Origin of the sequence: Streptomyces lydicus, from assembly GCF_000717345.1 — a bacterium.
Taxonomy (GTDB): Bacteria; Actinomycetota; Actinomycetes; order Streptomycetales; family Streptomycetaceae; genus Streptomyces; species Streptomyces lydicus.
Genome location: NZ_JNZA01000009.1, coordinates 1 through 196182, shown reverse-complemented (window position 1 = coordinate 196182; position 196182 = coordinate 1). Strand labels below are relative to the sequence as shown.

At 70.8% G+C, this 196182-nt stretch carries 173 protein-coding genes, 4 tRNA genes and 2 pseudogenes; 89 read left to right on the top strand and 90 right to left on the bottom strand.

Annotation, left to right across the window (positions count from 1 at the left end):
- Window positions 1-118: 118 nt before the first annotated feature.
- From OO62_RS10945 to OO62_RS10925, 5 genes are all read right to left on the bottom strand, one after another.
- Window positions 119-1345: a cytochrome P450 gene (locus tag OO62_RS10945; protein ID WP_033267106.1), complete on the bottom strand. Its 1227-nt coding sequence runs from the start codon at window positions 1343-1345 to the stop codon at window positions 119-121.
- A 174-nt stretch (window positions 1346-1519) separates the two neighbouring features.
- Complete coding sequence (locus OO62_RS10940; RefSeq protein ID WP_033267105.1) at window positions 1520-2311, bottom strand: ABC transporter permease; 792 nt, start codon at window positions 2309-2311, stop codon at window positions 1520-1522.
- Window positions 2308-3294 (bottom strand): daunorubicin resistance protein DrrA family ABC transporter ATP-binding protein, encoded by a 987-nt coding sequence (locus OO62_RS10935; protein WP_033267104.1) that lies wholly within the window; start codon window positions 3292-3294, stop codon window positions 2308-2310. The genes OO62_RS10940 and OO62_RS10935 overlap by 4 nt, the downstream gene beginning before the upstream one ends.
- A gap of 197 nt (window positions 3295-3491) precedes the next feature.
- On the bottom strand, window positions 3492-4328 hold the full coding sequence (locus OO62_RS10930) for a DUF4097 family beta strand repeat-containing protein (protein ID WP_033267103.1): 837 nt from the start codon (window positions 4326-4328) through the stop codon (window positions 3492-3494).
- A 163-nt stretch (window positions 4329-4491) separates the two neighbouring features.
- The gene (locus tag OO62_RS10925; protein WP_033267102.1) at window positions 4492-5028 is read right to left on the bottom strand and encodes a hypothetical protein; all 537 of its coding nucleotides are present in this window, start codon (window positions 5026-5028) and stop codon (window positions 4492-4494) included.
- 219 nt (window positions 5029-5247) lie between these two features.
- On the opposite strand from OO62_RS10925, the gene OO62_RS10920 reads away from it, so the two are divergent.
- The gene (locus OO62_RS10920; protein ID WP_063738997.1) at window positions 5248-6141 is read left to right on the top strand and encodes a patatin-like phospholipase family protein; all 894 of its coding nucleotides are present in this window, start codon (window positions 5248-5250) and stop codon (window positions 6139-6141) included.
- A gap of 46 nt (window positions 6142-6187) precedes the next feature.
- On the opposite strand, the gene OO62_RS10915 is transcribed toward OO62_RS10920, so the two are convergent.
- The 6 genes from OO62_RS10915 to OO62_RS10890 form a co-directional block, all read right to left on the bottom strand.
- Entirely contained in the window at window positions 6188-7072 is an 885-nt protein-coding gene (locus OO62_RS10915) for a TIGR03620 family F420-dependent LLM class oxidoreductase (protein ID WP_033267101.1), read from the bottom strand.
- A gap of 133 nt (window positions 7073-7205) precedes the next feature.
- The gene (locus OO62_RS10910) at window positions 7206-7739 is read right to left on the bottom strand and encodes a SigE family RNA polymerase sigma factor (RefSeq protein WP_033267100.1); all 534 of its coding nucleotides are present in this window, start codon (window positions 7737-7739) and stop codon (window positions 7206-7208) included.
- Window positions 7740-8001: 262 nt separating this feature from the next.
- Window positions 8002-9168 carry a lipid-transfer protein gene (locus tag OO62_RS10905; RefSeq protein ID WP_033267099.1) on the bottom strand — a complete coding sequence of 389 codons (1167 nt, stop codon included), beginning with the start codon at window positions 9166-9168 and terminating at the stop codon, window positions 8002-8004.
- Window positions 9165-9557, bottom strand: a complete 393-nt coding sequence (locus OO62_RS10900; protein ID WP_033267098.1) for a MaoC family dehydratase — start codon at window positions 9555-9557, stop codon at window positions 9165-9167. The genes OO62_RS10905 and OO62_RS10900 overlap by 4 nt, the downstream gene beginning before the upstream one ends.
- A gap of 221 nt (window positions 9558-9778) precedes the next feature.
- Window positions 9779-10654, bottom strand: a complete 876-nt coding sequence (locus tag OO62_RS10895) for a bifunctional MaoC family dehydratase N-terminal/OB-fold nucleic acid binding domain-containing protein (RefSeq protein ID WP_033267131.1) — start codon at window positions 10652-10654, stop codon at window positions 9779-9781.
- A 606-nt stretch (window positions 10655-11260) separates the two neighbouring features.
- On the bottom strand, window positions 11261-11569 hold the full coding sequence (locus tag OO62_RS10890; protein ID WP_033267097.1) for a hypothetical protein: 309 nt from the start codon (window positions 11567-11569) through the stop codon (window positions 11261-11263).
- A gap of 428 nt (window positions 11570-11997) precedes the next feature.
- Here OO62_RS10890 and OO62_RS10885 point away from each other — a divergent pair, with 428 nt between their 5' ends.
- A complete protein-coding gene (locus OO62_RS10885; RefSeq protein ID WP_033267096.1) occupies window positions 11998-13008 on the top strand; it encodes a bifunctional DNA primase/polymerase in 1011 nt (336 codons plus the stop codon).
- A gap of 88 nt (window positions 13009-13096) precedes the next feature.
- On the opposite strand, the gene OO62_RS10880 is transcribed toward OO62_RS10885, so the two are convergent.
- The 7 genes from OO62_RS10880 to OO62_RS10850 all read right to left on the bottom strand — a co-directional run bounded on the left by OO62_RS10880 (window position 13097) and on the right by OO62_RS10850 (window position 19181).
- Window positions 13097-13858 (bottom strand): class I SAM-dependent methyltransferase, encoded by a 762-nt coding sequence (locus OO62_RS10880; RefSeq protein ID WP_033267095.1) that lies wholly within the window; start codon window positions 13856-13858, stop codon window positions 13097-13099.
- 40 nt (window positions 13859-13898) lie between these two features.
- Window positions 13899-14444, bottom strand: coding sequence for a GNAT family N-acetyltransferase (locus OO62_RS10875; protein WP_033267094.1), 546 nt, complete (start codon window positions 14442-14444; stop codon window positions 13899-13901).
- A 223-nt stretch (window positions 14445-14667) separates the two neighbouring features.
- Complete coding sequence (locus OO62_RS41515; protein ID WP_077193007.1) at window positions 14668-15153, bottom strand: peptidoglycan-binding protein; 486 nt, start codon at window positions 15151-15153, stop codon at window positions 14668-14670.
- A 256-nt stretch (window positions 15154-15409) separates the two neighbouring features.
- Window positions 15410-16300, bottom strand: coding sequence for a DUF2268 domain-containing putative Zn-dependent protease (locus OO62_RS10865; RefSeq protein ID WP_033267130.1), 891 nt, complete (start codon window positions 16298-16300; stop codon window positions 15410-15412).
- Window positions 16301-16463: 163 nt separating this feature from the next.
- Entirely contained in the window at window positions 16464-16943 is a 480-nt protein-coding gene (locus tag OO62_RS10860) for a hypothetical protein (protein WP_129322988.1), read from the bottom strand.
- A 586-nt stretch (window positions 16944-17529) separates the two neighbouring features.
- Window positions 17530-17616 (bottom strand) — tRNA-Ser (locus tag OO62_RS10855).
- Window positions 17617-17666: 50 nt separating this feature from the next.
- Complete coding sequence (locus OO62_RS10850; RefSeq protein WP_033267091.1) at window positions 17667-19181, bottom strand: S1C family serine protease; 1515 nt, start codon at window positions 19179-19181, stop codon at window positions 17667-17669.
- Between the two features lie 484 nt (window positions 19182-19665).
- Between OO62_RS10850 and OO62_RS10845 the strand changes: the two genes are divergently transcribed.
- Window positions 19666-20514, top strand: coding sequence for a glycerophosphodiester phosphodiesterase (locus OO62_RS10845; RefSeq protein WP_051732982.1), 849 nt, complete (start codon window positions 19666-19668; stop codon window positions 20512-20514).
- A gap of 58 nt (window positions 20515-20572) precedes the next feature.
- Here OO62_RS10845 and OO62_RS41295 read toward each other — a convergent pair whose 3' ends face one another.
- Window positions 20573-20698 carry a hypothetical protein gene (locus OO62_RS41295; protein WP_266105151.1) on the bottom strand — a complete coding sequence of 42 codons (126 nt, stop codon included), beginning with the start codon at window positions 20696-20698 and terminating at the stop codon, window positions 20573-20575.
- Between OO62_RS41295 and OO62_RS36930 the strand changes: the two genes are divergently transcribed.
- Together OO62_RS36930 and OO62_RS10835 are read left to right on the top strand one after the other, a co-directional pair.
- A complete protein-coding gene (locus OO62_RS36930) occupies window positions 20655-21242 on the top strand; it encodes an ATP-binding protein (RefSeq protein WP_051732979.1) in 588 nt (195 codons plus the stop codon). The genes OO62_RS41295 and OO62_RS36930 overlap by 44 nt on opposite strands.
- 186 nt (window positions 21243-21428) lie before the next feature.
- Window positions 21429-22397, top strand: coding sequence for a DUF5926 family protein (locus OO62_RS10835; RefSeq protein ID WP_033267090.1), 969 nt, complete (start codon window positions 21429-21431; stop codon window positions 22395-22397).
- A 246-nt stretch (window positions 22398-22643) separates the two neighbouring features.
- On the opposite strand, the gene OO62_RS40170 is transcribed toward OO62_RS10835, so the two are convergent.
- Window positions 22644-23300 (bottom strand): hypothetical protein, encoded by a 657-nt coding sequence (locus tag OO62_RS40170; protein WP_051732978.1) that lies wholly within the window; start codon window positions 23298-23300, stop codon window positions 22644-22646.
- Window positions 23301-23438: 138 nt separating this feature from the next.
- Entirely contained in the window at window positions 23439-24149 is a 711-nt protein-coding gene (locus tag OO62_RS10825) for a bifunctional DNA primase/polymerase (protein ID WP_033267088.1), read from the bottom strand.
- 698 nt (window positions 24150-24847) lie between these two features.
- On the opposite strand from OO62_RS10825, the gene OO62_RS10820 reads away from it, so the two are divergent.
- Together OO62_RS10820 and OO62_RS10815 are read left to right on the top strand one after the other, a co-directional pair.
- Window positions 24848-26389, top strand: coding sequence for a PP2C family protein-serine/threonine phosphatase (locus OO62_RS10820; RefSeq protein ID WP_180290076.1), 1542 nt, complete (start codon window positions 24848-24850; stop codon window positions 26387-26389).
- A gap of 161 nt (window positions 26390-26550) precedes the next feature.
- Complete coding sequence (locus OO62_RS10815) at window positions 26551-28017, top strand: aminopeptidase P family protein (RefSeq protein ID WP_033267086.1); 1467 nt, start codon at window positions 26551-26553, stop codon at window positions 28015-28017.
- A gap of 7 nt (window positions 28018-28024) precedes the next feature.
- On the opposite strand, the gene OO62_RS10810 is transcribed toward OO62_RS10815, so the two are convergent.
- The 5 genes and pseudogenes from OO62_RS10810 to OO62_RS10795 all read right to left on the bottom strand — a co-directional run bounded on the left by OO62_RS10810 (window position 28025) and on the right by OO62_RS10795 (window position 32292).
- A complete protein-coding gene (locus tag OO62_RS10810) occupies window positions 28025-28669 on the bottom strand; it encodes a TetR/AcrR family transcriptional regulator (RefSeq protein WP_051732975.1) in 645 nt (214 codons plus the stop codon).
- 244 nt (window positions 28670-28913) lie between these two features.
- A pseudogene (locus OO62_RS36385) lies at window positions 28914-30192 on the bottom strand (ABC transporter ATP-binding protein).
- 391 nt (window positions 30193-30583) lie between these two features.
- The gene (locus OO62_RS39535) at window positions 30584-30727 is read right to left on the bottom strand and encodes a hypothetical protein (RefSeq protein WP_157850134.1); all 144 of its coding nucleotides are present in this window, start codon (window positions 30725-30727) and stop codon (window positions 30584-30586) included.
- A gap of 166 nt (window positions 30728-30893) precedes the next feature.
- On the bottom strand, window positions 30894-31190 hold the full coding sequence (locus OO62_RS10800; protein WP_033267085.1) for a putative quinol monooxygenase: 297 nt from the start codon (window positions 31188-31190) through the stop codon (window positions 30894-30896).
- Window positions 31191-31236: 46 nt separating this feature from the next.
- Window positions 31237-32292, bottom strand: a complete 1056-nt coding sequence (locus OO62_RS10795) for an aldo/keto reductase (protein WP_033267126.1) — start codon at window positions 32290-32292, stop codon at window positions 31237-31239.
- A 186-nt stretch (window positions 32293-32478) separates the two neighbouring features.
- Here OO62_RS10795 and OO62_RS10790 point away from each other — a divergent pair, with 186 nt between their 5' ends.
- Complete coding sequence (locus tag OO62_RS10790) at window positions 32479-33348, top strand: helix-turn-helix transcriptional regulator (protein WP_033267084.1); 870 nt, start codon at window positions 32479-32481, stop codon at window positions 33346-33348.
- 53 nt (window positions 33349-33401) lie between these two features.
- On the opposite strand, the gene OO62_RS10785 is transcribed toward OO62_RS10790, so the two are convergent.
- On the bottom strand, window positions 33402-33893 hold the full coding sequence (locus OO62_RS10785) for an ATP-binding protein (protein WP_033267083.1): 492 nt from the start codon (window positions 33891-33893) through the stop codon (window positions 33402-33404).
- A gap of 247 nt (window positions 33894-34140) precedes the next feature.
- Here OO62_RS10785 and OO62_RS10780 point away from each other — a divergent pair, with 247 nt between their 5' ends.
- From OO62_RS10780 to OO62_RS10740, 9 genes are all read left to right on the top strand, one after another.
- Window positions 34141-34974, top strand: a complete 834-nt coding sequence (locus OO62_RS10780) for a hypothetical protein (protein WP_033267082.1) — start codon at window positions 34141-34143, stop codon at window positions 34972-34974.
- Window positions 34975-35082: 108 nt separating this feature from the next.
- Complete coding sequence (locus OO62_RS10775) at window positions 35083-35832, top strand: YcnI family copper-binding membrane protein (protein WP_051732971.1); 750 nt, start codon at window positions 35083-35085, stop codon at window positions 35830-35832.
- Window positions 35833-35961: 129 nt separating this feature from the next.
- Window positions 35962-36606 (top strand): SCO family protein, encoded by a 645-nt coding sequence (locus tag OO62_RS10770; protein WP_033267081.1) that lies wholly within the window; start codon window positions 35962-35964, stop codon window positions 36604-36606.
- On the top strand, window positions 36603-37049 hold the full coding sequence (locus tag OO62_RS10765; protein WP_033267080.1) for a copper chaperone PCu(A)C: 447 nt from the start codon (window positions 36603-36605) through the stop codon (window positions 37047-37049). The genes OO62_RS10770 and OO62_RS10765 overlap by 4 nt, the downstream gene beginning before the upstream one ends.
- 74 nt (window positions 37050-37123) lie before the next feature.
- The gene (locus tag OO62_RS10760; protein ID WP_033267079.1) at window positions 37124-39286 is read left to right on the top strand and encodes a copper resistance CopC/CopD family protein; all 2163 of its coding nucleotides are present in this window, start codon (window positions 37124-37126) and stop codon (window positions 39284-39286) included.
- Window positions 39286-40608 (top strand): iron uptake transporter deferrochelatase/peroxidase subunit, encoded by a 1323-nt coding sequence (gene efeB, locus OO62_RS10755; RefSeq protein ID WP_033267078.1) that lies wholly within the window; start codon window positions 39286-39288, stop codon window positions 40606-40608. The genes OO62_RS10760 and efeB overlap by 1 nt, the downstream gene beginning before the upstream one ends.
- A gap of 118 nt (window positions 40609-40726) precedes the next feature.
- A complete protein-coding gene (gene pheA / locus OO62_RS10750) occupies window positions 40727-41653 on the top strand; it encodes a prephenate dehydratase (RefSeq protein WP_033267077.1) in 927 nt (308 codons plus the stop codon).
- Window positions 41654-42326: 673 nt separating this feature from the next.
- Window positions 42327-43616, top strand: coding sequence for a serine--tRNA ligase (serS, locus tag OO62_RS10745; RefSeq protein WP_033267076.1), 1290 nt, complete (start codon window positions 42327-42329; stop codon window positions 43614-43616).
- A complete protein-coding gene (locus OO62_RS10740) occupies window positions 43613-44443 on the top strand; it encodes an HAD family hydrolase (RefSeq protein WP_033267075.1) in 831 nt (276 codons plus the stop codon). The genes serS and OO62_RS10740 overlap by 4 nt, the downstream gene beginning before the upstream one ends.
- A 276-nt stretch (window positions 44444-44719) precedes the next feature.
- On the opposite strand, the gene OO62_RS10735 is transcribed toward OO62_RS10740, so the two are convergent.
- Complete coding sequence (locus OO62_RS10735) at window positions 44720-45400, bottom strand: rhomboid-like protein (RefSeq protein WP_051732990.1); 681 nt, start codon at window positions 45398-45400, stop codon at window positions 44720-44722.
- A gap of 32 nt (window positions 45401-45432) precedes the next feature.
- Window positions 45433-46470 (bottom strand): Lrp/AsnC family transcriptional regulator, encoded by a 1038-nt coding sequence (locus OO62_RS10730; RefSeq protein ID WP_033267074.1) that lies wholly within the window; start codon window positions 46468-46470, stop codon window positions 45433-45435.
- A gap of 276 nt (window positions 46471-46746) precedes the next feature.
- Here OO62_RS10730 and OO62_RS10725 point away from each other — a divergent pair, with 276 nt between their 5' ends.
- Window positions 46747-48321, top strand: a complete 1575-nt coding sequence (locus OO62_RS10725) for an MFS transporter (RefSeq protein ID WP_033267073.1) — start codon at window positions 46747-46749, stop codon at window positions 48319-48321.
- A 121-nt stretch (window positions 48322-48442) separates the two neighbouring features.
- Here OO62_RS10725 and OO62_RS10720 read toward each other — a convergent pair whose 3' ends face one another.
- On the bottom strand, window positions 48443-49372 hold the full coding sequence (locus tag OO62_RS10720; RefSeq protein ID WP_033267072.1) for a MerR family transcriptional regulator: 930 nt from the start codon (window positions 49370-49372) through the stop codon (window positions 48443-48445).
- Window positions 49373-49659: 287 nt separating this feature from the next.
- Between OO62_RS10720 and OO62_RS10715 the strand changes: the two genes are divergently transcribed.
- The 5 genes from OO62_RS10715 to mltG all read left to right on the top strand — a co-directional run bounded on the left by OO62_RS10715 (window position 49660) and on the right by mltG (window position 54942).
- On the top strand, window positions 49660-49983 hold the full coding sequence (locus OO62_RS10715) for an SAV_915 family protein (RefSeq protein WP_033267071.1): 324 nt from the start codon (window positions 49660-49662) through the stop codon (window positions 49981-49983).
- A 12-nt stretch (window positions 49984-49995) separates the two neighbouring features.
- Window positions 49996-51417, top strand: a complete 1422-nt coding sequence (lysA, locus tag OO62_RS10710; protein WP_078617108.1) for a diaminopimelate decarboxylase — start codon at window positions 49996-49998, stop codon at window positions 51415-51417.
- A gap of 160 nt (window positions 51418-51577) precedes the next feature.
- Window positions 51578-52327, top strand: coding sequence for a FadR/GntR family transcriptional regulator (locus OO62_RS10705; RefSeq protein ID WP_033267070.1), 750 nt, complete (start codon window positions 51578-51580; stop codon window positions 52325-52327).
- Window positions 52328-52633: 306 nt separating this feature from the next.
- Window positions 52634-53896 carry a CynX/NimT family MFS transporter gene (locus OO62_RS10700; protein ID WP_033267069.1) on the top strand — a complete coding sequence of 421 codons (1263 nt, stop codon included), beginning with the start codon at window positions 52634-52636 and terminating at the stop codon, window positions 53894-53896.
- A 236-nt stretch (window positions 53897-54132) separates the two neighbouring features.
- Window positions 54133-54942, top strand: coding sequence for an endolytic transglycosylase MltG (mltG, locus tag OO62_RS10695; RefSeq protein ID WP_051732989.1), 810 nt, complete (start codon window positions 54133-54135; stop codon window positions 54940-54942).
- 93 nt (window positions 54943-55035) lie between these two features.
- On the opposite strand, the gene OO62_RS10690 is transcribed toward mltG, so the two are convergent.
- From OO62_RS10690 to OO62_RS10675, 4 genes are read right to left on the bottom strand one after another with little or no spacing between them, the layout of a single operon-like run.
- Window positions 55036-55812: an ABC transporter permease subunit gene (locus tag OO62_RS10690; RefSeq protein ID WP_078617106.1), complete on the bottom strand. Its 777-nt coding sequence runs from the start codon at window positions 55810-55812 to the stop codon at window positions 55036-55038.
- 20 nt (window positions 55813-55832) lie between these two features.
- Complete coding sequence (locus OO62_RS10685) at window positions 55833-56744, bottom strand: ABC transporter ATP-binding protein (RefSeq protein ID WP_033267068.1); 912 nt, start codon at window positions 56742-56744, stop codon at window positions 55833-55835.
- Window positions 56745-56793: 49 nt separating this feature from the next.
- A complete protein-coding gene (locus OO62_RS10680) occupies window positions 56794-57714 on the bottom strand; it encodes an ABC transporter permease (protein WP_033267067.1) in 921 nt (306 codons plus the stop codon).
- Window positions 57704-58753, bottom strand: coding sequence for an ABC transporter ATP-binding protein (locus OO62_RS10675; protein WP_078617105.1), 1050 nt, complete (start codon window positions 58751-58753; stop codon window positions 57704-57706). The genes OO62_RS10680 and OO62_RS10675 overlap by 11 nt, the downstream gene beginning before the upstream one ends.
- 277 nt (window positions 58754-59030) lie before the next feature.
- Here OO62_RS10675 and OO62_RS10670 point away from each other — a divergent pair, with 277 nt between their 5' ends.
- From OO62_RS10670 to OO62_RS41670, 4 genes are all read left to right on the top strand, one after another.
- On the top strand, window positions 59031-59897 hold the full coding sequence (locus OO62_RS10670) for a M24 family metallopeptidase (protein ID WP_033267066.1): 867 nt from the start codon (window positions 59031-59033) through the stop codon (window positions 59895-59897).
- Window positions 59898-60019: 122 nt separating this feature from the next.
- Window positions 60020-61750, top strand: a complete 1731-nt coding sequence (locus OO62_RS10665; RefSeq protein WP_033267065.1) for an SDR family oxidoreductase — start codon at window positions 60020-60022, stop codon at window positions 61748-61750.
- A gap of 223 nt (window positions 61751-61973) precedes the next feature.
- Complete coding sequence (locus OO62_RS10660) at window positions 61974-62909, top strand: metal-dependent hydrolase (RefSeq protein ID WP_051732967.1); 936 nt, start codon at window positions 61974-61976, stop codon at window positions 62907-62909.
- A 14-nt stretch (window positions 62910-62923) separates the two neighbouring features.
- The gene (locus OO62_RS41670) at window positions 62924-64135 is read left to right on the top strand and encodes a MerR family transcriptional regulator (protein ID WP_063738996.1); all 1212 of its coding nucleotides are present in this window, start codon (window positions 62924-62926) and stop codon (window positions 64133-64135) included.
- Window positions 64136-64222: 87 nt separating this feature from the next.
- On the opposite strand, the gene OO62_RS10650 is transcribed toward OO62_RS41670, so the two are convergent.
- Complete coding sequence (locus OO62_RS10650) at window positions 64223-65569, bottom strand: carotenoid oxygenase family protein (protein WP_033267063.1); 1347 nt, start codon at window positions 65567-65569, stop codon at window positions 64223-64225.
- Complete coding sequence (locus tag OO62_RS10645; RefSeq protein WP_033267062.1) at window positions 65566-66156, bottom strand: hypothetical protein; 591 nt, start codon at window positions 66154-66156, stop codon at window positions 65566-65568. Before OO62_RS10645 ends, OO62_RS10650 begins: the two co-directional genes overlap by 4 nt.
- 119 nt (window positions 66157-66275) lie before the next feature.
- On the opposite strand from OO62_RS10645, the gene OO62_RS10640 reads away from it, so the two are divergent.
- Both OO62_RS10640 and OO62_RS10635 read left to right on the top strand, forming a co-directional pair.
- On the top strand, window positions 66276-66902 hold the full coding sequence (locus OO62_RS10640) for a PadR family transcriptional regulator (protein ID WP_033267118.1): 627 nt from the start codon (window positions 66276-66278) through the stop codon (window positions 66900-66902).
- 117 nt (window positions 66903-67019) lie between these two features.
- Entirely contained in the window at window positions 67020-67562 is a 543-nt protein-coding gene (locus OO62_RS10635) for an RNA 2'-phosphotransferase (protein ID WP_033267061.1), read from the top strand.
- Between the two features lie 27 nt (window positions 67563-67589).
- Here OO62_RS10635 and pspAB read toward each other — a convergent pair whose 3' ends face one another.
- From pspAB to OO62_RS10620, 3 genes are all read right to left on the bottom strand, one after another.
- A complete protein-coding gene (pspAB, locus tag OO62_RS10630) occupies window positions 67590-68153 on the bottom strand; it encodes a PspA-associated protein PspAB (RefSeq protein WP_033267060.1) in 564 nt (187 codons plus the stop codon).
- Window positions 68154-68264: 111 nt separating this feature from the next.
- Window positions 68265-69164, bottom strand: coding sequence for a zinc metalloprotease HtpX (htpX, locus tag OO62_RS10625; protein ID WP_033267059.1), 900 nt, complete (start codon window positions 69162-69164; stop codon window positions 68265-68267).
- Window positions 69165-69400: 236 nt separating this feature from the next.
- Complete coding sequence (locus OO62_RS10620; RefSeq protein ID WP_033267058.1) at window positions 69401-70300, bottom strand: LLM class flavin-dependent oxidoreductase; 900 nt, start codon at window positions 70298-70300, stop codon at window positions 69401-69403.
- 153 nt (window positions 70301-70453) lie between these two features.
- Here OO62_RS10620 and OO62_RS10615 point away from each other — a divergent pair, with 153 nt between their 5' ends.
- Window positions 70454-71383, top strand: a complete 930-nt coding sequence (locus OO62_RS10615) for a Cof-type HAD-IIB family hydrolase (protein ID WP_033267057.1) — start codon at window positions 70454-70456, stop codon at window positions 71381-71383.
- A gap of 13 nt (window positions 71384-71396) precedes the next feature.
- Here the strand turns inward: OO62_RS10615 and OO62_RS10610 are convergent, their stop codons facing one another.
- The 4 genes from OO62_RS10610 to OO62_RS10595 all read right to left on the bottom strand — a co-directional run bounded on the left by OO62_RS10610 (window position 71397) and on the right by OO62_RS10595 (window position 79405).
- Window positions 71397-73076, bottom strand: coding sequence for a GAF domain-containing sensor histidine kinase (locus tag OO62_RS10610; protein ID WP_033267056.1), 1680 nt, complete (start codon window positions 73074-73076; stop codon window positions 71397-71399).
- Between the two features lie 170 nt (window positions 73077-73246).
- Window positions 73247-76846 (bottom strand): thiol reductant ABC exporter subunit CydD, encoded by a 3600-nt coding sequence (gene cydD / locus OO62_RS10605; protein WP_228332488.1) that lies wholly within the window; start codon window positions 76844-76846, stop codon window positions 73247-73249.
- Window positions 76847-76885: 39 nt separating this feature from the next.
- Window positions 76886-77887 (bottom strand): cytochrome d ubiquinol oxidase subunit II, encoded by a 1002-nt coding sequence (cydB, locus tag OO62_RS10600; RefSeq protein WP_033267054.1) that lies wholly within the window; start codon window positions 77885-77887, stop codon window positions 76886-76888.
- A 9-nt stretch (window positions 77888-77896) separates the two neighbouring features.
- Window positions 77897-79405, bottom strand: a complete 1509-nt coding sequence (locus OO62_RS10595) for a cytochrome ubiquinol oxidase subunit I (protein WP_033267053.1) — start codon at window positions 79403-79405, stop codon at window positions 77897-77899.
- 260 nt (window positions 79406-79665) lie between these two features.
- Between OO62_RS10595 and OO62_RS10590 the strand changes: the two genes are divergently transcribed.
- Entirely contained in the window at window positions 79666-80034 is a 369-nt protein-coding gene (locus tag OO62_RS10590) for a cyclophilin-like fold protein (protein WP_033267052.1), read from the top strand.
- Between the two features lie 69 nt (window positions 80035-80103).
- Here the strand turns inward: OO62_RS10590 and hisC are convergent, their stop codons facing one another.
- Window positions 80104-81183: a histidinol-phosphate transaminase gene (hisC, locus tag OO62_RS10585; RefSeq protein ID WP_033267051.1), complete on the bottom strand. Its 1080-nt coding sequence runs from the start codon at window positions 81181-81183 to the stop codon at window positions 80104-80106.
- Window positions 81184-81598: 415 nt separating this feature from the next.
- Here hisC and OO62_RS10580 point away from each other — a divergent pair, with 415 nt between their 5' ends.
- From OO62_RS10580 to OO62_RS10570, 3 genes are all read left to right on the top strand, one after another.
- Complete coding sequence (locus OO62_RS10580) at window positions 81599-82699, top strand: LacI family DNA-binding transcriptional regulator (protein WP_033267050.1); 1101 nt, start codon at window positions 81599-81601, stop codon at window positions 82697-82699.
- A gap of 324 nt (window positions 82700-83023) precedes the next feature.
- Complete coding sequence (locus OO62_RS10575) at window positions 83024-84145, top strand: metallophosphoesterase (RefSeq protein WP_063738995.1); 1122 nt, start codon at window positions 83024-83026, stop codon at window positions 84143-84145.
- 224 nt (window positions 84146-84369) lie between these two features.
- Window positions 84370-85278: a G protein-coupled receptor family protein gene (locus tag OO62_RS10570; RefSeq protein ID WP_033267048.1), complete on the top strand. Its 909-nt coding sequence runs from the start codon at window positions 84370-84372 to the stop codon at window positions 85276-85278.
- A gap of 459 nt (window positions 85279-85737) precedes the next feature.
- Here the strand turns inward: OO62_RS10570 and thiC are convergent, their stop codons facing one another.
- Entirely contained in the window at window positions 85738-87531 is a 1794-nt protein-coding gene (thiC, locus tag OO62_RS10565; RefSeq protein ID WP_033267047.1) for a phosphomethylpyrimidine synthase ThiC, read from the bottom strand.
- A 222-nt stretch (window positions 87532-87753) separates the two neighbouring features.
- Here thiC and OO62_RS10560 point away from each other — a divergent pair, with 222 nt between their 5' ends.
- Window positions 87754-89118: a YibE/F family protein gene (locus tag OO62_RS10560; RefSeq protein WP_033267046.1), complete on the top strand. Its 1365-nt coding sequence runs from the start codon at window positions 87754-87756 to the stop codon at window positions 89116-89118.
- Between the two features lie 140 nt (window positions 89119-89258).
- Here the strand turns inward: OO62_RS10560 and OO62_RS10555 are convergent, their stop codons facing one another.
- The 4 genes from OO62_RS10555 to OO62_RS10540 all read right to left on the bottom strand — a co-directional run bounded on the left by OO62_RS10555 (window position 89259) and on the right by OO62_RS10540 (window position 91834).
- A complete protein-coding gene (locus tag OO62_RS10555) occupies window positions 89259-89681 on the bottom strand; it encodes an SsgA family sporulation/cell division regulator (RefSeq protein ID WP_033267045.1) in 423 nt (140 codons plus the stop codon).
- A gap of 104 nt (window positions 89682-89785) precedes the next feature.
- A complete protein-coding gene (locus tag OO62_RS10550) occupies window positions 89786-90556 on the bottom strand; it encodes an IclR family transcriptional regulator (RefSeq protein WP_033267117.1) in 771 nt (256 codons plus the stop codon).
- 510 nt (window positions 90557-91066) lie between these two features.
- On the bottom strand, window positions 91067-91288 hold the full coding sequence (locus OO62_RS37765; RefSeq protein WP_033267044.1) for a DUF5326 family protein: 222 nt from the start codon (window positions 91286-91288) through the stop codon (window positions 91067-91069).
- A gap of 228 nt (window positions 91289-91516) precedes the next feature.
- Window positions 91517-91834 carry a cupin domain-containing protein gene (locus OO62_RS10540; protein ID WP_033267043.1) on the bottom strand — a complete coding sequence of 106 codons (318 nt, stop codon included), beginning with the start codon at window positions 91832-91834 and terminating at the stop codon, window positions 91517-91519.
- Window positions 91835-91883: 49 nt separating this feature from the next.
- Between OO62_RS10540 and OO62_RS10535 the strand changes: the two genes are divergently transcribed.
- From OO62_RS10535 to OO62_RS10515, 5 genes are all read left to right on the top strand, one after another.
- On the top strand, window positions 91884-92261 hold the full coding sequence (locus OO62_RS10535) for a phage holin family protein (protein ID WP_033267042.1): 378 nt from the start codon (window positions 91884-91886) through the stop codon (window positions 92259-92261).
- A gap of 3 nt (window positions 92262-92264) precedes the next feature.
- Entirely contained in the window at window positions 92265-92861 is a 597-nt protein-coding gene (locus OO62_RS10530; protein ID WP_033267041.1) for a low molecular weight protein-tyrosine-phosphatase, read from the top strand.
- Window positions 92858-93991, top strand: coding sequence for a cystathionine gamma-lyase (locus OO62_RS10525; RefSeq protein ID WP_033267040.1), 1134 nt, complete (start codon window positions 92858-92860; stop codon window positions 93989-93991). The genes OO62_RS10530 and OO62_RS10525 overlap by 4 nt, the downstream gene beginning before the upstream one ends.
- Window positions 93992-94227: 236 nt before the next feature.
- Window positions 94228-95124, top strand: coding sequence for a LysR family transcriptional regulator (locus OO62_RS10520; protein WP_033267039.1), 897 nt, complete (start codon window positions 94228-94230; stop codon window positions 95122-95124).
- Between the two features lie 48 nt (window positions 95125-95172).
- Window positions 95173-95652, top strand: coding sequence for an NUDIX domain-containing protein (locus OO62_RS10515; RefSeq protein ID WP_033267038.1), 480 nt, complete (start codon window positions 95173-95175; stop codon window positions 95650-95652).
- A gap of 99 nt (window positions 95653-95751) precedes the next feature.
- On the opposite strand, the gene OO62_RS10510 is transcribed toward OO62_RS10515, so the two are convergent.
- The 3 genes from OO62_RS10510 to OO62_RS10500 form a co-directional block, all read right to left on the bottom strand.
- Window positions 95752-96648: a pyridoxamine 5'-phosphate oxidase family protein gene (locus OO62_RS10510; protein WP_033267037.1), complete on the bottom strand. Its 897-nt coding sequence runs from the start codon at window positions 96646-96648 to the stop codon at window positions 95752-95754.
- 49 nt (window positions 96649-96697) lie between these two features.
- The gene (locus tag OO62_RS10505; RefSeq protein WP_410177142.1) at window positions 96698-98392 is read right to left on the bottom strand and encodes a globin domain-containing protein; all 1695 of its coding nucleotides are present in this window, start codon (window positions 98390-98392) and stop codon (window positions 96698-96700) included.
- Window positions 98393-99227: 835 nt separating this feature from the next.
- Window positions 99228-99863: an HAD family hydrolase gene (locus OO62_RS10500; protein ID WP_033267035.1), complete on the bottom strand. Its 636-nt coding sequence runs from the start codon at window positions 99861-99863 to the stop codon at window positions 99228-99230.
- Between the two features lie 264 nt (window positions 99864-100127).
- Here OO62_RS10500 and OO62_RS10495 point away from each other — a divergent pair, with 264 nt between their 5' ends.
- A complete protein-coding gene (locus tag OO62_RS10495) occupies window positions 100128-100685 on the top strand; it encodes a hypothetical protein (RefSeq protein ID WP_033267116.1) in 558 nt (185 codons plus the stop codon).
- A 130-nt stretch (window positions 100686-100815) separates the two neighbouring features.
- Here the strand turns inward: OO62_RS10495 and OO62_RS10490 are convergent, their stop codons facing one another.
- Together OO62_RS10490 and OO62_RS10485 are read right to left on the bottom strand one after the other, a co-directional pair.
- Window positions 100816-101307: a GlcG/HbpS family heme-binding protein gene (locus OO62_RS10490; RefSeq protein WP_078617104.1), complete on the bottom strand. Its 492-nt coding sequence runs from the start codon at window positions 101305-101307 to the stop codon at window positions 100816-100818.
- 165 nt (window positions 101308-101472) lie between these two features.
- On the bottom strand, window positions 101473-102693 hold the full coding sequence (locus tag OO62_RS10485) for an MFS transporter (protein ID WP_033267034.1): 1221 nt from the start codon (window positions 102691-102693) through the stop codon (window positions 101473-101475).
- A 133-nt stretch (window positions 102694-102826) separates the two neighbouring features.
- Here OO62_RS10485 and OO62_RS10480 point away from each other — a divergent pair, with 133 nt between their 5' ends.
- Window positions 102827-103363 carry a MarR family winged helix-turn-helix transcriptional regulator gene (locus tag OO62_RS10480; RefSeq protein WP_033267033.1) on the top strand — a complete coding sequence of 179 codons (537 nt, stop codon included), beginning with the start codon at window positions 102827-102829 and terminating at the stop codon, window positions 103361-103363.
- Between the two features lie 95 nt (window positions 103364-103458).
- Complete coding sequence (locus tag OO62_RS10475; protein WP_033267032.1) at window positions 103459-103911, top strand: GNAT family N-acetyltransferase; 453 nt, start codon at window positions 103459-103461, stop codon at window positions 103909-103911.
- 51 nt (window positions 103912-103962) lie between these two features.
- Here OO62_RS10475 and OO62_RS10470 read toward each other — a convergent pair whose 3' ends face one another.
- The 5 genes from OO62_RS10470 to OO62_RS10450 all read right to left on the bottom strand — a co-directional run bounded on the left by OO62_RS10470 (window position 103963) and on the right by OO62_RS10450 (window position 109989).
- Window positions 103963-104721: a TetR/AcrR family transcriptional regulator gene (locus tag OO62_RS10470; protein ID WP_033267031.1), complete on the bottom strand. Its 759-nt coding sequence runs from the start codon at window positions 104719-104721 to the stop codon at window positions 103963-103965.
- A gap of 469 nt (window positions 104722-105190) precedes the next feature.
- Window positions 105191-106336 (bottom strand): pyridoxal-phosphate-dependent aminotransferase family protein, encoded by a 1146-nt coding sequence (locus tag OO62_RS10465; protein ID WP_051732965.1) that lies wholly within the window; start codon window positions 106334-106336, stop codon window positions 105191-105193.
- A gap of 114 nt (window positions 106337-106450) precedes the next feature.
- On the bottom strand, window positions 106451-107806 hold the full coding sequence (locus tag OO62_RS10460) for a serine hydrolase domain-containing protein (RefSeq protein ID WP_033267114.1): 1356 nt from the start codon (window positions 107804-107806) through the stop codon (window positions 106451-106453).
- Between the two features lie 209 nt (window positions 107807-108015).
- Window positions 108016-108714, bottom strand: coding sequence for a hypothetical protein (locus tag OO62_RS10455; RefSeq protein WP_051732985.1), 699 nt, complete (start codon window positions 108712-108714; stop codon window positions 108016-108018).
- A gap of 30 nt (window positions 108715-108744) precedes the next feature.
- Window positions 108745-109989, bottom strand: coding sequence for a DNA polymerase III subunit beta family protein (locus tag OO62_RS10450; protein ID WP_033267028.1), 1245 nt, complete (start codon window positions 109987-109989; stop codon window positions 108745-108747).
- Window positions 109990-110066: 77 nt separating this feature from the next.
- Here OO62_RS10450 and OO62_RS10445 point away from each other — a divergent pair, with 77 nt between their 5' ends.
- Window positions 110067-110915 (top strand): MerR family transcriptional regulator, encoded by an 849-nt coding sequence (locus tag OO62_RS10445; RefSeq protein ID WP_033267027.1) that lies wholly within the window; start codon window positions 110067-110069, stop codon window positions 110913-110915.
- A 114-nt stretch (window positions 110916-111029) separates the two neighbouring features.
- A complete protein-coding gene (locus OO62_RS10440; protein WP_033267026.1) occupies window positions 111030-111776 on the top strand; it encodes a dienelactone hydrolase family protein in 747 nt (248 codons plus the stop codon).
- Between the two features lie 90 nt (window positions 111777-111866).
- Here the strand turns inward: OO62_RS10440 and dnaB are convergent, their stop codons facing one another.
- Window positions 111867-113345 (bottom strand): replicative DNA helicase, encoded by a 1479-nt coding sequence (gene dnaB / locus OO62_RS10435; RefSeq protein ID WP_078617103.1) that lies wholly within the window; start codon window positions 113343-113345, stop codon window positions 111867-111869.
- A gap of 458 nt (window positions 113346-113803) precedes the next feature.
- Between dnaB and OO62_RS10430 the strand changes: the two genes are divergently transcribed.
- Window positions 113804-115141, top strand: coding sequence for an MATE family efflux transporter (locus OO62_RS10430; protein ID WP_033267024.1), 1338 nt, complete (start codon window positions 113804-113806; stop codon window positions 115139-115141).
- A 41-nt stretch (window positions 115142-115182) separates the two neighbouring features.
- Window positions 115183-116049, top strand: a complete 867-nt coding sequence (locus OO62_RS10425) for a trypsin-like serine peptidase (protein ID WP_033267023.1) — start codon at window positions 115183-115185, stop codon at window positions 116047-116049.
- An 82-nt stretch (window positions 116050-116131) separates the two neighbouring features.
- Here the strand turns inward: OO62_RS10425 and rplI are convergent, their stop codons facing one another.
- From rplI to rpsF, 4 genes are all read right to left on the bottom strand, one after another.
- Window positions 116132-116578: a 50S ribosomal protein L9 gene (gene rplI, locus OO62_RS10420; protein WP_033267022.1), complete on the bottom strand. Its 447-nt coding sequence runs from the start codon at window positions 116576-116578 to the stop codon at window positions 116132-116134.
- An 18-nt stretch (window positions 116579-116596) separates the two neighbouring features.
- Entirely contained in the window at window positions 116597-116833 is a 237-nt protein-coding gene (gene rpsR / locus OO62_RS10415; RefSeq protein ID WP_003978893.1) for a 30S ribosomal protein S18, read from the bottom strand.
- A 115-nt stretch (window positions 116834-116948) separates the two neighbouring features.
- Window positions 116949-117539 carry a single-stranded DNA-binding protein gene (locus OO62_RS10410; protein ID WP_033267021.1) on the bottom strand — a complete coding sequence of 197 codons (591 nt, stop codon included), beginning with the start codon at window positions 117537-117539 and terminating at the stop codon, window positions 116949-116951.
- 82 nt (window positions 117540-117621) lie between these two features.
- Window positions 117622-117912, bottom strand: coding sequence for a 30S ribosomal protein S6 (rpsF, locus tag OO62_RS10405; RefSeq protein ID WP_006604399.1), 291 nt, complete (start codon window positions 117910-117912; stop codon window positions 117622-117624).
- Between the two features lie 229 nt (window positions 117913-118141).
- On the opposite strand from rpsF, the gene OO62_RS10400 reads away from it, so the two are divergent.
- From OO62_RS10400 to OO62_RS10390, 3 genes are all read left to right on the top strand, one after another.
- Entirely contained in the window at window positions 118142-118459 is a 318-nt protein-coding gene (locus OO62_RS10400; protein ID WP_033267020.1) for a hypothetical protein, read from the top strand.
- Window positions 118460-118596: 137 nt separating this feature from the next.
- Window positions 118597-119715, top strand: coding sequence for a lipid II:glycine glycyltransferase FemX (locus OO62_RS10395; RefSeq protein ID WP_033267019.1), 1119 nt, complete (start codon window positions 118597-118599; stop codon window positions 119713-119715).
- Window positions 119716-119788: 73 nt separating this feature from the next.
- Entirely contained in the window at window positions 119789-120820 is a 1032-nt protein-coding gene (locus OO62_RS10390) for an alanine racemase (protein WP_033267018.1), read from the top strand.
- A 94-nt stretch (window positions 120821-120914) separates the two neighbouring features.
- Here the strand turns inward: OO62_RS10390 and OO62_RS10385 are convergent, their stop codons facing one another.
- Together OO62_RS10385 and OO62_RS10380 are read right to left on the bottom strand one after the other, a co-directional pair.
- Window positions 120915-122396, bottom strand: coding sequence for a glycosyltransferase family 87 protein (locus OO62_RS10385; RefSeq protein WP_033267017.1), 1482 nt, complete (start codon window positions 122394-122396; stop codon window positions 120915-120917).
- 130 nt (window positions 122397-122526) lie between these two features.
- A complete protein-coding gene (locus OO62_RS10380) occupies window positions 122527-125214 on the bottom strand; it encodes a transglycosylase domain-containing protein (protein ID WP_051732963.1) in 2688 nt (895 codons plus the stop codon).
- A gap of 361 nt (window positions 125215-125575) precedes the next feature.
- On the opposite strand from OO62_RS10380, the gene OO62_RS10375 reads away from it, so the two are divergent.
- The 4 genes from OO62_RS10375 (at window position 125576) to OO62_RS10360 (ending at window position 129417) form a co-directional block, all read left to right on the top strand.
- Window positions 125576-126253 carry a PadR family transcriptional regulator gene (locus OO62_RS10375; RefSeq protein WP_033267016.1) on the top strand — a complete coding sequence of 226 codons (678 nt, stop codon included), beginning with the start codon at window positions 125576-125578 and terminating at the stop codon, window positions 126251-126253.
- Window positions 126254-126299: 46 nt separating this feature from the next.
- A complete protein-coding gene (locus tag OO62_RS10370; protein ID WP_033267015.1) occupies window positions 126300-127382 on the top strand; it encodes an inositol-3-phosphate synthase in 1083 nt (360 codons plus the stop codon).
- Between the two features lie 78 nt (window positions 127383-127460).
- Window positions 127461-128720 (top strand): MFS transporter, encoded by a 1260-nt coding sequence (locus OO62_RS10365; protein ID WP_033267014.1) that lies wholly within the window; start codon window positions 127461-127463, stop codon window positions 128718-128720.
- Between the two features lie 331 nt (window positions 128721-129051).
- Entirely contained in the window at window positions 129052-129417 is a 366-nt protein-coding gene (locus tag OO62_RS10360; RefSeq protein ID WP_169748607.1) for an LppU/SCO3897 family protein, read from the top strand.
- A gap of 127 nt (window positions 129418-129544) precedes the next feature.
- Here OO62_RS10360 and OO62_RS10355 read toward each other — a convergent pair whose 3' ends face one another.
- Window positions 129545-131020, bottom strand: a complete 1476-nt coding sequence (locus OO62_RS10355; protein ID WP_033267013.1) for a CCA tRNA nucleotidyltransferase — start codon at window positions 131018-131020, stop codon at window positions 129545-129547.
- 297 nt (window positions 131021-131317) lie between these two features.
- Between OO62_RS10355 and OO62_RS10350 the strand changes: the two genes are divergently transcribed.
- The 7 genes from OO62_RS10350 to trxA all read left to right on the top strand — a co-directional run bounded on the left by OO62_RS10350 (window position 131318) and on the right by trxA (window position 140830).
- Window positions 131318-133516 (top strand): DUF6049 family protein, encoded by a 2199-nt coding sequence (locus OO62_RS10350; protein WP_234386092.1) that lies wholly within the window; start codon window positions 131318-131320, stop codon window positions 133514-133516.
- A 46-nt stretch (window positions 133517-133562) separates the two neighbouring features.
- Window positions 133563-135770, top strand: coding sequence for a murein biosynthesis integral membrane protein MurJ (murJ, locus tag OO62_RS10345; protein ID WP_033267011.1), 2208 nt, complete (start codon window positions 133563-133565; stop codon window positions 135768-135770).
- A 107-nt stretch (window positions 135771-135877) separates the two neighbouring features.
- On the top strand, window positions 135878-137599 hold the full coding sequence (locus OO62_RS10340) for a protein kinase family protein (protein WP_033267010.1): 1722 nt from the start codon (window positions 135878-135880) through the stop codon (window positions 137597-137599).
- 137 nt (window positions 137600-137736) lie between these two features.
- Entirely contained in the window at window positions 137737-138432 is a 696-nt protein-coding gene (sigM, locus tag OO62_RS10335) for an RNA polymerase sigma factor SigM (protein WP_033267009.1), read from the top strand.
- Window positions 138429-139367 (top strand): anti-sigma factor, encoded by a 939-nt coding sequence (locus OO62_RS10330; RefSeq protein ID WP_033267008.1) that lies wholly within the window; start codon window positions 138429-138431, stop codon window positions 139365-139367. Before sigM ends, OO62_RS10330 begins: the two co-directional genes overlap by 4 nt.
- A gap of 114 nt (window positions 139368-139481) precedes the next feature.
- A complete protein-coding gene (gene trxB / locus OO62_RS10325) occupies window positions 139482-140456 on the top strand; it encodes a thioredoxin-disulfide reductase (RefSeq protein WP_033267007.1) in 975 nt (324 codons plus the stop codon).
- A gap of 47 nt (window positions 140457-140503) precedes the next feature.
- Window positions 140504-140830: a thioredoxin gene (trxA, locus tag OO62_RS10320; protein WP_033267006.1), complete on the top strand. Its 327-nt coding sequence runs from the start codon at window positions 140504-140506 to the stop codon at window positions 140828-140830.
- Window positions 140831-140912: 82 nt separating this feature from the next.
- Here the strand turns inward: trxA and OO62_RS10315 are convergent, their stop codons facing one another.
- The 9 genes and pseudogenes from OO62_RS10315 to rpmH all read right to left on the bottom strand — a co-directional run bounded on the left by OO62_RS10315 (window position 140913) and on the right by rpmH (window position 147784).
- Window positions 140913-141530, bottom strand: a complete 618-nt coding sequence (locus OO62_RS10315; protein WP_033267005.1) for a GNAT family N-acetyltransferase — start codon at window positions 141528-141530, stop codon at window positions 140913-140915.
- 308 nt (window positions 141531-141838) lie between these two features.
- Complete coding sequence (locus tag OO62_RS10310; RefSeq protein ID WP_078617101.1) at window positions 141839-142936, bottom strand: ParB/RepB/Spo0J family partition protein; 1098 nt, start codon at window positions 142934-142936, stop codon at window positions 141839-141841.
- Window positions 142933-144003 carry an AAA family ATPase gene (locus OO62_RS10305; RefSeq protein WP_077192937.1) on the bottom strand — a complete coding sequence of 357 codons (1071 nt, stop codon included), beginning with the start codon at window positions 144001-144003 and terminating at the stop codon, window positions 142933-142935. The genes OO62_RS10310 and OO62_RS10305 overlap by 4 nt, the downstream gene beginning before the upstream one ends.
- Window positions 144004-144304: 301 nt before the next feature.
- On the bottom strand, window positions 144305-145030 hold the full coding sequence (gene rsmG / locus OO62_RS10300) for a 16S rRNA (guanine(527)-N(7))-methyltransferase RsmG (RefSeq protein ID WP_033267002.1): 726 nt from the start codon (window positions 145028-145030) through the stop codon (window positions 144305-144307).
- Between the two features lie 138 nt (window positions 145031-145168).
- Window positions 145169-145675, bottom strand: coding sequence for a Jag family protein (locus tag OO62_RS10295; RefSeq protein ID WP_033267001.1), 507 nt, complete (start codon window positions 145673-145675; stop codon window positions 145169-145171).
- Between the two features lie 14 nt (window positions 145676-145689).
- Complete coding sequence (yidC, locus tag OO62_RS10290; protein ID WP_033267000.1) at window positions 145690-146847, bottom strand: membrane protein insertase YidC; 1158 nt, start codon at window positions 146845-146847, stop codon at window positions 145690-145692.
- Between the two features lie 3 nt (window positions 146848-146850).
- Window positions 146851-147168 carry a membrane protein insertion efficiency factor YidD gene (gene yidD, locus OO62_RS10285; protein WP_033266999.1) on the bottom strand — a complete coding sequence of 106 codons (318 nt, stop codon included), beginning with the start codon at window positions 147166-147168 and terminating at the stop codon, window positions 146851-146853.
- Between the two features lie 86 nt (window positions 147169-147254).
- Window positions 147255-147623 (bottom strand): annotated as a pseudogene (gene rnpA / locus OO62_RS10280) (ribonuclease P protein component); the annotation flags it as partial.
- A gap of 23 nt (window positions 147624-147646) precedes the next feature.
- Window positions 147647-147784 (bottom strand): 50S ribosomal protein L34, encoded by a 138-nt coding sequence (rpmH, locus tag OO62_RS10275; RefSeq protein ID WP_003949374.1) that lies wholly within the window; start codon window positions 147782-147784, stop codon window positions 147647-147649.
- 377 nt (window positions 147785-148161) lie between these two features.
- Here rpmH and dnaA point away from each other — a divergent pair, with 377 nt between their 5' ends.
- The 12 genes from dnaA (at window position 148162) to OO62_RS10220 (ending at window position 164790) form a co-directional block, all read left to right on the top strand.
- A complete protein-coding gene (dnaA, locus tag OO62_RS10270) occupies window positions 148162-150087 on the top strand; it encodes a chromosomal replication initiator protein DnaA (RefSeq protein WP_078617100.1) in 1926 nt (641 codons plus the stop codon).
- 977 nt (window positions 150088-151064) lie between these two features.
- Entirely contained in the window at window positions 151065-152195 is a 1131-nt protein-coding gene (gene dnaN, locus OO62_RS10265) for a DNA polymerase III subunit beta (protein WP_033266997.1), read from the top strand.
- A gap of 152 nt (window positions 152196-152347) precedes the next feature.
- The gene (gene gnd, locus OO62_RS10260) at window positions 152348-153226 is read left to right on the top strand and encodes a phosphogluconate dehydrogenase (NAD(+)-dependent, decarboxylating) (protein ID WP_033266996.1); all 879 of its coding nucleotides are present in this window, start codon (window positions 152348-152350) and stop codon (window positions 153224-153226) included.
- A 55-nt stretch (window positions 153227-153281) separates the two neighbouring features.
- Window positions 153282-154415 carry a DNA replication/repair protein RecF gene (gene recF, locus OO62_RS10255; protein WP_033266995.1) on the top strand — a complete coding sequence of 378 codons (1134 nt, stop codon included), beginning with the start codon at window positions 153282-153284 and terminating at the stop codon, window positions 154413-154415.
- Window positions 154412-154945, top strand: coding sequence for a DciA family protein (locus OO62_RS10250; RefSeq protein ID WP_033266994.1), 534 nt, complete (start codon window positions 154412-154414; stop codon window positions 154943-154945). The genes recF and OO62_RS10250 overlap by 4 nt, the downstream gene beginning before the upstream one ends.
- A gap of 296 nt (window positions 154946-155241) precedes the next feature.
- Window positions 155242-157296 carry a DNA topoisomerase (ATP-hydrolyzing) subunit B gene (gene gyrB / locus OO62_RS10245; protein ID WP_033266993.1) on the top strand — a complete coding sequence of 685 codons (2055 nt, stop codon included), beginning with the start codon at window positions 155242-155244 and terminating at the stop codon, window positions 157294-157296.
- 50 nt (window positions 157297-157346) lie between these two features.
- Window positions 157347-159947 carry a DNA gyrase subunit A gene (gyrA, locus tag OO62_RS10240; RefSeq protein ID WP_033266992.1) on the top strand — a complete coding sequence of 867 codons (2601 nt, stop codon included), beginning with the start codon at window positions 157347-157349 and terminating at the stop codon, window positions 159945-159947.
- Between the two features lie 15 nt (window positions 159948-159962).
- Complete coding sequence (locus tag OO62_RS10235) at window positions 159963-160658, top strand: DUF3566 domain-containing protein (protein WP_077192933.1); 696 nt, start codon at window positions 159963-159965, stop codon at window positions 160656-160658.
- A gap of 88 nt (window positions 160659-160746) precedes the next feature.
- Window positions 160747-160820: transfer RNA gene (locus OO62_RS10230), tRNA-Ile, on the top strand.
- A gap of 190 nt (window positions 160821-161010) precedes the next feature.
- The gene (locus OO62_RS37755) at window positions 161011-161145 is read left to right on the top strand and encodes a DLW-39 family protein (RefSeq protein ID WP_003958712.1); all 135 of its coding nucleotides are present in this window, start codon (window positions 161011-161013) and stop codon (window positions 161143-161145) included.
- Between the two features lie 244 nt (window positions 161146-161389).
- Entirely contained in the window at window positions 161390-163279 is a 1890-nt protein-coding gene (locus tag OO62_RS10225; protein WP_051732961.1) for a vWA domain-containing protein, read from the top strand.
- Window positions 163280-163347: 68 nt separating this feature from the next.
- Window positions 163348-164790, top strand: coding sequence for a hypothetical protein (locus OO62_RS10220; protein WP_228332487.1), 1443 nt, complete (start codon window positions 163348-163350; stop codon window positions 164788-164790).
- Window positions 164791-164814: 24 nt separating this feature from the next.
- Here OO62_RS10220 and OO62_RS10215 read toward each other — a convergent pair whose 3' ends face one another.
- Both OO62_RS10215 and OO62_RS10210 read right to left on the bottom strand, forming a co-directional pair.
- A complete protein-coding gene (locus OO62_RS10215) occupies window positions 164815-166158 on the bottom strand; it encodes a serine/threonine protein kinase (protein ID WP_033266990.1) in 1344 nt (447 codons plus the stop codon).
- A gap of 48 nt (window positions 166159-166206) precedes the next feature.
- Entirely contained in the window at window positions 166207-166755 is a 549-nt protein-coding gene (locus OO62_RS10210; RefSeq protein WP_033266989.1) for a helix-turn-helix domain-containing protein, read from the bottom strand.
- A 127-nt stretch (window positions 166756-166882) separates the two neighbouring features.
- Between OO62_RS10210 and OO62_RS10205 the strand changes: the two genes are divergently transcribed.
- A tRNA-Ala gene (locus tag OO62_RS10205) sits at window positions 166883-166955 on the top strand.
- Between the two features lie 191 nt (window positions 166956-167146).
- On the opposite strand, the gene OO62_RS10200 is transcribed toward OO62_RS10205, so the two are convergent.
- Window positions 167147-167848 carry a TetR/AcrR family transcriptional regulator gene (locus tag OO62_RS10200; RefSeq protein ID WP_033266988.1) on the bottom strand — a complete coding sequence of 234 codons (702 nt, stop codon included), beginning with the start codon at window positions 167846-167848 and terminating at the stop codon, window positions 167147-167149.
- Window positions 167849-167989: 141 nt separating this feature from the next.
- On the opposite strand from OO62_RS10200, the gene OO62_RS10195 reads away from it, so the two are divergent.
- A complete protein-coding gene (locus OO62_RS10195) occupies window positions 167990-169387 on the top strand; it encodes a serine hydrolase domain-containing protein (RefSeq protein WP_033266987.1) in 1398 nt (465 codons plus the stop codon).
- 212 nt (window positions 169388-169599) lie between these two features.
- Window positions 169600-170835 carry an alpha/beta hydrolase family protein gene (locus tag OO62_RS10190; RefSeq protein ID WP_164993281.1) on the top strand — a complete coding sequence of 412 codons (1236 nt, stop codon included), beginning with the start codon at window positions 169600-169602 and terminating at the stop codon, window positions 170833-170835.
- Window positions 170836-170979: 144 nt separating this feature from the next.
- Here the strand turns inward: OO62_RS10190 and OO62_RS10185 are convergent, their stop codons facing one another.
- Window positions 170980-171699 carry a DUF5324 family protein gene (locus OO62_RS10185; protein WP_033266986.1) on the bottom strand — a complete coding sequence of 240 codons (720 nt, stop codon included), beginning with the start codon at window positions 171697-171699 and terminating at the stop codon, window positions 170980-170982.
- A 411-nt stretch (window positions 171700-172110) separates the two neighbouring features.
- Here OO62_RS10185 and OO62_RS10180 point away from each other — a divergent pair, with 411 nt between their 5' ends.
- Window positions 172111-172638, top strand: a complete 528-nt coding sequence (locus OO62_RS10180) for a peptidylprolyl isomerase (RefSeq protein WP_033266985.1) — start codon at window positions 172111-172113, stop codon at window positions 172636-172638.
- 114 nt (window positions 172639-172752) lie between these two features.
- The gene (locus OO62_RS10175) at window positions 172753-173661 is read left to right on the top strand and encodes a rhomboid family intramembrane serine protease (protein WP_033266984.1); all 909 of its coding nucleotides are present in this window, start codon (window positions 172753-172755) and stop codon (window positions 173659-173661) included.
- 235 nt (window positions 173662-173896) lie between these two features.
- Here the strand turns inward: OO62_RS10175 and crgA are convergent, their stop codons facing one another.
- Window positions 173897-174154 carry a cell division protein CrgA gene (gene crgA / locus OO62_RS10170; protein ID WP_033266983.1) on the bottom strand — a complete coding sequence of 86 codons (258 nt, stop codon included), beginning with the start codon at window positions 174152-174154 and terminating at the stop codon, window positions 173897-173899.
- A gap of 216 nt (window positions 174155-174370) precedes the next feature.
- Between crgA and OO62_RS10165 the strand changes: the two genes are divergently transcribed.
- The 6 genes from OO62_RS10165 (at window position 174371) to OO62_RS10140 (ending at window position 179025) form a co-directional block, all read left to right on the top strand.
- Entirely contained in the window at window positions 174371-175141 is a 771-nt protein-coding gene (locus OO62_RS10165; protein WP_033266982.1) for a DUF881 domain-containing protein, read from the top strand.
- Window positions 175142-175180: 39 nt separating this feature from the next.
- On the top strand, window positions 175181-175903 hold the full coding sequence (locus tag OO62_RS10160; protein WP_033266981.1) for a class E sortase: 723 nt from the start codon (window positions 175181-175183) through the stop codon (window positions 175901-175903).
- Window positions 175904-175984: 81 nt separating this feature from the next.
- Complete coding sequence (locus OO62_RS39930; RefSeq protein ID WP_033266980.1) at window positions 175985-176161, top strand: hypothetical protein; 177 nt, start codon at window positions 175985-175987, stop codon at window positions 176159-176161.
- Window positions 176158-176814, top strand: a complete 657-nt coding sequence (locus tag OO62_RS10150) for an aminodeoxychorismate/anthranilate synthase component II (RefSeq protein ID WP_033266979.1) — start codon at window positions 176158-176160, stop codon at window positions 176812-176814. Before OO62_RS39930 ends, OO62_RS10150 begins: the two co-directional genes overlap by 4 nt.
- Window positions 176811-178259 carry a class E sortase gene (locus tag OO62_RS10145; RefSeq protein WP_033266978.1) on the top strand — a complete coding sequence of 483 codons (1449 nt, stop codon included), beginning with the start codon at window positions 176811-176813 and terminating at the stop codon, window positions 178257-178259. The genes OO62_RS10150 and OO62_RS10145 overlap by 4 nt, the downstream gene beginning before the upstream one ends.
- Before the next feature lie 25 nt (window positions 178260-178284).
- Window positions 178285-179025: a class E sortase gene (locus OO62_RS10140; protein ID WP_033266977.1), complete on the top strand. Its 741-nt coding sequence runs from the start codon at window positions 178285-178287 to the stop codon at window positions 179023-179025.
- A gap of 106 nt (window positions 179026-179131) precedes the next feature.
- Here OO62_RS10140 and pknB read toward each other — a convergent pair whose 3' ends face one another.
- The 6 genes from pknB to OO62_RS10110 all read right to left on the bottom strand — a co-directional run bounded on the left by pknB (window position 179132) and on the right by OO62_RS10110 (window position 187231).
- The gene (gene pknB, locus OO62_RS10135; RefSeq protein WP_033266976.1) at window positions 179132-181120 is read right to left on the bottom strand and encodes a Stk1 family PASTA domain-containing Ser/Thr kinase; all 1989 of its coding nucleotides are present in this window, start codon (window positions 181118-181120) and stop codon (window positions 179132-179134) included.
- A gap of 145 nt (window positions 181121-181265) precedes the next feature.
- Window positions 181266-182735, bottom strand: a complete 1470-nt coding sequence (locus tag OO62_RS10130) for a peptidoglycan D,D-transpeptidase FtsI family protein (RefSeq protein WP_033266975.1) — start codon at window positions 182733-182735, stop codon at window positions 181266-181268.
- Window positions 182732-184129 carry an FtsW/RodA/SpoVE family cell cycle protein gene (locus OO62_RS10125; RefSeq protein ID WP_033266974.1) on the bottom strand — a complete coding sequence of 466 codons (1398 nt, stop codon included), beginning with the start codon at window positions 184127-184129 and terminating at the stop codon, window positions 182732-182734. Before OO62_RS10125 ends, OO62_RS10130 begins: the two co-directional genes overlap by 4 nt.
- 23 nt (window positions 184130-184152) lie before the next feature.
- Window positions 184153-185727, bottom strand: coding sequence for a PP2C family protein-serine/threonine phosphatase (locus tag OO62_RS10120; RefSeq protein WP_033266973.1), 1575 nt, complete (start codon window positions 185725-185727; stop codon window positions 184153-184155).
- A gap of 132 nt (window positions 185728-185859) precedes the next feature.
- Window positions 185860-186390, bottom strand: a complete 531-nt coding sequence (locus OO62_RS10115) for an FHA domain-containing protein FhaB/FipA (protein ID WP_033266972.1) — start codon at window positions 186388-186390, stop codon at window positions 185860-185862.
- A 10-nt stretch (window positions 186391-186400) separates the two neighbouring features.
- Complete coding sequence (locus OO62_RS10110; RefSeq protein ID WP_033266971.1) at window positions 186401-187231, bottom strand: FHA domain-containing protein; 831 nt, start codon at window positions 187229-187231, stop codon at window positions 186401-186403.
- A gap of 566 nt (window positions 187232-187797) precedes the next feature.
- Between OO62_RS10110 and OO62_RS10105 the strand changes: the two genes are divergently transcribed.
- Window positions 187798-187881, top strand: a tRNA-Leu gene (locus OO62_RS10105).
- Window positions 187882-187995: 114 nt separating this feature from the next.
- Here OO62_RS10105 and OO62_RS10100 read toward each other — a convergent pair.
- Window positions 187996-189009 carry a LysR family transcriptional regulator gene (locus OO62_RS10100; protein WP_078617098.1) on the bottom strand — a complete coding sequence of 338 codons (1014 nt, stop codon included), beginning with the start codon at window positions 189007-189009 and terminating at the stop codon, window positions 187996-187998.
- 128 nt (window positions 189010-189137) lie between these two features.
- Between OO62_RS10100 and OO62_RS10095 the strand changes: the two genes are divergently transcribed.
- Window positions 189138-190364, top strand: coding sequence for an MFS transporter (locus OO62_RS10095; RefSeq protein ID WP_206738503.1), 1227 nt, complete (start codon window positions 189138-189140; stop codon window positions 190362-190364).
- Between the two features lie 178 nt (window positions 190365-190542).
- On the opposite strand, the gene OO62_RS10090 is transcribed toward OO62_RS10095, so the two are convergent.
- The gene (locus tag OO62_RS10090) at window positions 190543-191193 is read right to left on the bottom strand and encodes an FMN-dependent NADH-azoreductase (protein ID WP_033266969.1); all 651 of its coding nucleotides are present in this window, start codon (window positions 191191-191193) and stop codon (window positions 190543-190545) included.
- Window positions 191194-191320: 127 nt separating this feature from the next.
- Here OO62_RS10090 and OO62_RS10085 point away from each other — a divergent pair, with 127 nt between their 5' ends.
- Complete coding sequence (locus OO62_RS10085) at window positions 191321-191683, top strand: winged helix-turn-helix transcriptional regulator (protein ID WP_033266968.1); 363 nt, start codon at window positions 191321-191323, stop codon at window positions 191681-191683.
- A 92-nt stretch (window positions 191684-191775) separates the two neighbouring features.
- On the opposite strand, the gene OO62_RS10080 is transcribed toward OO62_RS10085, so the two are convergent.
- On the bottom strand, window positions 191776-192210 hold the full coding sequence (locus OO62_RS10080; RefSeq protein ID WP_033266967.1) for a MarR family winged helix-turn-helix transcriptional regulator: 435 nt from the start codon (window positions 192208-192210) through the stop codon (window positions 191776-191778).
- A gap of 338 nt (window positions 192211-192548) precedes the next feature.
- Here OO62_RS10080 and OO62_RS10075 point away from each other — a divergent pair, with 338 nt between their 5' ends.
- Window positions 192549-193775 (top strand): ABC-2 transporter permease, encoded by a 1227-nt coding sequence (locus tag OO62_RS10075; RefSeq protein WP_398741521.1) that lies wholly within the window; start codon window positions 192549-192551, stop codon window positions 193773-193775.
- A gap of 384 nt (window positions 193776-194159) precedes the next feature.
- Entirely contained in the window at window positions 194160-195629 is a 1470-nt protein-coding gene (locus tag OO62_RS10070) for a DUF2252 domain-containing protein (protein WP_033266965.1), read from the top strand.
- The last annotated feature ends 553 nt before the right edge of the window (window positions 195630-196182 follow it).

Genomic DNA, 196182 nt, shown 5'->3' with positions numbered 1-196182 from the left:
CTTTGGGGGTGCCTGGTGGGGGGTGGGTTGGCGGGGGCCGGGGGCCGAGGCGGGGGGGCGACACGGGGGGACCGACGCGACAGCCGCCCCGGTGGGGCGGGCGGCTGTGTTCAGCGATTCAGTTCGCGGCCCAGGTGACCGGGAGGCTGTGCACGCCGTAGATGTTCATGTTGGTGCGCAGCGGTACCTCCTCCGGCGGGACGGCCAGGCGCAGGGTCGGGAACCGGGTGAGCAGGGCGGGGAGGGCCACCTTCATTTCGACGCGGGCCAGTTGCTGGCCGAGGCACTGGTGGATGCCGTGGCCGAAGCCCAGATGGCCGGTGGCCTTGCGGTGGACGTCGAGGGTGTCGGGGTCGGCGAACTTCTCCGGGTCGCGGTTGGCGGCTTCGAGGGAAAGGGTGACCGACTCACCGGCCTTGATCACCTGGCCGTCCAGCGTGACGTCCTCCAGCGCCACCCGCACCGTGGTGTGGGCGACGGTCAGGTAGCGCATCAGCTCCTCGACGGCCTGGTCGGCGAGGTCCGGGGCTCCGCGCAGCGCTGCGGCCTGTTCGGGGTGCCGCAGCAGGGCGAAGGTGCCGTGGGCGAGCATGTTGGCGGTGGTGTCGAGGCCGGCGGCGAGCAGGAAGCTGCCGAGGCCGCTCAGTTCCTCGTCGGTGAGGTCGGAGTCCCGGGCCAGATCGCCGAGCAGGTCGTCAGTAGGGGCGGCCCGCTTGGCCAGGACCAGCCCGTGCAGGTACTCCTGCAGCCCGGTCATGGCCGCGTACTGTTCCTCCGGCGTCACGTCCATCGTCATCAGCGCGACCGTGTGCCGGTGGAAGGTGTCGCGGTCCGCGTACGGCACGCCCAGCAGCTCACAGATCATCAGCGCGGGGATGGGCTGGGCGAACGCCGGCACCAGGTCCGCGTCGGTGCCCCGGCGTTCCATGGCGTCCAGGTGCTCGGCGGTGATCTCCTCGACCCGGTCGGTGAGCTGCCGCATCCTGCGGACCGTGAACTTGCCCATGAGCAGCCGCCGGTAGCGGGTGTGCTCGGGTGCGTCCATCCCGGTCATGTCGCCGACCGGGGCCGACGGCAGGGGGCCTTCGGGCCCGCCCGGGAAGGGGTAGTGCATCAGCTCGTAACGGGCGCTGAAGCGGGAGTCGCCCAATATCGCGCGGGCGGCGGCGTGGCCGGTGGCGAGCCAGCCCAGGTGGCCGTCGGGGTAGCGCAGCCGGCTGAGCGGGCGCTCCTCCCGCAGCCGGGCCAGGCCGCCGGGCGGGTCGAACGGGCAGCCCGTGGGGCGGGCCGGGTCCAGGGTGGGGACTTCCTGAGAGCCGGGAAGGGGGGACGGGTCGTGGGTCATGGTGTCCTCCGGTACGAAGGGAAGGCGGGCAGGCGGGGGCCGGTGGGTGCGGGCGTGCGGGGGCCCGCCGGGTGTAGCGGGGTGTGGCCGTGGCGGGCCGGGCGGCGCCGACTCGGCTGTGCCGCCTCGGTTGTGCCGCCTCGGTTGTGTCAACTCGGTCGTGCCGTGTACGGGTTACCGGGCGCCTATCCGGTTGAAGGTCCGGCGGGCCCACGCGTAGCCGACCAGGGTGAGGACGAGGCACCAGGCGATGGCGAGGTAGGCGCTGTTGCCGATGTCGGTGCCCATCAGCAGACCGCGCAGCGTCTCGATGACCGGGGTGAAGGGCTGGTACTCCGCGAACCAGCGCAGTCCCGAGGGCATGGACTCCGGCGGGACGATGGCGCTGCCGAGGAAGGGCAGGAACGTCAGCGGCATGGGCAGGTTGCTGGCCGACTCGGGGTTCTTGGCCACCAGGCCGATTCCGGCCGCCAGCCAGGTCAGCGCCAGGGTGACCAGGACGAGGACGCCGAGGGCGGCGATCCATTCGACGGGAGTGGCGCTGGGGCGGAAGCCCATGGCCAGGGCGACGCCGATGACCAGGGCGATGGCGACCATGGTCTGTATGACGCTGCCGACGACATGGCCGGTCAGAAAGGCGGCCCGGGAGATCGACATCGTACGGAACCGGTTGACGATGCCCTCGGTCATGTCGACGCAGACGCCGACCGCGGTGGCCAGCGCCCCGGAGGTCGCGGCCATCAGGATGATCCCGGGGGCGACATAGTCGATGTACGCGCCGCCGCCCTTGGACGAGCCGCCGATACCGCTGCCCAGGGCTCCGCCGTAGACGTAGTTGAACAGCAGCAGGATGACGACCGGCATCGCGACGACGGAGAACGTCATGGACGGGTAGCGCAGCGCGTGCTTCAGGTTGCGCCGCAGCATGGTCGCCGAGTCCCGCGCGGCATAAGACAGCGTGCTCATCGGGCGTTCTCCTTCTGCGGGCCGGCCTGGCCGGTGAGGGTGAGGAAGACGTCGTCGAGGTCGGGGGTGTGCACCGTGAGGGCCTCGGCCTCCAGGGCCACGGACTCCAGGACGTCGAGGACGGACCGCAGGGCGGGGATGCTGCCATCGCTGGGGATGCGCAAGGCGAGCGCCTCGCCCTCGCGGGTCGCGGTGCCGAAGAGGTCGGCGGCCGAGGCGAGCCCGCGCTCGTCGCGGAACCGGAGGCGGATGTGGCCGCCGGGTATGCGGCGCTTGAGCTCCTCCGCGGTGCCCTCGGCGACCAGCACGCCCCGGTCCAGGACGGCGATCCGGTCGGCGAGTTGGTCGGCCTCCTCCAGGTATTGCGTCGTCAGGAAGATCGTGACGCCCTCGTCGGCGACCAGGCCGCGGATGATCTCCCACATCGTGCGGCGGCTGCGCGGGTCGAGTCCGGTGGTCGGCTCGTCGAGGAAGATGATGCGGGGATCGCCGACCAGGGTCATCGCGAGATCGAGCTTGCGGCGCATACCGCCCGAGAAGGTGACGACCGGCTTTCGGCCCACCGCGGTCAGCTCGAAGCGACGCAACAGCTCGGCGGCGCGGCGGCGACCCTCGCGGCGGGGCAGGTGGTGCAGGTCCGCCATCAGCAGGAGGTTCTCCTCGGCGGTGAGGAGGTTGTCCACGGCGGCGAACTGGCCGGTGACGCCGATCGCGGCGCGTACCGCAGCGGCCTCGCGGACCAGGTCGTGGCCCGCGAGCCGGGCCTGGCCGGCGTCAGCGGGAAGAAGGGTGGAGAGGATCTGCACGGTGGTGGTCTTGCCGGCACCGTTGGGCCCGAGCAGTGCGAAGACCGTGCCCTCGGGGATGGTCAGGTCGATGCCGTCGAGGACGACCTTGTCGCCGTAGGACTTGCGGAGGCCGACGGCGGTGAGCGCCGGGGCCGTTCGTGCCGGTGGGACGGCGGTGGTGGATGCTGCGGTCATGGCGGAAAGGTCCCCCCTAAGGTGTGGATGGCCATGTCACGTGGTGCCTTTGCGGTGCGGGGCGGTGCGGTTCTGGTGGGGCTGAGCTGCGGCATCTGTGGGTCGGTGCGTTCTCTGTGCGATGCGGGGCGCGGTGCCTCGACGGCAGCCGCGCGGTGGGTGTCTCCACGAGGTCAGCGGTGGGTGTCTCCGCGAGGTCAGGCGCGGCGGATGACGATGTCGCCGAGCGCGGTACGGGCCCGCACCTCGACGGTTTCGTCGGACGCGTCGGGGCCTTCGGCGGCGCCGAGTTCGTTGCGCACGCCGCCGAGACGGGTGTTCACGTCGAGCCAGGCGGCGGTGGACCGACGGATGCCGACCTCGATGTCGCCGGCGGCCGCCTCCAGCACGACCTGGCCGCGGGCGACCTCGCCGACCCGGAGGGTGCCGTTGGCGGACCGGGCGTCGACTCCGGCGTGGGCGACGCCGACGGAGATCAGGCCGTTGGCGGATTTGGCCCGCAGGTCGCCGTGCACCTCGCCGATCACGCTCTCGCCGTTGCCGTTCTTGACCACCGCCGTGCCTGCGATCTCGCCGATGTCGATCCGGCCCATCCCCGCGACCTCGGCGTCCCCGGTGATGCGGTCCACGCTGATGCCGCCGTGGTCGGTCCGTACGTTCACCGTTGCGGCTTCCTCGACCTGGATGCCGCCGACGGAGGTCTTGATCCTGCAGTTCCCGAGGCGGCCTTCGCAGACGATGTCGGCCACGGGTGTGGTGACCTGGACATCGGAGCCGGCCGGCAGCTCGATGCTCACGTCGATCGAGCCGTTCCTGCCGAACAGCGAACGCTTCTTGGGACCCTTGACCACCAACTGGCCGTTGGACAGCGAGACCTTGGTCTGCTGCGCGACCCGCACATCGGCGTCCTCCGCGGTGTTGCTCGGCACCACCTCGACGACGGTGTCCGTGCGCTTGCTCGCGGTGATCCGGGCGGAGCCGACGTCGAATTCGAGGGTGACGGAGATGGGTTCAGGAGTGTCGTATCCAGGCATGGCTGTGCCGTCCTCTTGACTGTGGTCTGCGTTTCCGCTGGTCAGCGGGTGCGGTCGGTTCGGTGGGTGCGGCGTGCGGTCGGTTCGGTGGATGCGGTCTGCGGTGTGCGGTGTGCGGTGGGAGCGTGTCGGGGAGGCCCTGGGGGCAGGCCCGTCTCGGGTTCTAGCGGACCCAGCCCGTGAAGCCCTGCTGGCCCCGGTGGCGGTTGGGGGCGGAGGGCCGGCTGACGCGCTCGCCCCGTTCCAGGGCGGTGGCCACGGCCCGTACGAGCCAGGCGTTCGCCGAGAGGCCCTCCCGCCCCGCGGCGTCCTCGACCCGGGCCTTGAGGTGGGCCGGGAGGCGGAAGTTGATCCGCGCGGTGCCGCCCTCGTCCGCCTCCGCGGGAACCGGCGCCGGGTGCGCCGCCACACCGGCCGTGCTCCCCAGCTCCTCGACCGTTTCGTACGGCTCCGCGCTCGGCGGCATGCTCACCACGAACTCGGGGTCGAGCCCGCGCAGCCGTACATCGACCGAGCCCGGCGCCAGGTCGCGGGTGACCTCGCCCATGGCGGCGGAGAGTGCGTTGAGCAGGGTGAGCCGGGCGGCCGACTCAAGGGGTGTGGTGAGGCGTTCGGCCAGCGCACGGGCTTCGTCCCCGCCAGCATCGGCGGCGACCGCAAGCTCGTGCCGGAGATTGTCGACGTACGGCGTGAGGTCCATGACGCCATCATGGCACCACCATGGCGCCATCGCAAGCATGAACGGCGCGCGAGTGGTGCACTCATGGCGCCACGGCGAGGAACCTGCAGGTCAGAGGCGGCACCATGGTGGGAAATTCCGACACCTCAGCATGCCACCACCGCGGCGCCACCCGGCCGCGCGTCACAGCGGAGGGCACGAGTCCGTCGCAGGAAGACCCACACCTGCCCGCAGTGCACGGTGTACCTCGCCCCCACCCCCGACCCCGCCCGCGACCGCGCACTCGTCCTGGGCCCGGGAGGGCTCCTCGGGACGGCCTGGATGGCCGGGCTGGCCCACGGGCTGCGTCGCGAGGGCGTGGACCTGGGCGAGGCCGAACTGACCGTGGGCACCTCGGCCGGCGCGATCGTCGCCGCCGCGCTCAGCAGTGGCCAGGACCTCGAACGGTTCGCGGCTCCCGCCCCTGTCGCGGGCCCCCGGCCGCGCCCGGACGCCCGGCTCATGGGCGAGGTGTTCGCCGTCCTCGGCGACCCCGGCCTGGAACCCGCTGAGGCCAGGCGCCGGGTGGGACGGCTCGCGCTCGACAGTGCCGATCCCGAGGCGGAACAGGCGCTGCTCACCGTGCGGCGGGCCCTGATCGGCACCGACACCTGGCCGGACCGTCGGCTCCTGATCACGGCGGTGGACGCCGCCACCGGCGAACCGGTGGTCTGGGACCGTTCCAGCGGTGTGCCACTGACGCAGGCGGTGGCGGCGAGCAGCGCGTTCCCCGGGGTGGCGCCCCCGGTCACCGTCCAGGGCCGCCGGTACATGGACGGTGCGCTGCGGTCGGGCACCAATGCCGACCTCGCCCGTGGATGCCGCGCCCTTCTCGTCGTCGACCCGATGGCGCACCCGCGGGAGCCGCTCGGCGCGGAGCCACTCGGCACGGAGCCGTCGGTCGCGGGAACGGACACCGTGGTGACCCTCGTCCCGGACCCGGCCTCGGTGCGCGTCTTCGGCTCCGACCTCAATGACCCGGCTGCCCGCGAACCGGCCTTCCGCGCGGGCCTTCACCAAGCCGCCGATGTCGTCGAGCAGTTGCGCCCCTGGGCGACGCAGCCCGGAGCTACGGCACGGCCGACGCGCCCCTGACCGCGCGGCGTTCGGTACCCCGTCCGACGGGAGAGCGGCTCCCCGGCTACGCCCGGCTGGTAAGCAGCTCCGCGGCCAGAGCGCGCCACTCGGTCAGCGGGAAGGCGTGGAGTTCGTCGGTGACGACCTGGACCGCCACGTGGTCGGCACCCGCGGCGAGGTGTTCGGCGATCCGGGCGGCGGCCCGTTCGCCGACCCGCTCCGGGGTGCCCCAGGTGAAGAGCGCGTCGATGAGGCGGTCGCTGCCGCGCGCCGACAGGTCGTCCGCGCTGAAGCCGCACCGCAGCCAGCTGTTGGCGTAGTTCGGCTGCGCCAGATAGGGCGCGAGAGCCGCGCGGGCCCGCGTCCTGGCCTCCGACGGGCTCGCCGCGCGCACCACCGACACCGAGGGCGCCAGCAGCGGGCCGTTGCCGAGCAACGTGCGGGCGGCGGCGGTGTGGGCGGGGACCGTGAGGTGGGGGTGGACGCCGGCACAGCGCGCGGCGGCGAGCCGGGTCATGTGCGGCCCGTGAGCGCCGAGGAACCGAACGTCCTTCGGCAGCGGGTGAGTTGAGCCGTCCAGCGCGTCGAGATAGCCGCGTAGCGCCGTATAGGGCCGCTGGTAGCGCTGCTCGAACTGCGGGTGGCTCACGCCGAGGCCGAGGAGCAGGCGCGCGCGGTGGTCCGCGGGCAGGGCGTGGTACGTCGCGGCGAGTTCGGACGCCGGCTGGTGCCAGATCGACACGCATGCCGGAGCCACGACCGTGCGGTCGGTCGCCGCCAGCAGCGCGGCCGTCGTGACGAGGTCACCACGGGGGTTGAGCCCGGGACTGCCGCCGAGCCACAGCGTCCCGTATCCCAGCTCCTCCAGTTCGGCGGCGGCTTCCCTCGCCCGGCCACGGTCGCCGTGCGCGAAGGCCCGGCTCCAGATACCTATGCGTCCCAGGTCCATGGCCTCTGTGTACCGTCGGGCGTCCGCCGCCGGGCCCGCGCGCGACCCGGTGGCCGGAATGGCCCGCGCATCCGCCCGAGACGCCGCTCTTGACCGGCGGGCGGGGTGCGGCCCCCGGCCCGTTGCCCGCGGCTTACGCGATCATGGCGAGCTCGGGGTCCTCCCGGAGCTTGGCGAGGGCGCGTGAGACGGCGCTCTTGACCGTGCCGATCGAGACCTCCATGACCTCGGCGGTCTGGGCCTCGCTGAGGTCCTCGTAGTACCTGAGGACGACCATCGCCCGCTGGCGGGCGGGCAGCCGCAGCACCGCGCGCCACATCGCGTCACGCAGCCCCGCCAGCTCGGCCGGGTCGGGTGCGGGCAGCGGGTCCGGCTCGGGGAGCTCGTCGACGGCGAACTCCTCAACCTTGCGCTTGCGCCACTGGGAGGTGCGGGTGTTGATCAACGCGCGGCGGACGTAGCCGTCCAGGGCGCGGTGGTCCTCGATGCGTTCCCAGGCCACGAAGGTCTTGGTCAGCGCCGTCTGGAGGAGGTCCTCGGCGTCGTTGGGGTTGGCGGACAGCGACCGCGCCGCGCGCAGCAGAACCGGTCCCCGGGCCCGTACATAGGAGGAGAACGAGGGGAACACGGCGGCGGTCGAAGCGCCTGTGCACACTGGCGTGGTCATGCGCTCCACGCTAGAAGCGTGGGTGGGTAGCGGGGATCGGCCCAAGGTGCCGAAGCGCCCTCCCCCTCAAGTTGTACGGCTGGGGCAGGCCCCACCTCCTTTGGGGGGAGGGGCGGGGAGGAGCACCCCTCAGGGCAGTGCGGGCGCACCCCCTGGGGCCGCCACACCGGCGCCCGCGGCGGTCGCACCGGCACCGCCACGGGCCGGCCGCGCACCGCGGCGCTTCTCACCCGCCCGCTGCGCCTCTCCCCCACCAGCCCCCTCAGCCGTCCGCCCCCAGCACCAGCCCCGATGTCGGCACTCCCGTACCGGCCGTGACCAGCACCCTGGCCGCACCCGGCACCTGGTTCACGGACGTGCCGCGCAGTTGGCGGACGGCCTCGGCGATGCCGTTCATGCCGTGCAGGTACGCCTCGCCGAGCTGGCCGCCATGGGTGTTGAGCGGGAGGGTGTCCGCGGCCACGAAATCGGCGGCCTCACCGGGGGCGCAGAAGCCGAACTCCTCCAGCTGCATCAGTACGAAGGGCGTGAAGTGGTCGTAGAGGATGGCCACATCGATCTCCGCCGGCCTGAGGGCGGCGGTGCGCCAGAGCTGGCGGGCGACCACGTTCATCTCGGGAAGGCCGGTCAGCTCGTCGCGGTAGAAGCTGGTCATCTGCTCCTGGGCGCGGCCGGCGCCCTGCGCGGCGGCGACGACGAGCGCCGGCGGATGGCGCAGGTCGCGGGCGCGCTCCGGCGAGGTGACCACGAGCGCCTGCCCGCCGTCGGTCTCCTGACAGCAGTCGAGCAGGCGCAGCGGCTCGACGATCCACCGGGAGGCCGCGTGGTCGGCGAGGGTGATCGGCCGGCCGTGGAAATACGCGGCCGGGTTGCGGGCGGCGTGCCGGCGGCCGGTGACCGCGACGGGCCCGAAGGCGTCAGGGGTCAGCCCGTAGGTGTGGAGGTAGCGCTGAGCGGCCATGGCGACCCAGGAGGCGGGGGTGAGCAGGCCGAAGGGGAGCACCCAGCCGAGCGCCGCGCCCTCCGCGGACGGCTCGCGCTGCTGGACCCCGGAGCCGAAGCGACGGCCGGAGCGCTCGTTGAAGGCGCGGTAACAGACGACCACGTCCGCGAGGCCGGTGGCGACGGCGAGGGCCGCCTGCTGGACGGTCGCGCAGGCCGCGCCGCCCCCGTAGTGGACCCGGGAGAAGAAGGTCAGTTCACCGATTCCCGCGGCCTGCGCGAGGGTGATCTCGGGGGTGGTGTCCATGGTGAAGGTGACCAGGCCGTCGACGTCGGACGGGGTCAGCCCGGCGTCGTCGAGCGCGTGGTGCACGGCCTCGACGGCGAGCTTGAGTTCGCTGCGTCCGGAGTCCTTGGAGAACTCGGTCGCGCCGATGCCGGCGAGGGCGGCCCGGCCGGAGAGCGTGTCGCGGCGGTGCAGGCTCATGGCGCGCCCTCCGGGAGGTTCAGGGTGACGGTGCCGGTGACGTGGTTGCCGAGCCGGTTCGTCCCCACGATCCGCACCGTCGCGGTGCCGCCGGCCACCTCGGTGACGGTGCCCCGCAACGTCATGGTGTCCCCCGGGTAGTTGGGGGCGCCGAGACGGATGGCGATGGTGCGCAGGGTGCAGCGCGGCCCGAAGTGATCGGTGAGGTAGCGGCCGACCAGCCCGTTGGTGGTGAGGATGTTCATGAAGATGTCCGGGGAGCCCTTCTCCCTGGCCGCCTCGGCGTCGTGGTGCACGTCCTGGTAGTCGCGGGAGGCGAGGGCGCCGGCGACGATCAGGGTGCGGGTGAGGGGGATCTCCAGAGGCGGCAGCTCGTCACCGGCCTTCACACCCGGCCCCCCGATACCCGGGCCCCCGACGTTCGGTCCCTCCACACCCGGCCCCGTTATCCCTGGTCCCGTCATCCCCGGCCCCTGTCATCCCCGGCCCTGTCATCCCCGGCCCTTGCATCCCCGGCCCCCGTCATCCCCGGCCCTCGCATCCCCGGTCCTCCTTGCGTGTCCGCCGGCCATCAGGCCCGCCTGCCTCTCCCTCCATGGGGCCCGCCCCCTCACACCGCACCGTCCTCGACCGCGCGGAACACCGGCAGCTCCAACTCCGCGTCGACGCGCAGGAACTCCAGCCGCACCGCCATCCCGATCCGCACCTTGTCGTGCGGCACGCCGATGACGTTGCTGACCATCCGCACCCCCTCCGCCAGCTCGATCAGCCCCACCGCGTACGGCGGGTCGAAGGCCGGGAAGGGCGGGTGGTGCATCACCACGTACGAGTGGACCGTCCCGGTGCCGCTCGCCTCGACGGCGGTCCAATCGGGAGAGCCGCACGCGTGGCAGCCGGGCAGCCAGGGGAAGCGCGGCGTTCCGCAGCCGTCGCACCGCTGGATCAGCAGCCGGTGCTGCCGGACGCCTTCCCAGAACCCGGCGTTGTCCCGGTTGATCACCGGCCGCGGACGTGCGGCCTTCGGCTCGGTCCGCGCCGGGGCGTACTTGAGGATCCGGAAGCGGTGGGTGCCCGCGAGTTCGCCGTCCGCCCGGACGTCCATCCGGGTCGTGACGAAGTGCCCGGCCCCCAGCTTGGTGGTCTTGCGCTCCGAGACCGACTCGATCACCGCGTCGAAGGTGATCCGCTCGCCGGGGCGCAGCGGCCGCAGATACTCCTGCTCGCAGTCGGTCGCGACGACCGAGGTGAACCCGGCGCCGTCGAGCAGCCCGAACAGCTCCTCGTACGCCGCCGAGCGGTCCGTGTGCCCCGAGAGCCCGCCCATCGTCCAGACCTGGAGCATGGCCGGCGGCGCGATCGCATCGGGCCCGGAGTACGCGGGGCAGGCATCGCCCATCACCTCGCACCAGTGCCTGATCATCGCCGCGTTGACCGGGTCCTTGCCCACCCCGGCGGTGGCGGCGGGCCGGCCCTCGTACGCCTTCAGGCGCGCGGTGAGATCGGACGGCGGGGCTTCTTCGGCGGGACGGGCCGGAACTCGCGGACGGGCCGGAACTCGCGGACGGTCCGGAACTCGCGGACGGTCCGGAACCTTCCGATGGCCCGGTTCTTTCGGACGGGCCGGATCGTTCGGACGGCCCGGTTCATTCGGACGGGCCGGATCGTTCGAGGCGCTCACCTCCACCGCCCCCTCCCTGTGCCCGACGCGACCGGACCGCCGATCCGGCACGACACCGTCCGCCGTTCCGCGGGCCCCCGGGCCGCCGGCCCGTAAGGCAGTAACAACAACCGGGCGCACGAGCCGAGTTCAGCGTGCGGATGCTCCTGGCACGCGGTGGGGGCGAGGTGCACGGCGGGCGGCCTCCCCTTCTGAGGGCCGTGCGTGCGGTGCGCGGCGGCGTTGCCGGGCGGGCAACCGCGACCGCGCGCGCACACACGAACGAGCGGGTTTCTGACTGTCCGTCAGAAACCCGCTCGCTGTCAAGGCCGGCGCTGTGAACCCCGGAGCAGCCCCACTGCCCCCGGCACCGGCCTCGTCACCTCACCCCACCGGCCGGCCGCCACTCCCCATGGCGGCGGGCCGGGCCCCGGGTCAGCCGATGTTGTTCCCGAAGCTGACGGTGGCGTTGTCCTGGTCGATGGCCGTGAAGCCGGAGCCGTTCACGCTCGCGGTGTTGTTCTGGTTGGAGGCACCGGTGCCGTTGGCGACCTGCTGCCCATTGGTCGCGTTGCCGTGATTGTCGCCGCCGATGAGGACGCCCCCCTGGCTCGTCGACGCAGCGCTGGAGCCATTGTTCGCAAAGCCGCCGTTATCGGCCTGCGCCACACCGGAGAGCAGCGCCACCGCAAAGGGCAGCGCGGCGGCTACGGCGAGGGCACGGGCAGTACGGGTGCTTGCCATGTCTATTCCTCCTACGGAACACAACTTCTGGATCTGTGGTGCTGGATCCGACCTGCCGGACCTGCCTGCTCGATCCCGCTCGACCCTGATCCGGATTGCATGAACTCCGTGTGTGCATCGGGTAGTTGGCCGACCACCGCGGTGCATTTCTCGACGTCGCGAACTCAGGATTGCCCACCGGATCCCCGGCGAACCCGTAGCGAAGGGGCGATTCCCCCGCAAGCATGAGGAAGCCCGGGTAAACCCCGGTCACCCCACCTCACCCCACGCCTCCCCACCCGTCGCGCCCCGGCGAGGTCATCGCCCGCCGGGGCCCATAGCCCACAAGGGTTACGGACTCACGCCACACTGCCCCGCACACCCGGCGCACGGACCACCCTCCGCACGCCCCCCTTCCCTTCGTCGAACATTCGTACGAAAATGGAGCCATGGCCATGCACCGACGCCATGCCGAACCACCCGCAGCCCGCCCGGCCGGGCCGCCCGCAGCCGCCCCGGAACCACCCGCCACCTGCCGTCCCGATCCGCCCGCCGACGCCGCCGAACCACCCGCCGCCCGTCCTGGCGAGCCCCCCGCCCCCGCGCACGGCACCACGCACGCCGACGCGCACGCCGCGGCGCTCGCCCACGCCCTGCGCGCCGCCGAGCACGGCTACCCGGTCATCCCGCTGACCCGCGGCAAACTCCCCGCCATCCGTTCCCCGCACCGCGGCCACCCCGAGGTCCCGCCCTGCCGCGGCGGCTGCGGGCGCCCCGGACACGGCGTGCACGACGCGAGCACCGACCCGCTCACGGTCCGCCGGCTGTTCGCCACCGCCCCCTGGGCGACCGGCTACGGCATCGCCTGCGGACGGCCCCCGCACCACCTCATCGGCCTCGACCTCGACACCAAGAACGGCGCCGACGGCCTCATCGCCCTGCGCTTCCTCGCCGAGGATCACGGCTTCCCGATCCCGCCGACGGTCATCGTCCGCACCCCGAGCGGTGGCTGCCACCTCTGGCTCACCGGCCCCCCGGACCCGCCCGTCCCCAATTCGGCCGGCCGGCTCGCACCCGGCATCGACGTCCGCGGGGCAGGTGGCTATCTGGTCGGCCCCGGCTCCCTCACCACCCACGGCCGGTACGTCCTGGCCCCGGGCTGCGCCTCCCACCCCGCCCCGGCGCCGACCGCCCTGCTCACCCTGCTCACGGCCCCGCCCCCGTCCGCCCACCGCGATCCGGTGCCCGGCGCCCCGCCCCAGTCCGCCGCCGCCCTCGTACGCTTCGTCCGCACCTCGCCGGACGGCCAGCGCAACGCCCGCCTCTTCTGGGCCGCCTGCCGCGCGTACGAATCCGGGCTCGGCCGGGAACTCACCGAGCGCCTCACGGAGGCCGCTTGCCACACCGGCCTCTCGGAACAGGAGGCCCGCGCCACGATCGCCTCAGCAGCCCACCGCTGACCGACTCCCCCACCCGTCACCGCCCCTTACGGACCGCGGACGACCACCCCCAACAGCCCCTCCTCCCCCTCGCGCGTCCCTCTCTCCCTCACGCACCCTTACGGGCCTCGATCAGGAACCGCGTCGTATGCGCCACGAAAGACCCCTGCTCGCGGATCAACGCGTCCAACTCCCGCAACCGGTCCCGGTATTGCTCAACGGTGAAACCGGGCACCATCCACACCACCTTCCGCAGGAAGTAGACAACCGCCCCGATGTCGAAGAACTCGGTCCGCAACGACTCGAAGCGCAGGTCCACGACCTTCAGCCCGGCCGCCTCCGCGGCCCGCCGCGCATCCTCCGGGTGACGGGCCCGCCGCACGTGCTCCGGCTGCGGCCCCAGAAAGTACTCCACCAGCTCGAACACACTCGCCGGGCCCACCTGTTGGGACATATACGTGCCGCCCGGCCGCAGCACCCTGGCGATCTCCTCCCACCACACCGTCACCGGGTGGCGGCTCGTCACCAGGTCGAAGGCCGCCGCACCGAACGGCAGCGGCGGCTCGTCCGCATCGGCCACCACGACCGCACCGCGCGGGTGCAGCAGCGCCGTGGCCTTGGCGACGTTCGGCGGCCAGGACTCCGTGGCGACCATCAGCGGCGGCAGCTTCGCCGCACCGGCGAGCACCTCACCGCCGCCCGTCTGGATGTCCAGCGCCGCCGACACTCGCGCCAGCCGTTCACTCATCGCCCGCTGATAGCCCCACGAGGGCCGCTGCTCGGTGGCCCGCCCCTCCAGCCACGAGAAGTCCCACCCCTCGACCGATACGGCATCGGCCTCGGCCACCAGTTCCTCAAAAGATCGCGTCATACCGCCACACTCACCGCCCTCGCCCCGCCCTGCCAGCGAGTTACTCCGCCCGCTCTCCCACCGGGAAGGTGAACTCCGGCCGGTCCCACATCACGGCCGGGGGATTCGCCCGCACCGTTCCGCTGGGCCGGGCGCCCATGCTGCGATAGAAGCCCTCGGCCGGCGGATGCGAGACCACCCGCACGCTTTCCACCCCGATACGCCGCGCCTCGCCCCGCATGTGCTCGACCAGCCGGCGCCCGATGCCGTAACCCTGCGCCTCGTCCGCGACAAACATCAGATCCAGCTCGGCCGGCTCAGCAATCAAAGAATAAAACCCGAGCACCCGCCCCGCACGGGATTCAGTGCCACCACTCCCAGCATTCGGAGAATCCTCCTCCACCGCAACAAAAACCCTGTGCGCCTCGATATAGTCCGGCCCCACACGGTATCCGGAAACCATCGCCGCATACCGCCCCTCGTACGCCCCCGAGCCACGCACCAGGCGGGTCAACCGAGCGGCATCCCGCCCCTCGGCCCGCCGTATCACCACCCCCGCCGCGCTACCCCGCCCATAAACATCCCCCCGCCTTATCCCTTTCCCCATTCCTCCCGCTCCCTTACGTTTTCCTTTTCGCTACCTCACCACATCACTCTCCCCCGACAATACCCCCGCCCAGCAAACCCCCACGACGACCTCCCCGGATCCCATCCCCCACCCCACCCCACCCCTTGCCGCGCATGACCTCGCATATTCCTCGCATGACTCGCATGACAGCCCCGCCACGCGCTGGCAGTGCGTGGCGGGGAACTCGCAGATTTCCATGCGGTCAGTCGGATCCCCATTCCTCAGGAGAGGGCGCCGGAACACGGAGCCGGTCCCAGGACGTCCGCCCCGGCCAACCGTCCGCGTCGGCTCCGGTGAAGCCCAGCTGCCGCTGGAAGCAGGCGTATGCCTGCCGGTGCTTCTCGTTCCACCTGGGCCCGGGACCGCTGAACCCATAGGGACCGCCGCAGCCCTCTTCATCCAGCCGCAGCCCCATGTGCAGGATGATGGGGCTTTCGGGGGGCGGCAGAGTCTTGAAGAACTGCGCACCGGGGAACGGCACCAGGTCCGGCTCCTCGGGACCGGGCACGGGAGCCGACGCCCGTCCGACGATGAGCCGCTGGCCCACCCGGATGATGTTCGGGTCCGGAATGTTGTTCCAGATCTGAAGCTGCTTCACAGTGGTGTGGAAGCGGGCGGCGATAGCGCCGAGCGTGTCACCTTCCACTACGGTATAAATCTTGTCGCGTGTTGTCTGTTGAGTGCTCATGACACTCACGCTAGAAGGCTTTACCCGCCCTCGCACGTTTTCACAAATGATTGAATTCATGACATCTCTGGAATTCGCTGCGCACATTCTAGACCCGCCGCACACCGACCGCACCCCGAATTAGTTGACCGGTCACTAAAACCCGGCGTCAACCGAATAAACCCACCCCCGCTCAATAATGCACCACGAAATAATTGAACAAACCACGGTCGAAGAAGGGGCGCGGAGGGCGCCACAGCGCCACTCCGCGAGGCGATCACGCGCCCGTCGGCACACCCGCATTGCCCAGGATTTCGCGCGCCGGCAAGGCAGTGCTCTGCGCGGCGGTCAGCCCGGACACCGCGCGATGCGCGTCCACGATCCGCACTCCGGCCGCGTAACCGGCGAAGTCCGGCAGCCCCACGGGCCGCTGCCCCATACGCTCCGCGGTGGCATCGCCCAGCACATACGCGGTCAGGTTCTGCATCCCCGCCACATCGATATCGGCGGTGATCCTCTCGTAGGCGCTCTCCAGGACGGCGCCGCTCAGCGCGGTCGACCACGGCCCCATGGCCTGCTCACCGGCCAGCTCCCGCACGAACACCTCGGCCAGCCCCTCGGCGACGACCTGTTCCCCCACCGTGACGGCCCTCGGGTCCCAGGTCACATTCGCGTAGCGCACATTGTGGTGAAGCTCGTGCGCCGCGCCGTAGCCGATCTTCTGCAGACTCGTTTCGGTGGGCCATATGACCAGCTGGATCGCGCCCGGAATGCCGCCCAGCCCGAGATAGCCGGCACTGCGGCCCGTCAGGTGCTCATCATCGGGGTCACCGAGCACCACCACGACGTGCACGGTCTCGGCATGCTTGATCCCGGGCACCGCCCCGCTGATCCGCTCCCACGCGCCGGCGAGACACTCCTCGACCCGTTCCCACACGCCCGCGTCCCGCATCCGACGCACCGCGGCCAGGTACCGCGGGTCCTCCCGGTCGAGCGGGAAACCACTCCCCATCCGGTGCATCTGCACCAGATCCACTTCACCCATCACCGCCGCCATCACGCCCTGCAGCGGACTGAGCATCTCCCGCAGGGCATCGGGCCGTTCCTCCAACGGACGCTGCAGGAGATCGATCATGGCGGACGCCGTGTCATGCACAACAATCTTCATGCCCCAGGACCGTAAGCCCTCCCCCAACAGGAGGCTCAAGCCACACCTCCACCCCGGAGCAGAAACCCGCTCACCCCCGAACCCCGGGCACGGCCAGCCAGGTTGGCACCGTGCGGCACCCAGGTTGAGCGGTTCTACGCCAAGGTGCTGGACGGCAGCACGATCACGTTCCCCAGTTGGCTATCGAGGATGCCCTGTCGTTCCAGCCGAACGGGGTCAGGTCGGGGGTATTGCAGCCTTTTGGAGCGAAGAATTCTCCCTCGCTCGCGTTGAAGTCGGTCAGCTCGAAGAGTGAGACATCGAACCGACACCAGCTGAGCGAGGAGATGATGTTGTTCCAGTTCTGCGTGCTGAGAAATCCACGGTGCAGACCGCTCAAGTCCTTGTACCCCAAGCGAGGTCCCACGCTCCTGATGTCGCCCTGCTCGCCGGCGTCCTCCCAAAAGCGCACGATGTCCTCCAGGGAATCCGGGTTGGACGCGCAGGCGTGCTCGCTCCTGGGCCGCGTCGCCGACTGACTGTCGGCCGGCAGTCGGCGCGCTTCCGAGAGCATCGCCTCGCGGTCGGTGAAGGCGCCGAGGGCCACGGACGAGTCGTGAACCAGACGGGTCATGAACAACGGGGCCGTGGTCTCCGCGTTCATGCGCTCAAGGTCCTCGACGACTTCCCCATCAAGGACAAGCGGGACCTGGGGCACGAGGGGGCGTCTGCGCCGGCCCGGTGCCCGCGCTTTGCTCAGCTCTTGGAAGAGTTCGCTCGGGAGTGCCACAGGTTCGACGTCCCTGCCCGGGGCTCCGGTCTCGCGCGTTGTACGCGTCATTTCCCTCACTCCTCGCATGATTGCTCGGGCGGCCACCTGCATCTCACGCCATCGTCCGATCCGCCGACTCGGAAGGCGTCAAAGTCGGCACGGCACCGATCGGCCGGCCTACGTCCAGATGCTCCGGACCCGGCCGAATCATTGCGGCCGATCGCTCTGGAGGGACAAACAGCCCCCAGCCCCCGTCTGCGGCTCAAACGCGCTCCAGGCGGCTTCTCCACTCCAGGATGCTCGGAGGTGGCACGCAGCGCATCTGAGGTCCCGAGCATGGGCGCTGCCTACGCGCTGCTTCCCCCTGCCGTGCCCGATCTATCGGGAAACCCCGGGGAACACCGGACGATCACGACGCGCGGACATGCGTACGGCCCCTGACCAACTTGGTCAGGGGCCGATTTCATCGCTCTACCTGCGGAGGCTGTGGGATTTGAACCCACGGTGACGTTGCCGCCACGACAGTTTTCAAGACTGTTCCCTTAGGCCGCTCGGGCAAGCCTCCCCGCGGCACCGGCGCGGCGGGCGCGGGTGTCGCGGGATCAGACTAGCGCGTCACTTGTCGCCCGTGCGCTGGCCCAGGGTGACTTTGGCGGTGTGCTCCTTGCCGCCGCGCTTGTAGGTCAGGGTGACCTCGTCGCCGGGCTTGTGCTGCCAGATCTCGCTGATCAGGGTGGGGCCGCTGTCGATGACGGTGTCGTCGAGCTTGGTGATGGTGTCGCCGGGCTTGAGGCCCGCCTTGTCGGCCGGGCCGTTCGGGGTGACCGCTTCGGAACCGTTGTTGCCGGTCTGGGCGATGGTGGCGCCGTCGCCGGACTCCCGCATGCCGACCTGGACGCCGATCTGCGGGTAGACCGGCTTACCGGTCTTGATCAGGTCCTGGGCCACCCGCTTGGCCTGGTCGATGGGGATGGCGAAGCCCAGGCCGATGCTGCCGGACTGGCCGGACTCGCCGCCCATGCCGCCGCCGTTGCCGGCCGACTGGATGGCGGAGTTGATGCCGATGACGTTGCCGCCGGCGTCCATCAGCGGGCCGCCGGAGTTACCGGGGTTTATCGACGCGTCCGTCTGCAGGGCGCTCATGTACGAGGCGCTGCTGCCGCCGCCGTCGCTGGAGGCCACCGGGCGGTCCTTGGCGCTGATGATGCCGGTGGTGACCGTGCCGGAGAGGCCGAAGGGCGCGCCGATCGCGATCGTGGCGTCGCCGACCTGGACGTTGGAGGACTTCCCGAGCGGGAGGGGGTTGAGGGTGGCGCCGGAGGCGTTCTTGAGCTTGATCACGGCGACGTCGTAGCCCTGGGCGTGGCCGACGACCTCGGCGTCGTACTTCTTGCCGTTGGAGAACGTCGCGGTGAGCTTGCCCCCGTCGGCCGCGCTGGCGACGACGTGGTTGTTGGTGAGGATGTGGCCTTGCTTGTCGTAGATGAAGCCGGTGCCCGTGCCGCCCTCACCGGTGGCGCCCTGCGCCTCGATGGTGACGACGCTGGGCAGCGCCTTCTGCGCTATCCCGGAGACCGAGGTGGGCTTGCGGTTGAGCGCACCGGCGTCGCCGGTCGCGGAGACCGTCGTCGAGGCGCTGTCGTCGCGGCCCGCGGCCCAGAAGCCGATGCCGCCGCCGACCCCGCCGGCGACCAGCGCGGCCACCAGGACCGCGGCGATCAGCCCGCCGTTGCGCCGCTTGGGGGCGGACGGGTTCGGCGCCGCCCAGGGATTGCCGCCACCGCCGTACGGGGGCTGGCCCCAGCCGCCGGGGGTGGAACCGTGGCCGGCCGCGGCGTACGCGGGGATCCGGGCGGTCTGCTCGGTGCCGGGCACGGGGCCCGTGCCGTCGTGTCCGGGCTGCTGCGGGTACCCGGCGGCCGGTGGCATGGCGCCGGCCTGCTCGCCGTGGGGCGCGGCGGCCGACGGGGCGAAGTCCGGGGGCGGGGGCGCCGCCGGCGGCATGCCGGGGGCGGGCGGGGTGTGGGGAGCCTGGGCGCCGGAGGCGGACGCGGGGGCGCTGTCCGGCTTCGGCCCGGTCGGCGGCTCGGCCTCCGACGGGACGGCGGCTCCCTCGTTCTCGGTGCTCACAGCTCTCTCCTCAGCTTCACGCGGGCCTTACGGTCCGTACGGGTCCGGTGGCCCGTACGGGTCTTGCGGGCGGTACGGGTCGTGTGGGGCCCGCGGCGGCTCGCCGCGGGGCCTCACCGACCCCTACCCCGATACCCCAGGATTCAGGATCCCGGCGATTCGGGCGAGTCCCGATCCGCCGGCCCGGGCCGGGCCGGCGGTCTGCGAGACCCGGCCCGCGTGCCGGCCGGCGCGCCGCCGGCCCGTACACGGGCGAGTCTCCGTCCCAAGCCTTTCCCACCACGCGTCAGAGCGCCGTAAGCCGAGGCTGTGACTGTGCCCTCATCCTTTATCCCGGACAATTCCGGCGCATCCCTTGTTCCGCATCCGGTGCATCCCCTGAGAGGTGCCCAGCACATTTCTCGCTCGGTGTCCGGCGCGTCCGGCCTTACAAGTGCGGGGTATGCACCGGCGGCGCGGCGGCGGTGGATGGCACGATAACGCGGTGACCTATGCACGCCCCGCCCAGGACGCCCGTCCGGGTCGTCCCGCCATTTCCGTCGTGGCCCACCGAGGCGCCTCCGAGGAGGCCCCGGAACACACCCTGGCCGCTTATCGCAGAGCGATCGAGGACGGCGCGGACGCGCTGGAGTGCGATGTCCGGCTGACCGCGGACGGCCATCTGGTGTGCGTCCACGACCGGCGGGTGAACCGTACCTCCAACGGGCGCGGCGCGGTCTCCGCTCTGGAGCTCGCCGATCTCGCCACGCTCGACTTCGGCTCCTGGAAGGACGAGGCGGCCTACGGGGACGAGGCCCCGGACCGGCAGCACGAGGACCCGGAGCGGACGTCCGTACTGACGCTGGAGCGGCTGCTGGAGCTGGTCGCGGACGCCGACCGGCGGGTCGAGCTGGCCATCGAGACCAAGCATCCGACGCGCTGGGCCGGACAGGTGGAGGAGCGGCTGGTCGAACTGCTCGGCCGGTTCGGGCACACGGAGCCGGCCAGGAGCGCCGACCGGACCTCGCCGGTCCGGGTCATGAGCTTCTCGGCGCGCTCGCTGCACCGGATCCGGACCGCGGCGCCCGGCATCCCGGTCGTCTACCTCATGCAGTTCCTCTCCCCCCGGTACCGCGACGGACGGCTGCCGGCCGGTGTCGGTATCGCGGGCCCCGGTATACGGATCCTCCGCTCGCACCCCGATTACGTCGCCAAGGCGCACCGCGCGGGCCACCAGGTCCACGTCTGGACGGTCAATGACGCCGCCGATGTCGAGCTGTGCCAGGAATTGGGCGTGGACGCGGTTATTACAAATCGCCCGAAACAGGTGCGAATGCAACTGGGCCTTGGCTAAAGCCCATCACAGGGTGTGCACCGGCGCATTCGGCTCGTATTCGATCGTGTTCAATGCGTCACTGCGTGCCGCTTGGCCGGTTTCCGGTCCAGTCCATTGGGGCATTCATCCCGTGGCGTGGGGCAAAGGAGGTCTCGGGGGTGGCGTTGGTGGTGGCACAAGAGGTGCCGACGTCGTCGATCATGGCCGTACCTCATGGTCCAGTGGGTGTGGGCATGGCCAGGCGACGCATGCGAGAAGAGCTGTTCGCAAGTGGAGTTCAGGACAGCGTCGTCGATGACGCGGTCCTTATCCTTTCGGAGCTGTTGAGCAATTCCTGTCGGCATGCGCGTCCGATATACGACAACGAGTCGTACGGTTCCGCGCCAGCCGCATCGAAGGACCCGTCGTGCGAGGCCGGACCGGCATCCGTCCGGGCGTCCTGGCGCATCGACGCACAGGGCCGGCTGACCGTCGCGGTCACGGACGGCGGCGGCCCGACCCGGCCCCTTCCGGCCACTCCGTCGGTCACCGCCCACGGCGGCCGCGGGCTGGCGATCATCCGGTCGCTCGCCAAGGACTGGGGCGTGCGCGACACCGTCCCCGGGGAGGTCACGGTCTGGGCGGTCCTCTCCCTCCAGGGCGCTTTCGCTACGCGCGTGGAACTGACGCCGGATCTGCCGGCCTCGCTCGCGCCCGGCAGATGGCCGCTGGGAACGGCCTTCGCGGACCTCGAGGATCTGGCCTAGCGCGCTCGCCCCGGAGCGGCCCGCGGCGCGGGCGGCCCCGTGTCCAGGGCCGGTTGACCCGACGCGCGGGCGGGACGGGGCGGGACACGGCGGTATCCACAGGCGGGCGCGACCTCGTACGCGATCCTCTAGGCTCGCGCCGAAACGCGTCCGTACGCCGAGGATCGACCAGGAGACACCGCCGTTATGGCCAAGAAGCGCCGCCCCCAGCCCCAGTCCGCAGCACCGCAGATCAAGGACGGTGAGGTGCCGGTCGTCGGCGCTCGCGAGCCCTGCCCGTGTGGTTCGGGCCGCCGGTACAAGGCGTGTCACGGGCGGCGCGCGGCGCACGCCGCCACCGAGCTGGTGCAGCGCCCCTTCGAGGGCCTGCCCGGTGAGTGCGACTGGGTGGCGCTGCGGGAGCTGGTTCCGGCCGCCACCGCCGAGTTGACGCTCAAGGGCGGGCTGCCCGAGGGCGTGCCGTCCGTGACGCTCGCGACCGTCCTCCCGATGGCGTGGCCCGCGCTGCGCCGCGAGAACGGCGCGGTGATGCTCGGCCTGCAGAACGACACCGCCTCCGGCGACCTCAGCCGCGACCTCGCCGACACCCTGCAGCGCGCACTGGCCACGGAGCCGGGCAATCCGGTCGCCGCCGCGCGGCCCGCCGCCGACGGCCCGCGGCTGCAGGACCTGCTCGACACGGACGCTCCTTTCGAGCCGACCGTGCACACCGGATTCGAGTTCTGGGTGGAGAACGCCGAGAACGCCACCGGCGAGGTCGCGGCGTCCCTGGAGCGGGCCAACGCGGCCGCCGTCCCCACCGCGCGGATCCCCGGCCTGGAGGGCGCCTACTGGTGCGAGGCCCCGGAGAAGAACCACCTGCGCTGGGTGACCGCCCACCCCGAGGAGCAGCTGCTGGACGCGCTCGCCCGGCTGCACGCGGCGGGCACCTCCTCGCTCGGCGAGGACACCCGCCTCGTGGGCTCGTTCCGCGCCCACGGATTGGTCGTTCCGGTCTGGGACCTGCCCTCGTCGATGGGGGCCGAGGACGTCGCCAAGCCGGCCGCGGCGTTCGCCGAGCGGCTGGCCGAGGCCCTGGCCGTCACCACCCCGCTGACCACCGAGGAGCGCCGGGCCCGCGGCGGGCTCACCAACCGTCAGATCACCCTCAGCTGACGAGGACGGGCGGCCGCCGGGCCGCCCGTATGCCTCACCGGGCGCTTGCGTGACGCCGGTCACATGCTCGTACCTGCCGGTAAACAGGCGTCCGGAAATCCACGATCGAATTTGCTCACAGCGGATCTCTTGTTACGGTTCTAGAAGCCCGGTCGCTGGTGCATCCCCCGTCGCCAGCGACCGGGCGCTTCCATGTCCGGAACCGGATCTTCCGGTCGGCCCCCGGGGGCGCCGGCCCCGCGCGCCTCAGCGGTCCGAACCGCTCGCGCCCGGCGCCGAGTTGCTGCCGGAGCGCAGCAGCAGCCGCTCCCCCGCCGCATCGGCGATCTCCGCCACCGCACCGTACGCCGCCCGCCCGCCGCGCGCCGTCCGCCCGGTCGGCGTCTCGCACACGCCCGGTACGTCGGCGGCCGCCACCTCGCAGTTCACCTGGACGGTCGTGCCGTTCGGCCGCAGCAGGGTCAGTACGGCGCGCAGCGGAGTGCCGGTGATGTTGCGGTAGTACGTCCGCGCCCAGGTCCGCCCCCGCTCGGCGAGCACGCAGGTCTGGGCCTCGACACCCCGCGCGGAGCCCAGTTCGGGGCCGCAGCGGGTGGTGCGCCCGGAGGGGGACGGCAGGCCGGACCCGGCGGGCGGGCCGGGGAAGTGGCGGGCGCGGGCGGCGCCGGCGGGGCGGCTGCCCGCCGTGGCGCCTCCTGGCAGGGTGCCGGCCCGGCCGGTGGAGCGGCGGTTTTCGGACGTGCCCCGTGCGCCTTCCGGCACTCCGTACGCGGTGCCGGGGGCCGCGGTGTGCGGCACCGGCGTCCGTGCCGGGCCGGCCATCGCGGCGCCCAGCGGTACGGCGACGGCGAGCGCGGCCACGGTGGCGAGCCCGGTCATGCGGAGTTTTTGCGCGCGCTGCACGAGCCCCACCTGCGATTGAGATGCCGCCGACGGCGGCTTGACGGTGGGCCGAACCTATCTGCCGGCACGGGGGCACCCGGCCGCCCGGACACCCGTTTCCCGTAGTGGACCGGGCCGCTCACACCCGGACGGGTGAACTCAGTAGGCGAGCTTGCTGCCGCCGTCCGGAGTGCTGGTGCTGGCCATGACCAGGGCGTCGACGATCGTGGCCACCTTCGGCAGCCAGGGCGCACCCGGTCCGGAGGCCGGCGGCCGCTCCCAGCGCACCCGGCCGGCACCGATCTGGGACGGCGGCAGGACCAGGTAGCCGCCCTCGCCGTGGAAGCGCAGGGAGCTGGGCACCCAGTCCTGCGAGTGCAGCAGCTCGCCCAACTCCGGCAGTCCGTAAGGGGATACGAGCAGGGACCAGCGGGTGGGGGTGGCCACCACCGGGCCGAGGCGGACGCCGAAGTGGTCCAGCGCCGCCAGGGCGCGGGCGCCGGCGACGGCGGGCAGGCTGACCGCGCAGGGCGCGCGTCCGCCGGTGGCCAGCACGATCGGGGCGTCCGGGCGGTTGCTCCACCACCAACGGACCATCCGGGCATCGGTGGTGGCCGCCAGCAGACCCGGGTCGAAGGGATGCGCGCCGGGCACCACACAGTCGGGGTCGGGACAGCTGCACCGGGGGGCGGTCCGTTCGCCGAGGCCGAGCCGGGCGCCGGCCGGCTGCCGGCCGGCGGTCCGCAGACCCACACCGGGGAGGACGGGCCACTGCCACTCGGTGGCGCAGCGGAGCGCCGCACCGAGCAGCGCCGACCTTCCGCCGCGCCGGAACAGGAGCTTGCGTCGCCTTCCGAGGATCTCGCGCATGAGCGCTCGTTCCTTTCCGTAAACGCCGAGGGCTTCGTCCATCGCACTAACAGGACACTGCTTGCGGTTCACCGTCGTTCGCGCCGCGCCGCTTCATGCCGGGGTGTGGCGTTTGTGCGGCGCGGTCGGGCGACCCGAAGTCGGTCGTGCATCGATCACGCCACGTGGATCTCTGGATCACCGCGTGTACAAGGCAGCGCATCACGCCGTACGCCGAGCGTGGAACATGGCGGAGGGTGGCGCGCGCATGGCGCTTGCGCTTCCGTGGTGCAGCCCCCGCCACTTGGGGGTCCGTCGCGGTTTTCGTCGTATGAGACGCCGGTGCCCGCCGGAGAGTTCCGGTGCGGCCCCAACTGGCCCCGCACCTTTCCGATTACGTACCCGCCACTGTGGTGATGACGCGCTGTCGATCGCCGCCAGTCGACCTCAAATTGACGCTCGGGGGGCTGTTTTCAGGCCAATCTACAGACCTCGTTGACACCACAAACCCCATGGGGACAATGCTGGACATCGCATCACCGGTGCGTGTACATGTGGAGGCATTAATAGCGGAGCAGCATGACATGGGGGTTTGCGATGCTATTGAGGAAATTGAGCGGCCAAACGTACCGCACAACATCACTCAACGAAATGTCACACTCCCTACCAAACTCCGTTCTGACCTGGGCCGATGCCTGGCGCGACGATAGCCGCCAGCCATGACCGCCCGGCACGTTCCGAAAGTGGCTGGAATCGAACCAGCGCTTCCCGCGCCAGCGCACACTGCCGGCCCGCACGTGGCGCAGCCCCCCGCGGACCCGGCCGCGGACACCCCGTCCGCCACCCCTGCGGACGCCGCCCCCGACCCCGCCTGCGGCCTCCCGTCCGACGCCGCCGCCGTCGACCAACTCGCCGCTGTCCAGGACCGACTGGCCGGCTGGATCTCCGACCTCAGCACGCTGCACGACCTCACCGAGCAGCTCATCCGCACCCGCACCCTGCAGGACGCCCTGCACGAGCTGCTGCGCGCCGGCGCCCTGCTGGTCGGCGCGCGCCGCGGCATGGTCGTCGTCGCGCCGGCCGACGGCCTGGGCCCGGAGACCACCGTCGGCCTCGGACTCGGCCACGCCGAGATCGGACACATCGAGACCATCCCGCGCCGCGCCCTGTCGTACGCGCGGATACTGGACGGCCTGCCGGAGCCGGGCGCCGCGGGGGACGACACCCCCGACATCGCCGAACCCGACATCCCCGGCGAGAAGGACCTCGACCCCCGCCTGCGCGAGGTCGCGGCCCGCCTCGGTTACGCGGCCAGCTACGCGGTGCCGCTCACCGCGGCGCCCATCGGCCGGACCGGCGCCGCGGTCTGGCTCTACGACGAACCGGCCGAACCCACCGAGCGCCAGCGCCACCTCGTCGGCCTCTACCGCGCGCACGCCGCCGAGCACCTCGCCCGCCTGCTCGAACTGCACCGCAGCCGGCAGGCCACCGAGACGCTGCGCGAGGAGCTGCTGCCGCACCGGCTGCCGCGGGTGCCCGGCGTGCGCCTGGCGGTGCGGCACAGCACCGGGCCGCGCGGTGGCGGTGACTGGTACGACGCGCTGCCGCTGCCCGACGGCGCGCTCGGGCTGGCCGTCGGTTCGGTGACCGGCTCCGGACCGAGTGCGGTGGCCGCCATGGGACGGCTGCGGGCCTCGCTGCGCGCGTACGCGGTCATGGAGGGCGAGGACCCGGTCGCGGTCCTGTCGGACCTGGAGCTGCTGCTGCGGCTGACCGAGCCGGCCCGCAGCGCCACCGCGCTGTTCGCCTTCACCGAGCCGCCGCCCGGGGCGCCGGGCGGTTTCACCGGCCCGCCCGGTGGGGGCTGGGGCGGTGCCGCCCTGCCCCGCAAGCTGGTGCTCGCCGGCGCCGGGCACTGCCCGCCGCTCATCCTCGGCGATCGGCGGACCGAGTTCGTGGAGACCTCGCTGTCCGCCCCGCTGGGCATGCTGGCCTGCTGGGAGGCGCCCAGCGTGGAGATCGAGCCGGCCGGCGGCGAGACCCTGCTGCTCTACAGCGACGGGCTGCTGCACCGCACCGGCGAGCCCATGGACCGCGCCTTCGCCCGGCTGCACGCGGCCGCCGCGGGCGTGCCCAGGGCCGGCCGCCGTGATCCGGAGGCGGTGGTCGACCACATCGTGCGCACGATGCTGCCGCAGGGGCTGGACGACGCGACGTCGGAGGAGGACGTGGTGCTGCTGGCGGCGTACTTCGAGGAGTGACCGGAGGAACACCGTCCGGAGGGGCGCACCGGGCCCCTGGGGCCTCAGGGGCCCGTGAGCACAAAGGCCACAGTTGCCGGAGAGGTCACACCTTCCTCCCTCTGGACCGCAATCCATCCACACATACGATGGAATGCGGTTCACTCTTAAAAGGAGGCATTGTGACCGACGAGCTCACGCCGGAGACCCCGGCCGAGGAAGAGCAGCCGATCAAGCAGCGCAAGAACGGTCTGTACCCGGGCGTCTCGGATGAGCTCGCGGCGAACATGAAGAGTGGCTGGGCCGACACCGAGCTGCGCGAGCTGGAGCCGATCGAGCAGGCTCCGAACGCCGCCCGGCGCCGCGCCGCGCTCTCGGCGCGCTTCCCCGGCGAGCGCCTGGTGATCCCGGCGGGCAACCTCAAGACCCGCTCCAACGACACCGAGTACTCCTTCCGCGCCTCCACGGAGTACGTGTACCTCACCGGCGACCAGACAGACGACAGCGTGCTGGTCCTGGAGCCCCGTGCGGACGCGGCGGACGGCCACGAGGAGACGATCTACCGGCTGCCCCGCTCCAACCGTGAGAACGGCGAGTTCTGGCTGAACGGCATGGGCGAGCTGTGGGTGGGCCGCCGCCACAGCCTGGCCGAGTCCGAGGCGCTGCTCGGCGTCCCCTGCAAGGACATCCGCGAGCTGGCCGACGTCCTCAAGGAGGCCACCGGCCCGGTCCGCGTGGTGCGCGGCCACGACGCCGGCATCGAGACCGCGCTGACCGACAAGATCACCGCCGAGCGCGACGAGGAGCTGCGGGTCTTCCTCTCCGAGGCGCGTGCGGTCAAGGACGCGTTCGAGATTGGCGAGCTGCAGAAGGCCGTCGACTCCACCGTGCGCGGCTTCGAGGACGTGGTGAAGGTCCTCGACAAGGCCGAGGCGACGTCCGAGCGCTACATCGAGGGCACGTTCTTCCTGCGCGCCCGCGTCGAGGGCAACGACGTCGGCTACGGCTCGATCTGCGCCGCCGGCCCGCACGCCACCACCCTGCACTGGGTGCGCAACAACGGCCAGGTCCGCTCCGGCGACCTGCTGCTGCTGGACGCCGGCGTGGAGACCAACACCCTCTACACCGCGGACGTCACCCGCACGCTGCCGATCAACGGCCGCTACTCCGACCTCCAGCGCAAGATCTACGACGCGGTGTACGAGGCCCAGGAGGCGGGCATCGCGGCGGTCAAGCCGGGCGCCGCCTTCCGGGACTTCCACGACGCGTCGCAGCGGGTGCTGACCGAGAAGCTGGTGGAGTGGGGCCTGGTCGAGGGTCCCGTCGAGCGGGTGCTGGAGCTGGGTCTGCAGCGCCGCTGGACCCTGCACGGCACCGGCCACATGCTCGGCCTGGACGTCCACGACTGCGCCGCGGCCCGCACCGAGGCGTACGTCAACGGGACGCTGGAGCCCGGCATGGTGCTGACCGTCGAGCCCGGTCTGTACTTCCAGGCCGACGACCTGACGGTGCCTGAGGAGTACCGCGGGATCGGCGTCCGGATCGAGGACGACCTCCTCGTGACGGAGGACGGCAACCGGAACCTGTCGGCCGCGCTGCCGCGGCGGTCGGACGAGGTCGAGGCATGGATGGCGGGGCTCACCAAGTAGCCCTCGTTCACGGGCCGGTGGCGTCGTCCACCGGCCCGTGCGCCGTTCCCGCGTACGCGCCCGCGCGGGCGGCGGCCCATACGGCGGTGGCGGTGGACTCGGCGAGCGCCGCGTCCACGGGGCGGCGCGCGATCAGGATCCGGTAGTAGAAGGGCGCGCCGAGCGCCGACATCACCTCTACCGGGTCGGTCTCCGGGGGGAGTTCGCCGCGTTCGACGGCCCGCTCCACCATCCGGCCCGCCAGCGGCAGCCGCTCCTCGAAGAACGACCGCAGCACGGAGGCCGCCTGCGGGTCGCGGGCCGCGGCGGAGACCACCGCCTCGATCAGCCGGCTTATCCGCCCCTCCCCGTAGAAGGCGGTTATCGAGTGGGCCAGCGCCCGCAGGTCGCCGGGGAGGGTGCCGGTGTCCGGCAGCGGCACGCTGCCGCTCAGATCCGTCAGCAGCTCGCAGACCAGTCCCTCGACGCAGCGCCAGCGCCGGTAGAGCGTCGCCACGTGGATTCCGGAGCGCTGCGCGACCTTCTCCATCGTGAGTCCGGCGAAGCCGCCGTCGTCCAACTCCGCGAAGACGGCGGTCAATACGGCCTGGCGGGTGCGGGCCGTGCGCCCGCCGGGGCGGGTCTCGCCCGGGGCCTGGTGCGCTGTCGTCAAGACGGCTCCGTATTGCAGTGCGGGTTCTCGCCAAGTATTGTCCGAGAAAGACTAACGCGAACGACTTCGCTTTAGTCCTGGTGTGCGCCGGTCTCGTAGGGACAGGGGACGCCGCGGGGGAGGTCCTCCCACCGCGAGACCGGGCTGCCACCAGCTTCGAAGGGCGATTTCCGGACAGCCAACCAACTGCCCACGTTCGCCCGGATTGACACCTCGGCTCCGCGCTGTTCACCGCCGCCCTGATTCACCGTCGGCCGTCGACGCCCCCGGGCAGCCACACCTCGTCCCGGAACAGCGGCCGTCCGTCGTCGGCGGACAGCGGCAGCCGCAACTCACCGGTGTCCACGACCGCGTTGTTCTGCGAGCGGTGCAGTCGCGCGTACGCCCCGCCGGGGCGGCTCAGCAGCTCCTCGTGCCGGCCGGTCTCCACGATCCGGCCGCCGTCCAGGACGAGGATGCGGTCGGCGTCGGGCGCGAGGTTCAGATCGTGCGTGATCATGAGCGTGGTGCGGCCGCGCATCAGTCTGCGCAGCGGCGTGACGACGCGGCGCGCGGCGAGCGCGTCCAGCCCCGTGGTCGGCTCGTCCAGGACGAGGACCGGCGCGTCACGCAGCATGGCCCGTGCGATGGCCAGTCGTTGGAGCTGGCCGCCGGACAGCCGCGCCGAGTGGGGGTCGATCCGGGTCTCGTAGCCGTCGGGCAGGGCCCGGATGAAGGCGTCCGCGTCGGCGGCCCGGGCCGCCCCGACGATCTCCTCGCCGCTCGCGCCGGGCCGCCCGCAGCCGATGTTCTCGCGGATGGTGTCGTGCAGGATGAGCGTCTCCTGCGGCAGCAGCGCCACCTGCGCGCGCAGCCGCGCCAGCGGGAGGTGGCGTTCCGCGCCCGCCGTCGCCGTGGTGACCGTCAGGCCCAGCTGCCCCAGGTCCCGGACGGGCGGGTAGAGGTAACCGAGGAAGGCGGCGAAAGCGAGCAGCTGGCCGAGCGTCATCCGCCCCGCGGAGATCTCCCACGCGCCCAGTCCGATCACGGCCAGCACGCAGACCGTCTCGATCACCTCGACCAGCCGCTCGTACAGCTCGCTCAGCCGGGCGCCGCGGACCGAGGCGGTGAACCAGGCGCGCGCCTCCCGGTCCAGCCGGACGCTTTCCGCCCCCTCCCTGCCGTACGCCTGGGTGAGCACGATGTTGCCCAGCGACTCCTCGACGACGGAGGTGATCGCGCCGTCGGCCACTCGCTCGTCCCGCGCGACGGACCGGATGCGGCCGGCGAAGCGGCGGGCCGCCAGCCAGAACAGCGGCGCGAGGACGAAGGTGGCCAGCGCCAGGTCCCAGCGCAGCAGCCGCGCCGAGCACGGCGACGCCGAGCCACTTCGCGGCCGGACCCCAGAATTCGTCGAGCGAGCCGCGTTGCAGCGCGTAGTCGGTGAGGTCGCTGAAGAGCAGGATCGCGGCGGTCTCGGCGAGCGCGGCCAGGATGACGCAGAGACAGACGAGCACCAGCCGCCCCCGCAGCCCCTTGCTCATCGGCCAGAAGCGGCGGAAGGCGACGCGGGCCGGGAGCGCGGGTGCGGGGCGGGGCTCCCCGGGCGGGTCCGGGGCGACGACCCGCCGCAGCCGCACCGTCGCGAAGTCGTTCTCCCGCAGGCTCACGTCACTTCTTCCTTTCCGTCGCGCGCAGGAAATTCGCACACGCCCGGGACGCACGGCACCACACCCGTACCTCCATGATCGAATTCAAAGGAATTCCATGGAATTGATATGCCGCACCGAGCTCGCGCACAGCTCTTCCACAGCAATTCCGAACGTCCCGTTAACCGCCCTTGCGGACGCCCCACCGAAAAGGGAGGGCCGACGGCCCCCACGGCCGTCGGCCCTCCCACCGGTCACCCGGTCGCCCGGTGTCCCGGCCTCCCGGTCAGCGCTCGCCGTGCACCGGGAGCGGCTTGCGCGGCGGCTTGTGGCCGTGCCCGTGGCCGTGGTCGTGCCCGTGCCCCTTCGGGGGCTTCGGCAGGGGCTGCTTCCCACGCTTGGGCAGCGGGACGATCTTCTTGAAAGACATGAGGTCTCCTCGTTTTCGTATACGCGGTGCGAATTCCTGAATCGCGACCGCCCGACGAGGAAAAAATTACCGGCCCCGGACGCCGGAAAATACCGAAACCGTTGAGGGTTCCATGAATAGCGCCTGAGGTTCTCTCAGAAAGCAACGAGCAACCGCCACGGCGTCGTCACCCGGTGGGGGTGGCCACCAGCGTCCGCAGGGTCATGGGCTCGGCCAGGACGCGGTCCAGGACCTGCTCGACATGCAGGAAATGGGCGGTGGCGAAGTGTTCCCGCAGAGCCTCCTGGTCGGCCCACTCCTCAACGATCACCATGCGGGCCGGGCGATTGGGGTCGGCGTAGAGGCTGTACGCGAGGCACCCGGGCTCTTCCAGAGAGGGTTCGATCATCGCCTCCAGGGCGGTGCGCAGACGGTCCTCCTGGCCCGGGGCGGCCAGACATTCGGCGAGGACGACGAGGGTCATGGGCAGCGATCTCCTTGCGAGGTCGGGGTGAGGTGAGGCAGGCCGGCTACGGGCAGGCGGGGCCGTTGCCCGCGCCGGAGTCGGTGATCGCGGTGGCGATCTCGTCGAGGTCGTCGGGCGTCAGGTGAACGGCGCCGGCCGCGATCCAGCCGTCGACCTGGCGGGCGTTACGGGCGCCGACGATCGCGCCGGTGATGCCCGGCCAGGCCAAGGTCCAGGCGATGGCCACTTCGGCGACGGTGACGCCGTGCCGGTCGGCGACGGGCCGCAGCGCGTCGGCGAGGCGGAGGTTGGCGGTCAGGCCCGTGGTGAAGTCATGGTGGGCGGAGCGCCAGTCGTCGGCGGGCAGGCTCGCGGCGCGTTCGGCGGAGAAGGCTCCGGTGAGCAGACCGGACTGGAGCGGGGAATAGACGATCACCCCCGTGTCGTGGGCGTGAGCCCAGGCGATCTCGGGTGCGGCCGAGCGGTTGATGGCCGAGAACGGGGGCTGGATGACGTCGACGTGGGCGATCTGCTCGGCGGCGTGAAGCTGCTCGGGCGAGTGGTTGGACAGACCGATCGCGCGGACCTTCCCCTCGGCCTTGAGATCGGCCATGACCTGCCAGTACTCCTCCAGCGGGGTGGCGTTCGGGGAGACGTCCCCGAAGCCGCCTCCCGCGTACTCCAGCGACTCGCCGGTGTCCGGATAGTGCACCTGGTACAGGTCGATACGGTCGACGCCCAGGCGCCGGAGAGAGTCCTCGATCTCGCGGCGGACACTGGCCGGCTTCATGATCCGGCGAGGTGCGGCCTGCGGGTTGTCCGGGTCCCAGACCAGCCCGGCCTTGGTGAAGAGGTAGGGGCGCTCGTCCTCGGGCAGATCGGCGATGGCCTTGCCGACCAGTTCTTCGGAGTGCCCCAGCCCGTACACGGCGGCGGTGTCGATCCAGTTGACGCCCGAGGCGACCGCGTGGCGGATGGCGGCGATGGACTCGTCGTCATCGGTGGCGCCCCAGCCGAAGAACCATCCCGAGCCGGCCACCGCCCAGGAGCCGAAGCCGACGCGGGTGATGTCCATGCCGGTGGTGCCGAGCGGAAGGGCGGGCAGGTGGGTTGTGCTCATGTCGTGGAACTCCCGGTGCGGTTGGCGGGGGACCGGGGCCAAGCGGCCTCCGGTCGGCCGGAAACGTTCCGGCGTTCACCACTGTGGCGGCGGCCGTCGGGCCGACCCAGTGGCAGCCCGTGCCTGGGCACGGCATGACCAGGCAAAGGCCGCCGGGCACGACACCGGCCCGTGAATACTGGCCACATGGCACTGGACCGACGTACCGAACTGGGCGAGTTTCTCCGCTCCCGCCGTGCACGGCTGCGACCCGAGGAACTGGGGCTGCCGGACTACGGGGGCCGCCGTCGGGTACCCGGGCTGCGCCGCGAGGAGCTGGCCCAACTGGCCGGGGTGAGCGTGGATCACTACGTCCGGCTGGAACAGGGCCGCGCGCTGCACTTCTCCTCGGAGGTGCTGGACGCGGTCGCCCGCGCCCTTCGCCTGGACGCGGTGGAGCGCGAGCACCTGTACCGGCTGGCCCGCCCCGCGCCCCGGCCGGAACCGGCGCACGGGGAGGGCTCGCCCCGCCCGCAGAAGGTGCGGCCGGGCCTGCGTCGGCTCCTGGACTCGACGCCTGACGTCCCGGCGTACATCGTCGGCCGCAACACCGACGTCCTGGCCTGGAACCGTCTCGCAGCGGCTCTGATCACCGACTTCGGCGCGCTGCCTCCCCGGCAGCGGAACCTGGCTCGCCTGGTCTTCCTGGACGAGGGGATGCGCGATCTGTACGCCGACTGGCGGGGCAAGGCCAGTGACGTGGCCGCCTACCTCCGTCTCGACGCCGCACGCCACCCCGACGATCCCCACACGGCGGAGCTGCTCGACGAACTCACCACCGCCAGCCCGGTATTCCGGTCGGTCTGGGCGGAGCACCGCCTCAAGGACAAGACCCACGGACGCTACGTCTACCGGCACCCTGTGGTGGGTGAACTGGACCTCCGCTTCGAGACCTTGCGACTGCCGGACGACCCGGACCAGGCCCTGATCGCGCACACCGTGGAGGAAGGCTCACCCTCGCACACCGCGCTGCGGCTGCTGGCAGCCTGGGCCGGGGAAAGCACGCCGGTCGGCTGAACAAGCACCCCGCCGCCCCGCCTCGCCGTCACGGTCCGCCCGGGACGACCTGGTCAGGACGCCTTGAGCAGGGCGTCCTCGCGCCACTTGAGGATCTTGTCGAAGCTGACGACCGCGCCGGGCCGGCCGGTGCGGTTGCGGTAGCGGACGTGGTCGGTGAGCGCCTCGATCAGAAAGAGCCCCCGGCCTTCCTCCGCGTATGCGGGGGCCTGCGCGGGGGTGGGCACGGGGGCCGGCGCCAGGGCGCGGTCCGCGGTATGGGGCGGTGCGGGGGGCACGGTGTCGGCCTGGAAGCCGGGGCCCGAGTCGGTGACCTCGATGCGGCAGGTGTCGCCGTCGATGTAGGCCGTGACGCGGTAGTCCTCGGTGGCCGCGTCGCCGCCGTGTTCAACGGCGTTGGCACAGGCTTCGGAGAGGGCCACCGACAGGTCGTAACAGATGTCCGGGTCGACGCCCGCCGTCTCCATCGTGCCCAGCAGCAGGCGACGGGCGAGCGGCACGCTCGCCGCCTCGCGCCGCAAGTGGAGTGACCACCAGATGCTCATCGCTCCAGCCTCCTGGCCGCGGCTCGACATATCGTTACCTATTGCCGTGCCTCATGGTCCGTAAGCATGTCCGGGACGTGATACCGCTCATTCGGCGGATGCGAAGACTGAGCGCATCGGTGTAGGTGAAGCGCCGCGTGTGCGCCGTCGCGCGCCCTGGCTGCCGCCCTTGACATCGCCGGAGGCGCCCCTTTTGCACCGCCCTGCCGTAGGCGGCGGGCGGGGGCAGTGGGATGATGGCGCGGCCATGTCTGCCCTGCCCGCCCCCACCGCGCGCGCCGCCGCCGATTTGCGGCTGCTGAGGGCCGCGGTCTTCACCGCGGTCTGCGTCGTGCTGTCCGCGGCCGGGCACATGATCGCGTCCTGCGCGGCGGTCCCGTTGTGGACGGTGGGTGCCGCCGCCGCGGTGGTGTTCGCGGTCGCGGCCCCGCTGGCCGGACGGGAGCGTTCGCTGCCCGGCATCGCGGCGGGCCTGGCGGTGGGACAGCTGGCGCTGCACGCGCTGTTCGCGGTGGGCCAGCTGGCGATGACGACGGCCGGCACGGCGCGGAGCGGCGGGCCCGGCGGGATGTCCGACGGGACCGCGGTCGCGCTCGCCCGGCACGTGACGTGCGGGCTCGGTACCGGCCGGCTGGACGCCTCCACGGCACGGCGGATCCTCGACTCCGGCGGCGGCCTCGACCGGGCCGCCACCGCCGGCTTCGTCGCACCGGGCGGGCACCCTGCGGATGCCGCCGACCCGGCGATGGCGCACGGCCTGCTGCCGTCGCTGCCCATGCTGTTGGGGCACCTGCTGGCGGCGCTCGCCGTCGGCTGGCTGCTGCGGCGGGGCGAGGCGGCGCTGTGGCGGCTGGTCCGGCTGTCGGCCCCGGCGGCGTACGAGATCGCGCACACCCTGACCGGTACGGTGCGCGGGGCGGCGGCGCTGGTGCGCGCCCTGCTCAGGGGTCTCGGCACGGCGCACGGCGAGGCGCTCGGCGCCCCCGTTTCGTACGGGGATGACAAACCCGGCCCGAAGGACCCCGCACTCCACCACAGTGTCGTCAGGCGAGGGCCGCCCTCCTTCGCCCTCGCGGCCTGACGTCACGCGAAGCACGCTCCCCAGGAAGGGTGGTGGTTCGCGCGCCGTCGCCGCACGCGCGCCACCACTGTCACCCGTACCTCTCTCCTTCCTGTGGAGTGTTTTCCGATGTCTGAGATCTCGAAGTCGGCCCCGTCGGTGAAGTCGGCGAAGTCCCCCCGGGTTTCGCGTCTGGCCCTCGTCGGCGGCGTCGCGGCCGGCAGCGTGCTGCTGCTCGCCGGTCCGGCCTTCGCGCACGTCAGCGTGCAGTCCCAGTCGGCGCCCAAGGGCGGCTTCGCGACCGTCAACTTCAAGGTGCCCAACGAGCGGGACGACGCCTCGACGGTGAAGCTCGAGGTCAACCTGCCGACCGACCACCCGCTGGCGTCCGTCATGCCGCAGCCGGTGCCCGGCTGGAAGGTGTCGGTCACCAAGACCAAGCTCGCCAAGCCGATCGAGATGGAGGGCGAGAAGATCAACGAGGCGCCCTCCAAGATCACTTGGACCGCCGACGGCAAGGGCATCGAGCCCGGCCAGTTCCAGCAGTTCCCGCTCTCCGTGGGACAGCTGCCCGAGAACGCCGACCAGCTCGTCTTCAAGGCGCTGCAGACGTACGACAACAAGGACGTCGTGCGCTGGATCGAACCGACGAAGGAGGGCGCCCCGGAGCCGGAGAACCCGGCGCCGGTGCTCCATCTCACCGCGGCCGAGGGTGACGGCCACGGAGCCGCCGCGGGCGACGACGCCAAGACCACGGCGGCGGCCGCGGAGACGTCCGCCAGTGACACCACGGCGCGTGTCCTGGGCGTCGTCGGCATCGTCGTGGGCATCATCGGAGTCGGCTTCGGCGTCTTCGCCGGCCGCCGTCGCAGCGCCTGACCACCGCGGGGGCCGGCGCCCTACCCGCGCCGGCCCGGCACTCCCTCCCGGCTCCGGGCTCACGGCGGGTGCACATTTCGCCCCGAAAGCCCCGGACCGGGACTTCAGAACACATGGGATATATCTGCAATGCGTAGAAGGACCCTGCTCGCGTCCGCCCTCGCGGCGGCCGCGGCCCTCAGCCTGACCGCCTGTGAGGGCGACGCGGACAAGCCCGCCGCCGTGGTCTCCGGCGGCACCACCGCCAAGCCGATCGTCACGCTCGACAATCCGCTGGAGAAGCCGGACCTGACCCTGACCGACTCCGACGGCAAGAAGTACGACCTGCTGGAGAAGACCAAGGGCCACCCGACGCTGATCTACTTCGGCTACACCAACTGCCCGGACGTCTGCCCGCTGACGATGGCCAACATCGCGGTGGCGGTGAAGCAGCTGCCCCAGGCCGAGCAGAAGGACCTGCGGGTGGTGTTCGTGACCTCCGACCCGGAGCGCGACACCCCGCCCGCCCTCAAGAAGTGGCTCGCCGGCATCAACAAGGACTTCGTCGGGCTGACCGGCAAGTTCGACACCATCCAGGCCGGTGCGCGCAGCGTGAACATCGGGATCGAGAAGCCGGTCAAGAAGAAGAACGGCGATGTCGTCTCCACCCATGGCGCGCAGGTCCTGCTGAGCTCCCCCAAGGACGACAAGATCCACTGGATGGGCATGCAGGAGGCGACCTCCGACAACTACACCACCGCACTTCCGAAGATCATCAAGGGACAGAACCCGTGAACCGCCGCACCACCCTCGCCGCCGCCCTCGCCCTGACGTCCGGACTCGCCCTCGCGGGCTGCGGCGGCGGGGACACCGCCCCGAAGCTCTCGGTGGACGGCGCGTACATGCCGCAGCCGGTCACCGACGGCATGGCCGGCGCCTTCTTCACGATCAAGAACGGCGGCGGCGCCGACAAGCTCACGTCGGTCACCAGCGACCTGGCCTCGGACGTCTCGATCCACAAGACGGTCGGCAGCAAGATGGAGCAGGTCAACTCCCTGGCGATACCGGCGAACGGCACGCTCGACCTGGTGCACGGCGGCAGTCACGTGATGTTCATGGGCCTGAAGAAGAAGCCGGCCGAGGGCGACACGGTCAGCATCGAGCTGCACTTCGCCAAGGCCGGCCCGATCAAGGTGAAGGTCCCGGTCAAGGCCGCCACCTACGCCCCGAAGAAGTAGCGGGCGGCGGCGGTAACGGGAAGCACGACAGTCGACCTGACGTAACGGCCACGGCAGTCAGAGGAGCGATCACTATGGTCACCACCGGGCCACCCGCGCGACGGTCCGCCGTACTGCGGATGCTGGTCGTCGCGGTGGCGCTGGCCGGCGCGCTGTTCGGCGGCGCCGTCCCGGCGTCCGCGCACGCCGCGCTGACCGGCAGCACGCCGGCGCAGGGTTCGGTGGTGGACCGCGCACCCGAGCAGGTGGCGCTCACCTTCTCCGAGGGCGTCGCGATGGGCGACGACTCCATCCGGGTGCTGGATCCGCACGGCAAGCGGGTGGACCGCGGCAAGCTGCGCAACCTGTGCAGCGGCGCCACCGTCAAGTACGGCACGGGGCTGCCGCCGGGGCTCGGCAACGGTACGTACACCGTCGCCTGGCAGGCGGTCTCCGCCGACAGCCACCCGGTGTCCGGCGCGTTCACCTTCTCGGTCGGCGCGCCCTCCAAGAGCTCCGCGGCGGTCCCCCAACAGGAGGCCGGCGGCGGGCTGGTGGGCGCGCTCTACGGCATCGCCCGCTGTCTGGCGTACGCCGGGTTCGTGCTGATGGCAGGCGGTGCCGCCTTCGTGGTGGCCTGCCGGCCGGCCGCGGCCCTCGTGCGGTCCGTGCAGCGGCTGGTCGTGCAGGGCTGGGCGCTGCTGACCGGCACCACCGTCGCGATGCTGCTGCTGCGCACGCCGTACACCGGGTCCGGCGACCTCGCCGACGTCTTCGACCTGGGCGGGCTCCAGCAGGTGCTGCTCACGAAGCCGGGCGCGGCGCTGGTGTCGCGGCTGCTGCTGCTCGCGGCCGCGGCGCTGTTCGTCGCGGTGCTCTTCGGCGCGTTCGCGCGGGCCCATGAGCCGGCCGGCGCGGGCGGGACAACCGACGCGGAGGGGGAGACCGGGGCCGTGGACCCCGCCGAGGAGGCCCGGCGGCGCAAGGACCTCACCTTCGGGCTCGGCATCGGCGGGGTGATCGTCGCCACCGGGCTCGCCGCGACCTGGGCGATGGCCGAACACGCCTCGACCGGGCTGCAGCCGGCCGTCGCGATGCCGGTCGACGTGCTGCATCTGCTCGCCGTCGCCGCCTGGCTCGGCGGGCTGGCGACGCTGCTGGTGTCCCTGTACTGGGGCCCGCCGGTCGAGCGGACGGCGGTCCGCCGCTTCTCGCGGATCGCGTTCGGCTCGGTGGTGGTGCTGGCGGCCACCGGCGTCTACCAGTCCTGGCGGCAGGTCGGCACCTGGAGCGCGCTGACCGGCACCGCCTACGGGCGGCTGCTGCTGCTCAAGGTGGGGCTGGTGGCGGTCCTGGTCGGGATCGCCTGGGTGTCGCGCCGGTGGACGGCGCGGCTGGGCGAGGCACGGGCGGCCGAGGCCGGTGGCACGGCTGCCGCTACGGATGCGGCGGATGTGGCGGACGCGGCGCAGGAGGCCGGGGAGCCGGTCGAGCGGCAGTCCGCGAAGGCCGCTGGGAAGGCGACGGGGAAGGCGGCCGCGGGCGCCCCGGCCGCTTCGTCCACCGCCACCGCAACGGCCACCGCTGCGTCCCCGGACCCGGACCCGGCCTCTGAAGAGACCCCGGACACGGACCCTGAGGTGGCCCCGGACCCCGACACCGAGCCCAGCACCGACCCCGACCCCACCCGCGCCGCCCAACTCGCCCGTCAGCAGGCCGCGTTGCGCAGCGCGCGTACCAAGCGGCTGCGGGACGCGGACCCGGAGCGGCTGGGGCTGCGGCGGTCCGTGCTCGCCGAGGCGTCGGTCGCCGTCGTCCTGCTGGTGGTGACGACGGTGCTGACGGCCACCGAGCCGGCCCGTACGGAGGCGGCGGTCCAGGCAGCTTCGGGCGGGCAGTCCACCGCCTCCAACCAGCCGCAGGTGCTGACCGTCCCCTTCGACACCGGCGGCCCGCACGGCAAGGGCACCGCCCGGGTCGACCTCGACCCCGGCCGCAGCGGCAACGCCAACGAGCTGCGGCTGCGGCTCTCCGACCCGTCGGGCAAGGCCATGGACGTCCCCGAGGTGAAGGTCTCCTTCACCCAGAAGGCCAAGAAGCTCGGGCCGCTGCCGGTCGTCCCCCGGCACACCGGTACGGGCCACTGGCGCGCGAGCGGCGTCCAGCTGCCGGTGCCCGGGCAGTGGCAGCTCTCGCTGCTCGTACGGACCTCCGACATCGACCAGGTGACCGAGATCAGGAACGTGAAGATCGGCTGATGAGCAAGCGAACCGAGCAGGCGGCGGGCCCCCGGGCCGCCGGCCCGAAGACCTCCGGCGCCACGCCGGCCACCCCGCAGAACTCCCTGGAGCTCTCCCGCCGCCGGCTGCTCGGCACCGTCGGCGCGGCGGGCGCGGCCGGGCTGGTCGTCGGCGGGGCCGGGGCCGCCATCGGCGTCTCCGCCACCGAGCCCGAGCAGGACGCCGCGAAGGCCGTCACCACGATCGGCTCGACCGAGGTGGCGTTCCGCCAGGCGCGCGCCCGGCACCAGGCGGGGATCACCACCCCGCTGCAGGCCACCGGGCACCTCGTCGCCTTCGACCTGGCGCCCGGGGCCGGCCGCAAGGAGGCCGCCGCGCTGCTGCGCCGCTGGTCGCGCACGGCCGAGGAGCTGATGGCCGGCCGCACCCCGGCCGCCGACACCGGGGTCGCGCTGGACGCCGGCCCGTCCTCGCTGACCGTGACCTTCGGCTTCGGCCACAGCTTCTTCGGCCGTACGGGCCTGACGGCGCGCCGTCCCGTGCAGCTCGACCCGCTGCCGGACTTCTCCGCCGACGCGCTGGACCCCAAGCGCAGCAACGGCGATCTGTGGGTCCAGATCGGCGCGGACGACGCGCTGGTCGCCTTCCACGCGCTGCGGGCGCTGCAGAAGGACGCCGCCGGCAGCGCCCGGCTGCGCTGGCAGATGAACGGCTTCAACCGCACCCCGGGCGCCACCGCGCGCCCGATGACCGCCCGCAACCTGATGGGCCAGCTCGACGGCACCAACAACCCCAAGCCGTCCGACAAGGACTTCGACGAGCGGATCTTCGTGGGGCGGGACGCCGCGCAGGAGTGGATGCGCGGCGGCTCGTACGCGGTCGTCCGCCGGATCCGGATGCTGCTGGACGACTGGGAGCAGCGCTCCCGGCACGAACAGGAGCGGGTCATCGGGCGCCGTAAGGACGACGGTGCGCCGCTGACCGGCGGCTCGGAGACCACCCCGATGCGGCTGGACGCGACCGGGCCGGACGGGCTGCCGGTCATCCCGTCCAACGCGCACGCCCGGATCGCCGCCCCGGAGTCCAACCAGGGCGCGGCGATGCTGCGCCGGCCGTTCTCGTTCCACGACGGCTACCGGGAGGACGGCGCCCCGGACGCCGGGCTGCTGTTCGTCTGCTGGCAGGCCGATCCGCTCCGCGCCTTCACCCAGGTGCAGCGGAAGCTGGACCGCGGGGACGCCCTGTCGCCGTTCCTGCGGCACGAGGCGAGCGGTCTGTTCGCGGTGCCGCCGGCCGCGGAGCCCGGCGGCTACGTGGGCCGGCCGCTGCTGGAGGGCTAGGGACCCGGGCGGTCCGGCCCGCGGAAGTCCCGCCCGGTGGCCGAGGGGGCTGGGTATCGTGGCAGGGCAGGGAGTAGATCGGCGGGGTGCCCCCGCAGTTACGCGAGGGAGCTCAACGATGTCGGCCAGCCGCTATACGTATCTCGGCCCCGCGGGCACGTTCACCGAGGCCGCGCTGCGCAGCCTTCCCGAGGCGGCGACGCGCGAGCTGGTGCCGATGGTGTCGGTGCCGGCGGCGCTGGACGCGGTGCGCGCCGGTGAGGCCGCCGCGGCCCTGGTGCCGATCGAGAACTCCGTCGAGGGCGGGGTCACCACCACCCTCGACGAACTCGCCGCCGGCGAGCCGCTGATGATCTACCGCGAGGTGCTGCTGCCGATCGCCTTCGCGCTGCTGGTACGCCCCGGCACGGCGCTCGACGACGTCAAGACGGTGACCGGGCACCCGGTCGCCCAGCCGCAGGTGCGCAAGTGGCTGGCGGCCCAACTGCCCGAGGCGGTGTGGGAGTCGGCGGCCTCGAACGCCGACGGCGCGCGGCTGGTGCAGGAGGGCCGTTACGACGGCGCCTTCGCGGGTGAGTTCGCGGCGACGACGTACGGCCTGACGCCGCTGGTCACCGACATCCACGACGCGCAGAACGCGACCACCCGCTTCGTCCTGGTGGGCCGCCCGGCCCGGCCGGCGTCGCCCACCGGCGCGGACAAGACCTCCGTCGTGCTGTGGCTGGCCGAGGACCACCCGGGTGCGCTGCTGGAGCTGCTTCAGGAGTACGCGGTCCGCGGCGTCAGCATGATGCGGATCGAGTCCCGGCCGACCGGTGAGGGCATCGGCCGCTACTGCTTCTCGGTGGACTGCGAGGGGCACGTCACCGACCGCCGGGTCAGCGAGGTGCTGATGGGCCTCAAGCGGGTCTGCCGTGACGTGCGCTTCCTGGGTTCGTATCCGCGGGCGGACGAGATGACGCCGACCGTGCGGCGGGAGATGTCGGACACCGCGTTCACCGAGGCGTCGGACTGGCTGGCGCGCTGCCTGGACGGGCGTCGCTGAGCCGTCCCGGCGCGCTCGCGTCCGGGCTCGACCTGCGGCTTCCGGAGCGGCTGTGAGTTGTCCACAAAGTTATCCACAGGCTCGGTTCTCGACCTGTGGGTAAGTCGACACGAGAGTCGGACACAGTCGACATATCGCCCTACTGACACCACACCCTTCCACATCGTTCCACAGTGCCCGACCCCGGCCCCCGTCAGCACAATTCACGTGATCAATCCTTTAGGGCGAGGCAATCCCACACGAAAGAGTGCGTGAACGGGGTTTGGACAGAGAATCCATAGTCGAGCATTTCGGGAGCGGAATGATCGGCTCCGACTTCCACAGATCTCACACACAGCCTGTGGATAAGAATCCGGGAACCCTCGGCCCCTGTGGACAACCGGGGGATGTCCGGGGAAAACCAGCGGCCCAACTCCCGCTCTCCCCATAGTGGATCACCCGGCGCCGGCCCCCGCGAAAGCCCCATCGCGGACATCCGGAATTCCGTTCCGCGCGCCCGCGCCCCCCTTCCCCGTCTCCACTTCTCCCCTATCCCCCACTCCACTTCCCACCGTCTCGACACCCTCTTCACCGGCCCCGCCCCACCGTGGGATAAACCGCGCAAAACGGGCAAAGCGATTTGGTGGAGAATATCGCGTCGAGGGGCGGGGCGCGGCCCCGGTAGCCTGGGGGTGTGATTGACCTTCGCCTGCTCCGTGAGGACCCCGACCGTGTGCGCGCGTCCCAGCGCGTCCGTGGAGAGGACGTCGACCTCGTCGACGCGCTTCTCTCCGCCGACGAGCGGCGCAGGTCGTCCAGCGTCCGCTTCGACGAGCTGCGTGCCGAGCAGAAGGCGCTCGGCAAGCTCATCCCCAAGGCCGCCGGCGACGAGAAGGCCGAGCTGCTGAAGAAGGCCGGCGAGCTCGCCGCCGCCGTCAAGGCCGCCGACGCCGCCCAGGACGAGGCCAAGGACGAGACCCAGCAGCTGCTGCTGAAGCTCGGCAACCTCGTCCACCCCGACGTCCCCGTCGGCGGCGAGGAGGACTTCCGGGTCCTGGAGACGCACGGCACGATCCGCGACTTCACCACCGAGGGCTTCGAGCCCAAGGACCACCTGGAGATCGGCCAGGCGCTCGGCGCCATCGACGTGGAGCGCGCCGCCAAGGTCTCCGGCTCGCGCTTCTACTACCTGACGGGCATCGGCGCGCTGCTGGAGCTCGCCCTCGTCAACGCCGCCATCGCCCAGGCCACCGAGGCCGGCTTCATCCCGATGCTGACCCCCGCGCTGGTGCGTCCGCACGCCATGGAGGGCACCGGCTTCCTCGGCCAGGCCGCCGAGAACGTCTACCACCTGGAGAAGGACGACTACTACCTGGTCGGCACCTCCGAGGTCCCGCTCGCCGCGTACCACATGGACGAGATCGTCGACGCGAGCCAGCTGCCGCTGCGCTACGCCGGTTTCTCCCCGTGCTTCCGCCGCGAGGCCGGCACGTACGGCAAGGACACCCGCGGCATCTTCCGGGTCCACCAGTTCGACAAGGTCGAGATGTTCTCGTACGTCGCACCGGAGGACGCGCAGGCCGAGCACCAGCGGCTGCTCGACTGGGAGAAGCAGTGGCTGACCGGTCTGGAGCTGCCGTTCCAGGTGATCGACGTCGCCACCGGTGACCTCGGCTCCTCGGCCTCCCGCAAGTTCGACTGCGAGGCGTGGATCCCCACCCAGGGCAAGTACCGCGAGCTGACCTCGGCCTCGAACTGCGACGAGTTCCAGGCGCGCCGGCTGTCGGTCCGGATGCGCGAATCCGTCGACGGCAAGCAGAAGGTGCGGCCGCTCGCGACGCTCAACGGCACGCTCTGCGCCGTTCCGCGCACCATCGTGGCGATCTTCGAGAACCACCAGCAGGCGGACGGCTCCGTGCGCGTCCCCGAGATGCTCCGCCCCTACCTGGGCGGACGGGAGATCCTGGAGCCCCTCGCCAAGTGAGCGCACCAGCTCCGGCGGCCGTCCCGCCGCTGCCGTACACGCTCATCGCGACGGATCTCGACGGCACGCTGCTGCGTCCGGACGACACCGTCTCCGAGCGCACCCGTCAGGCGCTCGCCGCGGCCACCGCGGCGGGCGCGGCGCACATCGTCGTCACCGGCCGTGCGGTGCCCTGGACCCGGCACATCCTCGACGCCCTCGACTACGACGGCCTCGCGGTGTGCGGCCAGGGCGGGCAGGTCTACCACGCCGGTGAGCACCGCCTCCTGACGTCGGTGACGCTCGACCGCCAGCTGGCCGGGCTCGCGCTGTCCAAGATCGAGGCGGAGGTCGGCCCGCTGTTCCTGGCGGCGAGCCGGGACGGCCTGGAGGGCGAGGTGCTGGTCGGCCCCGGCTACCGGGTCCACGAGGGCCCGCTGCCGAACGTCATGATCGACGACCCCGGCGAGCTGTGGGCGGCCCCGCTCAACAAGGTCTACCTCCAGCACCCGACGCTGGACGACGACGCGCTGGCGCTCGCCGCGCGCCAGGTGGCCGGTGATCTGGTGGGCGTGACGATGGCCGGTGAGGGCATCGTCGAGCTGCTGCCGCTGGGCCTGACGAAGGCCACCGGCCTGTCGCTGGCCGCCCGCCGCCTGGGCCTGACCGCCAAGCAGACGGTGGCCTTCGGCGACATGCCCAACGACATCCCGATGTTCGCCTGGGCCGCGCACGGCGTGGCCATGGCCAACGCCCACGACGAGCTGAAGGCCGTCGCGGACGAGGTCACCACCTCCAACGAGGACGACGGCATCGCGGCCGTACTGGAGCGCCTGTACGGCCTCTGAGCCGAACCGAACCGAGCCCAACCGGACCGGGCCGAGGGAACAGGCCGGGGCGCGATTCCGCCCCGGCCACCCGTTGCGCTGTGGCCGACGTTGGCCCGAAACCGGTACCGGTACCGGGTGACTGTCGCGGGGGTGACTGTCGCAGGGTTTCCTGCGGGGGTGCCTTTCGCGGGGGCCTGTCGCGGGGTGCCCACCACGGGAATACCCCGCCCCCGCCCCCACGTTGTGGCCCCGCAGGGGGCCTCGTGCCCCCTACGGGATGTGTTCGCCCCCGCCCTAGGGCTCTCCCTCAGCCTCCTCCTCCACCGCCCCGGCGGCGGCCGCCGGGGTCAGGGGCCAGGCCGCGAAGCCCATGGTCAGTGCGATGGCATGGCCGAAGTCGGTGAAGGTCGCGCCGGTGGTCAGGGGGATGCCGAAGAAGACCAGCACCGCGACGAGGTAGCCGTAGCGCCAGGGCGGCAGCAGCCGGTAGGTCAGCAGACCGGCGGCCGCGGCCAGCCCGTAGGAGACGCCGATGTCCACGACATGGGTCATCGAGCGCGGCAGCCGGTGGCCCTCGATAGCCAGCAGCACCAGTTCCTGGCTGGCCAGGGTGGCGGCGATGTGCGCGCCGCCGACGGTCAGCAGCCAGCGCCACGTCCCCACCCAGCGCTCCACGTTGGCGTGCAGCAGCTCGAACATCACCACGTAGAGCAGGAACGACGCCGGGCGTTCGATCCAGAAGCCGCTGATGAGCAGCGACGGCAGCGGATGCTCGTTCAGTTCGTGGATGTTGCTGCTGGTGCGGTGGACGAGGAATTGTTCCAGGCCCTCGGAGGCGGAGGCGATCACCAGGCTCGTGACGCCGATGACCAGCAGCCAGATGTGGGTGCCGGGCGTCGAACGCACCCAGTCGCGCACCCAGACCAGCGGGTTGCGGCCGGACCACCAGGGCTGCCCGCGGCGCGGCGGCTCCATCAGGGAGCCCGGCGCCGGGACCGGCCGGGGGCTCACCGGCGCCGTCCCGGGCCGGCCGGCGCGGTGACGGTCAGCGGCCCCGGTCCCTTGACCTGCCGGATGCGGGGCGCGCTCTCCATCGTCCGTACGCCGGGCAGCGCCGCCACGCGGGTCGTCAGATACGTGTAGAGCGCGCCGACGTCCCGGCACAGCACGGACGCGAAAAGGTTGTTCGGCCCGGTGGTGGCGCCGGCGAAGGCGACCTCCGGGTGTGCCGCCAACGCCTCGCCGGTGGCGGCGAGTTCGGCGGGTGCGACGGACAGCCACAGGGCGACCATCACGCCGTATCCGTACTGCCGCAGGTCGTAGTCGATGTCGTAGTACAGCACCCCGGCCGCGCGCAGTTCGGCGAGGCGGCGGCGGACGGTGGTGGGCGACCAGCCGGTGACGGCGGCGAGTTCGGCCAGCGGCGTGCGGCCGTCGCGGGCGAGCGCGTCGAAGAGCCGGCGGTCTGCGTCGTCGAGCCGCACCGGGGCCGCGAACGGCTCCGCTTCCGGGTCCCGTTGCGGCGGGCTCAGCCGGGCGATCTCCTCGTCGGTCAGCGCACCGGACTTGCTGATGATGCCGCGCGGGCCGCCGTAGAACTCGTGCAGCAGACAGTGCGCGGTGACGCCGACGACGCTCGGGGTGCGCGGCAGCTTCTGGAGCAGCAGGGCGTCGCTGTGCTCGCTGCTGGCCGCGCGGCAGACCGCGGTGATCTCGGTGCCGCCGGACATCAGGCTGACCCAGGAGGTGTCCGAGCGGCGTGCCAGCGCCTCGGCGACGGGCACGGCGGCCTCCGGTGTGCACTGCACCCGGACCATCCATTCGACCTCGCCCAGCGCCCGGGCGTCGGCCAGCCCCAGCACTTTGAGCGTGCCGTTGGTGCGGAGCCGGCTGTAGCGCCGGGCGACGGTCTGGTCGGAGACGCCGAGCACGGCCGCGATCCTGCTGAACGGCGCCCGGCCGTCGAGCTGGAGCGCGTGGGCGAGCCGGCGGTCGAGCGCGTCGAAGCCGTCGCCACCACTGGCGGCCTTCGCGTCGGTTTTCACCGTTCGAGGCTAGCGCGTGTCGGATTGCGCCGCGGTGATCCAGCTGGCTGGAATGCGACCGGTCGGGCATCGGACGGTAGGAGCCACACCCCACGGCACCCGCCGCCCGACGGCGGCCGCCGTGGCTTTTGCGCGACGTCGCAGTGGTGCGAGCGCGATGGCGCAATTCCGCACTTCCGCCTCTTCGCGGCCCCTCGGCCCTCGACCACTCGGCCCCTCGGGTGCCCGGGACGGCGGCCGGGCACGACACGACACGACAACGGAGGACACCAGGTCATGCAGAGCGCACTCGGAACGGCGGCAGGGCGAACGGGCGGGAAGTGGTGGCCGTTGGTCGCCGTGACGCTCGGGAACTTCCTGCTGCTGGTCGATGTGACGATCGTGAACACCGCGCTGCCCCGGATAGCCGACGGGCTGCACGCGTCCTTCACCTCGCTCCAGTGGGTGATGGACATCTACGCGCTGGCGCTGGCCGCCCTGCTGATGGTCGCGGGTTCGGCGGCGGACCTCTTCGGGCGGCGCCGGCTCTACGTGGCCGGGCTGACGCTGTTCGCGCTCGCCTCGCTGGCCTGCGGACTCGCCCCGGACGCCGGCCTCCTGGTCGCGGCCCGGGCCGTCCAGGGCGTGGGCGCGGCGGCGATGTTCGCCACCAACACCCCGCTGCTGATGGCTGCCTACCAGGGCCGGGACCGCGGTGTGGCGTTCGGTGTCTGGGGCGGCACCAGCGGCGCGGCGGCCGCGATCGGCCCCGTACTGGGCGGCGTGCTCACCGAGTACGCGGACTGGCGGGCGATCTTCCTGGTCAATCTGCCGCTGACCGCGGTCGCGGTGTGGATCACGCTGCGGTGGGTCCGCGAGTCGCACGGCGACCTCGCCCGCCCTCGGACGAACTCGGTCAAGACGAACTCGGTCAAGCGGAACCCGGCGGCCCTCATCGACTGGCCCGGTGCCGCGTCGTTCACGGCCTGTGCGGGCGCGCTGACGTACGGGCTGATGCGCGGCGGTGAGCAGGGCTGGACCGAGCGCGGCACGCTGGTCTCGCTGGTGGGGTCGGCGCTCGCGCTGCTGGTGTTCCTCGTCGTGGAGCGACGGGTGCGCCGGCCGCTGCTCGATCTGGGGCTGCTGCGGCGGCCGTCGTTCGCGGTGCTGATGGCGGCGGCGCTGCTGCTGCAGGCGGCGGCATTCCCGTACCTGACGTTCGTGGGGCTGTGGGTGCAGAACGTCCTCGGGCTGAGTCCGGTGCAGGCGGGTCTGGCGGTCACGCCGATGGCGCTGATGTCGCTGCTGGTCGGCGCGCTGGGCGGCCGGCACCTCCAGCGGATGGCGCCGCAACTCCCGGTCGGTGTCGGCCTGTTGCTGGTGGGCGTCGGTGCGCTGCTGCAGTACGCGCTGCTCGGCGACGGCTCGGGCTGGGCGGCGCTGGTGCCGGGGCTCGCGGTGAGCGGGCTGGGCATCGGCACGGCGATGCCGGTCCTGGTCTCGGCGGCGCTCGGCGCGGCGCCCCCGCAGCGGGCCGGCATGGCGAGCGGCGCGGTCAACACCTTCCGGCAGCTGGGCTACGCGCTGGGCATCGCCCTGCTCGGCACGGTCTTCGCCGACGCGCTGCACGGTCTCGGGCCCGGCGCCTCCCGCGAGGCGGTCGGTGCGGGTTACGTCACCGGGCTGACGCACATCATGCTGATCTCCGGCGTGATGGCGCTGGCCGCGGGGCTGCTGGTGCTGGTGGTCGTACGGCGTGGCGGCGGCGACGCGGACGGGGCGGGGCAGGCCGGGGGCGGCGACCGCGGTGCGGGGGCGGACGGCGGCGCGGGGGCCGCGCCGGGCCGTGCGGGGGCGCCGGCGGGGGTGTAGCCCGGGCGGGGCCGGGTGGGGTGGCGCGCAGGGGGCGGTTGTGGTGGCGCGCAGGGGGCGGTTCCCGCCCTCTGCGCGTCTGTTTCACGGGCCCTGTTTCACGCCGTGACCTGTGCTTTGTTCATGCCTTGACCACGGGTTCCTGGATCTCGGTGACCCACTTCTCCTGGTCCGGCGGGCATTCCAGGTACAGCTCGCGGGCGTATCCGGCGGAGCGGTAGCCGTTGCCGTCGATCCAGTGCGCGAGGTTCTGCGCGGTCGGCAGGATCCGGCTCATCGGGCCGCGGTGCACCACCGTGGCCGCGCACTCCAGGCCGGGCAGGGTGACGACGTCGAAGCCGAGGCCGGTCGCGGCGGGGATGCCGGGGCGGCCGGTCGAACCGTCGTACGTGGCGCCCGCCTTGGCCAGCGCCTCCGAGGTGACCGCCAGTCCCGCGTGGACGACGACGGCCCCCTCGCCGCCCTCCCCGTTCGCCGCGGCTCCGGCCACGTCCCCCGCCCCGGCGTCCCCCGCCACGTCCTCGTAGTACGCCAGTCCCGGCCCCGCCGGAGTCACCCCCACGGTCTCCAGCAGCCGGCACAGCTCGGCGTAGAGCGGCGTGATCACCGGTCCGATGTCCTCGGGCCCGTAACTGGCGGCGACCCCGCGCAGCTCGGCGAGCAGAACCGTTCCGGTGCGCTTGACCACCACATCGTCGGCAGACATGCGTCCCTCACTCTCGATCGTCCGGAGCCTCGCCTCGACCTGCGCCAGCCGCGCACCGGCCGCCGTCAGCGCCGCCTCCAGCTCCGCCTGCCGCAGCCGCAACATGCCGCGCAGCTCCTCGGCGCTCAGCTCCTCCGCCAGGATCGCCGCCACCTGCTGGAGGCTGAATCCGAGGTCCTTGAGGGCGATGATGCGGTTGAGCCGGGCGAGCTGGGCCGCCTCGTAGAAGCGGTAGCCGCTGACGGGGTCGGTGCGGGCCGGGCGCAGCAGCCCGATGGCGTCGTAGTGCCGCAGCATGCGGGCCGACACGCGGCCGTACTGGGCGAAGTCTCCGATGGTGAACATGACGCCTCCCAGTGGAGTGCTTTCCACAGTGTCAAGGTCAAGCGCGGTCCGGCGGCGCCGTCCACGGGCGGGGGACAGGGGCCCGCGGTGCCCCGTTGTCACTGCCGTCCCACAATCGGCCACCGGGCAGCAGCATCGCGTCAAGTAGCGTCCACAACCCGTCAATGACGCGTCAGCGAGCGGCGGAGTGGCCCGTTCCCCGGGCATAGCGTCGTCAGAGCCGAGCCCCGGCGCAAGCGTCATCCACCGGTCCGGGGCGGCCGATGTCCTGTTCGAGGAGCAACGCCGTGTCCCACCACCTCTACGCGGAAGATCCCGAGCCCTCTGATCGTGTCCCGGCCGGGCCCTTGTTCGTCCCCGTCCGGTCGGGCCCCGCGGGCTGTACGGCCCGTCTGTTCCGCACGCCGCTCGGTGGCCGTACCGCCGTCGGCTTCACCTCCGCCCAGCGGCTGGCCGCGGCCCTCGGCGCCGGCCAGCCCTGGATCCGGCTCTCCGAGCCCGCCTTACGCGCGCTGGCCGAACCCGTCGGGGCCACCGTGGTGACCGACCCGCGGCTGACGCCCGAGGTGGCGCGGATGCCGCGCGTGCACCAGCACCTACGGGCCGTGTGAGGGGTGACGCTCATGAGCCACAGCACGCTGCCCCGGGCCGCGCAGGAGGCCGGGGCCCCGCCGGCCGCCGCCGTGACCGCCTCGCCCGCCCCTGCACCGGCGCCCGCCCCGGCCGCGCGGGCCGCCGCCCCGCGTACCGCCGTCCGGTCCGTCTGGCCCGCCTCCGCGGCACCGCTCGCCCACGGTGACGTCGCGGTGGCCGGGGTGCCGCTCACCGAGCTGGCCGACCGCTTCGGCACCCCCACCTACGTCCTGGACGAGGACGAGGTGCGCCACCGCTGCCGCACCTACCTGCGCGCCTTTCCCGGCGCCGATGTCTACTACGCGGCCAAGGCGTTCCTGTGCCGCGCCCTGGTCCACTGGGTGCAGGAGGAGGGCCTCGGCCTGGACGTCTGCTCCGCCGGGGAGCTGGAGCTGGCCGTGACCACCGGCTTCCCGGCCGAGCGGATCGTGCTGCACGGCAACGCCAAGAGCCCGGCCGACCTGCGGACCGCACTGCGGTTCGGCGTCGGCCGCATCGTCATCGACTCCACCTCGGAGATCGCCCGGCTGGCCGCCGCGGTCCCGGCGGAAACCCGGCAGAAGGTGCTGATCAGGGTCGTGCCGGGCATCGCCGCGGGCGGTCACGCCAAGATCCGTACGGGGACCGACGACCAGAAGTTCGGGCTGTCGATCGCCGACGGCTCCGCACAGCACGCCATCACCCGGGTGCTCAGCCAGCCGCGCCTCGAACTGGTCGGCCTGCACTGCCACTTGGGCTCCCAGATCACCACCGTCAAGCCGTATCTGTCGGCCGTCCGACGGCTGGTCGGCCTGCTCGCCCGGATCCGTGAGCAGCACGGCGTCACCCTGCCCGAGCTGGACCTCGGCGGTGGTCACGGCGTGGCGTACCGCCCCGGCGAGCCCGCGCTCGACACCGTCGCGCTGGGCACCCGGATCCGTGTGGAGCTGGCGCGCGGCTGTGCGGCGGCCGGACTGCCGGTGCCGCGGCTGGCCGTCGAGCCCGGCCGTGCCGTCGTGGGCCCGGCCGGTGTGGTCCTGTACCGGGTGCTGGCCGTCAAGCGGACCGGGGCGCACGCGTTCGTGGCGGTGGACGGCGGGATGAGCGACAACCCGCGGCCCGCGCTGTACGGGGTGCGCTACGCGCCCCGGCTGGTCGGCCGGGCCTCGCCCGCCGCGCCGGAGCCGTTCACCGTCGTCGGCCGGCACTGCGAGGCCGGTGACGTGCTCGCCACCGATGTCCAGCTGCCCGGCGACATCCGGCCCGGAGACCTGCTGGCCGTACCGGTCGCCGGCGCGTACCACCTCTCCATGGCCTCCGGTTACAACCTCGTGGGGCGCCCGCCGGTCATCGCGGTCGCCGACGGCCGGGCGCGCGTCCTCGTACGGCGGGAGTCCCTGGCGGACATCCAGGGGCGGGACGTCGGGTTGTGAGGCAGGCGGGGCCCGGGACCGGCCGGGCCCCGCCTTCTTGGCCCGGTCAGGCCCCCCAGGTTTACGTGTACACTGAAATCATCAGTTGTAGGATGACCGGGCAACTGGTGAAAAGGTGCAGGTACGACGCGGAAACGACGCAGGAACGGGGCAACCGGACATGGCATTGCAGGCAGCGGGGCGGCACTCCCTCGTGGACACCGTCGTCGACGCCCTGCGGTCCCAGCTGTCCGGCGGGGAGTGGCCGGTGGGCTCCCGCATCCCCAGCGAGCACGCACTCGCCGAGCAGCTCCAGGTCGGCCGGAACACCGTCCGCGAGGCGGTACGGGTGCTCGTGCACGCCGGGCTCCTGCGGTCACGTCAGGGCGAGGGCACGTTCGTCGTCTCCACCGCGGACCCCGGCGACCTGATGCGCGGCGTCCAACGGGCCGGTATCCGCGACGTCCTGGAGCTGCGGATCGCGCTGGAGGCGGAGGCCGCCCGGCTGGCCGCGCGGCGGCACCGGCCCGCCGACCTGGAGCGGATGCGCGCGGCCCTGGACGCCCAGGCCGAGCTGGCGGACGCGGACGGGCGGCCCCGCGCGGACAGCCTGGAGCTCTACGCCGACCACGACATCGCCTTCCACAAAGCCGTCGTCGAGGCCGCGCACAACACGGCGCTGACGGCGACGTACGGCTGGTTCAGCAGCTCGGTGCGGGAGGCGCTGGTCAGCGCGCTGGACGACCAGGCGATGCCGCAGATCGTGCACGGCGATCACCGTGCCGTCCTGGAGGCGATCGAGGCGGGCGACCCGGCGGCCGCGGAGCGCGCCACCCGCGACCTGCTGGAGAAGCCGAAACGGGCCGTCGAAGCGCTGCTGGGCGTCGAAACCCAGTGGGGCGCCGCGGGACCGTCGAGCGACCACGACTAGGGAACGGGACCGGGGGGCTTGGCGGTTGACGGCCGGCCACGTTCCTCAGCGGTCCTCACCGGTCCTCCCGGTCCTCACCGGTCCCTCTCCAGTCCTCTCCAGTCCTCACCGGTCCCTCTCCAGTCGCCTCCCAGTCCCTCCCCGTCTCGTCTCCGTCCGGCAGCCCCCGGACTCCCGCGAACACTTTTGATGAGGTACGTACGCATGTCATTGCCCCGGTCCGAAGCACCCCGGTTCGAAGCATCCCGGCCTGAAACACCGCGCCCGGAAGCACCTCGGTCCGACGCACCCTGGTCCGAAGCGCCCTTGATCGACGCCGAGGAGGAGCTGGTTGCGGCGCCGCCGGTCGCCGCGGCCCGACGGCGGCTGCGGGCCGGGCACCCCGCGCTGCTCCTGGCCGGGATCGTGCTCGCCGCGCTCAACATGCGGGCGGCGCTGGCCGGGGTCTCCCCGCTGCTCGGTGAGATCGGCGCGCACTTCCACCTCGCCGCGGCCGCCAGCAGCCTGGTGACCACCATCCCGCTGATCTTCATGGGCCTGGGTTCGATCGCCGCGCCGAAGCTGGCGGCCCGCTGGGGCACCGAGGCGGTGCTGTGCGGGGCGCTGGTGGCCCTGTGCGGCGGGATCGTGCTGCGGATCGCCCCGCCGGTGGTCGCGCTGTTCGCCGGGTGCGCGGTGGTCGGCGCGTCCATAGCCCTGCTGAACGTGCTGATGCCGGGCCTGATCAAGCGCGACTTCCCGGAGCGGGCCGCCGGTATGACGGCGCTGTACTCGACGGCGATGATCCTGGGCGCCACAGTCTCGGCGGCCACCGCGGTCCCGCTGGAGAACGCGCTCGGCGGCTGGCAGGGTTCGCTGGTCTCCTGGTCGCTGCTGGCCGCCGTCGCCGCGGTGGTCTGGGTCCCGCAGGCGTTGCTGACCCGGCGCGGCACCGGCCACGGCACGCCGGCGGCCACCACTGTGCCCGCGCCGCAGGACGGCCCGAAGCTGAGCCGCTCCCCGCTGGCCTGGCAGGTCACGCTCTTCATGGGCTCGCAGTCCCTGATCGCGTACGTGACCATCGCCTGGATGCCGACGATCTTCACCGACCACGGGATGGACAAGGCCGCGGCGGGCCTGGTCTTCGCCTTCAGCACGCTGGTGCAGATGGCCGGTTCGTTCGTGGTGCCGATGCTCGCGGGGCGGATGCGGCGGCAGCGGCTGCTGGGTGTGACGGTGGCCGCCCTGATGGCCTGTGGTGTGGCCGGGCTGCTGCTGGCGCCGGTGGCGGGCGCCTGGTTGTGGGCGGCGCTGCTCGGTACCGGGCAGGGCGGTGCGCTGGGGCTGGCCCTGACGATGATGGTGCTGCGCTCCGGTGACGCACACACCGCCGCCCGCCTCTCGGGCATGTCCCAGACCGGCGGCTATCTGCTGGCGGCCGCCGGCCCGCTGGTCCTCGGCGCCGTCCACCAGGTCACCGGCGGCTGGACGGTCCCCCTTCTGCTGCTGCTCGCCGTGTGCGCGGGAATCGCACTGCTGGGCATGGGCGCGGGCCGCGACCGACGGATCGGGGACGGGCGCCGGGCGTAGCGGCCAGACGCGTACGGGCCTCGGGGCCAGCGGCTCGGGGCGGGAGCGAGCCTCGGGGCCGGCCGCTCGGGGCGGGCGGGGACGCGCCTCGGGTGCGGCTCGCGGATCAGGCCCGGTGTTGTCCCTGGTGAGGGCAGGTGTGGGCGCTATGACGACGGGGTGAACGCTCGCCGTCGTCGGCAACGATCCGGGGGTGGCCGACCGCCTCCCGTCACGTCGTGGCCTACCGTGCCCTCATGAGCGACGTGCAGCGCACCGATCGCCGGCCGGGTCCGCGGTTCTCCCGCGCCGGCCGGCTCGTTCTTGTGGCCGTGCTGGCTGTCCTGGTCGTCCTAGCCGTGGTGCTCGTGCCGCGACTGCTGCGCGGGCCGGGGCCGGGGGAGAAGCTGACGGTCCCGGAAGGCCAGCGGGCCGGACAGATCTACGCCGCCGCCGACAAGGCACTGCATGTGCCCAGCGGCTCCACCGCGAAGGCCGCCAAGAGCGCGCGGCTCCCGCTGCCGGCCGAGGCCAAGGGCAACCCGGAGGGCTACCTCTTCCCGGCGACGTATCCGCTCGACTCGGACACCACTCCGGTGTCGCTGGTGTCCTACATGGTCAAGACCGCGAACCAGCGGCTCGCCGACGATCACATCACCTCGTACCGGACGGTGGTGATCGCCAGCATCGTGCAGGCCGAGGCGGACCGGCCGGCCGACATGGGCAAGGTGGCCCGGGTCATCACCAACCGGCTCGCCCGGCACATGCCGCTCCAGATGGACTCGACGATCAACTACGCGCTGGGCCGCAGCACCCTCCACACCAGCCACGCCGACACCCGGACCAAGAGCCCGTACAACACCTACCGGTACGCGGGCCTGCCGCCCACCCCGATCGACAACCCCGGGGCGGACGCGCTGAAGGCGGCCGGCGCCCCGCCTGCCGGCGACTGGCTGTACTTCGTCACCGTCAAGCCGGGCGACACCCGCTTCACCGCCGACTACCAGGAGCATCTGCGCAACGTCCGGGAGTTCAACGACCTGCAGCAGAGCGGCGGGGGCGCGTAGTCCGGGGCCCCGGTCCGGTACTCCGGTCCAGGGCGTCCGGTCCAGGGCATGTCGTTCGATCGCGCCGGGCCCGCCACCCCGCCCCATCGGGTCCTACTCCTCGCCCGCCAGGGTGAGTGCCTTGAGGCGGCGCGAGGCGTACCAGGTCGCACCGGCCGTGAGGGCCACCAACAGGCCGACCGCGAGCGGCAGTTGAACGTCGGAGCTGATCGCTCCCTCCGCCGCCGCCTTCTGGCCCAGGGCCAGCGCCCACTGCTGGATGCTGAGGGTGCGCGCGCCGGGGACGAGGTTGCCGAAGAGCGACTCCCAGACCAGGGCGTAGACCAGGCCGAAGACCACGGCGTGCCGGGTGATCGTGCCGAAGAGCAGGAACAGGGCGCTGTAGGCGATCGAGGCGATCGCCGCGGCGACCGCGTACCCCACCGCTATCTGCTGGCTGTTGCCGTTGAGGAGGAAGCCGGCGAGCAGGATCGGTATCGCCGAGAAGGCGACCGTGACGCCGATCGCAACCAGCAGCTTGGTGATGATGATCGTCGGCCGGGGCACCGGCTTGGCCAGGAGGTAGACCACCGAGCCGTCGTCGATCTCCGGGCCGATCGCGCCCGTCCCGGCGATCACGCCGATCAGCGGCACCATCGTGCCCAGTGCGAAGGTGCCCAGGATGGCGCCGGCGGTGGTGTCATCGGCGCCGGTCAGCGTGCGGACGGCCACCGCGATGATCACCAGGAGGGCGGGCAGCGCGAAGAGGATCATGGCGCGCCGCCGGCCGAGCAGGGCGCGGTGGGTGAGCCGGGCGACGGTCGGGTGGAACAGCGCGGCCTTGGTGGCGGCGCCGGACGCCGGCGGTGCCGTCGGAGTGGTCGTGGACATGCGTCAGGCTCCTTTCGGCCTCAGGCCGCTACGAGGTAGGAGAAGACGGATTCCAACGATTCGTCGGAGGGTGAAACCGTCAGCAGGCGGATGCCGTGGTCGCGGGCGACCCGGGGCAGGAGGGCGGTGAAGCGGGCGAAGTCGACCGCCTGGATGCGCAGCGCGCCCTCGGCGAGGTCGACCTCGATGCCGGACGTCGAGGGGTCGGCGATCAGCGCACCGGCCAGCGCCCGGTCGTTGTCCGACCGGACCAGGTAGCGGTGCGGGCGGTCGGTCATCAGGCGGCGGATCTTGCGGAAGTCACCGGACGCGGCGTGCCGGCCGGCCACCACCACCTCGATGTGCGAGGCGAGTTGCTCGACCTCCTCCAGGATGTGCGACGAGAACAGCACCGTGCGTCCCTGGTCGCCCATCCGCCGCAGCAGCTCCATCAGCTGCATCCGCTGGCGCGGGTCCATGCCGTTGAACGGCTCGTCGAGCAGCAGCACGGAGGGGTCGTGCACCAGCGCGGAGGCCATCTTCACGCGCTGCCGCATGCCCTTGCTGTACGTGGAGATCTTGCGGTCCTGGGCGTACTCCATCTCGACGGTGGCCAGCGCCCGGGCCGCCTCCTTGCGGCCGAGGCCGTGCAACTCCGCGTTGGCCACGACGAATTCGCGCCCGGTGAGGAAGTCGTACATCGCCTCGCGTTCGGGGACGATGCCGATGTGACGGTAGATACCGGCGTTGCGCCAGATCGTCGTCCCGTCGAGGGTGACGGAGCCGTTGGAGGGGGCGAGGAAGCCGCCCATCATGTTGATCAGGGTGGACTTGCCGGCACCGTTGGGGCCGAGCAGGCCGGTGACGCCGGGGCCGATGGTCATCGTGATGTCGTTGACTGCCACGACGTTGCCGAACCAGCGGGATACGTGGTCGATCGAGAGAGTTGTCATGGGCGCGGCCCATTCCTTCGCGGGGTGGTGGTGGGCGACGGGCGGGCGGTCACAGGCCGGCCTTGCGGTAGCGGCGCATCAGCAGGACATAGCTGCCGGCGATGACGAGCAGCGTGACGAGGAGGTAGACGAAACCGGCTCCGGTCGTGGGTGCCAGACCGTTGGGGAAGGAGCTGGTGCCGCCGAGGAAGGTCGACTGCACCCCGTCGATGAGCGTGATCGGGGAGAACAGCCCCAGCCAGCCGACGGCGGACTCGTTGCCCTGGACGAAGGCGATGTTCTGGACCGCGCTCACCGCGCCGTACGGAATGGTCAGCACCGCGATCACGGCGGCGACGCCGAAGCCCCGCCGGGGCGTGAGCGCGGAGATCACCAGACCTATCCCGGCGAACAGCAACGACAGCAGCGCCACGCAGACCAGTCCCTGGGCGAAGCCCTTGGTCTGGTCGAGGAAGTCCAGCTTCGCCAGCAGCGCGCCGACGTAGAGCACCAGCAGCGGGGCGGCGGTGAGGAGGAACAGGGCGCTCGCCATCGCCGCGAACTTCGAGGCCACGTAGTCGCCGCGCTCGATGGGGCGGGAGAAGTACAGCGGCACGGTCTTGAAGCGCAGATCGCGGGAGACGGACTGCGGCGCCTGCGACGCGAGATAGAGGCCGATGACGGCCTGGAGGTAGACGGCGTAGCGGGTGTAGCCGACCGGCAGGCTGCCGGCCTTGGTGAACACCGTCACCGCGACCATGATCGCGGCGGGCAGGCACATCACCGCGAAGAGCAGCATCGGCAGCACCTTGCTCTTGGCCGAGCGGCCCAGGCCGTAGGCGCCGCGCAGGCTCTGGGAGAAGAGCGACCGGCGGGCGTAGGCGCGGCCCAGCCGGGGGCCGTCGTAGTGGCGGTAGCCGATGTTGTGGATGGAGGCCCCGCCCTGCGCGGGGGAGGCGTACCTCGTGGGAGTCGTGGGCTCAGGCGACATCGTGGGCGCCTCCTTCCCGGGTCGGTGCGGCGGGAGTGGCGGGGACGGCCGGGGTGGTCTGTGCGGCGTCCGCGTCGCGGAAGACCTCGGCGATCTGGTGGCGGCGCTGTTCCATCCGGACCAGGCCGAGCCCGAGCCCGGCGACGGTGTCGCGCACCAGGTCGTAGGTGTCGTCACCGGACGTCTCGACGTACAGCAGCCGGCCGGCGGAGGCGAGGCTCTCGGAGCCGGGAGCGCCGGTGGTGACGGCGACGCCGGCATCGGCCAGGGCGGTACGCAGCGCCGCGGTGCCGTCCGGGTGCGCGTCGGTGTCCGTGACCTCGACCGCGAGTGAGGTCGTGACCTGGGTGAATTCGTCGGTGGAGGAGGAGCGCAGCAGCTTGCCGCCGTCAATGACGACGACGTGGTCGCAGGTGCGCTCCAGCTCGCCGAGGAGGTGGGAGGTCACCAGGACGGAGATGCCGAAGTCGGTGTGCACGCGCCGGATCAAGCCGAGCATCTCGTCCCGCCCGGCCGGGTCCAGGCCGTTGGTGGGCTCGTCGAGGAACACCAGCTGCGGGTCGTGGACCAGCGCCTGGGCCAGCTTGACCCGCTGCTTCATGCCCGTCGAATAGCCGCCGATGGGGCGGTAGCGCTCCTCGTAGAGGCCGACGTGGCGCAGGGTGTCGGCGGTGCGCTCCCGGGCGGCGGTCGGCGGCAGTCCGGACATCCGGGCCATGTGCACGACGAACTCGGTGGCGGAGACGTCCGGCGGCAGGCAGTCGTGCTCGGGCATGTAGCCGACCCGCTCACGAATCGCGCCGCCGTCCCTGGTCACGTCCAGCCCCAGGACGTGGGCGGTCCCCTCGGTGGCCGGGGCCAGGCCGAGGAGGATCTTGATCAGGGTGGACTTGCCGGCGCCGTTGGCACCCACCAGGCCGGTTACGCCGGGGGCGATGTCAACGGAGAGCCGGTCCAAGGCGGTCACCCGCGGGTACCGCTTGCTCAGGCTTTCGGTCACGATCACAGTCACGTCTCCGACGGTAGTGGCGCCCGCCACATCGGTCGTCAGACCAGACGATGGGATGTGTGTCCCCCTGCGGTATTACGGCCCGTAGGGGTTCTCCTGCTTCGAGCGGCCCGCCCCTCAGGGTCGCGGGTGCCGCGCGGGTGCCGGCGGGAAGCCACCGCAGGTGCCGGGTGGGGCGCGTTGCGGGTGCCGCGCGGGGAGCCGGGCTGGCGGACCTCTTGACGCAGCCGCCAGTCATTGTCACATTCATCAGTGTCAAGTTACGGGCACGTACCGCGATGAACTGCTCACGGACGGACGGTTGGCGATGGCCTCAGTCACCTCAGCGACCTCAGCAGGAGCCGGAGAACTCACCGCCGGGCTAAGGGGGTTCAGAGAGGTCCAGCGGCTCGCCTATGACTGCGCGGAAGCGGTCGCCGCCCAGCTCAAGCCCGGGGTCACCGAGCGCGCGGCGGCACGGATGCAGCGCGAGTGGCTGCGCGAGCGCGGGGTGCGGGACTGGTTCCACCTGCCGTTCGCCTGGTTCGGCGACCGCACCGCCTTCGTCAACTTCCGGATACCGCTGCAGTTCTTCCCCACCAACCGCGAGCTGGAACCGGGGATGGCCTTCATCCTCGACATGGCCCCCGTCCACAACGGCTTCACGGCCGACATCGGCTACTCCGGCTGCCTCGGGCTCAACCCTGTGCACGACCGGCTGCTCGCCGACCTCGAAGCCCACCGGGAGCTGATCCTGCGCGAGGTGCGCGAGCGGCGCCCGCTGCGGGAGATCTACGAGGACGTCGACCGGCTGATGGTGCGGCAGGGATACGCCAACCGGCACCGCGCCTACCCCTTCGGCGTGATCGCCCACAAGATCGACCGGGTCCGGCAGCGCCGCTGGTCCCCCACCCTCTTCGGGTTCGGCACCCAATCCCTCAAGGGCCTCGCCTCCGACGCGCTGCACGGCCACCGCGACGGCTGGTCCCCGCTGTGGAGCCCGTACACCTTTTCCGACCACCCGCCGCAGCCGGGGCTGTGGGCGGTCGAACCCCACCTCGGATTCCGGGGCACGGGCGCGAAGTTCGAGGAGATCCTGGTCGTCACGGACTCCAAGGACCCGCAGGAGAGCGCGTTTTGGCTGGACGACGATCTGCCGCATGTGCGGCGCTGGCAGGAGGAGAAGGCCGCGTGAACACGGGACGTGGACGGGACAAGGGCCGGGACCAGAGGCCGGTGCAAGGATCGGGAGAGGGATCGGGACAGGGCGCGGGGCGGGAGCCGGGCGCGGGGCTCGCGGGGGCTACGGAACGCTGGGTGCGCACCGGCGGCATCGAGCTGTGCGTGGCGGAGCTCGGGGACCGGGCACACCCCACCGTGGTGCTGGTGCACGGCTATCCGGACAGCAAGGAAGTGTGGTCGGAGGTCGCCCGCGGCCTGGCCGACCGCTTCCACGTGGTCCTCTACGACGTCCGGGGCTGCGGCCGGTCCACCGCCCCGCAGCCGCTGCGCGGCGGCTTCACCCTGGAGAAGCTGACGGACGACTTCCTGGCCGTCGCCGACGCCGTCAGCCCCGCCCGCCCGGTCCATCTCGTCGGCCACGACTGGGGTTCCGTGCAGGCATGGGAGTTCGCCACCGTGCCGCGGACGGAGGGCCGGATCGCCTCCTTCACCACCATGTCGGGTCCGTCGCTGGACCACTTCGGCCACTGGATCAAGCGACGGGTGACCCGCCCCACTCCCCGCCGTGCCGCCCAGCTCATCAACCAGGGCGCCAAGTCCTGGTACGTCTACATGCTGCACACCCCCGTGCTCCCCGAACTGGCCTGGAAGGGCCCACTCGGCAAGCGCTGGCCGCAGATCCTGCAACGGGTGGAGAAGGTCGCGGCCGGCGACTACCCCACCGCCTCGCTGCCGACGGACGCCGCCCACGGTGCCTGGCTCTACCGCGACAACGTGCGCTCCAGGCTCCGCCGGCCTCGCAGCGACGCCTATGCGCACTGCCCGGTCCAGCTCATCACCCCCACCGGGGATGCCTTCCTCTCCCAGCGTCTCTACGACGACCTGGAGCAGTGGGCGCCCCGGCTGGTACGGCGCACCCTCCCGGCCAAGCACTGGGTGCCCCGCACCCGGCCCGACCAACTCACCTCCTGGATCACCGAGTTCATCACCACCCAGGAAGAGGGCGACCCGGCCAAGCACGCCACGACCCGGGGCCCGTACGCGGACCGGTTCGGCGGCCAGCTGGTGCTGGTGACCGGCGCGGCCAGTGGCATCGGCCGGGCGACGGCGTTCGCCTTCGCCGAGGCCGGTGCCCGGATCATCGCCGTGGACCGGGACGCCGAGGGCGCGGCCCGGACCGCCGAGATGTCCCGTCTGATCGGTGCTCCTCAAGCCTGGTCGGAGGTCGTCGACGTCTCGGACGAGGCGGCGATGGAGAAGCTGGCCGACAAGGTCGACACCGAATACGGCACCCTCGACGTGCTGGTGAACAACGCCGGCATCGGGCTGTCCGGTTCCTTCCTGGAGACCAGCACCGAGGACTGGAAGAAAGTCCTGGATGTCAACCTGTGGGGCGTCATCCACGGCTGCCGGGCCTTCGGACGGCGGATGGCCGAGCGCGGACAGGGCGGCCACATCGTCAACACCGCCTCGGCCGCGGCCTTCCAGCCGTCGAAGATGCTGCCCGCCTACAGCACCTCGAAGGCGGCGGTGCTGATGCTGAGCGAGTGCCTGCGCGCCGAGCTGGCCGGCCAGGGCATCGGTGTCTCCGCCATCTGCCCCGGGCTGGTCAACACCAACATCACCGCCACCGCCCGCTTCACCGGTGTCTCCGCCGAGGAGGAGAAGCGCCGCCAGACCAAGGCCGCGCGGATGTACGGGCTGCGGAACTACCCGCCGGAGAAGGTCGCCGACGCCGTGCTGCGCGCGGTGGTACGCAACCAGGCGGTGGTGCCGGTCACCCCCGAGGCCCGCGGTGCCCATCTGCTGTCCCGCTTCGCCCCACGGGCCCTGCGCGCCCTCGCCCGCATGGAGCCGAAGCTCTGACCCCGCTCTATAGGACCTGCTCCCCCCTCATCCCTCAGTGATCGCCGCCCCCGGGCGGACGACGCCGGCATACCCCGCGGGCGGGCCGCATTCCTTCCGCCCGCCCGCGGGGAAACCGCTCCGGAAGGCCGGACCCGAGCGACCCGCCAGCGGGAGCCCGGGAACCCCGGGGCGCCCGGGCACCCACCGGTACCAGGACACCTGCGCACGTCAGGAGCCGCGCATGAGTACCTCGCACCCCCACCCCGAACGGCAGGAGCCACCGCAGCACCCGATCGCCCCGCGCCGGGTCTCGTTCGACTGGCGGGAGACACCGCTGGTGTGGATACCCGGCGAACCCACTGCCACCCATGTCATCAACGTGCTGCATCTGCTGCTGCCGGCCGGCGAGCGCTGGTTCGTCAAGGTCTTCAAGGAGGCCCTCCCGCTGGTCCGGGACGAGCAGCTCCTCAAGGACGTCAAGGGCTTCATGGGGCAGGAGGCCACGCACAGCGTCCAGCACTCCTACGTCCTGGACCATCTGGCCCACCAGGGCCTGGACACCCGCCCCTACACCCGGCACGTCGACTTCCTCTTCGAACACCTCCTGGGCGACAAGCCGCCGTTCGGCGCCCCCGTTCCCGCGCGCGAGTGGCTGCGCTTCCGGCTGTCCCTCATCGCCGCCATCGAGCAGTTCACCGCGGTGCTCGGCGACTGGGTGCTGGACGCCGACGGGCTCGACCGCGCGGCGCCCGACCCGGTCATGCTCGATCTGCTGCGCTGGCACGGTGCCGAAGAGGTCGAGCACCGCGCCGTCGCCTTCGACATGTACCAGCACACCGGCGGTGAGGACCCCGCCCGCCGGGCCCGACGGATCCTGGGCATGGCCGTGACGGCACCCGTGCTGCTGTACCTCTGGGGCTGGGGCGCGGCCTACCTCCTGCGGCACGATCCGCAGCTCGCCGCCCCCTCCCGCTACTCGCTGCGCGCACACAACCGCGCCGTGCGCCGGGGGCTGCTGCCCACGTGGCGTGAGCTGGGAGCGGCAATACCGCGGTATCTGCGGCGGTCGTACCATCCCTCCCAGGAAGGGTCGCTGCGCACGGCCGTCGCCTACCTGGCGTCCTCCCCGGCCGCGCGGGCCGCGGCGGGCGCGGTGGGCCGCGCGGCCGTCTCGTAGCCCGCGGCCATCTCGTGAGGAGCACGACAGTGACCGAGCAGCCGCCGCCCACCGCACCCCGCCCGGCCGAATACCGCATCGAGGACCTGGCCCACCTCAGCGGCGCCACGGTCCGCACGATCCGCGCCTACCAGGACCGCGGGCTGCTCCCCCGCCCCGAACGCCGCGGCCGCGCGAACGTCTACGGCGACGCCCATCTCGCGCGGCTGCGCCAGATCGCCGATCTGCTCGACCGCGGCTACACCCTCGCCAGCATCAAGGAACTCCTCCAGGCGTGGGACGCCGGCCTCGACCTCGGCGGCGTACTGGGGCTGGTCGCCGAGATCGACGGCCCCTGGACCGACGAGAAGGCGTCCCGCATCAGCCGCGCCGACCTGGACGCGGCCTTCGGGGGCACCTCCGACGAATCGGCGGTCGCCGAGGCCGTCGAGCTGGGCGTCCTGGAACGCCTCCCCGACCGCGACGACGAGTTCCTGGTGCCCAGCCCGCAGGAACTCGCGGTCGCCGCCGAACTGCACTCCGCCGGTGTGCCGCTCCTGGCGATCTCCGGGCACCTGCGGGAGGTGCGCGGCCAGGTGGAGCACATCGCCGCCCGCTTCCTGGATTTCACCACCGAGCACGTCTTCCAGCCGTTCCTGGACCACCCGCCGACCGAGGCGGAGGCCGCGGAGGCCGCCGCCCTCGTACGCCGGCTGCGCCCGCTGGCCCAGCAGACCATCGACGCCGAACTCGCCCGTGCCATGCGCACCTTGGCCACCCGCTACCTGCGCCAGCACCTCAACGAGGCGCTCCCGGCGGACCGGCGGACGGCCTCGGCGATGGGGCCGGAGCCGCAGGGCGCGGTCGGGGCGAAGGCCCCGAAGGCCGAGCGGGCTGCCGGCGTCCACCAGCCCTGGCCCGCCCCCGGGCAGATCGCGGACCCCCGTACCGCGACCGGCCCGGCGACGACCGCGCCGGAGGCCACCACCCCGGGAGCTACGGCCCCGGGAGCTACGGCCCCGGGAGCTACGGCCCCGGGAGCTACGGCCTCGGAGGCGGTGGTGCTCCCCGCCGAGACCGTTGAGGCCGTGCGGGCCCTGGTGGGCGCCGAGCACACCGCAGCGTTCATCACCGCCGCCGCCCGACGGGAGGTGCAGGCCCGCACCCTGGACGCACTGGCCTCGGGCAGCCCCCGCAGATCGCCCCGGTCGGATCCCGCGGAGGGCCCCCAGAGGTCCCAGGGGTAGCACCTCCCCGTCCTCGCCCTCGCCCCGCTGTCCGCTCTGTGGTGTTGTCAAGGTTCGGGCGGACGCGCCCGCGCACGTCCTGGCCGGTCAACTCGCCGGGTCCGGAAGCCAGTTGCCGTGGAAGCCGTAAGGCACCCGCTGCGGAAGACGGACCGTGGCGACGGGGCCGGCGGATATGTCCTCCGCGTCGAGGACGACCAGATCACTGGTATCGGTCCGCGCGTCGTAGACGTAGGTCATCAACCAGCCCCGGCCGCCGGGGAGGTCGTCCGCCGGAGCAAAGGCCGCCTCGCCCGGCGTGCGGCCCGGCCCGAAGTCATGACGTACGACCGACCCGGTCTGCAGGTCATAGCGGAGCAGGGCCCCCGGTACGGGGCCGGAACCGGGCAGCTCGCCTGCGGTGGCATGGCCGAAGCGGGCCGGCCGGCCGGCGAGGCGGTCGTCCACCCGCGGGAACTCGCACGGGTGGTCGTCGAGTTGTTCCTCGGTGACCGTGCCGGCGGTGAGATCGATCGTCCAGCGCCACAGGCAGGGCGGGGTCGCGCCACCGAAGTCGGCGTAGCGCGAGACGTAGAGGACGATGCGGTCGTCGCCGTCGTCATGGGCGTTCAGCGCATGGAAGACGTAGCAGGGGTCGAGGGGCAGCCAGCGGACCTCGCCGTGCGGATCGTCACGGCGCAGCACGCCCAGCCGGGCTCCGTGCGCCGGGTCCCAGCGGTACGGCATGCCGGGGTGGTTGCGGTCGAAGACCAGCGGGAGGTCCATGAAGACGACATGGCCGGCGGTCAGATGGAAGTCGTGCATCATCGTGGACGCCGGCATGTCGACCGGACGACTGACCACCAGCTCGCCCGACGCATCGGCCCGGTGGTAGGTGAGGTACGGCGGAGCGACGTCGTAGCCGAAGAAGTGCAGCTCACCGGTGGTCGGGCAGGTCTTGGGGTGGGCGGTCATGGCGGTGGCGAGCCGGCCGCCGAAGTCGTAGGCGCCGACGGTCTCCAGCTCATGGCCGGGGCGGCAGTCGATCTCGTAGGGAAGCGAGGACTCGACCAGGGCGAAGGTGCGGCCGGCGTGCCGGACGACGTGGGTGTTGGCCGCGCCCGCCGCGAGGTTGCGGCGGCCCTGTGCGTCCCGGCCGGGCAGCCCGTCGGTGAAGGTGGCGGTACGTACCCAGCGGTTGCGGTACGAGACGGCCCGGCCGCCCTCCAGGCGCAGGCCGTGGACCATGCCGTCACCGAAGAACCAGTGGGGCGACGCGGCGTCCTTCGGGTTGGGGCCGTTGCGCAGGAACCAGCCGCTGAGCTCAGGCGGGATCGTGCCGGTGACCGGGAGGTCGTAGGCGGTCAGCTCCTCCGCGACCGGCGCGAAGTTGCCGGCCATGTGCGGTGCGGGGGCGGTGGACTCGGACGGAGTGGCGGACGAGGTGGTGGTCATGACGCCAGACCTCCCTGGATGTCGGTCCGCGCACCGGCCTGCGCCATGAAGCGGGCGCGGGCCCGCTCCGGGTAGGAGGCGGTGAAGCGGGCGGGAAGGATGAACCCGGCGACCTGGATGAGGATCGAGAAGATCACGTTCACGGCGTAGGCGGCGGCCACTGCCTGGGCGATCGCGCAGAGGGTGAAGGACAGCGCCCACGCGGCCGTGAGCACGACGTTGATGCGGCGGAAGAGCGGGGTCTCCCAGACCTCCGGCGGTGCCATCCGCCGCGCGATCCCCATCGTGAAGGGCCGCCGGACGGCGATCGACGCCCAGGCGATGAGCGCCAGCCAGCCCATCGAGAGCGCACTGCCGTACATCTGGAGGACGCTGTCGGGGCGGGCGAAGGCCAGCGCGGTGAGCGCCGCGAAGAACACGATCGAGCCGTACTCCAGCAGGCGGTAGTCGACGGTCAGTCCCGCGGCGCGGTCGGCGACGAGCAGGACGACCGAGACCACCAGACCGGCGAGTGCGCCCCACTGCCAGCCGGCCGAGGACACCCCCGCGAAGACCAGCCACGGGATAAACGCCCGCAGATAGTTCATGACTCCCCCTTTGCTTCGCGGCCTCGGATCCGTCGCCCGCCGCCACATTCCAATTTCGACATGTCGAACTTAGAACCTCCACCTTTGACATGTCAACAGTGGAAGGTAAAGTGCTGACCATGAGCCTGAGACATGCCGTGCTGGGCCTGCTGGCCGAATCCCCCGCGAGCGGCTACGACCTGATGAAGCTGTTCAACGCCACGCTCACCAACGTCTGGCCCGCCACACAGAGCCAGGTGTACGGCGAGCTCACCAAACTCACGCACGCCGGGCTGGTCGAGGTGGCCGCCGAGGGCCCCCGCGGCCGCAAGGAGTACACGATCACCGGCGAGGGCCTGGAGGAGCTGCGCCACTGGCTCACGGAGGTCGAGCCCAGCGGCCCCGCCCGCCACGACGGCCTGCTGCGTGTCTTCTTCCTCGGCATCATCACCCCGCTGGAAGCACAGACCTACCTGCTCCAGCAGGCCGAAGGCGCCGCCCGCGCACGGGCCGCGTACGAGCACATCGATGCCACCGCCCAGTGGGACGACGAGATGATTTCGGTCTACGGACGCATCGCCCTGGAGTACGGCCTCCGGATGTCGGCCGCCCAGGAGGAATGGGCCCGCTGGGCAGCCGAGGAGGTGACCAGCGCGAAGGCGCGCAAGGCGAGCGACCTCGCGCGGGCGCAGCATGAACTCGCGAGCACCCGGCAAGAGGAAAGCCCCCAGGAGGACGGCGCCCAGCAGGAGCGACGAGAGAAGTAGGCGGGAGAAGCAGCGGCCGACGGGATGCCGCCCCCGGCCACGGAGTCGCATCCCGCCAGGGCAGCCCCGGCTGCGAATTCAGGTGCCGCCCGGCATCCCGCGCGGCACCCTGGAGACATGAACGACCAGCGCTCCGTGCGCCTCTCGAAGTACCTGGCCAAGCACCTGCGGCACCAACCGGAGCGGATCGGGATCACCCTCGACGCCCAGGGCTGGGTGCCCGTCGACCAGCTCCTCTCGGCCGCCGCCCACCACGGATTCCCGTTCTCCCGGGCCGAGTTGGAGGCGGTGGTGGTCGGCAACGACAAGCGGCGGTACACGATCGAGGGCGACCGGATCCGCGCCAACCAGGGCCACTCGGTGCCCGTGGACCTCGCTCTGCCGCCGGCCGTACCGCCCGCGCACCTCTTCCACGGCACGGTGGCCCGCAGCCTGGCCGCCATACGGGAGGAGGGGCTGCGCCCGATGTCCCGGCACGCCGTGCATCTCTCGCCGGACCGGGAAACCGCGACCCGGGTGGGGGCACGGCGCGGCCGGCCCGTGGTCCTGACCGTGGACGCCGGGGCGATGCACCGCGCGGGTCATGTCTTCCAGGTCAGCGCCAACGGGGTCTGGCTCACCGGCACTGTCCCGGCGGCGTTCCTCCACTTCCCGGACTGAGCCGGCCCCCTCGCCCCGGCCCCCGGCTCACAGACCGGGCGCCCCCCACACCGGGAACCACCGCGCCAGGTCCTGCTCCACCGTCAGATCGTCCCCGAGCATCGCCCGCACCTGGAGTTCCAGCGGGTTGTCGCGCTTCTCGCCCGCGCCCCCCGCCGGTGCGAACGGGTAGAACGTGCCGCGCTTGTAGAGGTAGACCAGCGCCAGCGACCGCTGCCGCGCGTCGCGGAAGCCGACCAGCGAACACAGCAGTTGCGGGCCGAAACCCGCTTCCTCCAGGGACGTGTTGACCGCGTGCAGGTCGTTGACCAGCCCCGCCACGTCCTCCGGCGGATGCCGGACGAGCAGCCACGTATAGCCGTAGGCGTCCTGGGTGAACTCCACCGACCCGTCCAGCAGCGCCCGCGCCTCCTCCTGGATGCGCGCGAACGCGCCGCCCTCGACGCTCGCGAAGCACACCGAGCCCAGCCCGGTGGCCTCGAACCCGGCCGCGGCCTCAAGGGTCACCGCGGCGGACGGCAGCGCGAAAAGCTGGTCGAGATCGGGGCGTACCGGCTTGCTGCGGCCCAGGATGGCGTCCAGAAATCCCATGCGCGACCCAACTCCTCGCTCGTCACGGCCATTGATCACTCACGGCGCCCCGGCCACCGACCGGGCCTCCGACACACCGGCCCCGGGAACCGCCCGCCGCCGTCCCCTCCCTCACGGCCGCCCCAGCTCCGCCGCTATCCGGCCGAGCTGCTCCAGCCGCTGTTCCAGCGTCGGGTGCGAGGACAGCAGCCGGCTGAAGCTCTCCTTGCTGAACGCCGGCGCGAAGTAGAAGGCGTTGAACGGCTGGGCCTTGCGCAGGTCTTCGGTCGGGATCCGGGCGATCTGGCCGGTGACCTTCGTCAGCGCGGCGGCCAGCGCCGAGGGACGGCCGGTCAGCAGCGCGGCGGCCCGGTCGGCGGACAGTTCCCGGTAACGGGACAGCAGCCGGGTCAGCAGGAAGCTGATCGCGTAGACGACCACGCTGACGGCGGTGACGATGAGCACGGCGATGGCCGCGTTCTGGTCCCGGTTGTTGCGTCCGACGCCGCTCCACAGGGCGGCCCGGGTGATGATCCCGGCCAGCACGCCGAGGAAGGACGCGATCGTCATCACCGCGACATCGCGGTGCGCGACGTGCGAGAGCTCGTGGGCCAGCACCCCTTCCAGCTCCTCCGGCTCCAGCCGTCTGAGCAGCCCGGTCGTGGCGCAGACCATCGAGTTCTTCTGGTTACGGCCGGTCGCGAAGGCGTTCGGCACGTCCGACTCGGCGATCGCGACCCGCGGCTTGGGCATGTCGGCCAGCGCACACAGCCGGTCCACGGCCCCGTGCAGCTCGGGTGCCTGCTCCGGCGTGACCTCGCGCGCACCCATGCTGAACGCCGCGATCCGGTCGCTGTACCAGAACTGCGCGACGAACAGGGCCCCGGCGATCAGCAGCACCACCACCCAGGCGCCCTTGAGCAGCACCACCAGCACACTGACGACCACGACGTACAGCAGTCCGATGAGGAACATCGTCGTGACCATGCGCGAGGTGAGCCCGCGGTCCGGGGCGAATCGGGTCTGTGCCATGGCTCCTCCACACACACCGCACTTCGCGCAGCGCGACGGGCCGCTCGCGCGCCGGACTCGCCCGGCGCGCCGCGTCCGCCATACTGCGCCGCTGTCCCGATTCTCCCTCTTCACGGCTATATACGGGGTAAAGCCGAGGCACCGGACACCAGGCGCGTCGGCCGGCCCGCACGTCGCCCCTGGTGCCCGGCCGGTACGTCGCCCCGGTGTCCTGCCCGTACCGCGCCCCCGGCGTCCTACGCGGCGCCCAGCTGGGCCGGCGCCTCCGTGACGATCCGCTCGAAGAGCGCGGTGTCGGCCTCGAAGACCGAGTCCGCGATCGGCCAGTGCAGGACCAGCTCGTCGATGCCCAGCTCCGCGTGCCGGCCGGCGAAGTCGACGAAGGCGTCCATGGAGTCCAGCGGGCGGTCCGGCGTGAAGCCGGTCAGCATGATCTTCTGCAGCTCACCGGCGTCCCGGCCCTGGTCGGCGCACGCCTTGCCGAGCCGTTCGAGCTGCCCGCGGACCGCCTCCAGCGACTCGGCCGGCGTACCGCCCGCGTTCGACACCTTGGGGTCCCCGGTCGTCACCCACGCCTGGCCGTACCGGGCGGCGAGCTTCAGCCCGCGCGGGCCGGTGGCCGCCACCGCGAACGGCAGCCGCGGCCGCTGCACACAGCCGGGGATGTTGCGCGCCTCGTCCGCGGAGTAGTGCACGCCCTCGTACGTGACGGCGTCCTCGGTCAGCAGCCGGTCGAGCAGCCCCACGAACTCGCCGAAGCGGTCCGCCCGCTCGCGCGGCGACCAGGCTTCCTGGCCGAGCGCGGTGGCGTCGAAGCCGTTGCCGCCGGCGCCGATGCCGAGCGTGACGCGGCCGTCGCTGATGTCGTCGAGCGAGATCAGCTCCTTGGCGAGGGTGACGGGGTGCCGGAAGTTCGGCGAGGTGACGAGGGTGCCCAGCCGCATCCGGGAAGTGGCGGCGGCGGCCGCGGTCAGCGTCGGGAGGGCGCCGAACCAGGGCTGGTCCCGAAAGGTCCGCCACGAGAGGTGGTCGTAGGTGTACGCGGCGTGGAAACCCAGCTCCTCGGCGCGCTGCCACACCTCCCGTCCACCGTCGGACCAGCGGCGGACGGGGAGTATCACGGTGCTCAGTCGCATGGGTCCGAGCGTACGGCCGTCCGGACGCAATCGACGATCCGCCGGCATCTCCCGAGCCCGGCCGGTGGTCCTCCGCCCGTTCGGGCCGGCTCGTTCGGCTCAAACGCGCAACCCACCGCACTCCTGTGCGTGGTGGTACGGGAAGATGGCCCCGTGACTGATGCCTCCGCCACCCCGCCCCGGGCGCCCGAACCGTCCGTTGCGCCCCGGCTGATCGCCACCGACCTCGACGGCACGCTGCTGCACGACGACAAGACGGTCTCCGACCGGACGATCGCCGCGCTCGCCGCCGCCGAGCGGGCCGGCATCGAGGTGTTCTTCGTCACCGGCCGCCCGGCCCGCTGGATGGGCGTGGTCAGCGATCATGTGCACGGTCACGGCCTGGCGATCTGCGCGAACGGCGCGGCCGTCGTCGATCTGCACCGCGGTGGCCGCATCGTCGAGGTCAGCCCCCTGGAACGCACCATCGCACTCGATGTGGTGGACGCGCTGCGCAACGCGGCGCCGGGCACCTCGTTCGCGGTGGAGCGCACCAGCGGCATCCACTACGAGCCGCAGTACCCGCCGCTCCTCCTGGACCCGGCCGCGGTCGTCGCGCCCGCCGAGAAGCTGCTGGCCGAGGACTTCGTGACACCGCTGAGCGCCACCGGGAGCGCCGGGGACCCCGCCCCCGCGTTCCCCGAGCAGCCGGTCATCAAGCTGCTCGCCCACCACCCCGACCTGGAGCCCGACGCGTTCCTCGCGCTGGCCCGTACGGCCGCCGGCCACCTCGCCTCCTTCACCCGCTCCAGCCCCACCGCACTGCTGGAGATCAGCGGGCCCGGCGTCAGCAAGGCCGGCACCCTCGCGCACTGCTGCGCGGAGCGCGGCATCTCCCCGGAGGAGGTCGTGGCCTTCGGCGACATGCCGAACGACATGGAGATGCTGGCCTGGGCCGGCACCTCGTACGCCATGGCCAACGCGCACCCGGAGGTGCTGGCGGCCACCACCGGCCGTACCGCCTCGAACAACGACGACGGCGTCGCGGTCGTCATCGAGCAGCTCGTGCGGCGCTGCGACGAGGCGGCGAGCCGCCCGCGCTGAGCGGCCGCCGGCTCTACAGCGGCGCCTCCCAGGTCACCTTCGTCCCACTGCCGTCCTCGCCCAGCCCCGGGCCGTACGTACTGGAGCCGCCCAGCGACTCGGCGCGCTTGGCGAGGTTGCGCAGACCGCTGCGCCGGCCGCCGTCCGGTATGCCGATGCCGTCGTCGGCGACGGTGAGCCGGACGCCGTCGGTGCCGTCCGGCAGGGTGACGGTGGCGTCGACGACGACCTCGATCCGCGAGGCCCCGGCGTGCCGGAAGGCGTTCGACAGCGCCTCGCGCAGCGCGGCGATCAGGTTCTTGCCGGTCAACTCACCGACCCGGGCGTCGACCGGACCGACGAAGGCGGCGGACGGCTGGAAGCCGAGCGGTACGGCGGCGGTGCCGATCTCCCGCAGTACCCGGGTCCGCAGGCCGGCCGGCGCCTCGGCCGGGCCCTGCTGGAGGGCGAAGATCGCGGTCCGGATCTCCTGGATGGTGACGTCCAGCTCGTCGACGGCCTTGCCGACGCCGCGCGCCACCTCCGGGACGACCGTCCTGCGCTGCGCGCTCTCCAGGATCATGCCGGTCGCGAACAGCCGCTGGATGACGAGATCGTGCAGGTCACGGGCGATCCGGTCGCGGTCCTCGAAGACCGCCAGCCGCTCGCGGTCGCGCTGGGCGTCGGCCAGCACCAGCGCCAGTGCGGCCTGTGCGGCGAACTGGGTGGCCAGCGTCCGTTCCGCGCCGGTGAACGGGCGGGCGCCCCGGGACCGCGGCGTGGCCAGGGTGCCGAGCACCCGGCCGCCGCTCTTGAGCGGCAGCATCATGCTCGGCCCGAAGCGGGCGGCGACGTGCGTGACCATACGGGGGTCGGTGGCCGAGTCGTCCACGAACACCGGCTCACCGGCGAGGAGTTGTTCGGCCACCGGGCTGTCGGGCGGGATGTGCGTCCCCAGGATCCCGGAGGGGGCGTCGGCGGACACCGCGACGATCTCCAGGCCCCCCTCGTCGTCGGGCAGCAGCACGATGCCGGCCGCCGACTCGGCCAGCTTGCGGGCCTGCTCGGCGACCACCGCGAGGGCGTCGTCGACGTCGCTGCCGGCGAGGAGTTCGGTGGTCACCGCCACCGAGCCGTCGATCCACCGCTCCCGCTGCCGGGTCGCCGCGTACATCCGGGCGTTGCCGATCGCGATGCCCGCCTCGGTGGCCAGCACCCGCACCATGTGCAGGTCCTCCTCGCTGAACTCCCCGCCGCCGCGCTTCTCCGTCAGATAGAGGTTGCCGAAGATCTCCCCCTGCACCCGGACCGGCACCCCCAGGAACGTCCGCATCGGCGGGTGCCCCGGGGGGAAGCCGGCCGACCGCGGGTCGCGGGTGAGGTCGCCGAGGCGCAGCGGCTTGGGGTCGTGGATGAGCGCGCCGAGCAGGCCCTTGTGGCCGTCGGGCAGCGCACCGATCCGCTCGTGCTCCCGCGCGGTCACGCCGTAGGTGACGAAGTCCGACAGCCCCTCGCGGGCGTCGTCGATGATCCCGATGGCGGCGTAGCGGGCGTCGGCCAGCTCGGCCGCGGTCTCCACGATCCGGTCGAGGGTGATGTGCAGGTCCAGGCCCGCGCCGACGGTACGCATCGCCTCCAGCAGCTGCGGCACCCGCGCGGTCAGCTCCGAGGACAGCCCCCGCAGGCTGCGGGTGACCTCGGTGGCGGCTTCCATCGGATCGGGGGCCGGGCCCGCGCCGCCCGACCCGGAGGCCGGGGGCTCCGGGCGTGGGGTTCCTGCCGTGGCTGCCATGCCCAAGAGCCTAATAACCGGGCATTTGGGGAGCCATTTCTGCGGAGGTCAGGTGGTCGGGACGCGGGAGCGCGCCGGGCCGGAGGGACCTCTCACGCCGGCACCCGTGCCCCGGTGTACGCCGCGTCCACCGCCCGTTCGCGCTCCAGCATCCGCCGGAACGGCCCGTCGGCCGCGGCCAGCTCGGCGTGCCCGCCGCGCTGCACCACCCGGCCGTGGTCCAGCACCAGCACCTCGTCGACCGCTTCCAGGCCGGTGAGGCGGTGGGTGATCAGTACCGTCGTGCGGCCCTCGGTCGCGGCGAGCAGATCGGCGGTCAGCGCGTCGGCGGTGGCCAGGTCGAGGTGTTCGGCGGGCTCGTCCAGGACCAGCACCGGGAAGTCCGCGAGCAGCGCACGGGCCAGCGCCAGCCGCTGGCGCTGGCCACCGGACAGCCGGGCGCCGTGCTCGCCGACCATGGTGTCCAGGCCGTCGGGCAGTCCGCGCACCCAGTCGGCGAGCCGTGCCCGCTCCAGCGCGTCCCACAGGTCCCGGTCATCGGCGTCGGCCGGGCCGTCGGCGCGGTTCCGGCGGGCGAGCCTGAGGTTCTCCCGCAGGGAACTGTCGAAGAGGTGGGCGTCCTGCGCGCACAGCCCCACCTGCCGCCGCACCGCGTCACCGTCCAGTGCCCGGGCGTCCGTGCCGCCGAGGGAGTACGTCCCCGTCTCCGGGTCCAGGAAGCGCAGCAGCGTCTGCGCCAGCGTGGTCTTGCCGGAGCCCGACGGGCCGACGACGGCGAGCCGCCGGCCGGCCGTCAGGGTGAAGCCGACCGCGTCCAGCGCCGGCCGCGCCTGCCCGCTGTGGCGTGCGGTCAGATCCCGTACGACCAGCGGGAACGGCACCTCGGGGGGCGTCGCGGGGGCGGCCGGTTCGCGTACCGGCGCGGGGGCGTCCAGCACCTCGAAGACCCGCTCGGCGGCCCGCCGGGTGCGCTGCCGGTACTGCACGGCGAGCGGCAGCCCGGCCACCGCCTCGAACGCGGCGAGCGGGGTGAGCACGACGACCGCCAGCGCCACCCCTTCCAGCCGGCCCGCATGCACCGCCTGTACGCCGGCCACCGCTGCCGCGGCCACCGTCAGCCCGCACAGCAGCGCCGACAGCCCGGCGCCGGCGCCGGCCACGGCGGCCGAGCGGGAGGCGATCCGGGTCAGCTCGCGGTCGGCCCGCCGCACCGACGCGGTACGGGCGGTCAGGGCGCCGGCCACCGTCAACTCGGCGGTGCCGGTGAGGACATCGAGCACGCGGGTGGCGAGCCGGCCCCGGGCCGGCGCCAGCTGACGCTCGGTGCGCCGGGCCAGCGCGCCCGAGAGCGCGGGCACGCCCACCCCCGCGAGCAGCAGCCCGGCGGCCAGGATCACACCGGCCTCCGGCAGCAGCCAGGCGGTGAAACCGACGGTGCCCACGCCGACCAGAACCGCCGCCCCGACGGGCAGCAGCCAGCGCAGGAAGTAGTCCTGCACGGCGTCGACATCGGCGACGAGCCGCGAGAGCAGATCGCCGCGGCGGCGCTCCGTGAGCCCGGCCGGCGCCAGCCGCTCCAGCCGGCGGTAGACGGCCACGCGTACGTCGGCGAGCATCCGGAAGACCGCGTCGTGGGCGACCAGCCGCTCGGCGTACCGGAAGACCGCCCGGCCGATGCCGAACGCCCTGGTCGCGGTCACCGCCACCATCAGGTACAGCACCGGCGGCTGCTGCGCGGCCCGGGAGATCAGCCAGCCGGAGGTCGCCATCAGACCGACGGCGCTGCCCAGCGCGAGGCTGCCGAGCAGCAGCGCCAGGGCGAAACGCGCCCGCCGGGACCGGGCCGTCCGCCGCAGCCGGCCGAGCGCGGGACCGGCGGCCGCGGAGTCGTCCGCCACGTCGGTGCCGGCCGGGGCCTCCGCCGTGTCGGTGCCGGCCGTCCCGGCGGCTTCCGGGGTTGTCGGGCGGGCGGGCGCGGCGGCCGGTGCGGCGCCCGGGTCCTGGGCGGTGGCCGGGTCCGCGAGCCGGACCACCCGGTCCGCCACCGCCAGCAGCGCCGGCCGGTGGACGACGAGCAGGACGGTGCGGCCGGCCGCCAGCCGGCGGACCGCGGCGACGACGGCCTCCTCGGTCTCGCCGTCCAGATTCGCGGTGGGCTCGTCCAGCAGCAGGATCGGGCGGTCGGCGAGGAACGCGCGGGCGAGCGCGAGGCGCTGGCGCTGCCCGGCGGAGAGCCCGGCGCCCGCTTCACCCAGCCGGGTCGCCATGCCGTCGGGGAGCGCGTCGACGAACTCCAGCGCGCCGGCATCGGCCAGGGCGGCGCGGACCTCGGCGTCCGCCGCGTCCGGCCGCGCCAGCCGTACGTTCTCGGCGAGGGTGCCGGCGAACAGGTGCGGGTGCTGCGGCACCCAGGCGATCCGCTGCCGCCAGCTGTCGGGGGAGAGGGACGCGATGTCCCGGCCGTCGACCAGCGCCCGGCCCTCGGACGGCGCGGTGAAGCCGAGCAGCACGTTCAGCAGCGTGGACTTGCCGGCGCCGGACGGCCCGACCAGGGCCACGGTCTCGCCGGGCCGGACCTCGAACGACGTCGCGGGCAGCGAGTCGGCGCTCCGTCCCGGGTGGCGGACCACCAGGTCCTCGACGGCGAGCGCGGTGCCGTCCGGCGCGGGCGCGGTACCGGCCGCGGGCAGCGGGGCCTCCAGGACGGCGAAGACCTCCTCGGCGGCCGCGAGTCCCTCGGCCGCCGCGTGGTACTGCGCGCCGACCTGCCGCAGTGGAAGGTACGCCTCGGGCGCCAGGACCAGCACCATCAGGCCGGTGGTGAGATCGAGTTCGCCGTGCACCAGCCGCATGCCGATGCCGACCGCCACCAGCGCCACCGAGAGGGTGGCGAGCAGCTCCAGCGCGAAGGAGGAGAGGAAGGCGATCCGCAGGGTGCGCAGGGTGGCGCGGCGGTAGTCACCGGTGATGGTGCGGATGGCTTCCGCCTGGGCCTTGGCCCGGCCGAAGACCTTGAGGGTGGGCAGCCCCTCGACCACATCGAGGAAGTGCCCGGACAGCCGCGCGAGCAGCCGCCACTGACGGTCCATCCGCGACTGGGTGGCCCAGCCGATCAGGACCATGAACAGCGGGATCAGAGGGAGGGTCAGGACGATCGTCAGCGCCGAGATCCAGTCGCCGGTCACGATCCGGGCGAGCACGGCGACGGGGACGACGACCGCCAGCCCCAGCTGCGGCAAATAGCGGGAGAAGTAGTCGTCCAGCGCGTCGATACCGCGGGTGGCGAGAGTGGTCAGCTCGCCGGTGCGCATCTCCAGGTCGCGGGCGCCGGTCCCGCCGCCGGCGGCCGACGCGGTACGCGTCCCCGGGCCCAGCCGCGCGGCCCGCTCCACCAGCCGCATCCGCAGCTCGGACTTGGCCGCCGCACCGGCCCGGTGCGCGGCCAGCTCGGTGAGCCAGGCGACCAGGCCGCGTCCGACGGAGACCGCGGCGAGCAGGGCGAGCGGTGTGGTCAGACCGCCGAGACCGAGATCGTGCTGGAAGGCACCGACCACGATCTCGGCGATCAGCATCGCCTGGCCGACGACCAGGCCCGCGCCGGCAAGCCCGAGCACCACCACCGCGACGAGGAAGCCGCGGGTGGCGTGGGCGTAGCGGAGCAGACGCGGGTCGACGGGTTTCACGTGAAACATTCCATCCTGCCGAGGCCGCCCCGACGGGCGGCGGTTCAGCTAGTGGGATTCGGCGATGTGCTGCGTACCTATGCGCTTACGGAACACCCAGTACGTCCACCCCTGGTAGAGCATCACGAGGGGGGCGGCGATCCCCGCACACCAGGTCATGATCTTCAGCGTGTAGGGGCTGGAGGAGGCGTTGGTGACGGTGAGGTTCCAGCTCGCGTTGAGCGTGGACGGCATGACGTTCGGGAAGAGCGTCAGGAACAGCATCGCGACCGCAGCCGCGATGGTGATGCCGGAGCAGGCGAACGCCCAGCCCTCCCGGCCGAGCTTGTTGGCCCCGAGGGCGGCGGCCAGTGCGACCACCGAGACGATCATGGCGATCAGGCTGCTGCCGTCGCCCTTCTCGACCTGGGTCCAGCTCAGGAAGCCGACCGCGAGCACGGCGGTGATCAGCCCGAGGACGGTCGCCAGCTTGCGCGCCCGCTCCCGGATGTCGCCCACGGTCTTGAGCGAGGCGAACACCGCACCGTGGAAGGTGAACAGCGTCAGCGTCACCAGCCCGCCCAGGAGCGCGTACGGGTTGAGCAGGTCGAGGACGCTGCCGACGTACTCCTTGTGCGCGTCGATCTTCACGCCCCGTACGAGGTTGCCGAACGCGACGCCCCACAGCACCGCGGGCAGCAGGGAGGTCCAGAAGATCGCCGTCTCCCAGTTGCGCTGCCAGCGCTCCTCGGTCCGCTTGGCGCGGTACTCGAAGGCGACGCCGCGCACGATCAGGCAGACGAGGACGAGCAGCAGGGGCAGGTAGAAGCCGGAGAAGAGGGTGGCGTACCACTCGGGGAAGGCGGCGAAGGTCGCGCCGCCCGCACTGAGCAGCCAGACCTCGTTGCCGTCCCAGACCGGCCCGATCGTGTTGATGAGGACGCGCTTCTCGCGCCGGTCGCGGGCGAGGAGCTTGGTGAGCACGCCGATCCCGAAGTCGAAGCCTTCGAGGAAGAAGTACCCGGTCCAGAGAAAGGCTATGAGGACGAACCAGACGTCGTGGAGTTGCACAGTCGCCTCCTAGTACGAGAAGGCCATCGGCCGGTCGGCGTCCGTGCTGTCGCCGCCGATCTTGGTGGGCGGGTTGAGGTCGGCGTCGCTGAGCTCCTGGGGGCCGGCCTTGATGTACTTCACCAGCAGCTTGACCTCGATCACGGCGAGGATCGCGTAGAGCGTGGTGAAGACGATCATCGAGGTGAGCACCTCGCCCTGCGAGACGCCGGGGGAGACCGCGTCGGAGGTGCGCAGCACGCCGTAGACGGCCCAGGGCTGGCGGCCCGTCTCGGTGAAGATCCAGCCCCAGGAGTTCGCCAGGAGCGGGAATCCGAGCGTGACGAAGGCCAGCGACCAGTACCACTTGGTCAGCCGGGCGCCGAGCACCTTGTGCTTGGTGAGCGCGAGGACCGGTGGTTCCTCGTCCCCCGTCCGCAGCCCCGGCGCCAGCCAGAACTTCTTACGGGTGAGCCAGAGCCCGGCGAGCCCGATGGCGAACGACGACATGCCGAAGCCGATCATCCAGCGGAAGCCCCAGTAGGCGACCGGGATGTTGGGCCGGTAGTCGCCGGGGCCGAACTTCTGCTGCTCGGCCTTGTTGACGTCGTTGATGCCGGGCACCGGCGAGCTGAAGTCGTTGTGCGCGAGGAAGGAGAGCAGGCCGGGCACCTCGATGGCGACCTTGTTGTGGCCCTGGTCGACGTCGCCGTAGGCGAAGACCGAGAACGGCGCCGGCTCTTCCTTGTCCCACAGCGCCTCGGCGGCGGCCATCTTCATCGGCTGCTGCTTGAACATGACCTTGCCGAGCGAGTCGCCGCTGATCGCGGTGAGGACGCCGGCGATCACCAGGGTTATCAGCCCGAGCCGCAGCGAGGTCCGCATGACCTTGATGTGCTTCTTGCGCATCAGGTGGAACGCGGAGATGCCGACCATGAACGCGGCGCCGGTCAGGAAGGCCGCGGTCAGCGTGTGGAAGACGACGACCAGGGTGGTGTCCTGGGTCAGCACCTTCCAGAAGTCGGTGAGTTCGGCCCGCCCGTTGGCGGCGTTGTACCGGTAGCCGACCGGGTGCTGCATCCAGGAGTTCGCGGCCAGGATGAAGTACGCCGAGAGCATCGTGCCGATCGAGACCATCCACATGCAGAAGCAGTGGATCTTCTTGGGCAGCTTGTCCCAGCCGAAGATCCACAGACCGATGAAGGTGGACTCGAAGAAGAAGGCGATCAGGGCCTCGAAGGCCAGCGGGGCACCGAAGACGTCGCCGACGAACCGCGAGTAGTCGGACCAGTTCATGCCGAACTGGAACTCCTGGACGATGCCGGTGACGACACCCATCGCGATATTGATCAGAAACAGCTTGCCCCAGAACTTGGTGGCCTTGAGGTACTTCTCCTTGCCCGTTCGCACCCATGCGGTCTCAAGTCCGGCCACCAGAGCGGCGAGGGAGATCGTCAAGGGGACAAACAGGAAGTGGTAGACGGTCGTGATGCCGAATTGCCATCGCGCCAGTGTCTCTGGCGCCAACGCCAGTTCCACGCCTTGCTCTCCTAACGTCGCCATTGCCTCGGGGGCAATGTCCCTTTTGCGTCACATAAAGCGGTACATACCGGGACGGGCTTGTGAACGCGTTCACATTCACAAGCAATTATCTCCCATCACTTCTCGGCCATAACCGCGGGGGTACGTGACGGCCATCACGGCCGAATTCATGCCCTCTACACATGTCGGCCGGATGCACCCATCGCCCCCGGAAGCCCTCTTCCGCCGAGCTTCAACATATTGTTGAATTCGTGGCCATGAAGATTCGCCTCAGCTGGCCCGCAGGGCACGTGACCGCCACGCTCGACGACACCCCGACCGCCGCGGCGCTCCTCGCCGCGCTGCCGGTCGACTCCACCGCCCACACCTGGGGCGAGGAGGTCTACTTCGACACCGGCCTCGCCCCCGCACTGGAGGCCGACGCCCGCGAGGTCGTCGAACCCGGCACGGTCGCCTTCTGGCCCCCGGGCAACGCCCTCGCCCTCCCCTACGGCCGCACACCGATATCCGAGGGCGACGAGCCGCGGCTCGCCTCCGCCTGCAACGTGCTGGGCCGCATCGACGGCGACCCGCGCGTCCTCGCCACCGTCCGCAGCGGCGAACCGATCCGCGTGCAAAAAGCCTGAGGCCGCGGGTCCGGGACCCACGGCCTCACTGCAAGGTCTTACCGCGGCTTGCTCACCGCATCACAGCGCTTACAGCGCCTTGCGAAAGTCCTCCGCGGCCTGCAGGAACAGGTCCATCGCCGGGGTCTCGCCGATCGTGACCCGGACCCCCTCGCCGGCGAACGGCCGCACGATCACCCCGGCGCGCTCACAAGCCGCCGCGAAGTCGGTCGTACGGTCCCCCAGCCGCAGCCAGACGAAGTTGGCGTGCGACTCGGGGACCGTCCAGCCCTGCCCGAGCAGCCCCTCGGCCACCCGCGTGCGCTCGGCCACCAGCGTCTCGACCCGCTCCATCAGCGCCGTCTCGCTGCGCAGCGACGCCACCGCCGCCTCCTGCGCGAGCTGGCTGACCCCGAACGGCACCGCCGTCTTGCGCAGCGCGGCGGCCACCTCGTCGTGCCCCACCGCGAAGCCCACCCGCAGCCCCGCCAGGCCGTACGCCTTGGAGAAGGTGCGCAGCACACACACATTGGGGCGGTCGCGGTAGAGGTCGATGCCGTCCGGCACCTCGGGGTCGCGGATGAACTCGCGGTACGCCTCGTCCAGCACCACCAGCACGTCGTCCGGCACCCGGTCCAGGAAGGACTCCAGCTCCGCACGGCGCACGACGGTGCCGGTGGGGTTGTTGGGGTTGCAGACGAAGATCAGCCGGGTGCGGTCGGTGATCGCGGCAAGCATCGCGTCCAGGTCGTGCACCTCACCGGAGGTGAGCGGCACCGGCACGGACGTGGCACCGGAGACCTGGGTGATGATCGGGTACGCCTCGAACGACCGCCACGCGTAGATCACTTCGTCGCCGGGCCCAGCCGTCGACTGGACCAGCTGCTGGGCCACGCCCACCGAGCCGGTGCCGGTCGCCAGGTGCTCCACCGGCACCGAGAACCGCTCGGACAGCTCCGCCACCAGGCCGGTGCACGCGAGGTCCGGGTAGCGGTTGAAGGAGCCGGCCGCGGTCACCACGCGCTCCAGGACCCCGGGCAGCGGCGGATAGGGGTTCTCGTTGGAGGACAGCTTGTAGGTGACCGGGCCGCCGGCCGGTGCCGGCCGGCCGGGCTTGTAGGTCGGGATACCGTCCAGCGCAGCACGCAGTTTCGGGGTCTTCTCGCTCACCGCAGGTCCTCCTCGACCGTCCCGCTCGTCTCCAATACTGCACACCTTATGAGGATTGACCCGTTCGGCGGCAGACCCGACGAGAAGCGGAACCGCCTCCCGGGCCCTTCCGGGGCGCGGCCCGGACGCGCGGGCGGGCCCGCGCGAGGTGCCCGGGGCGCGCTGCTCGACCCTCCGCGCGCCGGTGGCTCACGCCGTGGCGCGCATCCCCCGTCAAGGTGACTTGAGACCTCTTCGAGACCTGGACAGATCGACAGGTGAAGACGGCCGATCTCCCACAGAATGATCAATCTTGACGCCAACTTACTTTACTTCGGAGGCAATTGACGGTTGATCACCTTGCAGAAACGTGCCTTTCCGCAGTCGTCAGCCGAGCCCCGCGAATGGCCCTACCGAGCCCTACTATCGGCTCGCCATGACAGCAGCAGGGAAGCACCAGGTGAGCCGGTCGACCGGTCGCCGGCTGGGGCGGGCGGGCATCCGGGACGTGGCCGCCGCAGCCGGTGTGTCGATCACGACCGTCTCCGACGCGCTCAACGGCAAGGGCCGGCTTCCGGATGCCACCCGTAGCCACGTCCGCGAGGTGGCCGACCGGCTGGGCTACCGCCCGTCCGCAGCCGCCCGCACCCTCCGTACCGGCAAGTCCGGCCTCCTCGGCCTGACCGTGACCACGTACGGGGATGAACCTTTCACCTTCACCGAATTCGCGTACTTCGCCGAGATGGCCAGAGCCGCCACCTCAGCGGCCCTGGCCCGCGGATACGCGCTGGTCATCCTCCCCGCGACCTCCCGCCACGACGTGTGGTCCAACGTCGCCCTGGACGGCACCGTCGTCATCGACCCCGCCGACGGGGACCCGGTGGTCACCGAACTCGTCCGGCACGGCATCCCCGTCGTCTCCGACGGCCGCCCCGGCGGTGCCCTGCCGGTCACCGGCTGGGTCGACAACGACCACGAGGCCGCCGTACTCGGCCTGCTCGACCACCTCGCCGACGCCGGCGCCCGCCGCATCGGCCTGCTCACGGGCACCACCACCGACACCTACACCCGGCTGTCGACCACCGCGTACCTGCGCTGGTGCGAGCGGGTCGGCCAGGATCCGGTCTACGAGTCCTACCCGGCGCACGACCCGTGCGCGGGCGCCGTCGCGGCCGACCGGCTGCTCGCCCGCCCGGACCGGCCGGACGCCGTCTACGGCCTCTTCGATCCCAACGGCACCGACCTGCTCGCCGCGGCCCGGCGCTACGGCCTGCGGGTTCCGGAGGACCTGCTGCTGGTCTGCTGCAGCGAGTCCACCGTCTACGCCACCACCGAGCCGCCCATCACCACCCTGTCCCTCAAGCCGCGCCGCATCGGCACCGCCGTCGTCCAGATCCTCATCGACGCCATCGAAGGACTCGACAACGGGCGGCCCATCGAACAGGTGATACCGACCGACCTGATCGTGCGGACCTCGTCCCAGCGACGGTCGCCCCGCACGACCGTCAGCCCGCCACGAGGTCCCTCCGGCGACTGAGAGCCTGTCTTTGCACCCCGGCCCGACCGGGCCAGGGGTCCAAGGGCAGGCTCCGCGCGTCGTGCGCACGACGTCTTCCGGGCGTATTGGTCTGTGCCGGGCGCCCCAACCGCGCAGGAAAAAACAGGTCGATCACGGCACAAATCATCCGGGAATGCCGGGCTTCGAGGGATTGACCACCCCCGGGTGCGTCACAACCCACGATCGGCATTCCTATGATGGGCGGACGACACCGCGGACCGCCGTCGACCAGGCAAAGGTCCGAGAGGTGCAGGCGGCGCGACGGTGGAGGGGTCGATGACTCAGGGGGCCAGTCAGGGACCCATGGTGTGGACCATGGCGGGACAGACTCCGGAGTCCGCTCCGTTGCCCGGAGCGCCCTCCGGCGTGCCCGCCGGACCCCCCGTGCCGCCCGTCGGTCCGCCGCTCCACCTGCCCGCCGGGACCCCGGCCCCGCCTGCCGCGCCCCCCGTGGCGCCGCCCGCCCCGCCGGCCGAACTCCCCGAGGACTACACCCCGACCGCCCGCGACCTCCCGGTCGTCACCCCGGGCCGTACGGACACCCTCATCGACCACCCGGCCGTGGTGCCGGTGCCCGAGGCCGCGAGCGAGTCCGACGCGCCCGAGGGCATGGGCCCGCTGTACGTCGTCGGCGATGTGCACGGCTACTACGACGAGCTGCGCGAGGCGCTGGCCGCCGAGGGCCTGATCGACGCGGACGGCAACTGGGCGGCCGGCAACGCCCGGCTCTGGTTCCTCGGCGACTTCACCGACCGCGGCCCGGACGGCATCGGCGTCATCGACCTGGTCATGCAGCTCTCCGCCCAGGCCGCGGCGGCCGGCGGCTACTGCAAGGCGCTGATGGGCAACCACGAGCTCCTGCTGCTGGGCGCCAAGCGGTTCGGCGACACCCCCGTCCAGTCGGGGGCCGGCACCGCCTCCTTCCAGGCCGCCTGGCTCCTCAACGGCGGCCAGAAGACCGACATGGACCGCCTGGAGGACCACCACCTCCAGTGGATGGCCCGGCTGGACGCGGTGATGGAGGAGGACGGGCACCTGCTGGTGCACTCCGACACCACCGCCTACCTCGACTACGGCGACTCCATCGAGGCCGTCAACGACACCGTCCACGACGTGCTGACCCGTAGCGAAGCCGACGAAGTCTGGGACCTCTTCCGCAAGTTCACCAAGCGCTTCGCGTTCCGCGACGAGTCCGGTTCGCAGGCCGTACGCGAGCTCCTGGACGCCTACGGCGGCGACCGGGTCGTCCACGGCCACAGCCCGATCCCGTACCTGCTGGGCGAGGTGGGCACGGAGGACAGTGAGGGCGACGGCATCGCGGTCAACGGACCGCACGTTTACGCCGACGGTCTGGCGATCGCCATGGACGGCGGCGTCACAATGGCCGGAAAGCTGCTGGTCGTGCAACTCCCCCTGGCCGGCTGAGAGTTTCCCGGGCGGGTCTGCTGCGGGCCCGCGGACGGTCGTTCAGCGACGGAACCCGGGGGCGCCACGGGCGGAATCCGGTCGTGGCATTACTCAATTCCGCAAACTCTCTGTCACCACGTGCCGGAGTCGCTCTACCATCGGTCTATCCGTAGCAGGCTCTCCTCCGTTTCCGCCCACTGCCCGGCCCACGCCGGCCGTACGGCCCTACGGAGCATCGGGGGATGCACATGAACAGCGCTCCGCACCTGCTGAACGAGGACCGCGTGGAATTCGCGCGGCTCCTTGATGAGGCGCTGCGTACCGCCGCATACCGCCCGGACGGCACCGACGCCGCCACGGGACAGCACCTCAATACCGAGCAGTTGCGCACGATGGCGCTCAGCGCGACCACCGCCATCGCCGCCTGCGCCACGGCCGAATACCAGCGTTACGTCCAGCTCCGCACCGAGTTGCGTACGCCGCCGCCCGCCGCGTCCGGCGCCGGCGCGAGAGGCGAGGAGCCGGGCACGACCGCCGAAGGGGGAGCAGGACCGGCCACCGTCACGGCGGTGGGGGAGGCCGAAACCACCGGGGCCGGACTGGCCGCGGTGATCGCGGTGCTCGCCCCGGTCCTCGCGGGCATCGCCGCCGTCCTCTTCCTGCTCATCGGCTATGTGCTGCGGGCGGTCAACCCGGACAAGTCACTGGCACAGCCGCTGATCAGCGTCGGCTGGGTCTTCGCGGCGCTCACCGCGGCGGGCACGCTCGTCGCGATGGCCGGCCTGGTCGTCACGGCACTGCGCAACGGCTCCGCCGACCGGTCCACCAGAGCCGACGAACTGGGTGCGGCGCTGGACGACGCCCGCGAGACATGGCGGCGCGCCCTCCTGGAGCGTGGTCTGCTGCCCTTCCTCCGCGAGGCGCTGGCCGACCCGTCGGCCCGTCCGGAGGAGGACCCCGTCCGCTACGTCCCACGCCGCACCACAGCCCCGGAAAGCCGCATCCCCACCCTTGGCTACACCCGCCCCGAGTTCACCAGCCCCGACAACGGCTCCTCGGGCTCCCGCCCGCGGTACTCCAGCCCGAACTACTCCAGCCCGGAGTACGGCGCCGGCCCGGACCACGAGGGGCCGGAGCGGACATCGGACTGAGGGATCCCGGGGCTCGGCGCCGCGCCGAGTGCCCCGTTCGGCGTCACGTCACCCGGCCTGCCGCGTTCCACGGGTCAGGCGGGGCTGGGAGCGCAGGGTCGCCAACCTCCGGTGATCAGCGGGTTCGGCCAGGCTCTCGCCCAGGGCGAGGAGGGACAGGAGCTGCACGGGGGCTGCACCGATGCCGCTGCCGCCAGCTTGTGTTGGCTGTCGAGCAGGAAGTGCGTCAGCCCCCAGTGCCCGTGATAGTCGGTCGAATGCAGATCCAGCGCCGGCCGGCACAGATCCAGAGTCGAGACCGCCACTGCCGTCGGCACCACTCCCCGGCCCAGCTGCTCGACGCACTCCGCGAACTGGCATGTTCCGCACCAGGAGGAGAGCTCGAACGCGGGCTCTCCGGGGCCCTGGAGCCGGGGTCTGGGTAGCTCCGTTCGGCGACAGAGCTACCCAGGGGCTCACTCAGTCGGCAAGGGGGAGGTAGACGCGGTTCCCGGAAGCCGCGAACTCCTTGGACTTCTCCAGCATCCCGGCTTCGATGTCCTCGGGGGTCGAGCCCTGGTCGCCGCCGAACTGCTCCGTGATGCTCCTGCTGATCTTCATCGAGCAGAACTTCGGGCCGCACATCGAGCAGAAGTGGGCCGTCTTCGCGGGCTCCGCGGGCAGCGTCTCGTCGTGGAAGGCGCGGGCCGTGTCCGGGTCGAGGGCCAGGTTGAACTGGTCCTCCCAGCGGAATTCGAAGCGCGCGTCAGAGAGTGCGTCGTCCCACTCCTGGGCTCCCGGGTGGCCCTTGGCCAGGTCCGCCGCATGGGCCGCGATCTTGTAGGTGATGACGCCGGTCTTGACGTCGTCGCGGTCCGGCAGGCCCAGGTGCTCCTTGGGCGTGACGTAGCAGAGCATCGCGGTGCCCCACCAGGCGATCATCGCGGCGCCGATGCCGGAGGTGATGTGGTCGTAGGCGGGCGCGATGTCGGTGGTCAGCGGGCCGAGCGTGTAGAACGGCGCCTCCTCGCAGATCTCCTGCTGGAGGTCGATGTTCTCCTTGATCTTGTGCATCGGGACGTGGCCCGGGCCCTCGATCATGGTCTGTACGCCGTGCCGCTTGGCGATGGTGTTCAGCTCACCGAGCGTCTTCAGCTCCGCGAACTGCGCCTCGTCGTTGGCGTCCGCGATGGAACCGGGGCGCAGGCCGTCACCGAGCGAGTAGGTGACGTCGTAGGAGGCGAGGATCTCGCAGAGCTCCTCGAAGTGCGTGTAGAGGAACGACTCCTTGTGATGCGCCAGGCACCAGGCCGCCATGATCGAGCCGCCGCGGGAGACGATGCCGGTCTTCCTGCGGGCCGTCAGCGGGACGTAGCGGAGCAGCACACCGGCGTGCACCGTCATGTAGTCGACGCCCTGTTCGGCCTGTTCGATGACGGTGTCCTTGTAGATCTCCCAGGTCAGCTCCTCGGCCTTGCCGTCGACCTTCTCCAGTGCCTGGTAGAGGGGGACGGTACCGATCGGGACGGGGGAGTTGCGCAGGACCCACTCGCGGGTGGTGTGGATGTTGCGGCCGGTGGAGAGGTCCATCACCGTGTCGGCGCCCCAGCGGGTCGCCCAGGTCATCTTCTCCACCTCCTCCTCGATGGAGGAAGTAACCGCCGAATTACCGATGTTGGCGTTCACCTTCACCAGGAAGTTCTTGCCGATGATCATCGGCTCGATCTCCGGGTGGTTGACGTTGGCCGGCAGCACCGCACGGCCGGCCGCGATCTCGTCCCGCACGAACTCCGGCGCGACGTTCTCGCGGAGTGCGACGTACTCCATCTCCGCGGTGACCTCGCCGCGCCGGGCGTAGGCGAGCTGGGTGACCGCGGCGCCGTCACGGCCGCGGCGCGGCTGGCGTGGGCGGCCGGGGAAGACGGCGTCGAGGTTCTTGAGGCCGCCGCGCGGTGAGGTGTGCTTGAGGCCGTCGTCCTCTGGACGCATGGGCCGGCCCGCGTACTCCTCGGTGTCGCCGCGCGAGATGATCCAGTTCTCCCGCAGCGGCGCCAGACCGCGGCGGACATCGGTTTCGATCTGGGGATCGGTGTACGGCCCTGACGTGTCGTAGAGCGTCACGTCCTTGCCGTTGGTGAGGTGCACCCGCCGGACCGGGACCCGAAGATCCGGGCGCGATCCGGAGACATAGCCCTTGTGCCAGCCGATCTGCGGCTCACCGCTCGCGCTGGCACCCGTTCCGTTTTCGGGCGTGCGTGCATCCTTCAGAGTCATGGAGACCCAACTCCCTACGCCGGCATTACCCGGTAACAGGTTCGGCGGTCGACGCAGCGGCTTCCGTCCTCCGGTGTTTCACGTGAAACACCGCTGGGACGAAGGTCAGCGCCCTCTCAGCCCGGTGCTCCGAGCTCCCGCGATTGCAAAGGTGGCACCACGGTAGCGGCCGATGTGGCGGGGTGAACAGGGGGCCCCAGGAGTTCTTGGGATGATCGGGCGGTGACCCTGCACGAGTCCCACTCCCATACCGCCCCGCACTCCCACGCCCACAGCCACGGCCCAGCGGCACCCGTCTCCCGGCATCTGCGCAAGGTCATCGCGGCGGTGCTGATCCCGTTCGCGGCCGCGGTGGCGGTCGGACTGATCGTGCTCTGGCCGGGCGGCGCGCCGCCTCACAAGCCCTCCGGCGTCGGCTTCGACCAGCCCACCGAGAAGGCCCACGTGACCAAGGTGGTGGAGGTGAACTGCGCGGATGTGCATGCCGAGCAGCAGCCCCAGCCGCCGACGCCGACGGGACAGCAGCCGGCCGGGGGAGCGGCCAAGGGCAGGTCGTGCGAGCAGGCCACGATCAAGGTCACCACGGGCGAGAACGCCGGACGCACCTTCCAGACGGTGGTGACGCCGGATGCCCTGCGGCACTACACGACCGGCCAGGACGTGGTGGTGGCGTACTCCCCCAAGGCACCCAAGGAGTTGCAGTACTCGGTCAGCGATGTCGACCGGTCCCTCCCGATGTGGATACTGGCCGCGATCTTCGCCTTGGCGGTCGTGATCGTCGGCCGGCTGCGCGGCGTCCTCGCACTGGTCGCGCTGGCAGCGAGCTTCGTCGTGCTGACGCTGTTCATCCTCCCGGCGATCCTCCAGGGCTCCGATCCGCTGGTGGTGGCGGTCGTCGGGGGCAGCGCGATCATGCTGATCGCGCTGTACATGTGCCACGGGCTGACCGCCCGTACATCGGTGGCGGTGCTCGGAACCCTGGCCTCGCTGGTGCTGATCGCACTGCTCGGCTCGGTCTTCATCAACTGGGCGCTGCTGACCGGCAATACGGACGACACCACCGGCCTGGTCCACGGCCTGTATCCGGACATCGAGATCCGCGGTCTGCTGCTGGCGGGGATCATCATCGGCTCGCTCGGCGTGCTCGACGATGTGACGGTGACCCAGACCGCTGCGGTCTGGGAGCTGAAGGAGGCGGATCCGTCGGCGGGCTGGCGCAAGCTGTACAGCGCGGCGATGCGGATCGGCCGGGACCACATCGCCTCCGTCGTCAACACCCTCGTGCTGGCCTACGCGGGCGCCGCACTGCCGTTGCTTTTGCTGTTTTCGATCGCACAGAGCAGCGTCGGTACGGTCGCCACGAGCGAGGTGGTCGCCGAGGAGATCGTCCGCACGCTGGTCGGCAGCATCGGGCTCGTCGCCTCCGTACCGCTGACGACACTGCTCGCGGCGCTGGTCGTCTCGGCGGACCGCCGGAGCGAGGGGGCGCGGGAGACGCGGGGGTCCGACGCGGCGGGCGGGGGTGGGGCCCCGGCCGGCGGCAGGGCGGCCCGGCGCGGCGGCCACGGCAGGCGACGCAAGCGCTGAGGGACGGCGCGCGGACGCGTACGACGTCGGTGCGGGCGGCGCGTCCGAGCGGCACGTCGGGGCAGGGACCGCCGGTCGGGGCGGTTGGCGTACTCGGGCCGGGGTCAGCCCGCCGGGCCGGGTAGCGGAGCCGGGACGGGTCAGCCGGCCGGGGTCTCCGTCAGGATCCGGTCGAGCACGGCCTCCAGCGTGTCGCAGACCTCTTCCTCACCGAGCGGTACCAGCCGGTCCGTACGGTCCAGGAAAGCCACCAGCGGCGCCGCGCTGACCTTGAACAGGGCGCGTTCGGGGCCCACTTGGAGGTTGATGAAGACCTCGCCGAGGTGCTCGGGGGAGGCGGGCTCGATGCGCACGTCCCCCTCACCGGACGGGCGGCTCAGCCCGTCCAGCAGCAACTCACGGCCGAACGCCCAGGTGACGGGCGCATCGCCGGGCAGATCGAAGGTGAGACGGACGGCGTACGGATCGGCGCGGTCGAAGTCCAGCCCCACCGGGATCCGGAACGCGAGCTCCTCCGAGACGACGAAGCTCATGATCACTTCTGCCTGAACTGTGTCGGTCATCAACCACTGCCCCGCACTTGATCGGAGATGGCCGGGAAACATCCCCCATAGCCCTATGGACGCCATCGTCTGCCACGTGCCGACAGATCACAAGGAGTGAGTTTTCAGATACTGATAGAGAAGGCGAGTGTCGTTAGTGGCGACTCCGCCATTTTCCGTAGTCGATCCGTAACTGACCGCAATCGGTGCAGTTCGCCGGCCGGAAGGGATACGGCGAGCGTCGCGGCGGCCGCTCCGACCTGGAGGGGAATGGCCGAACACACCGTGCCCAAAGCATATTCCTGGCGCTCGTAGGCCACTTGACCGCGACGCACCGTGTCCAAGCGGTGCAGCAAATCGTCCTCAGTTCGTACGGAAAAGGGCGTTATCGACTGCACGGGGTACCGCGACAGATGCTCTCTCCTGGACGCCTCGTCAATCTGCGCGAGCAGACACTGCCCGATCGCGTGAGCGTGTGCGGTGGTACGGAAGTCGACCCACTCCTCCACCGGCGGCCGCTCCGGGTCGTCCGTGACGGCCACGACGTCCACCTCACCCTCGCGGTAGACGGCGAAGTAGACGGCGGCACCCAGCTCCCGGCCCGCCACGGCCAGCACCTCGGAGATCCGTACCCGCTGCCGGGACCTGGCCCCGGCCCGGCCGATGGCCTCAACCGCGGCGCCGAGCACGAAGACGCCGGCCTCCCGCCGCAGATAGCCCTCGTACGTCAGGGTCCGCAGCAGGTGGTAGGTCGTCGGGAGGGGGATTCCGGTCTCCCGGGCGAGCTGCTTGGCCGGCGCACCCTCAGGATGCGTACCCACCGCCTCCAGCAGCCGCAGCGCTCGCTGCACCGAGCCGATCAAGGTGGGCTGAGAGGCGGATTCGCCGTTCACCATTGCCAACGCCAACCCCCCGGGTCCGCTCGCCATGGGGCACCGGAGCCCCGGTGACGGGACCTCTTCCCGCCACCGCGCGCGTCTCCCGAGCCCCCGCGATGACGCCCGGCTCGGTCTCGCCCCGCACGGTACTTTGCGGAACCTCACGATCCGGAAGACGCCTGCGATGCGCACTGTAGCCGCGCGGGTGGGAGCGACAAGCGGATACCCGGGGAGTTGACCCGCCCGGCGCACGACTCGGACGTGCATGGGCAAAGCCGGTCCGTACTCGAACGCGTTCGGATCGACATCTGACGCGATCGGCCCGCCAACGGAGGCAGCCGGGAGGGGATTCGGGCCGGGGTCGGGGTCGGGGCCGGGAGAGGCTCCGGGCCGGCATCAGGAGGGGTGGCCGGGCCTGGCCGGCATCAGAAGGGTGGCCGCACCGGCGTCGACCGTGGTCGGGCCGGTAGCGGACAGGGCCGCCCGGACGCCGTCGCCGGGAGGCGGGCGTCCGGGCAGGGCGGTGACTTACCAGTCGCTCTTCGACGAGGACGACGAGCCGCTGACCCGGCGGACGAGGTAGACCACTCCGGCTATCAGAGCCGCCGCGATGAGCACCTTGAACAGCAAACTGACCAGGAAGCCCAGCGCGGTGGCGATCATGCCGCCGAAGACCACGATCAGGACGACGGGGATCACGACCCAGGTGACCCACCACGGAAGCCCCGCGAATATCCCCTTACCAGCCACTGCTCTGCCCTGCTTTCTGTCTGTCGCGCCGTCTGTACCTGTGTCTGTACCGCGCTATCTGTCCATTGCGCTCACTGCTGCGCAGAGGGCACCGTCCGCGCGCCGCTTCCGCCGCGCCGCTTCCGGCTCTTCCTCACCAACGATGCTAGGGCGCGGAACACCGCCGTGGGGGCCTCGCAGCCCCGGCCCTCCCCTGACCCTTCCCCTACGGGTTCCGGGCCCCGTCCCTTAGCTCTCAGGAGGAGAGAAGACCACCATCACCCGGAGATCCTCGCTGATGTGGTGGAACTTGTGCGGCACCCCGGCCGGCACATAGATCACGCTGCCGCGGGCCACCGGCTCCGTCTCCGTACCGATGGTGATCGCCCCCCGGCCGCTGACCACGAAGTACACCTCGTCCTGGCGGTGCGGCTGCTGGGGGTCGGCGCTCCCCGCGTCCAGGGCGTACAGGCCGACCGACATGTTGCGTTCCCGGATGAACTGGAGATAAGCACCGTCGTTCGCGGCCCGTTCCGCCTCCAGCTCGTCCAGTCTGAAGCTCTTCATGCCGCTCGCACCCCTCTGATGATTCAGACTCGTCTGCGACGATCTCACCATGAAGCATTTTCTGGTCAAGACGATCGCCAACGCCGCGGCGCTTGCCGTGGCCATCTGGCTGCTCAAGGACATCACGCTGACCGGCGAGAACACCGGCCGCAAGATACTGACCCTGGTCCTGGTCGCGCTGATCTTCGGGTTGGTGAACTTCCTCGTCAAGCCCGTCGTGAAGCTGCTGTCCTTCCCCCTGTTCATCCTTACTCTCGGCCTGATCACTCTGGTCGTGAACGCGCTGATGCTGTTGCTGACCTCCTGGCTCGCCGGCAAGGCCGACCTCGCCTTCCATGTGGCGGGCTTCTGGCCGGCGCTGCTCGGCGGCGTGATCATCTCGATCGTCTCCTGGGCGATGCATGTGATCCTTCCCGACGAGGACTGACCGTTGACCGTCCCCTTCCGCATCTGCTTCGTCTGCACCGGCAACATCTGCCGGTCGCCGATGGCCGAGTCCGTCTTCCGCACCCGCCTCGCGGAGGACGGGCTCGACGGCCTGGTCGAGGTGGACAGCGCGGGCACCGGCGGCTGGCACGAGGGCGACGGAGCCGATCCGCGCACGGTCGCGGTGCTCCGCGCGGGCGGCTATGAAACCGCTCACACCGCACGGCAGTTCCACGCCTCCTGGTTCGACCGTCTCGACCTCGTCATCGCGCTCGACGCCGGCCACCTGCGCGCACTGCGCCGGCTGGCCCCCACCGCACAGGACGCCGCCAAGGTCCGGCTGCTGCGCTCGTACGCGGCCGAGGCCGCTGACAAGGGCGCGGACCCGGCGCACGACCTCGACGTACCCGACCCCTACTACGGCGACTTCGCGGGCTTCGAGGAGTGCCTGGAGATGGTCGAGGCCGCGAGCGACGGCCTGCTGGCGGCGGTCCGTACCGCGGTCACCGCCCGCACGGTGCTCCCGGCCCGCGCCTCCGGGTACGACGACCGCCGACCGGCGCCGGACCCCGCACACCCGCAGGAAAAGGAGAGCGCATGACGGGCGACGGCACCCGCGTCGTACGAGCCGGACTTCCGGAGCCGGCGGCCTATGAGCCGACGCTTCCCGGGCCGGTCTTCGCGGCGCACTTCCACCTCCCCGGCGACGCCGTCGGCCCGTACACCTACGGACGGGACGCCAACCCCACCTGGACGCGTCTGGAACAAGCCATCGGCGAGCTCGAATCGCCGGACGAGAGCGCGCACACCGTCGCCTTCGCCTCCGGTATGGCGGCGATCAGCGCCGTCCTCTTCTCCCAGCTGCGCTCCGGCGACGCGGTGGTCCTGCCCAGCGACGGCTACCAGCTGCTGCCGGCCGTCCGCTCGCGTCTGGAGAGCTACGGCATCGAGGTCCGTACCGCGCCGACCGCACAGGACGCGCAGCTGGAGGTGCTCGACGGCGCCCGACTGCTGTGGATCGAGACGCCGTCCAACCCCGGGCTCGACGTCTGCGACATCCGGCGCCTGGCCGAGGCGGCACACCGCGGCGGTGCGCTGGTCGCCGTCGACAACACGCTCGCCACGCCGCTCGGCCAGCGCCCGCTCGACCTCGGCGCGGACTTCTCGGTCGCCAGCGGCACCAAGGCGCTGACCGGCCACGGCGATGTCCTGCTGGGATACGTCAGCACCCGTGACGCGGCGCTGGCCGACGCCGTCCGGCTGTGGCGCAAGACTGTGGGCGCCATCCCGGGCCCCATGGAGAGCTGGCTGGCGCACCGCTCGCTCGCCACCCTCGCCCTGCGGGTCCGCCAGCAGTCGGCCGGCGCGCTGGCGCTCGCCGCGGCGCTGGCCGATCGCCCGGAGGTGACCGGCCTGCGCCACCCCGGCCTGCCGTCCGATGCGTCGCACGAGCTCGCCGCCCGGCAGATGCGTCCCGGCCACTTCGGCTCCGTGGTGTCCTTCGCGCTGCCGGACAAGGCCCGTGCCGAGCGGTTCCTGTCCGCGCTGACCCTGGTCGACGACGCGACGAGCTTCGGCGGCGTACGGTCCAGTGCCGAGCGGCGCGCCCGCTGGGGCGGGGACGCGGTGTCCGAGGGGTTCATCCGCTTCTCGGTGGGTGTGGAGGAGCCGGAGGACCTCGTCGCGGATGTCCTCCGCGCGCTGGATCTGGCCGCGGACGAGACGCGGTGAACTGACCGACGAAGTTGGCCGGCAGGGTATCCCCCCTCGTCACCCTGCCGGCCCGCGGTCCGACGTGGCTCGAGCCCACGTGTTTCACGTGAAACCGAATGTTCCACGTGAAACGAACCGCTCGAACAAGGCTAGTTGACTGAGCGTCAGTGTCCAATCACGCTAGCGACACAGCCCTATCGACAAATTTATAGTTGGCCCGCGACCAGGCTTCCGAGGGGCGCAGGAGGTACGCGATGGATCTGGCTCTGCTGCGTACCTTCGTCACGGTGCACCGAGCCGGCTCCTTCACTCGCGCCGCGGCCTTGCTCGGCCTCTCCCAGCCCGCGGTGACCAGCCAAATACGCGCGCTGGAGCGCCAGTTGGGCCGTCCGCTCTTCCTCCGCTACGCCCGTGGCGTCACCCCCACCACCATCGGCGACGAGCTCGCCCACAAGGTCGCCCCGCATCTGGACGCGCTCACCGAGATCACCGAGGCCGGTCTGGACCGGGATTCGGTCACCCGCACCCTCCATCTCGCCGGCCCCCCGGAGTTCCTCGCCGAGCGCGCACTTCCCGCGCTGACCCCGCTGATCGCCCAGGGCCTGTCCATACGCAGCACCTTCGGCTCGGCCGACGAGCTGCTGAGCGGCCTGGCCGCCGGCCACCACGATCTGACCGTCACCACCACCCGGCCGCGCGGTGGGCTGCTCACCGCCACCCCGCTGTGCGACGAGGAGCACGTACTGATCGCCGCGCCGCACTGGGCGGACGGGTGGGGCGGTCCGGCCGCGCTGCAGGCCGGCGGCGTCCGCCTGCTCGACCCGGTGCCGCTCGTGGAGGTCCATGAGAGCCTCCCGCTGATCACCCGCTACTGGTCCACGGTCTTCGACGCCAAGCCCGCGGCCTCCGCCGCCGTGATCGCCGCCGACCTCCGCGCGGTGCTGGCCTGTGTCACCGCCGGCGCCGGCCTCGCCGTCCTGCCTCGCTACCTGTGTGCGGAGGCCCTGGACCGCGGGGAGGTCGTCGCCCTGCTCGACCCGCCCGTGCCCCCGCTGCGCACGTACTTCCTCGCCGTACGGACCGGGACGCTCGGCCTGCCGCACATCGCGCGGGCGCACGAGTGGCTGCTGCGCTCCGCCGTCGACTGGTGACGAAGGGACAGGGGTTTCACCAAGCCGTGGTTGCGGCATCTGTCGACTATGACCGTACGGCCAGTCGTCAAACGCACCGCCCGCGCAATCCTGCTCGACGGCGAGGATCTCGTTCTGATCAAGCGCACCAAGCCGGGCCGGGCCCCGTACTGGATCACCCCCGGCGGCGGGGTCGAGGCCGAGGACGCCACCGTCATCGACGCCCTCCACCGTGAACTGGACGAAGAACTCGGCGCGAAGATCAAGGACGTGGTGCCGGTCTTCGTCGACACCGTCGAGCACTTCAGCGACGGCGGGGTGGACGGCGTGAAGGTGCAGCACTTCTTCGTCTGCCGGCTCGACTCGATGGACCTCTCACGCCGGCACGGCCCCGAGGTCGAGGAGCCCTGCGGGGAGTACGAGATCGTGCGGGTGCCGTTCACCCGCGTCGGCATCGCCTCCGTCGAGGTCGTTCCGCTCTCCCTGCGGCACTACCTGGACGGCAACATCGAGGGCGTACGCGCGATGCACGCCCCCGACCTGGGCTGACCGACGGCCGGGCCGAGGCGCCGGCCGCCGCGGCGGGCCCGGGGATCAGCTGTCGCCGCGGGCCCGGGGAGGTCAGCCGTCGCGGCGGGCCCGGGGAGGTCAGCCGTCGCGGCGGCCGAACCACCCGAGGAACTCGGGCTCGTCCTCCGTGGACCGGCGCGGCTGGGCGCGCGCCAGCACCCGCTCCACCCGGTCAAGGAACTCCGCGTTCAGCTCCTCCACGAAGTCGTTCCGGTCCGCGAAACGGTGTCCGGCACCGTTCACCTGCCGCGCACCGGGCTCCTGAGGGACATCGTGGTGCGTCACGGCATCGGTGTCCTCGTGCAGTCCGCCCCGCAGGTGCTCGTCCTTGCGCTCGGCCCGCCGGAACGGCGCCCGCTCGGCCGCCTCGGCTGCCGCGCCGAAGAAGTCCCCGCCCTTGCGCTTGACGTCGTCCGTGCCCCAGGCCCGCGCCCCGCGCTGCTGCGCCGGGACCTTCTGCAGATGCGGAATGTGCTTGGCGCAGTGGATGTACGCCTCTTCGACGTCGACCGTGACCCACAGCTGGGCGCGGCGCCCGGGAATCGGGTCGACCGGGAGGCCGGGGTGCGCCGCCCGCATCTCCTCGTCCAGCACGACCCGCGCCCGGCCGTTGATGTGCAGCCCGATGCGGTCGCGGGTGAAGTCGATCACCAGCATGCCCAGGCGCGGATTCTCCGAGATGTTGCCGATGGACGCCATGACACCGTTGCCACGGTATTCCGGGTAGGCCAGCGTCCGGTCGCCGAGCACCTGGATGAAGCCGGGCGGGCCGGCCCGGAACGTCGAGTCGCACTCCCCGTGCCGGTCGGCGGTGGCCAGGAAGAACATCTCCTGCCGGACCAGGAACTCCTGCATACGGGCGTTGAGGTGATCGAGCACCTGGTCCCCGTAGAAACGGTCCGCGCGCTCGGTCGTACCGAGTCGCTGCTGAACCAGGTGTTCGCCGTCGCTGCCTGGGCGCTCCTGTCGGGGCATGCCCCACCCCTCCCCTGTCGGCCCGTATTCGCCTTGTGCTGCCAAGACCTCAATCTCCTGCCGCGACCAGCTCTTCAATGGAGTCGTGCCGTATGCGGTCGGTCGGGATGCCGACCCCCACCAAAGCGTCCACGCCGCTACGGATCAGGCCGGGCGGCCCGGAAAGATAGGCGTCGTACTCGCGGAAGGGCCCGTATTGCCGTACGGCGTCCGGCAGTTGTCCGGTCTCACTGCTGGTCCCGCCCCGGACCGCGGGCCCGTTGGCGACCACCGGGCGGACCGAGAGCCACTGGTGGGTCTGCTCCAGGCGCAGCATGGTGTCCAGGTCGTAGAGGTCGTGATCGGTGCGGGCACCGTAGAAGACGTCGACGGGCCGGCGGATGCCGTGTTCCGCGACGTCCTCGATCAGCGCCTTGATGGGCGCGATACCGGTGCCGCCGCCGACGCACAGCAGACCGTTGCGGGTGGAGTGGTCGACGGTCATCGAGCCGGCCGGCGCGCCGAGCCGGATGATGTCACCGGGGCGGGCCCGGTGGACCATCGCGTTGGAGACCCAGCCCGCCGGAACCGCCTTGACGTGGAACGACAGCAGACCGTCGGAGCGCGGTGCCGAGGCGAAGGAGTAGTGCCGCCAGACCCGCGGCCACCAGGGGGTTTCCACGCTGGTGTACTGGCCGGCGCGGAACGGGTAGGGCTGGTCCGGGCGGACCGTCACCACCGCGATGTCGGGGGTGCGCAGCTCGTGCGAGACGACCTCGGCCTGCCACCACGCGGGCGCCACGGCCTCGTCCTCGGCCGCCGCGTCGATCATGATCTGGGAGATCGCGGTGTACGCGCGCACCCACGCGGCCTCGGTCTCCGGCCCCCAACTGGAGGTCGCATACCGCGCCAGGGCGCTGAGCAGGCACTCGCCGACCGCGGGGTAGTGGTCGGGCTGGGTGCCGTACTTGCGATGACCGCGGCCGAGGTTGGCGAGGTACGCCTTGAGCACGGCGGCGTTGTCGACGTGCTGGGCGGCGGTGAGCAGCGCCTTGAACAGCCGGTCGCGCTGAGCGTCCATCGAGGCGGGGAAGAGCGCCCGCAGGTCGGGGTGCTGGACGAACAGCAGCGCGTAGAAGTACGACGTGACCTTGTCGGCCACCGGCTCGATCTCGGCCATGGTGCGACGGATGAGGAGCGCGTCGGGCGAAGCGGCTTCCGCGGAAGCGGCCGAGGCGTGCAGGGCTTCGAGCGAGGGCTCAGCCGCCGGCACGGCCGGACGCTGCTTGGCCGCGAAGTAGGGGGCCGCCGCGACGTCGTTCTGGACGGGCGATGCGGGGGCGGGGCGCTGGGGGGCCGGGGCAGGCGCAGGGGCCGATGCGGCTGATGCGGGCGCGGGGGCCTGAGGGGCCGGCGCGGGGGCGGAGGTCTGGGTGGAGCCTGGGGCGGGGGCCGGGGCCGGTGCCGCACCGCCGGGGCGCGCCGGTTCGTGGACGGGCTCGGGCTCACGGCCCCGCACGGGCTCGCGCTCCCACACGGACGGGCGGGCCTGCTCCCGGGCCGGTTCGGCCTCCGGGCGCGGGGGCGCGTACGGGGAGAAGGGGTCCGGATACCCGGGGTCCGCGGCGGCGGGCTGCTCGGCGTAGGGGGCGGCGGGTGCGGGGGACGGGGCGGTGGGGTGCGGGGCCGTCTCGTGGTGCCGCTGGGGAAGCTGCGGCGGTTCGGCCTCGCGTTCACGCGCGGCGGCGGTGCCTACCGGCCGGATGGGATTGACCGGCCGACTGGGTATCTGCTCCCGGCCGCCGCGTTCACCGGTACCGTGCGGGGCATTCCCGCCATACGTTCTGTTCCCGTCGTACGGGGCATTCCCGCTGTACGACCCATTCCCGTTGTACGACCCATTCCCGTCGTACCGATCGCCGAAGTCGCCGCGGTTCTCCCGATGATCGCGGTCACCGCGGTCGTTGTGGTCGTCGCGCTCACCCCGGCCGTCCGGTTCGGTACGGCCGTCCTCATCCGGGTGGCCCTGACCGTCCTGTCGCTCCCGCTGTTCATCGGAGGACTTCTTCGCCGGCGGAGTGAACCAACCCCAATCGCCACGGCTGCCGCCAGAAGAGCCGTTATCGGCCGACGTGGTGGTCGGAGCGTCCATGGTCTGCCTCGCCTCGAACGTCTTTCGGTTGACTTCGCAGTTCCGTGGAGCGGAACTGCCCGCAATTCCCCCGCCCTGTCCCGGAATTCTTCATCGCCTCAAGCGATCCCGGCAACACCCGCTAAAGCGGACAAACCCCACTTCCCTGCGACAACGCAGGACAGACGGCGCGTCAACACCATGCCACCCCTGCTCATCGGAACGGACAAATAGCCGGAAGTCCGGGTGTCACGGGCCACTTCACCGCTAGGCTGGTGAGCTTTGCCCGCCCTTCGCGGCCCGCGGAAGCCCTTACCCCGCCAAGCCGGACTCGACCATACCGGCAGTAGTTGAAACCACAAGCCCTGATCTTGGAACACTCCGCGCGGCCCCTCCGATTTCGGTGATCCTCCCCACAGAGGGCATTTTCCGTACCTTGAAGGGGCGATTCTCTGAAGAAAGCCAGGAATTACTGGTCGGTACGCACCAGTTCATAGGCCCCTCGCAGATCACGCCCCGCGTACGCAGCCCAAGCGAGGCCACTGACATGGTGATCGGCGTTCACGGCCACCGACCGGGGCACCGCCGCGAACAGCGCGGTGTCGGACAGTGAGTCGCCGTACGCCACACAGTCGGCCCGCGTCAGCCCGTACTGCGCGCAGAGTTCATCCGCGATGCGCACCTTCGCCGCCGACGAGAGGATGCCGGCCGGTTCCACCGGCTGCCGGAACGGCACGGCGGGCCACAGCGAACCGTGCGCGGTGTCCACTCCCCAGGCCAGCAGCCGTTCGACGAAGAAACTGGGCGAGAGAGAAATCACCGCACACCGTTCCCCGCGCGCCCGGATATCTGCCCAGACCTCCCGAATTCCGCTGAGCCAGGGCGCACCGTCGAAGGCCGCCGCCACATGAAGCTCGGTCAGCTCCGCGGCCCACAGCTCACACGACAGTTGCGCGTACTGCAGCGGCGTCAGCTTCCCCGCGGCAAACCCGCGCTCCAGCTCCGCGGTCTCCCGCTCCAGGCCGAGTTGCCGGGCTATCTCCACGGCGGCCGCGGACCCGTAGAGCAGAGTCCCGTCCATGTCGAACAGATGCAGCTTCCCCATGGGCGAGGAGCGTAGGACGCATGCAAGCGAACGGAACCCCCGGGGGCCCCGGGGGCGGGTGGCGGGCCGTGCGGGGAGTGTGCAGCGGGGTTGGTGAAATGTGGGTCTGGGGTTTGGGGTCTGGGGCCTGAGGTCTGGGGCTGGGCGTCCGGGAATCTGAGGGCTGTGGGGGGGGGAGGCTGGGGGCCGTACTCAAGGGCGCGTATGCGGGGTTACTCCCGCGGGCAGATGTACGGCGGGGATCCGGCCGCGACCGTGGACGGTATGCAGCAGCTCACCCGCCCCGCCCGCCGGACGCTCCTCGTCCTCCATGTCGCCGTATCCGTCAGCTGGCTCGGCCTGGCCCTCGGGCTGCTGGCACTCGGCATCACAGGCTGTACGACCGGCTCTCCCGATATGGCTACGGCCGCGTACCGAGCGATGAAGATCTTCGGTGACTGGCTGGTCCTGCCCGTCGCCCTGGCAACGCTGGTCAGCGGCTTGGTGCTGTCACTGGGCACCCCCTGGGGGCTGGCCCGGCATCGCTGGGTCTACCTCAAGTTCTGGCTGACTGTCGTGACCGTGCTGCTGTCGGTCTTCGCACTGCGCCCGGGCATCAACCACCAGGCCGCCGAAGCGGCCGCGGGCACTCCCGGTCCCGCCATCGATCTCGTCGTCGCGCCGGCCGTCGCCACGGCCACCTACTTCTTCATCACCGCGATCTCCGTCCTCAAGCCCTGGGGCCTGACCGCACGCGGCCGCCGACTGCGGTCAGGCCCCAGGCGGCCGAGGCCGGGCACACCGGCACAGGGGAACGGCAAGGCGGGGGCGACCCTTAGCTAGCGGACGATCCACCGGAGGCCCGGCCCGCCGGCGGCCCGGCCCTCTGGTGGCTCGGCCCTCTGGTGGACGGCTCCGCCAGTGGCTTCGCCCGCCGGCGGACAGCTCCGCCGGCGGACGACGCGCCGCGGGGTCAGGCGAGGCCCAGCTCCGCTATCGCCGCACCGGCGATCCGATGGTCCTGCTCGGGGGCGCCACCACCGACGCCGATCGCGCCGATCAGCCGGCCGTCCCGGTGGAGCGGCACACCACCCGCCAGGAAGAGCAGCGGCCGGTCCAGCGCCGTGGGCAGCGTGTGGAAAAGGCCGTCGGGCCGTACGAGATCGACCAGGTCGGCGGTCGGCGCGTCCAGCTGAAGCGCGGTGTACGCCTTGCGGGTGCTGGTCTCGCCGGAGATCAGCACGGCCGCGTCGTCCCGTCGGAACGCGAGCAGATGGCCGCCCGCGTCCAGCACGGTGACGCTCCCCCGGACGCCCAAGTCGTCGGCGGCGCGTACGACGGCCCCGATCAGGGCTTCGGCCTCACCGGTGGTCAGCGGCCGGACCGTCGGAACGGCAGCCGAGCTGGACGGAGCGCTGGCGGGGGGAGCGGAGAGGGAAGTCGAGGTGGGGGTGGTGGTGCTCATCGGCGTGTCCTTGGGGGAGTTCGGTGGGTGCGGCAGCACGCGCGGCACTGCCAGCCCTGGCGGTGGGGGGAATGAGGTACGCAGTCCGGTGGGGAACGGAGCGCGGTGTGCGGAGCGCGGTAAGAGTGGTGACGTGGGCGGCCGTTGGGCGCGGGCCCTCAGCCGTCAGCGCTGTCCCGCCGCTACGGGCTCGTCGGCCACCAGTCCGGGCCCGCCCGCGGTCACGACCTTGCTGCGGCCGCTCTGGCGGCGTTCCAGCAGGGAGGCGAATATCGCCACCCCGAGGGCCGCGACGGTCATCAGCGCGCCGACCCAGTTGGGCGCGGTGTAGCCGAGGCCGGCCGAGATGACGAGCCCGCCGAGCCAAGCGGCCAGTGCGTTACCGAAGTTGAAGGCCGCGATGTTGCCGGCCGAGGCGAGGGTGGGCGCTGAGGCCGCCTGGTCCATCACCCGCTTCTGCAGCGGCGGCACGGTCGCGAAGCCGAAGATGCCGATCAGTGCGATGGTGACGGTCGCGGCGATCTTGTTGTGCGCGGTGAAGTTGAACGCGGCCAGCGAGAGCGCCAGACCCGTCAGCGACACGTACAGCATCGGCATCATGGCGCGGTCGGTGAAGCGCCCGGAGACCAGGTTTCCGCCGACCATGCCGAGGCCGAAGATGGCCGTCAGCCAGATGACGGAGGACGGCGCGAAGCCGGTGACCTCGGTCATCATCGAGGCGAGGTAGGTGACGGCCGCGAAGACACCGCCGAAGCCCAGGATGGTCATCAGCATCGCGAGACCGACCTGCGGGTTGCGGAAGACCGCGAGTTCCTTGCCTATGGGCGAGGCCGCCTTCGCCTCATGCGCCGGGATCAGCTTGACGATGCCGAGCAGTCCGATCACACCGAGCGCGGTGATGGCATAGAAGGTGGTGCGCCAGCCGGACTGCTGGCTGAGCATCGTGCCGACCGGCACGCCCACGACGTTGGCGATGGTCAGGCCGCTGAACATCAACGAGATGGCGGTGGCGCGCTTCTGTGGCGCGACCAGGTCGGCGGCCACGAGTGCGCCGATACCGAAGAAGGCGCCGTGCGTGAACGCGGCCACGATCCGCCCGACCAGCATGATCCAAAAGTTCGGCGCGAGGCCCGTGAGCAGGTTGCCGACGATGAACAGGCCCATCAGGAGGGTCAGCATCTGCTTGCGGGTGAAGCGCGTACCCAGCGTGGTCATCAGCGGGGCGCCGATCACCACGCCGAGTGCGTAGACCGTGGTCGCGTATCCGGCGAGGGGGATGGAGACACCGAAGCCGGCCGCCATGTCGGGCAGCAGACCCATGACCGCGAACTCGGTCGTGCCGATCCCGAAGGCACCGATGGCAAGAGCCAGGAGTGCGAGAGGCATGACGGATCCCTTCAAATGATTGCGTCCGTCCCTTACGAGCGTCCACAATAATTGCAGACGCGGGTTAATTGCAAGCGCCGGATATTTCGATCGTGGCCTATCCTGGTGGGTGCGCCCCTTGAGGAGGTCTTCGATGACGCAGCAGACGCGCGAGAAGCAGAAAGAGCGGGAGCAGGCAGCGGCCCGGCAGACGGCAGCGGACGCGCCCGGCTGCCCGTCGGCGCCGGAACCCGGCCTCGCGCAAGGTTGGTGCGCGCTTTCCGCCCTGCACAGCCGCATCGAGTCGCACATCGAGCGCGCGCTGCAGGCCGGCCACGACCTCAGCGTGCGCGAGTTCTCGGTCCTCAACGTGCTCAGCGAGCAGCACGACGGGCCGGGCGGTCACCTGCGGATGCACCAGGTCGCGGACTCCGTCGTGCTCAGCCAGAGCGCGACCACCCGCCTGGTCACGCGGCTCGAGGAGCGCGGGCTGCTCTCGCGCTATCTGTGCCCCGACGACCGCCGCGGCATCTACACCAACGTCACGCCGGACGGCCTCGCGCTCCTGGTGGAGGCACGCCCTACGCACGACGGCGCACTGCGTGATGCCCTCCAGGAGGCTGGGCGGCGCCCCGAGCTGGCACCGCTGGTCACGGCCGTCGAAGCGCTCGCGCCGCCCGCCGCCCGCTGACGCCGCGGGACGGGAGCCGGACGGCGCCGGACGGGCAGGCACCGCCCGGTCGCCTGCCTGCCGGCCCTGTGAACACACGGCATAGGGTCGCGCCCATGAGCGATATCGAGATACGCCGCGCAACCGAGGCCGATCTGCCCGCCATCGTCGCGATGCTCGCCGATGATCCGCTCGGCGCCGCCCGCGAGTCGCCGGACGACCTGGCGCCGTATCGCGCCGCGTACAAGACGCTGGCCGCAGACCCGCAGCAGCAGCTGGTGGTCGCCGTGCGCGAGGGACGGACGATCGGAACTCTCCAGCTCACGGTCATTCCCGGCCTGTCCCGGCGCGGTGCCACCCGCTCGATCATCGAGGCCGTACGGATCCACCGCGACGAGCGCGGCACCGGCCTCGGCAGTCAGCTCATCGAGTGGGCGGTCGCGGAGTCGCGCACGCTCGGCTGCCAGATGGTGCAGCTCACCTCCGACGCGACCCGGGTCGATGCGCACCGCTTCTACGAACGGCTCGGCTTCGAGGCATCCCACCTGGGATTCAAGCTCGCGCTCTGACAGACAACCGTCGGCGGGCGGCAAGCAACGGGCGACCGGCGCCTGGTGGTCTCAGGGGCGCCGCGTACGCCCCCGCGCTCGGTGGGCCTTCTGCCGGCACGCGCCACCGCAGTAGCGCGCCGGGCGTCCCGTGCGGGCCGCCGCGAGCGCCGCACCGCATACCTCACATCGAGATTCGTTACGCTTTCCGGCCTTCGGCGGAAGTTTCGTTACGCTCGGCCTTGCCCGCAGCGCGTCGCACATCAGCGCCGTCATCCGCCCCGGGGCGTCGACCTCCGAGCCCCCCGCGGCCCGGGCCCGCTCCATCGAGAGGCAGCCCACGAGCAGCGCCCTGAGGTCCGTCATACCGACGTCCCGCCGTACGGCGCCTGCCTGTTGGGCCCTGGTCAGCAGGGCCTCCAGCGCCTCGTCGAAGTCCCGCCCGGCTCCCGGGGACGGGGCGAAGGGCCCCGCGCCGGCCGTCTCCAGCGCGTCACACAGCGCCTTGTTCCGTGATGTGAGCCGCACCACCGACGCAAGGAAGCGAAAGAACACAGCACCAGCGTCCTCGGCATCCACCAAGTCCCTTGCGGTGTCGGTGAAAAGCTCGATCCGATCCACGACGGCGGCCCTGAACAGGGCGTCCTTGGAAGGGAAATGGCGGTAGACCGTCCCGGCCCCGACCCCTGCGCGGCGCGCGATCTCCCCGAGCGGGACTCCCAACCCCATTTCCTCGAAGGCGAATCGGGCCGCTTGGAGCACGAGCGCCCGGTTCCGTCGGGCATCCGCACGCGGGGCCGTCACCTCACGCGCCGCGCCACCGTCCGGCATCACCGAGCCTCCTGAGAAACGTTCTCGTCCCGGGTCGACTGCCGCGCCACCAAGCGGGTCGCCCATTCCGATTCTACGGGAGGCTCTCAGCAAGATCACTGAGCGCCTGGGGACCCGGTGTTCGCGTCGGCCGGGTCATGGAGGGCGTCTTCGGCATCAAGCGTCCCGCCGGAGCTGCTGGAGCGCCACCGGACTACTCCTGACGGAACAAGAACGCCGTCGGCCCCTCTACCGCCGATGAGGTCACCTCCGCGGGTGAACGGCATCTCGCTTACCTCTCAACGGGCCGTGCCCAACTACCGCCTATTACAGGGAGGTTGGAGGTAGATAGGCAGTCGCGGGACAGCAACGTGCCCCCGGGCCCTAGAAACGCAAAGCGGCCTGGTTTCACGTGAAACCAGGCCGCTGAACACGGACAAAATGGAGGAGGGCCGTGTTTCACGTGAAACACGGCCCTGCGCACCATGGATCAGTCGATCGTCACCGCATCCCATGCCTCGCCCGCAGCCACCGCCGCGCCCTCAGCGTCCACGGCCACCCCGAGCGCACGCAGCCCGCCCGCCAGCGCCACCAACGACGCGGTGACCACCGCCCGGTCGGCCGCGCGGCCATAGTGGTTCACCCGGATCATCTCCTTGGCCAGCGTGCCCGCCGCAGCCTGTACCGGCACCGCAGCGTCGACCGCAAGCGCGGCGCTCACGATCTCCCGCGCGTCGACTCCCTCGGGGGCGCGGAGCGTCGTCGCAGCCGGCGCCGCGTCCTCGTCGCGTACGACATAGGGGGTGAGCCCGCCGAGCGCCCGTACCCCGGCCCGCGTGGCCGCGGACGCCGCCCGGTGCCGGGCGATGACCGCATCCAGTCCCTCGGCGTCGATACGGTCTGCCGCCTGTTCCAGGGCGAGCATCTCCAGCTGCGCCGGAGCGTGCGGCAGAGCGGTGCGTCCGCCGTCGATCCAGCGCTCCTTCCAGTCCAGCAGCGAGAGGTACGAGCGCCGCGGAGCCTGCTCATTGGCGGCGATCCGCTCCCAGGCGCGGGCGCTGACCGAGGCGACGGACACCCCGGCGGGCCCGGCCAGCGCCTTCTGCCCGCCGATCACGCAGAGGTCCACCCCCCACTCATCGGTCAGCAGCGGCTCGGCACCCACCGAGGCGACCGCGTCCAGCATCAGCAGCGCACCGTGCTCCCTGACCACCTCGGCGATGGCCGCAACAGGATTGGTGTTGCCGGTGGCCGCCTCCGCGTGCACCAGACTCACGAAGTCGATCTCGGGGTGCTCGCGCAGCGCTTCCGCCACCTGCTGCGGGTCCACCGCGCCCGTGAACGGTGCGCTGAGGTCGATCACCTCGGCCCCGCACGACCGCAGCCAGCCACCGAAGGTCTCGCCGTAGGGCCCAGTGATGATGTTCAGCGCGGTGCTGCCGGGCCGCACGGCCGAGCGGATACACGCCTCCAGCGGCAGCAGCGCCTCGCCCTGCATCGCCACAACATCGCAGCGGGTGCGCATCAGCGCGGCCACCTTGTCCTCGATCTGCGCGAAGCGGGCCGCGGTGAGCGGCGGCAGGTCGAGCAGGTCCGGGGCAGCGGAGTTCGCGGCGGGGTCAGACACAGCAGTCACCAGGGCCTTCCAGCGGTAGCGAGCCGCCTCGGCGCGGCTCCTGACGTCCGGCCTCGACTGTACGTCCGACCGCCGCGCCGCCGCCGTACGGGCCCGGCCACAGCCGGAGGGGGCTCACGGCCGCCAGCCGCCCGGGTCCACCCCGCCCGGTACCGGCGCCGACGGCTCGTACGGCCCGCGGGTGAACACGAAGGTGCCGAGGTCCAGATGGCTGACCGAACCGTCCCGGTCCCGCACCACCCTCAGCGTCTCCCCCTCGTAATAGCCGTTCAGCCCGGTCCAGGTGCCGTCCTCCTCGGCCCGGAACCGCGAGGAGCGGCCCTGCCCCGACAGCGGCGTGAGCTCCAGCGCGCGCTCGGCGCGCAGCCGCAGCACATGGGGGTTCGCGCCCCAGTACCAAGGGCCGGTCAGCGCCAGCAGCTCCGGGTCGAGCGGTTCCGGCTGGGGGCGCCAGGGCTCGGGGATCCGGGGCTCGTGCTCGCTCACGATTCCGGCGAGATCGATGGCAATCGCCGAGACAGCAGGCCCGGAGGTGCAGTTGGCGAGCACGATGCCGGCGACGTCCTCCTCGGCATCGGCCCACAGCGATGCCAGGAAGCCGGGCATCGAGCCGGAGTGCCCGAACAGCGGCCGCCCTTCGTGCCGTACGAGCTGCAGTCCCAGCCCGTACCCCGCCTGGCCGGCGGTCTCCTCCGGCGGCACGGCCGGCCGCCGCATATCGGCCAGGCTCGATGCGCTCAGCACCCGCTCATCGCCCCGCAGCAGAAAGGCCGCCCAGCGGCACAGGTCCTCCAGCGTCGACCACAGCTGCCCCGCGGGGGCCATCAGCCCGGTGTCCTGCGCCGGTTCCGGCAGCATCACATCGGCCCACGGATGCACCGCCCAGCCACCGGCGTGCGGCATCTCCGGCTGCAGCGTCGTACGGCCCATGCCCAGCGGGTCCAGTACCTCGCGGCGCAGCACCTCGCTCCACGGTGTACCGCCCCGCAGCCGTTCGACCAGCGCTCCGAGCAGCGCATATCCAGGGTTGGAGTAGTGGTGCCACCGGCCGGCGGGGAGCCGCTGAGGGCGTTCGCCGAAGAGGTCGGCCGGCTCCGGGCGCAGCGTGCCAGGGGTCCGTTCCCACCAGGGCCCAGCTGTTTCCGCCGCCAGCCCCGCACTGTGCGCGAGGAGCTGAGCCACTGTCGCGTCCGGAACCGGGGTGTCCTCCAGGTGCTTGCCGACCGGGTCCGCCAGCCGCAGCAGCCCCTCGTCCCGCAGCCGCATCACCAGCACGGCGACGAAAGTCTTGGTGAGAGAGCCGATCCGGTACTGCACATCGGCGTGTGGGACCTCCCCGTCGACCGAACTCCGGGCGCCGGTCCACACCGCACGTCCGCCCCGGACCACGGCCCCCATCATCGAGGGCGCCCGCCCTTCGGCCTGCCCACCGGCCAGCCGCCGCAGCAGCGCCCGCCGCGTCTGGGGCATCAACTGCGCGAACTCCGCAGGCGTATCGAACGGCACCGGCGCCCCGCCGACGGGCCCGGGGACGTTCGCCCCGGCGTCAGGGGAATCCGCGGACTGGGTGGTGGTCATGGCGCTCCTCAGCAGATTCTCGGCCGATCCCGTTCAGGCGAACAGCTTCGCCCTTCCCGCTCCGTCGATCCACCCCAGCAGCCTCGTAAGAAGCACCGTCCTCAGCCGTGCCCCACTGCGCCGATCACTGCCTCCACCTCGGCCTGCTCGTTCTCCGGCAGCCAGCGCGCGGCGTGCACCATGTGCAGCGCGGTACGCAGCCGCATACGGTCCTCCTCCGTACCGAGGTATCCGAGGTAGGCCGGGAGCGTCAGCCCCAACGCCTTGAGGTCGGGCCGCGCGCACCATCGCGCGAACAGTTCCCGGAGACGCGCGTCCACTCCCTCATCGAGGAGCCGGGGCCGCACGTCCAAGCGCGCATCGTCGCCCGCCTCAGCCTCCGTGGAGGCAGTGCCCCGCAATCCTTCCGCGATCGCGAAGCGGTTCCAGTCCCCGTACTGTCCCTCGGAGGCGTCGCTCACCCGGTCCGCTGCCCGCACGAAATACGCATGCGCCAGGGCCGGTTGGCCCAGCTGTCGGCAGGCGTGCCCCATGTTCACGTACAGCGACGGATAGAACCCCCGCACCCGCTCGTCCCCCACCCGGTCCGCGCGGTCCAGGCACTCCTGGTTCCAGCGCAGCGTGTCCTCGGGTGACGCCTGGTGGCGTGCGAGGTAGTGCCCGGCGATGCACGCCTCATAGTCGTCCGTGGCGGTGTCCCAGGCCCGTTGGAAGAGTTCGAGTGCCGTGGCGGCCCGTCCCTCCGCCTCGGCCTGCATTCCCTCCACGCACAGCCGCACCACCGGCAGTTCCGGATCCACCGGCACGCTCCTTTCCTCCGCCCTCATGCGTCAGTCCTCGGTCCCACTGCGGCGTACCGGCATCACCAACGTCGTAAAGCTCCCCTGGTCAGCGGAGCGCACCACGACGGGGCGCTCCACCGACGTGATCTCCAGCAACACATCCGGCCCCACTCCCGCCTCCAGCGCGGGCAGAAGCACTGCCGGGTCGAAGGCGATGCGCAACCCGGACCCCTCGGCGATGAGGCGCAGCCGCACGGGCTCGCGTCCGCCGCCCGACACCGTCAGCGTCTGCTCGGCGGGTGCACCGGGCGCTGTTTCACGTGAAACCTCGGCCGCTTCACCGGATGCGGTTTCACGTGAAACCACGCGCTCCTTGCGACCACACTCAGCATCCTCGCCGCCGCCCGTGCCCCCTCCGGACACCGACAACGACACCACTCGCGCCCGCCCGGCCACTGCGTCCCGCAGCGCCTCCCGGTCTACGATCAACCGGTGCCGGCCGGCCTCCAATCCCTCCAGCATCAGCCGGTAGTCCGGGAAGGCCGCTGCCTCCGCGCCACCACCGCGACCAGCGGCGCATCCATCCGGCACCTCGCGCACGTCGGTCCCGCTCCGCAGCCGAACCTCTGCCCCGTCCCCCGCGCACTCCAGCTCGACCGTCCGCTGTCGTACGGCCCACTCCGCCAGGCCCCGGGCCGCCTCCGCACCGATCAGGACGCGTCGCGGTCCACCCTCGAACTCTGTCGGCCGCAGCACCCGCACAGCCAGCCGATAGCGGTCGGTGGCCACCAACCGCACCTCGCCCGCACTGAGTTCGAGCAGCACATGGCCGAGCACCGGGTGACGTTCCCTGGTCTTTCCGGTCGCGGCCGCCGGCGCCACCTGCCTGACCGCACTGGCGAGTTCGGCGCCGCCGATCCACGCCCGCGCCCAGGCCCGGCAGTGCCCCGCGCCTTCTGGCGCCTCCGGCAGGAGCCGTTCCACGAGCGCCCGCGCCTCCGCCTCGTTACGCCGCATCCGCTCCAGATGAGCCCGCAGCACACCGTGCGCGGCATCCTCGGGTCCGTCCAGCACCACCGCAACGTCCACCAGTGGCAGCCCCGCCTCCCGCAACTGCCGCAGCCGCACCGCCCGAGCCGCCTGCCCGGCTCCGTAACGCCGGTACCCCGTCACACCGTCCACCCGGGCCGGCCGCAGCACTCCGCAGTCGTCGTAGAACCGCAGGGCACTCGGTGTCAGCCCCACCCGCCGCGCAAAGGTGCCGATGCTCAACAGGGCTTCGCTGTCGTCCATGCACGTGAGTCTGGAGCTTCAACCCACCTGAAGGTCAACGCCGGCAGCCCGCCCGCCGAGTGAGCGACACTGAACCGATGACGAGTGATGCCCACGGCCAGGAGCCGATTCCCACCGCAGAGGAAGCCGAGCCGGCTGGTCGCGACGGCCTCACCGTGGGCCGAACGGCCACGCTCGTCGGGGTGAGCGTGAAGACGCTGCACCACTGGGACGCGATCGGCCTCGTGTACCCGAGCGAGCGCACCCGGGCCGGGTACCGGGTGTACTCGGGCGAGGACATCGCACGGATCCACCGGGTCCTGGTCTACAAGGAACTCGGTTTCCCGCTCGCCGCGATCGGCCGGATCCTCGATGACCCGGGTGCCGATGCCCGCGACCACCTGCGGCGACAGCGGACCCAGCTCGTGGAGCGCATATCCCGCCTCCAGAAGATGGTCGGCTCGGTCGATCGCATGCTGGAGGCGTCGAAGACCGGGATGCGGCTGACACCCGAGCAGCAGATCGAGATCTTCGGTGACGACTGGCAGCCCGCCTGGGTCGAGGAGGCCGAGAAGCGCTGGGGCGACAGCGCGCAGTGGGCCCAGTACGCCGAGCGGGCAGCCGAGATGACACCGGAGGACTGGGAGGGGGTCGCGGCCGCCACCGACGCGTTGAACGCCGACCTCGCCGCGGCCAAGCGCGCCGGCACCGCACCCGGCTCCGCCGAGGCGAACGCCCTCGCCGAACGGCACCGCGCGTCGCTCTCGACATACTTCGACTGCACGCACGCGATGCAGGCGTGCCTTGCACGGAGATACGTCGACGATCCGCAGTTTGCCGCGTACTACGACGCCATCGTGCCGGGCCTCACTGCGTGGCTGCGTGACGTGGTCTTCGCGAATGCCGAGGCGCACGGCATCGATCCGGAATCCGCGAGGTGGGAGTAAAGGCACCCCGGGCGCCGGGCGCGGCGGGCACGTCCGGCCTGTGGCTTCCCGCGCTGTTCTGCCGACGGCGAAGACCGGCCCGACCGGGCGCGGCTATCACTACGGTCCCGTCTCATGACGACGGTTACCACGCGCACGGTCGAGTACCCGGCCGACGGCCTCACGATGATCGGGCACCTCGCGCTGCCCTCCGGCACCGGGCGCCGCCCCGCGGTGCTGCTCGGGCCAGAGGGCACGGGGCTCAGCGACGTCGAGCGCCGCCGGGCCGATGCGCTCGCCGAGCTGGGATACGTGGCGCTGGCCTTCGACCTCCACGGCGGGCGCTACTTGGGCGACCCCGAGGAGATGCTGGCCCGTTGCATGCCGCTGCTCGCCGACCCCGACCGGATGCGGGGCATCGGCCACGCGGCGCTCGACGTGTTGCGCGCCGAACCGCGGACCGACCCCGACCGGATCGCCGCCATCGGCTACGGCACCGGGGGCGCCATCGGGCTGGAACTCGGGCGCGACGGCGTCAATCTGCGCGCGATCGGGACAGTCAACGCACTGACCACGGGCCGGCCGGGCGAGGCGGCGCGCATTCGCTGCCCGGTGTGGGCCGGGGTCGGGTCGGAAGACCCGATCATGCCGCCCGCGCAACGGGACGCGTTCGCCGCCGAGATGCAGGCCGCGGGCGTCGACTGGCGCCTCGTGGTCTACGGCGGCGCCTTGCACGCCTTCCACCACCCGACGGTCGACCACACCGTGCGTCCCGGCGTCGGCTACCACCCACGGCACGCACAGCGAGCCTGGCGTGACGTCGTCGCCCTGCTCGCCGAGTGCCTGCCCGTAACGGAGTCGGTCAGAGCACCCTCGTCATGACACGACCTCCATGATTTCCCTCTGCTCGGTGGTCGGAGCGCGGATCCGGTGGCGGAAGCGTCCTCCACCCGCCTCAGCCCCAGGCCCCGCTCAGGTCTGCGCCATGTCCACGAATCGGGAGTAGTGGCCCTGGAACGCGACGGTGATCGTCGCCGTGGGGCCGTTACGGTGCTTGGCCACGATGAGGTCGGCCTCGCCCGCGCGCGGGGACTCCTTCTCGTAGGCGTCCTCGCGGTGCAGCAGGATGACCATGTCCGCGTCCTGCTCGATGGAGCCGGATTCACGGAGGTCCGAGACCATCGGCTTCTTGTCCGTGCGTTGTTCCGGGCCACGGTTCAGCTGGGAGAGCGCGATGACCGGCAGCTCCAGCTCCTTGGCCAGCAGCTTGAGGTTTCGGGACATGTCCGAGACCTCCTGCTGGCGGCTCTCGGCGCGCTTGGAGCCGCCGGACTGCATCAGCTGGAGATAGTCGATGACCACCAGCTTCAGCTCATTGCGCTGCTTGAGCCGGCGGCACTTGGCGCGGATCTCCATCATCGAGAGGTTGGGCGAGTCGTCGATGTAGAGCGGCGCGGCCGAGACATCGGGCATCCGCCGGGCCAGCCGCGTCCAGTCCTCGTCCGTCATGCTGCCGGAGCGCATGTGGTGCAGCGCGACCCGCGCCTCGGCGGACAGCAGGCGCATCGCGATCTCGTTGCGCCCCATTTCCAGCGAGAAGATCACGCTCGGCAGATTGCTCTTGATCGAGCAGGCCCGCGCGAAGTCCAGCGCGAGGGTCGACTTACCCATGGCGGGACGGGCCGCGATGACGATCATCTGGCCCGGGTGCAGGCCGTTCGTCAGGGAATCCAGGTCGGTGAAGCCGGTCGGCACACCCGTCATCTGGCCCTGGCGTGAGCCGATCGCCTCGATCTCGTCGAGCGCGCCCTCCATGATGTCGCCGAGCGGGAGGTAGTCCTCGCTGGTGCGCTGCTCGGTGACGGCGTAGATCTCCGCCTGGGCCTTGTTGACGATCTCGTCGACGTCGCCGTCGGCGGCGTATCCCATCTGCGTGATGCGGGTGCCGGCCTCGACCAGCCGCCGGAGGACGGCGCGCTCGTGGACGATTTCGGCGTAGTACTCGGCGTTCGCGGCCGTCGGTACGGACTGGACGAGGGTGTGCAGATAGGAGGCGCCGCCCACCCGGGCCAGCTCGCCGCGCTTGGTGAGTTCGGCGGCGACGGTGATCGGGTCGGCCGGCTCGCCCTTGGCGTACAGATCGAGGATCGCCTGATAGACCAGCTCATGGGCGGGGCGGTAGAAGTCTTCGCCCTTGAGGACCTCGACGACGTCCGCGATGGCGTCCTTCGACAGCAGCATGCCGCCGAGCACGGACTGCTCGGCGTCCAGGTCCTGCGGGGGCACACGCTCGAAGCTGCCGGCCCACGAGCCGCCGTCCTCGTCGTCGCGCTCCGGACGGTCGCCGCGGCCACGGCCCTTTCCGTCACCCCGTCGGGAACGGGCGGCGGGCAGCAGGTCACTGGGGCCGGAGCCCGCCCAAGGGTCTTCCATGGGCTCGGGAATGCTCACCCCGGCACCTCCTCCCGTCCGCGACGCGGACCTTGCTGTGCTGTTCTTTCTTACGGCACAGCTCTGACAATCGAGACGCCCGACTCCGGTTACGGCGCGTCGAGTTCGGACGAGTTCTCGGACCGGAACAGGCGGCGGGTGCCGGATAACGGTAGGCCCGTGGGCACCGTCCGCCAATCTGGTTATCCACAGGCCGTGTGGATGACCGCCCTACAGCTGTGGAGAACTCCCCGGATCCTGTGCACGGCCCGGGGGAAACTTCTGTGGACAAGCACACAATCACCCAGCCACCAAGCCTCTGACCTGCGACTTTCTCATCCATAGCCTGTGGGGGAGAAAAAGTTTCCCCACGGGTTCAAGATCGCGACAAACGGCGCGGAGGTGACGCCTCCACAGAGCGGAAAGTAAGGATCACTAGCGCCTTGCATCTCTTACCTGTGGAAGATTAGATTGAGTGCATGACACAGGCTCCCGCGACCACGCGGCGCACCGACCGCCGCCACGACCGCGAGATCATCGCCCTCGCCCTGCCCGCGTTCGGCGCACTGGTCGCGGAACCCCTCTTCGTCATGGTCGACAGCGCCGTCATCGGCCACCTCGGCACCTCCCAGCTCGCCGGTCTGGGCGTCGCCGCCGGCCTGCTCACCACCGCCGTCTCCGTCTTCGTCTTCCTCGCCTACGCCACCACCGCGGCGGTCGCCCGCCGGGTCGGCGCCGGCGACCTGCCCGCCGCGATCCGCCAGGGCATGGACGGCATCTGGCTCGCCCTGCTGCTCGGCGCCGCGGTCATCGTCGCGGTGCTGCCCACCGCCCCCTGGCTCGTCGAAGCCTTCGGCGCCTCCGCGACCGCCGCTCCGCCCGCCACGACCTACCTGCGCATCAGCGCGCTCGGCATCCCCGCGATGCTCGTCGTGCTGGCCGCCACCGGAGTGCTCCGCGGCCTCCAGGACACCCGGACCCCGCTCTACGTCGCCATCGGCGGCTTCTCCGCCAACGCGGCGCTCAACGTCGGCCTGGTCTACGGCGCCGGCCTCGGCATCGCCGGCTCCGCCTGGGGCACGGTCATCGCCCAGTGCGGCATGGCCGCGGTCTACCTCGCCGTGGTGATCCGCGGCGCCCGGCGGCACGGCGCCTCGCTGCGCCCCGACGCCGCGGGCATCCGCGCCTGCGCCCAGGCCGGCGTGCCGCTGCTGGTCCGTACGCTGTCGCTGCGTGCCGTCCTGTTGATCGCCACCGCGATCGCCGCCCGGCTCGGCGACGCCGAGGTCGCCGCCCACCAGATCGTGCTCACGCTGTGGTCCCTGCTGGCCTTCGCCCTGGACGCGATCGCCATCGCCGGGCAGGCCATCATAGGCCGCTACCTCGGCGCCGGGGATGCCGACGGCGCCAGGGCCGCCTGCCGGCGCATGGTCCAGTGGGGCATCGCCTCAGGCGTGGTCCTCGGCGTGCTGGTCGCGCTCGCCCGGCCGTTGTTCATCCCGCTCTTCACCTCCGACCCCGCCGTGCAGAGCCCGCTGATGACCACTCTCCTGGTGGTGGCGTTGACCCAGCCGGTCTCCGGGATCGTCTTCATCCTCGACGGCGTCCTGATGGGCGCCGGGGACGGCCCCTACCTGGCCGGAGCGATGGTCGTGACACTCGCCCTGTTCGTACCGGCCGCGCTGGCCGTGCCCGCCTTCGGCGGCGGACTGGTCGCGCTGTGGTGGGCCATGGCCCTGATGATGACCGTCCGCATGCTGACGTTGTGGCTGCGCACGCGGTCCGGACGGTGGATTGTGACCGGAGCCTCCCGCTGAAGCACCTCCCGCAACACACACCGGATGCTGATAATGACCGTGTGCGCTCGCTTGCCTGGAAGTCCGTGCTGCCCCTGACGGTCGTCGTCATCATGGCCGCTGCCGTGGTGGGCTATGCCGCGGAGGAGTCCGATATGACCGGCAACGTCGCCAGCCACAAGTCGTTCGGCAAGTCCGGCGAGTCGGGCGAGGACCCCCAGGACCAGGATCCGGCCGCGACGGCCCCCGCCGACGACGGCAACGCGTACACCCCGCGCAGGACCGAGCAGAACGCCCGGGTCGGCGCGGTCTTCGAGAAGGACGACTCCGGCGATCACTTCTGCACCGCGAGCGTGGTGCAGAGCCCGGGCCGGAACATGCTGATCACGGCGGCGCACTGCGCCTACGACGCCGAGGCCGGTTCCACGGTGAACGACCTCGTCTTTGCCCCCGACTACCGCGACGGCGACGAGCCCACCGGCCTCTGGAAGGTCAAGAAGGTGATCATCGACGACCGCTGGGCCAAGTCGCAGGACGAGGACCTCGACGTCGCCTTCCTGATCCTCGACAAGAAGGACGGCAAGCAGATCCAGGACGTCCTGGGGGGCAACACGCTCGGCATAGACCGTGGCTTCGACAACGAGGTCAAGATCACCGGCTATCCCACCAGCCGCGACACCCCGATCTCCTGCCAGAACCGCACCACGAAGTACAGCGACACCCAGATGCGCATCCAGTGCACCGACTTCGAGGGCGGTACGAGCGGCAGTCCCTGGCTGGCCGACTACGACCCCAAGAGCCACACCGGCACGGTCATCGGTGTGCTGGGCGGCCATGAGGGCGGCGGCGACCAGGACGATGTCTCCTACGCCGCCTATTTCGACGACGACGTGGCCGTGCTGTACCGGCGCGCCCAGGACAAGGACTGAGTCCGGGCCGGCCGCGACCCCGGACACGGCGAAGGGCCGCACCCCGTTGACGGGGGTGCGGCCCTTCGGCGTTGTCCTGCGATCAGGCGGCGACGACCTCGACGCCCAGCTTCGCAACGACCTCGGCGTGCAGACGCACGGAGACCTGGTGCGCGCCCAGGGTCTTGATCGGCGAGCCCAGCTCGACGCGACGCTTGTCGACGTCCGGACCACCGGCGGCCTTGATCGCCGCAGCGACGTCGGCCGGGGTGACGGAACCGAACAGGCGGCCCGCGTCGCCGGCACGCACGGCCAGCTTCACGTTGACGCCCTCGAGCTGGCCCTTGACCTCGTTGGCCTGCTCGATCGTGGCGATCTCGCGGATCTTGCGACCGCGGCGGATCTGCTCGACGTCCTTCTCGCCACCCTTGGTCCAGCGGATCGCGAAACCACGCGGGACCAGGTAGTTACGGGCGTACCCGTCCTTGACGTCAACGACGTCGCCGGCGGTGCCGAGGCCGGAGACCTCGTGGGTGAGGATGATCTTCATTTGTCGGTCACCCTTCCCTTATCGCGCGGTGGACGTGTAGGGCAGCAGCGCCATCTCACGGCTGTTCTTCACGGCCGTGGCGACATCGCGCTGGTGCTGAGTGCAGTTGCCGGTGACTCGGCGGGCACGGATCTTGCCGCGGTCGGAAATGAACTTCCGCAGCAGGTTCGTGTCCTTGTAGTCAACGTAGGAGATCTTCTCCTTGCAGAACACGCAAACCTTCTTCTTAGGCTTGCGAGCAGGCGGCTTCGCCATTGTCTCTCTCCAATGAGTTCAAGAAGTTTGTGCTGTCGCCCTCAGGCCGCACCGCCCGGCCGTTCCACGGCTCCGTTTCACGTGAAACAGTGCCGCGTCGCGCCGGTGGTCGGACCTAGAAGGGCGGCTCGTCCGAGTAGCCACCGCCGGAGCTACCGCCCCAGCCACCACCGCCGCCACCCTGCTGACCGCCACCGGCAGGACCGCTGGTCGCCCACGGGTCGTCGGCGGGAGCGCCGCCGCCCTGCTGGCCGCCGCCGGGGCCGCCGCCCCAGCCGCCGCCACCCTGGCCACCGCCCTGCTGACCGCCGCCGAAGCCGCCGCCGCCCTGGCCACCACGACCGCTGGTCTTGGTGATCTTGGCTGTGGCGTTCTTCAGGCTCGCGCCCACTTCCTCGACGTCGAGCTCGTAGACCGTGCGCTTCACGCCCTCGCGGTCCTCGTAGGACCGCTGCTTGAGGCGACCCTGAACGACCACGCGGGTACCCCGCGTAAGGGACTCGGCGACGTTCTCAGCCGCCTGACGCCACACCGAGCAGGTCAGGAACAGGCTCTCGCCGTCCTTCCACTCATTGGTCTGACGGTCGAAGGTGCGGGGAGTGGACGCGACGCGGAACTTCGCGACCGCCGCACCGGACGGGGTGAAGCGCAGCTCGGGATCGTCGACAAGATTGCCGACGACCGTGATGACGGTCTCGCCTGCCATTAGGGGAACCTCTCGGCGGGTGTGCTGCTGGCTGCTGGTGTTGCTGCTACTCGGACCCGGTTACCGCTGGACGCTGACGCGCTCAGTGGGTCTCGGGACGGAGAACCTTGGTCCGGAGGACCGACTCGTTCAGGTTCATCTGACGGTCGAGCTCCTTGACGACCGCAGGCTCGGCCTGCAGGTCGATGACCGAGTAGATGCCCTCGGGCTTCTTCTTGATCTCGTACGAGAGACGACGACGGCCCCAGGTGTCGACCTTCTCGACCTTTCCGTTGCCCTCACGGACGACGGAGAGGAAGTTCTCGATCAGCGGGGAGACAGCGCGCTCCTCGAGATCGGGGTCGAGGATGACCATCACCTCGTAGTGACGCATGTAGAACCCACCTCCTTTGGACTCAGCGGCCACGGTCGTTCCGTGGCAGGAGGGTCGTATGCGTTCCGCGCCCGGCCCGTCCGGCTGACCGGACAGACAAGAGGCGCAGACCGTACAGAGTACCTGCCTGAAGCCTTCCGGTTGAAATCCGACCGGTACACCCCTCAATCTGGAACACAACGGGTGTGAGCGGCGTTACAGTGCGCCGCCCTGTCATCGGAGGTGCCGCATGGCACAGGCAGCTAGGACCCAGCGCTCTCTGCTCTCGCTTCTCAACAGCGACGGCAAGGACCATCCCGTCGAGAACACCTTCGCCCTAGTGACCGTGGTGCTCGGCGCGATCGCCGTCTTCACCACGCTCTCTCCCAGCCTGCACCTGGTCAGTTCCTGGGTCGGCCTGATCGGTATCGGCACCGGCCTGTGGGGACAGTTCATCTCGTCGACGACAGGCGAACGCTTCCTGTTGATCATCGGCCTCGGGGCGTCGGCCCTGGGGTTCTACCTCGGCCTGGCCCACGGCGGCCTTTTCGGCGGTGTCATCGGCTGAGGCGCCGGCCGCCGCACGATGCGGCATACGGGGGCCAGCCCGTATGGCCCAGACGGGGCGCTCCCCGGTCACAGTAGGCTTCGGCGCGAGAGCCGGAGCCCCGACCATGGGGACACACCTGCCGAGGAGCGCCCCGCATGAGCCTGACCCTGAGGACCATCAGTCGAGAGCAGCATCTGGCATACATCCAGAGCCTGCCCGCGGCGAGCCACATGCAGGTTCCGGCCTGGGCGGACGTCAAGGCCGAATGGCGTGCGGAGAGCCTGGGCTGGTTCGACCCGAGCGGCCAGCTCGTCGGCGCGGGCCTGGTGCTCTACCGCCAGCTGCCCAAGATCAAGCGCTACCTCGCGTACCTGCCCGAGGGCCCGGTCATCAACTGGTACGCGCCGAACCTGGAGGACTGGCTGCAGCCGATGCTCAGCCACCTCAAGCAGCAGGGTGCCTTCTCCGTGAAGATGGGCCCGCCGGTCGTCATCCGGCGCTGGGACTCCGCGGCGATCAAGTCCGGCATCCAGAACCCGGACGTGAAGCGGCTGCGGGACGTCGAGGCGACGCACATCGAGCCGCGCGCCTTCGAGGTGGCCGACCGGCTGCGCCGCATGGGCTGGCAGCAGGGCGAGGACGGCGGCGCCGGCTTCGGCGACGTACAGCCCCGCTACGTCTTCCAGGTGCCGCTGGCCGACCGTTCGCTGGAAGAGGTCCACAAGGGCTTCAACCAGCTGTGGCGCCGCAACATCAAGAAGGCCGAGAAGGCCGGCGTCGAGGTCGTCCAGGGCGGCTACGACGACCTCGCCGAGTGGCAGCGGCTCTACGAGATCACCGCGGAGCGCGACCGGTTCCGTCCGCGGCCGCTCAGTTACTTCCAGCGCATGTGGACGGCCCTCAATTCCGAGGACCCCAACCGCATGCGGCTCTACTTCGCCCGCCACGACGGCGTGAACCTCTCGGCGGCGACGATGCTCGTCGTCGGCGGGCACGTCTGGTACTCCTACGGCGCCTCGGACAACATCGGCCGTGAGGTCCGTCCCTCGAACGCGATGCAGTGGCGGATGCTGCAGGACTCCTACGCGCTCGGGGCCTCGGTCTACGACCTCCGCGGCATCAGCGACTCGCTGGACGAGAACGACCACCTCTTCGGCCTGATCCAGTTCAAGGTGGGCACGGGCGGGCAGGCAGCTGAGTACCTCGGTGAGTGGGACTTCCCACTCAACAAGCTGCTGCACAAGGCGCTCGACATCTACATGTCGCGTCGCTGACCGCGTCACCGCTCCACCGCACCGTCCGTACTCCTGACACACCCCAGCCACGAGAAAGGTTCCGGGCCCGGCCATGGCGCTCACCCTCTACGTCGACACCGCGCGCTGGCGGGCGCATCAGCAGAGCGTTCTCCAGCAGTTCCCCGGGCTGGTCCCGGTCTGCAAAGGCAACGGTTACGGCTTCGGCCACGAGCGCCTCGCCGAAGAGGCAACCCGCATGGGTGCCGACATCCTCGCGGTCGGGACGACCTACGAGGCGGCCCGCATCAAGGACTTCTTCAGCGGTGATCTGCTCGTCCTGACGCCGTTCCGGCACGGCGAGGAGCCGGTGCCGCTGCCGGACCGGGCGATCCGTTCGGTCTCCTCGGTGGAGGGCGTGGGCGGCCTGGTCGGCGCCCGGGTCGTCATCGAGGTCATGAGCAGCATGAAGCGCCACGGCGTCAAGCCGGAGGACCTGCCGAAGCTGGCCGCCGCCATCGAGGACGTACGGCTCGAAGGCTTCGCGATGCATCTGCCGCTCGACCGCGCCGACGGCTCCGACGCCGTCGACGAGGTCATCGGCTGGATGGACCAACTGCGCAACGCCCGTCTCCCGCTGCACACCATGTTCGTCAGCCACCTCAAGGCCAACGAACTCGCCCGTCTGCAGCAGCAGTTCCCGCAGACCCGCTTCCGGGCGCGGATCGGTACGCGGCTGTGGCTCGGCGACCACGAGGCCACCGAGTACCGCGGTTCGGTGCTCGACGTGACCCGGGTCGCCAAGGGCGAGCGCTTCGGCTACCGCCAGCAGAAGGCGGCCTCCGACGGCTACCTCGTGGTGGTGGCCGGCGGTACCTCGCACGGCGTGGGCCTGGAGTCGCCCAAGGCGCTGCACGGTGTGATGCCGCGTGCCAAGGGCGTGGCCCGGGCCGGCCTGGCGACCGTCAACCGCAATCTCGCGCCGTACGTCTGGGCCGGGAAGCAGCGCTGGTTCGCCGAGCCCCCGCACATGCAGGTGTCGATCCTGTTCGTGCCGGGAGACGCGCCGCAGCCGCAGGTCGGCGAGGAGCTGGTGGCCCATCTGCGGCACACCACCACCCAGTTCGACCGCCTCGTGGACCGCTGAGCCGCCCCCGGTCGAGCTCCGCACAGCACACGGGCCCGGTGCCGCAGATCTCCTCTGCGGCACCGGGCCCGTTGCGTACGCCGTGCCTGCCGGCTCACTCCCGTACGGCGCCCCAGCGCACCGGCGGCACCTTCTCGAAGTGCACCGCGTGCCGGGGCGGGTGGTAGGCGCGTCCGAGCACGAAGACATCGGGACTGCGGTCCAGGACCCCGCCCGAGGGGTCGTCGTCGCCGTCCCTGCGGACCACGTCGCGCTCGGGCATCAGGATGTCGCGCACGACCACGGCGCACAGGTACAGGGTGCCCAACAGGTGGAGTGCGATGGCCAGTTGGTAGCCCTCCGTCGGCAGGCCCTGGTGCTTGTCCCCGTTGCCGGTGTAGGCGAGGTACATCCAGATGCCGAGGAAGTACATGACCTCGCAGGTCTGCCAGACCAGGAAGTCCCGCCAGCGCGGCCGGGCCAGCACGGCGAGCGGGGTGAGCCACAGGACGTACTGCGGCGAGTAGACCTTGTTGGTGAGGATGAACAGCGCGACGACGAGGAAGGCGAGCTGGGCGAACCGCGGGCGGCGCGGAGCGTAGAGGGTGAGCAGCCCGATCGCGCCGCAGCCGAGGATCATCAGCAGCGTGGCGTAGGTGTTGGCGTTCTCCAGGGGATCCCCGGTGCGCTGCGAGATCAGCAGCCAGACCGACCCGAAGTCGATGGGCCGTTCCTGGCTGAAGGTGTAGAACTTCGCCCAGCCCTCCCGGATGTGGAACCCCGTCGCATCGTGCGTGATCATCACCGGCAGGTTCACCACCAGCCAGGACACCACCGCTCCGGCCACTGCCTTCCCGTACGCGCGCCAGGCGCCGGCGCGCCAGCACAGCACCAGCAGCGGACCGAGCAACAGCACCGGGTACAGCTTCGCCGCGGTCGCCAGCCCGATCAGGACACCCGCCGCCAGCGGCCGGCTGCGTGACCACATGAGCATCCCGGCGGCGGTCAGGGCGACCGCCAGCAGGTCCCAGTTGATGGTGGCGGTGAGGGCGGCGGCAGGCGCCAGGGCGACGAGGAGGCCGTCCCAGGGGCGCCGCCGGTGGGTCCGGGTGACGCACACCGCGATGACGGCCGCGCAGATCATCAGCATGCCGGCGTTGACCAGCCAATAGATCTGTTCACGGGACTGGAGGTCCCCGCCGTGCGGCGTCAGCCAGGAGGCCACCTCCATGAAGACGCCGGTCAGGACGGGGTATTCGAGGTACTCCATGTCGCCGGGCAGCCGGTCGAAGTACGGGATCAGCCCGTCGGCGAAGCCCCGGCCCGCGTACAGGTGCGGGATGTCGGAGTAGCAGGCGTGGGTGTACTGGCTCGTCGCGCCGAAGAACCAGCCACCGTTGTAGCAGGGCAGCTTCTGCACCATGCCGAGCGCGAACATCCCGATGGCGACGAGCGCGATGATCCGCACCGGCGTCAGCCAGTGCGTGCCGAGCAGGGCGCGTCGGCCGATCGGCCCACCGACGAGCTCACTGCCGGCCGCCGCCACCTCGTCCCGCTTCGTCGGCCGTACCGGCTCGTCCTGTCGCGCGCTCGTCATGGCCCCATCCTGCCGTACGGCCCCGCGCAGAACGTGGCGAAGCCCCCGCCCGGTCAAGCCGGACAGGGGCTTCGTAGCGCCGTGTTTCACGTGAAACAGGCCAACGTTTCACGTGAAACGGTCGACGGTCCTAGCCGGTGGGGCCACCGAAGATGCCTCCACCGCCGTTCGCGTCCGTCGGGTTGGGCGTCGGACTCGTGCCGCCGGTGCCGCCGCCCGGTCCGCCGCCCGGTCCGCCGTTCCCACCGCCGTTGCCGTTGCCTCCGGTGTTGCCCGTCCCACCGGTGTTCCGGCAGTTGACGTCCCACGGGGAACAGGTGTCGGTCGGGTTCGGGCTCGGAGAGTTCGTCGGGGACGGGGAATCGCTGGGAGAGCTCGACGGCGTCTGCGACGGAGTGTCCGACGGCGTGGGCGTCGGCGTCGGAGACGGCATTCCGGCCTCGTCCCCCTTCTGCCCGATGGGGAGAGCCGCCGGGAACTGCTCCGCGCTCACGCCGTTCATGGCCTGCAGCATGTACTCGGTCCACACCTCGGTGGGCAGCGCACCACCGTGGATCGAGTCGAAGCCACCGACACCGTTCATGGACAGCTGACGCGGATTCTGGGCGTCCTCACGGAACATCGTGATGGCCGTCGAGAGCTGCTTGGTGTAGCCGACGAACCAGGCCGACTTGTTCTCGTCGGTGGTGCCGGTCTTGCCCGCCGCCGGCATACCCAGCCGCCGGGCTTCCTTCGCCGTGCCGTTCTGGATGACGTTCTGCAGCACCTTGGTCACGTTGTTGGCGATGTTGGAGTCCATCGCCGTCTCCTGCTTCGGCTTCTCGAAGCCCGGCAGGTCTATGCCCTCGGACGTCACCTTGGTCACCGAGTACGGCTCGACCTTCGTCCCCGACTCGGCGAACGTCGCATAGGCATCGGCCATGCGGATCGCGCTCGGGGTGGAGGTGCCCAGCGCGAAGGACGGGTTGAGGTTCTTGTCGAAGCTGCCCTCCGAGATACCGGCGGCCTCCGCCATGTCCCGGACCTTGTCCATGCCGACGTCCATGCCCAGCTGGACGTACGGCGTGTTCACGGACTGCTCCATCGCCTTGTACAGGCTGATGTAGCCCCAGCGGTGGTTGCTCTCGTTCTCCTGGTAGAAGGGCGAGTTGTCCCGCTTCAGTACGTAGTTCCCCTCGGCGTCCTTCACCTTGAGGTGAGGGTTGCCGTTGTAGCGGCTGTCCGGCGACAGGCCCTGGGGACGCGTCTGAGGCGTGCCGTACTTCATCGCCGCGGCGAGCACGAACGGCTTCCAGGTCGAGCCGACCGGCACACCGAAGGTGTCGGCGTTGTTGCTGAAGTGACCCTTGTCGTAGCCCTCACCGCCGTACAGCGCGACGATCTTGCCGTCGCCCGGCACCACGGAAGCGCCACCGAACTGCACGTATTTGTCCTTCGCGCGCTTCTTGGGGTCGATGTACCGCTTGTCGACCTTCTTGACCGCGTCGGTGAGCTCCTTGGTCTTCTTCTCGTCGAAGGTCGTCCGGATCGTGTAGCCGCCCTTGTCGAACCGGGCCTCCGAGATCTTCGCGTGCTTCAGCACGTACTTCTTCGCGGTGTCCATCAAGTAGCCGATCTGGCCGCTCTTGCTGGCCACCGGCTTGGGCGGCTTGGGCATCGGGAACTTGGTGTACTTGGCCCGCTGCGCCTTCGACAGGAGGTTGTTGGCGACCTCGCGGTCCAGGATCCAGGACCACCGCGCCTTGGCCCGCTTGGTGTTCTCCGCCTTCGTGGCCCCGGGGCCGGTGCCGCCCGCCGGGTCGTACAGGTTCGCGCCCTTCAGCACGGTGGCGAGGAAGGCGCCCTCGTCCGGCGTCAGCTTCTTCGCGTCCTTGCCGTAGTACGCCTGCGCCGCCGCCTGGATGCCGTAGGCACCACGACCGTAGTAGCTGGTGTTGAGGTAGCCCTGGAGGATCTCGTTCTTGGACTTGGACCAGCCGACCTTGATCGCGATGAACAGCTCCTTGAACTTGCGGTCAAGGGTCTGCTCCTGGCTCAGCATCGCGTTCTTCACGTACTGCTGCGTGATGGTCGAGCCACCCTGGGTCTCGCCGCCCCGGGCCATGTTCAGCACGGCGCGGGCGATACCCATCGGGTCCACACCCGAGTCCGTGCGGAAGGAAGCGTTCTCCGCGGAGATCGCTGCATCCTGCATGGACTTCGGGATTTCGTTTATGTTGACGTTCTGCCGGTTCGTCTCACCGTCGCGCGCCATGATCTTGCCGTTGGCCCAGAGGTAGACGTTGTTCTGCGACTTGGCGGCATCGCTCTCGTTGGGCACGTTCACCAGCGCCAGCGCCACACCGGAGACGCCCACGATCAGACCGGCGAACCCGATGCACAGGCTGGCGACCTGCTTCCAGGACGGTACGAAGCGCCGCCAGCCGACACGGTTGGCCCGCGGGTAATCGATCAGACGACGCTTGGCGGGCTTCCCACTGCCTCTTCCGCGCCCGCGGCCGCCCTCCGGGCCACCGCCGCCGCGGCCGCCACCGCCGCGGCCTCCGCCACCCCGGCCGCCGGCGCCGCCCCCGGCACCCATCGCCGCAGCGTCGGACGTCCGGCGTCGGCCACCACGCTGAGCGGCTCTACGGGCTTCCGCGCGCCCGCCCGGCCGGAAATCCTGCCCGGACGGATCGGAATCGGAATAAGAGGTGTGATCGGCGGCGGAGCCATGCGAAGGCGCAGCACGACGCCCCGATGGCTGCTGTGCGGCGCGTCGGGCCGCGGCACGTCCGCCACTCTGCGGTTGTGGCGGTTTGCGACGGTGCTCGCTCATGGAACGGATACTCCTCGGGCAGGCGCGCTATCTCGTCGCCTGAAGGCGGCAGTTGTCTTCAGGTCCCCCCGATGCGCGGACCACGCCGGAGGCGTGGGCCGCACTACACCGAGGACGGGGACGCCAGATATCGGCCCACGGTTCCCGGCAGTCTGCATGCCGCACAGACTACGCACGGCCAAAACCTGCCCAGCGTTGAAATTCACTCCAAATCAGTCAGCTTGGCTCGTACGAATCGGTGATGTGACGCCGTTCACCGTCACCCCGCTTGTTCCGCCCAGGTGGCCGTTCTATCGTCTGGATGTATCGAATCGATACATCAGCACGGCATAAAGAACGCACCGGCCCAGGGAGGCGAAGGATGAGCAGACGCTCCGGCATCCTCGAATTCGCCGTCCTGGGTCTGCTCCGCGAGTCCCCGATGCACGGCTACGAGCTGCGAAAACGGCTCAACACCTCGCTCGGGGTCTTCCGTGCGTTCAGCTATGGCACCCTCTATCCGTGCCTCAAGGCGCTGGTCGCGAACGGCTGGCTCATCGAGGAGACGGACAGCGCCCCGGAGGGCGCTTCCGCCGCGGCTCTGACGGGGCGCCGGGCCAAGATCGTCTACCGATTGACCGCAGCGGGCAAAGAACACTTCGAGGAACTGCTCGCTCACTCCGGGCCGGATGCGTGGGAGGACGAGCACTTCGGCGTCCGCTTCGCGTTCTTCGGTCAGACGTCGCGGGACGTACGGATGCGCGTGCTGGAGGGCCGCCGCAGCCGGCTGGAGGAGCGCCTGGAGAAGATGCGTACCTCGTTGGCCAGGTCCCGCGAGCGGCTGGACGACTACACCCTCGAGCTGCAACGCCACGGCATGGAGTCCGTGGAGCGTGAGGTCCGTTGGTTGAACGAGCTCATCGAGAGCGAACGCGCCGGGCGCGATCAGCGCGCACCGGGTCCCGCAGCGCAGCACAAGAACCAGTCAGGAGATACGGGCGGCCTGCCCCGGCACCGGGGTGGTTCCCGGCCGGATCCGTCCGATGACACCACCACATGAGGTTCTGCCGCGCAGAGCCTCATCGAGAACACAGGGAGCAACCGGAATGGGTTCGGTTCGCGTAGCCATCGTCGGCGTGGGCAACTGCGCCGCCTCGCTGGTACAGGGCGTCGAGTACTACAAGGACGCCGACCCGAAGAGCCGCGTGCCCGGCCTCATGCACGTGCAGTTCGGCGACTACCACGTGCGTGACGTCGAGTTCGTCGCCGCCTTCGACGTCGACGCCAAGAAGGTCGGCCTCGACCTGGCGGACGCCATCGGCGCCAGCGAGAACAACACCATCAAGATCTGCGACGTGCCGCACGCCGGCGTCCAGGTCCAGCGCGGCCACACCCTCGACGGGCTGGGCAAGTACTACCGCCAGACCATCGAGGAGTCCGCCGAGGCCCCGGTCGACATCGTCCAGGTCCTCAAGGACACCAAGGCCGACGTCCTGGTCTGCTACCTCCCTGTCGGCTCCGAGGACGCCGCGAAGTACTACGCCCAGTGCGCCATCGACGCCAAGGTGGGCTTCGTCAACGCCCTCCCGGTCTTCATCGCCGGCACCAAGGAGTGGGCGGACAAGTTCACCGAGGCCGGTGTCCCGATCGTCGGCGACGACATCAAGTCGCAGGTGGGCGCCACGATCACGCACCGCGTGATGGCCAAGCTCTTCGAGGACCGGGGCGTCATCCTGGACCGCACGATGCAGCTGAACGTCGGCGGCAACATGGACTTCAAGAACATGCTCGAGCGTGAGCGCCTGGAGTCCAAGAAGATCTCCAAGACGCAGGCCGTCACCTCCCAGATCCGCGACCGCGAGCTGGGCGAGGACAACGTCCACATCGGTCCCTCGGACTTCGTGGCCTGGCTGGACGACCGCAAGTGGGCGTACGTCCGCCTTGAGGGCCGCGCCTTCGGCGACGTCCCGCTGAACCTCGAGTACAAGCTCGAGGTCTGGGACTCCCCGAACTCCGCGGGCGTCATCATCGACGCGCTGCGCGCCGCGAAGATCGCCAAGGACCGGGGCATCGGTGGCCCGATCCTCTCCGCCTCCTCGTACTTCATGAAGTCGCCGCCGGTGCAGTACTTCGACGACGAGGCCCGGGAGAACGTCGAGAAGTTCATCAACGGCGAGGTCGAGCGCTGAGGCGCCCGTCCCCACCTCCCTTCGCAGGCCCCCGGGTATTCCACCCGGGGGCCTGCGGGCTGTGTGAGGCTGTTCCTCATGCATGCTGTGCGCGATCTCCGCGTATTACTCCGGCTACGCGACTTCCGGTCGCTGCTTGCGGCACGGCTTCTGTCCCAGGCGGCTGACGGCGTCTTCCAGGTCGCGCTCGCCGCCTTCGTCGTCTTCTCACCCGAGAAACAGACCTCGCCCGCGGCCATCGCCTCCGCCATGGCGATCCTGCTGCTGCCGTACTCGCTCCTCGGCCCGTTCACCGGTGTGCTGCTCGACCGCTGGCGGCGTCGGCAGGTCCTGCTGTACGGCAACCTGCTGCGGTCGCTGCTGGCCCTGGTGACCGCGACGCTGATCGTGGGGAAGGTGGCCGACTGGCTCTTCTACGCCTCGGCCCTCGCGGTGACCGCGGTGAACCGCTTCGTACTGGCCGGTCTCTCCGCGGCCCTCCCGCGAGTCGTCGACGGCGGACCGCGGCTGGTCATGGCCAACTCCCTCGCCCCGACGGCCGGAACGCTCGCCGCCACGGCCGGCGGCGGGCTCGCGTTCGCCGTCCGGCTGGCCGGCCCGCACGTGGACACGTTCGTCGTGCTGCTCGCCGCGGCCCTGTACTTCTGCTCGGCGCTCACCGCGCTGCGGATGACACCTCAGCTGCTCGGGCCGGACCCGGCGGGTCTCCAACCGCAGCTGCGCGAAGCCCTGTTGAGCACCGTGCGGGGTCTCGTCGAAGGGCTGCGCCACCTTGCCGAGCGGCGTACTCCGGCCCGTGCGCTGACCGCGATGACCGTGATCCGGTTCTGCTACGGCGCGCTGACGGTCTCGGTGCTGATGCTCTGCCGGTACTCCTGGGCGGACACCGAAGCCGAGGGCCTGGCCCTGCTCGGGATCACCGTCCTGGTGTCCGGCGCGGGCTTCTTCATGGCCGCCGTGGTCACGCCGTGGGCGGTCGCGCGGTTCACCGCCTTCGGCTGGATCGCGTGCTGTGCCGCCCTGGGCGCGGTACTGGTCCCGGCCCTCGGCCTGTTCTTCGAGCCGGGACCGATGCTGGCCGCGGCCTTCGTCCTCGGTCTCGGCACCCAGGGGACCAAGATCTCCACGGACACGGTGGTCCAGTCGTCGGTCGACGACGCCTTCCGCGGCCGCATCTTCGCCCTCTACGACGTGCTGTTCAACGTGGCCTTCGTGGGCGCCGCCGCGGTCGCCGCCCTCATGCTGCCGCCCGACGGACGCTCAACCGCTCTGCTCCTCACGGTGACCGTGCTCTACGCGGCGGTCGCCGCCGCATTGGTCCGGTTCAGACGGAGTTAGGTACGGCCCCCTCGCGGCCCGGGTGATCCGGCTCTCGACGCGTCACCCGGACCGGATACCTTACGGGCGTCCAACACGAGCCTGTACACAACAAAATCGGGGGAGTTCCATGAGCATGCCGCCGCCCGGCGCCGGTCCATACGGTCAGCCACCCTACGGACAGCAGCCTTACGGTCAGCAGCCCTACGGTCAGGGCCCGTACCCACCGGGGCCGCCTGCACCCCAGGCCCCTTACGGCCAGCCTCAGGGTGGCTACGCCTATCCCCAGCAGCCGCAGGCCCCATACGGTCAGCCGCAGCAGGGCTACCCCGCGCCGGCGCAGCAGCCGTACATGCAGAGCGGACCTCCCGGGCCCCCGCCGCGGCCCGCGAAGAACCGTTCGCCGAAGACGATTCTGAAGGCCATCGGCGTCGTCTTCGTCCTGGGAACCTTCGCGTTCTTCTGGCTCACCAGCCTGAACGACGCCGGCAACGCCGAGGCCGGTGACTGCGTGAAGAAGTCCAGCAGCGCGCTCGACGACGGTCTCGAAGTGGTCGACTGCAGCGGCGGGGGTGCCCAGTACAAGGTGTCCAAGGTGCACGACGGCACCTCGGACCCGTCCGTGTGCTCCGCCGGAGAGGACGCCTACGTCAAGACCGTGCACCGTCGCAGGCGGGCCGACACCGCCATGGTGCTCTGCCTGACGCCCGTGAAGTAACGCGGCCACGCGCCCACCCGAAGACGGCAGGGGCGGTGTTTCACGTGAAACCCCGCCCCTGCCGTCTTCTGTGCCATGTTTCACGTGAAACATGACGGCCTCTCGACCGCCCGTTTCACGTGAAACATCAGCCCTGCGTCGCCCACCACTCCTTCAGAGCCGCGACCGCCGCTTCCCGCTCCATGGGGCCGTGCTCCAGCCGGAGCTCCAGCATCTGCTTGTACGCCTTGCCGACCTCGGGCCCCGGGCGGATACCCAGGATCTCCATGATGTCGTTGCCGTCCAGGTCGGGACGGATGGCATCCAGCTCTTCCTGGTCCTGCAGCCGCGCGATGCGCTCTTCCAGCCCGTCATAGGCGCGCGACAGGGCAGCGGCTTTGCGCTTGTTGCGGGTGGTGCAGTCGGAACGGGTCAGCTTGTGCAGCCGCTCCAGCTGCGGGCCGGCGTCACGCACGTAACGGCGGACCGCGGAGTCCGTCCACTCGCCGGTTCCATAACCGTGGAAGCGCAGATGCAGCTCCACCAGCAGCGAGACGTCCTTGATCATGTCGTTCGAGTACTTCAGGGCGGCCATACGCTTCTTGACCATCTTTGCCCCGACCACCTCGTGATGGTGGAACGAGACCCGGCCGTCCTTCTCGAAGCGGCGCGTCCTGGGCTTGCCGATGTCGTGCAGCAGGGCCGCGAGCCGCAGCACCAGATCGGGCCCGTCCTCTTCGAGATCCATCGCCTGCTCCAGGACGGTCAGCGAGTGCTCGTAGACATCCTTGTGCCGGTGATGCTCATCACTCTCCAGCCGCAGGGCCGGCAGCTCGGGCAGGACCCGGTCGGCCAGGCCGGAGTCGACCAGCAGCCGCAGGCCCTTGCGCGGGTAGGGCGCGACGATCAGCTTGTTCAGCTCGTCCCGTACGCGCTCCGCGGAGACGATCTCGATGCGGTCCGACATCGCCTTCATCGCGGCGACCACGTCGGCGGCGACCTCGAAGTCCAGCTGAGCGGCGAAACGGGCCGCACGCATCATCCGCAGCGGATCGTCCGAGAACGACTCCTCCGGCGTCCCCGGCGTCCGCAGCACCCGCCCGGCCAGGTCCTCCAGTCCACCGTGCGGATCGACGAACTCCTTCTCCGGCAGCAGCACCGCCATGGCGTTCACCGTGAAGTCCCGGCGGACGAGGTCGTCCTCGATGGAGTCGCCGTAGGACACCTCAGGCTTGCGCGAGGTGCGGTCGTACGCCTCGGAACGGTAGGTCGTGACCTCGATGTCGAACGAGTCCTTCTTGCAACCGACCGTGCCGAAGGCGATGCCGACCTCCCAGACCGCGTCCGCCCACGGCCGGACAATCTTCAGGACGTCCTCGGGGCGGGCGTCCGTGGTGAAGTCCAGGTCATTGCCGAGCCGGCCGAGCAGCGCATCCCGCACCGAGCCGCCGACCAGGGCAAGCGTGAACCCGGCCTCCTGGAATCGGCGGGCCAGATCATCCGCGACGGGGGATACCCGCAGCAGTTCGCTCACGGCGCGCCGCTGCACATGGTTCAGCGCGTTCGTCGACTGCGGCGTCCGCTCGGCGTGCGGGGTGGGGAGGTCATTGTTGGCGTTCGGCACAACAGAACAGGGTACGTGGCCGCGCAGCACGAGGCGTCACGTAATAAAGGGGACAGGACGGTCGTGGTGCCGCCCGCTCCGCGATCATGTGGAGCAGTCCCCGGCACTCAGGCGCGCCGGGCCTCGTTACCATTCGTGGACGCACATTCCGACGACCACTGACGACTACGACGAGGGACGGGCGAGCGCGTGGCCGAGGCGGCAGGGTTCCAGGTGACTGAACGGCCGCGTGGTCGATGGCTGCGAAGGACTGTGACACTGCTCACCGGAGCACCCCTTCTCATGGGGCTGCTCCAGATGCCGCATGCTCCCGCCGCCCAGGCCGCCCCGAGCGGTTCCCACTCGGTCGACGTCACCATCGACTCGATGACCCCGACCACGCCCACCAAGGGCGACACGGTCACGGTGTCCGGCACCCTCACCAACGACAGCCGGAGCACGATCACCGACGCGCACGTCGGCATGCACCGGGGCGACGCCCTGGGCAGCCGGAGCGCCATCGAGGCGATGTCGCACCGCACCACCGGCTATCTGCCGGGGGTGGACGGTCCGGAGGTCAAGGGACACAAGGAGAAGATCGACAAGCTGGAGCCCGGCGTCAGCCGCCCCTTCAGCCTCAGCGTCCCGGCCAAGGACCTCAACCTCTCCGACGACGGTGTGTATCAGCTCGGTATCTCCCTGTCAGGACGCTCGCAGGCGGATCCCTACGAGCAGGTCCTCGGCATCGACCGGACGTTCCTGCCCTGGCAGACCGCAGACGCCGGCAAGAAGACGCAGCTCACGTACCTGTGGCCGCTGGTCTCCTCCACCCACCTCACCGCCGAGACGGACGCCGACGCCCAGCAGACCCCGGTGTTCCGCAACGACGACCTCGCGGCCGAGCTCGCCCCCGGCGGCCGGCTGCAGCAGATGGTCGCGCTCAGCAAGAACCTGCCGGTGACCTTCGTCATCGACCCCGACCTGCTCGCCACCGTCGACGCGATGACCAAGTCCTACCGGATCAACGGCCCGGACGGCCCCATGGGCAAGAACCAGGCGGTCGCCAAGCAGTGGCTGCACGACCTCGAAGAGGCGGTCAAGACGCACGAGGTCGTCGCGCTGCCGTTCGGTGACCCCGACCTGGCCTCGCTCGCCCACCACGGCAAGGGCGTGCCCAGCGCGCTCAGCCACCTCGGCCCGGCCACCGACCTCGCCGACAAGACCGTGGACACGATCCTCGGTGTGAAGCCGCGCACGGACTTCGCGTGGCCCGCCGACGGCGCGATCGACTCCTCCGTCGTCGATGTGGCCACCTCGGCCGGCGCGCACAACGTGATCACCCGCAGTGACAGCCTCCGGGAGAACGGCCGGCTGTCCTACACCCCGACGGCGGCCCGCCCGATCGGCGGCGGCAACACCGCGATCGTGTCGGACGCCACGCTCTCCCGGACCTTCGACGGCGATATGGCACAGGCCGGGGGCGCCTCCCACGCTGTGCAGGAATTCCTCGCCCAGACCCAGATGGTCAACCTCCAGGACCCCGACCGGCAGCGCAGCATCGTCGTCGCGCCGCAGCGCATGCCGTCGGTCAGCCAGGCCCAGGCGATGGCCACCGCGCTGCGGGAGCTGGAGGAGTCCGGCCGCTGGACCCAGTCGGTGAACCTCAGCGCCGCGGCCAAGGCCAAGCCCGACCCCACCGCCAGCCGCCGCGTGCCGAGCGGCGCCGTCTACCCGGCCTCCCTGCGCAGGCAGGAGCTCCCCATCGAGGCGTTCCGGCAGATCCAGGGCACCCAGGCATCGCTGGACGACTTCCAGGTCATCCTGGCCCAGCCGGAGCGGGTGGTGACGCCGTTCGGGAACGCCATGATGCGCGAGATGTCGACGCAGTGGCGGGGCCACGACTCCGGTGCGTCGGCGTTCCGTCACTCGGTACGCAACTACCTCGACGGGCTCACCAAGAAGGTCCACCTGATCCAGAAGTCGGATGCCACGCTCTCCGGGCGCAGCGCCACGATTCCGGTGACGGTCCAGAACAACCTGGTCCAGGGCGTCAAGAACATGACGCTGAAGCTGACCTCCTCCCAGCCCAACCGTCTGGACGCGGGAAAGTCGCAGCAGATCACCGTGGACGGCGGGCACAGCCAGTCGTTCAAGTTCGACACCACGGCCAACGCCAACGGTCGCGCGTGGGTCACCGCCCAGCTCTACACGGCGGACGGAAAGCCCTACGGTGAGCCCATGACGTTCCAGGTGAACGTCACGGAGATCACCGCCACAGTGATGCTCGTCATCGCGGGCGGTGTGCTGCTGCTCGTCCTGGCCGGCGTACGGATCTACCTCCAGCGCAAGCGGGCCGGTAACCGGCCCGCCGAGGACGGCTCCGACGGCGACACGGGCACGGACGGAGACAACGGCGGCACGGACGGAGACGCTCCCGAGCAGCCGAGTGACCCCACGCCGGACACCGGTTCGGAAAGCTCCGACCCGTCCGGCTCAGGTGAGAAAGTGGACCGTTGATATATGGCGGGGCCGGATGGCCGGCGACGGATGAGGTGGGGCAGCGATGAATGCGCCGTACGACGGTGACCGGGGCCGGGGCGCCAATGGCGACCCCACGGGGCCGGTCCCTGCGACGCCCCAGTTCCCAGCGGATCAGGACCCCTATCTGCAGGACGCCTACCGCCACGACCCGCACCGCGCGCAGGACCCGACGGCCCAGGATCCGGTGACCGAGGCGCTCTACGACCGCGCCGCGCAGCCGCCCCCGGGGCACGCCGCGCCCCCGCAGTACCAGCAGCCCGCCGCCGGCCGGCAGGCACCCGACCCACAGCTGTGGGCCTCGGCTCCGCCGCGCGGCCCGCAGGGTCCGGCCCGCAATGCCCCGTACGGCGAGGACACCCCGACGACGCAGCTGGTGGGCGTCGACGAGCTGAGGAACCAGTCCGGGGACGGGCACCCGGAAGCTGACGCCTTCGCGCACCTCTACCGCGACCAGCAGCCCTACGACTCCCAGCGCCCGGCCCCGGTCGGTCCGTCCGTCGGTGCCGCCGTGCCCGGTACGGCGCCCGGCCCGGAGGTCGTACCGCCGCAGCCGGCGCCGGAGCCCGCCCCCGTGGCGGCGGCCGGCAAGCCCTCCGGGGGCCGCGCCTCCGGCCTGCTCAAGTCCAGTGCGGTGATGGCCGCGGGCACGATGGTCTCCCGTCTCACGGGTTTCATCCGCTCCGCGCTGATCGTCGCGGCGCTCGGCGGCGCGGTGCTCGGTGACTCCTGGCAGGTCGCCTACCAGCTCCCGACGATGATCTTCATCCTGACCATCGGCGGCGGTCTGAACTCCGTGTTCGTCCCGCAGCTCGTGCGGGCCATGAAGGAGGACGACGACGGCGGCGAGGCGTACGCCAACCGGCTGCTGACGCTGGTCATCGTGGTCCTCGGCGTGCTGACGGTGCTGGCGGTGTTCGCCGCGCCCCTCCTGGTGAAGCTCGTCTCGTTCGACATCTCACGGGACCCGGCGGCCAACGAGGTCGCCGTCGCCTTCACCCGCTACTGCGTCCCCACGATCTTCTTCATGGGTCTGCACGTGGTGATGGGGCAGATCCTCAACGCCCGCGGCCGCTTCGGCGCGATGATGTGGACCCCGGTCCTCAACAACATCGTCATGATCGCCACCTTCGGCCTGTTCATCTGGGTCTACGGCACGGCGAAGACCTCGCACATCGGCGTCACCACCATCCCCGACGAGGGCATCCGGCTGCTGGGCATCGGCACGCTGCTCGGGCTGGTCGTCCAGGCGCTGGCGATGATCCCGTACCTGCGCGACGCCGACTTCAAGCTCCGGCTGCGCTTCGACTGGCGCGGCCACGGTCTGGGCAAGGCCGCCAAGCTGGCCAAGTGGACGGTGCTGTTCGTCCTCGCCAACCAGGCCGGCGTCCTGGTCGTCACCCAGCTCTCCACCTGGGCCGGCAAAACCGCCGACCGGCAGGGGCACCCCGGCACCGGCTTCATCTCCTACGCCAGCGCCCAGCTGATCTGGAACATGCCGCAGGCGATCATCACGGTCTCCGTGATGGCGGCCCTGCTGCCACGGCTGGCGCGCTCCGCCCACGACGGTGACACCGGGGCGGTCCGGGACGACATGTCGCAGGGCCTGCGCACCTCCGCCGTCGCGATCGTCCCGATCTCGTTCGGCTTCCTCTCCCTCGGCATCCCGCTGTGCACGCTGGTCTACGGCTCCTCCGGCGCCGGGATCCCGATGGGCTACATGCTCATGGGCTTCGGCATCGGCCTGATCCCGTTCTCGGTGCAGTACGTCGTCCTGCGCGCCTTCTACGCGTACGAGGACACCCGCACCCCCTTCTACAACACGGTGATCGTCGCGGCCGTCAACGCCGCGGCCTCCGGCCTCTGCTTCCTGATCCTGCCGGCGCGCTGGGCCGTCGTCGGCATGGCGGCCTCCTACGGCCTGGCCTACATCATCGGCGTGGGCGTGGCCTGGCGGCGCCTGGGCAAGCGCATGGACGGGGATCTCGACACCGCTCACGTCGTGCGGACCTACGCACGGCTGGCCGGTGCCAGCATCCCGGCCACGATCGTCTCCGGAGCCGTGGTGTACGCCATCATGCAGATGCTCGGCAGCGGTTTCGTCGGGTCGCTGGCCGCCCTGGTCGCCGGTTCCGCCGCACTGCTGGCCGTGTTCTACCTGGCGGCACGCAAAATGCGCATCGAGGAAATGAACGCCCTGGTCGGCATGGTCCGGTCAAAGCTTGGGCGTTGATTGAGCACAACCATCGACTGCCACCGTGTGTCGTGCATAGTGGCGGACTGTGGGCACAATTGTCTTGGCTCATTGAGCCTGCAACGGATGGGGAGGCAGGAACGACGGTGGCGGAACGGAGCACGGCTGCCGTCGACGTGGCCGACACGAGCGGTGAGGAACCGCTGACCGCCAAGGCGGGCAAGGCCACGGACGACGGTGCTAAGGCCGAGAAGGTATCCGGCGGGGAAAAGGACGCCGCACGCGCCGAGGAGCAGCGTGCCGAGGCGACCGAGGCCCAGCCACCGGAACTGCACAGCGGCCACAAGCTCGCCAGACGCTACCGCCTCGAAGAGTGCGTCACCCGTCTGGACGGCTTCAGCAGCTGGCGTGCGGTCGACGAAAAGCTGCGCCGGGCCGTGGGCGTGCACATCCTGCCCGCCGACCACCCGCGGGCCCGGCCGGTGCTTTCCGCCGCCCGGTCCTCGGCGCTGCTCGGCGACCCCCGGTTCGTCCAGGTCCTCGACGCCGTCGAGGAGAACGACCTCGTCTACGTCGTCCACGAGTGGTTGCCGGACGCCACCGAGCTGACCACCGTGCTCGCCAACGGCCCGCTCGAACCGCACGACGCCTACCAGCTCGTCAGCCAGGTCTCCCAGGCCATGGCCGCCGCACACCGCGAGGGCCTGGCCCATCTGCGGATCACCCCCGGCTCGGTGCTGCGCACGGAATCCGGGCAGTACCGCATCCGCGGTCTGGCCGTCATGGCGGCGCTGCGTGGCATCACCTGCGAGCACCCGCAGCGCACGGACACCGAGGCGATCGGGGCGCTGCTGTACGCCGCGCTGACCCAGCGCTGGCCCTACGAGAACGACGCCCACGGTCTGACCGGCCTGCCCAAGGGCGTCGGGCTGATCGCTCCCGACCAGGTGCGGGCCGGCGTCCACCGTGGGCTGTCCGAGCTCGCGATGCGCGCGCTGATCAACGACGGCGCCACGGCATCCCGTCAGGAGCAGCCCTGCACCACCCCGGAGGAACTGTCCAAGGCAGTCGCGGCCATGCCGCGCATCCGCCCTCCGGAGTCCGCGTTCAGCACCCCGCCGCCGTACCAGCGCACGGGCTACCAGCAGGGCAGCTACCGGCAGCCGGCGACGCACAGCCGGCCGTCCGGCCTGGCCACGCAGCCGGTTGCCACGCCTCCGCCGCCGCTGCAGAGCCGTACCGGCCGGGCGCTGAAGTGGTCCGTTTCCGCGCTGCTCATCGCCGCACTGGGGCTGGGCAGCTGGCAGCTGGCGGACACGCTGCTGAAGCGGGAGAAGGACCAGGACGACCCGGGGAACTCGCAGACCAGCAGCGGCACGGACAAGAAGCCGGCCGGCAAGCCGATCCAGATCGCGGATGCTGCGGAGTACTACCCGGACGGCCAGCCGCAGCACCCGGATCAGGCGCGGCTCAGCCACGACGGGGATGCCGGCACGTACTGGCGCAGCAAGAGCTACCGCGAGGGCCCGGACCTGAATCCGGCCTTCAAGCAGGGCGTCGGCCTCGTCTTCGACCTCGGTGCGAAGCAGCAGATAAGCAGCGCGTCGATCGGGTTGCACTACATCGGTGATCACACCACGGTGACGCTGTACGCGGCTGATTCGCTGTCGCCGTCCGAGCCGCTGAGCTCGATGCGGAAGCTCGGTTCGGGCCAGTCCTCGGGATCGAGCGCGAAGGTGAAGCTGAAGCAGCCGGCGAAGGCCCGCTACGTCGTCGCGTGGATCACCGCGATGCCCTACGCGCCAGGTGACGAGTTCAGCGATTCCGGATACAAGCAGGGTGTGACAGAGGTGACGTTCGCCAACTGACCAGGCGGTGACAGCAACCGCTGTCGCGGACAGTGAGCGGGGCTCCGGCCGGATATCTGGCCGAAGCCCCGCATTTACTTTCCTGACCTGGCGGGCTTCAATGGGACCGAGATCAGGCAGCTACGGCCGGGGGGCCCGTGTCCACCGACAGCGACAAGGCTTCGATACCAACCGACGCCGATCTCCTTGCGCTGCATGTAAAGGGCGACCCCGATGCTTTCGGGGAGATCGTCCGGCGGCACCGCGACCGGCTCTGGGCCGTGGCATTGCGCACCCTGGGTGACCGCGAGGAAGCCGCCGACGCCGTGCAGGATGCGCTGGTCTCCGCCTATCGCGCCGCCCACACCTTCCGCGGCCAGTCCGCCGTGACGACCTGGCTGCACCGCATCACGGTCAACGCCTGCCTGGACCGGGCTCGCAAGGCCGCCTCCCGGCGCACCTCACCGGTCGCCGAAACGGAGCGGCTGGAGCAGCTCCTCGAGCCCGAGGAATCGGCCGAGGCACCCGCCGAGCGCGAAGACCTCCACCGCGAGCTGTTCCGCGCCCTGCGCACCCTGCCCGAGGAGCAGCGTGCCGCGCTGGTCCTCGTCGATATGCAGGGCTACCCCGTGGCGGAGGCCGCCGAGATCCTCGACATCCCGACCGGAACGGTGAAAAGCCGCTGCGCACGAGGCCGTGCCCGGCTCCTTCCGTTGGTCACCCATCTGCGCGCTGACGGCGGGGGTAGCAAACCCACAAGCCGGGGAAGGAACCGGGCGCAGGGGACATCCGTCCCACCGACGGCAGGACCCAACGACACAGGTGCCGTGAAGGGCGGAGGTGGGCGAGCGTGACGTCGACGACCGGCACGGATGAGCACCCGGAGGTCTCCGAGATCTCCGACCTCACGGATGGACTGCTCTCCCCCTCCCGCACGGCGGACCTGCGCGGCCATCTCGCCACCTGCGCGCTGTGCGACGACGTCTACGCCTCCCTGGAAGAGATCCGGGGCCTTCTCGGCACGCTGCCGGGCCCGACACGGATGCCGGCCGATGTCGCCGGGCGCATCGATGCCGCACTCGCGGCTGAGGCGCTGCTGGACCGCACCACCGCAGGGGCCGGGGTGGCTGTTTCACGTGAAACGGTCACCGCCCCGGTCCGTGTTTCACGTGAAACCGACATCGAGGCTCCCAGCGCCCCGGCCCCGGCCACCCGACCCGCCGGGCGGCCGCGGGGCGCTACCGGTCCGGGCCGCCGGACGCCGAGCGGCCGCTCCTCCCGCGCGCGGCGCTGGCCCCGTGTTCTGCTGGGCACCGCGGCCGCCGCGGCGGTCCTCAGCTTCGGCGGTCTCCTCATCCAGAACGTCGCCCTGGACGGCACCCAGGCAGACCATCCGAACCGGCCCACGGCCACCGCAGAGAAGGCCACAGGGGGGCCGGGCGGGCTGACCGCCGCGAGCCTCGGCTCACATGTCCAGGCCCTGCTCGCCTCGAAGCCGAAAAGCCCGCACAAGTCGCCGGGCATCGGTGCCCGCAGCTCCCCCGAGACGCCGCTACGAGGCTCCGCCGACACCATTCCGTCGTGTGTCCGCCTGGGCGTCGGGCGCCCGGAAGCGCCGCTTGCCTCCAGCCACACCCGCTATCAGGGCAAGGACGCCTACCTCGTCGTGCTGCCGGATCCTGCGAATGCACAGCGCGTCTCGGCCTATGTGGTCGCTTCCTCATGTGTCTCCGCCACGCCGCCGAGTCCCGGAAAGGTACTGCTGTCGCACTCGTACCCGCGAGACTGAACGACGGGTAGTGCGCTGTGACACTCCGGGAATGCTTGCCCCGTAGGATCCGTTGGGTGGGGTGAGAGTTCCGAGAGCCCCAGCAAGCAGTCGGCAGAGACAAGGAAGACACCCGTGAGCGACGTCCGCAACGTGATCATCATCGGCTCCGGGCCCGCGGGCTACACCGCAGCGCTCTACACCGCCCGCGCGTCCCTGAAGCCGCTGGTCTTCGAAGGTGCCGTCACCGCCGGAGGCGCGCTGATGAACACCACCGACGTGGAGAACTTCCCCGGATTCCGCGAGGGCATCATGGGGCCGGACCTCATGGACAACATGCGCGCCCAGGCGGAGCGCTTCGGCGCCGAGCTTGTGCCGGACGACGTCATCGCGGTGGATCTCTCCCAGGAGATCAAGACCGTCACCGATTCTGCGGGCACTGTGCACCGCGCGAAGTCCGTCATCGTCAGCACCGGCTCCCAGCACCGCAAGCTCGGCCTGCCCCGTGAGGACGAGCTGTCCGGCCGCGGCGTCTCCTGGTGCGCCACCTGTGACGGGTTCTTCTTCAAGGACCAGGACATCGCCGTCATCGGCGGCGGCGACACCGCGCTGGAGGAGGCCACCTTCCTCTCCCGCTTCGCCAAGTCGGTCACGGTCGTCCACCGCCGCGACACGCTGCGTGCCAGCAAGGCCATGCAGGAGCGCGCCTTCGCCGACCCGAAGATCAAGTTCATCTGGGACAGCGAGGTCGCCGAGATCCACGGCGAGAACAAGCTCGCGGGCCTGACGCTGCGCAACGTCAAGACCGGCGAGACCGCCGAGCTCCCCGTGACGGGCCTGTTCATCGCGATCGGCCACGACCCGCGGACCGAGCTGTTCAAGGGCCAGCTGAAGCTTGACGACGATGGCTACCTCAAGGTCGACGCGCCCAGCACGCGTACGAACCTGTCGGGTGTCTTCGCCGCCGGCGATGTGGTCGACCACACCTACCGCCAGGCGATCACCGCGGCCGGCACGGGCTGCTCCGCCGCCCTCGACGCCGAGCGGTTCCTCGCCGCGCAGCAGGACGGTGAGGTGGCCGCCGAGCCCGAGAAGATCGCCTCCGTCTGACCTGCGCACCCCCGCTTCATCACCACCCACCCATTAAGGAGACTGCCATGGCCGGCGCCACGGTGACCGTCACGGACGACAACTTCGAAGAGGTCGTCCTCAAGAGCGACAAGCCCGTCCTCGTGGACTTCTGGGCCACCTGGTGCGGCCCGTGCCGCCAGGTCGCCCCGTCCCTGGAGGCCATTGCCGCCGAGCATGACGAGATCGTCATCGCCAAGCTGAACACCGACGAGAACCCGGCGACCACCGCCAAGTACGGCGTCATGTCGATCCCGACCATGAACGTCTACCAGGGCGGCGAGGTCGTGAAGACCATCGTCGGCGCCAAGCCGAAGGGCGCGATCGAGCGCGACCTGGCGGACTTCCTCGCCTGAGTTCTGCACTTGTTTCACGTGAAACGGGCCCGTCCCTTGAGGGGGACGGGCCCGTTGCATGTTTCACGTGAAACGGTCTGCCTCACAGCGGCCGCAGCGCGGGCTCCTTCTGGACGGCTCCCAGCAGACGGTCCAACGCCAGCTCGACGTCTTCCTTCCAGGACATCGTGGTCCGCAACTCCAGGCGCAGGCGCGGAAAGCGCGGGTGGGGCCGTACGGTCTTGAAGCCCACCGCGAGGAGATGATCCGCCGGCAGCACGCACGCCGGCTCGGTCCAGCGGGCATCACCGAATGCCTCGATGGCCTTGAAGCCCCGCTGGATGAGGTCCTTGGCGACCGTCTGGACCATCACCCGGCCCAGCCCCTGCCCCTGGTATCCGGGAATCAACCATGCGGTCAGCAGCTGCACCGCATCCGCGGACACCGGACTGGTGGGAAAGGCTGTGGAGCGCGGCACATAGGCCGGCGGGGCGTACATCACGAAGCCCACCGGCACCTCGTCGACATAGACGACCCGCCCGCAGGACCCCCACTCCAGAAGTACCGCCGAGATCCAGGCTTCCTTCTCCAGTTCGGGCCGCCCCGCTTTTACTGCGGCCTCGCCGCTGACGGGGTCGAGCTCCCAGAAGACGCAGGAGCGGCAGCGCTTGGGGAGATCCGGAAGGTTGTCCAGCGTGAGCGGTACGAGCCGACGGCCCATGGAACCAGGTCCTCACTTCTCTCGCCTGCCACACCACGGAACCCCGCCAGCGCCGTCTGCTCCCTGAGCAGACCACCGACGAATCCTCCGACGGCCGCGAGGCCGAACCCCGCCGCCAGCAGTCCGATGCGGCTCACCGATTGCATGGCCCTCTCCTCGGTGTGAGGTGTCTCCACGTGGATGCGTGCCATACCCGAACGCATCGTATCCACCCTTTACGGGCACGGGTACCGCTAGAGAGCAAAGGGCGGGCCGTGTTCCGGTATGGACTCCGGAACACGGCCCGCCCTGAAGCCGGCGCCGTCAGCTCACTCGTCTGCGTTCTTCTCGTCGGCCAGCGTCTGCCCCAGGACGGGCCCCTCACCGGGGGCCAGCGTGCCGAGGATCCGCTCCAGATCGTCCATCGAGGCGAACTCGACCACGATCTTTCCCTTCTTCTGCCCCAGGTCGACCTTCACCCGGGTCTCGAAGCGATCGGACAGCCGAGAGGCAAGTCCGGTCAGCGCGGGAGAGACCCGGGCGCCCGCGCGGGGCCCCTTGGCCTTGCTCGAGCTCTTGGGCTCCGAGGCCATCAGCTTCACGATCTCCTCGACCGTGCGCACCGACAGTCCCTCCGCCACGATGCGGCGTGCCAGGTGGTCCTGCTCCTCGGAGTCCTCCACGGAGAGCAGTGCACGGGCGTGGCCCGCGGAGAGCACCCCTGCCGCGAGGCGGTTCTGCACCGAGGGCGAGAGATTCAGCAGACGCAGCGTGTTGGAGACCTGCGGCCGCGAACGGCCGATCCGGTCCGCCAGCTCGTCATGCGTGCACTTGAAGTCCTTCAGCAACTGGTCGTAGGCGGCAGCCTCTTCCAGCGGGTTGAGCTGTGCTCGGTGGAGGTTCTCCAGGAGCGCGTCGAGAAGCAGCTTCTCGTCCTCGGTTTCCCGGACGATGGCGGGGATCTTCTCCAGCCCCGCTTCACGGGACGCCCGCCAGCGGCGCTCGCCCATGATGAGCTCGTAAGCCTCCGGGCCCGTCTGACGGACCACCACCGGCTGGAGCAGGCCCACCTCCTTGATGGAGGTGACCAACTCGGCAAGGGCGTCCTCGTCGAAGACGGTGCGCGGCTGGCGCGGGTTCGGCTTGATGGCCTCCAGCGGCACCTCGGCGAAGTGTGCACCGGCCACCTGCGTCAGAGCCGCTGCCGATGCCCCGTCCCCGGCCGCGGCTTCCGTTTCACGTGAAACACCGTATCCCGGCAGCGACGTCACCTTGGCGGCCGCCACTCCGCGTTCCGGGGCCAAGACGGGTACGGACGACGGTGAGGTCGCCCCCTGTCCCACCGAAGGTCCATGGTCCGTGCTCTGCGGCGCCGCGGGGATCAGCGCACCGAGCCCACGGCCCAGCCCTCTACGTCGTTCGCTCACTGATTCCCCTCCGAGATGCTGTGCTGTGCTTCATAGTTGACGCTGAGGCCCTGGCCCCCGGTTTGCGGAACTCCACGCAACGCGATCTCTCGGGCCGCCTCGAGATAGGAGAGCGAGCCGCTTGATCCCGGGTCATAGGTGAGCACTGTCTGCCCATAGCTGGGTGCCTCGGAAATGCGCACCGAACGCGGAATGCTCGTACGGAGTACCTCGTGCCCGAAGTGACTGCGGACCTCGTCGGCGACCTGGGAGGCCAGCCGGGTACGCCCGTCGTACATGGTGAGCAGGATCGTCGAGACATGGAGCTTGGGGTTGAGATGCCCACGCACCAGATCCACGTTCCGGAGCAGCTGGCCCAGTCCCTCAAGTGCGTAGTACTCGCACTGGATGGGGATCAGCACCTCGGCTCCCGCGACCAACGCATTGACGGTCAGCAGGCCCAGCGAGGGCGGGCAGTCGATGAAGATGTAGTCCAGCGGCTGTTCGTACGCCTTGATGGCCCGGTCCAGCCGGCTCTCGCGTGCCACCAGCGAGACCAGCTCGATCTCGGCGCCTGCCAGGTCGATCGTGGCGGGCGCACAGAACAGCCCCTCCACGTCCACGACCGGCTGCACCACGTCGGAGAGTGGCCTGCTGTCCACCAGGACGTCATAGATCGACGGCACTTCGGCATGGTGGTCGATACCCAAGGCCGTCGATGCGTTGCCCTGAGGGTCGAGGTCAATCACCAGAACCCGTGCCCCGTGCAGGGCCAGCGAGGCCGCCAGGTTCACGGTGGTCGTCGTCTTACCGACCCCGCCCTTCTGGTTGGCCACCACCATCACCCGGGTCTGTTCAGGCCGGGGAAGCCCCTCACCTGCGCGGCCAAATGCCTCCACCGCCAGCTGAGCTGCACGACCGATCGGGGTGTCGTCCATCGGGGGCGGCGTTTCACGTGAAACGTCGTCCCCGAACGACTCGCTACGGGGACCGGGGACCGGATCGGTCATCGGTCCCGCGATGTTGGCGTCGGACCGCAAGGATTCACTCTCCTCGACATCAGGCTCGCAATGTTCAGAGCCTGCCATGCTTTCGGCGTCGTGAACCAGTGAGGTCCGTTCTCCTGTGGACGAATCCACATCTGTGGATACTTCCGTGACCCTTGTGGGCTTACGGTCGCGCGGCGCGGCGGCCGCACGACCACGGTCGATGATCCCTTGCAGCAGAGAACGACGTTTCACGTGAAACACGATGCCAGCGCCGAGCCCGAATGGGCCGCGACACTCCGTCTTGTGCCGTTTTGATGGCATTTACGGAATTTCCTCTGCCTCTTTTCGAGGAAGGGAAGATTCCAACGCTCCCTGCCGGGCTTGCTCCGGCAGGGAGCAATCAACGCCGGCGGCCCCTCGATACCCGGCTGACACGCGCCGCCTTCGCCCGCTTGGCCGCGAAGCGCACGCCGCCCGGGCTCTCCCCCACCTCGACCCGCACCACGGTCGACGGCGGATCCACGATGCCCTCGCCCACATGCACCACCGAGGTCTCGACCACGCCGAGCTTGCTCAGCGCCGCCCGGGCGCCCTTGAGCTCCTCCTCCGCCGCATCACCCTTGAGCGCCAGCATCTCGCCGTACGGACGCAGCAGCGGAACACCCCAGCCGGCCAGTCGGTCGAGTGGAGCGACGGCGCGGGCGGTCACCACATGCACCTGCGGAAGCTTGCCCATGACCTCTTCGGCCCGGCCCCGGACGACCGTCACATGGTCGAGTCCGAGCAGCTCGACGACCTCCTGCAGGAAGGTCGTCCGCCGCAGCAGCGGCTCCAGCAGCGTGATCTTGAGGTCCGGCCGTACCAGCGCCAGCGGGATACCGGGCAGCCCGGCCCCCGAACCCACGTCGCACACCGAGACGCCCTCGGGCACCACCTCGGAGAGCACCGCACAGTTCAGCAGGTGCCGCTCCCACAGCCGCGGGACCTCACGCGGGCCGATCAGCCCTCGCCTCACCCCCGCGTCGGCGAGCAGTTCGCCGTACCGCACGGCCTCCGGAAAGCGCTCGCCGAATACCTCCTGCGCCGCCTTCGGCGCGGGAGGGAGCTCCGCTGCTTCCTCCGTCACGGGAACCGCCCTTCCTCTGGACTGCTTTTCCTGCCGGGATCCCCGGGCCTTGACCACCCGGGATAACACAGAACGCTGACAACTTTTGGCCCCGCCTGCGAGCAGACGGGGCCAAAGAAAAACGGGAACGCCGTGCGATCAGGCCGGGAGGACGACCACGCGACGCTGCGGCTCCTCACCCTCGGACTCGCTCCGCAGGCCGGCGGCCGCCACCGCGTCATGGACGACCTTGCGCTCGAACGGCGTCATCGGATCGAGCTTCACCGGCTGGCCGGTGCCCTTGGCCTCCTCGGCCGCCTTGGCACCGATCTCCGTGAGCTGCTCGCGCTTACGCGCCCGGAAGCCGGCGATGTCCAGCATCAGACGGCTGCGGTCACCGGTCTCCCGGTGCACGGCCAGCCGGGTCAGCTCCTGCAGCGCCTCCAGCACCTCACCGTCGCGGCCCACCAGCTTCTGCAGATCGCGGCTGGTCGAGTCGCTGATGATCGACACGGCGGCGCGGTCGGCCTCGACGTCCATGTCGATGTCACCGTCGAGGTCGGCGATGTCCAGCAGACCCTCGAGGTAGTCGGCCGCGATCTCGCCTTCCTGCTCCAGGCGGGTCAGGGTGTCGGTGCCCTCGGCGGCAGGGGTCGTGTCCGTCACGAAAGGACTCCTTCTTACTTCTTCGACGGGTGCTTGGGACGCTGCTGGCCCTTGCGCTGTCCGGACTTGGCGGTACGGGACCCGGAGGCGCCGCCCTTCCCCTTGCCCTCCTGCGCGTCCTTCTTCTCCAGCGACTGCTTCTTCGTGCCGCCCTGGCCGGAGCCCGCCGAGTCGGCGTCCGTGTCGTGTGCCGACGATCCGGCACGCGTACGGTTCTGCGCACCGCCGGCCGCCGGGGCACCGCCGGTCTGCCGCTTGGCCTTGGTCTGACGCTTGGGCTGCTGGCGGTTCTGGCGCGCCTCCTCGGCGGCCTGCTTCGCCTCGACGACGGCCGGGTCCTCGACGAGCTTGCCCGCGGCCCGCAGCCGCTCCTGGCGCTCCGCGAATGCCTTGCTGCCCGGGGTCGGGTTACGACGGATGACGAACATCTGCTGGCCCATGGTCCACACGTTGGTGGTCAGCCAGTAGACGAGAACACCGACGGGGAAGTTGATGCCGAAGACGGCGAACATGAGCGGGAAGACGTACATCAGCATCTTCTGCTGCTGCATGAACGGCGTCTTCACCGTGAGGTCGACGTTCTTGGTCATCAGCTGGCGCTGCGTGTAGAACTGCGACGCCGACATCAGGACGATCATGATGATCGTGACCACGCGGACGTTGGTGACCGAGGCGCCGAGGCTCTCGATCTTCGCCGCGCTGTCCATGAACTTCGCGGCCAGCGGCGCGCCGAAGATGTGCGCCTTCTGCGCGCTCTGCAGCAGCGTCTCGTCGATGACGCCGACCGTTTTGCCCTGCGCGATGTGGCTGAGGACCTGGTACAGCGAGATGAAGAACGGCGACTGGGCCAGAATCGGGAGACAGCTCGAGAGCGGGTTGGTACCCGTCTCCTTGTAGAGCTTCATCATCTCTTCGGACTGGCGCTGCTTGTCGCTCTTGTAGCGCTCCTGGATCGCCTTCATCTTCGGCTGGAGCGCCTGCATGTTCCGCGTCGACTTGATCTGCTTCACGAAGAGCGGGATCAGGCAGATACGGATCAGCACCACCAGCGAGACGATGGACAGACCCCACGCCGCGCCACTGTTCGGGTTGAAGATCAAGCTGTAGAACGAGTGGAACTGGACGATGATCCAGGAAACAGCGGTATAGAGGGGACCGAGGATCGTGTCCACGAATCAGGCTCCTTGGGCGTTGGGCTGAGTCTCGGGCTGGGCGACAGGCTCAGGGACGGTGGGCCCGCCCAAACGGCTCCTCAGCCGCTGATGCCAAACCGGACGCTTCCGGGGAGGGACGTGGTCGACCCCACCGAGCGACCACGGATTGCAGCGCAGGATGCGCCAGGCAGTCAGCGCAGTCCCTTTCACCGCGCCGTGCCGGTCGATGGCCGTGAAGCCATAGTGCGAGCACGACGGGTAGTACTTGCAGACCGGTCCCAGCAAGGGACTGATGGTCCACTGATAGATCTTGATCAAAAGCAGCAGCGGGTACTTCACTGTGCGCTCCCTCCCGGGTCCCGGCCGGGGTTCCGGGAGCCCGCGGCGCGGCCGCTGTCGGTTGCGGCCCCCGCGGGATTGCAGCCTCTCGGCACCCCTCCCGGCAGCCGCGCCAACGCGGCGTCCAGGTCGCGGGCCAGCTCGTCATGAGCCGCGTCACCCGCGCCGGGCAGGGCCCGTACGACAACCAGGCTACCGGCGGGCAGCCGGTCCAGCCGTTCGCGCAGGAGATGCCGGAGCCTTCGCTTGACCCTGTTGCGCACAACCGCGTTGCCGACGGCCTTGCTCACGACGAAACCCGCACGCGTCGGGGGAACGCATTCCCCCGACGCGTGCGGGTCCGTTGCACCGCTACGACAATGAACGACAAGGAGCGGGCGCCCGGCCCTGCGTCCCCGGCGTACCGCGGTCGCAAAGTCCTCGCGCCGCCTCAGCCGATTTTCGGTAGGCAGCACGTCATGGACCTAGGTCAGGCTGCTCAGGCCGACAGACGGGCGCGACCCTTGCCACGGCGGGACGCGAGGATCGCGCGGCCGGCACGGGTCCGCATGCGCAGACGGAAGCCGTGGGTCTTCGCGCGGCGGCGGTTGTTCGGCTGGAAGGTGCGCTTGCTCACTCGGGGGCTCCAGGAATGCTTGATGTCTCATGGTTGAGACAGATGTGGGGCGTCGTTGGCTGTCACCGTGCGCCCACGAGTAACTCGCAACGCCTAAGTGCACCGCTTCACGATCACCGGAGCGCGATCTTTGCCCATCGGAGGCAGGCGGCAGCAGCCATCGACAACTCGACCTGGTCACGGTACGCGCGGCTACGCCATCCGGTCAAACCGGCTTCTCGGAGCCACGAGCGCACCCTTGTCAGGACACACTATGCACAGCCTGTGGACAACAACTTGAATCCCCAGGCCCGCCCTGACTACCGTGGCTGAACTCCGATTCCTTCCCGCCCGTCCCGAGAATCACACATTCGTGGGACTGTGAGAGAGCGTGCCCTGTGGCTGATGTACCTGCCGATCTTGCCGCAGTGTGGCCGCGCGTGCTCGACCATCTCCTGCGTGCGGATGCCGACGGCATCAAGCCCAAGGACCAGGACTGGCTCAAGCGCACCCAGCCGCTGGCGCTGGTCGCCGACACCGCGCTGCTCGCCGTCCCCAATGAATTCGCCAAGGGCGTGCTCGAGGGCCGGCTGGCACCGCTGATCGGGGAGGCCCTCAGTCATGAGTGCGGCCGCCCGATCCGGATCGCGATCACCGTCGACGACTCCTCCGAGGAGCCCGCGACGCCGGCAGCGCCCGCGCAGCAGCACCAGGCGCCGCAGCAGCACCAGACATCACAGCACCAGAGCCAGCAGCCCCCGCATCATCAGCAGTCGCACCAGTCGTCGCAGCAACACGACGCGTACGACTACGACCCGCGGCGGGAGTCCCGGCAGGGCTATGGGCACCAGGGCGACGACCTGCCCGGCGTCCGGCCCGCCTACCCCGACTATCAGCAGCCCCGGCACGAGCCCGGCTCCTGGCCGCAGCACTCCGGCACGATGGCCGGCGGCCCGGGCCCGCGCGAGGACTACGGCTGGCAACAGCAGCACCTCGGCGGCTTCCCCGACCGCGACACCTCCGCGGACCAGTGGCGGGAGCCGTACGGCTCACGGCCGCAGCACCAGCAGCCGCAGGGCGACTACCGCGCCCAGGGCCACGACCGCGGCGGGCGGCCGCAGCACTCCGACGGCGGCCGCCCGCCCTACGACCAGCAGCGTCGCGATCTGGCCGACCACCAGCCCGGCGGGCACAACGGCCGCTCCGGCCCCGGCGCCGCCCTTCCCGCGCCGAGCGGTGCGCCCGGCCCGCTGGCCGCGCAGCCCGCGCCGGCGACCGGCCCCGGTGAGCCGACCGCGCGGCTGAACCCGAAGTACCTCTTCGACACCTTCGTCATCGGTGCCTCGAACCGCTTCGCGCACGCCGCTGCGGTCGCCGTCGCCGAGGCGCCCGCCAAGGCGTACAACCCGCTGTTCATCTACGGGGAGTCGGGCCTCGGCAAGACCCACCTGCTGCACGCGATCGGGCACTACGCGCGCAGCCTCTACCCGGGCACCCGGGTGCGGTACGTGAGCTCGGAGGAGTTCACCAACGAGTTCATCAACTCCATCCGCGACGGCAAGGCGGACGCGTTCCGCAAGCGCTACCGCGACATGGACATCCTGCTGGTCGACGACATCCAGTTCCTGGCGAGCAAGGAGTCGACGCAGGAGGAGTTCTTCCACACCTTCAATACGCTGCACAACGCCAACAAGCAGATCGTGCTCTCCAGTGACCGGCCACCCAAGCAGCTGGTCACCCTGGAGGACCGGCTCCGCAACCGCTTCGAGTGGGGCCTGATCACCGACGTCCAGCCGCCCGAGCTGGAGACCCGGATCGCGATCCTCCGCAAGAAGGCGGTGCAGGAGCAGCTGAACGCGCCCCCGGAGGTGCTGGAGTTCATCGCGTCCCGGATCTCGCGGAACATCCGCGAGCTGGAGGGCGCGCTCATCCGGGTCACCGCGTTCGCCTCGCTCAACCGGCAGCCGGTGGACCTGGGGCTGACCGAGATCGTGCTGAAGGACCTGATCCCCGGGGGTGAGGACGCCGCACCGGAGATCACCGCCACCGCGATCATGGCGTCCACCGCCGACTACTTCGGGCTGACCATCGACGATCTGTGCGGCTCGTCGCGCAGCCGGGTGCTGGTGACCGCCCGGCAGATCGCCATGTATCTGTGCCGCGAGCTGACCGATCTCTCGCTGCCGAAGATCGGCGCGCAGTTCGGCGGGCGGGACCACACGACCGTGATGCACGCGGACCGCAAGATCCGCGCGCTGATGGCCGAGCGGCGCTCGATCTACAACCAGGTCACCGAGCTGACCAACCGCATCAAGAACGGCTGAGGCCGCCGAGGCCGGCAGCCCGCCGTCAGGCGCGCCCAGGGCGCTCCGGGACCCGTTCCCGGAGCGCCCTTCTTCGTACCGCGGCCCTGCGAGGGGCGTGGGGGAGCGCCGTCAGGAAGCCCGGGGAGAGCGTCCCGTACGGCCCGCGAACAGGGTCCCGCACGGCCCGCGAGCCGCCCGTCGCCCGCTGTCGAGCCCGTCCCGAGCCTGTGGAGTACGCCGGCGGTGTTCGATTCCGGGCCTGGTCACGGCCTCTCTCCACAGATTGGGCAAGATTCTTCCGTCCACACCCTGGGGAGAGGAAAGTTATCCCTGTGGGATCCACAGGCTGGTGTACTGACGGGGCATCGGGGGAGGTCAGCCGGGTGTGGATTTGTGGCCAACCACTCTCCACAGGCTGTGGACAAAGTTTTCGTCCACAGGGGCGTGGATGACTTGTCCACCGTCCGCCCACAGGTGAGCCGCCGTTGTCCCCAGCGATCTCCGGCTTCTCCACACCGCTGTCCACTGTTCGGCAACGCAACACCCTCACTCACCGGCCCGAGTGAAAGCCGTCACATGAAGGTGAGTGGTTGGGCTGTGGGGAACGTGGGTAAAGCTGGGGATGGCACTGGGGAGAAGTACCCCTCCCCTGTGCATCGGGTGTGCAGAACTTTGGGCGGTCCACAGAACCGCCGGCTTATCCACGGGCGTCGCCCACAGGGGCAGTGGACAAAAAATCCGCGCTGACCTGCGAAGAAGCAGTTGTCCACGGTTTCCACAGGCCCTACTACTACGACCACGGATATCTACCGGGGAACTCGCTCGGAAACGGGGCCTGTGCACAACTTGGCCGCCGAGCGTCCCGGACCGGTCGAGCCGACTTGACCCCGAGCCGCACCGAGTGTCGGTGGCGTGCGTCAGACTGGTCTCCGGCAACTCAGCCGACGACGAAGGCCAGCAGGGCGAGAGCCAGCAACAGCAGGAGGCGGTTTCCGGTGAAGATCCGGGTGGAGCGCGATGTACTCGCGGAGGCAGTGGCCTGGGCGGCCAAGAGCCTCCCGGCCCGTCCGCCGGTGCCCGTCCTCGCGGGCCTGCTGCTGAAGGCCGAGGACGGCGCACTGAGCCTCTCCGGCTTCGACTACGAGGTCTCCGCACGCGTCTCGGTGGAGGCCGAGGTCGAGGAAGAGGGCACGGTCCTCGTCTCCGGCCGGCTGCTCGCCGACATCTGCCGTGCGCTCCCCAACCGCCCGGTGGAGATTTCCACCGACGGTGTACGCGTCACCGTCGTCTGCGGCTCCTCGCGGTTCACCCTCCACACCCTTCCTGTGGAGGAGTACCCGTCCCTGCCCACGATGCCCACCGCCACCGGCACCGTCCCCGGTGAGGTCTTCGCCGCGGCCGCCGCCCAGGTGGCCATCGCCGCCGGCCGTGACGACACCCTCCCGGTGCTCACCGGCGTACGGATCGAGATCGAGGGCGACACGGTCACGCTGGCCTCCACCGACCGCTACCGCTTCGCCGTGCGCGAGTTCCTGTGGAAGCCCGAGAGCCCCGACGCCTCCGCGGTCGCGCTGGTCCCCGCCAAGACGCTGCTGGACACCGCCAAGTCCCTGAGCAGCGGTGACACCGTCACCCTCGCGCTCTCCGGCTCCGGCCAGGGCGAGGGCCTGATCGGTTTCGAGGGCGCCGGCCGCCGGACGACCACGCGTCTGCTGGAGGGCGACCTCCCGAAGTACCGCACGCTCTTCCCGACCGAGTTCAACTCGGTCGCCGTGATCGAGACCGCCCCGTTCGTCGAGGCCGTCAAGCGTGTGGCGCTGGTGGCCGAGCGGAACACCCCGGTCCGGCTGAGCTTCGAGCAGGGCGTGCTGATCCTGGAGGCCGGCTCCAGCGACGATGCACAGGCTGTGGAGAGGGTCGACGCCGACCTGGACGGCGACGACATCTCGATCGCCTTCAACCCCGGCTTCCTGCTGGAGGGCCTGTCGGCCATCGACTCCCCGGTGGCGCAGCTGTCCTTCACGACCTCCACCAAGCCGGCGCTGCTGAGCGGCCGTCCGGCCAAGGACGCCGAGGCCGATGACGCGTACAAGTACCTGATCATGCCCGTGCGGCTGTCGGGCTGACCGTGCCGAGCGGCCGGCCGCTCCTCGGGACCCTTGCGGCGACTGGCTGAAGGGCCCTGATGAGCGGCTGAGCCCACAGCTGTGCACGGACCTGCGGGCGTAGGCTCGGACGCGGGTACAACAGCAACGACTACGTGCAAAGAGGGTCTCTGATGGAGCTCGGCCTCGTCGGTCTCGGCAAGATGGGCGGCAACATGCGCGAGCGCATTCGCCGCGCCGGCCACACCGTCATCGGATACGACCGCAACCCGGACCTGGCGGATGTCAACAGCCTCCAGGAGCTTGTGGACAAGCTCAAGGGCCCGCGGGTGATCTGGGTCATGGTGCCGGCCGGCGCCGCCACCCAGGCCACGATCGACGAGCTGGCCGGGCTGCTCTCGCCGGGCGACATCGTCGTCGACGGCGGCAACTCCCGCTGGACGGACGACGAGAAGCACGCCGTGGAGCTGGGCATCAAGGGCATCGGCTTCGTCGACTGCGGTGTCTCCGGTGGTGTCTGGGGCCTGGAGAACGGCTATGCGCTGATGTACGGCGGCCAGGCCGAGCACGTCGCCAAGGTGCAGCCGATCTTCGACGCCCTCAAGCCGGAGGGCGAGTTCGGCTCCGTGCACGCCGGCAAGGTCGGCGCCGGCCACTTCGCGAAGATGGTCCACAACGGCATCGAGTACGCGATGATGCAGGCGTTCGCCGAGGGCTGGGAGCTGCTGGAGGCCGTCGACTCCGTCACGGACGTGCGTGAGGTCTTCCGCTCCTGGCAGGAGGGCACGGTCATCCGTTCCTGGCTGCTCGACCTCGCGGTCAACGCGCTGGACGACGACGAGCACCTGGGGAAGCTGCGCGGCTACGCGGAGGACTCCGGCGAGGGCCGGTGGACGGTGGAGGCCGCCATCGACAACGCCGTGCCGCTGCCCGCGATCACGGCCTCGCTCTTCGCCCGCTTCGCCTCCCGTCAGGAGGACTCCCCGCAGATGAAGATGATCGCCGCGCTGCGCAACCAGTTCGGCGGGCACGCGGTCGAGACCAAGAAGTAACAGCAGCAACAGCAGTACCAGTAAGGAAGCAGCCGGGGGAGGTCGGCGCACCGCCATGCACGTATCGCATCTGTCACTCGCCGACTTCCGCTCGTACGCCCGGGTCGAGGTCCCGCTCGACCCGGGCGTCACGGCTTTCGTGGGCCCCAACGGACAGGGCAAGACGAATCTGGTCGAGGCGGTGGGCTATCTGGCCACCCTCGGCAGCCACCGCGTCTCCTCGGACGCCCCGCTGGTGCGGATGGGCGCCGAGCGGGCGGTCGTCCGGGCCGCGGTCGTCCAGGGCGAGCGGCAGCAGCTGATCGAGCTGGAGCTGAACCCCGGCAAGGCCAACCGCGCCCGTATCAACAGGTCCTCGCAGGTCAGACCGCGCGATGTGCTCGGGATCGTACGGACGGTGCTGTTCGCGCCGGAGGACCTGGCGCTGGTCAAGGGCGACCCTGGTGAGCGCCGGCGGTTCCTGGACGAGCTGATCACCGCGCGCTCGCCGCGGATGGCCGGGGTGCGCGCGGACTACGACCGCGTCCTCAAGCAGCGGAACACCCTGTTGAAGACGGCAGCGCTGGCGCGCCGGCACGGCGGCCGGCAGATGGACCTGTCCACCCTCGACGTCTGGGACCAGCATCTGGCCCGCGCGGGCGCCGAGTTGCTGGCCCAGCGCCTCGATCTGATCGCCGCGCTGCAGCCGCTCGCGGACAAGGCGTACGAGCAGCTGGCGCCGGGCGGCGGGCCGCTGGCGCTGGACTACCGCGGCTCGGCGGGTGAGGCGCCGGCCGCGTCGACCCGCGAGGAGCTGTACGGCGTCCTGCTGACGGCGCTCGGTGAGGCCCGCAAACAGGAGATCGAACGCGGGGTCACGCTCGTCGGCCCGCACCGCGACGATCTGCTCCTCAAGCTGGGGCAGCTGCCGGCCAAGGGGTACGCCAGCCACGGCGAGTCCTGGTCGTACGCGCTGGCGCTGCGCCTGGCCTCGTACGACCTGCTGCGCGCCGAGGGCAACGAGCCGGTGCTCGTCCTGGACGACGTCTTCGCCGAGCTGGACGCGCGCCGCCGGGAGCGGCTGGCGGAGCTGGTGGCGCCGGGTGAGCAGGTGCTGGTGACCGCGGCGGTGGACGACGATGTGCCCGGTGTGCTGGTCGGGGCGCGCTATGCGGTCGCCGACGGCGCCGTGGAGAAGGTGACCTCGTGAGCGAGGAGCAGTCCGAGCGGCCCAGGACCCCGGAGCTGTCCGGTGTGGACCTGGCCCGGCAGGCGTTGGTGGCCGCCAAGGAGCAGGCGCGTGCGCGGGGCGCGGCCGCCCAGCAGAAGAAGCAGGCCCGGCGCGGGGGCCTGCGCTCCGGCGCGCGGGCGGACGGCCGCGATCCGCTGCCGCTCGGTGCCGCGATCAACCGGCTGATCACCGAGCGCGGCTGGGAGACCCCGGCCGCGGTCGGCGGGGTGATGGGGCGCTGGCCGCAGCTGGTCGGACCCGAGGTGGCGCAGCACTGCGAGCCGCAGCGGTACGACGAGGACGCCCGGGTGCTGACGGTGCAGTGCGATTCGACGGCGTGGGCGACCCAGCTGCGGCTGCTGGCCCCGACGCTGGTGGCCCGCCTCAACGAGGACCTCGGCCACGGCACCGTGAAGCTGATCAAGGTGCTGGGTCCGGGGGGTCCCGCACGCAGGTACGGGGCGCTGCGGGCGCCCGGCAGCAAGGGCCCCGGCGACACCTACGGGTAGGCCCCGGGCAGCCGTAAACCCCTGAGACGGGTGAGACTCCGCTCACGGTAGCCGCCGGTTGACAGCCGGAAGCGCTGAGTGCCCGTGTGAGCGTCCTGAGGCCCCGTCTCGGATATGGGGAGTCGGCGGACGGCGGTTCAGGGCGGCACATGACGACTCAGGTGCCTGCAAACCCCCATGAGTGTCGGCGCCACCGGTACACTGGTAGCAATCCCGCCCACTCGCGGAACATGTCGAACGACGCAGCCGCTCCCGCCTGACTCACCGGGGTGACCCGCCCAGGCGCGGAATGGCTTGTGCTGTGCCAGAAAGGGCGCTTCGTGGCCGACTCCGGCGACCTCAACGAGAACAACACGGCTTCTACTGAAGAGGGGGTTCCTGTCGGCCCGACGGGCGACTCCGCGGTGGAGAAGTCGTACGACGCCAGCGCGATCACCGTCCTCGAAGGTTTGGACGCGGTCCGCAAGCGTCCTGGCATGTACATCGGCTCCACCGGCGAGCGCGGTCTGCACCACCTCGTGCAGGAGGTCGTCGACAACTCCGTCGACGAGGCGCTGGCCGGCCACGCCGACACCATCGACGTGACGATCCTGGCTGACGGCGGCGTGCGCGTCGTCGACAACGGCCGCGGCATCCCCGTCGGCATCGTGCCGTCGGAGAACAAGCCGGCCGTCGAGGTCGTGATGACGGTGCTGCACGCGGGCGGCAAGTTCGGCGGCGGCGGTTACGCGGTCTCCGGTGGTCTGCACGGCGTGGGTGTGTCCGTCGTGAACGCGCTGTCGCAGCGGGTGGCGGTCGAGGTCCGCACGGACGGGCACCGCTGGACCCAGGAGTACAAGCAGGGTGTGCCGACCGCCCCGCTGGCCAAGCACGAGGCCACCGACGAGACCGGCACCTCGGTCACCTTCTGGGCCGACGGCGATATCTTCGAGACCACCACGTACAGCTTCGAGACGCTGTCGCGGCGCTTCCAGGAGATGGCGTTCCTCAACAAGGGACTGACCATCTCGCTCAAGGACGAGCGCCCCGACCACGTGGACGAGGACGGCAACCCGCTCGCGGTCCGGTACCACTACGAGGGCGGCATCGTCGACTTCGTGAAGTACCTCAACTCGCGCAAGGGCGAGCTGGTGCACCCGACGGTGGTCTCGGTGGAAGCCGAGGACAAGGAGCGGCACCTCTCCGTCGACCTCGCGATGCAGTGGAACACCCAGTACAGCGAGGGTGTCTACAGCTTCGCGAACATCATCCACACGCACGAGGGCGGTACCCACGAGGAGGGCTTCCGCGCCGCGCTGACCGGCCTGATCAACCGCTACGCGCGCGACAAGAAGCTGCTGCGCGAGAAGGACGACAACCTCACGGGTGAGGACATCCGCGAGGGTCTGACGGCGATCATCTCGGTCAAGCTCGCCGAGCCGCAGTTCGAGGGCCAGACCAAGACCAAGCTGGGCAACACCGAGGTCAAGACCTTCGTCCAGAAGGTGGTCCACGAGCACCTCAACGACTGGCTGGACCGCAACCCCAACGAGGCCGCGGACATCATCCGCAAGGGCATCCAGGCCGCGACCGCGCGGGTGGCCGCCCGTAAGGCGCGCGACCTGACCCGCCGCAAGGGCCTGCTGGAGACCGCGTCGCTGCCGGGCAAGCTGAGCGACTGCCAGTCCAACGACCCCGAGAAGTGCGAGATCTTCATCGTCGAGGGTGACTCCGCCGGTGGCTCGGCCAAGTCCGGCCGCAACCCGGAGTACCAGGCGATCCTGCCGATCCGAGGCAAGATCCTCAACGTCGAGAAGGCCAGGGTCGACAAGATCCTGCAGAACAACGAGGTCCAGGCGCTGATCTCGGCCTTCGGCACGGGCGTGCACGAGGACTTCGACATCAGCAAGCTCCGCTATCACAAGATCATCCTGATGGCGGACGCCGACGTCGACGGTCAGCACATCAACACCCTGCTGCTGACGTTCCTGTTCCGCTTCATGCGCCCGCTGGTCGAGGCCGGTCACGTCTACCTCTCCCGCCCGCCGCTGTACAAGATCAAGTGGGGCCGGGACGACTTCGAGTACGCCTACTCCGACGCGGAGCGGGACGCGCTGGTCGAGCTCGGCAAGCAGAACGGCAAGCGGATCCGCGAGGACTCGATCCAGCGGTTCAAGGGTCTCGGTGAGATGAACGCCGAGGAGCTGCGCGTGACGACCATGGACATCGACCACCGTGTCCTCGGCCAGGTCTCGCTGGACGACGCGGCACGCGCCGACGACCTGTTCTCGGTGCTCATGGGCGAGGACGTCGAGGCACGCCGCTCGTTCATCCAGCGCAACGCCAAGGACGTCCGCTTCCTCGACATCTGAGCCCTGTCGGCCCGATCAACAGCCGCAGCTCGAAAGGACTTTGAACCACCATGGCCGACGAGAACCCCCCTGTGACCCCGGACGGCGTGACCGCCGAGGGCGCGCCCGCCGCCATCGAAGGCGTCGGGATGCGCGTCGAGCCCGTCGGGCTCGAGACGGAGATGCAGCGCTCCTACCTCGACTACGCGATGTCCGTCATCGTCTCGCGTGCGCTTCCGGACGTCCGGGACGGCCTCAAGCCCGTCCACCGCCGGGTGCTGTACGCGATGTACGACGGCGGCTACCGCCCGGAGAAGGGCTTCTACAAGTGCGCCCGCGTCGTCGGCGACGTCATGGGTACGTACCACCCGCACGGCGACTCCTCGATCTACGACGCGCTGGTCCGCCTGGCGCAGCCGTGGTCGATGCGGATGCCGCTGGTCGACTCCAACGGCAACTTCGGTTCCCCGGGCAACGACCCGGCCGCGGCCATGCGGTACACCGAGTGCAAGATGAAGTCGCTGTCCATGGAGATGCTCCGGGACATCGACGAGGAGACCGTCGACTTCCAGGACAACTACGACGGTCGTAACCAGGAGCCGACGGTCCTGCCGTCCCGCTTCCCCAACCTGCTGATCAACGGGTCGGCCGGTATCGCGGTCGGCATGGCCACCAACATCCCGCCGCACAACCTGCGCGAGGTGGCGGCCGGCGCCCAGTGGGCGCTGGAGCACCCGGAGGCATCCCACGAGGAGCTGCTGGACGCGCTGATCGAGCGGATCAAGGGCCCGGACTTCCCCACCGGCGCGCTGGTGGTGGGCCGCAAGGGCATCGAGGAGGCGTACCGCACCGGCCGCGGCTCGATCACGATGCGCGCGGTGGTGGCGGTCGAGGAGATCCAGAACCGCCAGTGCCTGGTGGTCACCGAGCTGCCGTACCAGGTCAACCCGGACAACCTCGCGCAGAAGATCGCCGACCTGGTGAAGGACGGCAAGATCGGCGGCATCGCGGACGTCCGTGACGAGACCTCCTCGCGTACGGGCCAGCGCCTGGTGATCGTCCTCAAGCGGGACGCGGTCGCCAAGGTCGTCCTCAACAACCTCTACAAGCACACCGATCTGCAGACCAACTTCGGCGCGAACATGCTCGCGCTGGTCGACGGGGTGCCGCGCACGCTCTCCCTGGACGCGTTCATCCGCAACTGGGTGACGCACCAGGTCGAGGTCATCGTCCGGCGGACGAAGTTCCGGCTGCGCAAGGCCGAGGAGCGGGCGCACATCCTGCGCGGTCTGCTCAAGGCGCTGGACGCCATCGACGAGGTCATCGCGCTGATCCGGCGCAGTGAGACGGTCGAGGTGGCGCGCGAGGGCCTGATGGGCCTGCTGGAGATCGACGAGATCCAGGCGAACGCCATCCTGGAGATGCAGCTGCGCCGGCTGGCCGCCCTGGAGCGCCAGAAGATCACCGCGGAGCACGACGAACTCCAGCGCAAGATCAACGAGTACAACGCGATCCTGGCCTCGCCGGAGCGGCAGCGTCAGATCATCAGCGAGGAACTCGCCGCGATCGTCGAGAAGTTCGGTGACGACCGGCGCTCCAAGCTGGTGCCCTTCGAGGGCGACATGTCCATCGAGGACCTGATCGCCGAGGAGGACATCGTCGTCACGATCTCCCGTGGCGGCTATGTGAAGCGCACGAAGACCGACGACTACCGCTCGCAGAAGCGCGGCGGCAAGGGCGTACGGGGCACGAAGCTCAAGGAAGACGACATCGTCGACCACTTCTTCGTCTCCACCACCCACCACTGGCTGCTGTTCTTCACGAACAAGGGCCGGGTCTACCGCGCCAAGGCGTACGAGCTGCCCGACGCCGGCCGCGACGCACGCGGTCAGCACGTGGCCAACCTCCTGGCCTTCCAGCCGGACGAGCAGATCGCGCAGATCCTGGCGATCCGCGACTACGAGGCGGTGCCGTATCTGGTGCTCGCCACCAAGGCCGGCCTGGTCAAGAAGACGCCGCTCAAGGACTACGACTCGCCCCGCTCCGGCGGTGTGATCGCGATCAACCTGCGCGAGCAGGAGGACGGCACGGACGACGAGCTGATCGGTGCCGAGCTGGTCTCGGACGCCGACGACCTGCTGCTGATCAGCAAGAAGGCCCAGTCGATCCGCTTCACGGCGACGGACGACGCGCTGCGCCCGATGGGCCGTGCCACCTCCGGTGTGAAGGGCATGAGCTTCCGCGAGGGCGACGAACTGCTCTCGATGAACGTGGTCCGCGCGAACACCTACGTCTTCACGGCGACCGACGGCGGCTACGCCAAGCGCACCGCGGTCGACGAGTACCGCGTCCAGGGACGCGGCGGCCTCGGCATCAAGGCCGCCAAGATCGTCGAGGACCGGGGTTCGCTGGTCGGGGCGCTGGTCGTCGAGGAGACCGACGAGATCCTGGCGATCACGCTCAGCGGTGGCGTCATCCGTACGCGGGTCAACGAGGTGCGCGAGACCGGCCGTGACACCATGGGCGTCCAACTGATCAACCTGGGCAAGCGCGATGCCGTCGTCGGCATCGCACGGAACGCCGAGGCGGGTCGCGAGGCCGAAGAGGTCGACGGGGACGTGGTGCCCGACGAGACCGACGCGGCCGAGGAGACCGAGCCCGCGGCGGAGTAGCACAAGGAGCAGGTCGTGAGTGGAGCCACGGGCGCTACGGCGGGTGGACGAGGAGCAGCGAAGGACTCCTCGTCCGAGCCCGCTACCGTGACGGAAGACAGCGCCCGTGGCTCCGCCATTTCCGACAACGGCCCCCGGGACGAGGGCTCGCCGCACCAGGGGGGAACCGTGACAGACACCCGTCAGCCGCAGCCGCAGCCTGAGCCTCAGGGCCGGCCCCGGCAGACGCAGGACGGCCGTCAGCAGCCGTACCAGCCGCCTCAGGCGTATCCCAGCGGCGCCGGGCAGGGAGAAGGGCAGGCGGCCCGCCGGCCGCGTACGGACGCCCGTACGGTCCCGCGGACGCGCAAGGCCCGGCTGCGGGTGGCCCGGGCCGATCCGTGGTCGGTGATGAAGGTCAGCTTCCTGCTCTCCATCGCGCTCGGCATCTGCACGGTCGTGGCCGCCGCGGTGCTGTGGATGGTCATGAACGCGATGGGCGTCTTCTCCACGGTCGGCGGGACGATCAGCGAGGCCACCGCCAACGGCGACGGCGGCGGCTTCGATCTCCAGGGGTTCCTGTCGCTGCCGCGGGTGCTGCTGTTCACGTCGATCATCGCGGTGATCGACGTGGTCCTGGCGACCGCGCTGGCCACGCTCGGCGCCTTCATCTACAACCTGTCGGCGGGGCTCGTCGGGGGTGTGGAGCTCACTCTCGCCGAGGACGAGTGAGGCCCTGATGGGAGGGCGTTCCCGGGCCCCGGGGAACCGATTTTGGGAACGCCTCTGAAGTGCGCTAATCTTTCGGTGCAGCGAACGCGCGGCTATAGCTCAGACGGTTAGAGCGCTTCCCTGATAAGGAAGAGGCCCCAGGTTCAAGTCCTGGTAGCCGCACTGCACAATCGGCCCGGCCGGGGAACTCCCCGGCCGGGCCGATTCGTTGTACGGAGGCGGAAGTTGGTCCGCGTTCGGACGCTGAGGACGAGGCGTTGCCGACCGCGGGCTAGGTAACCAATCGATATCGACCGGTGTGTATCATCGGCCGACATAGGTCCCCTACGTCAACGAAAGACGAGGTCGCGCGGTGAAGAAGCTTCTCCTGGTCGCACTGGCCGCCATCGGCGGGCTCCTCGTGTACCGCCAGATCCAGGCGGATCGCGCCGAGCAGGATCTGTGGACGGAGGCGACCGACTCCGTGCCCGCAGGTTCGGGTGTCTGAGACCCATAAACGCACAGCAGGTTCGTACGGACCCCGATTGCCCTAGGGCGGTCGGGGTTTCGTATGTCCGGGGGCCGGCGGGGCGGTGTGACGGTGGGGGCCGGAGCGGGTCGGTCGGGGTGGCTGATTGTCGTTGCAGGACCGTGACGAAGATCCTCTTGAGTTTGCTATAGCACACCATTAAATTGCAGCAGCAAAGCTTCTGACTGTGACATGACCAGCAGGACACAAGGGGGATCAAGGCATGGCACACCGACCACGCAGAGGGGCGGTGGCGTTGCTCGGCGGGCTGCTGCTGGCCCTGACCGCAGCACCCTTTCCGGCCATCGCGGCCGCACCCGCGGCCGCACCGCCCGCCGACGGCTCCGGCATGGTGATGGTGCTCGACTCCTCGGGCTCGATGGCAGGGAGCGACGGCTCGGGCAGCACCCGGATCGCCGCCGCCCGGAAAGCCGTGGGCACGGTCGCCGACGCCCTGCCGGCCGGGTACCCGGTCGGTCTGCGCGTCTACGGCGCCGACAAGCCGAAGGGGTGCGACGACACCCGGCTCGCCCAGCCGGTCGCTCCCCTCGACCGGGCGGGCCTCAAACGGGCCGTCGCGGGCGTCAGGCCCAAGGGCGACACCCCCATCGGGCTCTCCTTGCGCAAGGCGGCGGAGGATCTGCCCGCGCCCGCCGGGGGAGCGACCGGCAAGCGGACGATCCTGCTGATCTCCGACGGCGAGGACAACTGCCAGGCGCCATCGCCGTGCAAGGTTGCCGCCCAACTCGCGGCGTCCGGGGTGGATCTGCGCATCGACGCCATCGGGTTCCAGGTGGCGGGCAAGGCCCGTACCCAGCTGGAGTGCCTCGCCAAGGCCGGCAACGGCCGTTACTACGACGCGCCTGACGCCGCGTCGCTCGCCCGCCAGCTCCAGCGCGCCGGTCAACTGTCGGTGGACGGCTACCGGTTCAAGGGCCGGCGTATCCACGGCACGGCGGACGGCGGCGGAGCGCCGAGCATGGGCCCCGGCCAGTATCTGGACTCCATCGGACCGAACGAAGAGCGTTACTACGCCGTCGGGCTGGACGCGGTCTCCACGGCGGACTTCTCGGCGACCGTGGTGCCGCAGCCCGGTGCGACCGTCGGCCTGCTCGACAGGCTGCGCACCCGGATCGCCTACGGCACCGACGGCACCTGCGAGTCGGACACCGGGATGTTCGGGCAGACGGAAGGCGCGACACCGCTCACCTCGAGCGTCAGCCGGGTCCCCTCGCAGAGCGGCTACGGCTCCTGTGACAAGGCGGGGCGGTACTGGCTGGTCGTCGAGCGCCGGGCCGCCAAGGGCTCGGACGCCACGCGGTGGCCGATGGAGCTGACGTTTCACGTGGAACATCCGCTGAAGAAGGGCGTCACGCCCGCCCAGTCGGCGCCGGAGTACGGCGCGGGCGGCAAGGACGCCACGCTGCCCACCACCGCGCCCCGGGACACCACCGGCGGCACCGGCTTCAACGACGCCCGCGCGCTGCGCCCGGGCGTCTGGCGGGACAAGGTGCTGCCCGCCCAGACCCTTTGGTACAAGGTGCGGGTCGGCTGGGGCCAGCAGCTGCGCTACGACGTGGAGTTCGCCAACGAGCCGACGGTCAAGGGCCACAGCTCCACCACGTCCTACGGCGGCACCCAGGTCTACACCCCGTTCCGTACACCGGTCGGCAGCGGCACCGGTCTGTTCGACCCGCATGTGCCCTACGACGGACGGCTGACCTCCCTCAGCATGGGAACGGTCCCGGTCGCCTGGACCAACCGCTATGAGGGGCACCCCGATGTCATCCCCGTACACGACAAGGGCGACTTCTACATCGCGGTGACGCTGGGCGCCAAAGCCTCCGAGATCGCACAGCACCCGCAAATCGGTGTGGTGCTGCGGGTCGCGGTGCTGGGCAAGGAGAAGTCCGGGCCCGAGGCGGGGGCAGCCACCAGCACCTCCGCCATCGCGGCCGGTGAATCCGGGCCCTCGCCGGACGGCGCGCAGGGCGGCAGTGGAGGATGGTCCACCGGACGCGTGGTGGCGCTCGCCGTAGGCGGCGTGGGCGTGCTGCTGCTGGCCGGCCTCGTGCTGGCCTACGTACGCGCCCGCAGGAAGCCGGTGGCCTAGGGGAATGCGGATCCGATGAGGGGTGGCTCGTGGTGACGGGGCGCAGGACGACTCGGACGATGTTTCACGTGAAACACGGACGCAGAGCGGTTGCCGTCCTGGCGGCGCTCGCCGCGGGAACGGCCCTGCCGGGGGCGATGGCGGTGGCCCGGGCCGAAAGCCTCCCCGGCTACCGGACGGCGAGCGGTGCCACACAGGTCCGCGGCACCTCCAGTGCCGCGGACGCCCCGCAGCTCACGCCCGGGCTGCACACCGACGCCATCAAGCGGGGTGAGCAGAAGTACTACGCGGTCACCCTGGACGCCAAGCACACCGCGTATTTCTCGGCGGTCGCGGCGCCCCCGCCGGGCACCAAGGTCGAGGACTACAAGGACAAGCTCACCATCAGCATCCAGGACAGCAGCGGGACGTCCTGCGGGCCGGACGCCACGCCGTCCTTCAGCGGCGGCGGCATGGCGTATCCGATCGCGGACTACGCCGCCCGACGCATCGGTGCCGACCGTACGGAGTGTCAGAAGGCCGGCCCGTACTACGTGGTGGTCAGGCGGGAGGGCTCGGCCACGTCAGGGCCCGACCCCTGGCCGATCGAGCTGAACCACCTCGACGAGCCCCCGCTCAAGGGCGCGGCCCCGGCACGGCCGGCACCGGGCAGCTGGAGCACCGCGACACCGGCCCCACGCACGGACCCCACGAAACGCACTGCCAGGGGCGGCACGGGCTTCAACGACGCCGGTTCGGTCGCCCCCGGTGTCTGGAAGGACCACATCAAGCCCGGCGAGACCCGCTTCTACCGGGTGCCGGTGGACTGGGGGCAGCGGCTCAATCTGAGCGCGGAGCTGCCGAACGCCTCGTCCGGAGCCACCGACTTCCTCCCGAGCGCGCTCGGGCTGGCCGTCTACAACCCGGCCCGTGGCGCGGTCGGTGCGCCCAACTTCGTCCCGTACGAGGGGAAGCCGGCCGTCGCCCCGACGTTCACCGCGCCCGTCGACTACGGCAACCGCCTCAACCCGACGGACTCGGTCAATGCGATGCGGTTCGCCGGGTGGTACTACCTCGCGGTCAGCCTGAGTCCCAACACCGCGCGCTACTTCTCCAAGGGCACGGAGCTCACCCTCCGGGTGGACGTCCGGGGTACCGCCAAGGCCGGGCCGGGCTACGCCGAGCCGGCCGGCACCTTCTCCGTCACGCCCGAGGACCAGGAGATGGCGCGCAACGGCCAGACCGCGGAGGAGGCGGCGAAGAGCGGCACGCTGACCACGGTCGGCTACGCCGGGATCGGCGCGGGGTCGGTGCTGCTGGCGGGGCTGGGCGCCTGGACCCTGGCGGCCCGGCGGTCGGCGGCGCGGGCCCTCGCGGGGCCGGGAGCGGGGCCGGGCACCGGGCCGGCGCCGCTGCCGCAGGCCACCACTCAGGCAGCCCCGTCCTCCTCGTCAAACCGGCCGACGCAGCCGGGACGGCCCGGACAACAGACACCGCATCAGCAGCAGTTCCGGCCCCCACAGGGCTGGTAGCCCGCGGCAGCCGCCACGGACCCGTCAGGCGGAGAGCAGCGCCCAGACGCCGACCGCGATGCACAGCAGCGCCACGATCAGCACCGGGACCGCGACCTTCGGGGGCGGTCCCGGTCTCCGGTACGGGGCCGGCGGCGCCGCGGCGGGCGCGCTCGCGAGTGCGCCCACCGGAGGCTGCCCCGGCACCGGGTGCGGCCCGGCCGTGTAGGGACGGGTCGCCGGGTTCTCGTGGTGGACCGCGGCGGTCGGCTCGTAGGCCGGAGGCGGGGGCGGCGACTGCGGCATCGGCACGGGCACCGGCGTGGACACCGGTGTGGACGCCGGAGCGGGGCCGGGTACCGGTGTCGGGGTGGGCGTGGGTGTCGGCGGGGTGCTCGGCCCGGGCGGCGCGAGCTGGAAGCTCCCGGTGTCCGACAGGGAACCGTGCCCGAGGACGCCGGTGCCCAGCGCGGCGCCCGACGTCGGCTCCCCGGCGGTCCCCTTGGTCTTCGGCGGCCCGTCCGGACCGTATCCGGCCGGCAGCGGGCCGATGTGGTCGAAGACCTCGACGATCTCTTCCTCGACGGTCGGTTCCGGCAGCATCTCCACGGCGGCCAGAACCGCCTTGCGCGCCCCTGTGGCCGTCTTGAAGCGGCAGTCCGGGTTGGGGTGCACCAAGGACGCCAGCACCTGCCACAGCGGCTCCGGTACGTCCTCGGGCGCGTTCGGGATCCCGTGGTCGGCGAAGTGCCCGATCAGCTCCTCGGCGTCCGGCTTGATCCCGGTGAGCAGATAGAGCGCGACCAGGCCGACCGCGAACAGGTCCGCGGGGAAGTCCGGTTCGGCGCCCAGCATCTGCTCGGGAGCGAAATAACCGGGCGTCCCCACCACATAGTTGGCCTCGGTGAGCCGCGGCTCGCCCTTGCGCATCGCGATGCCGAAGTCCGACAGCCGCAGGTGCGGACGCCCGGTGCCGGTGGCCTCCAGCAGGATGTTCGCCGGTTTGATGTCGCGGTGCACCACGCCCTCCGCGTGCACCGCGGTCAGCCCGGCCAGCAACTGGTCGAGCAGCACGCACACGAACCGCGGCGGCAGGGGGCCGTAGTCGCCGGTCAGGTGGGCCAGCGAGCCGCCGTTCACCAGATCCATGGTGAACAGCACCTTGTCGTCGTCGGCGGCCCAGCTCGCCGGGGCCAGCACATGCGGATGGTCGATCCGCAGCGCCTGTTCGCGGACGAACCGCAGCAGCGTGTGCGCGTCGCTCTGCTGCAGCACCTTGGCCGCCACGTAGCGACGGCGCCGGTGGTCCCAGGCGCGCCAGACCGCGCCCACACCCCCTCGGCCGATCGGATCGATCAGCTCGTACCGACCGGCGAAGATCTCACCCATTGCGCCCCGTCCGCTTTCTCGCGACGTCCCCTGTGGCCGGCCGTGGAGCTAGTTCTGGTGCCCCTCGTAGTGGGCGACCGCGTCCGCGGTGCGGCCGGCACCGTAGACCCGGAGGAACTCTGCCAGTTCGGGATGAGTGGGGGCGAGGGTGTTCGCCGCATCGATGATGTCGCCGGCGTCGGACACCGATCGCAGCAGCGACTGGATCTCCCGGACCACCCGCCGCACCGTGGTCGCCCCGGTCGACGACGTCTGCTGTGCGGTGTTGTTGAGCACCGAGCCGCCCGCCGTCTTCTTGATCTCCTCCATGCGGTCGGTGGCCTCGGCGGCGCTCACACTGCCGTCCGAGACCTGACCGGCCAGTTCCTGCAGCGCCTGGACCCGCTGGACCACGGCCGGGTTGCCTATCTTCGCCCGCTGTCCGCTCATCAGCTGGGACAGCATCGGGGCGGAGAGGCCCAGCACGGCGGCCAGCCGGGCCTGGTTGAGGCCGAGATCGTCGATGAGACGGCGGAACAGCGCTCCCAGAGGCTCCCCGTACCAACTGCGCTGCAGCTCCCGGGCTCGTGCGGTGGCTTCCTGCTGTGCTGCGTCCATACCGTCTCCCCTGTCTCCCCGGTCGCTTCGCTGCCGCGAATCTCGCGAAGCATCCTACGGAGAGCGACGGGGTGCGGCGATACCCGGTCGGGAAAGGTGCCGGACACCGGGTACCCTGGTCCGCGAAGGGGCCTTAGCTCAGTTGGTAGAGCGCTGTCTTTGCATGGCAGATGTCAGGGGTTCGACTCCCCTAGGCTCCACTCCACTACACCCCTCTGACTTGCATAAACGCAGTCAGAGGGGTGTTTTTGTCCCCATTTTCCGTGCTGACGTGTCAGCACAGTGATGCTGACGCAAGCCTGCGGTGGCCTGTGATTGCAGTGCTGGGGGCCGCCTGCGCTCCCCCGCTTGAGACGTGGTTCGAGGATCGTGACTCAGCTCACCGTCAGGATCATTCGGCGGCGTCGCCGGGGATCTCGCCGAGCCGCACCTGCAGGCCGTCGAGTACGCGCCGGAGCCCGTAGTCGAACGTCTCGTCGCGGGCCGTTTCGGGGTCTTCGGCCTGCGGACCCTCCTCGCCGGCGGACCGCAGGCTCTCGATGAACTCGCGCTCGCTCTTGCCGCTTCGGGCGATCAGCGACAGGTACGCGGCCTCACTGGTCGCCATTCCGATGACGTACGAGATGACCGTTTTCATGGCGTGCCCGGTCTCGTCCGAGGGGAAACCGGCCGCCCTGTACACGGCAGCCATGCGCTCCGACATCTTCGTCACGTTCGGACCGAGGTGGATGAGGCCGACCTGGCCGAGTACGGAGGCGACCCAGGGGTGGCGGAGGATCATCGCCCGCAGGCTGTAGGCGCTGCGGGCGGCCGGGGTCCGCCAGTCCGCCGCGTCCGCGGCAGGGACCTCGAGCTCGCCGTAGACCTCGTCGACGACCAGCTCGATGAGCTCGTCCTTGTTGGCCACGTGGCGGTAGAGCGAGGTGGCGCCCGCGTCGAGCCGGGTGCCGAGCTTGCGCATGCTGAGGGACTCCAGGCCGTCCGTGTCGAGGAGTTGGACGGCCTCCGTGACGATCTGCTCGCGGCTGAGCTGCTCGCGTTGGCGGCGTGGGCGGGTCCAGACCGAGGCGATCGGTTTCTCGTCGGCGGGCATGGGGCCTCCTCGTGTGTCCGGCGCCAATGCGTCCGGCGCCGCCATCAAGGTAGCGCACGGCGTGCGCATCTTGCGCACATCGATCTTCGATGCGTACAGTGTGCGCATCAAGAGAACAGCGTACGCATCGAAGGGGTCCCCATGTCGGAGAAGAAGTTCGACCGCAGCCTCGACCTCGCGCACTGGCAGGCCCGGTTCGACGAGCTGCGTGCTGCCCACCACGTGCCGGGGGCCGCGCTCGCGGTGCTTGTCGACGGGGAGGTCCACGAGCTGGCGAGCGGTGTGCTGCACCGGGGGACCGGGGTGGAGGTGACGACGGACTCGGTGTTCCAGTCCGGTTCGATAGCCAAGGTCTACACCTCGACGCTGATCATGCGCCTCGTCGACTCGGGTGAACTGGACCTGGACGCGCCGGTGAAGGACATCGTCCCCGAGTTCGGGACGGCCGACGAGGAGGCCACGCGGACCATCACCACCCGCCAGCTGCTCTCCCACACCAGTGGGCTGACCTGTGACTTCACCTATGACGCCGGGCGTGGCGACGACTGTCTCGCCCGGTACGTCGAGGCCGCCAAGGACGTCGCCCTGGACTGCCGCCCCGGCACCGCCGTCTCCTACAGCGGCATCGGCTACAACGTCCTCGGCCGCATCATCGAGGTCCTGACGGGCCAGACCTGGGACGAGGCCCTGAAGGACCGCCTCTTCACCCCGCTCGGCCTCGAGCGCTCCATGACGCTGCCCGAGGAGGCCCTCTCGTACCGCGTCGCGATGAGCCACCTCGGGGAGCCGGGCCAGTACCCGGACCCGGCCCCCGCCTGGGACTTGATGCCGCGCTCGGCGGGCCCGTACGGCAGGGTCCTGGTCTCGGCGGGTGACGTGGCGCGCCTGGCCAAGATGCACCTCGACGGCGGCACGGCGCCCGACGGGACGCGGTTGCTCGGCGCCGAGACCGTCGAGCTGATGCAGCGCCGGGTGGCCGACGTGCCCGACAAGTGGACGGTCAGCGCGGACGGTTGGGGCCTTGGGTGGACCCTCTACGACTGGGACGGCATCGCGGGGTACGGCCACGACGGCGCCGCGATCGGCCAGTACGGCTACCTCCGCGTGGTCCCGCAGGCGGGCGTGGCCGTCGCGCTGCTCACCAACGGCGGCGGCGCGCGCGAACTCTACGCGGCGCTCTTCCGTGAACTGCTCGGTGATCTTGCGGGCGTGCGGATGCCGGACGCCTTCGAACCGCCCGCGCAGCCACCGGTGGTGGACTTCTCGCGGTACGTCGGGACGTACAAGCGCGCCGGTGTCGTCATCACCGTCTCCGAGCGCGAGGGCGCGCCCCACCTGGTCTACGAGTTCGTGGACGGCATGAAGGACTTCTCGCCGCCCTTGGACGTGGACCTGTACGCCGTGACGGAGTCCGTCTTCGCGGGGACGGGCGCGGGCCCTTCGTTCAGCGAGGGTTACATGCCGGTGGTCTTCTCGACGCTGGGCGACGGCACGGAGTGCTGCTACATCGGGATGCGGGCGGCGCCGAAGGTGGCGTGATGCCGGGGCGCCTATCTCCTTCGTCAAGCGGCAGGGGTCACACTGTTCCGCCCCGCCGCAGTTGGCCGGCTCCGTGCGCACCGTTCAGCTCGCCCGGGTGCCAGGCCATGGACCAGATGCTCAGGGTTGGCCACGCAGGTAGGGAAAACCCCCTGCTGAGTGGGGTGTTGGTCGCAATGCGCCGAGTGTGCCGGGCACGGCAGAGTCCAGCCATGAGCATTTCTCGGTTCGACGGAAGTTCAGTCAAGCACGCCGCCCTCGCCCTGGTGTGTGCCGTGACCGTGCTGGCGGCGGCCGGGTGCGATGACGACAGCCGGCGCTCTTCCCCGCCTGCTCACCAGCATCCCGCAACGCGCGGTGCGGTGGTCTCCGTGATTCCCGTGGCGGACCTGGACGCCAAGGAGGTCGCAGCCCGCGTGGCCAAGGAGGGTATCGATGCCACACAGGTCCGCTACGGCGTGCGGGCTGACCGGATCGTGTATCGCACCGTCGATTTCAAGGGCAAGCCCACCACGGCCAGCGAGTTGGTCGCGATGCCCAAGAACGACGAACGTGGCCTTCGGGTCGTGTCCTGGTTGCACGGCACCGAGGTGTACCGAGGAGAGGTGGCCTCGGTGAACGACGAGTCTCGCGACCGGGCCACGGCGCTGCTGTTCGCCTCGACCGGGCGCGCGGTATCTGCCCCGGACTACCTCGGCCTGGGAAAAGGCCCCGGAATCCATCCGTACGGGAACCCGAAGGCAACCGTTACGGCTTCGGTGGACGCATTGCGGGCGACACGTACGTTCGCCCGCAGGGAGGGTCGCGGCCTCGACCGGCGCGTACTCATCAGCGGGTTCTCCCAGGGCGGCCCCGCCACGATGCTGGTCGGGCGGGCCCTGCAGCAGGGCGTCGATCCGTATTTCCGTCCGGGTGTCCTCGCCCCGGTCGCCGGGCCGTTCGATCTGAGCGGTTTCGAGGCCGCCGCGGCAGACGACAAGGTCGAACGGTCCTCGCTCTACCTCGCCTATTTCGCGACCGCGTGGAACCGGATGTATGGCCTGTACGGCGCCCCGGACCAGGCGTTCCGAGCGCCTTACGACAAGAAGGTGGAGACGCTGTTCGACGGCGACCACAAGGCGTCGGAGCTCGCGGCCGCACTGCCCAGGACCTCGAAGCAACTGTTCACCGAAGCCTTCCTTCAGAAGGTGCGCCACCCCACGGGGGATCTGCGGCGCAAACTGGGGGTGATGGACAGCACGTGTGACTGGCGGCCCGACGTCCCGGTGCACCTCTTTCACGCCAGGGGCGACAAGGACGTCTCCTTTGCGAACTCCCTGCGCTGCCGGCGCCAGCTGACCGCCAAAGGGGCTGACCAACAGCTCAGTGATGTCGGCGAGTTCGACCACAGCGCGACGGTCCTGAAGGCCCTGCCACAGATAGTGCGCGAGTTCGACAAGGCTCGCTGAGGGGCTTTTTCGTTGCCGGGGCGGCGCTGACGGGGTATCACGCGCGGCCCTGCCGGGGCGTAGCGGCAGCCGTGTGCGGCCGGGCCGCGCCCACCGCCCTCGCAGGGGCGGGGACACGGCCCGGAAAATTTGGCCGGCCGCTGCTCAGGCCGTGGTGCCGCCGCCGCGTTCGTCGGCCTCCGCCTCGGCCTGCTTGGCCTGGACCTCGGGGTCGAGCGAGGCTCCCTCGCTGCCGTCGACCGCGCTCAGCCGGCCGCGGTCGCTGACCTCTGTCGGGGCCGGCGGCTCGACCAGCCAGTCCGGGTTGGCCTGCTTGTCCCACCACTTCCAGGCGGCGATCGCACCGCCGGCCAGGATGCCCAGCACGGCCAGCCGCTTGGCGAACTTGCCGTACTTGGCGCGGCGGCCATGCTTCTTCTGGATCTTGGCGATCTCGGCGGCCGTCACCTGGCCGCGGAGCGCGGCGAGCGCGGCGCTGCCCCGGGTGACGACCTCCTCGCGCACCGGCTCGGCCGCGGCCCGGGCACTGGTCACCGCGTGCTCCAGCCGTGGTGCGGTGTACTCGGCGGCCTGGTGGGCCGCCTTGCGGGTACGGCAGGCCGCCCGGGTCGCCGCGGCGTCCACCTTGGGGGGCAGGGCGCCACGGGCATGCTCGATACGCGGGTGGAGATGCGCGTCGTACTGATGACGGGCCTGGTGGGCGGCTTCGGCCACTTTCGGGGCCAGCCGCGCACGGGCCTCGTGCGTGTACTGCACGGCGGCGTCCTTGGCCGTACCGGCATACGGAGCCACCACCTCCGCGGCGTGCCGCACGCTGTCCTTCGCCGTATCGGTCGCGGCGCGCACGCTGTCCTTGCGGGTCACGGGATCCTCCTCCTCGGTGGCGTGGTCCGGGGGCTATGGGGGTTGGTCCCCCATGTCTGCTGTGTCGCCTGTCCACCCGTTTGAAGATCATGCCCGCTCGCGGCTCGTACGGCATGTGAGAGCGGGCATCCGGGTCATTACGGACGCTTCCCGAGCCTCCTTGACGACAATGCCACGGTTTGCCGGTTCCGGCGCCTGATATCCGTACAAAGGCTGGTACAGGTGGCGCCTTGGGTGGTGACCGGCATCCGGGCGGGGCCGCGGGGCAGGACCGGGGCGGGGCCGGGGCGGGGGCGGCCGGGCGCCACAGAAAATACGCGCGAAGCGCATCGGTGGGCGGTGGTCGGATGGCGGGAGGGAGGTTCGTGCGAGGATCGGGGACCGTCAGCGAAGACTTATGGAAGGTTGATCGTGGCTGAGCAGCTCTACGCCACCCTGAAGACGAACCAGGGCGACATCGAGATTCGGCTTCTGCCGAACCATGCACCCAAGACCGTCAAGAACTTCGTCGAGCTCGCCAAGGGCGAGCGGGAGTGGACCCACCCGGAGACGGGCAAGAAGTCCACGGACCGGCTCTACGACGGCACCGTCTTCCACCGGGTGATCAGCGGTTTCATGATCCAGGGCGGCGACCCGCTGGGCAACGGCACCGGCGGCCCCGGCTACGAGTTCGGGGACGAGTTCCACCCCGACCTGTCCTTCAACAAGCCGTACCTGCTGGCCATGGCCAACGCCGGCCCGGGCACCAACGGCTCGCAGTTCTTCATCACCGTCTCGCCGACCGCGTGGCTGACCGGCAAGCACACCATCTTCGGTGAGGTCAGCACCGAGGCGGGCAAGAAGGTCGTCGACGCGATCGCCGGCACCCAGACCAACCCGCGCACCGACCGCCCGGTCCAGGACGTGGTGATCGAGTCGGTGGTCGTCGAGACCCGCTGAGCCGCGTCTTGTGCCCCGGAGCGGTCCGGGGAACCATTGCGCCCCGCCCGGTCGTACTCCGGGCGGGGCGGTGTGTTTGACGCGCCCCGGACACGGAAGAGGACGAGGGGACCGATGGACCAGGTGCCAGGCAGCCCGCAGGAGCCGCAGGACGCGCGCGGCGGCGACGGCCCGCAGGGCTGCTACCGCCACCCGGATCGCCCGACCGGCGTCCGCTGCACCCGCTGCGACCGGCCGATCTGCCCGGACTGCATGGTCAGCGCCTCGGTCGGATTCCAGTGCCAGGAGTGTGTACGCGGCGGCAGCGGCACCGGCCACGCACCGCAGGCCACGGTGCCGCGCACGATAGCGGGCGGCACGATCGCGGCCGATCCGCGGCTGGTCACCAAGATCCTTCTGGGCCTCAACGTCGCGGTGTTCCTCGCCGTGCTGGCGTCCGGCGCCGAGCTGGTCGACCGGCTCGACCTGCTGGGGCTCGCCTTCGATCCGAACCGCTATCAGCTGGTCGGCGTCGCCGAGGGCGAGTGGTACCGCCTGGTGACCGCGATGTTCCTGCACCAGCAGATCCCGCACATCGCGTTCAACATGCTCTCCCTGTGGTGGCTGGGCCCGCCCCTGGAGGCCGCGCTCGGCCGGCTGCGGTTCACCGCGCTCTACCTGATCTCCGGGCTGGGCGGCAGCGCCCTGTCGTACCTCCTGGCCGCGCAGAACCAGCCCTCGCTGGGCGCGTCCGGGGCGATCTTCGGACTGCTGGGCGCGACCGCGGTGCTGCTGCGGCGGCTGAACTACGACATGAAGCCGGTGCTGATCCTGCTCGGCCTCAACCTGGCCTTCACGTTCCTGTGGCCGAACATCGCCTGGCAGGCGCACGTCGGCGGGCTCGTCGTGGGTGCCGCCGTGGCGTTCGGGATGGTGCACGCGCCGCGTGACCGCCGGGCCGTGATCCACGTCGCGACCTGTGTGCTGGCGCTGCTCGCGATCGGTGCGGTGGTGTGGGTACGGACCCTTCAGCTGGTGGGCTGAGGAGTCCGTACCGTCAAGTTGTCCACAGTGCGTGGCCGATCTTGTGCATGCGGTGCGGAACCTGTGTTCCCGACGCTCTGACCTGCATTTCCCCAGGAAGGGCAGGGGGAGAGGGCGGTCGGGAACGGGTGCCGCCGATCACACCGGCGTCAACCTCCGGAAGGTTATCCACAGATCTTCTGAAGTTTTCCCCGGCTGTGGATAACCGTGTGGATGGCCTTGGGCAGGGCTTGCGCTACTTCCACTGGGTCGATACGCCGAACCCCACCGCGATGAAGCCGAAGCCGCAGACGATGTTCCAGTTGCCCATGGCGGCGATCGGCAGATCCCCCTCGGACACGTAGAACATGACGATCCACGCGAGCCCGATCAGGAACATCGCCAGCATCACCGGCGCCACCCAGCCACGGCCTGAATTCATTTTCAGGCTGGTGGTGGTCTTCGCCGGCGGCGGCGTGAAGTCGTCTTTCTTGCGGATCCGTGACTTCGGCACGAGGAACTCTCCTGTCGATGCGCTGCTCCCCCACTCGCGACGTCGCTCGAGCGGGATGGGGGGACCTCCCGCTCGGTGAAGCCGAGAGTAGGGGAACTCCCTCCGCGTGGGGGAGGTACGAGGTGCGCCAGGGTGCGGACGTGATGGGGAGCGGATTCCTTTCCCGGGCGTCCGTTAGCGTAGTGCTTCCGCGGCGTCGTAAGGAGCAAGGGTACGTTGAGCACTTCCGCTGACTCCTCACCTCGCCCCGGCCGGCCCCGTCTGCGGCCCGTGCGGCTGCTCACGCTGGTGGTCTTCGCGCTCGCCGGGATGCTGTTCTGGCTGAGCTTCGACACCGCGCGGGGCACCAATCTGCGCTCGGACGACTCCATGCTGCGGCTGTCCGACCTCATCCAGGAGCGCAGCCACAAGAACGGCGCCCAGGACGACCGCAACGCCACCCTGCGCGAGGAGGTCGACGCCCTCGCGCGGCGCGACAACGGCAGCTCCAAGGCCGAGGACGCCAAGCTCAAGTCGCTGGAGAAGAGCGCCGGCACCAAGCCGCTCTCCGGTCAGGGCGTGACCGTCACGCTCACCGACGCCCCGCCGAACGCCACCGCCAAGATCCCGGGCGTGCCCGAGCCGCAGCCCAACGACCTGGTCATCCACCAGCAGGACCTCCAGGCCGTGGTCAACGCCCTGTGGCACGGCGGGGCCAAGGGCATCAAGGTCATGGACCAGCGGCTGATCTCCACCAGTGCGGTGCGCTGCGTCGGCAACACCCTGATCCTCCAGGGCCGGGTCTACTCCCCGCCGTACAAGGTCACCGCCGTGGGCAACCGCGACGCGCTCAACAACGCGCTGACCGCCTCCCCCGCCATCCAGAACTACCTGCAGTACGTCAATGCCTACGGCCTGGGCTGGAAAGTCGACCAGCACGAGGCGATGACTCTTCCCGGCTACTCCGGCACAGTGGATCTCCACTACGCACAGCCTGTGAAGCCGTAGCCCCGCGCGCCGCGGGGCGGCGGGGAGGGGCGGGGCCGAATGACGGTGCGGAGCCGGACGACGGTGCGGTGGCTCGTACGGACGCTCAGCGAGATCTGCGTCACGGCCGGGGCGCTGATCGTCCTCTTCGTGGTCTACCTCCTCCTCTGGACCGGCGTGCGCGCCGACAGCGCCATGGACGGCGAGATCGGCAGGCTCCAGCACCAGTGGTCGGCCGGACCGGCGGCTGCCCCGGGCCGCACGCCGGCCCCCGGCGAACACCCGGCCCCCGCCGCACGGCCCCGCCGCTACGCACCGGGCGCCTCCTTCGCCGTCATGTACATCCCGCGCCTCGGTCCGGACTGGGCCAAGCCCGTCCTCGAAGGCACCGGCACCGACGTCCTGCAGCGCGGCCTCGGCCACTACGACACCACCGCGCACCTGGGCGAGGTCGGCAACTTCTCCGTCGCCGGCCATCGCCGCACCTACGGCGACCCCTTCAAGGACTTCCCGGAGCTGCGCCCCGGCGACGCCGTGGTCCTCACCGACGGCACCACCTGGTTCACCTACCGCATCGACAACCGGCCCTATACGACGCTGCCCGGTGACATCGGGGTGATCGACCCCGTCCCCCGGAAGTCCGGCTTCAACGGCCCCGGCCGCTATCTGACGCTGACGACGTGCGAGCCGGAATGGGGCCACAGCCACCGGCTGATCGCCTGGGCACACCTCGATGCCACTCAACCCGTCGCCCAGGGAAGGCCATCGGCTTTGACCGGCTGACCCCCCTGCGCCCGCCCTCGCCCCTTACTCTGGTGTCGCAATCGACATCGTCATCGGCATCGGCAAGGGGACAGCGACAGCATGTACGGCTGGATCTGGCGGCATCTGCCGGGCAACACGTGGGTGAAGGCGCTGATTTCACTGGTGCTCGTGCTGGCGGTCGTCTTCGTACTCTTCCAGTACGTCTTTCCGTGGGCGGAGCCGTTGCTCCCCTTCAATGACGTCACTGTCGACCAAGGGATGGCAGCCGTCCGATGACCGCACGGATTCTCGTCGTCGACAACTACGACAGCTTCGTCTTCAACCTCGTCCAGTACCTCTACCAGCTCGGTGCCGAGTGTGAGGTGCTGCGCAACGACGAGGTCGCGCCCCGGCACGCCCAGGACGGCTTCGACGGGGTGCTGCTCTCCCCGGGCCCCGGCACACCCGAGCAGGCCGGCGTCTGCGTCGAGATGGTCCGGCACTGCGCGGAGACCGGCGTCCCGGTCTTCGGCGTGTGCCTGGGCATGCAGTCGATGGCGGTCGCCTACGGCGGCGTGGTGGACCGCGCGCCCGAGCTGCTGCACGGCAAGACCTCGCCGGTCCTGCACGAGGGCGTCGGCGTCTTCTCCGGCCTGCCCTCGCCCTTCACCGCCACCCGCTACCACTCCCTCGCCGTCGAGCCGGACACCGTCCCCGACGAACTCCGGGTCACCTCCTGGACGGAGGCCGACGACGTCCCGGGTGGGCGGATCGTGATGGGCCTCCGGCACCGCGAACTGCCGGTCGAGGGCGTGCAGTTCCACCCCGAGTCGGTGCTGACCGAATGGGGCCACCGGATGCTGGCCAACTGGCTCGTCGAATGCGGCGACACCGGAGCTGTGGAGCGCTCGACGGGGCTTGCCCCGGTGGTCGGCAAGGCCGGCGCGTGACCGCCCTGCGCCCCGAGCGTGAAGGGAGATCCTACGACCCGTACGAGCCGGAACAGCCGTACGTGCCGCAGGACCCGCACGGCCCGCAGAAGCCGTACGGACAACCCGACGAGTTCGAGGCGGCAGTGGGACGGCTCAACGACCCGCTGAACGATCCCCTGCCCGGCCGGACGCCCCCCGCGTCCGGCACGGGCGACCCGGCGCCCCAGGCGTCTTCCGAGCCCGGCACGGGCCGTCGGCGCCGCCACGCGGCCCCCGCGCCGCCTCCCGCCCCGGCACCGCCTCCGGCGGGCGGGGCGCAGGGCTCGCCGTGGTTCCGCCCGCAGCAGGAGCCGGCGCCACCGGCCCAGGCCCGGCCCCCGGCCCCGACCGAGCCGATACCGGAGCCCGCGGCCCCGCCGACGCGAACGGCCCCGTCCGCCTCGGCCGGCCGGTCCGCCGCCAGGCCCGCTGCGCCCTGGCTGGACGAAGAGACCATGGCGCTGGCGCTGCGGCAGGCCGAGAAGCGCGGCAGGGGCTCTGTTTCACGTGAAACCGACGCCGCTGTTTCACGTGAAACAGAGTCGGCCGTTTCACGTGAAACCACGTCCCCGGCGACCGGAGGCCGCGCGGCCCGGCGCAAGGCCGCTCAGGAGGCCGCCAAGCGCGGCGGAAGGCGTGGTCGGCACGGCGGCGCGGCCGCCGCCGCATCGACCGCAGCGACGGCCTCTGAAGCGTCCCCGGCGCCCACGTCCCGGCTGGAGGCCCGGCGGGCTGCCCGTGCCGCCAAGGACAGTCCCAGCCTGATCGCCAGCCGCGCGCTGGGCGAGGCGTTCATCACCCTCGGCGTGCTGATGCTGCTGTTCGTCACGTATCAGCTGTGGTGGACGAACGTGATGGCTGAGGAAGAGGCGGGCGGCGCCGCCAACAACCTCCAGCAGGAGTGGAACAAGGGCGGCGGGGAGAAGAAGAACCTCGCGGTCGGTGAGCGCTTCGGCATCATGTACATCCCGAAGCTGGACGTGAAGGCGCCGATAGCCGAGGGCATCGACAAGCACAGCGTGCTGGACCACGGCATGGTCGGGCACTACGACAAGACCAGCGGGGTCAAGACGGCGATGCCCTGGGACAAGAAGGGCAACTTCGCGGTCGCCGCGCACCGCAACACCCACGGCGAGCCGTTCCGCTACATCAACAAGCTCACCAAGGGCGACAAGATCATCGTCGAGACGCAGAGCTCGTACTACACGTACGAGATGGAGAGCATCCTCCCGCAGACGTCTCCGAGCAACATCAGCGTGATCGGACCCGTGCCGCCCGGCTCGGGTTTCAGCGGACCCGGCCGTTACATCACCCTGACCACCTGCACCCCCGAGTTCACCAGTACCTTTCGGATGATCGTCTGGGGCAAGATGGTCGACGAGCGGCCGCGGAGCAAGGGCAAACCGGCAGCGCTCGGCGGCTGAGCGAACAAAAAAGGGGTGCTACGCGGTGACCGCGACCGAAACCGACGAGGAAAGCCACCGCGGCACGCCGCCTCCCACGCCGCGCCGCGTGCGCAGGACCATCGCCTCCATCGTCAGCGTCATCGGCGAACTGCTGATCACGGCCGGCCTGGTCCTGGGCCTTTTCGTCGCCTACTCGCTGTGGTGGACCAACGTCCTCGCCGACCGTGAGGCGCACAAGCAGAGCGACCAGGTGCGCCAGCACTGGGCGGCGAGCGGCCCCAAGGGACCGGGAGCCCTCGACACCAAGGACGGCATCGGCTTCCTGCACGTGCCGGCGATGGACAACGGCGAGGTGCTGGTCAAGAAGGGCACCAGCAGCGAGGTGCTCAACGAGGGGGTCGCCGGCTACTACACCAAGCCGGTCAAGTCCGCGCTGCCGCAGGACAAGAAGGGCAACTTCACCCTCGCCGCGCACCGCGACGGCCACGGCGCGAAGTTCCACAACATCGACAAGCTCAAGGACGGCGACCCGATCGTCTTCGAGACCAAGGACACCTGGTACGTCTACAAGGTCTTCGCGACGCTGCCCGAGACCTCGAAGTACAACGTCGACGTCCTCAACAAGCTCCCCAAGGAGTCCGGCAAGCACAAGGCCGGCCGCTACATCACCCTCACGACCTGCACCCCGGTCTACACCTCGACGTACCGCTACATCGTCTGGGGCGAGCTGGAGCGCACCGAGAAGGTCGACGCGGACCGCACCCCTCCGGAGGAGCTGCGCTAGCCCGCAGCGCCGCGCAGCACCCGCGAACGACAGAGCCCCGGCCGCCCTTGAAGGGCTGCCGGGGCTTCGTCGTGGGAACGCTCAGCGGGCCGCTGCCCGCCGGTCGTCAGCCTCCGAACGGGCCGCCGAAGATGCCGCCGCCACCGTCATTGCCGCCGCCGCCACCACCGCCACCGATGGTGGTCAGCGTCACGGTCGTCGACTTGGGGTCGGACGGCGTGTTCGGCTGCGGGTCCTGGTTGATCACCCGGGCGTTGTCGTCCTGCGGGCCGGTGATCTGGATGTTGGTGAAGCCGGCCTGCTGGAGCGCCTGCTTCGCATCCTTCAGCTTCTGGGTCCGCACGTCCGGCACGGGCGTCTGCGCGGCCGCCTTGCCGACCTTCAGGTTGACCGTGGAGCCGTTCTTGGCGTCCGTGCCGCCCGCCGGGCTCTGGTCGAGCACCTTGCCGACCTGGTTCGGGTCGGGCGTCTCCTGCTCGGTCTTGGTGACCTTGAAGCCGAGGTCGCTCAGCTGCTTCTCGGCCGCCGCGGCGTCCTGGCCCTTGACGTCCGGGATCTGCTGCTTGGGGGTCGGCTGGGCCACGACCAGCCGGATCGTCGTGTCCTTCGGCTGGTCGGTCTGTGCGTCGGGGCTCTGCCGGATGACCGTGCCGGCCGTCTTCTCGGACTCCTCCGAGGTCTGCTGGACGTCCGTGAAGCCCTTGGAGGACAGGATCGACTTGGCCTTGTCGGCGGTGTAGCCCGTCACGTCGGGCACCGTCACCTTCACGGCCCCCGAGCACAGCGTCACCGTGATCGTGTCGTTCTTCGCGATCTGGTTGCCGGCCTCCGGCTGCTGCTCGGTGATCTGGCCCTTCTTCTGGTTTTCGCAGGGCTTGCGGCCGCCCAGGGCCACCTTGAAGGAGCTGTTCACCCCGGCCTGCTTGGCATCCTTCAGCGTCCTGCCGACGAGGTTCGGCGCGGCAAGCTTGCTGTCCTGCTTGTTGCCGCTGAACATCGCCTTGCCGATGAAGATCGCACCGACCAGGACCAGCACCGCCGCGAGCACCAGCAGGATCGTCGAGGTGTGGCTCTTCTTCTGGCCGCCGCCCCGCCGCCGGTCGCCGCGCTCGTCGTAGCCGTAGCCCCCGTCGTCGGGGTTCATCGGCGGGAGCATCGAGGTCTTCGGGCCGCCGCCGTCCTGCGCGCGCAGCATCGTCGTCGGCTGGTCCTGGTCGTAGCCGGCCGCGCCCAGGGCGGAGGCCGCCGCGACCGGCTGGCCGTCCAGCGCCGCCTCGATGTCGGCGCGCATCTCGTCAGCCGACTGATAGCGGTAGTCCGGGTCCTTGACCAGCGCCTTCAGGACGATCGCGTCCATCTCAGGCGTGATCTCGGGGTCGAAGTTGCTCGGCTTCTGCGGCTCCTCGCGGACGTGCTGGTAGGCCACCGCGACCGGCGAGTCACCGACGAACGGCGGCCGGACGGTGAGCAGCTCGTACAGCAGACAGCCGGTGGAGTACAGGTCGGAGCGGGCGTCGACCTGCTCGCCCTTGGCCTGCTCGGGCGAGAGGTACTGGGCGGTGCCGATGACCGCGGCGGTCTGCGTCATCGTCATACCGGCGTCACCCATGGCGCGGGCGATGCCGAAGTCCATGACCTTGACCTGGCCGGTGCGCGTCAGCATGACGTTCGCCGGCTTGATGTCGCGGTGGACGATGCCGGCGCGGTGCGAGTACTCCAGCGCCTGGAGGACGCCGGTGGTCATCTCCAGCGAGCGCTCGGGCAGCAGCTTGCGGCCGGAGTGCAGCAGCTCACGCAGCGTGGACCCGTCCACGTACTCCATGACGATGTACGGGATCGAGACACCGTCGACGTAGTCCTCGCCGGTGTCGTAGACCGCGACGATCGACGGATGGTTCAGCGAGGCGGCCGACTGGGCCTCACGGCGGAACCGGGCCTGGAAGGACGGGTCGCGGGCAAGATCCACCCGCAGCGTCTTCACCGCTACGGTGCGGCCGAGGCGGGTGTCATGCGCGAGGTACACCTCGGCCATGCCACCGCGGCCGAGCACCGAGCCCAGCTCGTACCGGCCGCCGAGGCGACGCGGCTCTTCCATAAGCTTCTCCAGCCCTCTCCGTCAGTCCCGACCGCACCCGTGTGTGGTCCGGCGGTGTGCTGTCCGGGCTACCGTACCCGGGACGCCGCATCGGACCGGGCCGGAGCCGCAACCTGATACGTGACCGGTACTGGCATGACCCGAGTCACTTCTCGCCTTCGAGTACCGCCTCCATGACGCGCTTCGCGATGGGAGCGGCGAGCTTGCCGCCGGCGATGTCGTCGCGAAGGGTGTCCGATCCCTCAATGACGACAGCGACCGCGACGGGGGTGCCCTTGTCGGTCTTCGCGTAGGAGATGAACCAGGCGTACGGGTTGTCCTTGTTGTTCTCGCCGTGCTGGGCGGTACCCGTCTTACCCCCGACTGTGACGTTCGGGATCTGTGCGTTGGTTCCCGTGCCGCTCTTGACGACGGTCTCCATGATGCTCTGGATCTTCTGCGCGTTCTCCGGGCTGAGCGGCCGGCTCATCTCCTGCGGCGTGTGCTGCTGCACCACGTTGAGGTTCGGCGCGACCAGCTGGTCGACCATGTACGGCTTCATCAGCTTGCCGCCGTTGGCGACTGCCGAGGCGACCATGGCCATCTGCAGCGGCGTGGCCCGGTTGGACGCCTGCCCGATGCCGGCCATGGCGTTCTGCGGCCGGTTGTCGGTCGGGAAGATGCTCTCCGCGGCCCGGACCGGGGTGTCGATCTTGGCGTTGTTGAAGCCGAACTTCTCCGCCTCGGCCTTCATCTTCTTGTTGCCGAGGTCGGCGCTGACCTTGCCGAAGACCGTGTTGCACGACAGGCGCAGGGCCTCGCGCAGGCTGACGTTCTCACACTGGATGGAGCCCTCGTTCTTCAGCGGGAGACCGGCGGTGTCGGGCAGCGTGTACGGCACCGGCGAGTCGGTCTTCGCGTCGACGTCGGTGTACAGGCCGTTCTCCAGCGCCGCCGAGGCCGTGACGACCTTGAAGGTGGAGCCCGGCGGGTAGGTCTGCCGCAGCGCCCGGTTGAGCATCGGCTCGTCGGGGTTGTTCTTCTTCAGCAGACCGTTGTACGCCTCGGCGTCCTTGTTGCTCATGCCGGCGAACGTGGACGGGTCGTACGACGGGGTGCTGGCCAGCGCCAGGATCGCCCCGGTCTCCGGGTTGATCGCGGCGACCGCGCCCTTCTGGTTGCCCAGGCCCTCGAAGGCCGCCTTCTGCGCCTTGGCGTCCAGCGTCGTGACGACGTTGCCGCCCTTCTGCTTGCTGCCGGTGAACATGTCGACCGTGCGGCTGAAGAAGAGCCGGTCATCGGTGCCGGTGAGGATGCCGTCGTTGAGCTTCTCGAGCTGGTTGGCGTCGAACGCCTGCGAGGCATAGCCGGTGACCGGCGCCCACATCTTGCCGTTCTTGTACGTCCGCTTGTACTTGAAGTCGCCGCTGTCGGTGGTCGTCGAGCCGGTGATCGCCTTGCCGTCGACGATGATGTTGCCGCGCGGCGTGCTGTAGCGCTCGATGGAGACCCGGCGGTTGTGCGCGTCGTTCTTGAGCTGGTCGCCCTCGACGAACTGCACCCAGTTGACGCGGACGAGCAGGGCGAGGACGAGCAGGCCGCAGAAGATCGCGACCCGGCGCAGAGGCTTGTTCACGGACGGACCACCTGGGTCATCTCGGCGTCGGTGGACGGGGCGGGGGTCGGCGCCGGGCGGCGCGCGGTGTCACTGATGCGAAGCAGGATCGCGACCAGCGCCCAGTTGGCGATCACGGAGGAGCCACCCTGGGCGAGGAACGGCATCGTCATACCGGTCAGCGGGATCAGGCCCGTCACACCGCCGGCGACGACGAAGACCTGCAGCGCGAAGGCGCCGGAGAGGCCGACGGCCAGCAGCTTGCCGAACGGGTCGCGGGCGGCCAGCGCCGTACGGATACCGCGCTCGATGAGCAGGCCGTACAGCATCAGGATGGCCATCAGGCCGGCCAGCCCGATCTCCTCGCCGACGGTGGCGAGGATGTAGTCGCTCTTGGGCGCGATACCGCCGATCAGCCGGGAGTAGCCCTGGCCCAGACCCGATCCGAGGATGCCGCCGGACCCGAAGGAGTACATGGCCTGGGCGGTCTCGGTGACGCCGCCGTTGAGCAGCTCCAGCGGGTTCAGCCAGTTGTGGACACGGACCTGCACGTGGGACTCGAAGGTGGCCACGGCGACCGCGCCGCCGGCGCTCAGCAGCAGACCGAAGACGATCCAGCTGGTCCGCTCGGTGGCCACGTACAGCATGATCACGAAGAGGCCGAAGAACAGCAGCGAGGTGCCGAGGTCGGTCTCGAAGACCAGGATCATCAGGCTCAGCGCCCAGATGACCAGGATCGGCCCGAGGTCACGGCCGCGCGGGAGGTACAGGCCCATGAAGCGGCGGCTGGCGAGCGCCAGCGCGTCCCGCTTCACCATCAGGTACCCCGCGAAGAAGATCGCGATGATGATCTTCGCGAACTCACCGGGCTGCAGCGAACCGACACCGGGAATGGTGATCCAGATGCGCGCGCCGAAGCGGGCCGGGAAGAAGATCGGCGAGATCAGCAGGACCAGCGCCACCACCATCGAGATGTAGGTGTAGCGCTGCAGGACACGGTGGTCCTTGAGGAAGATCAGTACGCCGAGGAAGAGCGCGACGCCCAGCGTCGACCACATCAGCTGCCCCGGCGCCATCGCACCGCCCAGCTGCGGCGTGCTGATCTGCGGCTCCTGGTCCAGCCGCCAGATGAAGACCAGACCCAGGCCGTTGAGCAGGGTGGCGATCGGCAGCATCAGCGGATCCGCGTACGGCGCCCACTTGCGCACGACGAGGTGCGCCACGCCGGCCAGCAGGCCGAGCCCCAGGGTGTAGCCGAGCACACCGGCAGGGACGGTCTCCTCCTTGGCGAGACCCACATTGATGTACGCGAACACCGGAATGATCACCGCGAAGACGAGCAGCGCCAGCTCGGTGTTGCGGCGGCTCGGGGCTCCGATGGTGCCGATGGTGGTGGTGTTGGTGGTACTGCTCATGAGATCTCCGGCCCCCTACGCCCTCACTGCTGGGTGCTGCAATTCTTTTCCAGCTTCTGCTGCTCCTCGGAGGGGGCCTGGCTGGGAGTGGGTGTGGGAGACGGCGTGACGGTCGCCGAGAGGGCCCCGGCCGTGCCGGTGCCTCCGGTGGTGCCCGCCTTGTCGGTGGAACCGGGCTTTCCGGTCTGCGTGCCGGGCTTGGCGGTCGAACCGGGCTTGCCCGGCGTGCCCGCCTGGCCCTTGCCCTTGTTGCGCGCCGCCTCGCGCTCGGCGGCCTCCCGCTGCTCCTTGCTGCGGCAGGCGTTGGCCTGCCTGCTCAGCTCGGTGACCTTCTCGCCCGCCTGCGTACGGCTGTCGACCGCGATGGTCTCCTTGACCTGGTTGCGCTGGTACAGCGGGAGGTACTTGAGTTCGATCTCGGGGTGATCCTCGTCCACGTCGTTCAGCCGGAACCACGCGAGGTCCTGGCTGATGCCGCGGTACAGCGCGATGTGGTCGTCCTTGGCGCCGACGAAGTACTGGGTCTGCGTCCAGCGGTAGCCCCCGTAGAGCCCACCGCCGATCACACCGAGCGCCAGCACGAGGAACAGCGAGCGCTTGATCCACCTTCCGCGCCGCCGCGGCTTGACGAAGTCCTCGTCCATGAAGGCGCCGAAGGAGCCCTGCGGCGGACCGCCGACCTCCGGGTCGCCGCTTCCGGGCGGGCCGAAGGCGCCACCGGGGCCGGGGGGCGGCCCGCCGGGACGGCCGAGCTCGGCGGCCCGGGCGGCCGGCGTCTGCAGCGTGCTGGGGTCGCTGAGCTGGTGCTGGTTCTCCGCGACGGCACCGACGATCACCGGGGTGTCGTTGAGCTGCCCGGCCATCGACTCGTTGCCGTCCACGTCCAGGACGTCGGCGACGATGCAGGTGATGTTGTCGGGGCCGCCACCGCGCAGCGCGAGCTGGATCAGCTCCTGCACGGTCTCGTGCGGCCCGTGGTAGCCGGCGAGGGTCTCCTCCAGCGTCTGGTGGCTGACGACGCCGGACAGCCCGTCCGAGCAGATCAGGTACCGGTCGCCGGCCCGCACCTCGCGGATCGACAGGTCGGGCTCGACGTGATCGCCGCTGCCCAGCGCCCGCATCAGCAGCGACCGCTGCGGGTGCGTGGTGGCTTCTTCCTCGGTGATCCGGCCCTCGTCGACCAGTCGCTGCACCCAGGTGTGGTCCTGGGTGATCTGCGTCAGCACGCCGTCGCGCAGCAGGTAGGCGCGCGAGTCACCGACGTGCACGAGGCCGAGCCGCTGCCCGGTCCACAGCAGGGCGGTCAGGGTCGTGCCCATGCCCTCCAGCTGCGGGTCCTCCTCGACCATCACGCGCAGCTGATCGTTGGCGCGCTGCACGGCGGTGCCGAGCGAGGTGAGGATGTCCGAACCGGGGACGTCGTCGTCGAGCTGGACGAGGGTGGAGATCACCTCGGAGGAGGCGACCTCACCGGCGGCCTGGCCGCCCATGCCGTCGGCGATGGCGAGCAGCCGCGGACCGGCGTAGCCGGAGTCTTCGTTGCCCTCGCGGATCATGCCCTTGTGCGATCCGGCGGCAAAGCGCAGGGACAGACTCATGCGCACCTCACCCGTCGGCTCGGGGTACAGCCGGTCTCGTCGAGCCACACTGCCCACCCTCCGGTCGGGAGCACGCCCGGGTCCGCCGAGTGGACCGCCGCGGCTCGCTCGCTCCGCTCGCTCATTGTCGTACTACTTCCGCAGCTCGATGACGGTCTTGCCGATGCGGATCGGGGCTCCCAGAGGAATCGGTGTCGGGGTCGTCAGTCGGGTCCGGTCCAGGTACGTGCCGTTGGTGGAACCGAGATCCTCGACGATCCACTGGCCGTCACGGTCCGGGTAGATCCTGGCATGCCGGCTGGACGCGTAGTCGTCGTCCAGCACGATCGTGGAGTCGTGCGCACGGCCCAGGGAGATGGTCTGGCCTTGGAGGGCGACGGTGGTGCCGGTCAGCGAGCCTTCGGAGACCACCAGCTTCGTGGGGGCCCCGCGGCGCTGCCGGTTGTTGCCGCGGCCGCCTTCCTGGCGGCGCTGCTGCTGCTGCGGAGGTGCCGCAGGCTGGCGCTGCGCACGCGGTTCCTGCGCGCCGCGCCGCGCGGCACCGCGCTGCGTGACGCGCGTGCCGAACAGATCGCTGCGGATGACCTGAACGGCCACGATGACGAACAGCCACAGTACGGCGAGGAAACCCAACCGCATGACCGTGAGGGTCAGCTCTGACATTGCCCCCGCTTCACCCTTCGGCTTGCCGGTAAACGATGGTGGTACTGCCCACGACAATCCGCGAGCCGTCGCGGAGATTAGCGCGAGTGGTGTGCTGCCCGTCTACCACGATGCCGTTCGTGGAGCCCAGATCCTGGATCATGGGGGGCGTTCCGACCCGGATCTCACAGTGACGCCGGGAGACACCCGGGTCGTCGATCCGTACGTCAGCGTCGGTGCTGCGGCCCAGCACGAGAGTGGAGCGCGAGATCTGGTGGCGGGTGCCGTTGATCTCGATCCAGCGCCTCGTCTGCGCGTAGGGCTGCGGACCTGCACCGGGCGGTGCCGTACGGGGTACGGGCTGCGCGCCGCCGGGAGGCGGGGAGGAAGGCATGGGGGGCGGGCTCACGTGGCCGCCGCCGGCCCGGCTGCCCTGGGGCGCCGCGGAGGCGCGCTGCGCCGCCTGGCCGGGCTGGTCCTGCGAGCTGCTGGACGCGAGCGTGCGGCTGCGGACGCGGTACAGGCCGGTGTCGAGATCGTCGGCCTTCTCCAGGTGGACCTTGATCGACCCCATGAAGGTGTAGCGCTGCTGCTTCGCGTAGTCCCGGACCATGCTCGACAGCTCGTCGCCGAGCTGCCCGCTGTACGGGCTCAGCCGCTCGTAGTCGGGGGCGCTCAGTTCGACGATGAAGTCGTTGGGGACGACCGTGCGGTCGCGGTTCCAGATGGTGGCGTTGTTGTCGCACTCGCGCTGCAGCGCGCCGGCGATCTCAACGGGCTGCACTTCGGACTTGAACACCTTGGCGAAGGTGCCGTTGACGAGACCTTCGAGACGCTGCTCGAAACGCTTCAGTACTCCCACGGGGCACCTCCTTCCTCAGTCTTCGTCGGGGTCGTCCTGATCGGGTCGTCCTGATACTGCTTACTGATCGTATCCACGCGTCGGGAAATCGGCTGGTTCCCCTTTCCCGCCTTGAGGACGAGTGTCGCCCCTCACAGGGTTGCCCGGTGCTTCCTTGCTCCTGCCCACTGTCGTGCACTGCGATCGTAGATGTGCCCCGATGACAGTGTCCCGCAACCGCCGACCGGTCCCGGTGGGCGGGGCCGGGAGTCGGACACCGCACCGTACTGATCTTGCGGTCCTCCGCCCGGGCCACCGACGGCCCGGGTGTGGCTCGCTCCGGTGACGGCTACCGCGAGTGTGAACCCTTTGGGCAGTGCTCGGCGAATGCCCGAGGCACGAGGGGGTGCCGGGTGGGTGCCCGGACGGTGCCGGGCCAGGAGCAGGTCCGGGGGCCGGGGGCCAGGGGAAAGGCGTGTGAACCCACCCCGGACAGCGTGCTAATGTTCTGGATGTCGGCAGGCGCTCGCACAAGACCCGGACGGAACAGCCCGGATCGCGTGAGAGAATCAACCGGCAGCACCCATGCGCGGGTGGCGGAATAGGCAGACGCGCTGGATTCAGGTTCCAGTGCCCGAAAGGGCGTGGGGGTTCAACTCCCCCCTCGCGCACAGATGAGACCCCCGGTCTCCGGAGAAATCCGGAAGCCGGGGGTCTTTCGTTGCATGCGTCACATTGTTGGTCACGTCACGGTCCGCGGTGAGTCGGGCGGGGCGGCCTGAGGGCTAGCTCACATGGGTAGCGGCGGCGGTGTCGTTCGTCAGCTTCGTGCGGGCCGTTGTCGTTGTGATCTCTGTCGTTGTGACCTCTGCCTCGGCCGCGGCGCTCTCCGTCACGGCCGTACGGAAGGCGCGGACCCGCGCCGTCTCCCGCGCGGTGTGGTGCACCAGACCCAGGACCGAGTCGGGCAGGCCGGTGACGGGCACGAAGACGAGGTCACGGCGGCCGTGGTAGTCGGCGGTGGGGCGGCACAGCAGCATCCCGCCGCGGCCGGCCGCGGTCAGGGTGAGGCCCTCCTGCAGGGTGCTGACCCGTGGGCCGGCGGGGATCGCGCGGCCCTGTGGGGTGACGGCCGGGGCGTGGGCCGCGCGCCAGTAGGCGGGGGCCGGGCCGTCGGGGGAGATCAGCGCGACGGCGGTGAGTTCCTCGGCGGTCAGCGCGGTACGGGACGCCAGCGGGTGGCGCACGGAGAGCGCGAGGGTCTGCTGCTGGGCGGAGAAGACCGGGCCGAGGGTGAGATCGGGCTCGGCGACCGGCAGCAGCGTGACCGCGACATCGACCGTGCCGCGGCGCAGCGCGCCGAAAGGATCGCAGAGCGGGATCTCGACGATCTCGGTGGCGCAGCCCGGGTGGCGGGCCTGGAAGGCGTCGATGGCCTGCATGATCCGGTCGTCGGCGGTGCCCTGGAAGCCGATCGTCAGCCTGCCCTCGATGCCGCGGGCGGCGCTGCGGGCGCGCTCCACGGTGGCGCGCAGCGCGTCGTAGGCGGGGCGCAGGGACGTACGGAACTCCTCGCCGAGCGGGGTGAGGCGGACCCGGCGGCTGGTGCGGTCCACGAGGCGGGCACCGATGCGGGACTCCAGGGAGCGCAGGAGCTGGCTGACCCGGCTCTGCGAGACGTACAGCCGCTCACCCGTGCGGCCGAAGTGCAGTTCCTCGGAGAGCACGAGGAAGCACTCCAGCTCGCGGAGTTCGAGGCCGGGGGCGGTGGTGGCGGTGGAGGGGTGCGGGCCGCTCATGGGGTCCTGGTCCTTCATGGTGCGGTGCGGTGCGGGGTGGTGCGGGCGCGGGGATCGATGAGCCCTGCTCATAGAAGGGTGAGGAGTTGGCCGTTGTTCCCGGGTGGGCGCGGGCGTTGGCTGGGGGCATGACGAGGACCGAGTGTGGCAGGACCGCCCGGACGGATGAACGGGCTGTCGGGACAAGCGCGTTGGCGCGGGGGCGGGGCGGTGGCTGGCCGGCGGTGGGGGCGCTGGCGGCGGCGACCTTCACCGTCGTGACGTCGGAGATGCTGCCGGTGGGGCTGCTGTCGCCGATCGGCCGGGAGCTGCGGGTCTCGGACGGTACGGCGGGGCTGACGCTGACCGTGACCGGGCTGGTCGCGGCGGTTGCGGCGCCGCTGCTGACCCTGCTGGCGGGCCGTCGGGACCGCCGGGTGGTGCTGGCCTTCCTCATGGGCACGCTGGCGGTGGCGAACCTCCTGGCGGCGTATGCGTCCGATGTCGCGGTGCTGTTGGTGGCGCGGGTGCTGGTGGGGCTGGGGATGGGTGGGGTGTGGGCGATTGCCGCGGGCCTCGCGGTGCGGCTGGTGCCCGAGAGGCGGGTGGCGGCGGCCACCTCACTGATCTTCAGCGGCGTCGCGGCGGCATCGGTGCTGGGCGTGCCGGCCGGCACCTTCCTGGGCGAACTGGGCGGCTGGCGCACGGCGTTCACGGCGATGGCCGCGGTCTGCGCGGTGGTGGCGGCCGCCCTGGCCGTCCTGTTGCCGCCGCTGCCGGCCACCGGTGCGGTGCGGCTGGGCGGGGTGCTCGGGACCCCGCGCGGCGCGGCCGTACGGACCGGACTCGTCGTGGTGGCGCTCCTGGTGACGGGCCATTTCGCGGCGTACACCTATGTGCGCCCGGCGCTGGAGGAGTTGGCCGGCGCGGGACCCGGACAGATCAGCACCCTGCTGCTGGCCTTCGGACTCGCGGGGCTGGCCGGGAACTTCGCGGCGGGGGCGGCGGCCGCGCGGGCGCCACGGGCAGCGTTGCTGGCGATCTGCGCCGTGCTCGCCGGGACGGTGCTGCTGATGCCGCTGCTGGGCCGCGGGGCCGGAGTGCCGGGGGCGGCCGTCCTGGTGGCCGTGTGGGGGCTGGCCTACGGGGGCGTCTCGGTCAGTACCCAGACCTGGCTGATGGCGGCGGCACCGGGCGCCCGGGAAGCGGCTTCCGCCCTGTTCGTGACGGTGTTCAACGCGGCCATCGCGTGCGGCGCGCTGCTCGGCGGCCGGGCCGCGGACAGCTGGGGCGCGCCGGGCGTCTTGCGGCTGGGCGGCCTGCTCGCGGTGGGGGCGCTGGTCACGGTGGGGGTGGGGAGGGCGCCTCGGGGGTGAGGGGGTTTGGTGGCCGGGCGGCTTTTTTCGAGCGCTGCGGAGTGGGTGCGGGTCCGGGGGGGGCCGGGGGCGGGGGTCAGGCAGCACCGGGGCTCTGGAGCATGGGGCTCCGGAGCATGGTGCTGCCTGGCCGGTGGGTCGAGTGGCCGTGCCCCCGGGTGGCCGTGTGCGGTCCCCCTCAGGCGGCGAGGTTCTCGGCCAGCGTCTTGGCCTTGGTGGCCGCCTCCCGGAGGGCCTTCTCCCGGGAGGTCTCGTACAGCGGGACGAGCTCGGCCATCGCCGGGTTGCTGGGGGCCATGGTCAGCTCGGGGACGATGAAGTCGACGTCGAGGCCCATACCGCCGTTGAGGACGGCCTCCAGGTAGTTCTGCACGTACTCGAAGGGCTCGCGAGGCGTGCCCGGCGCGTACGAGCCGCCGCGGCTGGCGACGACGGTGACCGGGGTGCCCTTGGCGGACGGCGTCTCGCCTGCCGTACGACCCATGATGATCACCTGGTCGAGCCATGCCTTGAGCGTCGAGGGGATCGTGAAGTTGTACATCGGCGCGGCTATGACGACCGCGTCGGCCCGCTCCAGCTCCTCGGCGAGCTCGACCCGCAGTGCGAAGGCGGCCTGCTGCTCGGGGGTGTGGGTGGCGGGGTCGGAGAAGCCGGCGGAGGCGGCGACGCCGTCGAGGTGCGGCAGCGGGTCGGCGGCCAGGTCGCGGTGGATGACGGTGCCGTCGGGGTGCTGCTCCTCCCATGCCGTGCGGAACGCCGCGGTGACGGAGCGGGAGGCGGAGCCGCCCTCGGGGAAGACGGAGGAGTCGATGAGCAGGAGCGTGGCCATGGGGGCAGCCCTTCAGTACGCGACCGGGTGGGGACCACGGCCACTGGTTGAATTCCGTACGTCCCTATTAATAACACAGGAGCTTACTTTTCTGCAGTACCCAACGGGAGGGCGGTACTCTGGGTGTATGGCGGACCACGGCGAGGCGATCTGTAGGCAGGTCGACGACGGCATGACGCGCGTCTTCGAGCTGTTCGGGAAGCGCTGGACGGGGCTGATCGTCGCCACTCTGATGCCGGGGCGGGTGCACTTCGCCGATCTGCGGCGTGCCATTCCCGGGATCAGCGAGCGGATGCTGTCCGACCGCCTCATGGAGCTGGCGGCGACCGGCCTGGTCGTGCGCGAGGTGGACGCCGGCCCGCCGCTGCGGGTCTCCTACCGGCTCACGGAGGCCGGCCTGGCGATGGAGCCCGCGCTCAAGGAGCTGGGGCGCTGGGCGGAGACCTATCTTGCCGATGGGGGGCAGTGTCCGGAGCGGTTCCGGAAGTAGGGGCTTCGTGGCGCGGGGACGGGGCCGGGGGCGCGGCGCTCGTTTGGCCGCTGGCCGGCGTCGCGGGCTGGGGTTGGGGTTGAGGCCGGGGCTCAGCCCAGGCGTTCCTGGGCGGCGTTGTAGCGCCGCAGGTAGGTGGCGAAGCGGTTGAGGTCGTCCTCGTCCCAGTCGGCCAGCCGCTCGTGGAACGCCTGGCGGCGGCTCGCGGTGACGTTGGCGAGCACCTGGGCGCCCTTTTCGGTGGGGTGGAGTACCTGGACGCGCTGGTCTTCCGGGTCGACGCGACGCTCGACGAAGCCGAGTTTCTCCAGTGCGGCGATCTGCCGGCTGACCGTGGACTTGTCCAGGAGGTAGTGCGCCGCGAGGTCCGTCGCGCGGCATCCCTGCTGGTCATCGAGGTGCGCGAGCAGGGTGTAAGAGACCAGCGACAGCTCGGGATGCATCCGCGCGGCGGTCGCACGGGCCCGTCGGGCGAACGCGGTCATCTCCTGCTGAATGGTCTCGACGGACTCGTCACGGTGGGGCACGGCTTGCCTTTCGTAGAGGTAGTTGTATAGTACAACGTGGATTGAGAGTTGTATTTGCCAACTACTGCGCCTGGCTGGTCGGCCGGCTGCCGAAACCACTGCCTGGCGAGGGCGAACGAGAAGACGAACGAGCTGAGAAGGTCTGACCCTTGAGTACGGTTCCCACGAGTACGGCCCGACAGGGCGACCGACTTCCTGACCATCGAGCCGACCGGCTTTCCGGCCGGCGGGCTGATCGGCGGACTGATCCGCGGACCGATCGGCTTTCCGACCGTCGAAGCGAAGGCCACGGTGACCACCGTTCGGCAGGGCCCGCTCACTCCGGCGGGCTGCGACATGTGCTGACGCACCTGGTCACCCCGCTGCTGATGTGCATCGGGATGGGTCTGGCTTACCTGGGCGCCTTCGCACATCCGGCGCCGCACCACATGCCCGTCGCGGTCGTCGGATCGAGCCGGAGCGCCCAGCTGCTCGCCCAGTCGATCAACGACAAGGCGGGCGGCGACCTGGAGGTGCGGACGGTGGCCCACCGCTCGACAGCGGTCGACCAGCTCAAGCACCAGGACATCTTCGGTGCGTATGTCCCGAAGGGGGATGGGAGCGGTAAGGGGCGCGGGGGCGCGGGGGACGGGAACGGCCAGGCGCGCGTTAGCGGGAACGCAGGGGCTACTGAGGACGGAAGGTCTCCCGGGGAGGCAAGGTCTGCCGGGGACGGAAGGTCTCCCGGCGACGGGACCGCGGCAACTCCTGAACTGCTCGTGGCGACGGCCGCTTCCGACACCAGCGCCTCCGTCGTCCAGAAGATCTTCACGCCGCTCGCGGCGCAGCAGGGTGCCCCGTTGAAGGTCACCGATGTCGCCCCGACCGCCGACGACGACCCGACCGGCCAGGGCATCTTCTTCCTGCTGGTCGCGATCAGCATCGGCTCGTACGCCTCGGTCGCGGTGATCGGCGGAGCCGGAGCCGTGCTGCCGATCCGGCTGCGGGCGGCACTGGCGGTCGGTACGTCCTTCGTGGTCAGCCTCATCGGCACGGCGTTCGCCGGACCGGTCTTCCACCTCGTCGACCACGGCCTGTGGGGTCTGTGGGGCATGGCCTGGCTCTACTCGGCGGGCATCCTGCTGATCGGCACGGGTCTGCACACTTTCCTCAAGCGCTGGACGACGCTGGGTGTGATGGCGCTCTTCGTGATGCTCAACTTCACCTCCTCCGGCGGGATTTTCCGCCCGGAGATGCAGAACGGATTCTTTGCGGCGCTGCACTCCTTCTGGAACGGCGCGGGCTTCGTGGAAGGCGTCCGCAGTCACGTCTACTTCGACGGCTACGGACTGTCGGGACACCTCTGGACGCTGGCGTTGTGGCTGGTGGTGGGCGTGCTGATGGTCGGTGTGGCGGCGCTGGCCGAGCGGCGGCGGCGCTCCGCGGAGGCGGAGGCGGCGGCCAATGCCGCGGCGGTGGCGGCGGCCGCGGTGGCGGCGACCGTGCCGGAGCCCGCGCCGAAGCCGGTCCGCGGCCCTGTGGATGACGGGGTGGAGGAGGAACTCGAGGAGGCCGTCGGGGTGTAGGACCGACTTTGTGGGCGGCGGTGCTGCGTCGGCGCGGGGGGTGTGGGGGCGTGGGGGCGGTGCCGGAAAGTTATCCACAGGTTGTGGGGACGTGGATGCGGGCCTTGACGGGGTGTCGGTAACGTCATTGCTGGTCGGCGCGCAGGGGACGCCCGGCGGGCCGCCACCTCCGCAGTGCGCGGTACGGAGCGTGCCGGTTGCTGGGCGGAGGGTGTCAGCGAAGGATGTTCAGCAAGGCTCTTCAGCGGCGAGTGCTCAACTCGACGGAGAGCGCTCAACCGGGCTGCTCAGCGTGGGTGTGTGCAGCAACGCAGCAACGCCGCAACGCAGCAACGCAGTGACTGGCGCAGAGAGCGCCGGTCGAGAAGGGGGAGGTGGCCCGCCATGTCGCGTGTGCCGTACGTACCGGGGTTTGCGAGGGCGGACGAGCACGGCCCGTCGGGGCCGTCGCCGCGAGCCGCCGGCCGCGCGCTGCGGGAGCGGCTGCCGCGTGCCGCGCAGGATGCGCTCTCGATCGCGGACGGGCGGCCGGATGTTGTCACCGCGGTCGAGAAGTCCAACGCCGGACGGCTGCCCGAGCTGACGCCGATACGCGTCGGCCGGATGGCCGCCGGACCCTTCGCCTTCCTACGAGGCTCCGCCGGCCTCATGGCATACGACTTGGCGGACGAACCCGTCACCGGCATCGGCGCGCAGATCTGCGGGGATGCGCACGCCGCCAACTTCGGTCTCTACGGCGATGCCCGCGGCGGCCTCGTCATCGACCTCAATGACTTCGACGAGACGCTGTACGGGCCGTGGGAATGGGACGTGAAGCGGCTCGCGACCTCGATGGTGCTGGCGGGCCGGGAGGCGGGCGCCGATGAGGACGAATGCCGCAAGGCGGCGCAGGATGCGGCGGGAGCGTATCGGCGCACGATGAGGGTGCTGGCGAAGCTGCCGGCGACCGAGGCGTGGAACGCCATCGCCGACGAGGAACTCGTCTCGCACGCCGACGCGCGGGACCTGCTGGGGACACTGGAGAAGGTGGCGGCCAAGGCGCGCAGGAACACCAGCGCGCGGTTCGCGGCGAAGGCGACGGAGGAGACGGCGGACGGCGGTCGCCGATTCGTGGACGCGCCTCCGGTGCTGCAGCGGGTGTCGGATGCCGAGGCGGCCGCTGTGGCAGGTTCCCTCACCGGCTACCTGGAGACCCTTCCCGAGGACCGGCTGCCGCTGCTGGCCCGCTACGCGGTACACGATGTGGCCTTCCGCGTGGTCGGCACGGGCAGCGTGGGCCTGCGCTCGTACGTCGTCCTGCTGCTGGATCACCGGGGCGAGCCGCTGGTCCTGCAGGTGAAGGAGGCCCGTCGACCGGTACTGGCGCCGTATGTGGAGAAGGCCGGCTTCCGGGTGCCGACGGTGGTGCATGAGGGGCGCCGGGTGGTTCTCGGGCAGCGCCGGATGCAGGTCGTCAGCGACAACCTGCTGGGTTGGACGACGGTGCAGGACGTCACGCCGTCGGCTCAGGACGCGGCCTCGGCCAGGGCGACGATGCGCCCTGAGGGCTCAGCGGCGACCGGGCGCCCTTTCCAGGTCCGCCAGTTCAGGAACCGCAAGGGCAGCGTGGACCCGGCGCAGCTGACCGGCGACCAGCTGGACGACTACGCCCGCATGACCGGCGCCCTCCTGGCCCGAGCCCACGCCCACAGCGTCGACCCACGCCTGGTGGCCGGCTACTGCGGCAAGAACGAGGAGCTGGACGAGGCGATAGCCAGATTCGCCCTCACCTACGCGGACCGCACGGAAGCCGACCACGCAGCCTTGATCGCAGCCATCAAGAGCGGCCGCGTGCCGGCTGAGCTGGGAGTCTGAGCCACCCGCCCGGGAGGGGAGCAGCGGGCCAGCGGACCAGCGGGCCAGCGGGCCAGCGGGCGAGGAGGACGCTGCGCGTCGGCTGAGGTGGAGGCTTTGCGCCTGCATGGTCCTCGGACGTGCGTGGTTCTTACGGTCCTTTGTGAGCTCGTGAGCTTGTGGGTTGTGTGTGCTGGCGTGGTGGAAGCGGAGCGTGTGCGAGGTGGTCGCGGGCGGCTGGTCGGGTGCCGGCACGTGAGGTGACTGTCGTCGCCCGGGTCCGTACCGATTGCGCCCCGAGGTTCTTACGCACTGGGTGGGGTGTCGTCCTGGTCGTGCCTTGCCTGGTGGTGGGCGGTGGGGTGATTCGTAGGCCCTGGCTGGTGTGGTGGGTCTGGCGTCTGGCCTGACGGGCGTGATGGGCCGGTGGCCGTGCTGCTGATCGGTGGGTGCTGGGCGATGGCTGACTGGCTCGTTGGCTGATCAGTGGGTGCGGGCTGCCCGAGGGCTGCCCGAGGGGTGCCTGCGGAGAGCCGTCGTTCGGCGCGAGGTGGTGGTGGAGGTGGGTGGGTGG

Excerpts from the sequence above, each read along its gene's own strand:
- cydD (WP_228332488.1), bottom strand. The coding sequence starts at position 76,846 with ATGTTTCACGTGAAACCCGTCGACCCGCGTCTGCTCCGCTACGCCCAC.
- OO62_RS10720 (WP_033267072.1), bottom strand. The coding sequence starts at position 49,372 with ATGTTCACCATCGGAGACTTCGCCCAGTACGGCCGCGTGTCGGCCCGC.
- OO62_RS10100 (WP_078617098.1), bottom strand. The coding sequence starts at position 189,009 with ATGAGCGGCCCGCACCCCTCCACCGCCACCACCGCCCCCGGCCTCGAA.
- OO62_RS10650 (WP_033267063.1), bottom strand. The coding sequence starts at position 65,569 with ATGACCACCACCTCGTCCGCCACTCCGTCCGAGTCCACCGCCCCCGCA.
- OO62_RS10360 (WP_169748607.1), top strand. The coding sequence starts at position 129,052 with ATGCAGAGCGGACCTCCCGGGCCCCCGCCGCGGCCCGCGAAGAACCGT.
- OO62_RS10175 (WP_033266984.1), top strand. The coding sequence starts at position 172,753 with ATGGACCAGGTGCCAGGCAGCCCGCAGGAGCCGCAGGACGCGCGCGGC.
- OO62_RS10935 (WP_033267104.1), bottom strand. The coding sequence starts at position 3,294 with ATGACCGCAGCATCCACCACCGCCGTCCCACCGGCACGAACGGCCCCG.
- OO62_RS10510 (WP_033267037.1), bottom strand. The coding sequence starts at position 96,648 with ATGCCCCGACAGGAGCGCCCAGGCAGCGACGGCGAACACCTGGTTCAG.
- OO62_RS10670 (WP_033267066.1), top strand. The coding sequence starts at position 59,031 with ATGGCCTCAGTCACCTCAGCGACCTCAGCAGGAGCCGGAGAACTCACC.
- OO62_RS10525 (WP_033267040.1), top strand. The coding sequence starts at position 92,858 with ATGACGGGCGACGGCACCCGCGTCGTACGAGCCGGACTTCCGGAGCCG.
- OO62_RS10400 (WP_033267020.1), top strand. The coding sequence starts at position 118,142 with ATGGCACAGGCAGCTAGGACCCAGCGCTCTCTGCTCTCGCTTCTCAAC.
- recF (WP_033266995.1), top strand. The coding sequence starts at position 153,282 with ATGCACGTATCGCATCTGTCACTCGCCGACTTCCGCTCGTACGCCCGG.
- OO62_RS10785 (WP_033267083.1), bottom strand. The coding sequence starts at position 33,893 with ATGAGCATCTGGTGGTCACTCCACTTGCGGCGCGAGGCGGCGAGCGTG.
- OO62_RS10115 (WP_033266972.1), bottom strand. The coding sequence starts at position 186,390 with ATGTCAGAGCTGACCCTCACGGTCATGCGGTTGGGTTTCCTCGCCGTA.
- OO62_RS10865 (WP_033267130.1), bottom strand. The coding sequence starts at position 16,300 with ATGAAGATTGTTGTGCATGACACGGCGTCCGCCATGATCGATCTCCTG.
- OO62_RS10475 (WP_033267032.1), top strand. The coding sequence starts at position 103,459 with ATGAGCGATATCGAGATACGCCGCGCAACCGAGGCCGATCTGCCCGCC.
- OO62_RS10085 (WP_033266968.1), top strand. The coding sequence starts at position 191,321 with ATGGCGGACCACGGCGAGGCGATCTGTAGGCAGGTCGACGACGGCATG.
- OO62_RS10200 (WP_033266988.1), bottom strand. The coding sequence starts at position 167,848 with ATGCCCGCCGACGAGAAACCGATCGCCTCGGTCTGGACCCGCCCACGC.
- OO62_RS10375 (WP_033267016.1), top strand. The coding sequence starts at position 125,576 with ATGAGCAGACGCTCCGGCATCCTCGAATTCGCCGTCCTGGGTCTGCTC.
- OO62_RS10820 (WP_180290076.1), top strand. The coding sequence starts at position 24,848 with ATGACCGCCCGGCACGTTCCGAAAGTGGCTGGAATCGAACCAGCGCTT.
- OO62_RS10705 (WP_033267070.1), top strand. The coding sequence starts at position 51,578 with ATGGCATTGCAGGCAGCGGGGCGGCACTCCCTCGTGGACACCGTCGTC.
- OO62_RS10835 (WP_033267090.1), top strand. The coding sequence starts at position 21,429 with ATGGCCAAGAAGCGCCGCCCCCAGCCCCAGTCCGCAGCACCGCAGATC.
- OO62_RS10635 (WP_033267061.1), top strand. The coding sequence starts at position 67,020 with ATGAACGACCAGCGCTCCGTGCGCCTCTCGAAGTACCTGGCCAAGCAC.
- OO62_RS10825 (WP_033267088.1), bottom strand. The coding sequence starts at position 24,149 with ATGCGCGAGATCCTCGGAAGGCGACGCAAGCTCCTGTTCCGGCGCGGC.
- OO62_RS10380 (WP_051732963.1), bottom strand. The coding sequence starts at position 125,214 with ATGAGCGAGCACCGTCGCAAACCGCCACAACCGCAGAGTGGCGGACGT.
- OO62_RS10350 (WP_234386092.1), top strand. The coding sequence starts at position 131,318 with ATGCCGCATGCTCCCGCCGCCCAGGCCGCCCCGAGCGGTTCCCACTCG.
- OO62_RS10660 (WP_051732967.1), top strand. The coding sequence starts at position 61,974 with ATGAGTACCTCGCACCCCCACCCCGAACGGCAGGAGCCACCGCAGCAC.
- OO62_RS10925 (WP_033267102.1), bottom strand. The coding sequence starts at position 5,028 with ATGGACCTCACGCCGTACGTCGACAATCTCCGGCACGAGCTTGCGGTC.
- mltG (WP_051732989.1), top strand. The coding sequence starts at position 54,133 with ATGAGCGACGTGCAGCGCACCGATCGCCGGCCGGGTCCGCGGTTCTCC.
- OO62_RS10645 (WP_033267062.1), bottom strand. The coding sequence starts at position 66,156 with ATGAACTATCTGCGGGCGTTTATCCCGTGGCTGGTCTTCGCGGGGGTG.
- gyrA (WP_033266992.1), top strand. The coding sequence starts at position 157,347 with ATGGCCGACGAGAACCCCCCTGTGACCCCGGACGGCGTGACCGCCGAG.
- OO62_RS10680 (WP_033267067.1), bottom strand. The coding sequence starts at position 57,714 with ATGTCGCCTGAGCCCACGACTCCCACGAGGTACGCCTCCCCCGCGCAG.
- lysA (WP_078617108.1), top strand. The coding sequence starts at position 49,996 with ATGAGCCACAGCACGCTGCCCCGGGCCGCGCAGGAGGCCGGGGCCCCG.
- murJ (WP_033267011.1), top strand. The coding sequence starts at position 133,563 with ATGAATGCGCCGTACGACGGTGACCGGGGCCGGGGCGCCAATGGCGAC.
- OO62_RS10410 (WP_033267021.1), bottom strand. The coding sequence starts at position 117,539 with ATGGCAGGCGAGACCGTCATCACGGTCGTCGGCAATCTTGTCGACGAT.
- OO62_RS10575 (WP_063738995.1), top strand. The coding sequence starts at position 83,024 with ATGGTGTGGACCATGGCGGGACAGACTCCGGAGTCCGCTCCGTTGCCC.
- OO62_RS10620 (WP_033267058.1), bottom strand. The coding sequence starts at position 70,300 with ATGCGACTGAGCACCGTGATACTCCCCGTCCGCCGCTGGTCCGACGGT.
- OO62_RS10735 (WP_051732990.1), bottom strand. The coding sequence starts at position 45,400 with ATGGAGCCGCCGCGCCGCGGGCAGCCCTGGTGGTCCGGCCGCAACCCG.
- OO62_RS10225 (WP_051732961.1), top strand. The coding sequence starts at position 161,390 with ATGGCACACCGACCACGCAGAGGGGCGGTGGCGTTGCTCGGCGGGCTG.
- OO62_RS10125 (WP_033266974.1), bottom strand. The coding sequence starts at position 184,129 with ATGAGCAGTACCACCAACACCACCACCATCGGCACCATCGGAGCCCCG.
- OO62_RS10640 (WP_033267118.1), top strand. The coding sequence starts at position 66,276 with ATGAGCCTGAGACATGCCGTGCTGGGCCTGCTGGCCGAATCCCCCGCG.
- OO62_RS10440 (WP_033267026.1), top strand. The coding sequence starts at position 111,030 with ATGACGACGGTTACCACGCGCACGGTCGAGTACCCGGCCGACGGCCTC.
- pheA (WP_033267077.1), top strand. The coding sequence starts at position 40,727 with ATGTCGGCCAGCCGCTATACGTATCTCGGCCCCGCGGGCACGTTCACC.
- OO62_RS41515 (WP_077193007.1), bottom strand. The coding sequence starts at position 15,153 with ATGAGCACTCAACAGACAACACGCGACAAGATTTATACCGTAGTGGAA.
- OO62_RS10390 (WP_033267018.1), top strand. The coding sequence starts at position 119,789 with ATGGCGCTCACCCTCTACGTCGACACCGCGCGCTGGCGGGCGCATCAG.
- OO62_RS10690 (WP_078617106.1), bottom strand. The coding sequence starts at position 55,812 with ATGTCCACGACCACTCCGACGGCACCGCCGGCGTCCGGCGCCGCCACC.
- OO62_RS10890 (WP_033267097.1), bottom strand. The coding sequence starts at position 11,569 with ATGGCAAGCACCCGTACTGCCCGTGCCCTCGCCGTAGCCGCCGCGCTG.
- rpsR (WP_003978893.1), bottom strand. The coding sequence starts at position 116,833 with ATGGCGAAGCCGCCTGCTCGCAAGCCTAAGAAGAAGGTTTGCGTGTTC.
- OO62_RS10485 (WP_033267034.1), bottom strand. The coding sequence starts at position 102,693 with ATGCCTCTCGCACTCCTGGCTCTTGCCATCGGTGCCTTCGGGATCGGC.
- thiC (WP_033267047.1), bottom strand. The coding sequence starts at position 87,531 with ATGACTCTGAAGGATGCACGCACGCCCGAAAACGGAACGGGTGCCAGC.
- OO62_RS10150 (WP_033266979.1), top strand. The coding sequence starts at position 176,158 with ATGACCGCACGGATTCTCGTCGTCGACAACTACGACAGCTTCGTCTTC.
- OO62_RS10190 (WP_164993281.1), top strand. The coding sequence starts at position 169,600 with ATGAGCATTTCTCGGTTCGACGGAAGTTCAGTCAAGCACGCCGCCCTC.
- OO62_RS10395 (WP_033267019.1), top strand. The coding sequence starts at position 118,597 with ATGAGCCTGACCCTGAGGACCATCAGTCGAGAGCAGCATCTGGCATAC.
- OO62_RS10770 (WP_033267081.1), top strand. The coding sequence starts at position 35,962 with ATGCGTAGAAGGACCCTGCTCGCGTCCGCCCTCGCGGCGGCCGCGGCC.
- OO62_RS41295 (WP_266105151.1), bottom strand. The coding sequence starts at position 20,698 with ATGATCGACGACGTCGGCACCTCTTGTGCCACCACCAACGCCACCCCC.
- OO62_RS10795 (WP_033267126.1), bottom strand. The coding sequence starts at position 32,292 with ATGAGCACAACCCACCTGCCCGCCCTTCCGCTCGGCACCACCGGCATG.
- OO62_RS10305 (WP_077192937.1), bottom strand. The coding sequence starts at position 144,003 with ATGGCAGGCTCTGAACATTGCGAGCCTGATGTCGAGGAGAGTGAATCC.
- pknB (WP_033266976.1), bottom strand. The coding sequence starts at position 181,120 with ATGGAAGAGCCGCGTCGCCTCGGCGGCCGGTACGAGCTGGGCTCGGTG.
- OO62_RS10160 (WP_033266981.1), top strand. The coding sequence starts at position 175,181 with ATGACGGTGCGGAGCCGGACGACGGTGCGGTGGCTCGTACGGACGCTC.
- OO62_RS10215 (WP_033266990.1), bottom strand. The coding sequence starts at position 166,158 with ATGGGTGAGATCTTCGCCGGTCGGTACGAGCTGATCGATCCGATCGGC.
- OO62_RS10875 (WP_033267094.1), bottom strand. The coding sequence starts at position 14,444 with ATGGGGAAAGGGATAAGGCGGGGGGATGTTTATGGGCGGGGTAGCGCG.
- OO62_RS10880 (WP_033267095.1), bottom strand. The coding sequence starts at position 13,858 with ATGACGCGATCTTTTGAGGAACTGGTGGCCGAGGCCGATGCCGTATCG.
- OO62_RS10940 (WP_033267105.1), bottom strand. The coding sequence starts at position 2,311 with ATGAGCACGCTGTCTTATGCCGCGCGGGACTCGGCGACCATGCTGCGG.
- OO62_RS10460 (WP_033267114.1), bottom strand. The coding sequence starts at position 107,806 with ATGCCCCAGACGCGGCGGGCGCTGCTGCGGCGGCTGGCCGGTGGGCAG.
- OO62_RS10945 (WP_033267106.1), bottom strand. The coding sequence starts at position 1,345 with ATGACCCACGACCCGTCCCCCCTTCCCGGCTCTCAGGAAGTCCCCACC.
- trxA (WP_033267006.1), top strand. The coding sequence starts at position 140,504 with ATGGCCGGCGCCACGGTGACCGTCACGGACGACAACTTCGAAGAGGTC.
- OO62_RS10095 (WP_206738503.1), top strand. The coding sequence starts at position 189,138 with ATGACGAGGACCGAGTGTGGCAGGACCGCCCGGACGGATGAACGGGCT.
- OO62_RS10445 (WP_033267027.1), top strand. The coding sequence starts at position 110,067 with ATGACGAGTGATGCCCACGGCCAGGAGCCGATTCCCACCGCAGAGGAA.
- OO62_RS10495 (WP_033267116.1), top strand. The coding sequence starts at position 100,128 with ATGCAGCAGCTCACCCGCCCCGCCCGCCGGACGCTCCTCGTCCTCCAT.
- OO62_RS10315 (WP_033267005.1), bottom strand. The coding sequence starts at position 141,530 with ATGGGCCGTCGGCTCGTACCGCTCACGCTGGACAACCTTCCGGATCTC.
- OO62_RS10490 (WP_078617104.1), bottom strand. The coding sequence starts at position 101,307 with ATGAGCACCACCACCCCCACCTCGACTTCCCTCTCCGCTCCCCCCGCC.
- OO62_RS10470 (WP_033267031.1), bottom strand. The coding sequence starts at position 104,721 with ATGCCGGACGGTGGCGCGGCGCGTGAGGTGACGGCCCCGCGTGCGGAT.
- pspAB (WP_033267060.1), bottom strand. The coding sequence starts at position 68,153 with ATGGGATTTCTGGACGCCATCCTGGGCCGCAGCAAGCCGGTACGCCCC.
- OO62_RS10570 (WP_033267048.1), top strand. The coding sequence starts at position 84,370 with ATGCACATGAACAGCGCTCCGCACCTGCTGAACGAGGACCGCGTGGAA.
- gnd (WP_033266996.1), top strand. The coding sequence starts at position 152,348 with ATGGAGCTCGGCCTCGTCGGTCTCGGCAAGATGGGCGGCAACATGCGC.
- OO62_RS10550 (WP_033267117.1), bottom strand. The coding sequence starts at position 90,556 with ATGGTGAACGGCGAATCCGCCTCTCAGCCCACCTTGATCGGCTCGGTG.
- rpsF (WP_006604399.1), bottom strand. The coding sequence starts at position 117,912 with ATGCGTCACTACGAGGTGATGGTCATCCTCGACCCCGATCTCGAGGAG.
- OO62_RS10860 (WP_129322988.1), bottom strand. The coding sequence starts at position 16,943 with ATGAACGCGGAGACCACGGCCCCGTTGTTCATGACCCGTCTGGTTCAC.
- OO62_RS10725 (WP_033267073.1), top strand. The coding sequence starts at position 46,747 with ATGCAGAGCGCACTCGGAACGGCGGCAGGGCGAACGGGCGGGAAGTGG.
- OO62_RS10910 (WP_033267100.1), bottom strand. The coding sequence starts at position 7,739 with ATGACCACGCCAGTGTGCACAGGCGCTTCGACCGCCGCCGTGTTCCCC.
- OO62_RS10780 (WP_033267082.1), top strand. The coding sequence starts at position 34,141 with ATGTCTGCCCTGCCCGCCCCCACCGCGCGCGCCGCCGCCGATTTGCGG.
- OO62_RS10760 (WP_033267079.1), top strand. The coding sequence starts at position 37,124 with ATGGTCACCACCGGGCCACCCGCGCGACGGTCCGCCGTACTGCGGATG.
- OO62_RS10540 (WP_033267043.1), bottom strand. The coding sequence starts at position 91,834 with ATGAAGAGCTTCAGACTGGACGAGCTGGAGGCGGAACGGGCCGCGAAC.
- OO62_RS10610 (WP_033267056.1), bottom strand. The coding sequence starts at position 73,076 with ATGGAAGCCGCCACCGAGGTCACCCGCAGCCTGCGGGGGCTGTCCTCG.
- OO62_RS10195 (WP_033266987.1), top strand. The coding sequence starts at position 167,990 with ATGTCGGAGAAGAAGTTCGACCGCAGCCTCGACCTCGCGCACTGGCAG.
- OO62_RS39930 (WP_033266980.1), top strand. The coding sequence starts at position 175,985 with ATGTACGGCTGGATCTGGCGGCATCTGCCGGGCAACACGTGGGTGAAG.
- OO62_RS10430 (WP_033267024.1), top strand. The coding sequence starts at position 113,804 with ATGACACAGGCTCCCGCGACCACGCGGCGCACCGACCGCCGCCACGAC.
- OO62_RS10120 (WP_033266973.1), bottom strand. The coding sequence starts at position 185,727 with ATGAGTCTGTCCCTGCGCTTTGCCGCCGGATCGCACAAGGGCATGATC.
- OO62_RS10515 (WP_033267038.1), top strand. The coding sequence starts at position 95,173 with ATGACCGTACGGCCAGTCGTCAAACGCACCGCCCGCGCAATCCTGCTC.
- efeB (WP_033267078.1), top strand. The coding sequence starts at position 39,286 with ATGAGCAAGCGAACCGAGCAGGCGGCGGGCCCCCGGGCCGCCGGCCCG.
- OO62_RS10210 (WP_033266989.1), bottom strand. The coding sequence starts at position 166,755 with ATGGACGCAGCACAGCAGGAAGCCACCGCACGAGCCCGGGAGCTGCAG.
- OO62_RS10070 (WP_033266965.1), top strand. The coding sequence starts at position 194,160 with ATGTCGCGTGTGCCGTACGTACCGGGGTTTGCGAGGGCGGACGAGCAC.
- OO62_RS10520 (WP_033267039.1), top strand. The coding sequence starts at position 94,228 with ATGGATCTGGCTCTGCTGCGTACCTTCGTCACGGTGCACCGAGCCGGC.
- OO62_RS10775 (WP_051732971.1), top strand. The coding sequence starts at position 35,083 with ATGTCTGAGATCTCGAAGTCGGCCCCGTCGGTGAAGTCGGCGAAGTCC.
- OO62_RS10905 (WP_033267099.1), bottom strand. The coding sequence starts at position 9,168 with ATGAGCCTGCACCGCCGCGACACGCTCTCCGGCCGGGCCGCCCTCGCC.
- OO62_RS10915 (WP_033267101.1), bottom strand. The coding sequence starts at position 7,072 with ATGGACCTGGGACGCATAGGTATCTGGAGCCGGGCCTTCGCGCACGGC.
- OO62_RS10370 (WP_033267015.1), top strand. The coding sequence starts at position 126,300 with ATGGGTTCGGTTCGCGTAGCCATCGTCGGCGTGGGCAACTGCGCCGCC.
- OO62_RS10800 (WP_033267085.1), bottom strand. The coding sequence starts at position 31,190 with ATGACCCTCGTCGTCCTCGCCGAATGTCTGGCCGCCCCGGGCCAGGAG.
- OO62_RS10885 (WP_033267096.1), top strand. The coding sequence starts at position 11,998 with ATGGCCATGCACCGACGCCATGCCGAACCACCCGCAGCCCGCCCGGCC.
- OO62_RS10090 (WP_033266969.1), bottom strand. The coding sequence starts at position 191,193 with ATGGCCACGCTCCTGCTCATCGACTCCTCCGTCTTCCCCGAGGGCGGC.
- OO62_RS10685 (WP_033267068.1), bottom strand. The coding sequence starts at position 56,744 with ATGACAACTCTCTCGATCGACCACGTATCCCGCTGGTTCGGCAACGTC.
- OO62_RS10385 (WP_033267017.1), bottom strand. The coding sequence starts at position 122,396 with ATGACGAGCGCGCGACAGGACGAGCCGGTACGGCCGACGAAGCGGGAC.
- OO62_RS10450 (WP_033267028.1), bottom strand. The coding sequence starts at position 109,989 with ATGGACGACAGCGAAGCCCTGTTGAGCATCGGCACCTTTGCGCGGCGG.
- OO62_RS10930 (WP_033267103.1), bottom strand. The coding sequence starts at position 4,328 with ATGCCTGGATACGACACTCCTGAACCCATCTCCGTCACCCTCGAATTC.
- OO62_RS10790 (WP_033267084.1), top strand. The coding sequence starts at position 32,479 with ATGGCACTGGACCGACGTACCGAACTGGGCGAGTTTCTCCGCTCCCGC.
- OO62_RS10500 (WP_033267035.1), bottom strand. The coding sequence starts at position 99,863 with ATGGGGAAGCTGCATCTGTTCGACATGGACGGGACTCTGCTCTACGGG.
- OO62_RS10365 (WP_033267014.1), top strand. The coding sequence starts at position 127,461 with ATGCATGCTGTGCGCGATCTCCGCGTATTACTCCGGCTACGCGACTTC.
- OO62_RS10555 (WP_033267045.1), bottom strand. The coding sequence starts at position 89,681 with ATGACCGACACAGTTCAGGCAGAAGTGATCATGAGCTTCGTCGTCTCG.
- htpX (WP_033267059.1), bottom strand. The coding sequence starts at position 69,164 with ATGGCACAGACCCGATTCGCCCCGGACCGCGGGCTCACCTCGCGCATG.
- OO62_RS10580 (WP_033267050.1), top strand. The coding sequence starts at position 81,599 with ATGACAGCAGCAGGGAAGCACCAGGTGAGCCGGTCGACCGGTCGCCGG.
- rplI (WP_033267022.1), bottom strand. The coding sequence starts at position 116,578 with ATGAAGATCATCCTCACCCACGAGGTCTCCGGCCTCGGCACCGCCGGC.
- OO62_RS39535 (WP_157850134.1), bottom strand. The coding sequence starts at position 30,727 with ATGTCTTTCAAGAAGATCGTCCCGCTGCCCAAGCGTGGGAAGCAGCCC.
- OO62_RS10480 (WP_033267033.1), top strand. The coding sequence starts at position 102,827 with ATGACGCAGCAGACGCGCGAGAAGCAGAAAGAGCGGGAGCAGGCAGCG.
- OO62_RS10590 (WP_033267052.1), top strand. The coding sequence starts at position 79,666 with ATGAAGATTCGCCTCAGCTGGCCCGCAGGGCACGTGACCGCCACGCTC.
- OO62_RS10535 (WP_033267042.1), top strand. The coding sequence starts at position 91,884 with ATGAAGCATTTTCTGGTCAAGACGATCGCCAACGCCGCGGCGCTTGCC.